Origin of the sequence: Spongiactinospora rosea, from assembly GCF_003315795.1 — a bacterium.
GTDB classification, from domain to species: Bacteria; Actinomycetota; Actinomycetes; order Streptosporangiales; family Streptosporangiaceae; genus Spongiactinospora; species Spongiactinospora rosea.
In genome coordinates this window covers 57672-250659 of the sequence record NZ_QMEY01000012.1, presented here as the reverse complement: position 1 = coordinate 250659, position 192988 = coordinate 57672, and the positions used below count along the sequence as shown (strand labels likewise).

Genomic DNA, 192988 nt, shown 5'->3' with positions numbered 1-192988 from the left:
CGGCCGAGTCCATGAACAGTCTCTACAAGAAGGAGCTCATCGACTTCTACGGCGGCTGGAAAGGCGTCATGGACGTGACTATCGCCACGATGGAATGGGTTGCCTGGTACAATTCTGAACGGCTACATTCTTACTGTGGGAACGTCCCTCCGGTCGAGTATGAGGAGACGTTCCACCGATCGACCGCCGGCACTGACCTGGCGGCCGAGAACCAAGCGATCTAGCCTCCAACTTCGCCGGGGCGGTCCAGGGTTGTGGCTTGGTTCCGTCCATGTGCTGGGCCTCGGGGGCCATTCCGTAGGCTTGGCCGTTGCTCGGGCCTTGTCGTCCGTCTGGGCCTTCGGCCGTCCCTTCCGCAAGGGCCGGTGATAGCTGGGGCCTGCGGTCTGGTTCTACCCTTGGGCTGAGCTCCACGAGTCCATTCCGGACGCTTAACCGTTGCTCGGGCCTTGGTTTCTCTCTAGGCCCTTGGCTGTCCCTTTTCCAGGGGTGGGCGATAGTTCGACCCCTGCTTGATCACTGAACCTTTTTCAACCGGTCGCTCGGACCAGGTCAGGGGTGCCTCCGTCGAGCCCGGACCGGGCCTGGCGCCCTGGCAGGACGCCTGGTCATGCGGATACGGCATCGCGCCTACCGCCTCTGACCAGCGAACCTGAGGTTGAAAAGGTTCACTGCCCCCGGGCTGGCTCTCGGGGCCATTGCGGAGGGTCGGCGCCTTGGTTTCCGTCTGGGCCCCTGATGGCGTCGTCCCCCGGGGCAGCAATCGCCTGGCCTGGGGCCTGGTTCTGCCCAGAGACTGGGTCCGGCGCTTGGCCGTCGCTCAGGCCTTGCTTCCGCCTGCGCCTTCGGTTGCTCCTTGCCTTGGCCCAGAGGTCTACCCCGAGGGCCCAGACTGTCGCCTGAGCCCTCAGAGCCATCCTTGGAGCCCGGGGGCCACGGGCTGAGCCTGCGGGGCCGTCCCAGGGCCTGGCCTCTGCGGGCCCGCAGGGAGGGCAGATCCTTTGCCAGGTCTCGCCCGGGACCGTGGTTCGCGGGCGAGACCTTGGCTTTGACCTCGGTTTCGGACCTCTCCGCAGGAACATGCCCGCCCTGCTTCTCAGCTTTGCCCTAGGGCCCTGGCGTAGCGGCCCGGGGCCCGTGGCCGTCCGTGGATCCGGCCTGCCTTCGGGCGGCCCGCAGCATTGTCTTGGGGGCGGTCAGGAGAGGCCGCGGCGGGCGAGGAGGGGGGCGATGTCGGGGACGCGGCCGCGGAAGGTTTGGAAGGCGCTCATCGGGTCGATGCTGCCGCCCTTGCTGAGGAGTTCGCGGCGGAACCGGTCGCCGTTGGCCCGGCGCAGGCCGCCGTTCTCCTTGAACCATTCCACCGTGTCCGCGTCGAGGACCTCACTCCAGATGTAGGAGTAATAGCCCGCGCTGTAGCCGCTGGACCAGATGTGGGCGAAGTAGGTGCTGCGGTAGCGCGGCGGGATCAAGGGGTGGTCGAGGCCCGCCTGGGACAGAGCGTGGTTCTCGAAGGACTCCCAGTCGGTCACCTCGGCCGCGCCGCCCTCGGTGTGCCAGGCCCAGTCGAGAAGGGCGGCGGCCAGGTACTCGACCGTGGCGTAGCCCTGGTTGAACCGCTCGGCTTCCAGCATCCGGTCGACCATCTCCTGCGGCATCGGCTCGCCGGTCTCATGGTGCCTGGCGTAGTTGGCCAAGATCTCGGGCCATACCGCCCACATCTCGTTGACCTGCGACGGGTACTCCACGAAGTCGCGAGGCACCGCCGTACCGGAGACACGGGGGAACCGCACGTCGGAGAACAGCGCGTGCAGCGCGTGGCCGAACTCGTGGAACATGGTGTTGACCTCGCTGAAGGTCAACAGCGTGGGCTCCCCGGGCGGTGGCTTGACGATGTTGAGGTTGTTGACCACGACCGGCGCTTCGCCGAGCAGATCGGACTGCTTGACCAGACTGTTCATCCAGGCGCCGCCACGCTTGGACTCGCGGGCGTAGTAGTCGCCGAGGAACAGGCCGAGCGGTGTGCCGTCCTCCTCGAAGACCTCGAACACCCGGACGTCCGGGTGGTAGCCGCGGAGGTCGGGCCGGTCGGTGAAGGTCAGGCCGTAGAGCTTGCCGGCCGCGTAGAACACGCCGTCGCGCAGGACGCGGTCGAGCTCGAAGTAGGGCCGCATCCGGGCCGTGTCGAGGTTGAATCGGGCGTTGCGCACCTTTTCTGCGTAGAACGCCCAGTCCCACGGCTCAAGGTCGAAGCCCGCCTCGGCGCGCAGGGCCTCGGCCTCGGCGTTGGCGTTGGCGACGGCGGCAGGGACCAGCTTGGCCAGCATGTCGGTGACCGCCTGGGGCTCCGGCGCGGTCTGGTCCGCCACGACGTAGTCGGCGTGATGCGCGTAGCCGAGCAGGCGGGCGCGCTCGGCCCGCAGGCGCGCCATCCGTGTGACGATGCCGGCGTTGGCCGTGCCGCCTCTGCCGGTCGCCGCCTTGTGCAGGCGCTCCCGCAGGTCTCGGTCGGTCAGCCCGCTCAAGGCGGGCTGACCCGTCGGCAGGATCAGCGAGATCGCGTACTTGCCGTCGAGCCCGCGCGCCTTGGCCGTCTCGGCTGCCCCTTCGACCGAGATCCCGTCCAGCCGGGCGGGGTCGTCCACCACGACGGCGGCGGCGCTGGTGTCGGCCAGCAGGTTCTGCTCGAACTCGGTCGACAGCCTGGACAGCTCGTCGTTGAGCTCCATCAGCCGCTGCTTGTCCTGATCGTCCAGTTCGGCGCCCGCGCGGACGAAATCGGTGTGGTAACGATCAAGCAGCCATGCCTCGTCGTCCGCCAGGGTCTCCCGGACGGCGTGCAGCTCCTTGATCCTCTTGAACAGTGCCGGATCGAGCTTGATGGTGTCGCCGTGCTTGGCGAGCCGGGGAGTGATCTCCTTCTGGATCTCCCGGGTGCCCGGGGTGCTGTCGGAGGACACCTGGTTGAAGAAGACCGTGGACACCCGATCCAGGATCCGGCCAGAACGTTCCAGCGCAGCGATCGTGTTGTCGAAGGTCGGCGGCTCGGGGCTGCCCGAGATCGCGGCGACCTCGGCAAGCTGCTCGGCCATCCCGCGCTCGAACGCCGGCAGGTAGTGCTCCTCGGCGATCTCCTCGAAGGGCGGCAGGTGGTACGGCAGGTCGCTGGGTGCGAAGAACGGGTTCGCGGTCAAAGTCGGATCTCCTCACGCGTGTCCTGGGATCTATCCTTCCTTACCCGGCATGCCGGTGGCACCCGCCGGGTATTCGTTTTGGTCTCGGCGGCAAAGCTGGGCTATCCTTGCCGAGGTCGCCGCGAGAGATTCCAGCGAGGATCACCGCGCGGTGGGGTATGGTGTAATTGGCAGCACGACTGATTCTGGTTCAGTTAGTCTAGGTTCGAGTCCTGGTACCCCAGCAAGTGTTCATTTGAGGCGGATGTCCTTCGGGCAGCCGCCTTTTTCGTTGCCCATGGCGGCCCTTCAGGCGAGGTCGTCGAGGATGTCGACGATCTGCTTCCATGCGGCCCGGCTGGGGGCGTGAGCGGTGCGGACCGTCCGCACGTCGAAGCGGTTACGTGGCGTGAGCGAGTCGGCCTCCTTGATCATCCGGTTTTGCAGGGCCGACGGGATGACCCGGTCTTCGGTGTGCCGGATGTAGGTGCGGGGCACGCGGCCCCACGTCTCCTTGCGCCCGCGAGCGTCGGCCGACCCGATGTGCAGGCTGTCGTCGGGCAGCGAACCGTTGAGCATGGCCATGAACTCGGCCTCCGAGGAGTCGGCCATCAGCGCGGCCTTGAGCGGGCCCAGGAACTTGGGATCGGCGAGCCGCCAGTTGATCCGGATCGCGCCGATCACCCTCGGATCGGCCGCCACACCGCCCAGGATGGCGCCGATCTGGCTCGGCTTTCCCTCCGGCGTGGCCAGATAGGCCTCCGGGCTGGGCAGCTTGGTGCAACAGAAGGCCGAATCGTAGACGAGCCGGTCGATCAGATCCGGCACCTCGTTGGCCGCCTTGGTGATCGTCGCTCCGCCCATGCTGCCGCCCACCAGGATGACGGGACCGTGTTTCGCCGCCCGCCGTACGGTCGCGACGGTGGCCGCCGCGTAGTCGTCGAGAGTGATCTTGGCCATTACCGATGGTGCGGTGGCCAGCGCCTCCGTATCCTGTGGCACCTGGTAGGCCGACCGGAACTGCTCATCCGTCGCCAAGTGGCCGGGCAGCTCCACGGCGACCGTGCGGTGCCCGCGCAGGACCAGCTCGGCGTCCGCCGACAGCCCGCCATTGGCCCCCGTGACGAACACATAGGTGGTCACGCGTCGGCCTGCTCGGCCGGCGGCGACGCCTCCGGCCCCAGTCACCCCGGCGACGACGGCGGCGGACTTCAGTGCGGTGCGGCGTGAGAAATCGTTCATGAGGCAAGCCTGGCAAGCGAGCCCCGGGTTGCGAATCGCCTGGTCGGCTCATCGATCGTGGGAGGTCCTATCCACCGATCGGTTGATGCGGCGAATCCACCGATCGATGCGCTTCATGGGCGATCCGAAGCCGGGGGCGCCGGCCGCATTCTTTTTGGCATGACGGTGATTGATGTGCGCAACCTGCGCAAGGAGTACGGCCGGCATGTGGCGGTGGACGACGTGTCCTTCTCCGTGGAGGCCGGGGAGATCTTCGGGATCCTCGGCCCGAACGGCGCGGGCAAGACCACCACCGTCGAATGCGTGGAGGGGCTGCGGCGGGCCGACGCCGGCACGCTCAAAGTGCTGGGGCTCGATCCGCGCGCTGACGGCAAGCGGCTGCGGCGGCGGATCGGCATCCAGCTCCAGGAGAGCCAGATCCCTGAGCGGCTGAAGGTGTGGGAGGCGCTCGACCTCCACAGTTCCTTCTATGACACCCCGGCCGACTGGCGGCGGCTGCTCGACGACTGGGGGCTGGCCGCCAAGCGCGACACGCCCTTCGCAAAGCTCTCGGGGGGCCAGAAACAGCGCCTGTTCATCATGCTCGCCCTCGTCGGCTCTCCAGAGCTGGTGGTGCTCGACGAGCTCACGACCGGCCTCGACCCGCAGGCGAGGCGCGACACCTGGGAGCTGATCGAGCGGGTCAGGGCCGGGGGCGTCACCGTGCTGCTCGTCACCCACTTCATGGAGGAGGCGGAGCGGCTCTGTGACCGGGTCATGGTCATCGACGCGGGGCGGGTCGTCGCGGTGGACAGCCCCTCAGGGCTGATCTCGCGTGCCGTCCCCGAGCAGCGGGTGCGGTTCCGCCCCTCGGCCCCGCTGGACGAGCGGCTGCTGACCGGCCTGCCCGAGGTCACCAGGGTCAGCATGACGGGCACCCGGGTGGAGGTGTCCGGCAACGGCGACCTACTGCATGCGGTGACGTCCGTGCTGGCCCGTCACCAGATCGTGGCCGGTGACCTCCGCGTCGATCAGCCCAGTCTCGACGACGCCTTCGTGGCCCTGACCGGCAGCCGGCCGCCCGGCTCCAGCGGCTCCCCGGGCGCTTCCGAAAGCCGTTCCGCTCACCGGCGTGGCTGAGATCCGAACAACGAGCGAGATGACAAGGAGAGCGGGATGACCGCGCTGACGAAGTACGAGCTGAAGCTGTTCCTACGTGATCCGGCCGCCACCTTGATCGTGCTGGTGCTGCCGGTGGGGATCGTCGCCCTGTTCGGTGTGATCATGGCGCCGGGCGGCGGGAAAGACGCCATCGAGACCTTCTTTCCCTCGGCGGCCATCGCCCTCGGCCTGGCCCAGCTCGGGATGAACCTCCTGCCCAGCACGATGGCCGGATACCGGGAGAAGGGCATCCTGCGCCGGATGTCCGGCACGCCCGTCCACCCGGCCCTGCTCCTGGGCGCCCAACTCGTCGTGGGCGCGCTGCTCGCGCTGGTCTCCATGGCACTGGTGGTTGCCGTCGGCGTCGCGGCCTTCGGGTTCGGGCCGCCCGGCAGCATTCCCGCGTTCCTGCTCACCTTCGTCCTGGGAGTCATGTCACTGTTCGCGGTGGGGCTCCTGGTGGCGGCGATCGCGCCCAGCGGGCGCGTGGCGACCGGCATCGGCGTCGCGGTCTTCTTCGTGAGCATCGTGTTCGGGGGCATCTTCGTGCCGGTGGAGAGCCTGCCCGCCTTCATCGCCGACGTGGGCGACTTCACCCCGCTGGGGGCCTTCATGCAGGCGCTCCGGGCGAGCTGGGCGGGGGCCTGGCCCGAGCCGCTGCACCTGGGGGTGATGGCCGTGGTCGCACTCGGATTCTCACTGCTGTCGGCCAAGATGTTCAGATGGGAGTGACTCGGTGGGGGTGATGGAGATGACCTGGCTCGGGCCCGACGAGGGGGCCTCTGTGCGAAGCAGGGAGGTGTGGGCCTACCTGGCGCTGGCGTACGCCCTCCTGGCGGTCGCTCTTCTCGCCGCGCTCGCGCTCGGACAGGTCATTTCGCAGACGTGGGTGTTCTCCGGCTTGGCGGCGGTGTGGTTGCCATGGATGCACTGGCTCTATCCGCGGCGCCGTACCCACCAGGCGGCGACCATCGTCCACTATGCGGGCATCCTCGCCATCGGCGGCGCCCTCGTGGCGACGAGCGTGGCCTTCACGCTCTTCCTCTCCATCGGCTACCCGCTGGCCGGCGTGCTGTTCCCGAAGCGGGCGATCATGGTCGGGGTCGCCGCCACGGCGATCACCACTGTGGTCGCTCAGAGCGATCCGAGCGGACGGGGGTTCGGGCAGATCGATCTGATCACCGCGCTGCTCGGGCTGTCGGTGCCACTGCTGTTCGTGGGATGGCAGGTCGGTCTGGAGAGCGAGCGGCGCAGAAAGGCCAACGAACGTCTGCAGGCCGCGCTCGCCGAGAACGCCGGGCTGCACGCCCAACTCGTCGCTCAGGCCAGAGAAGCCGGTGTGCTGGACGAACGACAGCGGTTGGCCAGGGAGATCCACGACACGATCGCCCAGGATCTCGTGGCACTGATCGGCCAGGTCCGAGCGGCCGACGGGGCACGCGACGAGCCGGAGCAGTGGCGGCGGCACGCGGACCAGATCGCCGTACTGGCCGGCCGTGCCCTCACCGAGGCGAGGCGATCGGTCCGCGCGCTGCAGCCGGAGCCACTGGATGGAGCTCATCTCCCCGACGCCTTGGCCGACCTCGCGGGCCAATGGGCCGAGGGCACGGGGATCACCCCCGATGTCGAGGTGACGGGCGCGCCCCGACGGCTCGTCGCCGGGGTCGAGGTGACGATCTTCCGGGTGGCCCAGGAGGCGCTGTCCAACATCGCCAAGCACGCGAAGGCCGAGCGGGTCGGTGTGACGCTCGACTACCTCGACGACACCGTCCTGCTCGACGTCCGTGACGACGGCACGGGCTTCGACGCGAGTGCCGCCGCCTGCTCGGCGGGCTTCGGCCTCGACACCATGCGCCAGCGCGCCCGCGGCGTGGGCGGCTCGCTCACCATCGAGAGCACCCCCGGCCACGGCACCGCCATCGCCCTCGCCCTCCCCGCGATCCCGGCCGACCCCGCGGACCCGGAGACCTTGCTGAAGGAACGGTGATCGATTTGTATGGCCGCGCTGCTGGCTCGTTGGGTATGAGGCGTGATCCGATGGGCGGCGATGTCGCCGGTTGCGATTGTCCGGTAATGGGCTGTGGTCCGGAGGTCTCGCGGACTCATGGCGGTGGATGGGGTGGCTTGGCCGAAGTCGTGTTCAGAGGGGGCGGCGCTTCTGCTCGAAGCGTGCCTTCACCGGGCACTCGGCGGGCGCCTTGGCAGGGCTCGCTTTTCGGCGCCGATGGGGTAGTGGGCATTTCGCGTATGAACACGAGTCGAAGCGGAGTAAGACGGCACCCGAGTTCCGGGTGATGCGGGTGGACTGGGTGAACGACGTGCGCTTGGCCTCACTCCGGTAGGGGGCCTCGCCGGGTCGGCGTTGGAGGGCGGTTCGGTGGAGGAGTTGCGGTGAGCGGTGATCCGGGAGATTCGGAGCCGGTGATCCGGGTGCTCATTGTGGATGATCACCCGGTGGTTCGTGATGGGCTGCGGGCGGCGTTCGCGGCGGTGGGAGACATCGAGGTCGTCGGCGAGGCCGGCGACGGGGCCGAGGGCGTGAGGCTGGCAAGGGAGCTGGCCGTCGAAGTGGTGCTGATGGACCTTCGGATGCCCGGGATGGACGGCGTGCGGGCCATCCAACGGCTTCGTGAGCTGGCGCCGGAGATCCGGGTCCTCGTGCTGACCACCTTCGACACCGATGCCGACGTCCTTCCGGCGATCGAGGCCGGGGCCACCGGCTACCTGCTCAAGGACGCGCCCACCGAAGAGCTGCTGCGCGCCGTACGGGCCTCGCACCGGGGGGAGACGGTGCTCGCGCCGACGGTGGCCGGGCTGCTGGTCGGCCGCGTCAGAAAACCGGTCAAGAGCACGCTCAGCCCACGCGAGATGCAGGTGCTGCGCCTGGTCGCGGGCGGGGCGACCAACAGGGAGGCGGCGGCCAGGCTGTTCATCAGCGAGGCGAGCATCAAGACGCATCTCCTGCACGTGTACGCCAAGCTCGACGTCCGGGATCGCGCTTCTGCTGTGGCCGAGGCATACAGAAGGGGCCTGTTGGACTAAATTGACCTCGGTGTACAACCCTTCGCAAGAGTTCAGAGTCAATGGCTCCTTCGGGAGGTTCGTACTGCCGTTCGCCGCCCCCTTGGTGATGTTCTTCCTGGTCATGCTGTTGCTCGGGGCGATCTTCACCGCCACGACGGTGGGTGGCGTCCTGGTCGGCCTGGCAGGGACGGGCGCCTTGGTCGGGGTGCTGGCGAGGAAGTACGCCAAGATGGCCGACCGTACGCTCATCCGGTTCTCGCCGTTCGGTGTGGAACTGGAGGACGGTTCGGGGTTCCGGGCGCGTCTGGCCTGGGGTGACATCACACGGGTCGGCGAGGTGCAGACCAGGATGGCGAGTCCACGGACGATCGGCCGCCCCGGCGGGATGCGGGTCCGCGCGGGCACGATGCGTTCGCTGGGCCTCATCGGCTGGGGAGAGCGAGTGGTTCCGCAGCGGATTCCCGGGTGGATGCGACAGCGACTGGCCGCGGTTCCGGTGGACCGGCGCACCGGCCGGCCGGAGGTGTCGATCCCGCTCGGCGCGATCGACCCGGCGTGGCAGAACGGCGACATGGGGAGCTGGGTGGCACGCTACCGGCCCGACCTCATGCAGGCCGCCGCCTGAAGAGGCGGCTCGGCACGCCGAAGGCGGGCGGTGCGCCGGTCGGCGGCATATCGCGTCTCTTCAGGCCCGGATACTGGTGGATCTCCTGGGCGGAGTGCGGCGGCGAACGTCAATCGGGGCGGTCAGCAGCCTGCGGTCCCTCTGAGCGCGGATGCCGGTGATTCTGCGAGGGCGGGGCGGGGGCGTCGGTCGCGTGCCGCTGTGGGCCTGGTGCGGGGCTAGTAGTTGCCAATCGGTGGCGGGGCTGGGCAGTGGTGTGGGCCCTCTTGGGGATGGGTGCCGGTGATTTCCGGTGCAGTCCATGCGAGCCGGCGAGAGCCGTGTCATGTGTGGATGCTGATCATTTGGGCTTGATCCGGTTGGACGGGTATTTGAGATCCAGGGCTCGCCCCTAGGAAGCCGCATGTGCTGGGGGGAACGGTCGATCGGGGAGGTGGCTCGGACTTCGACCTGATCGGGATCTCGGTGCGGCAATGGGTGCGCGGGGTCGAGATCGATGCGGGTGTGCCGCGTGGGCTGGCGGTGGGCTGGCGGTGGGCTGGCGGTGGGCGGTGGGCGGTGGGCGGTGGTGGTGTTGGCTTGCTCCGGCTTGACGGACACCTCAGATCAGGGGAGTTCGCCCCCAGGAGGATGTCCATGATGGAGAACATGGCGAAGAAGAAACCGCGTGTGCGGCGGTCGTTCACACCGGAGTTCAGGGCGGAGATCGTCGAGTTGTGCCGGCGGGGGGCCGGTCGATCAGCGAGGTCGCCAAGGATTTCGATCTGACCGAGACCTCGGTGCGGCAATGGGTGCGCCAGGCCGAGGTCGACGCGGGTGAGCGGGACGGGCTGGTCGGCGGTGTTGCGCCGGGAGAGCCGGTGGCTGCGGGATGACGTCGACATTCTCACTCGGGCGACGACAGGCCCGGTGAGCGTGGATCCGTTCATCGAGGCGGAGAAGCAGGGCGGTCACAGCGTCAAGCGGGTGTGTGAGCTACTGGAAGTCTCCCCGTGCTGCCTACTATGCGCATCGTGATGCCGCCCGGGGGTCACGTGCGGTCCGTGGCGCCGAGGTGTACGCGCGTTCGCGGGGCAGTCACGGCGTGCGTCGGGTGTAGGTCACCTTGTGCATGGGGGATCGAACTGACCGGCGCGGTGCCGGCCGCTGGACCGGTGCCCTCATCGTCCTGGCCATGGCAGCACCTACGCCGCGCTTGCTCAGGGACGCATCAATACCGAGGCCATGCGGGATCTGCCGGCCGCCCAGCACACCACGACCGCACCCGTCTCCGCTATCGACGTCAACTGTCGGCCGCGCTGCGACGCGGAATGCTCACCCGGCCGCGGCTACAACTACCACCCCACCCGTCACTCGGCAGGAAAACCGATCATCGCCAGGTGGGCGTTCTCCTGGCTGGCTGGAGAGAGCACGAACTCCTGGACCCGACCGTTGGGCGTGCAACGTGTACCACCGGGGACCAGCGTCGATGCCGTCGCAGCCGAGCAGATCCACGCCGTGCTCACCCGCCTGCCGCGTTGCCGCACTCCGATGCCTTTGTTCGTCTTCGATGGCGGGTACGACGCGGTCCGTCTGGCGCTCACCGTCGCCTACCTCGTCACGCCCTTCGGCACGATCGGCCCGATTTACTCAAGGCGTCAAGTCGGCACCCGTGCTGACGTCCCAACTTTGGATAGGAAGTATGGGTGGAGATCACCGAATGCAGCCTTGCCACGCCTTACGAAGGGATCATGATCACGCCCAGGGGCGGCGGAGACGTCGGTGTCCTTGTTCTGGCCGGCTCCAGCGGGCGCATCGAGATCGAGAGGTCGCGCCTGTTGGCCCGGCAGGGGGCCGTCGCGTTGTCGATCCGCTGGTTCGGCGGCCCAGGGCAACCGGCGGGAATCTGTGAGATCCCGCTGGAGACCTTCACCACCGCTGTGGATTTGCTTCTGGATGCAGGGGTACGGCGCGTCGGCGTTGTCGGGGTCTCCAAAGGCGCCGAAGCCGCGCTGCTCATCGCCGGGCTCGACCCCCGTATCGATGCGGTGGTCGCGTTGTCGCCCACCTCGCTCGTCTGGGCGAACATCGGACCGGGCGTCGATGGACGCGTTCACCCGTACCGGTCCTCGTGGACTTGGCGGGGCGAGCCCGTGCCGTTCGTCCCCTATGACGACACCTGGGCTCCGGCAGAGCCGGTAGGTTCCCCCGTGGCCTATCGCACGCTCTACGAACGCAGCCGTACGAAATTCGCCCGAGCAGCGGAAGCGGCGATGATTCCCGTCCAGCGAGCGACCGCCGATCTCCTGCTCGTAGCGGGCGCGGATGACCGGATGTGGCCCTCGTCCTCCTTTGCCGAAGAACTGGCCGCCCGCCGCTCGGCGGTGGGTCGTCCGGCTCGTATAGTCAGCAGCTCGGATGCGGGTCACCGCCCTCGTCTGCCCGGGGAACCGCCTGCTCCGGCTTCGGCACGCCATCTGTATGGGGGATCACCGAGCGCGGACGCCGCCTTGGGGGCGGCGGCATGGCCCCATATCCTCCAGGTTCTTCAGATCACGCCGTGATTTCCCATGCGCTGAGGGTACGCGGCGAACTCGCGATAGACCTTGCGTTCCTGCAAGCAGTGGTACGGGCATCCGGTTGAAGGTGTTGCGTAGCGCGCTGGAGTGCCGGTCACCGTCGGTACGTCGGTGGTCGTAGTGCGCCCGGGGCCCGGCGCGCGCAGGGAGGCGAAGGCCCAGACGTAGTCGGCAGCGGCCAAGCGCTGGTTCTTCCCTTTGCGGTGGTGAACGACCGGACTGCTGCCGGAGGCGCGGGTGATCGGCGCCGAGCCTGGCGTGCTTGACGGTGGAGCCGCCGTCGGTCGGCAGGGTCACATTCCAGACGAAGCTGCTGGACCCGGTGCCGCCCGGGGCGGTGGCGCCGCCGGTGATCGTCCAACTGCCGGTGGCGGTGACCTGACCGACGTCGGAGTCATCGCCGAGCACCACATCCAGATTCAGCGGCGGTGGGTCCATTCCGGCACACGCCGGCTGGTGCCGCCCGCGGAGGTGACGTGCGCTTGGTCTGCAGCCCGAGAGTGTTGTAGTCGTAGGCGGTCTTGATGCCCCCACGGGTCGTGGGGGTCTTGGACCAGCCGTTGTCCCAGTACGACGTCCTTCGCGAGACCGCGTCGTACCCGTACTGGATGAAGTCGGTCGCACCCTCGGCCTCGGGCGTTTCCACTCCACGCGGTGTGACCACCCTTGTCCGGATCCGGATGTCGGCCTCGTCGTAGGCGACCGTATTGCCTTCCCGGACGGCGGCCGCTGCGCCGATTTTCTCCACGGTGGTGCGGTAGGCTGCTGGTGGCAGCTAGCCAAATTTGGCTAGTGGAGATCGGGAGGGTTCGATGAAGCCGGTACGGCTGCTGGTCCTGGGTGCGCTGCGCAGGCGCGGGCGCGCCCATGGCTACCAGGTCCGCGCGGATTTGGAGTCGTGGGGCGCGCACGAGTGGTCGACCGCGACCTCGGGCTCGGTCTATCACGCGCTCAAGAGCATGGCCGGTCAGGGCCTGCTGGTGACGCACGAGACGGTCGCCTCCGAGGCCGGGGGGCCGCCGCGGATCGAGTACGAGCTGACCGAGCAGGGCGAGCGGGAGTACCTCGCCCTGCTGGGCCAGGCGCTGGCCGACCGCGAGCCGAGCCTGGACGTACTGGGCGCCGCTATCGGCCTCATCGAGGACCTTTCCCGGGAGCGGGCCCTGGAGTTGCTGCGCCAGCGGGCCCGCGCCATGCGCGAGTGGCGCGCGAGCATCACCGCGTACCTGCCCGAGGGCACGGATCTGGCGACCTGGGGCCCGGTCGGCGAGGTGCTGTCCCTGTGGCTGAGCACCGCCGACGCCGGCGCCCAGTGGACCGACCGGATGATCCGCCGCCTGGAAGAGGGTGCGTTCACCATGGCCGACGAATAGGAGTCCCCCAGATGGCCAACGAGATCGCCATACCGCTGCTTCCCTGCCGCTCCATCGACGAGATGGCCGACTTCTACACGATGCTCGGTTTCCACCGGATCTACTACCAGGTCCGGCCGAACCCGTACGTGCTGCTCAAGCGCGAGGATCTCCAACTGGGCTTCTTCGGCATGCCGGAGGCGTTCAAGCCTGAAGACTCCTACGGGACCTGCGTGATCGTCGTGCCGGACACCGGAGAGCTGTTCGAGGCGTTCGCCGCGGGCATGCGCGCGGCGCATGGCAAGCTCCTGGTCTCCGGCATCCCCCGGATGACCCGGCCGCGCAGGCGGAAGAACGACGGCAACCGCTCCGGCTTCGCCGTCATCGACCCCGGCGGCAACTGGATCCGCTTCATGACCGCCCGCCCCCTGCCGGAGGAGGAGGCCACGAGCAGGCTCACCACCTCGCTGAACCGGGCGGTCGTGATGGGCGACTCCCACGGCAAGCACGAGCGGGCGGCCGAGGTCCTGGACGGTGCCCTGGAGCGGGACAAGGACACCGCGTCGGCGGCCGAGCTGCTGGAGGCGCTGGTCTACCGGGCCGAGCTCGCCATCCGCGCCAAGGACCACGCCGCCGCCGGGCACGCCCTGGCCCGAGCGCGCGCCCTCACTCTGACCGAGGCGGAACGCGAGCGGCTCGCCCAGCCCCTGGCGGCCATCGACGATCTGGAGGCCGCACTTTAAAGCCTGTTCGACTGCCTGGGGACGCCAGTGCGTGGCGGTGGGCCCAGGCGTTGATCGCGGCGGCCAGTTCTTCCGGGCGGTCCTCCGGGGAGTGGTGGCCGGCAAGGCCGTGCCGGGAGACCTCCAGGCCCGCGATGTTCTCCTCGCACCAGGTCACGGCCTTCTGGTCGGGTCATCGCGCCTGGGCCCGGCTCGAACGCGGTGAGCAGTTTGGGGACCTCGGGGCTGGTGGCCGGCCAGGCGTCGTAGTGCTCGACGCGGGCCACGACGTCGGCGGGCTCGGCGTCCAGTGGCATCATGCGCGCCCAGGCCGGCATCGGACGGCGGCTCTGCGGGGTCGGGAATGGCCGGCGGTAGACGTCCAGGTCGGCGGGGACGAGCGGCGTGGCGAGGGTGTCCGGAAGTTTCTCGATGAACAGCGACTTCTCCAGGATCATCGCCTCGCCCACCCCGGGAGTGCGCAGGAGGGTGAACAACTCCCGCCCGGCCGCCGGGAACCCGTCACCGGCCGGCGGCTTCAGGCAGGCGGGCGGCGCGGTCGAAGGCGAGTGCGTCGCCCCAGTCCTGGCCGATCAGCACGGCCTCGGCAAGCCCGAGGGCATCGAACCAGGCGTCCGGGTAGCGGACGTGATCGTCGAAGGAGCAGGCGATGTCCGGTTTACCGCACCGGCCCATTCGATGAGGTCGGGGGCGAGCAGGCGCCTGCCGGGCGCGGCCGCCTCCGGCAGGACGTTTCGCCACAGATGGGAGGAAGTGGGGTTGCCATGGAGGAAGACGAACGACAGCCCGCCGGGTCACCGCAATCGCGGTGGTAGAGGGAACCCTTTTTCACCCTCAGGTTCGCTGGTCAGAGGCGGTAGGCGAGATGCCGTATCCGCATGACCAGGCGTCCTGCCAGGGCGCCAGGCCCGGTCCGAGCCCGGCGGAGGCACCCCCGACCTGGTCCGAGCGACCGGTTGAAAAGGTTCAGGGTGCTGTCGAGGATCGGGAGGGTGGGCATCGCGGTGTCACTTCGCTTTCCGTACGGGGGATTCAGAGGTTGAGCCTCAGCGCGCGGTCGATGGTGATCTCGATGACGACCAGGTCAGGCGGGGCGGGCGGGATCTCGTGGTAGCGGTCGGCGTAGCGGCGGACCGCCTCGGCCAAGCGCGCGGCGTCGTCGGTCACGGCGGCCCCGCCTTCGAGGGTGACCCAGCGGAAGCCGTCCGTCTGGCAGAGCGCGACACGGGCCGCCAGGCCGCCCGCTGACACGTTCCGGACCTTGCGGGCCCCCGCCCGGGTGTTCACCCGGGCCAGGCCGGTGGCCGCGTCGAAGGTGAAGCGGACGGGGGTGACGTGCGGGGTGCCGTCGGGGCGGAGGGTGGTGAGGGTGGCCGTGCGGGGGGCGTTGAGGAACGCCCGTACACCGGCCGGCAGTCCGGCGGTCGCCCGGCTCACTTCTTCTTCACGCCCTCGTTCCAGAGCAACCTGGCCATGTTCGGCCGCACGGCCGTGGTGATGACGCCCATGGCCGTGCGGACGTACCGCCGTTCCTCCAGCTCGCGCAGCATGCTCGCGGCCAGGTCGGTACGGGCGGTGAAGAGGCCGTCGGCGCTGGTCTCGGCGGTGTGGAAGTCCGTGACGACGGGGTGCTCGAAGAGGCCCGAGGGCCGGACGAGGGTCCAGTCGAGGTCTGTCCGACGGACCGTCGCCTCCATACGGCGCATGTCCGCGTGGACGGTGCGGCCGAGCCGCCTGTTCACCAGCGGGTCCAGCACGTGGTTGAAGAAGTGCGCGCCGCTGGGGCGCCAGTCCGGGTCGGCGACGCTGGAGCTGACGGCGAGCAGCCGTCCGACGCCCTGGCGGGCCATGGCCTTGGTGATGGCCGTGGCGCTCACCGAGTACGTGGTGACGGTCTCCTTGCCGAACGGCACGCCCAGCACGGACAGTACGGCCTCCGTCCCGCCGATCGCGGCGGCGACGGCCGCGGGGTCGGTGGCGTCGCCGACGACGACGGCAAGGCCGGGCCGCTCGGCGACGGAGCCGGCGCGGCGGGTCACGGCGACGACCTCGTGGCCCGCCGCGAGGGCCTGGTCGGTGAGGAGGCGGCCGGTCGGCCCGCTCGCGCCGAAGACTGCGATTCGCATCGTTTCGGGTCGTCCCTTCGTGGGGTTCTGGAACGCCCTTGACCATGCCGTGCGCGAAACGCCAGGCTCAATGTCGATGAATAACGCCGCCCGTACCCCTGCCCGCGGCCGAGGCCGCCCTCGCGGCAACCCGCCGACCCGCGAGTCGATCATCTCGGCGGCCCGTGCGCTGTTCCTGGAACGCGGCTACCGGCGCACCACCCTGCGCGCGGTGGCCGCGGCCGCCGGGGTCGATCCGGCGCTGATCGCGTACCACTTCGGCTCGAAGAAGGGCCTGTTCGCGGACGTGATGCAGGTCCAGTGTGCCAACGCGCTGGCGGTGGAGGAGGTTCTCGGCGGCGACCCGGCCACCCTTCCCGGCCGCTTGATCGACGCGTTGACGGGTCTGTGGGAGGACGCCGGCTTCCGTCGGCTCGCCGACCAAGGCGAGGTGGTCTCCGCAGTGCTCCGCGAATACCTGGAACACGAGCTGCTGGGCCGGCTTGTTGAATTTCTCGGCGGCCGGGATGCGACCGCCCGTGCCACGGCCGTGGTGACGATCCTCGGCGGCCTCATCTACACCCGCTACCTCAACCCCCTCCCCACCCCCGCCGGCCTCACCCCTGCCGAGGCCCGCCACATCCTCACTCCGGCGCTGCGCGCGGCACTGGCCCCGAGGCCGCCCACCGTGGCGGCCGCCGGTTACATGCTCCGCCCGTGAATCGCGTCAGCAGACGCCGAGGCAGTCCATCTCACCGAGTTCCTTGCCGTCGAAGGCGAATGCGAGCCTGCCGCGGACCACGCCCTTAGCGGCGTCGACGGAGGTCACGTCGCCTTTCACGGACGCCTTTCTGCCGTCCTCCGTCTGACCCGAGCAATCGACCCGGTGGTCACCCCCGGACGACGGCTCCGCCACACAGTCGAGTACGTCTTTGAGTTCGACGCCGGCGGCCTCCTGGATGGCGTCCTGCCCCAGGACGCTCAACAGGCCCTCTATCGTGCCTTGCCGCACGCTGTCCTGCATGGCCTCCTGGAAAGTGGAACAGCCGGTGAGGGCCAGTAAGACGCCCAGACTGGCGAGAACCATTCGCATGCTCATGGTTCCTGATCATGGTGGATCGGTTCCTCGAAGCGGTAACGGCGGCGGTGGGAGGGGGCGGCCGGCCGATGCGCGGGATGTGCTCCTTGCGGCGCTTGATGCGCTGGGTGGGACCGCGGCCGTTCGCGGTCGCTCTGAGCGCATGCGCTCGGCGATGCCGGTGGGGTTCGTCGTCGGAACGCGGCGGGGGATGAACAAGTGGCTGAGGGCGATTCTTTCCTCGGATATCTCGGTGGGCCGGTATTGGTTTGTGGGGAGTCCTTTGTTTTCGGATCAGCGGGTGACCATGGTGGCGGTCCAGTTGACGTAGGCGGCCGGGAGGGCGGCGAGGGAGTCGGCGATGTCGCCGCGGGGGAGGTCGGGGATCACGGTCTCGGCGGCCAGCCGGCGGCATCGTTCGATCGTCTGGTCGATCACGCCGCTGTGGCGGAGTGTCCGTAGCGCGTGGTCGGCCTCGGCTTCGGTGAGACGGCGGCCGAGTAGGGCGCGTACGTCACCGAGGCTCGGGTCCTGCAGGGCCCACAGCAGCGGGAGGCTGTAGACGCCGTGCCTGAGGTCGTTGCCCGCGGGCTTGCCCAGGATGGCGGGGTCGCCGGCGAGGTCGAGCAGGTCGTCGAGGATCTGGAAGATCACGCCGAACCGCTCGCCGTACATCGCCAGCCGTACGCGCTGTTCGGGGGACGCGTGTGTGCACTGGGCGGCGACCAGGCAGCTCGTGCGGAACAGCGAGGCGGTCTTGCCGGTGATGGACCGCATGGCGTCCTCGATGGACCGTGCGGGGTCGAACAGGCTCACGGTCTCCTGGTACTGGCCCTCGGCCAGTTCGACGACGGTGGCGGCGAGGGTCTCCGCGACCGGGCGGGACACTGCGGTGAGCGCGGCGAGCCCGGCTCTGGCGAGCATGAAGTCGCCGATCACGAGTGCGCGGGGGTCGCCCAGTTCGGCGTTGAGGGTGCGGGTTCCGCGGCGTTCGGCTGCTTGGTCCATGAGGTCGTCGTGGACCAGGGAACCGGCGTGGATCATTTCGACGCAGGCCGCTCCGGTCACCAGACGCCTGGTCATGGAACCGCCGAGGGCGAGCCCGGTCGCCAGGGTGAGGGCCGGTCGTAGTCGTTTGCCGCCCGCGGAGGTGATCCTGGCGGCGGCCTTGTTGATCGCGGGGATTCTGGAGGAGTTGCTGAGCCGCCGGATGGTCGCTTCGACCCGGCGCAGGCCATCGCTGATGGCGGGGTGAGCGATGAGGGTTCCGGCGGGCGCGTCGGCTGGGGTACCGCTGGATGGCTGCTGGTTCGACGTTGGCGGTGCGGTGACCTGGAGGGGGGTGGGAGGGGAGTTCCGTGTGCCGGTGTGCGTCCGTGTGGGCGTTGTGGGGCTCGTGGCCGGAGCGGTCGCTGGGGTGGGTGTGCGGGCTTGTGACCTGGCGAGGTGGGTGGCGGGGCCGGTGCGTGTGTCCGGCCGTGTAGCGGAGGTGGTCGTGGACGGGCGGGCGGCTGTCCCGGCCCATGGTGGGCGGGGTGGGCCGGGCCGCGGTGGCGTGGTGGTGTACGCCGAGGTGGGGGCGGTGGGACGTGGTGGGACGGTCCGTTGGGGCGCGCCGGCCTTGGGGGCGGCGGTTTGCGGGCCGGCGTACGGGGGTGTGGGGTGAGCAGGGTCTGTCGGTCCGGTCCGCTGTGGGCTTGGGTGGGAGGTGGTGGGAGTGATCGGCCGGGGGCCTGGTCCGCGGGCGGTTGTGGTGGTCCACGGTGGCGTTGGTGCGGCGCCGGCGGGGTCGGTGGGGGCGGACGTACTTCCTGTGGTGTCCGCTGCCGGGGGTTGGGGTTTGGCCTGTCGGGCGGTGGCCGGGGTGACATTCGCTGTCATGCCTCCCACGGTGCATGGCAGGTGCTGAGCGTTGGCTGAGACCCGCTGAGCCCGTTCTCAGCTCTGCGTCAAGGGCTCGCCGACCGCCCGGGCGGTAAGCGTTTTGCCCACCACTTTGGGTGCGGTAGAGTTACAGCCGTCGCCGGGGAGATCCGGCGGAGGAAGGGCCCTGAAAAGCCCTTCCGGTCTGTAAGGTCCCGTCGTCTAGTGGCCTAGGACGCCGCCCTCTCAAGGCGGTAACGCCGGTTCGAATCCGGTCGGGACTACACGTTAGGCAACAACCCCTTGGGAGTACCCAAGGGGTTTTTTCGTGTTCCGCCCCACTGTCACTTGACTGGAGAGCAGTGCTATCCAACTATTGGAGAGTGACGCTATCCAATAACATCACCTTGCTTGCCGACGGACGAGAAGAGCTGATCGACGATCTCGTGATGCCGTCGGGGAGGCCGGTTCTCGGCTGGGAGCGCAAGCCGCACGGCTGGTGCCGTGGTGACGCCTGCATTCCGGCCTTCCGGGCCGCCGCCGCGGAGTCGCCGCCCGCCGCCGGTACGGCCGGGCCCAGGATCGACCTCGTCGCGTTCGCGCACCTGCTCGGCCGTCAGGCCGTCGTGGACCTGGAGGAAGGCGTGGTGGCCGTCGGCGAGCCGGCCGGGCTGTCCGTGGACGAGGCCCCTGACTTCACGCTCGGCGACGGCTTCACGCTGTCCGGCCTTCGGGGCACGAAGGTCGCGCTGGTCTTCTGGGCGTCCTGGTGCGGGTGCCGGTACGACCTGGCGGCCTGGGACGACCTGCACCGCGAGCTTCGGGAGTACGGCTTCGGCGTGGTCAGCGTGTCGCTGGACCGCCGCGCCGAGGACGCCGAGCCCTGGACGAAGGACCTCGCCCACACCACGCTCGTGGACACGGAGGGCCGCGTGGCGGAGCTGTACAACGTGATCAATGTCCCGACCGTGGTGTGGATCGACGAGGACGGCCGGATCGCCCGTCCGCAGGACACCATGACCGCCACGGACACGTTCCGGTCGATGAACGGCCTGTCCTCGGAGGCCGCCACGGCGGCGCTGCGCCGGTGGGTGCGTACGGGGGAGAGCGGCCTGAGCGGGCAGGCCGTACGCGAGCACCTGCGCACGCCCACCGACGACGAACGGCTGGCCCGGCTGCACGGCCGGATCGCGGCCTGGCTGTTTCACCGGGGCCGTACGGCGGCGGCCGGCCGGCACCTGGCGAAGGCCGCCGAACTCGCGCCCCACGACCTGTCGATCCGGCGCGGGCTCATGCCGCTCGCGGGGGTGGATCCGTTCGGGGACGAGTACTTCCGGCTGAGGGAGGAGTTGGAGCGGGCGGGCACCTCGATCTACCGGCCGCTGCCCGACTGGCATGGCGCGGACTGAGGGGCCATGTGTCGACTCAGGCCCCCAAAGGGTTTGCCCGGTCGAACCGTGCTTTGGGGGGTTGCGCGCGATCGCGCTGAGGCGTCGCCGGGGCCCGAAGGCTGGGGGGTGGAGGATTCGGGTCCTGGCGGGGGTCAGTTGGCGGAGGAGCGGGCCTTGAAGAGGGCGCGTTTGGCGGCTTTGCCGACCTGGCGGTCGGGGTGGGCCTGGCCGATGGCTTCGAGCAGCTCTTCTAGGTGCGGGTGGCGGACCTTCCAGATCACGTCGAGCAGGTTGGACAGGTCGGCGGCCGGGCCGATGTCGTGCAGGCTGCTGACGAACTCCTGGCGGCCGAGGCCCGCCGAGATCGTCCACATGTCGAGGATCAGCCAGTGGGTGTCGGCCTGGGTGGGCTCGGGCGCGTCGTCCACGCCGAGCTGGGTGAGGTGCGTGGCGGCGTACGGTCGCAGCGAGGAGATCTTCAGGGCCTCCTGCCAGGCGGCGACCGCGTCGTCGCCGAGCGACCCCACCATGCTCGCCGCCTGTACGCGGACCAGCGCGTCGGCGTCGTCTTCCGCGGCGGCCAGCAGCAGCTCCCTGGCCGCCTGGCCGGGCTCGCGCAGCGCCATCCACGCCGCGAACTCGGCGTCGGCCTCCTCCTCGGGCAGCTCGGCGCTGAACGACAGCAGGTCCAGGGCGGTCATGGCGTCGATCGAGGGGCGGGCGTCCACCTCGATGTCGGCGTCGTCGACCAGGTGGATCACGCCCTCGAAGCCGAGCGGCGTGAGCCGGATCTCGTCGCCCTTTACGGTGATCAGGCCGTAGCCGCGCAGCCACTCGACCACGGTGGCCAGCGCGTCGCCGTACTGTTCGGTGGCCGCGGCCCAGGCGTCGGCGCCCAGGTCGTCGAGGTCGGCCACCGCCTCCTCCAGCTCGGCGCGCAGCTCGCCCAGGTCACGGGAGCCCTGGGCGACCAGCAGTCGCACGAGCGCGGCCCTGGTGAGCCCGGAGAGCGTGAGCGTCAGCTCCTCGTCGTCCAGCTCGGGATCGCCGTAGTCGACCGACTGCAGGCCCAGGAGCCAGACGTCGAGCACGTCTTCGTCGTCGTCGAATGGCCAGGCGGCGGTGTCGTCGTCCACCCCCACCGTGTCGTCGCCCTGCGGCAGCAGGAACTCCAGGTCGACCGCGAGGTTCCAGATGTTCCACAGGGCGGGGACGCGCTGGGCCAGCGAGATCTCGCCGTCGGCGGCGGGCGGCGGCTCCGGCAGGCCGACGGCCCGCAGCGCCTCCATGATCTCCGCGTCGCCGAGCAGGCTCTCGTCGCCGATCTTGCGTGACGGCCCGACCCAGATCGCGAGGTCGCGGGTCGTCGTGAGCAGCGGCACCTGGCGCGCCGCGGCGGCCAGCTCGACGTCGGGGCGCAGCCGGATGGTGGGCAGCGCGCCGATCGCGTCGGCGAACGGCTCGAAGTCGCCCAGGCTCTCGGCCTCGTCGTCGTCTTCGCCGTCGTAGTCGACGTCGTCCATCGCCTCCAGGAAGTCGTCCTCCAGCTCGTCCAGCTCGTCGAGGAGCGTGTCGAGCTTGTCGGAGCCGTCGGCCAGCTTGCCCGTCTCGGACAGGAACGTGAGGTACGCCCGGACGGCGGGGATCATCCCCTCGGCCGCCTCCTGCGGGTCCTCGATGACCTGAGGCATGCGGTCGAGCAGCACGGTGCGAAGGTCGGTGCGCCTCCACCTGCCGATATGGGGGGACGCCGCCAGCCGGTGCCAGAGCACCGCGGGCCCCACCAGATCGGGATCGCTGTCGGGCGCATGCTCAGGCGCCCACAGGATGAACTCTTGGAGCAGGGGACGCAGCTCAGCGGCGGCTGCCTCGATGCGATCTGTCACTCGCCCAGGCTAGTCGGCCGGAAGGGCGCTCGCCTCCCCATATCCGTTGGTCGATGCCGGGAATTGCGTATTGCTTGTGACACGCGGGAGCAGAGGGCGTCCGTGGGCTCAGTTGGCCCGGCGCATGGCCTCGGTGATCCGTTCGGCGGCGGCGACGACGGGGGCGGCGTGCAGGCGGCCGGGAGTACGGGTCAGGCGTTCGATCGGGCCGGACACCGACACCGCGGCGATCACCTTGCCGCCGGCGCCGCGCACCGCGGCCGACACGCTGGCGACGCCCTGTTCGCGTTCGCCGACGCTGTGCGCCCAGCCGCGCCTGCGCACGCTCGCCAAGGTCGCGGCGGTGAACTTCGCGCCGCGCAGCCCGCGGTGCAGGCGGTCCGGCTCCTCCCAGGCAAGCAGTATCTGGGCGGCCGACCCGGCGGTCATCGGCAGCGCGGTGCCGACCGGTACCGTGTCACGCAGCCCGCTGGCCCGCTCGGCCGCCGCGACGCAGACCCGCTCATCGCCTTGACGCCGGTACAGTTGGGCGCTCTCCCCGGTGAGGTCGCGCAATTGCGTGAGCACGGGGGAGGCCACGGCCAGCAGCCGATCCTCGCCGGCGGCGGTGGACAACTCGGAAAGCCGCGGGCCGAGCACGAAACGTCCCTGCGTGTCGCGGGCGACGATGCGGTGGTGCTCCAGGGCGACGGCGAGCCGGTGGGCGGTGGGCCGGGCGAGCCCGGTGGCCTGCACGAGCTGTGCCAGCGAAGCCGGCCCCGCTTCCAGGGCATTGAGCACGAGAACCGCCTTGTCCAGTACGCCGACTCCGCTAGAGTTGTCCATAAGCCGATACTGCAGTCTCGCGATATGAGAAAGCAAGTCAGAAAAGTGGGAGGCGAGCCAATGGGCCGCACACTGGCCGAGAAGGTCTGGGAGCAGCACGTAGTGCGTCGTGCCGAGGGAGAGCCGGACCTGCTCTACATCGACCTGCACCTCATCCACGAGGTGACCAGCCCGCAGGCGTTCGACGGCCTGCGCATGGCCGGCCGCAAGGTGCGCAGGCCGGAGCTGACCATCGCCACCGAGGACCACAACGTGCCGACCGTCCTCGGGCCGATCAGCGACCCCGTCTCCCGCACCCAGGTCGAGACGCTGCGCAAGAACTGCGCGGAGTTCGGCGTCAGGCTGCACCCGATGGGCGACGCCGGTCAGGGCGTGGTCCACATCATCGGGCCGCAGTTCGGGCTGACCCAGCCGGGCATGACGATCGTGTGCGGCGACTCGCACACCTCCACGCACGGCGCGTTCGGCGGCATCGCCTTCGGCATCGGCACCTCCGAGGTCGAGCACGTGCTGGCCACCCAGACGCTGCCGTCGTACCGGCCCAAGACCATGGCCATCGAGGTCAGTGGCGAGCTGCCGGTCGGCGTGACCGCCAAGGACCTGATCCTGGCCATCATCGCCAAGATCGGTACCGGCGGCGGCCAGGGTCACATCGTGGAATACCGCGGCGAGGCCATCCGCAAGCTCTCCATGGAGGGGCGGATGACGATCTGCAACATGTCCATCGAGGCGGGCGCGCGGGCCGGCATGATCGCGCCGGACGAGACCACCTTCGCCTACCTCAAGGGCCGCGCGCACGCTCCCTCGGGGGCCGCGTGGGACGCCGCGGTCGAGTACTGGCGCTCGCTGCGCACCGACGACGACGCCGTCTTCGACAAGGTCGTGGAGATCGACGCGAGCACGCTCACGCCGTTCGTGACCTGGGGCACCAACCCGGGGCAGGGCGCGCCGCTGGACGCGGCGGTGCCGTCGCCGGAGTCGTTCGACGACCCGATCGCCCGGTCCGCGGCCGAGCGCGCGCTCGAGTACATGGACCTCAAGGCGGGCACCCCGCTGCGGGAGATCGCGGTGGACACCGTCTTCGTCGGCTCCTGCACCAACGGCCGGATCGAGGACCTGCGGGCGGCGGCCGACATCCTGCGCGGGCGTCAGGTGGTCACCCGTACGCTGATCGTTCCCGGCTCCATGCAGGTCAAGAAGGCCGCCGAGGAGGAGGGCCTGCACGAGGTGTTCAAGGCCGCGGGCGCGGAGTGGCGCGAGGCGGGGTGTTCCATGTGCCTGGGGATGAACCCGGACACGCTGTCCCCGGGCGAGCGCAGCGCCTCCACCTCCAACCGCAACTTCGAGGGCAGGCAGGGCAAGGGCGGACGCACGCACCTGGTGTCGCCCGCCGTGGCCGCCGCGACGGCCGTGACCGGCCGCCTGACCGCCCCCGCCGACCTCTGACGACCCCGGCCCAGCACCCTAAGGAACCGACCGACCATGGACGCATTCACCACCCACACCGGCCGCGCGGTGCCGCTGCGCCGCAGCAACGTCGACACCGACCAGATCATCCCGGCCGTCTGGCTGAAGCAGGTCAGCCGCACCGGCTTTGAGCAGGGCCTGTTCTCCGCCTGGCGCGAGGATCCCGCCTTCGTGCTCAACGACCCGGCCTACCAGGGTGCCTCGATCCTGGTGTCCGGCCCCGACTTCGGCACCGGCTCCTCGCGCGAGCACGCCGTGTGGGCGCTTCAGCAGTACGGCTTCCGCGCGGTGATCTCCGCCAGGTTCGGCGACATCTTCCGCTCCAACTCCACCAAGATGGGCCTGCTGCCGGTGGTCCTGCCGGGCGACACCGTCGAGGCCATCCAGGCCGCGGTGGAGGCCGACCCGTCCCTCGAATTCACCGTTGACCTGGGCGAACGCGAGGTCCGGTGGGGCGGCGAGAAGGCCGCCTTCGAGATCGACGACTACACCCGCTGGCGGCTCCTCGAGGGCCTGGACGACATCGGCCTGACCCTGCGCGCGGCCGACGCCATCACGGAGTACGAGAATGGTCGGCAGCGATGGCTGCCGACGACCGCCTGAGAGCTCCTGGCTCTCGGTCTGGGCGAGCAGAGCGAGAGCCGCGAAGCAGGGGGTGTGTGAGGTGCCCGGTGCACCTGTGCAGGAAGAGCGGTTGGCTCAAGTGTTGCGGGAGGCGCATCGGCGGGTGCGGGCGCTTTCTGGGGCGGTGGAGGGGCGGGAGCGGTTGGCGCGGCGTCTGGTGGCGATCTGTGACGCCGCCAAGCGGGACCTCGGCAGCGCCGCCGCCCGCCTTTCGGTGTTCCTCGATGATCTTGCCGCGCTCGAATCCGGCAGGGACCCGGACACCCTGCCGGAGCAGGGCTCCGACACGCCGAGTAGGCGAAACATGCCGCTCGGTGATTGAGTCCTGGGCCACCTTCCCCTAATTTCAAGCGGGAAGGGGTTTGGTGAACCGTTGCCTGGTGTGCTGGAACCCCGTGCCGTTACAGGGGGAGCAACCTAATGAACAAGCGGGAACTCGTCGACGCCATCGCGGATCGGGTCGGCGACAAGAAGACCGCCAACGAGGCGGTGAATGCCGTCCTGGACGCTATTCAGAAAGCGGTCGCGGGCGGGGACAAGGTCTCGATCACCGGATTCGGCGCCTTCGAGATGGTGCACAAGCCGGCTCGTACCGCGCGCAACCCTTCGACCGGTGCGCCGATCAAGGTGGCCGAGAGCTGGGCGCCGCGATTCCGTCCGGGGGCGGACTTCAAGGAGCAGGTCAACGCCGGGGGCAAGAAGTCGGCGAAACGGAAGTAAGCGCTTCACCTGTCCGGGCGCTCGGGGCGATCCACGCCTCGGGCGCTCGCGCCTTTCCGGCCCCGGTCAGGCTCAGTCGGGCAGCGGGAAGGTGGACAGCGTGATGACGGCGATCTCGCCGTCGGCCACCTTGATGTTGACCCGCTGCCCGGAGCGCAGCAGCCGCAGCGGCCCCGCGTCGAAGGCCCTGGTGCCGAAGGTCAGCACGCTGCCGTCGTCGAGGAAGACCGTCCCGGAGCGGGTCTGCTGGTCGAATGTACGTACCGTCGCCTGCACGCCCCTCAGCCTAGGCCGTTCCACCGGAGTCGCCCAGGATGAGCCTGGCCACCTCCGCGGTACGCGGGCCGACGCCCAGGGCGACCGCCTCGGCGAGGTCGGCGGGGGTGTCGACGTCCCGGCGTACCGAGGGGATGTCGTCCCGGTCGAGCTCTTTCGCGCCGCGCCCGAGGTGCCTGGCGCGTGACTCGCCGCCGAAGCCGGGGGTGAACGGCACGCCGGGCTTGGTGCCGTAGAAGGTGGTGCCGATCCCTGCCGCGTCGGGGACGAAGGCCATGTCGAAGTCGGCCGCGGCGGCGAGCGCCAGGTCGAGTTCGGTGGGGCGCAGGGCGGGCAGGTCGGCCTGGAGCGCGCCGACCGCGTCGCCGGGCGCCAGGCGTACGGCTTCGGCGGCCCCGAAGCGCAGCGCGGCGTTGAGGCCCGACTGCGGATCGTCCACCACGTGGCCGCCCACCTCGGCCAGCGCTTCCGCGGCCTGCGGATCACCGGTGACCACGACGACCCGCGCCACGCGCGGGCAGCGTAGTGCGGCCGAAACCGTGTCACAGGCGATCGCGACGGCGAGCGCCGTCCGGTGGGGTCCGGCCGCCCTGGTCAGCCGGGTTTTGGCGGCCACCAGCGTCTTCACCGGCACCACGAGGGACCAGGCGGAACTTTGCGATGCGCGCATACCCTTAAGCATCGCGCCTCGACACCGGACGCGGGCAACCGGGAGACTCACGGCGCACACCACCGCCGTGGACAGGTCGAACTGGAGGGACCGATGAGCCGCAGGGACCGGCCTTCGCGCTTTTGGGAATCCGTGGCCGTGGTGTTGCTGAAGCCCCCCATGCTGCTGCTGACCAAGCGCGACTGGCGCGGCGGCGAGAACGTGCCGCGGACCGGCGGGGTGATCATCGCGGCCAACCACCTGTCCTGGACCGACCCGATGCTGCTCGGCCACTTCCTGTACGAGAGCGGCCGCTGGCCGGTGTACCTGGCCAAGTCCGGGCTGTTCCGGGTCCCGGTGCTCGGCAAGATCATCGCCTGGCTGCGCACGATCCCCGTCTACCGGGGCAGTTCGGAGGCCGCGCGCTCGCTGAGCGCCGCCGAGCGGGGGATCGAGGGCGGCGCGAGCGTGATCTTCTACCCGGAGGGCACCTGCACCCGCGACCCCGGCCTGTGGCCGATGAGCGGCAAGACCGGGGTGGCCAGGCTCGCGCTGGCCACGGGCGCGCCGGTGATCCCGGTCGCGCACTGGGGGGCGCAGGAGCTGTTGCCGTACGGCAGCAAGCGGCCCCGGTTCTTCCCGCGCAAGACGTTCCACTTGAAGGTGGGCCCGCCGGTGGACCTGTCCCGGTACGCCGGGCGGGCCCCGGACGGCGACGCGCTGCGCGAGGCGACCGCCGACATCATCGCGGCGATCACGGCGCAGCTCGCCGACATCCGGGGGGAGGAGCCGCCGCCCGTCCCCTTCGACCGGAACACCCCCGAGGGCGCCCAGGGCAAGCGCTCCGACGACTGATCACGGCGTACGGTGATGAAATGAGCAAAGCTGCCGTATTCGGGACCGGTTCGTGGGGCACCACGTTCGCGATGATCCTGTGCGCCGCCGGTACCCGGACGACCCTCTGGGGCCGGCGGGCCGAGATCGTCGAGGCGATCGACCGGGAGCACCGCAATCCCGACTACCTGCCGGGCGTGCCGCTCCCGCACGAGCTGCGCGCCACCACCGATCCGGCGGCGGCTCTGGACGGCGCGGACTTCGTGGTGCTCGCCGTTCCCTCCCAGTCGCTGCGCGCGAACCTCGCCGAGTGGGCCCCGCTGATCCCGCCGGGCGCGGTGCTGGTGAGCCTGATGAAGGGCATCGAGCTGGGCACGGCCAAGCGGATGAGCGAGGTGATCAGGGAGGTCGCGGGCGTGCCGCAGGAGCGGGTGGCGGTCGTGTCCGGGCCCAACCTGGCCATGGAGATCGCCCGGCGGCAGCCCGCCGCGACCGTGGTGGCCTGCACGGACGAGGCGGTGGCTCAGAGGTTGCAGCAGGCGTGTCACGCGCCGCCGTGGTTCCGGCCCTACACCAACACCGACGTGGTCGGGGTGGAGGTGGGCGGGGCGGTCAAGAACGTCATCGCGCTCGCCGTGGGCGTGGCCACCGGCATGGGCATGGGCGACAACGTGCGGGCGATGATGATGACCAGGGGATTGGCGGAGATTTCCCGGCTTGGTGCGGCTTTGGGGGCAGATCAGCATACTTTTGCGGGTTTGGCGGGAATGGGGGACCTTGCGGCGACCTGTGCGTCACCATTGTCCAGGAACCGCACTTTCGGCGAGAATCTGGGCCGCGGGATGACCCTGGCCGAGGTGACCGCGGCCACCAAGCAGACCGCCGAAGGTGTGAAGTCCTGTGAGTCCGTCCTTGAGCTGGCGAGGAAGCACGACGTGGAGATGCCGATCACCGAGGTGGTCGTCGGTGTCGTGCACGACGGCCTGGACCCCGGCGAGGCCGCGACGCTGCTGATGTCGCGCTCGCCCAAGCCCGAACGGTACGGAGTGTGAGTTCTTAGTGTGAGTGCCTCACGACGCGCGCGCCGCAGACTCGGCGAGAACACCCGCTCGATCCACCTGCCCCGGCCGGAGAGCCCCGGTCAGTCCACCTTCGGCCTGCCGGTGTGGCGGGCCGCGTCGTGGAACTTCCAGAGTTCCGCGGAGTACGCCGACGTGCTCGGCGGTGAGGGCCCCGGCCATGCGCCCGGCCGCATCGACAACCCCACCACGTCCTCGTTCGCCGCCGCGGTGGCCTCGCTGGAGGGCGCCGCCGCGCCGGAGGACGTGGCCGGTCAGGCGTTCGCGTCCGGCATGGCGGCCGTCCAGGCCGTGTTCCTGACGTTCCTGCGCGCGGGCTCGCACGTACTGGCCCCCACCCCCGTCTACGGCGGTACGTTCTCCCTGCTCACCAACGTGCTGAGCCGGTTCGGCGTGACCACCGACTTCGTGGACTACGCCGACCTCGCCCGCGTCCAGTCCTCCGTGCGCGCCGGCACGAAGATCATTTACGCCGAGACCATGACCGACCCCACCATGGCCGTGGCCGACCTGCGCGGCCTCTACCGGATCGCGCGCGCCGCGGGCGCTCTCCTGGTCGTGGACTCCACGCTGGCCACCCCCGTCGTGTGCCGCCCGCTCGAACACGGCGCGGATCTCGTCCTGCACTCCGCCACCAGGTACCTCGGCGGGCACGACGACTCCACCGGCGGCGTGGTCGTCGGCCGGCCCGACCTGATCCAGCGGCTTCGCGAGGTCCGCATCGACACCGGCTGCTCGCTGTCCCCCGACGACGCCTTCCTGCTGCGGCGCGGCATGGAGACCCTGCCGCTGCGGGTGCGCCGGATGTGCTCCACCGCCATGGTGTTCGCCGCCGCGGTCGCCAAGCACCCCGCCGTACGCCGGGTGGACTACCCCGGCCTGTCCGACCACCCGGGCAACCTGCTGGCCAGGCACCTGTTCGACTCCGGCCCCGAGGGCACCCGGTACGGCGCCTGCGTCACGGTCACCCCCACCGGCGGCTACCAGGCGGGGGCCGCGCTCGCCGACGGCCTGCGGCTGGCCGGGATCGGCTCGGCGGTCGGCGGCACGCACACCAAGGCCGCCCACGTCGCCGCCACCGCCCGCCTGACCGGCAAGGACGCCGGGATCGACGCGGGCGCCGTGCGCTTCTCCGTCGGCCTGGAGGACGCCGAAGACCTGATCGCCGACGTGACCAGGGCACTCGATTCCCTTCGCACGATGAAAACCCCGTAGATACCGGTAGATGTGGCTCGTGTCGGCCCGTGGGGAAATCCAGCTGAGAGGGTAGATTCGGGCATCATGAACGAGCAGCGTGAGCGCCGGCCGCGCGTCGCCGTGGTCTTCGGCGGGCGCAACTCCGAGCATGCGGTGTCACTCCTCGGGGCGGGCAGCGTGCTCTCGGTGATCGATCGCGACAAGTACGACGTCGTGCCGGTCGGCATCGCCCAGGACGGGCGGTGGGTGCTCGCGTCGGGCGAGCAGCGCTACGCGATCGAGGCCACCGTCGATGAGTCCGGCCCCGCGCTCGCGCTGCCCACCGGGGAAGCGTCGCTGGTCGCGCTCTCGCCCGGCCGCATCCCCGAGGAGCTGGGCACGGTCGACGTGGTGTTCCCGGTGCTGCACGGGCCGTTCGGCGAGGACGGCACGATTCAGGGCCTGCTGGAGATGGCGGGCGTCCGTTACGTCGGGTCCGGGGTGCTGGCCAGTAGCGTCGGCATGGACAAGGAGTACATGAAGGCCGTGCTGGCCGCCGCGGGGCTGCCGATCGGCAAGTACGCCGTGGTCCGCGACCGCGACTGGCGGCTGGACCGCGAGCGGGTGCTGAAGGAGGTCCAGGGCCTCGGCTGGCCGGTCTTCGTCAAGCCCGCGCGCGCCGGGTCCAGCCAGGGCATCTCCAGGGCCACCGCGACGGGAGAGCTGGCCGAGGCGATCGAGCTGGCCAGGGCGCACGACCCGAAGGTGCTCGTGGAGGCCGCCGTCGAGGGCCGCGAGATCGAGTGCGCGGTCCTGGAGTCGCTGGACGACGCGCCGCCGGTGGCGAGCGTGCCCGGTGAGGTGCTGATCCGCGACGATCACGAGTTCTACGACTTCACCGCGAAGTACACCGAGGGCCACATCGACCTGGACGTGCCCGCGCGGGTGCCGCCGGAGGTGACCGAGCGGCTGAAGTCCATGGCGGTGCGCGCCTTCGAGGCGCTGAGCTGCGAGGGGCTGGCGCGGGTCGACTTCTTCCACACGCCCGACGGCGGCATCGTGCTGAACGAGATCAACACGATGCCGGGGTTCACCGCGACGTCGGTCGCGCCGCAGCTCTGGGCGGCCGGCGGCCTGCCGTACCCGGCCCTGGTGGACCGGCTCATCCAGCTCGCCCTGCGGCGGTCCGTCGGCCTGCGTTGAGCCCCGGCCGGTGGGAAGGCGCGGCTCAGCCGGGCAGCGCCCGCTTGATCGGGCCGGCCAGCCGGCCGAGCACGATCCCCGGGGTGTGCGCGCGCGACATGGTGAGCTCGACGTATCCGCTGCCGGTCACGGCGGTGTAGAGGGTCGGGAGCTTCGGGTCGGGGAACCACCCGACGCCGTTGATCTCGGAAAGCCGGTCGGTGGGCGCCATCAGGGCCGGGCGCGGCACGCCGCAGCGCAGCGCGATCTCACCCGCGCCCCACACGGTCACGTACGGCGACGGCGGCTCGGACTCCGCCCGCTCGGCGCCGTCCAGCGACGGCGGCAGCAGGCCCTGTAGTTGCCGGCAGGCGGTGGCGGTCGCCCCCTGCGGGGCGGGCGGCTCGACGTGCACGGCTCCGCCGCACCCCGCCAGCGCCGCCACGGCCGCCACGACCACCGCCGGAATCAGTGTCGCTCTCTTCAAACCCGGCTCTCGCTAGATGTGGACGATCGGACACGTAAGCGTACGCGTGATGCCCTCGACCGCCTGAATCTGGGCCACCACCAGCTTGCCCAGCTCGTCCACGTTGTTCGCCTCGGCCCGGACGATCACGTCGTAGGGGCCGGTTACGTCTTCGGCCAGGGTGACTCCGGTGATCGAGGAGATTTCGCCGGCCACCTCGGCGGCCTTTCCGACCTCGGTCTGGATAAGGATGTACGCCTGCACCATCACGTCCTCCCGGGCGGGCAGAGCTGGTCGGACCAGCGTCAATCACCTGTATCAGCTTGGATCTGAATAGATCGGCTTGGATCAGCTTGGATCAGTTTGGATCAGCGCCGAAGGGCCACCGTACCCTGAGTTGCGTTAGGAGGTGCGTCATCACAGTCGGAGATTTCGGCGAATTCAGTCTTGTGACTCGCATCGCCCGGCGGCTGCCGCAGGGCGACGGTGTTCTTCTGGGTCCGGGTGACGATGCCGCGCTGGTCAGCGCGCCGGACGGACGGGTCGTGCTGTCGACGGATCTGTTACTTGAGGGTAGGCACTTCCGTCGCGATTGGTCCAGCGGACAGGACATCGGCCGCAAGGCGGCGGCCCAGAACCTCGCCGACATCGCCGCCATGGGCGCGCGACCCACCGCCCTGCTGGTCGGCCTGGGGCTTCCGCCGGGCACCGCCGTCGCGTGGGTGGACGAACTGTTCGACGGCCTGTGCGAGGAATGCGCCCTGGTCGGGGCCAGTGTGGTGGGCGGAGACATCTCCCGTTCCGAGGCGGTGCTGCTGGGAGTGACCGCGCTGGGCGACCTCGGGGGCCGCGCGCCGGTGACCCGTGCGGGCGCCCGGCCCTCCGACGTCGTGGCCGTGGCGGGGCGGCTCGGGCACGCCGCCGCCGGGCTCGCCCTGCTCTCCGCGGGCGCGCGTGGCTCCGGGCCGCTGGTGGACGCCCACCGCAGGCCGCGCCCGCCGTACGCGATGGGGCCGAGGGCCGCCGAGCTGGGGGCGACCGCGATGCTCGACGTCAGTGACGGCCTGCTCCAGGACCTCGGGCATGTGGCGGACGCCGGCGGCGTACGTATCGAGCTGGACTCCGCCGCCTTCGCCGTCCCGGAGGAGTTGCGGCAGGCCGCGGCGGAGCTGGACGCCGATCCGCTGGCCTGGATGCTCACGGGCGGTGACGATCATGCGCTGGCCGCGACTTTTCCCGCCGGGACAGGGCTTTCCGGGCAATGGCAGGTCATCGGTACGGTGACCGAAGGGCAGGGTGTGCTGGTGGACGGGCGTGAGTTCGGCAAGGGCGGATGGGATCACTTCGCTGAGTGACCATGGGTTGTGACTATTGTGAACTTTGTGACAAATAAGTGGTAAAGATGTTATGAAGATGGGCGGCCATGGTTCCCGACAGGAAGGGCTGTGATGGGCCGCCACGGCACAGAAGGATCCGAGCCGCAGCGCAGGCGGGGTAGGCGCAGGTCACATGAGGACGACCTGACCCCGCCGGTCGAGGCGACCGGTCCCCACGAGCCCGTGTCTCCTCGCAGGCTCCCCGAGGACGACGACGTCGCCGAATGGACCGCCGAGTGGCGGCTCCCCGACGACGGCAACGCGTTGGGCGAACCTCCCGGCCGTCACGAGTGGCCGGAGATCGCCGAGGCGCGGACCGGGCAGTGGGCCCCCGGCCCACAACAGGAGGAGGCGCCCCACGGGGCCCCTGGACCCGCACCGGCGACGGCCGAATGGCCGGATGTGGCCGGTGTCGAGCACACCGCCGCCTACGACGTGCGGCACGAGGAGTACGGCGAGCCGCCCGCGTCCGAGCCGTTCCCAGCGGACGACCCCGAGGCGGCGTCCCCCCACGACTCCCACGACTCCTATGAGCGCCGCCCGCCGCCGCCCGACCGGCTCGTGTACTCCCCGCACCGTTCAGCGGGCGCGGGAGGCGACACGAGCGGTGACACGACGGTGAGCGGCCAGACCGAGCGGACCGGCTTCCTCGGCTCCGGGTGGCAGGGCGACGACGACGATTCCTCTCCCGGGCCCTACAAGGGCGTCTGGGGCGGCGAGAAGCCGGCGGCCGAGCCCAGGAAGCGGGGCCGGGTCGCGGTGCTCTCCGTGGCCGCCGTGGTGGCCCTGCTCGGCGGGTCGGTGGCGGGCGTGCAGATCATGACCCGCTCGGCCGAGGCGCCGACCGCGACCAAGCTCGTCACCGCGCCCAGTACGAGCGCCACGCCGAGCACGTTCAGCGAGCCCGCCGAGACCCCCGAGGAGGAGGCGGAGCCCACCGCCGAGGAGACCGGCGAACCGGCGAAGAAGCCCAAGACGAGCGCTCCTCCCCAGTCCACGCAGACCGCCGCGCCGCGCCGTACGCAGCGGCCCCGCGCCACCGAGGAACCGCGGCCGAAGAAGACCCGCACCCCGGACAACCTGGACAACCAGGAGACGCCGCCGCGGGACACCAAGCCGACCGGCTCCCCCCGGCAGACCGAGGAGCCGCGGGTCAGGGACGACGAGAATCGGCCCGCGCCGCCGTCCGCCCAGCCCACGACCGGCCCGACCGGCCCGCCCGACGGCGGTGGCCTCGACTCCCGCAACGACAACATCGTCGAGATCGACGTGAACCTCTTCGGCAGGCTCGCCGGCTACTCCGCCGAACTGTCGATCGCCAACGCCTCCGCCACGGACCTGACCGGGGTCACTCTGGACCTCGCGGTCAGCGGCCGGGTCACCAAGGTGGAGGGCGCCGACTGGGACTACAGCGACGGCACTCTCACGCTGCGCCTGCCCAGGGCGATCCCGGCGGGCGGCCGGGTGAGCGTCGAGTACCGCGCGCTCGGCCGGTCCAAGGCCCCCAGCTCCTGCGAGGTCACCGGGATCACCTGCCTGCTCAGGTGACCACGCGCGACACCGGTACCCGGGAGCGACGGCCCGGGTACCACCAGTTGCGCTCGCCGAGCAGCTCCATCGCCGCCGGTACCAGGACCAGGCGGACGATCGTGGCGTCGATGAGGACGGCCGCGGCGAGCCCGGTGCCCATCGTGCTCAGCGCCCGGTCGTCGAAGGCCGCGAACGCCGCGAAGACGCAGAACATGATCGCCGCGGCCGCCGTGATCACGCGTGCGCTCGCGGCCAGCCCCCCGGCGACCGCGCTCGCATTGTCACCGGTGCGCAGATACTCCTCCCGAATCCGCGACAGCAGGAACACCTCGTAATCCATGGACAGCCCGAAGGTGACCACGAACAGCATCATCGGCACCCACGCGTCGATCGGGCCCGAGACGCCCCGGCCCAGCACGTCCCACTGGAAGATCGCGACGACCACCCCATAGGACGCCGCGACCGACAGCAGGTTGACCACGATGGCCTTCACCGGCACCACCACGCTGCGAAAGAGCGGAAGGAGCAGCGCGAACGACGCGAGCAGCACCGCGCCCACCGTCCACGGCAGCCGGTCCAGGGAGTACTCGGCGAAATCGATGCCCCCCGCGGTCCAGCCGCTCACCAGCACGGGCTCGGGCAGTTCCGCGCGCAGCCGGTGGACCAGCTCCGCCGTGCGCTCGTCCTGCTGGGCGGTCGCGGGGATCACCATCGCGGTCCGGTCGTCCAGCGGCACGGCCTGCGCGACCCCCGCGAACTCGCCCGCCTGCCGCACGGCCGGGCCGAGCGGCCGGGGCGACACCAGCAGGATCGGGGCCTCCGCGCCCGGGCCGAAGCCCCGGATGAGCAGGTCGTGCGCGCGCCGGGTCGTGTCGGTGACCGGCCGGTCGCTCGCGTCCGACCAGCCGGACCGCAGGTCCAGCGCCGGCATGGCCAGTACCGCCAGCACGATGACCGCGCCCAGCAGCGCGGGAAGCGGGCGACGCTGGATGAGCCTGCTCCACCGGTAAGACGGCCGCCGGTCCTCCCGGGCGGCGGACCTGCGGGGCAGCCCGAAACGGTCGATCCGCGTCCCGATCCCGCTCAGCATCGCGGGCAGCAGGGTCAGCGCGGCCAGCATCACCATGAGCACCCCGGAACCGGCCGCCGCCGCCAGCCCCCCGCCCAGGGAGGGGCCGAGGAAGAGGATGCCCGCGCCGGTGAGGATCACCGTCGATCCGGCGAACAGCACGGACCGCCCGGCGGTCATCATGGCGGTCACCACCGCCTCCGGCACCGGAATGCCCTCCGCCAGGGACGTCCGGAACCGGGTGACGACGAGCAACGCGTAGTCGATCCCCACGCCCAGCCCCAGCATGATCGTGAGGAACACCGCGAAGCTCGGCATGCTCACCACGTTCTGCACCAGGGTCAGCAGGCTCACCCCGCACGCCACTCCGACCACGCCGACCAGCAGCGGCAACGCCATCGCGATGATCGACCGGAACGCGAGCAGCAGGATCACCGCGGCGGCCAGCAGGCCGATTCCCTCGGTCATCCCGCCGGGCGTGAAGTCGGCGAAGTCGTCGCCGGACAGTTCGACGGTCAGCCCGGCGTCGCCGTGATGGCCGTCGCGCAGGGCCTTGAGCGGACCGACCGCCGCGCCGTCGTACTCGAAGGGGACCTGGGACACCTCGCCGCCGGGCGCGATCCGTTCGCGTCCCGCGTCCACGGCGACGCCGGGGACCTGGTCCACGCGGGCCACCAGGGCACTGACGGCCTGCCGTACCTCGGCGGAACGCACCCCGGACGGCGCGGACAGGACGAGCGCGCCCTCCTGCTCGGTGGCGCGCTCGCCGAGCAGTTCCGCCGCCCGGCCGGCCTCGGAGCCGGGCAGTGTGAATTCGTCGTTCGTGGGCCCTGGGGCCACGACGGCCCCGGCGATCAGCGCGGCGGCCAGGAGCAGCCATGCCAGCACGACCACAAGGCGGTGCCGCACGCAGAACCACGCGAGCCTGTTCATGTGTTTCATGAGCCACGACGCTAGGAACGCCGCCCCATCCGCCGCGTCCGCCCGGCGCGGGTGTCCGGCTACCCCATCCGCGGTATCAGACCCACCCGGGCCGTACCAGGCCGGTCTCGTACCCGATGACGACGAGTTGGGCGCGGTCGTGCAGGGCGAGCTTGGCCATGACCCGGTTGACGTGCGTCTTCACGGTCGCCGGGCTCATGCGCAGCCGCGCGGCGATCTGGTCGTTCGTCAGGCCCTCGGCGACGCGGGCCAGGACCTCGCGTTCGCGGCCGGTCAGCGGGGCGAGCCGGTCGGTACTGGGCGGCGCGCCCGGCCGGGCGGCGAACTCCGCGATGAGCCGCCGCGTGACACCGGGGGACAGCAGCGCGTCGCCCCGGGCCGCGACTCGTACGGCGTGCCGCAACTCGGCCGGTTCCGCGTCCTTGACCAGGAAGCCGCTCGCCCCCGCCCGGAGCGCCTCATAGATGTACTCGTCCAGGTCGAACGTGGTGACCACCACCACCCGGGTCGCCGACCCCACCAGCCTGCGGGTGGCCTCAAGGCCGTCCAGTCCGGGCATGCGGATGTCCATCAGGGCCACGTCGGGATGCAGCTCGGCGGCCATCCGCACGGCCTCCCTGCCGTCGGTGGCCTCGCCGATCACGGTCAGGTCGTCCTCGGAGTCCAGCAGCGCCCGCAGACCGGCCCGCACCAGCGGCTGGTCGTCGGCGAGCAGGATGGTGATCATGCGGCGGGCAGCGCGGCCGGGGCGAGCGGCAGCCGGGCGACTACCTGAAAGCCGCCGTCCGGGCCATCGCCGGCGCTGAGCCGTCCGCCGACGGCCGCGACCCGTTCGGTCATCCCGGCCAGGCCGTGCCCCCCGGACCGCCCGTCGCGTCTGCCCTGGCCGTCGTCGTCGATGCGGACTACCAGGCCGTCGGCCTGGAAGTCCAGGCTCACCCGGGCGCGGCTCGCGGCGGCGTGCCGGATCGTGTTCGTCAGCGCCTCCTGCACGACCCGGTAGACCGTGAGGTCAACGGCGGGCGGCAGCGGACGCCGCGCGCCGGTGACCTCCAGCTCCACCGGGATGCCCGCGTTGGCGGTGAGGTCGCCCAGCCGGGCGGTCCCCGGCAGGGGGCGGCGGCTCTCCGGGGATCGCGGGGTGCGCAGGACGCCCAGGATGTCCTTCATCTCGGTCAGCGCCTCGCGGCTCGCCGCGCGGATGACGGTGAGGGCGTCACGGGCCTCGTCCGGGCCGCCGGCGCGGTCCACGGCCTCGGCGGCCACGGCCGCGTGCAGCGCGATCAGCGAGATCGTGTGCGAGGTGACGTCGTGCAGCTCCCTGGCGACCTTCAGCCGCTCCTCCTGCGCCCTGCGCAGCGCGGCCTCCTCGCGGGTGCGCTCGGCCTCGGCCGCCCGTCGTTCGACCTCGGCGGTGTAGGCGCGGCGGGCCCTGGAGACCTCGGCGAGCTGGGTGACGACCAGCACGATCAGTCCCCAGATCACCACGCCGACCAGATGGTCCAGTGCGGGCCGCAGGAGGGTGGCCGTCGCCGGGACCGCGACCAGGCAGCCGGCGCCGATCCACCCCGCCGCCCGGCGGCCCGCGGCGATCAGGCCGAACGTGGCGATCAGCGCGGGGGCGGGCGAGAAGGCGTAGGCGTAGCCGAGCACGAAGTAGACGGCGGCGGCCCCGCCGCTGACCGCCATGGCGACCTCGGGGCGCTCGCGCCGCCAGAGCAGGCCGAGCACGCACCCGGCCAGCAGGGCCCAGCCGAGCGGATCGAGCGGCCGGGCGTTCGGCTGGTTGCCGTACGCGAGCGCGGATGTGCAGACCACGACCCCACCGACCGCGATGACCAGCGCGAACCTGTTCATTCCGGCACACTAACCCCGGCGGGCCCGGCCTGGAATACGGCCATCGCGGTATTCGGGTACCGCAGACGCATTATCCGAAGACCCCCGGACACGACGAACCCGGCGTACGCCGATGCGGACGCCGGGCCGATGAGCCTCGCGAAGGTGCGGCTAGCGGGTGACCTTGCCGGCCTTGATGCACGAGGTGCAGACGTTGAGGCGCTTCGGCGTGCTCCCGATCTTGGCGCGCACGGTCTGAATGTTGGGGTTCCAGCGGCGGCGGGTACGGCGGTGCGAGTGCGAGATGTTGTTGCCGAACCTCGGCCCCTTGCCGCATACGTCGCAGACGGAAGCCACGGTATCGCTCCTTAGATCAGTCGATAGGCCCGTGCCTTGACCGGGGCGCGAGCGCGGGCATGCCGGAGAACCGGCCAGCCGAACAAGGGTATCCGATGTCGATGACCGCCCGCCAACGCGAAGCGCGCCCCAGGGAACGGCCGAACAGGGATGCTCTCCCCGCAACCGTAGCGTATCGGCGGCGAAGGGCACGCCACATGCGGGAAGCGCCCGACCTCGCGGAGTGAATCTGTCGCCCTCGCACGGTAGAACTGGTTGACGTGACGCGTTTCGACGAGCCGCTGGGGCGGGCCCTCGATCCTAAGACGGCCAAGCTGCTTGAGGGCGCGCTCGGCCTGTCCACGGTCGGTGACCTGCTGCGCCACTATCCGCGCCGCTACGCCGAGCGCGGCGAGCTGACCGAGATCGACTCGCTGGCGGTGGACGAGCACGTCACCGTCGTGGGCGAGGTGTCGCGCACGATGCGCAAGCCGATGCGCAACAAGTCCGGCACCTGGCTTGAGGTCGAGGTGGTCGACGCCCGGCAGAGCCGCATCTACCTGGCCTTCTTCGGCAAGGCGTCCCACGCGGTGGAGACGCGGTTGCAGCCCGGCAGGCGGGGCATGTTCGCCGGGAAGGTCGGCAGGTTCGGCAGCGCCACCCGGCCGCGCTGGCAGCTCGCCCACCCCGACTTCGAGCTGTTCGACGAGAGCGAGGGCGACGCGAGCGCGGCGGAGTTCGCCACCGCGCCGGTGCCGATCTACCCGGCGGGCAAGGACATCACCTCGTGGGTCATCCGCAGGGCGGTCGGCGTCGTGCTGGACACCCTCGGCCCGCTGCCCGACCCGCTGCCGGCCGCGCTGCGGGCCAGGGAGTCGCTGCCGGGGCTGGCCGACGCGCTGACCGCCATCCACCGTCCGCGCGACCTCGCCGACGTCAACCGCGCGCGGGGGCGGCTCAAGTTCGACGAGGCGTTCGTGCTCCAGGCGGTGCTGGTACGGCGGCGCATGGCCGCGGCGGCCTGGCCCGCCAAGGCCCGCCCGCGCAGCGACGACGGGCTGCTGGCCGCCTTCGACGAGCGCCTGCCGTTCGCGCTGACCGACGGCCAGAGCGAGGTCGGCGAGGAGATCGCGGCCGACCTCGCGAGCGCCCACCCGATGCACCGGCTGTTGCAGGGCGAGGTGGGCGCGGGCAAGACCGTGGTGGCGCTGCGCGCGATGCTCCAGGTGGTCGACGCGGGCGGCCAGGCGGTGCTGCTCGCGCCGACCGAGGTCCTCGCCCAGCAGCACCACCGGTCGATCCGCGCGATGCTCGGCGACCTCGCCTCGGGCGGCCTGCTCGGCGGCACCACGGTCGCGCTGCTCACCGGGTCGATGGGCGCGGCGGCCCGCCGTACGGCGCTGCTCGACGCCGCCTCCGGCGCGGCGGGCATCGTGGTGGGCACGCACGCGGTGCTGCAAGACCGGGTGCAGTTCGCCGATCTCGGCCTGGTCGTGGTCGACGAGCAGCACCGCTTCGGCGTCGAGCAGCGCGACGCGCTGCGCGAGAAGGCGGGCGACACCCGCCCGCACGTGCTGGTGATGACCGCGACGCCGATCCCGCGCACGGTGGCCATGACGGTGTTCGGCGACCTGGAGGTCTCCACGCTCAGCCAGCTACCGGCCGGGCGCGCGCCGATCGGCAGCCACGTGGTCCCGGCCGCGGAGAAGCCCCACTACCTGGAGCGCACCTGGGAGCGCATCCGCGAGGAGGTCGGGCTGGGCAGGCAGGTCTACATCGTCTGCCCCCGGATCGGCGAGCAGGAGGGCGACGAGGGCGACCTGGCGCCCGACAAGAACGGCCAGGCCGAGGAGCGGCGTCCGCCGCTCGCGGTCACCGAGGTGGCCCCCATGCTGGCCGGCGGCCCGCTCGCCGGGCTGCGGGTGGAGGTGCTGCACGGCCGCCTCGACCCCGAGGAGAAGGACGCGGTGATGCGGTCCTTCACCGACGGCGAGATCGACGTCCTGGTGGCCACGACGGTGATCGAGGTGGGCGTCGACGTCCCCAACGCCTCGGTCATGGTGATCATGGACGCCGACCGCTTCGGGGTCTCCCAGCTCCACCAGTTGCGCGGCCGGGTCGGCCGGGGCGGGCTGCCCGGCCTGTGCCTGCTGGTCACCGACTCACCGGCGGCCACCCCCGCGCGGGCCAGGCTCGACGCGGTGGCGGCCACGCTCGACGGCTTCAAGCTGTCCCAGGTCGACCTGGAGCAGCGGCGGGAGGGCGATGTGCTGGGCGTGGCCCAGTCGGGCCGCAAGTCCTCGCTGCGGCTGTTGCAACTGCTGCGCGACGAGCAGGTCATCGCCACGGCCCGTGACGAGGCCACGGAGCTGCTGACCGCCGATCCGGAGCTGGCCGGCCATCCCACGCTGCGCGCCGAGATCGACAGGCTGGTGGCCGACGAGCGCGCGGAGTTCCTGGAGAAGACCTGATCCGCGAAAGGCCGTGAAAGGCCGCGAGGACGCGGAGATGGGAGTGACCCAGGGCCCAGCCACGGGGACGGCCTCCCCCCGAATGCCGTCCCCGGCTGGGCCCACCCTCGGGTCAGGTGCCGAGGGCACCGGCGTGCGGAAGGGCTCACGATCACGCCGGTCGGCCTCCCCCTGGGTCACCTGAAGGCCGCAGCACTCATCATGCGGGCAGCCCGGTCCGATGGGAACGACCCTTGTTGATTCCTCGCCGCTCCTTGCGCTGTTCATTGCGCTGGCCTGGCCGGGTTTACGGCCGGTTCATCACGGTCGGGGCCTGGCGTGCAGCAACCCGCCGCCGGGGGCCTCGCTAGATTGGGGCCATGATGCGGGTCATCGCGGGGAGCGCCGGGGGCAGGCGGCTGACGGCGCCCGCCGGCAGGGGCACCCGGCCGACGAGCGACCGGGCCAGGGAGGGCATCTTCTCCTCGGTGGGGTCGATGCTGGGGCCGCTGACCGGCGCGCGGGTCCTCGACCTTTACGCGGGCTCCGGCGCGGTGGGCCTGGAGGCCCTGTCGCGAGGGGCCGCGCACGCCCTGCTGGTGGAGTCCGACGCGAAGGCGGCCAGGGTGATCAAGGCCAACATCGCCGCGCTCGGGCTGCCGGGAGCGGAGCTGGCGCTGGACAAGGCCGAGCGGCTCGCGGCGCGCGAGTGCGAGGGCGAGCCGTACGACTTCGTGTTCGCCGACCCGCCGTACGCGCTGGGCGGGGCGGAGCTGACCCTGGTGCTGGAACGCCTGGCGGACAACGGCTGGCTGGCCCCCGGGGCACTGGTCGCCGTGGAGCGCGAGACCCGCGGAGAAGACCTGCGCTGGCCCCCCGGCATCGCCAATGAGAGGGCCAGGCGATACGGGGAAGCGACGGTTTGGTACGGTCGCGCCGCCGGGAACCCGTAGATCTGGGGGGTGTGCCTTGCGCCGCGTCGTCTGTCCAGGATCCTTCGATCCTGTCACCAATGGTCACCTGGACATCATCGGACGGGCGTCTCGACTGTACGACGAGGTCGTGGTCGCCGTCCTGATCAACTTGGAGAAGAAGAGCCTGTTCACGGTGGAGGAGCGCATCGAGATGCTCCAGGCCGTGACCAAGGAGTACGGCAACGTCCGGGTGGACAAGTTCCACGGGCTGCTGGTCGACTACTGCAAGCAGCACGAGATCGCCGCGATCGTCAAGGGCCTGCGGGCGATCAGCGACTTCGACTACGAGCTGCAGATGGCCCAGCTCAACTACCGGATGTCCGGGGTCGAGACGCTGTTCATGTCCACCAACCCGGAGTTCTCCTTCCTGTCCTCCTCAAGGATCAAGGAGATCACCCGGTACGGTGGCGACGTCTCCGGTCTGGTCCCCGACCTGGTGCACCGGCTCCTGGTCGAGCGGCTCAGGGGCTGACCGGCGGCTGGTATTCTTTGTAATCGGCCTTGCACGACGGCGGTCATTCGCCATGCCTGATGAGAGCAGGATGTCTACCCGCAACCTCGACCCGCGAGCCCCTTGGGTGATCTCGACCCATGACCTGGGCCGGCGGCCGGGGTCGATGCGGAAGACGACCCGCACTCTTCCGGCACCGGCGGATCTGTCCGTCGACTTGATCGGTGTCCCCAAAGACGCCGATGTCGAGCTGGACATCCGGCTCGAAGCGGTTATGGAAGGCGTGCTCGTCACGGGCACGGCGAGCGTTCCCCTCAGCGGGGAGTGCGCACGGTGTCTGGACCCTCTGTCCTCGGAGATCGAGGTCGGGTTCCAGGAGCTGTTCTTCTACACCGCCGAAGACGCCGGCGAGGAGGACTCGCTCCTCGACGGCGACCTGCTCGACCTTGAGCCGACGTTCCGTGATGCGGTGGTCCTCGCGCTCCCGCTCAGCCCGGTCTGCCGAGAAGGCTGTCCGGGTCTGTGCACAGAGTGCGGGGTCAAGCTGGCCGAGGCCGGCTCTGGCCATCGGCACGAGCAAGTCGACGCCCGCTGGGCGGCGTTGCGGGACCTGGTGAAAGACGACAAGCAAGACACGCAAGACCGGTAAGACATGCAACTCAACGACGATCAGGAGGGCTGACGTGGCCGTCCCCAAGCGGAAGATGTCGCGGAGCAACACCCGCTCCCGCCGCGCCCAGTGGAAGGCCGCCGCGGTGGCGCTTGTCGACTGCCCGCAGTGCAGGCAGCGTAAGCGTCCCCACGTGGCGTGCCCGTCCTGCGGCACCTACAACCGCCGTCAGGTCATCGAGCCGTCGGCCTGATCGCCATGTGCTGACGTGTGTCGCCGACCGGTAGCCAAGTGGCCGCTGGTCGGCTTCGCCGTCGGCGCGAGCGGTGGCTGACTCGCCCGCGGCCGTGGTGGACGCCGGGGTCTGCCGGAGCCCTCCCGGCGCCCACCACGTTCTCGGGCATCCGCTTCCCTCACGCCACCGCGACCCGGAGTGACGAACGTCACGCCGGGTGTCATCGGTTCCGCGAGGAGGAGACGTGGGCACAGGCCCCAAGCCGGTGGCCGTCGAGGTCGCCAGAGACGAACTTGAGCGGATTCTGGCCGTCCGCCTGGACACCGGGGTGCTGGAGCGCGCGCTGACGCACCGCTCCTACGCCTACGAGAACGGCGGGCTGCCCACCAACGAGCGCCTGGAGTTCCTCGGCGACTCGGTGCTCGGGCTGGTCGTGACCGACACGCTCTACCGCAACCACCCCGATCTGCCCGAAGGGCAGCTCGCCAAGCTGCGCGCCGCCGTGGTCAACATGCGCGCGCTCGCCGACGTGGCCAGGGAGCTGAAGCTCGGCCGCTTCCTGCGGCTGGGCCGGGGCGAGGAGGGCACCGGCGGCCGGGACAAGTCCTCGATCCTGGCCGACACGCTGGAGGCGCTGATCGGCACGGTCTACGTGGACAAGGGGCTGGACGAGGCGTTCCGGGTGGTCCACCTGCTGTTCGACCCGCTGATCGCCCGCTCGGCCTCGCTCGGCGCCGGGCTGGACTGGAAGACCTCGCTGCAGGAGCTGACCGCCGCCGAAGCGCTCGGCGTCCCCGAGTACCAGGTGGAGGAGAGCGGTCCCGACCACGCCAAGTCCTTCACCGCCGTGGTCAGGGTGGGCGGCGTCGAGTACGGCTTCGGCGCGGGCCGCAGCAAGAAGGAGGCCGAGCAGCAGGCGGCCGAGGCGGCCTGGAACCGCATCCGGGCCCTGCGCGACCCGGAGCAGGCGGCGAGCTGATCGCGCGGGTCTCAGGGACAGGGGAGGGGCGCGAGCATGCCTGAACTACCCGAGGTGGAGGTCGTACGGCGGGGCCTGGACCAGTGGGTGTCCGGCCGTACGATCGCCAAGGCGGAGGTCCTGCACCCGCGGGCGATCCGCCGCCACCTGCCGGGCGCGGCGGAGTTCGCGGCCCGCCTGGAGGGCCGCGAGGTGCGTGCCGCGGAGCGGCGCGGAAAGTACCTCTGGCTGCCGCTCGGCGACGGGCGCGACGCGCTCATGGCGCACCTGGGGATGAGCGGCCAGCTCCTGGTCACCGACTCGGCCTCGCCGGTGGAAAAGCACCTGCGGGTGCGCCTGTCGTTCACCGACGGTGGTCCTGAGCTGCGGTTCGTCGATCAGCGCACGTTCGGGCACCTGCTGGTCACCGAGATGGTCGACCTGGCCCGCCCGGTCCCCGCGCCGATCGTGCACATCGCCCCCGACCCGCTGGAGGAGTCCTTCGACGACGAGGACTTCACCCGGCGGCTGCGCGCCAGGCACACCGAGGTCAAGCGCGCGCTGCTGGACCAGTCGCTGATCAGCGGCGTCGGCAACATCTACGCCGACGAGGCGCTGTGGCGGGCCGGCCTGCACTGGGCGCGCCCGACAGAGCGGCTGACCCGTCCGAAAATCGGCGAACTGCTACGCGGCGTGCGCGAGGTCATGGCCGACGCCCTCGACCAGGGCGGCACGTCCTTCGACAGCCTGTACGTCAACGTCAACGGGGAGAGCGGATACTTCGACAGGTCGCTCGCGGTTTACGGCAGACGTGACCTGCCCTGCGGCCGATGCGGGACACCGGTGGTCAGGGAGCCCTTTATGAATCGGTCTTCTTATAGTTGCCCTCGCTGTCAAGTACGGCCCCGGGGGCGGTCATGAGTGACGCAGCGCGACTGACCGCCTGGGTCAGGGGGCAGGTGCAGGGGGTCGGCTTCCGCTGGTGGACCCGCGCGCGGGCCCTGGAACTCGGGCTCAGCGGCCATGCGCGCAACATGCCGGACGGCCGCGTCGAAGTGGTCGCCGAGGGTGATCGGGAAGCCTGTGTCAAGCTGCTCGCGGCGCTGCGGGGTTGCGACACGCCGGGCCGGGTCGATGGAGTGGTTGAGCGGTGGAGCGAGGTTCGAGGTGGTTTGACGGGCTTTGAGGAGAGATAGCGACTTCCGCTATACCCCCCAAATGCGGTACATTTATACCTTGGGAGTGCCCACTGGGGCATGAGGCAGAGCGTTCAACTTGACCGCTCATCGCACCGGTGCGACTCTTGATAAGAACCACGCGCACCCCTCCCGCGGCATGAAGTGCGCGAACCAGTCTGGTCACTCAGCGTGGAGGACCCTTTACCATGGCGAAGGCTCTACTCGGCCACGTCGGTGGTCCTGATCCTCGAATGGTCTCGGAAGTGCGCCGTCTCCAGCAGCGCATCCGCGACCTGGAGGCAGAGCTCATCCGGCTCCAGGCACAGAACGACGCCCTCTCGGCGCAGTCCCGAGAGGAGACGTTCTCGCGCCTGCAGGATCGCGAACCGGCCCTCACCTGAGAGGGCCGGGTCATCACGAGAATCCGCACAGGGACGCCTCGGGGAGGCGTCCCTCGTCATTTCCGGCCCCTGAGGCAGGAGGGCGGTAGGCTTTCCCGCTAGCCGTCGCCTGTCAAGGGAGGGATGACCGGATCCGTGTATCTGAAGACCCTCACCCTGCGCGGTTTCAAATCCTTCGCCTCTGCCACCGCCCTGCGGTTCGAGCCCGGCATCACCTGCGTGGTGGGCCCCAACGGCTCCGGCAAGTCCAATGTGGTCGACGCGCTGGCCTGGGTGATGGGCGAGCACAGCGCCAAGTCGCTGCGCGGTGGCAAGATGGAAGACGTCATCTTCGCCGGCACCTCCTCGCGCGCCCCCCTCGGCCGCGCCGAGGTCACGCTGACCATCGACAACACCGACGGCGCGCTGCCGATCGACTACACCGAGGTCACCATCAGCCGGCTGATGTTCAGGTCCGGCCAGAGCGAGTACGCCATCAACGGCGACACCTGCCGCCTCCTCGACATCCAGGAGCTGCTGTCCGACTCCGGCATCGGCCGCGAGATGCACGTCATCGTCGGGCAGGGGCAGCTCGACGCCGTGCTGCACGCCGGTCCTGAGGACCGCCGGGCCTTCATCGAAGAGGCCGCGGGCGTGCTCAAGCACCGCAAGCGCAAGGAGAAGGCGCTGCGCAAGCTGGACGCGATGCAGGCCAACCTGACCCGCGTCCAGGACCTCGCCACCGAGCTGCGCCGCCAGCTCAAGCCGCTCGGCCGCCAGGCGGAGATCGCCAGGAAGGCCGCGGTCATCCAGGCCGACCTGCGCGACGCCCGGTTGCGGCTGCTCGCCGACGACGTGCTGACGCTCCGCGAGATCCTGCGCAGGGAGGCGGCCGACGAGGCCGCGGTACAGACCAGGCGCGCCCAGGTGGAGACCGAGCTGGCCCAGGGCCAGCTCCAGGAGAGCGAGCTGGAGGCCGCGGAGCAGTCCGCGCAGCCGCGGCTGCGGGCCGCCCAGGAGACCTTCTTCGCGCTGTCCTCGCTGAAGGACCGGCTGCGCGGCCTTTCCGGACTGGCCGCCGAGCGGCACAGGAACGCCGCCGACGCCGCCGCGATCGACCGCAGGGGCCGCGACCCGGAGGACTACGAGCGGGAGGCCGCCGAGGTCCGCGCCCAGGAGCTGGAGCTGGGCGAGGAGCTGGAGACCGCCCAGGCGGCCCTTGAGGCCGCGGTGTCGCGCCGCCAGGCGGCGGAGGGCGCGCTGGCCACCGAGGAGCGCAGGCTGGCCATGGCGGCCCGCGCGGCGGCCGACCGGCGTGAGGCGCTGGCCAGGCTGCGCGGGCAGGTCGGCGCGGTGCGCAGCAGGGTCGCGGCGGCGCACGACGAGATCGGACGGCTGACCCAAGGGCTCGCCGAGGCCGAGGAACGCGCCGCGCTCGCCCAGGCCGGCCACGACACGGAGCAGAGCGCCCGGCCCGCCGCCGACCCCCGGCTCGCCGAGGAGATCGAGATCGCCGTCGCCGGGGTGGAGGCCGCCAGGGAGGCGGTCGAGGCCGCCCAGGAGGGCGTGACGGCGGCCAGGCGCGGGCTGGAGGGTCCGCGCGGGGCACTGGCCGAGGCCCGGTCGGCGGTCGCCGCCGCGCGTGGCACCGACCAGGAGGCGCAGCGCGCCATCGCCGCGCTCCAGGCCCGCCGCGACGCCCTTGAGCTGGGTATTTCCCAGGCGGCCGACGGCGCGGGCGCGTTGCTGTCCGCCGGTCTGCCCGGCGTGCTCGGCCCGCTGGCCGCGGTCATGACCGTACGGCAGGGCGCGGAGGCCGCCATCGCCGCGGCGCTCGGCCCGGCCGCCGACGCGGTGGCCCTGGCCTCCCTGACGGAGGCGATCGACGCCCTCGCGTACCTGCGATCCGGTGACGAAGGCCGGTCCACGCTGGTCATCGCGGCCCCGGCGGCCGACGGGCGACGTCCCGGGGTGGCGGGGGAGTGGGCGCTGGACCTGGTCAGCGCGCCTGACACGCTGCACGGGGCGCTGTCGGGCCTGCTCGGCGACGTGGTCGTGGTAGCGGACCTCCCGGCCGCTCAGGCGCTCGTACAGGCCCATCCAGGGCTGCGCGCGGTGACCCGTGACGGTGACCTGGTCGGCGCGCACCTGGCGGCGGGCGGATCGGCGCAGGGCAACTCGGCGCTCCAGGTGCGCGCGGTGCTGGACGAGGCGGTCGCCGACCTCGCGCGGGCGGTCGCGACCGCCGAGACCACCGCGGACGACCTCGCGGCGGCGGTCGCCGCCGAGCGGGAGGCGCAGGGCGCGGTCGAGGCCGCCGAGGGCCGTGTGGCCGAGGCCCAGGCGGGCGTGACCGGCGCGCAGGGCGGGCTGAGCGCCGCCCAGGCGGCGCTGGACGCGGTACGCGCCAGGCAGCGCGAGTCCGACCGGCTGGCCGCCGCGGCGGCCAGCAAGCTGGCCCAGCTCGCCGCCGCGGCCGAGGCCGCGCGGGCGGAGTGCGCCCGCCTGGCGGGCGGCGTACGCGCCGCCGAGGAGGCCCGCGACCGCGAGGCGGCGGGCCTGGCCGAGCTTGCGGAACGGCTGGCCGAGGCCGAGGCGGGGGAGGAGCTTGAGGCCGAGCCCACCACCGAGATCCGCGACGAGCTGGCCGCGACCTGCGAGGTCGCCAGGCAGGCCGAGATGGAGACCCGCCTGACCGTGCGCACGGCCGAGGAACGCGTCTCCGGGATCGCGGGCCGCGCCGACGCACTGCTGAACGCCGCCGAACGCGAGCGCGCCGAACGCGCCTCCGCCGCCGCCGAACGCGCCCGCCGCAGACGTCAGGCAGCGGTGGCGCAATCCGTGGTGGAGGGCGCGGAACGGGCGCTGGCGGCGCTGGAGTCGTCCATCGCGCTGGCGGCGGCCGAGCGCGACGAGGCCGAGCTGGCCAGGGGCCAGATCGACGCCGAGCTGAAGGCGGTCCGCGTCCGCGTCAGGGAACTGGGCGGCGAACTGGACAAACTGGTCAACCGCGCGCACGGTAGCGAGGTCGCCCGCACCGAGCAGCGGCTGCGGCTGGAGCGGATGCAGGAACGCTCGATGGAGGAGTTCGGCGTGGAGCCGGACTCGCTGGTCGCGGAGTACGGCCCTGACGTACCGGTGCCCGCCGACCCCGAACCGGTCCCGTACGTGCGCGAGGAGCAAGAGAAGCGGGCCAAGGTCGCCGAACGCCAGATGGCCCAGCTCGGGAAGGTCAACCCGCTGGCCCTGGAGGAGTTCGCCGCCTTGGAGGAGCGCCACGCGTTCCTGACCTCGCAGCTCGAAGACCTCAAGAAGACCAGGCGCGACCTCATGCTCGTGGTCAAAGAAGTGGACGAACGGGTCGAACAGGTCTTCGCCGCCGCCTATGAGGACGTCGCCCGGGAGTTCGAGACGATCTTCTCCAGGGTCTTCCCGGGGGGTGAGGGGCGGCTGCTGCTCACCGACCCCGGCGACATGCTCACCACGGGCGTCGAGGTCGAGGCCCGGCCCCCGGGCAAGAAGGTCAAGCGCCTGTCCCTGCTCTCGGGCGGCGAACGCTCCCTCACGGCCGTGGCCTTCCTGATCTCCATCTTCAAGGCGAGGCCGTCGCCGTTCTACGTGATGGACGAGGTCGAGGCGGCCCTGGACGACACGAACACACAGCGCCTGCTGACGCTGTTCGAAGAATTGCGACAAAGTTCACAACTCATCGTCATCACCCACCAAAAGCGGACGATGGAGATCGCCGACGCCCTCTACGGCGTCTCCATGCGCGGCGACGGAGTGACCCAGGTCGTCAGCCAACGCCTACGCGAACGTGTTTGATCGCCCTCGCCCCACGAGGGCAAGGTATTGCGCGAGCGAAGCGAGCGCATAAACACAGCGAGCGCCATGTGCACTTCCAAGTGACGCACCTGCCGCCACCACGCACGGCCCGGGCGCGGTCGTGTCCGCAGCGACGAGCGATGGAGTGAGGGACGAACGACTGAGCGAGGAGCGGAGGGCGCGACCTTGAGGGCGCCCGGGCCCCGCGCGAGCGGAGCGAGCGCCATCAACACAACAAACATGGAAAACTGGCGGCGTGGACGGTTACCTCGGCATCATCGTGATCGTGGTCGTCGTCGCCCTATTGGCGGCCGGCGGTCTCTTCCTGCTGTTCCGGCCCGGGGGCAAGGGTGTTCCCCCGGCCCCTCCCAAGCCTCCGGTGGAGGAGAAGCGGGAGGAGGCGGCCAGGCCGCCCGCCCGGGAGGAGGGGGAAGGGGCCACCACCACGGTGCCGCCGCCCGCGCCGCCCGTCGTGGTGCCGCCGCCGGTCAAGCCCGAGGTGGAGGTGCCGCCGCCGTCCGCCGGGCGGATGGTGCGGCTGCGCGCCCGCCTCGCCCGCTCCCAGAACGCGCTCGGCAAGGGCCTGCTGGAGCTGCTGTCCCGGGACCGGCTCGACGACGACGCGTGGGACGAGATCGAGGACACCCTGATCACCGCCGACGTCGGCGTGAGCCCGTCGCGGGCGATGGTCGAGGAGCTGCGCACCAAGGTCAAGGTGCTCGGCACCCGTACCCACGAGGAGGCCAGGGGCCTGCTGCGGGAGCAGTTGCTGGCCCAGGTCGGCCCCGACATGGACCGCACTCTGCACACCGCGCCGCACGGTGAGCGCCCCGCCGTCGTCCTCGTGGTCGGCGTGAACGGCACCGGCAAGACCACCACCACCGGCAAGCTGGCCCGCGCGCTGATCGGCGACGGCAAGAAGGTCGTGCTCGGCGCGGCCGACACCTTCCGCGCCGCCGCCGCCGACCAGTTGCAGACCTGGGGCGAGCGGGTCGGCGCGGAAGTGGTGCGCGGCCCCGAGGGCGGCGACCCCGCGTCCGTCGCCTTCGACGCGACCGACAAGGGCATCACCGACAAGGCCGACGTCGTGATCGTCGACACCGCCGGCCGCCTGCACACCAAGACCGGCCTGATGGACGAGCTGGGCAAGGTCAAGCGGGTCATCGAGAAGAAGGCCACGGTCGATGAGGTCCTGCTGGTGCTGGACGCCACCACCGGCCAGAACGGCATGCGCCAGGCCCAGGTGTTCGCCGAGGCCGTGGCGGTCACCGGCATCGCGCTGACCAAGCTGGACGGCACCGCCAAGGGCGGCATCGTCATCTCCGTGCAGCGTGAGCTGGGCGTGCCGGTCAAGCTGGTCGGTCTCGGCGAGGGGGCCGACGACCTGGCGCCGTTCGACCCCGAGGTCTTCGTGGACGCCCTACTGGGCGACTGACGGCGCGCCGTGCCTGGTGCCGATCGGCACCACCAGCGGCGTACCGGCCACCGGGTCGGCGATGACCTTGGCGTCCAGCTCGAAGACCCGCAGCAGCATCTGTTCGGTGAGCACGTCGTGCGGCACGCCCGCGGCGACGATCCGGCCGTCGCGCATCGCGACCAGCCGGTCGGCGTAGCGGGCGGCCAGGTTGAGGTCGTGCAGCACCATGACGATGGTCCGCCGGGCGTCGCTGTGCAGGCGGCGGACCAGTTCGAGCACCTCGACCTGGTGGGCGAGGTCGAGGAACGTGGTCGGCTCGTCCAGGAGCAGCAGGTCGGTGCCCTGGGCCAGGGCCATGGAGATCCAGGCGCGCTGCCGCTGGCCGCCGGACAGCTCGTCCAGCGGGCGTTCGGCGAGGTCCAGCAGGCCGGTCATGGACAGCGCCTCCTGGATGGCGGCCTCGTCGTCGGACGACCACTGGCGGTACCAGCTCTGGTGCGGATGGCGTCCCCTGGCCACGAGGTCGGCGACGGTCAGCCCCTCGGGCGCGGTCGGGGCCTGCGGGAGCACCCCCAGGACCTTGGCGACCTCCTTGCTGGGGATCTTGTCGATCCGCTTGCCGTCCAGCAGTACCTCGCCGCCGGTCGGCCGCAGCAGCCGGCCGAGGGCGCGCAGCAGGGTGGACTTGCCGCAGCCGTTCGGTCCGATGATCGCGGTGATGGTGCCGGGCTCGACGCCGAGGTCGAGCCCGTCCACGACGATCCGCTCGCCGTACCCGAGGCGCACGCCCACGGCCTGAAGTCTCATGTGCGGGCCTCCCGGCGTGCGCGGATGAGCAGGTAGACGAGGTACGGCGCGCCGAGGACCGCGGTGACGACGCCGACGGGGAGCTCGATGGGCGCGAAGATGGTCCTGGCCACGAGGTCGGCGCCCGTGGTCAGCACACCGCCCACGACGGCGGAGACCACCAGCGGCGGATGGGCCACTCCGGCGAGGCGCAGCGCGATCTGCGGGGCCGGGAGCGCGACGAACGAGATCGGTCCCGCGGAGGCCGTGGCGACGGCGGCGAGCAGCACCGCGACGAGGATCATCAGGCTTCTGGCCAGGTTGGTCCGTACGCCGAGACCGGTGACGGTGTCGTCGCCGAACCGCAGCGCGGCCAGTGACCGCCCGCCGAACAGCGCGGCGGGCAGCAGTACGGCCAGCGCCAGCCCCACCGGCGCGACGTGCTCCCAGCCGCGTCCGTGCAGCGAGCCGCTGATCCAGGTCATGGCCCGGGTGCTGTCGTTGACGTCGCCGATGGTCAACAGCCAGTACTTCACGTTGGTGAACACGGCCGACACGCCGATGCCGACCAGTACCAGCCGGTAGCCGTCCAGTCCGCCGCGCCAGGCCAGCAGGTAGACGGCGAGCCCGCCGAGCAGGCCGCCGGCCAGGGCCACGACGGGGACGCCCACGCCGGCCAGCGCGCCGCTCACCCCGCCGTACATCGAGCCGGTGGACACCATGACGGCGACCACGGTGACGCTCGCGCCGGTGGTGACGCCCAGGATGTCGGGGCTGGCCAGCGGGTTGCGGGCGATGGCCTGGGTGATCGCGCCCGCCATGCCGAGGGCCATGCCGACCAGTGCGCCGGTCAGGGCGCGGGGCAGCCGCAGCTCCATGATCACGAGGTTGGCGGGGCCGTCCCCGGTCATCCCGCCGACGACTTCGGCGAGGCTCATCTCCAGGTCGCCCATGCGCATGTTCAGGGCCATGAGCAGGGCCAGGGCGGCGAGTCCGATGACGGTGACGAGTACGGCCCGTGGGCGCAGCCGCCAGGAGGCGCCGCCCAGCCGTACGGCCCGCACCAGCGTGGTCACAGCCGCACCGGCTTCCTGCGCCGGACCAGCGCGACGAAGAACGGTGCGCCGGCGAGCGCCAGCACCACGCCGACCTCCAGCTCGCCCGGCCAGGCCAGCACGCGCCCGAGCACGTCGCCCGCCAGCATCAGGGCCGCGCCGATCAGCCCGGCGTAGGGCAGCAGCCAGCGGTGGTCGGGGCCGGACAGCGGCCTGGCCAGGTGCGGGACCATGAGCCCGATGAACGCGACCGCCCCGCAGGCGGCCACCGCCGCCCCGGTCAGCAGCGTGATGGCGACGATGCCGACGGCGCGGGTGCGGGTGACGTTCTGGCCGAGGCCGCGGGCGACGTCCTCGCCGAGGGACAGCGCGTTCAGGCCGGGCGCGTTGGCCAGGGCGAGGATCAGCCCGGCCGCGACGAACGGCAGCACCTGCCAGACGATCGGGGAGCCCCGCCCGGCGATGGACCCGGCCTGCCAGAACCGGAAGGTGTCCATGGCCCGCTCGTCCAGCAGCACGATCGCCGAGGTGAGCGCGTAGAGGAAGGCGCTGACGGCGGCCCCGGCCAGGGCCAGCGTGACCGGCGTGGGGCCGCCGCGCCCGCCGGCCATGCCGAGCGCGAACACCCCGACGCTGGCGATGAGCGCCCCGGCCAGCCCGAACCAGATGTAGACGTACAGGCTGGACACGCCGAACACCATGATGGCCGCCACCATGGCGAACGCCGCGCCCTGGGTGACGCCGAGCAGGCCCGGGTCGGCGAGCGGGTTGCGGGTGTGGCCCTGCATCAGCGCGCCCGCGACGCCCAGCGCGATCCCGGCGATGACGCCGAGCGCGGTCCGTGGCACCCGCAGGGTGCGGATGACGATGTCGTTCTCCGTGCCGGTGGGGGCGGTGAGCGCCTGCCAGGTGTCGCCCAGTGGCACGGACTTGGCCCCGATGGTGACGCTGAGCAGCACGGCGGCGGCCAGCGCGGCGAGCAGCGCGCCGAGGACGAGCGTGCGGCGCCGCTGGATGGCGTGGAGCGGGGCGGACGGGCGCGCGCGGTACGGCGGCGCGGTGGTGCTCACCCGTGCTCCTCTCCGTACTGTGACCCCATGGAGTATGCCAGGTAAGGGAAAGCTAATCTCAATGAGGTTAGCCTTACCTTGGTTTTAAGTTCTACGGAGGAAACAGCCGATGAGAGTGTCGCGCGCCCTGCTCGCGTGCCTGGCCGGAGCGGTGCTCAGCGCCGGCCTGTCGGCATGCGGATCGAGCACCCCGCAGGCGGCGCAGCCGGCGTCCACCACCACGGAGTCCCCGGCGTCCCCGGTGTCCCCGGCGGCCTCCTACCCGCGCACGGTCAAGCACGCGATGGGCGAGACGACCATTCCGGCCCAGCCGAAACGAGTGGTGGCGCTGGACCAGAGCTTCGTCGATGCCGTGCTGAGCCTGGAGACCGAGGTCGTCGGGTTCACGACCTACCGGGCCATCGACGAGAAGCTGCCCGACTACCTCGGCGGCGCGCTGCAGAAGTACGGCACGGCGGCCAAGGCGGTGGGCACCCTGGAGGCCCCGAGCCTGGAGCAGGTCATCGCGCTCAAGCCGGACCTGATCGTCTCGGCCAAGGTCCGCCACGAGGCGCTGTACGACAAGCTGTCCAAGATCGCGCCCACGGTGTTCAGCGAGACCACCGGGGCCATCTGGAAGGACAACCTGCGCCTGATGGGCCAGGCCCTCGGCAAGGAGGACCTGGCCGACACCAAGATCAAGCAGTACGAGGACCGGGCCGCCGCGATCGGCAAGGCGATCGGTGAGAAGAACGACGGGAAGCTCCCGACGGTCTCCGTCGTGCGGTTCGCCGGGGAGCCGACCGTGCGCCTGTACGTGGAGAAGTCCTACTCCGGCGTGGTGCTGAAGGACGTTGGCTTCCCGCGTCCCGCCGACCAGCCCACCAGCGACGAGATCGCGGTGAACATCAGCCAGGAGAACATCGCCCAGCTCGACGCCGACCACATCTTCGTGGCGGTCTACCCCGACCCGGCCGTCGACGAGATCAAGCAGAAGTTCGAGGGTAACCCGCTGTGGGGCCGGCTCAAGGGGGAGAAGCACGAGGTCCCGGACCTGACCTGGATGAGCGCGGTGGGCCTGCTCGGCGCCGACGCCATGCTGGACGACCTGGCCACCACCTTCAAGGTGGACCCGGCCACTACCGGCTGAAGAACTCCCGCAGATCGGCGAGATGGGGGCCGATGTCGATGCCGCGCTCGGCGAGCCAGGCGTCGTTGTCGTAAGAGGCGCGGTACCGCTCGCCTCCGTCACAGATCAGCGTCACCACGCTGCCCCGCTCGCCGGTCTGCCGCATCTCGGTGAGGATCCGCACGGCCGCCGCCACGTTGGTGCCGGTGGAGCCGCCGACGTTCAGGCCGGTCACCTCGCGTACCCAGCGCATCGCCGCGATGGACAGCGCGTCCGGCACCTGGATCATGCGGTCGATCACCGAGGGCTGGAACGACGGCTCCACCCGCGGGCGGCCGATGCCCTCGATGCGCGAGCCCGGCGCGGTCGCCGCGTAGTCACCGCCGGTCCAGGCCGGGTAGAAGGCCGAGCCCTCGGGATCCACCACGGCGAGGCGGGTGGCGTGGCGGCGGTAGCGGATGTAGCGGCCGATGGTGGCGGACGTGCCGCCGGTACCCGCGCCGACCACGATCCAGTCGGGCTCGGGATAGCGCTCAAGTTCCATCTGCTGGAAGATGGACTCGGCGATGTTGTTGTTGCCCCGCCAGTCGGTGGCCCGCTCGGCGTAGGTGAACTGGTCCATGAAGTGCCCGCCGGACTCGGCGGCCAGCCGGTGCGACTCCTCGTAGATCGCCGACGGATCCTCGACCAGATGGCATTTGCCGCCATAGAACTCGATCAGGGCGATCTTCTCCGGCGACGTCGACTCCGGCATGACCGCGACGAAGGACAGGCCGAGCAGGCGCGCGAAGTACGCCTCGCTGACGGCGGTCGAGCCGCTGGACGCCTCCACGATGGTCGTTTCCGGACCGATCCAGCCGTTGGCCAGGCCGTACAGGAAAAGCGAGCGGGCAAGCCGGTGTTTGAGTGAACCCGTTGGGTGCACCGACTCGTCTTTCAGGTAGAGGTTTACGTCCCAGCGCGCGGGCAGCGGAAAGACGTGGAGGTGGGTATCACAACTTCTGTGAGCGTCGGCTTCGACCTGGCGGATGGCCTCGGCCACCCAGCGGCGGACCGCGGGGTCGTGACGATCGGCTTGGTGCATGACGACCACGGTAGCCATAGAGCATTCGGTGTGATGCCTGCCACACTTTGCACCGAATCGAGCGGACAGTGTTATCCTAATGAGACTTGCCCGGCCCTTGGTGTGAGTACGTCCGCCGCATGCCCGGGTAACGCTAGACCCCCTGAGCAGGAAAGACTCTTAACGAAACCATTACGGCCTGCCTGGGACCATGACGTAGCCGCCAAAGAAGCGGATGGGCGCGTCATGCCCACCGCCGTGTGGTTACGGGGGGAAGAGTACGAGGGGGATACGACATGATCTCTATGACCGAAGAGCAGCGCCAGGCGTGGTTCGAACGCGACGTCGTGCCCGTCACCGCGCAACTGTACGCATCCGCGATGCGCCTGACCCGCAACTCGGCCGACGCCGAGGACCTCGTGCAGGAGACCGTGGCCAAGGCCTACACCTCGTACCACCAGTTCCGCGAGGGCACCAACCTCAAGGCGTGGCTGCACCGCATCCTGACCAACAACTTCATCAACGACTACCGCAAGAAGCAGCGCTCGCCCAAGCTGTCGGCGACGGAGGACATCGAGGACTGGCAGCTCGCCGCGGCCGAGTCCCACATGTCGACGGGGCTCCGTTCCGCCGAGTCCGAGGCGCTCGACGCGCTGCCCGACAACGTCGTGATGAACGCCCTGCGGTCGCTCCCCGACGAGTTCCGGGAGGCCGTCTACCTGGCCGATGTCGAGGGATTCGCCTACAAGGAGATCGCCGAGCGGATGGGCACGCCCATCGGCACGGTGATGTCCCGCCTGCACCGCGGCCGGCGGCAGCTCCGCGGCATGCTGGAGGGCTACGCCCGCGAGGTCGGCGCGCTGCGCGTCCCGGTGGCCGTGTAGCCCGCCGCCTCACTCCTGCGGCCGGTGCGTCCGCTGGTAGTGCCGCCGGGCCTTCATGCGGTTGCCGCACGCGGCCATGGAGCACCAGCGCGCCCGGTTCGTCTTGCTGCGGTCGAGCAGGAACAACCGACACTCGTCGTTCGCGCACGGCCGTAGCCGCCCGGGGCGCGTCCGCCGCAGCGCGTCCCAGGTCAGCATGACCCTGACGCTCAGCGCCCGCTCGGGCGGTACCTCCAGGGACCACTCAAGGCCCTGTTCTGAAGTGCCCGGGCGGTAACCCACACCGCCGAGAAAGGGCTCCAGCGCGCCCACCGGCAGGTCCCCGCGGACCACCCCTTGCAGCGTGTCCCTGACCTGTCGGACGGCGTCGCGTTCCGCCGCCGACCCGTCACCTCCGCGTTGCCGCAGCCAGGCGCGCGCCTCGGCCGGATCGGCCAGGAGGTCCTGGTGGACCCCGTCGATGATCGGAGTGCTGTTGAGCACGTCCAGAAGCACGTCTTCGTCCGCCGGTGTCGTCGTCTCGAGCATTACCTAACCCCTATAGAGCACTTGACAGGTTAGAGTCGATGATGCTTGAGTCTAACCACTCAACCGATTCTAAGGGGTTAGCCATGGCGACCGTCCACCATCGTTACGCGACCGTGCAGGGCCGGCGGCTGTTCTACCGCGAGGCCGGACCGGCGGACGCGCCCGCGCTCGTCCTGCTGCACGGCTTCCCGACCAGCTCGTTCATGTTCCGCGAGCTCATCCCGGCCCTCGCCGACCGCTACCACGTCATCGCTCCCGACCACCTCGGGTTCGGGCTGTCCGACGCGCCGCCCGCCGAGGAGTTCGGCTACACCTTCGACGCCCTCGCCGACCTGACCGCGGGCCTGCTGGACCAGCTCGGGGTCTCCCGCTACGCCATCTACGTGCAGGACTACGGGGCCCCGGTCGGCTGGCGGCTCGCCCTGAACGACCCCGGCGCGATCACCGCGATCATCACCCAGAGCGGCAACGGCTACGAGGCCGGTTTCGTTCAGGACTTCTGGGGGTTCGTCTGGGACTTCCACCGCGAGCAGACCCCCGAGGCCGAGAAGGCCGTCCTCGCGGGGCTCACCCTGGACGCGATCAAGTGGCAGTACCTGCACGGCGTGCCCGATGAGACCCTGGTCAGCCCGGACACCTGGCACCATGACCACGCCCTGGTCTCCCGCCCCGGCAACGACCGCGTGCAACTGGCCCTGCTGCTGGACTACGCCACGAACCTGCCGCTCTACCCCCGCCTGCACGAATACCTCCGCGAGCACCGGCCGCCCGTGCTCGCCGTCTGGGGCCGGAACGACGAGATCTTCGGCCCGGAAGGCGCCCGCGCCTTCGCCGATGACGTCCCCGACGCCCGGATCCACCTCCTGGACGGCGGCCACTTCCTGCTGGAAAGCCACCTCGCCGACGTGGCCCGGCTGATCAGAGACTTCCTCTGACCCGGTCAGGGCAGGATCATGTGCAGACGGACCCGGAGGATCCCCGCGGTGTGGCGGGTCTCCACGAGGTCGCAGAGCTGGCGGCTGATCCACAGGCCGTAGCCGCGGGGCGACTCCGGGCGGGGCGGCAGGAATCCGGGGAGCGGCAGGTCCAGGCGTCCTCCGGGGTCGGCGATCTCGCAGATGAGCTCGCTGCCCGCGGTCCAGATGGCCACCGAGCCCGAACCGCCGCCGTGTTCCACGGTGTTGGCGGTGATCTCCGACACGCTGAGCACCAGTGAGCCGACGGTGTCCCGGTCCAGGCCCGCGCCCTCGCCCGCCGCCGCGACGACCTGCCGTACCCGGCTCAGGTCGCGCGGCGTGAAGGCGACGACGACGCGGGAGGGCGGGGGCTCGGGGAAGGGCAGCTCGTCGCCGCTGAGCAGGAAGTGCTGCGGCGGGACGTAGCCGCGGCTGAGGTCCAGGCCCTGGCCGTTCAGGGTCCAGGGGTGGGCGCGCATGGCGTCCTCCAGCACCTGCGGGGGCGTCGCCCGCTCGTCGTACAGGCACAGCGCCACGATCGGCGCGTCCGCGAAGGCCAGGTTGATGGCCGCCTCGTACCTGATCCACTCCCGGATGTCGCGTTCCTTGCGCCCGAGCCAGACCGGCTCGCCGACCAGCAGCGTCTGCCGTTTGGCCCACGGCTCGGCGTACTCGTGGTAGGCGGTCAGCGTGCGCGCCGGGTGGGTGTACCAGGTCGTCTTGAGCCGCCGGTCCACCCGGGCCGCGTCCTCGCCCAGCATCTCGGCGAGCAGGTCCAGCATCGGCTGACCGGTCACCACGAGGATGTCGTGGCCTTCCCGCAGCGCCTCGCCGACCAGCGGCAGGACGAGGCGCAGGTAGCTCTCATCGGAGCCGTACGGCGCAGCGATGTGCGCGAACGACCCCGATCCGAAAAGTGCCCGCTCGGGCTGCACGGTGATGAACGTAACAAGTGCCCGCCGATGCTGACAATGTTCGGCGGCCCGGGCTACCCGGTGGCGATCAGCGCGACCGCGGCGAGCGCCATGACCACCCCGCCCACCTGGAGCCCGCGCAGGCGCTCCCGCAGCACGAACCTGGCCAGCAGGATCGTGGTCGCCGGATACAGCGACACCAGGACGGCCACCAGGCTGAGCAGCCCGCGCTGGGCGGCCAGCAGGTAGAGCACGTTGGCGCTCATGTCGAGCACCCCGGCGAACGCGATGATGGGCAGCGCCCGCGGCCCCGGCCGCAGCGTGCGCCGGGTGACCAGGGCGAGCGCCACGACCAGCGTGATCGACACCGTTCTGGCCCCGGCCAGCGGCCACAGCCCGGCGTCGTGCGGGGCCTGGGCGACCAGGACGAAGAAGCCGCCGAACCCCGCGCCCGCGGCGAGCGCGGACAGCAGCGGCGCCGTCGCGGTGGCGGTTGCCGCGCCCTTCGGCCCACGGCTCACCAGCAGTACGGCGGCCAGCGCGAGCACCACCCCGGCCAGCGCGGTGAACGTGGGACGCTCCCCGGACACCAGCCCGAACAGCACCGGCACGGCGGCCGAGGTGGTCGCCGTGGTGGGCGCGACGACCGACATGGTGCCGGAGGCCAGGGCCCGGTAGAACAGCAGCAGCCCGGCCGTGCCCGACATGCCCGCGGCCACGCCCCACAGCAGCGCGTCCACGGAGGGCGAACCGGGCAGCGCGGGCAGCACCGCCGCCACGAGGGCCAGCCCCGAGAACTGCGACAGGACGACGACGGCCAGCAGGCGGGAACGCCTGGTCGCCAGCCCGCCGAAAAAGTCGGCGGTGCCGTACACCAGCGCGCACGCGGTGGCGAGGACGACTGCGGTCAAGGGGGGCTCCGGTTCACTGAGCTGGCCTACTAGTGCAACAAAGTACACCAGAGCAGTGCAATCAACTGCAAATCAGGTTCACTAGAATGCACTGCATGTCCAACGACAACGGGGCGCTCGCCGCGGCCATCGCGAACAACGTGCGGGCACAGCGCGCGCACCGCCGGATGACCCTGGACGAGCTGGCCGCCAGGTCCGGCGTGAGCCGGGGCATGCTGGTCCAGGTCGAGCAGGCCCGGACCAACCCCAGCGTGACCACGCTGGCCCGCATCGGCGACGCGCTCGGCGTCACCGTGGCCCGGCTCGTGGAGGTCGCCGACACCCCGGTGGTCCGGGTGGTCGGCAGCTCGGGGGTGGTCACGTTCCAGCACGGCGAGGGGTCGGCGCGGCTGCTGGTCGGTACCGACGCCCCGGCGATCCTGGAACTGTGGGACTGGCGGCTCGCCCCGGGGGAGCACCACGACGGCGACGCGCACCCTGCGGGCACCCGCGAGATGATCACCGTGATCGAGGGCGAGCTGACCCTGACCGTGCTCGGCCAGGACTACCACGTCGGCACGGACGAAGCCGCCCTGTTCAGCGCCGACCGCCCGCACCGCTACGCCAACCGCGGCGCCACCACCTGCCGTTTCATGATGGTCGTCACCGAGCCCGCCGAGCTTCCCGACCGTCGCTAGTGGGGCGTCTCACGCGTTCGATTACGATCGGGTAGCAACCGGGCCGGTAAGGCGAACTCGGGCCTCGATGGTGGGTACATCACTCTCTGTGCAAGACGCGGGAGTTGGCCGCTGGTGACTGAGGCCCAAGCGGCGATAGGAAAGCTCCGGGCCGAGCTGATCGGTCTGGGAGTCACCGACGCGTACGAGGTCTGCGATGACTCCACGCTCTCGGTGTGGATCGGACTCGTGGTGAGCTTCCGCGACGGAAGCTACCGCTGGCGGGAGGGGCCGGTCCGGCACCACCACTCCGGCAGCGATCCGGTCGGATGTGCCGTCCGGGTGGCGCGTCGTTACGCCGAACTGCAGGCCGATGTCCCACCATGGTGGGAGGACCTGGCCAGAATTCTGCGGGGGGAGTCGGCCCAGGACTATCCATGACACCCCGCCGGGCTTTCGGCCGCCCCCCACCGCCGGCCCACACCAACCAGCAAGGGCGGCCCCGGTGTTGTGGAGCAAAAAGATCATTGCGGCATTGGTGGTGGTGTCGATCGCCGGGTGTGGGGGTGGTGGGCAGAAGGCGGAGAAGGAAGAGCGGGCCGTGGGGCGGGTGGAAGAGGTGATTCCGCCGCATGAGCTGGCCGAGCGGCTGGCCGCCGTGCAGCCCGAGTGGCCCACCGCGTTCGGTGCGTTCCGGCCGCGGGCGCTCGACTGCGCCGCGCTCAAGTGCGTGGCGCTGACCTTCGACGACGGCCCTTACCGCTACACCGCCAAGCTGCTGGACATGCTCGCCGAGCATCAGGCCAAGGCCACCTTCTTCGTGGTCGGCCGGATGGTGGCCGCCAGTGGCGCGGCCGGGTTGCGGCGGATGGTGGCCGAGGGCCATGAGGTGGGCAATCACACCTGGGACCACGCGATGCTCACCGACCTGCGCAGACCCTTGATCGAGGCCGAGCTGCGCCGGACCCAGCAGATCGTGCGCAGCGCCACGGGCACCCGGATGCGGATCATGCGCCCGCCGTACGGCGCGACGAACCGCCTGGTGGCGCGGGTGGCCGAGGGCCACGGGCTCGCGCAGATCCTTTGGGACGTCGACACGGTCGACTGGCGGGACCGCCGCCCCGCCCTGATCACGCGCCGCGCCGTCGCCGCCCCGCCCGGGACGATCGTGCTGCTGCACGACATCCACCGCACCACGGTCGAGGCGGCCCCGCGCATCCTGTCCGAACTCGCCCGCGCCGGTTACACCTTCGTCACCGTCTCCGAACTCCTCGGCGACCACATGCCCGGCCCCGGCCGCCTCTACCCCGACCGCAGCGAACGCGAGCTGAGGAACGCGGCCGACCGCCCCGCGGCCGGCCGCCCCTAGGTCAGCCCCCGCGCTTGGCGCGGGCGGCCAGCCGCCCGCGGGTCGGCGCGTCGAGGATCACCTTGCGGATGCGCACGGTCTCCGGCGTGACCTCCACGCACTCGTCGTCGCGGATGAACTCCAGCGCCTGCTCCAGCGTGAGCACCCGGGGCGGGATCACCTTCTCGGTCTCCTCCGAGGTGGAGGCCCGCATGTTGGTGAGCTTCTTCTCCTTGGTGATGTTGACGTCCATGTCGTCGGCCCGGGAGTTCTCCCCGATGATCATGCCTTCGTAGACGTCGGTGCCGGGCCCGGCGAACAGCGAGCCGCGCTCCTGGAGGTTGAGCATCGCGAACGCGGTCACCGACCCGGCCCGGTCGGCCACCAGCGAGCCGGAACTACGGGTGCGCAGCTCGCCGAACCACGGCTCGTAGTCGTCGAAGACGTGGTGGACCAGGCCGGTGCCCCGGGTCTCGGTCAGGAACTCGGTACGGAAGCCGATCAGCCCCCGGGCGGGCACCAGGAACTCCATCCTGATCCACCCGGTGCCGTGGTTGGTCATCTGCTCCATCCGGCCCTTGCGGACCGCCAGCAGCTGGGTGACCGCCCCCAGGTACTCCTCCGGGCAGTCGACCGTCAGCCGCTCGACCGGCTCGTGCACCTTGCCGTCGATCACCCGGGTGACCACCTGCGGCTTGCCGACCGTCAGCTCGTAGCCCTCGCGGCGCATCTGCTCGACCAGGATGGCCAGCGCCAGCTCGCCACGCCCCTGGACCTCCCAGGTGTCGGGCCGCTCGGTGGGGATCACCCGCAGCGAGACGTTGCCGACCAGCTCGCGCTCCAGCCGGTCCTTCACCATGCGGGCGGTGACCTTGGCCCCCTTGACCCGGCCGACCAGCGGCGAGGTGTTGGTGCCGATGGTCATCGAGATGGCCGGCTCATCGACCGTGATCAGCGGCAGCGGACGCGGATCGTCGGGGTCGGCCAGCGTCTCGCCGATCATGATCTCGGGGATGCCGGCGATGGCGATGATGTCGCCGGGACCGGCCTCCTCGGCGGGCTTGCGCTCCAGCGCCTCGGTCATCAGCAGCTCGCTGATCTTGACCTTCTCCAGCGAGCCGTCGGTCCGGCACCAGGTGACCTGCTGGCCCTTCTTGATCGTGCCCTGGTGGACCCGGCACAGCGCGATCCGGCCCAGGTAGCTGGAGGCGTCGAGGTTGGTGACGTGGGCCTGGAGCGGGGCGGCGGGGTCGTAGACCGGCGCGGGGATGGTCTCCATGATCGTGGAGAACAGCGGCTCCAGGTCGGGCGAGTCGGGCATGCCGCCGTCGTCCGGGCGTGCCATGCCCGCCCGGCCCGCCTTGGCCGAGGCGTAGACGATCGGGAAGTCGATCTGCTCCTCGGTCGCGTCGAGGTCGAGGAACAGCTCGTACGTCTCGTCCACGACCTCGGCGATCCGGGCGTCGGGACGGTCGACCTTGTTGACGCACAGGATGACCGGCAGTTTGGCGGCCAGCGCCTTGCGCAGCACGAACCTGGTCTGCGGCAGCGGCCCCTCGGACGCGTCGACCAGCAGCACCACGCCGTCGACCATGGAAAGGCCGCGCTCGACCTCGCCGCCGAAGTCGGCGTGGCCGGGCGTGTCGATGATGTTAATGGTCACGTCACCGTGTCGTACCGCGGTGTTCTTGGCGAGAATGGTGATGCCCTTCTCGCGTTCGAGGTCGCCGGAGTCCATGACCCGGTCTTCGACGTCCTGGTTGGCCCGGAACGCTCCGGACTGCCAGAGCATGGCGTCCACCAGCGTGGTCTTGCCGTGGTCGACATGCGCGATGATCGCTATGTTCCGCAGGTCGTCGCGGCTCTGCATAGGCATGATGGAGTCTCGCTCTGTGATCGGGAATCGGCCGCGGACCCTTGCGGCAGCACTATTTTAGTTGATCCTGACGCCCTCTTCGGTGTGTCCTCCGACACCCGGTCCACCTGCGCCGACGCGGGCCTTCCTACACTCGACCCCATGCCGCTCGCCCCGCACTTCCACGCGATGCTCCGCACCAAGGACGGCGTGCGGATCGACGCCGCGCACACACCGCCCCGCGACACCGCCGAACGGCGGGCCGACCTGGGCGTCGTACTGGCGCACGGCTTCACCGGAGGCTGGCGGAACGGCACCGCGCGGCGCATCGCGCACGTGTTCAGCGGCTTCGGCGGGGTGGTGTGCTTCGACTTCCGCGGGCACGGCAGGTCCGGCGGCACGTCCACGGTGGGCGACCTGGAGGTGCTCGATCTCGACTCCGCCGTCCGGCACGCCAGGAGCATCGGCTACCGGCGGATCGCCGTGGTCGGGTTCTCGATGGGCGCGGCGGTCGCCGTACGCCACGCGGGCCTGCACGGCGGTGTGGACGCCGTGGTCGCGGTGAGCGGCCCCGCCCGCTGGTACTACCGGGGCACCCGGCCGATGCGGCAGGTCCACTGGGCGATCGAGCGGCCGTTCGGCCGGCTCATCGCCCGCGTCGCCAAGCGGACCAGGATCGCCCGCGGCCCGTGGGACCCGATCCCGCTGTCCCCGCACGAGGCCGCCCCGCTGATCAGCCCCACGCCGCTGCTGGTCGTCCACGGCGACCGGGACGCGTTCTTCCCGATCGAGCACGCCCACCAGCTCTACGGGGCCGCCCGCGAGCCGAAGGAGCTGTGGATCGAGCCCGGCTACGGCCATGCGGAGACCGCGGCCACCCCAGGGCTCATCCGGCGCATCGGCGGATGGATCCGGACGACTCTTACCGAGGCTTGAACAACCCGGACGGTTCACCCCACTTCCCTGCGGCAATCCTCACAGGGTTCACCGGGGGAGTGCCGATGCGGAGCATCTACGTTGCGGGGGTCGGTCCAAAGGCCGGGCGCGACCTCGTCGAGCTCGGGCTGATGGAACTGCTGTCGCACCGTGTGGAGCGGATCGCCGTGTGCCGGCCGATCGCCTGCGCGGGCGACGGCGACGATCATGGCGTGGAACTGCTCCGCAGCCGCTACCTGGTCGCCGGCTACGCCCGTGGGATGACGCGGGAGGAGGCCACGGAGATCCCGGAGGAGAAGCTGGTCGCCCGGCTCGCCGACGGCGTGCGCACGGCCGGTGAGGGCTGTGCCGCCCTGCTGGTGCTGGGCTGCGGGGAGCGGGCCGTACCGGGCCGTCCCGACCTGGACGCCGAGCTGGCGGCCGAACTGGACGCGCCGGTGGTCGCGGTCGTGGCGGCGGGCGGCATGCGCGCTGAGAAGGTCGCCGCGGCGCTGCGGGACGCGCACGCGTCCTTCGCCAGGCACGGCTGCCAGGTGCTCGCGATGATCGCCAACCGGGTCACCTACGCCGGGTCCATCCCGGCCGACCTGCCGGTGCCCTGGTACGTGATCCCCGAGCACCCGCGCCTGGCCGCCCCCACCGTGGGCCAGGCCGCCGAGGCCACCCGCGCCACGCTGGTGCAGGGCAACGCCGAGGGCCTGCTGCGCGACGTCCTCGGCTACGTGTTCGGCGGCGCGAGCCTGCCGATCTTCCTGAACGACCTGCGCGAGGGCGCGCTGGTGGTCTCCCCGGGCGACCGGGCCGACGTACTGCTCGGCGCGCTGGCCGCCGGGGCGGCCGGGACCGCGCGGCCCGCCGGGGTGGTCCTCACGCTCGGTGAGAAGCCGCCGCCCAACGTGCGCGGCCTGACCGCGCGGCTGGCCCCCGAGATCCCGGTGCTGTCCGCGCCCCCCGACAGCTTCACCGCCGCCGCGATGCTGTCCGGCCTGCGCGGCCGGATCACCCCGGACAACCCGCGCAAGGTCGAGACCGCGCTCGGGCATTTCACCGCGCACGTGGACACCTCCGCCCTCGCCGCCCGGATGGACCTCGTCCCCGACGGCGGGGTCACCCCGCAGATGTTCACCCACCGGCTCACCGTGCGGGCCGCCGCCGTGCGCAGGCACATCGTGCTGCCGGAGGGGTCCGACGAGCGCGTACTGGCCGCCGCCGACACGATCGTGCGGCGCGGCATCGCCGAGGTGACCCTGCTGGGCCAGAAGGAGGAGGTCCGGCGGCGGGCCCGGGTGCTGGGCCTGGACCTGCACGCCGTACGCGTCATCGACCCGGTCACCTCGCCGCTGCGGGAGACCTTCGCCGAGACGTACGGCATGCTGCGCGACCACAAGTCCGTGAGCCACCGCAGGGCCAGGGACGTGCTGACCGACCCCGTCTTCTTCGGCGCGATGATGACGCAGGCGGGCATGGTCCACGGCATGGTCACCGGCGCCACCCACCCCACGGCGGGCACGCTGACCGCCGCCTTCCAGATCATCAGGACCGCGCCGGGCACGCGCGCGGTCTCCTCGGTCTGCTTCGCCTGCCTGCCGCACCAGGTGCTGGTGTACGGCGACTGCGCGGTGCACGACGAGCCCGACGACGCCCGGCTGGCGGAGATCGCCATCGCCTCGGCGGTCACCGCGGAGCGCTTCGGCATCGAGGCGCGGGTCGCGATGCTGTCCTACTCGGCCGGGCCGTACGGGGCGGGGGCCGACGCCGACAAGGTGCGCAGGGCCACCGAGATGGTCCGGACCCGCGCCCCCGGGCTGCCCGTGGAGGGCCCGATCCACTTCGACGCGGCGGTGGACGAGCGGGTCGCGGCGGTGAAGTCGCCGGGGTCGGCGGTGGCCGGGCGGGCCACCGTGCTGGTCTTCCCGGACCTGGACAGCGCGGAGAGCGCCTGCACCGCGGTACGGCGGTCGGCGGGCGGCCTGGTCATCGGGCCCATCCTGCAGGGACTCCGCCAGCCGGTGAACGACCTGCCGCGCAACGCCACGGTGGAGGAGATCATCCACACGGTGGCCATCACCGTGATCCAGGCTCAGGGCGGTATCCGTAGAAATACCGATCAATAACACCGAACCTTTTCGGCGTTATGGACGTCTACCTTCAGCGTAGGGAACGACTCCTCCGGGCGTGCCCCGAACGGTGACCGCGCCGCCTCCGCGGCCCGCCGGGGTGATCCGTGAGGAGCCGGAGGTCCGGGCCCAGCGTCGCGGGGGCGCGCTGGGCAGGGCTCGCCGGTGTGCCGTACGGCGGCGCGCGGATCTGTCACAGGTACTGTCACAGGTTCCGCGCGCCGCGTTCGTACCTCTCTGTCACTGATTCCGCACCGAATTTGCCTCTCCCTAATTCGGACAAACAGCGCTAAACTTCCCCAAACCTCTCCAAAGGGTGCGCTGGTTCCCCCGTTCTTGTGGCAGGCCCAATGATCACCTTCTATAGTTTCGGTGCGTCTGCGCGGAAGTCGTTCCGAGGGGAGGATGGCGTGAGATCAGGCCGCCGTCCTTTCGCATTCGCGGCCGTCCTCTCCGCCATGATCCTCACCACCACACTTCCCGGCGCGGGCGCCGCCGTCGCCCCCAAACCGAAACCCCAGGCCGAGCTGAAAAAGCTCACCCAGCAGGCCGCGTCGCTGAACAAGCGCTACCGCGGCCAGATACAAGACCTTGAGGAGGTCCGGGTCCGGGCCAAGAAGGCCAACGACCGGGCGGGCGGCCTCAAGCGCGAGCTGGCCAGGGCCGAGCGCGAGGTCACCGAGATCGCCCAGACCACCTACATGGGCGGCTCGCTCGACGCGGTCCAGCTCATCGGGGCCGCCGACGTCTCCTCGGTGCTCGGCCCCGCCGCGATGGTCTCCCATCTGTCCAGCGAGCGGGCGCGCAAGCTACAGCGGGTCCAGGAGCTGATCGCCGACTCCAAGAAGGCCAGGCAGCAGGCCGACCAGAAGATCGAGGACCTGAAGAAGGAGATCGAGGCGCTGAAGCGCAAGCGCCGGTCGATCGAGCGGCTGCTGGCCAAATACGGCTTCCAGACCCCGTCGGGCGGCGACGGGCTCACCCCCCGCATGGTGTCGATCCGCAACGCCATTCTCGCGGAGTTCCCCATGCCCTACGGTTACGGCTGCCTGCGCCCCGGCGACCCCGGCGAACACGGCAGCGGCCGGGCCTGTGACTTCATGATGAGCCGGGGCACCATGCCCGGGCAGGTGGACAGCGAACGCGGCGACGCCCTCGCCCAGTGGTGCATTCAGAACGGCCCGCGACTGGGCATCATGTACATCATCTGGAAGCAGCGCTACTACGATGTGCGCACGGGCGCCGGTTGGCGTCCCATGTCCGATCGCGGCGGCATCACCGCCAATCACTGGGACCACGTGCACGTTTCCGTCTTCTAGTCGCGTCCTGGCCGCGGAGCCTCTCCGACTATTGTTGGTCACTTTCCGCCACGGAACTCCGCGCAACAGACATGATTGGTCCATGACGAACGTCTCCGGAGAAACATTGCGTCGCCGCCCGGCCCAACGGCGCAGTGTCGAACGCGTGGAACGAATGCTGGACGAATGCGCCCGCCTGCTCGACGAGCACGGCTACGACGCACTCACCACCAAGGAGGTCGCCCGGCGCGCGGGCGTCCCGATCGGCACTTTCTACCAGTTCTTTCCCGACAAACAAGGGCTGGTCAGAGCCCTCGCCCTGCGAAATCTAGAGGCCTTCCTCGAACGGATCGCCGCCGAACTCGCCATCGCCGACCTCGCCCACTGGACCGACGTGGCCGATCTGGCCATCGACGAATTCGTCGAGATGAAAAGGAGCACGCCAGGCTTCTCCGTCGTCGACTTCGGCGAGGTGCTCACCGCCCCGGGCGGCCCGGTGCTGCGCGGCAGCGAGCGCATGCTCGACGCCGCGCTGGAGAACAACGCCGTGGTGGCCGACCGGCTGCGCGGCCTCACCATCGAACGCCTGGGCGCCCCGCCCGGACCCAACCTCGACCGCGCGTTACTGGTCGCGGTCGAGGCCGCGGACGTGGTGCTGAAACTCGCCTTCCGGGTCCATCCAGCCGGAGACCCTGAACTGATCGCCGAGTGCAAGCACCTGGTCCGGTGCTACCTGTCCGACCATCTGCCATGACCACCGCATCCTGAACGGCCGGCCGATCCGTGCCCTGACCTCGCCGTCGAGCCACAGCTCCGGCGTGCCGGGGACGACCCCCACGATCGGTGGCCCGGTACTCCACGCATCGCCCGCGCGGGCCGCGCCGGAAGGCGGCCGCCTTCTCCTCCGGCGCGCGCCCACAGCCGCGGGGTCGCCCGGCCCTCAGACCTCCTCGACGCTGCTCGGCTCCCGCCGGGACAGGTCGATGCCCAGCTCCTCGGCCGCGCGGAAGACGTCTTCGTCGGTGTCGCGCATCTCGATGGACATGCCGTCGGCGGACAGCACCTCGACGTTGAGGCACAGCGACTGCATTTCCTTGATCAGCACCTTGAAGGATTCCGGGATGCCCGGCTCGGGGATGTTCTCCCCCTTGACGATCGCCTCGTAGACCTTCACCCGGCCGCTCACATCGTCGGACTTGATGGTCAGCAGCTCCTGCAGGGCGTAGGCCGCGCCGTACGCCTCCAGCGCCCACACCTCCATCTCACCGAACCGCTGCCCGCCGAACTGCGCCTTACCGCCCAGCGGCTGCTGAGTGATCATCGAGTACGGGCCGGTGGACCGCGCGTGGATCTTGTCGTCCACCAGGTGCAGCAGCTTCAGAATGTAGATGTAACCGACCGAGATCGGGTGCGGGAACGGCTCCCCGGAACGCCCGTCGAACAGCCGCGCCTTGCCGGTCCGCTCCACCATCCGGTCCCCGTCGCGATTGGGGGCGGTACTGCCGAGCAGCCCGATGATCTCCTCTTCGCGGGCGCCGTCGAAGACCGGGGTGGCGAGCTTGGCACGCGGCCCGACCTGGCCGAAGCCCTTGTCGCGCAGCCGCTCGGCCCACGCCTCCTCCACACCGGAGAGGTCCCAGCCGCGGGCGGCGACCCACCCCAGGTGAGTCTCCAGGACCTGCCCGACGTTCATCCGGCCGGGCACCCCGAGCGGGTTGAGAATGATGTCCACCGGCGTGCCGTCCTCAAGGAACGGCATGTCCTCCACCGGCAGGATCTTGGAGATCACGCCCTTGTTGCCGTGCCGGCCGGCCAGCTTGTCACCGTCGGTGATCTTGCGCTTCTGCGCCACGTGCACCCGGACCAGCTCGTTGACCCCCGGCGGGAGGTCGTCACCGTCGTCACGGGAGAACACCCGCACCCCGATCACCGTGCCGTGCTTGCCGTGCGGCACCTTCAGCGAGGTGTCACGGACCTCCCGGGCCTTCTCCCCGAAGATCGCGCGCAGCAGCCGCTCCTCCGGCGTCAGCTCGGTCTCGCCCTTCGGCGTCACCTTGCCGACCAGGATGTCGCCCGGCACGACCTCGGCCCCGATCCGGATGATCCCGCGCTCGTCCAGATCGGAAAGCGCCTCCTCGGAGACGTTGGGGATGTCGCGGGTGATCTCCTCGGCGCCCAGCTTGGTGTCCCGGGCGTCGACCTCGTGCTCCTCGATGTGGACCGAGGACAGCACGTCGTCCTGGACCAGCCGCTGGGACAGGATGATCGCGTCCTCGTAGTTGTGGCCCTCCCAGGGCATGAACGCCACCAGCAGGTTCTTGCCCAGCGCCATCTCACCCTGGTCGGTGGACGGCCCGTCGGCGATCACCTGACCGGCCCCGACCCGCGCGCCCTCGTCCACCACCGGCTTCTGGTTGAACGAGGTGCCCTGGTTGGAGCGCTGGAACTTCGCCACCCGGTACGTCGTGCGGGTGGCGTCGTCGTTCATCACGGTCACGTAGTCGGCGGAGACCTCCTCGACCACCCCGGCCTTCTCGGCGAGGATCACGTCCCCCGTGTCGGTCGCCGCGCGGTACTCCATGCCGGTGCCGACCAGCGGGGCCTCGCTGCGCAGCAGCGGCACCGACTGGCGCTGCATGTTCGCGCCCATCAACGCCCGGTTGGCGTCGTCGTGCTCCAGGAAGGGGATCATCGCGGTCGCCACCGACACCATCTGCCGGGGCGACACGTCGAGGTAGTCCACCTCGGCCGAGCGGACGTGCTCGAACTCCCCGCCCTTGCGCCGGACCAGCACCCGGTTCTCGGCGAAGCCGCCGTCCGGCGTCAGCGCGGTGTTCGCCTGGGCGATGACGTAGCGGTCCTCCTCGTCGGCCCCCAGGTAGTCGATCCGCTCGGTGACCTTGCCGTCCTCGACCTTGCGGTACGGGGTCTCCATGAACCCGAAGGGGTTGAGCCGGCCGAAGCACGCGAGGTAGCCGATCAGCCCGATGTTGGGGCCTTCCGGCGTCTCGATCGGGCACATCCGGCCGTAGTGGGACGGATGTACGTCACGGACCTCCATGCCCGCCCGCTCCCGGGACAGCCCGCCGGGGCCCAGCGCGTTCAGCCGCCGCTTGTGCGTCAGCCCGGCGAGGGGGTTGATCTGGTCCATGAACTGCGAGAGCTGCGAGGTGCCGAAGAACTCCTTCATCGACGCCACGACCGGGCGGATGTTGATCAGGGTCTGCGGCGTGATCGCCTCGACGTCCTGGGTGGTCATCCGCTCACGGACCACCCGCTCCATCCGGGCCAGGCCCAGCCGGACCTGGTTCTGGATCAGCTCGCCGACGTTGCGCACCCGGCGGTTGCCGAAGTGGTCGATGTCGTCGACCTCCACGACCAGTTCGCCCATCGACGTCTCCCCGGCGTGCAGCCGGACCAGGTAGTCGATCATCGAGACGATGTCGTCCTCGGTGAGCGTGCCCTGGGTGATCTCGGAGTCGACGCCCAGCTTCTTGTTGATCTTGTAGCGGCCGACCTTCGCCAGGTCGTACCGCTTGGGGTTGAAGTAGAGGTTTTCGAGGAGCGTCTGCGCCGACTCCTTGGTCGGCGGCTCGCCCGGCCGCAGCTTGCGGTAGATGTCGAGCAGCGCGTCGTCCTGGCCGGCCGTGTGGTCCTTCTCCAGGGTCGCCCGCATCGACTCGAATTGACCGAACCGCTCAATGATCCGATCATTCGTCCAGCCCAGCGCCTTCAGCAGCACCGTCACCGGCTGCTTGCGCTTCCGATCGACCCGGACCCCCACGTTGTCGCGCTTGTCGATCTCGAACTCCAGCCACGCGCCGCGCGACGGGATCACCTTGCATCCGTACAGATCCTTGTCGGACGTCTTGTCGATCGTCCGCTCGAAATAGACGCCCGGCGAGCGGAGCAACTGCGAGACCACGACCCGCTCGGTGCCGTTGACGATGAACGTGCCTTTCGCCGTCATGAGCGGGAAGTCGCCCATGAACACCGTCTGGCTCTTGATCTCACCCGTGTTGTTGTTGATGAACTCCGCCGTGACGAACATCGGCGCGGAGAAGGTCATGTCCTTGTCCTTGCATTCGTCGACCGAATGCTTCGGCGGCTCGAACCGGTGATCGCGGAACGACAGGGACATGGTTCCGGAGAAGTCCTCGATGGGACTGATCTCGTCAAAGATCTCTTCGAGAGCGGACTGGGCCGGAACGTCCTTGCGTCCGGCCTGGCGGGCCGCCTCGACCCGGGCCTTCCATCTCTCGTTCCCGAGCAGCCAGTCGAACGACTCGATCTGGAGAGCGAGGAGGTCGGGGACTTCGAGAGGTTCGTGGATGCGTGAAAAGGAGACGCGACGGGGACCGATGGGCGCGGAGGAGGCGTTGCGCGAGGCTGCCAACAGATGTCCTTCCGGAGGGCTCGGATGGAATCGAACTGCGCGCACGCCAAACGCCCCGGAAATCCGGGGCGTCGAGAAGCGGCGCGAGGGGGCAGCATAGCGCAAAGTGCAAACGAAAGTCCACACTTACTATTAGTGTCAACCTCGGTGCCGCCATCAGCATCTCACGGCGGGGTGCCCGCGTCAACTTTCCCGCCGATCCTTCGTCGCCGCGAGGTGGAGTTTGACCTGGAGTGCGCTCCAGGTGGAATGCTGCGACGGTGGAAACCTACACACCGGCTCAGGTGGTCGAGCGGACCGGGTTCAGCCTCGACACCTTGCGTTACTACGAGCGGATCGGGCTGCTGGAGCCGATCATGCGCAACGCCGCGGGGCAGCGGCGGTTCGTCGATCGGGATCTGAACTGGCTGAGCATGGTCCGGTGCCTGCGGGACACCGGGATGCCGATCGCGGAGATGCTGAGGTTCGCGGAGCTGACCCGGGCGGGCGATCACACGATCGCCGACCGGGTGGCCCTGCTGGCCCGGCACGACCGGCGGGTGGAGGACCGGCTCGGCCATCTGCGGGCGCAGCAGCAGGCGATCAAGAGCAAGATCTCCTGGTACCAGGACATCCTGAAGGTCACCGAGACGGTGGAGGCCGCCCCCGCCCCCGTCACCGTCTGAGACCCGGACACCTTTGGAGCGGTGGTTGCCCGCAGCGGGGGCGGGCTTTCCCGCTCGCTTGTTAGACCGGACGAAAGGGATGACACACGGGCTGGGGAGCCGGGATGGCCGGGGCGTGGGCGAGGCGGATGAACGTTCCGCTGCGGCGTGTCGCGGTGGGCTGCGCGGTGCTGATGTTCGTCTCACTCGGGCAGGTCAGCCAGGTGCAGACGTTCGGTGCGGACGCCCTGCGCCTCGACCACCGCAACCTGCGCGCCCAGCTCGACCGGTTCGGCCACCCCCGGGGGGACCTGCTGACCAGGAGCGGCGGCATCCTGGCGGCGAGCGTGCGGCAGCGCGGGCGGTTCGGGTTCCGGCGGGTCTATCCGGGCGGGGCGTCCTACGCGGCGGTGACCGGCTACCTCTCGCTGCACGGGGCCACCGGCATGGAGGCCGCGCGGAACGCGGTGCTGTCCGGCGCCGATCCGCGGGTGCGGGTCCGGGCCCTCATCGGCGGTTTCGGCCCGGGGGCCGCGGCCTCGGTACGGCTGACCATCGACGAACGCGCGCAGCGGGCCGCGCACCAGGCGCTCCGCGCATCCGGGCGGCGGGGCGCGGTGGTGGTGCTCGAACCGGCCACCGGGGCCATCCTGGCGCTGGTCTCGCAGCCCTCCTACGACCCCGAGCGGCTGGCCACCCACGATCCGGCCGCGCTCCGCCGTACCGAGACCGACCTGGCCCGCGCCCCCGGCGATCCCCTGGTGAACCGGGCGCTGAACAGGTCCTATCCGCTCGGCCCCGCGCTCGGGATCATCACCCGGGCGGCCCGGCTGGGCGGCGGGCCGGTGCGCAGACAGGCCGAAGGGCTCGGCTTCAACGCCCCCGGCCTGTACGTCCCGCTGCGCGTGGCGCCGAGCGTGTTCCCGGGAAAGGGGGCCAGGGCCACGCCGCTGGAGATCGCCATGCTGTCGGCGGCCGTGGCGAACGGCGGTGTGCTGATGCGCCCGCACCTGGTCCACGAGATCCGCACGCGTGACGGCACGGTGCTCGAACGCACCATGCCGAGCCCGTACAGCCGGGCGATGTCCGCCAAGGTGGCGGGCCGGATCGCCCGGATGATGACCAGGGACGGCGCCGACGTCGGCACCGCCGCCGGGGCGGCCATCCCGGGCGAGGCGACGGTGGCCACCGGCTTCGCCCCCGCCGGGCGGCCGGAGGTCGCGGTCGGGGTGACCGTCGAGCCGTCCGGCCCCACCGATGGCACGGCGGGGTCGTACTCGGCCCGCGCGGTGGCCACCGCCGTCCTGAAGTCGATGACCGCCGGGTGAGGTCAGCGCGGCGCGGGTCCGGAGGGTGTAGATGCCGACGCGAAGCGGCCCTTCGACACCCCAGAGCTTGCGCGGGCTGCAACAGACGGGCATCGCAGTCCTGGCGGACAAGGGCTGCCAGGGGGCCGGTGGTGTGGTTTGACGCCGTATCGGGGCAAGGGCGAGCCGGAGTCGCAGGCCGGCACGCCCGCCTACGAGGTCCGGGAGAGCGGGCCCACGCCCGGCTCGACTCCGCCGACGTGGCCACGAACACCTATATGATCATCGTTTCCTTCGGGTTCCGCCCCTGGCCCGACGTCTCCATCTCCGCCACGTGTTACGAGTCCTCGACCGCCAACGACCCGTCCGCCAGCGGCGGACGGGTCGAGGGCCTGGCGGCAGTGGTGACCGGGACGTACTTCTGGGAACCCATGGAGCAGTTGGTCCACCAGCCCATGTCGAGGGTGCCTTCGGCCCCTGGATGCCCTGAATACCCCTCGGGCCCGTTCACCTTGCGAACCTTGGGCACCGGTGGCTCCGGTGTCACCCTTGCTTGGCTGCGGGTCTTCGACACCATGGGATTCTGTTCGCCCTGCTGCCCTTGCGAATCTCGCAGCGAGGCGAGCGACTGCGTCTGCGTTCCTACGAACCCAACGGTCACCGCCGGGTCGTAGGCGCTCGCGCCGTCCTGACCGTCGTCTCCGGCATCGAGCCGGGGCGGGCGAGCGCCCCGCCCACGGCGATCAGCACCGAGGCGATCCAACCTCTCGGCCGGAACGCTCAGCCGGCCATCCCTTGATCAAGAAGATCGAGGTCAGCAGAAGTTGTAGGAGCTGATTCTGTCGTTGACCGAGTCGCCAACATAGTTCAGCCACGCACCCTTACTGCCGCCGGCCCCGACTTCGAGCAGAAGCTTTCCACCGTAATTGGCGTGCTGGTAGAAGCAGACATTCCTGCCGGATCGGTTCCAGATGGAACTGGTCAGGTCGTTCATCTTGCCGACGTGCCGCGCGACGCCGGGGAAGGTGAGAAAGCGGCCCCTGCCGTAGGTGTCGCCATAAAGGCAAACACGCCCGGATGTGCAGTTGTCCCAGTCCTGGACGCCCGCCTGGGCCGGTGCGGCGCTGATCAGCGCGGTCATCGCGCACGCCGCTGCGATCACGCCGGCGGTGAGAGTCTTTCGCATGTTCATGGTGCCTCCTCGGCATTCACCCGTGCCGCATATCTGCGTGGTCACGGGTGCGGAGATATTTTTTTTCGTCCCCCTCGGCCTTTACCGCGGGGGGCGAAGCGGTGGTGTATTCGGTAACACAGTCTTTGATTCACGGCCGTCGCCATTGGTTCGCGGTAATTGATGTGATCCACGCCACATTCGCGGAGCGATGCGGTGAAGTCGGACACAGCCGGAGATCGGTGGTGTGTGTGACTCATTCGATAAGAAATCCCCCAAACGCCACCTTTGCCGGTGATACACCGCAAGTGGCCACAACATTCGCCAAGGCTCAATCTGGTGCCGGAACCCGGGCGCGGCCGGTCGGCTGATACAGCGCGTGCCGTACCGGCCGACCTCCTCGGCGACAGGGGGGCGAGCATCCCCGCAGGGCCCGACCGGGCACATCGACGGATCGACCCGCTCCTCTGCCGCGGGCGCACCCGCCGATGGGTCGGGGGCGTCCGTTGTGGGGCGGACGGGAGCGAAGGGGGTGATCGGGACCGAACGGCGCGCGCAGGCGGAGCTGGAGACGACACGCGGCCGGGTGGAGCGGGTGCGAGCCGACGCGAAAGGACAAAGTGGGAGGTGACGAGCGGGGTTGGCGGGGGAGGGCGGCATGAACTCGGGTGGGTGACGAATGACACGCCACCGGTGGCGAAAAGGTGGCCGGCGAGCGGGCCCGTCACGGAGACGTGGTGGTGGCTGAATACGCCTGGCTGATCAGCAAAGACGATCCGGGTGCCGTCGCCCGCCTGGAGGCGGAGAACGCCTATACCGAGCAGGTCACCGGGCATCTCGACCGGCCCAGGGAGACCATCTTCCAGGAGATCGAGAACCGCACGCAGGAGACCGATCTGCCGGTCCTCACGCGTAAGCGCGGTTGGTGGTACTACTCCCGCACCGTCGAGGGCAGGCAGTACGGCATCAAGTGCCGGGTGGGGCCCTCGGCGAACAGCGCCTCAAGGACGCCGGTCGTGGCGAGCGGCCCGAACGCGGTGAAGACCCCGCCGAGCAGGCTCAGCGCGACGGTGGCGGTCGTGCCGCGGGGGCCGGCCCGCCAGGCCATCCGCACGGCGTGGCGGACCAGCGAGGGCAGCCGCCTGGCCACGGTGAGGAAGCCCACCCCGTCCATCTTGTCGTTGAGGGCGAACCACTTGGGCAGGGCCGGCTCGCCCAGCCCTTCGATCGGCTCTTCGCCGTCACCTTCACCCGCACCGTCTCGGGGTGCCGTCGCGCGGGGGGAGCGGGCCATGCTGGCAGTGAACCTTTTCAAGCTAAGATTCCCTGGTCAGAGGCGGTAAGCGAGATGCCGTATCCGCGTGACCAGGCGTCCTGCCAGGACACCAGCCCCGGTCCGATCCCGGCGGAGGCACCCCTGACCTGGTCCAGGCGACCGGTTGAAAAGGTTCAGTGTGACCCGGCCCACTAACATTCAGCGATGGCACATCCTGTACCGGCGCCGGGGTGGTCAGTTCTCTTCGGCCGCCTTCCACTGGACGTCCAGCTCGTCGCGCTCGCCGAAGCGCACCAGGTGGCTGCCGACCACGTCCTCCACCTTGGCGAGGTCGTCGGCGGTCGGGGCGGCGGCGCTGAGCACCAGGCTGCCCGGCCGCGCGGCCAGTTCGCACTGGCCGTAGGCGAAGGTCAGCAGTCCCTGCGTCTCGGTGTAGTCGGCTTGTACCTTGCGGCCCAGGTGCGCGCAGAGCTGCTTGAGATAGCGTTCAGGGCGGTCGGTGGCCACCGTCGCGATCGACTCCATGGGCGCTTCCCCCTTAGGTAACCCTAACTTCGATACATCCAGACATTACCGGCTCAGGGGTACAGGACCGCGAACACCCCGCGCGCGCGGGTGCCGTCCGGCAGATCCCAGGCGCCGGCGACATGGCCCAGCGCCCCCGCGGGCGGGACGGGCTCGCCGTCCACGGCGGGTCGCAGCACCCGCAGCACCCGCAACGTCGCCCCGTGTGTCGGGGCGGAGAGCACCGTGGCCTCCGGCTCGTCGGTGGCGGTGGTGAAGCCCTCGGGGGCGGGGCCCGCGCAGGAGCGGACGACGTCCGGGTCGAGGGCGTCGCTGATGTTCTGGTCCTGGGCCTGCACCCGGCCGCCGACCAGGGCGGGCAGCTCGGCGAGCAGCACCGGGTCGTGGCAGCCGTCATAGATCCAGCGCCGCCCCAGCACCCCGTGTTCCATGGTGCCGACCAGCGCGTGCTCGGCCCCGTCCAGCGGGGCGCCGCGATAGGTCAGCGGCACCAGGTAGGTGGCAGGTGCGGCGCCGGAGGTGTCGTTGACCACGATGAACTCGACGCCGACCGCGCCCTGCGGGTCGTCCAGGCGGAAGCCGCCCGCCTTGCCGAGGGCCGGTCCGCCCGCGCCGCCGGAGTACCACGGCCGCGTGGGCAGCCAGGAGGTGAGCAGTTCCAGTTTGGTGGGCTTGATGGTGGTGTTGTGGTGAATGACGGCCATACCGTGCGATCTTCTCCCATGCTCGGTTCCATCGGCTACATCGGCGCGGTGAGCCTCGCGCCCATCGCGCCGGTCGCGCGCAGGTCGGCCTCGATCCGCCCGGCGGTGGCCAGCAGCGGCGGCAGCAGGTCCCGCCGGGCCGCCTCGACGCTGGTACGGCTGGCGTGCGTGGACAGGTTGACCGCCGCGACCACCGTCCCCGCACGGTTCCTGATCGGCGCGGCGATCGACCGCAGTCCCTCCTCCAGCTCCTGGTCCACCAGCGCCCAGCCCTGTTCGCGCACCCTGGCCAGCTCGGCGGCCAGCGCGCCGGGGGAGGTGATGGTCCGGGAGGTCGGCCCGCGCAGTTCCATGCCCGCCAGGCGTTCGGTCAGGCCGGGCAGCCAGGCCAGCAGCACCCGGCCCATCGAGGTGCAGTGCGCCGGGAAGCGGGTGCCGATGTTGATCGCCACCCGCATGATCCGGCTGGTGGCGACCCGGGCGACGTAGACGACCTCATCGGCGTCCAGCACCGCTACCGAGGCCGACTCGCGGACCTCGGCGACCAGCCGTTCCAGGTGCGGCTGGGCGACCTCGGGCAGGGTGAGGCCGGACAGGTAGGCGTAGCCGAGTTCCAGTACCCGCGGCGACAGGGCGAACAGCCGCCCGTCGGAGCGCACGTATCCGAGGTCGATCAGCGTGAGCAGGAACCGCCTGGCCGCCGCGCGGGTCAGCCCGCTGGCCCTGGCGACCTCGCTCAGCGTGAGTTCGGGGGTGTCGGCGCCGAAGGCGCGGATCACCGCGAGCCCGCGGGCCAGCGACTGGACGTACTCCGGCGCCCGATCGGCAACGGGGTCGGCGGCCGGGTCAGGCGGGTCCGTCATCGGGTCGTCCCGCCTCCTCGGCGAGCACGTCCTGGGCGATGGCGAACGCGCGGTTGGCCGTGGGCAGGCCCGCGTAGACGCCGGTCTGGAGCAGGACCTCCTTGATCTCCTCCGGGGTCACCCCGTTGCGCAGCGCCGCGCGCACGTGCATGGCCAGCTCGTGCTCGTGGCCGAGCCCGGTGAGCAGGGCGAGCGTGATGCAACTGCGGGTACGCAGGTCCAGCCCGGGGCGGGTCCAGATGTCGCCCCAGGCGTAGCGGGTGATGAAGTCCTGGAAGTCGGCGGTGAACGGGGTGGTCCGGGCCGCCGCCCGGTCCACGTGCTCGTCCCCGAGCACGGCACGCCGCCTCGCCTCGCCCTCCGCACGCCGGTCCAACGGATCAGTCCTTTCCGAAGTGGTCGATCAGCAGCCGCAGCACCTCGTCCGGTCGTTCGACGGCCGCCAGGTGCGCGCCGCCCGGAAGCAGCTCAAGCCGGGCCCCGGGCACCAGCCCGGCGATCGTCTCGGCGTGCTCGGGCGGCGTCGAGCGGTCCTCGGCCCCGGCCACGACGAGCGTCGGCGCGGTGATCTGCGGCAGGTCGCCGGTCAGGTCCATGTCCCTGATCGCGGCATAGAGGGCGGCGAACCCTTCCGCCGGGTTGCTGAGGTACATGGCCCGGTAGGTCCGTGCCAGCTCAGGTTCGCGTTCGGGGAAGCCGGGGGTGAACCACCGGCTGAACGTCGCCTCGATCACGGCGGGCGCTCCTTCGGCCAGCACGGTGGTGATCCGCTGGGACCACATCTCCGGCGGTCCCATCTTGGCGGAGGTGCACACCAGGGCCAGGCTCGCGATCCGCTCGGGGGCGTGCGCGCCCAGCCACATCCCGGTCATCCCGCCCAGCGACACCCCGGCGAAGCGGGCCCGCCCGACGCCCAGGTGGTCCAGCAGGGCGAGTACGTCGCCGCCCAGGTCACCGATCCGGTACGGCCCCGCGGGCACCGGCGAGCGGCCCTGCCCGCGATGGTCGTACCGGATCACCCAGTGGTCCTCGGCCAGCCGGGGGACCAGCGCGTCCCACATGGCGGTGGTGGTGCCGAGCGAGTTGGACAGCACGAGGGCCGGGGCCGCGGGGTCGCCCGCGGTCTCGTGGAAGGGGATGATCATCGGTTCTCCCGGGTGTCGCGGCGGGCCAGCGCACGGTCCACGAACGCCCCCGCCGAGCCGAGATAGCCGGCCGGATCGAGGGCGGCGCCGATCTCGGCGGGTGTGAGCCGTACGTCTGCGTCGGCGGCCAGGACCTCGCCCAGCGGCCTGCCCTCGGCGACGGCCCGCGCGCAGGCGGCGTCCACCAGGGCGCGGGCCCGCGGTCCGCCGCCGAGCCTGGCGACGACGCTCTCGGCCATCGGCAGGCCGCCGGTGGCCGCGAGGTTGGCGCGCATCCGCGCCTCGTCCACGCTCAGCCCCTCAAGGATCTCCCGCGCCCAGGACGCGGCCGAGCCGGTCAGCCGCAGCAGGTCGCTCAGCGTCTCCTGCTCGGCCTGCCAGGCCCCGGCGGCGCGTTCGTGCTCTTGTGCCATCCCGGCGAGCACCGCGCCGACCAGCCCGGGGACGCGCTGCGCGCAGGCCAGCACGGAGATCGCGCCGACCGGGTTGCGCTTGTGCGGCATCGCGCTGGACCCGCCCCGGCCCGGCGCGGACGGCTCGGCGGCCTCGCCGACCTCGGTCTGGGCCAGCAGCTTCACATCGGTGGCGATCTTGGCGAGGACTCCGGCGGCGATGCCCAGCGCGCAGGCCAGCCCGGCCACCGGGGTGCGATCGGTGTGCCAGGGGACGAGTGGTTCGTCCAGGCCGAGTTCGGTGGCGAACGCCGCGACGACCTCATGGCCCCGGTCGCCCAGCGCCGACAGGGTGCCCGCGGCCCCGCCGTACTGGACCGGACGGCGCAGCGCGCGCAGCCGGTCGCGGGCGGCGGTCAGCGCGGTCAGCCAGCCCGCGGCCTTGAGCCCGAACGTGGTGGGCACGGCCTGCTGGAGCAGCGTACGGCCGGGCAGCACGGTGTCGCGGTGGCGTACGGCCAGCGCGGCGCAGGCGTCGGCGGCGGCGTCGAGGTCGGCCGTCAGCGGGACCAGCGCCCGCCCGGCGACCAGCATCGCCGCGGTGTCCAGGATGTCCTGGCTGGTCGCCCCCAGGTGCACCTGCCCCCGGTGTTCGGCGGGGACCAGCTCGCGCAGCGCCTTGACCAGCGGGACCACCGGGTTGCCGGAGAGCCCCGCCGCCTCGCCCAGCGCGTGCGCGTCGAACCGCTCGGGACGGCAGGCCGCCGCGATGGCCGCCGCCGCGTCGCCCGGCACCAGGCCGAGCGCCGCGTGCGCGGCGGCCAGCCCGGCCTCGGCGTCGAGCATCGCGGCCAGCCAGGCCGCGCCGGTGACCTCGCTCGCCGCGGCGCCCCTCGCGAGCGTCCCGGCGAACACGCTCTCCACGGTCAGCAGCCTTCCAGCACGACCGCGAGGCCCTGGCCGACGCCGATGCAGATGGCGGCCATGCCGTACCCGCCGCCGCGGCGGTGCAGCTCCCAGGCCAGCGAGCCGAGGATGCGCGCGCCCGAGCAGCCGAGCGGGTGGCCGATCGCGATGGCGCCGCCGTGCGGGTTGACGATCGCGGGGTCGAGGTCGGGCCATTCGGCCAGGCAGGCCAGCGACTGCGCGGCGAACGCCTCGTTCAGCTCCACGACCGCCAGGTCGGACCAGGTCAGTCCGGCCCGCTTGAGCGCGGTACGGGCCGCCTCGACCGGGCCGATGCCGAACACCTGCGGCTCGACCCCGGCGACGGCCCTGGACACGATCCGGGCCAGCGGGGTCCTGCCCGACGCGGCCGCGCCCGCCTCGTCGCCGAGCAGCAGCGCGGCGGCCCCGTCGTTGAGCGGCGAGGCGTTGCCCGCGGTCACGGTGCCGTCGCGGCGGAAGACCGGCTTGAGCCTGCCCAGCGACTCGGGCGTCGCATCGGGGCGGATGCCCTCGTCGCGGTCCAGGTCCGCGATCGGGACGATCTCGTCGGCGTAGACGCCGCGGTCCCAGGCCGCCGCGGCGTTGTGGTGGCTGCGCAGCGCGAAGGCGTCCTGGGTCTCGCGGGACAGCTTGTAGCGGTCGGCCAGGATCTCCGCGCCCTCGCCGAGCGCGACCGTCCACTGCTCCGGCATCTCGGGGTTGACCATCCGCCAGCCGAGCGCGGTGTCGTGCAGGGTCTGGGGGCCGCGGGCGTAGGCGCGTTCCGGCTTGGGCATCACCCACGGGGCCCGGCTCATCGACTCCGACCCGCCCGCGACGGCCAGTGAGGCATCGCCGACCGCGATCGCGCGGGAGGCCGCGATGGCGGCCTCCAGGCCCGACCCGCACAGCCGGTTGACGGTGGTGCCGGGCACGGTGGCGGGCAGCCCGGACAGCAGCACGGCCATCCGCGCGACGTTGCGGTTGTCCTCCCCGGCGGCGTTGGCCGCGCCGAAGAACACGTCGTCGATCCCGGCCGGGTCGAGGTCCGGAGCCCGCTCCGTGACGGACCGCACGACGTGCGCCGCCAGGTCGTCGGGCCGCACGCCGGCGAGCGCGCCGGAGTGCCTGCCGATGGGCGTGCGTACTGCGTCGAGCACGTAGACGTCTGCGGTCACCGTCGCTCCCGAGGGTCGAGCTGTTCGCGTTGTGAATGATTGTACGGATACCGAACTTCGCAGGCCACGACAGGGTCACTCGCGAGACCACTGGGGCCGTAGTAACGTTGCAAAGGCATCTAGTAAGGTGAGCCTTCCCTAAGACGGCTGTTCCCTCGGGGGGATCATGACGACTACCCTTGCCGACCCGCTGGCCGGCCTGCGTGAGCTGCTGGAGCGGCTCGCCGCCGAGCGCGGCGGCTTCCAGGGCCTCCTCCCGGGCCTGACCGCCGATCCCGGCGAGGGCGGCTGGACCCCGGTGGCCGAGCTCACGCGCCCGCCGTACGACCTGCTGGCCGGGCTCATCGACCAGATCTCGGTGGTCCGCGAAGCGCCCCGGCACGTTCGCGCCGCGCTGATGTGGAAGACCTACGCCTACTGGCACTCGATGCCGGTCGCGCTCGGCTGGGCGCTCAACCGGCGGGTGCCGCTGATGCCGTTCGCCGAGACCGTCTACCGGGCCTCCGACACGGGGATCACCATCGCCGCGACCTCGGTCACCACCGCCGTGCTCCCCGGCGACCCGCTGGCGGGCGCGCCGGGCACCGTCGTGGTCCACGACCTGGGCGCCGCCATCAGGGAGACGCTGCTGACCTCCCAGCTTCCGCTGATCAAGGCGATCGGCGGGCTGACCAAGATCGGTGCGCGCAACCTGTGGGGGTCCACCGCCGAGTCGCTGGTCTACCCGCTGCGGACGTTCGCGGACGCGCTGCCCCCGGGCGGCGGCCCGGCCGATCTGCTGGCCGCGGTGGGCGACCCGGTCGGCGGCCTGATCGACTTCACCGCCGACGGCTACCGGCGGCGCACCTGCTGCCTGTGGGTCACGCTGCCGGACACCGAGCCGTGCGCCACCTGCTGTGTGTCCGCGAGTAGCGCGAAGAACACCTGATCTTCATCCGGGAACCGTACGTTCCCGGGCATGACGACCCTCAAGGCCCTCGCGGCCGGTGCCCTCGCCGTGCTGCTCGGCGGTACCGTCGCCGGTGTGCTGCTACAACCCGAGACCGCCGCGGCGGACCGGCGGCGCCCCGACGCCGCCATCGTCATCGGCCATCGCGGCGCGAGCGCGCTGCGCCCCGAACACACCCTGCTCTCCTACGAGACCGCCATCGCCCTCGGCGCCGACTACATCGAGCCCGACCTGGTCTCCACCAAGGACGGCGTGCTGGTGGCCCGGCACGAGAACGAGATCTCCGGCACCACGGACGTGGGCCGGCACCCGGAGTTCACCGGCCGCCGGACCACCAAGACCATCGACGGCGCGCAGGTCACCGGCTGGTTCACCGAGGACTTCACGCTGGCCGAGCTGCGCACCCTGCGCGCCAAGGAGCGGCTGCCCGACCTGCGTCCCGGCAACACCGCCTACGACGGCCTGGCCCTGGTGCCGACGTTCGAGGAGGTGATCCGGCTCGCGAAGCGGCACGGCGTCGGCGTGTACCCCGAGACCAAGCACCCGACGTACTTCGACTCCATCGGGCTGTCGCTGGAGGAGCCGCTGCTCGCCACGCTCGCCGCGCACGGCTGGCGGGGGAGCAGGGACCCGGTCTTCATCCAGTCGTTCGAGACCGCCAACCTGCGCGAACTGAGCGGGAAGACCCGGCTGCCGCTGATCCAGCTCATCTCGGCCTCCGGCGCGCCGTACGACAGGGTGGCGGCGGGCGACCCGCTGACCTATGACCAGATGGTCACGCCCGCCGGGCTGCGCGACATCGCGAAGTACGCGGACGGGGTCGGAGTGGACACCCGCCGGATCGTCCCGGCCGGGCCGGACGGCAGGCTGCTGCCGCCGACCACGCTGATCCGCGACGCGCACCGGGCCCGGCTCGCCGTGCACACCTGGACGGTCCGCAACGAGAACTCCCAGCTCCCGCTGGACCATCGCACCGGCGACCCGGCGAGCCCGGTCTACGCCCGCGCCCACGGCGACGTCACCGGCTGGCTCGGCAGACTGTACGAACTGGGCGTGGACGGCGTCTTCGCCGACGACCCCGGCACCGCCCGCGCGGTGCTCGCGGCCAGGTCCCGTTAGGCCACCCGGACACCCTCCACGGCGGTGTCCAACGGGCGCAGTTCGTCGGCATAGCTGACCGAGACGCGGCGCATCACGCCGGTGTCGCTGATCGAGTACTGGCCCATGCGCCACAGCGGCGGGGAGTAGGCGTGGATCGACACGCTGCCGTGGACCGCGCCGGTCAGACGGTGGATGTGGTCGGGGCCGAACGAGAACGAGTCCCCGGCCACCACCTCCGTCTCCAGATGCTCCCCGCCGATCCTCGGGTTGCACTCCTTCAACTTGCCGGTCACCACACGGACCGCCCCCGAGGAGGTGTCGTGGTCGTGCCAGCCCGTGTCGTCCTCTGGCCGCCAGCACAGCAACCACACGTCCACATAGGAGTCGCGGTGCAGGGAGGCGTAGTGCCTGCCCTCCCCGTCGTCGGGAAAGTCGACGTGCTCGGCCCATTCCGCCTGGTCGGAGGCGAGCCGGTCGACCAGCTCGCGCAGCTCCCGGCGGTCGAGGTTGCGCTCGGGTATGTCGGCGAATATCTGGCTCACGTTGGTTTCCTCTCGTATCTCAGACACAGGTGGCTATCGCGGGAAGGCCGAGTAGCCGCCGTGGATTGACGGTGCGGATGGCGTGGTCGGCGGCGGCCCCCAGGCCCGTCGCCGGGGCCGTGGCGTAGGGCCGGTCGGACCCGTTCACCACGACGTCCACGCCCAGCTCGCGTACCACCGCGTCGATGGCGCGCGGGCCGTAGGAGGAGGTCTCCACGTAGGTCAGGGGGTCGATCCTGCCGCGCCCGCCGCCGCCCCTGGCGATCAGCCGCTCGGTGTGCAGCGGGGCCAGCCCGGCCAGCAGCGCGAAACAGACCCGCAGGCGCGGGTGGCGCGGCCGGCCGTACGCCATGAACGCGTACCAGGCCGCGTGCATCTGCTGCACGTAGCCCACCACGGCGGGCCACCAGGACGGGCCCGCGCCGTGCGGGACGGCGGGTCCGGGGTGGACGAAGAGCGGCAGGTCGGCGGCCGTCAGCGCGTCGAGCAGCGCGGCCACCCGCTCGAAGCCCGCCGCGTCGAGCAGGGCGGTCGCCGGGAGCTGGAGCCCGGCCATGCCCTGCCCGAGGTTCTCCTTCAGGCGCTCGGGGTCGGGGTCGTCCAGGCAGGCCGCCGCCCAGGCGCGGAAGGGGCGGGGGAGGGCCAGGGCGTCCTCGTGGTAGGCGTCGATGATCGGCAGGGCCTCGGCGGCGGGCAGGTGCTCCACGCCGAGCGGGCTGGACAGTGAGACCAGCGCGAGGTCGTCCGGGTCCTCCAGGGAGGCCCGGTGCGCGATGTCGTGGTGGCGCGGATCGACCTCGTACGGGGCCTCGCCGGACAGGTGCAGCGTCCAGCCGGAAAGGCGTGGCGCGGCGTGCCGGCGGCGCAGCGCGTCGATGAAGCCCGGTGTCCACAGGTGCTGGTGCACGTCCATCTCTCAACCCCCAATTCCCTACTGATAATATAGGCAATAGGTGTTCGTCGAGTTGAAGGTGGGGTGTGAATCGGTTCAGTGATGCGGTTCAGTGAACCGCTCTGAACCGCGAGGTGTCAACTCGCTCCCCCGGCCGCCGCGTCGGGGCGTAAGCGCGCCCTCCGGCCGGGTTCGACATAAGCTTGCGAGGTGACGCAGCCGCGTAAGAGAGCCACCATCCGCGAAGTGGCGAAGGCCACCGGCCTCTCCCCGGCCGCGGTCTCCTACGCGCTGCGCGGCTTGCAGGTCTCCGACGAGACGATCGTGCGCGTCCGCCGGGCCGCCGCCGAGCTGGGCTATGAGGCCGATCCCATCGCCCGCGCCCTGGCCAGCGGCCGGACCGGCATGATCGGCCTGCTCTGCGGCTCGCTCGCCGACCTGTGGCAGCAGGCCCTGGCGGTCGGCATCGGCCGGGCGCTGAAGGACAACGACCGCTACGCGCTCATCCTGGACGCCTCCGGCGACCCGACCCGCGAGCGCACCCTCGCCCAGCAGCTACGCGACCAGCGGGTGGACGGGCTGATCGTGCAGCCGGTCGATCCGGCCGCGGAGTTCTGGGCCGAGCTGTGCGACACCGTCCCGGTCGTCGCGATCGGCGACGCCCTGGGCGAGGCCCGTACGGCGGGCGAGGTCGTCTTCGACAACCGCCGCGGCACCACCATGGCCCTGGAACACCTGCGCGACAACGGGCACCGCCGGATCGCCGTGCTCACCCCCACCATGGCCAGCACCCCCGACCGCCCGGCCGACGTCCACGTCACGGCCGAGGCCGTCCGGCTCGGCCTGGACATCGAGCTGGTCACCGCCCCCCAGTCGCTGGCCGGGGCCACCGCGGCGGCGCACGGCGTGCTCGGCGGGGACGACCCGCCGGGAGCGGTGTTCTGCTTCGCCGACTCGATCGCGTACGGCGTCTACGCGGCGGCGGACGAACGCGGGCTGCGCATTCCTGGCGATCTATCGGTGATGGGATACGACGACCATCCCATGTCGGGCCTGCTCACACCGGGGCTCACCACCGTCAACTGGGACATCGATGGCATCGTCCGCGCCGCCGTACGCCTGGTGATCGCCGCGGCCGACGGCGGCACCCGCCGCCGCCGTATCGTCCAGGCCCCCGAGCTTCGCGAACGCGGATCGGTCGGCCAGGCCGGCTGATCCGGCGGCACGGCCCGGGTCCCGGCTGCGCGCCTTTCCCCGGGCCGGCGCTCGCGGTCAGTCGGGGATGATGAGGTCCAGGATCCAGCTCACGATGCCGACGATCAGCGCGCCGAGCAGGGCGCTGACGAACCCTTCGACATGGAAGGCCAGCCCGACCTGCTGGGCGATCCAGCTGGTCAGCAGCATCAGCCCGGCGTTCACCACGAGGGCGAACAACCCCAGCGTGAGGATGTAGAACGCGCAGCCGAGCGTGTGGATGATCGGCTTGAGCACCGCGTTGACCAGACCGAAGATCAACGCGACGCCCAGCAGGGTCAGCGCCGTCTTCGTGGTGGTGTCACCACCGGCGGTGATGCCCGGCACGAGCTGGGTGGCCACCCATAGCGCGGCGGCCACCACGAGAATCTTGATGATTATTTTCACGCTGAGGCATCCTCCCAGGATGATCGGCGGACGGGTAGGGCCAGGGGAAAACCCTGCCCAGACCGACTCTATGCGTCCGGCCCGGAGCGGGAGGGGCGTCGCAGGGGTTAGCCGCCGGACATCACGGGTACGGCAGCGTGATCACGACCACGGCGGGGAAGAGCACCGAGAGGGGGTGGGCGTTCGATGGGAGCGGACGGTCTGGAGTCGCTTTCCGCCAGGGAGCTGCACGATCGGGCGGTGCGCTACGCCGTGCGGCACGGCGACTTCGGCTTCCTGTGGGATCTGCTGAAGGCGATCCCGGCCGCCGAGGCGGCCAGCGGGCACGGCGACGAGACCGCGAACGACCTCAGCAAGATCTCGGCGTTGCTGAGCGACGCCATGGCCTCGGGCGAGGGCCGCCTGGGCGAGGCCCTACGCCCGATCTACCTGGACTACCTGGGCAAACACCCCGACGCCTGAAGAGGGTGGGGGTTTCAGACGGCCAGGCGGGTGCCGGCGGCGGCGCCGTACTCGGCGAGGCCGGGGGTGCCGGTCGTACGTCCGTCCCGTTCGACGAGCAGCACGTCGTACGGGCCGGCCATGCCCAGCCGTTCGGCGAACCGGCGGGCCGGGGCGGGCGGCATCGCCCGCAGCGCCGCCGCGTAGCCGCAGGCCGCGCCCAGGTCAGGGCCCACCACCGTCACCGAACGCCGCCCCGGCTCCTGCGCCGTCGCCACCGCCAGGTCATGCGCGAACAGCACCTTGCACACCTGCTCGTCACGCGGGTCACGGATGCCGATCCGCCAGCGCGCCCCCGGCCGCGCGGACCCCCGCACGCGTACGGCGGTGCCCACGTTGACGCAGTGATCGACCGCACCGGCCACGCTCAGCGCCCGCGAGATCCGCTCAACCATCCATCCCCGCACATAGACCGTCGGGTCGAGCGCGCCCCCCGCGCCCTCGTCGAAGTATCCGCCGGTGGCGGCCCTCAGCTCGGCACAGCGCTCGAGCACCTCGGTCACCTCGGGGGCGCAGTCATCGACCGCGAGCCGCCCGGCGGCCAACCGGCCGATCGCGCTGTCCTGGCGGGTGGCGTCAAAGGTCGCGTCCCCCCAGCGCAGCCAGCCGAACGCGTCGTCGAGCACCGGCGACAACTCCCGGGACGGCAGCATCGTACGGACGTCCACGCTGACCGGAAGGCCCATCACCCGCTCGACGCGGACGGTGCCGGAAAACGCCATCGTGTCCACTCCTCCCCCTAGCGGTCGTCGTGGTCAGCATGGCAGGCGGGGCGTAATGCCGTGCTAAGCGTTTTGGCTACTGTTGACTCATGGCGATCGTGAACGTGGAACGGACCGGCGACGGCGGGTTCGTGGCCCGCAACGACCGGGGGGCCGAGGTCAGGATGGGCGGGTCGGGCGACGCCGGGGTGTTCAGCCCCGTCGAGCTGCTGCTCGCCGCCGTCGGCGGATGCAACATCGTCACCGTGGAGCCGCTCACCGCGCAGCGCGGCCACCGGCTGGTCCGCCTGGCCATGACCGTGGAGGCGGAGAAGGTCGCGCCGACCCGGCTGGGCTCGGTGACCATCACCTACGACGTCGAGCTGCCCGAGGGCGACCCGGAGGCCGACGAGGTGTTCCGTTCCGTGGCCAAGCGCGTCGAGGCCAACCACTGCACGGTGAGCCGCGCCCTCCGCGAGAACGTCGAGGTGAATCTGGTGCTGCCTGGGTAGTTCCCGCTAGGTGCTCGACTGGGGGGAGCGGCACGGCCGGGCGATCGATGTGGTGGTCGCCTGCGGGCTGTTCGCGCTGTCGGCCGTCCGGTGGGACGCGCCGGCGGCCGGTCTCCCGTACCACGCCGCGCTCGCCGCCCTCGCGACCCTCCCGCTGGCGGTGCGACGCCGTCATCCGTGGCCGGTGCTGCTCGTCGTACTGGCCGCGTCCGTCGTCATGCAACTGCTCTTCCCGCTGCCGCTCGCCGTCTGGCTGGCCGGGCTGGTCGCGGTGTACACCGTGGTCAGCCGGGTATCGTCGGGCCAAGGGGTCGCCGCGGGCGTGGCCGCGCTGGCCGTACCGGCCGCGGGGCTGGTCCGGCACGGCCCGCGCGAGTGGCTGGTCGTGCAACTGCTCGCCGTCCTCAGCGCCTGGGGGCTCGGCTGGGTCCTGCCGGGGCTGCGGCGGCTCAACCGCGAACTGATCGAGCACGAGTGGCTGGTCAGGGAGGCCGCCGAGCAGCGGGCCCTGATGGCGGTGGTGCGCGAGCGCACCCGGCTCGCGGGCGAGATACACGACGTGGTGGGGCACGCGATGAGCATTGTGGTACTCCGGGCGGGGGTGGCCCGCGAGGTCTTCGACCGCGATCCGGAGGAGGCCAGGACGGCGCTGGGCGCGATCGAGGAGGCCGCCCGGGTCGCGGTCACCGACCTGCGGCGGCTGCTCGACGTACTGAGCGGTCCCGAGCACCGCGAGGAGTACGGCCCGCAGCCCGGCCTCGCCGACATCCCGCGCCTGGTCGAACGCATGCGCATGGCCGGGCTGGACGCCGAGCTGTCGATGACCGGCGCACCGCCGGTGGACGACCGCACGGTGGAACTCGCCGCCTACCGCATCTGCGAGGAGGCGCTGGTCAACACGCTCAAGCACGCGGGGCGCACGGGCGTGCGGGTGGTGGTGGACGCGGGCGCCGACAAGGTGCGGATCCGGGTCACCGACGACGGCCCGCGCGGGCACGCCCGCCCCGACCGCGGCCTGCGCGGCGGTCGCGGCCTGCGCTTCCTCGGCGAACGGGCGGCCTTCGTGGGCGGAACGCTGACGGCGGAGCCCCGCCCGGACGGCGGCTTCGAGGTACGGGCGGCCCTGCCGTACGGGAGGGCGGGCGGATGACCGGCACCCGCGTCCTCGTCGTGGACGACCAGGAACTCATCAGGGGCGGCCTGGTCGCGCTGCTGCGCGCCCAGGACGACATGGAGGTCGTCGGCGAGGCCGCCGACGGGGCGGAGGCCATCGCGGCTGCCGAACGCCTGCATCCGGACGTGGCGCTGATGGACATCCGCATGCCGGTGATGGACGGCATCGAGGCCACCCGCCGGATGCCCGCCGAGGTCAGGGTGCTCATCCTGACCACCTTCAACGTCGACGAGCACGTCTTCGCCGCCCTGCGCGCGGGCGCGGCCGGCTTCCTGCTCAAGGACAGCCCGCCCGCCGACCTGATCGCCGCCATCCGCACCGTCGCGGGCGGCGACGCCCTGCTCGACCCGGCCGTCACCCAGCGCCTCATCGACGCCTACGTCAGCCGCCCGGTCGGCCAGACGGTCGCCGTCCACGGCCTGGACGACCTCACCGAACGCGAGAAGGAAGTGCTCAAACTCGTCGCCCAGGGCCTGTCCAACCGGGAGATCTCCACCCGCCTGCACGTCTCGGACGGCACCGTCAAGACCCACCTCAACCGGGTGATGAGCAAGCTCGACCTGACCTCCCGCGCCCAGGCCGTCGTGGTGGCCTACGAATGCGGCTTGGTCATACCTGGTCAACCCTGGGTGTAGCCCGAAAATCAACCCCTGGATGACGAGCCCATTGCCCCTTGGTCTGTACTGTTGAACCAGGTCAAGGGGGTTGGAGACACAGTCTGAGACTTTCTTCCAAGGATGCGATGGGGGAACGCATCCATACGGTGGCCGGCCCGATTTCCGGGGGGAGGAATCGGGAGACCACCGCAGATCGGGGCCGGGTAGTTTTGGGGGAAGCTACCTGGCCCCGAACCATTCCCCGAGCCGGGCCCGCCGCGCCGCCGCCCATGATCACGATGTGCGAGCCGCGCGCCCATGCTGCTACAGTTACACCCGTCGCAAGCGCCGCTAGCTCAGTTGGTTAGAGCAGCTGACTCTTAATCAGCGGGTCCGGGGTTCGAGTCCCTGGCGGCGCACCCAACCGACCGACCTGGGCGTTCTCGCTACCCGCGAGGACGCCCTCAGTCGTTTCCGAGCCCGAGTGCGCTCGCCCGCGGGCCGAGCCCGGAGGAACCGCATGGAAGACAGCGGCGCGTACTACTCGTGGGCCGAAGAGGCTTTCGCCGTGAACATCCTTCTGGATGGCGATATGGATCCGGAGGGCATGGAGGTCGGCGATGCGATCGTCACTTTGCCTGGTGGTGAGCGCTACAGCGCGCTGATGATGACAAGGGAGGCGATTCATCGCCTGATGGATCGCCATGCCGAGTCCGGAGAATCCCTTCATGGCGCCTACTGGGTCACGCCCGACCTGATCATCATCAGGGCCAAAGGAGTGGGCGCCATGGTCGAGGTCATCAGGGACATCGTCGTATCCGGGCCCATCGCCTCGCTGCTCCCGCGAATAGATGGGGATGGGACCCTCTCTCTTCCGTCCATGTGAACCGCCCTTGAAGGTCGGGGCGGCGGTCGCCTGGACGACCTCTGAGGCCTGTTCTCCGGCGGTGTGCGGAAAGGGCCGCGGTGAGGGCGAGGGCGGCGTAGGCGCAGGTCACGGCAAGTCCGGCCCAGGGTGGGAGGGGGTAGTACCCCATCAGCGGGGACGGGTCGGTGTCCACGTGGGCGAAGGTGGGGACGCTCTGGGTGATGGCGAACCCGGCGGCCGGGGTGATCGCCAGCAGCCATGGGGCCAGGCCCGCGGTGGCCAGGGCGTAGGGCACGACGATCACGGCGGCGGCGAGCACGATGGCCACGACCGCCCGTCTGACGAGTGCGGCCAGGGCCAGGGTGAGGACGGCGGTGGCCGCGGTCAGGGCCGCGTAGCCGACGATCACGCGGAGTTCGGTGGCCAGGGTGATCGGCTGGATCGGGTTCTGGTTGGCGCGCAGCAGGGCCAGGCCGAGCGGGACCGCCAGGCCCGCGGTCGCCAGGCCCGCCGCGAACGCGGCCGTGCCCACCACCACCGCCCTGGCCACCGGACCCGGCCCCGGATCCTGCCGGTGTCCCGCCCCGCCGAACACCGCCGCCGCCACGAGCACCAAGAGCAGCCCCACCGCCCCGCCGATCAGCGTGAAGTCCGCGCGCAGGCCGCCGTCCAGCGTGGCGGGCCCGATGTCGCCGCCCCCGGTCACCAGCAGCCTGCCGCCGGACTCCACCGCCCCGCCCGGGTGATGCGGGGTCCTGCCGTCCTCCTCCAGGGAGACGCCCACGTCGTCGCGCCGCCACGAACCGCTCGCCCCCTGCAGGCCGATCTGGTCGAAGGCCGCGGTGGCCTGGGCGAAGCGGGAGGCCATCCCCTGTACGTTGCCGGGCGAGGTGGCGAACAGCCCGATCTCCACCGTTTCCGGCAGCCCGGCCAGCCTGACTGTGCCGACCTCGGCCCACTTCTTGCCGTCGGGCGACTCGTAGCCGGTGATGGTGTCGCCCGCCCTGGTCAGCCGCAGCCACTTGGGGCCGCGTACCGGGCCGCCGGGCACGTCGTGGATGTAGTTGTGCTGCATCCGGACGCCGTGGCCGCCGGTGATCATGACGGCGGCGTACGGCGTGCCCTGCGTGAGGCTCTGCCGGACCAGGAGCCCGGCCTTACCCCAGGGCAGCACTCCATTGGTGACGTTGCGCACCCCGGGGACGGCGTCCGGCAGCCGGATCTGCCCGGTCATGTCCGATACGCGGGCGGTGATGCCGCCGTTGCCGGTGAGCGGCTGGTGGACGAAGTAGTACTTGTCGTTCACCGCCGTACCTTCCGGGCCCAGCAGCGGCGCGGGGCAGGGGCCCTCGCCCTCCCCGGTCACGCAGGTACTTCGGGCGCCGCCCGCGATCAGCAGTCCGAGCGCCACGGTGACCAGTACGGACGCCGTCATGGTGAGCACCACGCCGGTCGCGCCCCGGAACCTGGCCCACTCCATGTGCAGCGACTTGAGCATCGACATGCCGACGGTTGTACGCGCCGCCCGGTCCCAGCAGCGTCGCACCGGCCGCGACCGGGCTGAGACCGGCCGTCTGGCATCGTTGCGGGCATGGCACCTCGACCCGGCGGCCCCGTCCGCACGATGACCGGCGGTGCGCGGTGAGGGTCCTCGTCGTGGAGGACTTCGAGGTCCTCGCCCGCTCGATCGGCACCGGGCTGCGCCGCGAGGGCATGGCCGTCGATGTCGTCCTGGACGGTACCGACGCCCTCGACCGCCTGGCCGCCACCCGCTACGACGTGGTGATTCTCGACCGCGACCTGCCCGGCGTCCACGGGGACGACATCTGCCGGCGGCTCGCCCACGACCGCTGCCCGAGCCGCATCCTGATGCTCACCGCCTCCGGCACGATCGAGGACCGCGTGGACGGGCTCGGCCTCGGCGCGGACGACTACCTGCCCAAGCCGTTCGCGTTCGCCGAACTGGTCGCCCGCGTCCGCGCCCTGGCCCGTCGCGCCACCCCGCCGCTGCCGCCCTCCCTGACCTGCGGGGACATCACCCTCGACCCGGCCCGCCGGACCGCCTTTCGGGCCGGTCGCCGCCTGGAGCTGAGCCCCAGGGAGTTCGCCCTGCTCGAATGCCTGCTCGCGGTGCCCGGCCGGGTCATCTCCGCCGAAGAACTGCTCGAACGCGTCTGGGACGAGGCCGCCGACCCCTTCAGCAGCGCCGTCAAGCACACTGTGCACCGGTTGCGCGCCAAGCTGGGCGACCCGCCCGTGATCGAGACCATCCGCGAGGGCGGCTACCGCCTCGGACCGTCATGACCCCCCGGCGATCCCTCCAGACGCGGCTCGCGCTCGCCTACGCGGCGGGCATCTACGCCGCCGGGGTGCTGGTGGTGGTGCTGGTCGACGTCCCGCTGGTGAGCGTCCACGCAGCCATCCCCGCGGGTGGCCCTTCGTCGAGCACGGCCGCCGGGCCCGGGATCGGCCTGCCTCAACTGCTCATCGGCTCGGCGGTCGCGCTGGCCGTACTGATCCCCATCGCGCTGGCGCTGGGCTGGTACGTCGCCGGGCGGTTCTTGCACCCGCTGCGCGCCATCACCGCCACCGCCCAGATCATCTCCGCCGGGGACCTGCACCGGCGGCTGGACCTCGGCGCGCCCACGGACGAGCTGACCGAACTCGGCCACACCCTGGACGACCTGTTCGCCCGCCTGGAGGCGTCCTTCGACGCCCAGCGGCACTTCGTCGCCAACGCCTCCCACGAGCTGCGCACCCCGCTCGCCGGGCTGCGCACCCTCCTTGAGGTCGCGCTCGCCGACCCCGACGCCGACGCCGCAGCCCTGCGCTCGGCCTGTCAGGAGGCCCTTGCCCTGGGCGAACACCAGGAGCGACTGGTCGAGGCGCTGCTCACGCTGGCCACCAGCGAACGCGGGGTGACCCGCTGGGACACCCTCGACCTCGCCCAGGTCGCCGCGCACGTACTGGCCGCACGCCGTGGCCAGGCCGCCGAGCAGGGCATCGACCTCGCCGAGGCCCTGGGGCCCGCGGTGGCCGCCGGAGACCCGAGGCTGATCGAGAGCCTGATCGCCAACCTGGTCGACAACGCCGTCCGGCACAACCATCCGGGCGGGCAGGTGGAGATCACCACTCGGACCTCCGGCGCGCAGGCGGTCCTCACGGTCGCCAACACCGGGCCGGTCGTCCCCGCCGGCCAGGTCCGGCGCCTCTTCCACCCCTTCCAGAAGCTGGCGCCGGACCGCAAGGGGTACGGTCTCGGCCTCGCCATCGTCAACGCCGTCGCCCAGGCCCACCACGCCGGCCTCACCGCCGCCGCCCGCCCCGGGGGCGGCCTGTCCATCACCGTTCAGTTCGGGGCGGCGCGTCGTTCGTAGCGGGCGCGGGCCAGGTCGTACGCCGTGCGCAGCAGCTCACGGGCGGCCGCCTCGGTACGCGGGCCCGGGTTGAGCACCGCCAGCCAGCCCATCGTGCCGTAGAGGGGATGCGCGATCAGGGTGTCGGTGGCGCTCGGGTCCTGGCCGGTGGCCGGTTCGCGTGGCGTGTGACCGGTCCACCGGACGAACTCCTCCTTCCCGGCCGCGATGTTCACCCGGAACACGCCCTCCCGCTCCAGTCGTGATGTCTCGTCGCCGGGGTAGTTCTTGGTCACGACCGTCGCGAACGGCTGGGTGTTGGTGGGGGTGACGCCGTCGGGCGCGTAGTAGAAGTACGTGTCGCCCCAGCTGACCTCCGGGGAACCGTCGCCGGGCCGCGGCCTGAGGGTCAGGACACCGTCCAGGGCGTCCACGAAACCGATGATCTCTTCCATGGTCATGTGCTCTAGCGTTGCATTGAGGTGCTTGTGGAGACTTCGCAGCGGAAATGAAGGGGTTTCGGGGTGTCAGGTCTCAAATCGGGGGTCATGCGGACCGTCGATGTCGCGCGGCGGGCAGGATACTCCGTCCAGCAGATCCGCAACCTCGAACGCGACGGCGTGCTGCCGCCCGCGACGCGCACGGCCACCGGCCACCGCAGGTACGCGGAGGTGCATCTGCGGTCCGCGCTGGCCTACCGCGCCCTGGCGGCGGGCGTGGGCCCGGTCGAGGCCAGGAAGATCGTCCAGGCCGTCCACCGGTCCTCGATCTCCGAGGTGCTGGCCCTGCTCGACGCGGCGCACGCCCGGCTCGACACCGAGCGCGCCGAACTCCGGCAGGCGAAGGAGGCCGCGCGGGCGATCTCCGGTGAGCCGATCGCGGACGTACGCGCGTCGGACGCGATGAGCGTCTCCGAACTCGCCGCCGCGCTCGGCGTGCGTCCCTCGACACTGCGGCACTGGGACGCCGAAGACCTCGTCGTCCCCGACCGCGACCCCGTGCGGGGGACACGCCGGTACACCCCCGCCCAGGTGCGCGACGCGCGGATCGTGCACCAGTTGCGCAGGGCGGGCCACCGCATCGCACCGCTGCGGGCCCTCATGCCGGAACTGCGTGCCGGCCGCAGGTCCGCGGACATCGCCGCCGCGCTGGACGCCAGAGACGCCGGCATCACCGCCCGCTCCAAGTCCCTGCTCGACGGGGCCGCCGCCCTGAGCGCCCTGCTCGCGCCGCCGACCGGATAGCCTCGTTCGGCAAGTAGTCTGGACGCTGATCATCTATAGGAAGGCGGCACGCATGGGTGTCACGATCGAACGTCTGTCCCCTGGAGACGGAGAGCACTTCCCCCAGCGCGGCGACGACGTGACGATTCACTACGTCGGGACCCTCGAAGACGGCACGAAGTTCGACTCCTCCCGCGATCGTGGGGCTCCGTTCGAGACGAAGATCGGCGTCGGCAGAGTGATCAAGGGATGGGACGAAGGCGTGCCCCAGCTCTCGGTCGGGGAGAAGGCGATCCTGGTCTGCACGTCCGACTACGCGTACGGGGCGCAGGGTTATCCGCCCGTCATTCCGCCCAACGCCACGCTGCGCTTCGAGGTGGAGCTCATCAAGATCAACTAGGGGGCGTGCCGGTCGTCCCGGTACGGAGGAGGCGTCATGGCCATGCCGTTGCCCGTGTCGTTCGATGACGTTCGCGAGGCCGCCGCGCGCCTCGCCGGAGTCGTCCACCGCACCCCCGTGCTCACCTCGCGCACCCTGAACGCCCTGACCGGCGCAGAGGTGTTCATCAAGTGTGAGAATCTTCAGCGGGCCGGCGCCTTCAAGCTCCGTGGCGCCTACAACGCCGTCTCCCGGCTCACCCCGGAGCGACTGGCCAAGGGCGTCGCGGCGTACAGTTCGGGCAACCACGCGCAGGCCACCGCCCTGGCCGCCCGCGAGCTCGGCACCAGCGCGGTCATCCTGATGCCCGCCGACGCGCCGGGTTCCAAGGTGGCGGCCACCGCCGGGTACGGCGCGGAGGTCGTCACCTACGACCGCTACGCCGAGGACCGCACCGCACTCGGCCGCGCGCTGGCCGAGGACCGCGGCCTGACGCTGATCCCGCCCTACGACCATCCGCACGTCATCGCAGGTCAGGGCACCGCCGCCGCCGAACTCCTGGACGAGACCGGCGAACTCGACGCCCTCGTGGTCCCGGTCGGCGGCGGCGGCCTGATGGCCGGCAGCGCCATCGCCGCCAAGGCGCTCCACCCCGCGATCCAGGTCATCGGCGTCGAGCCGGAGAGCGGCGACGACACCAAGCGTTCGCTGGAGAGCGGCCGGCGGGTCACCATCCCGGTCCCGCGTACGATCGCCGACGGCCAGGCCCTGGCCACTCCCGGCGAGATCACCTTCGCGATCAACCAGCGCCTGGCCGACGCCGTCGTCCTGGTCGGCGACGCGGAGATCGTCGCGGCCATGCGGTTCGCCTTCGAACGCCTGAAGATCGTCCTTGAGCCCAGCGGGGCCACCGTCCTGGCCGCCCTGATGGCCGGTCGCGTCCCGGGCGCGCCGCGCCGGATCGGCCTGATCGCCTCCGGCGGCAACATCGACACCGGCCGGTTCGCCGAACTCATCGGCGCACACCCGGGTCAGCGGTAGGCGCGCAGGAACGCGTCCACCCCACTGGCGACGATCGCGGGGATCTCCGCGCCCGCCGGGTCGCTCCGGAGCGCGTCCAGGGCGAGCAGGACGGTCAGGGCGGTGAAGTGCCGCACCGCCCAGTGGGGGTCGCCGGTCCGGATCTCGCCGTCCGCGGCGAACTTGGCGAACCGCTCCTCCAGGATGCCTTCGGGCTGCTCGCGCGCGAGGGCGGGCACCGGCGGGGCGGGCCACGTCTGGGAGGTCAGCCGCCGGAAGGTGACATAGTCGGAGGACGGGAACGTGTCCGTCGCCACGCGCATCGCGAAGGCCGTCAGCGCCTCGCGCAGGTCGCGTCCCGCTGTCAGCTCCTCATCGATCGCCGTGCGCACGGTCGCCAGCACGGCCTCGTGGACCCGCGCGAGCACGCCCTGGAAGAGCGTCTGCTTGTCGCCGAAGTGGTCGTAGACCGTGCGTTTGGACACCTTCGCCCGCGCGGCGATGGCATCGACGCTGGTGAGCTCGTATCCCTCGCTGACGAACAGCGCCGTGGCCGCCGTCAGGATGTCGGCGCGCTTGCGCTCGGACCGCTGCCGCCTGCCGGGCGTCTGGGGGCTCGTCCTCACCATCGCAATGTTCCCACTCTTCTCTCAGAGAGCTCTAAACTACACTGTGTAGTGTGCTTTTCGGAAGGGAGCACACACATGCCGATCACACCACCGCCGAGAGCCCGCGCGGCCGGCATCCGGGCGCAGGGTCTCACCAAGCGATACGGGACCGCCACCGCGGTGGACGACCTGTCCTTCACCGCCGCACCGGGCGTCATCACCGGATTCCTCGGTCCCAACGGCGCGGGCAAGAGCACGACCATGCGGATGCTGCTCGGGCTGACCCGGCCCACCAAGGGAAGCATCACGATCGGCGGCAAGCACATCTCCGAGCTGGCCGACCCCTCGCGCGCGGTCGGCGCGCTGCTGGACGCCCGCGCGGTACACCCGCACCGCACCGCCTTCGACCACCTGCTCGCCATCGCCCAGACCGCGGGCCTCGGCCGCGAGCGGGTCGGGCAGGTGCTGGACCTCGTGGGGCTGAGCGGTTCGGCCACCCGGCGGGCGGGGGAGTTCTCGCTGGGCATGAACCAGCGGCTCGGCATCGCGACGGCCCTGCTCGGCGACCCGGGCGTACTCGTGCTCGACGAGCCGCTGAACGGCCTGGACCCCGAGGGCATCCGCTGGATGCGCACGCTGATGCGCGACCTGGCCGGGCAGGGCCGCACGATCCTGTTCTCCAGCCACCTGATGTCGGAGATGGAGCTGACCGCGGACGATCTGGTCGTGGTCGGCCGGGGCAGGCTCATCGCCGAATCCTCTCTTGAGGACTTCGTGCGGGTGCACACCTCGCACGCCGTCACCGTCAGGTCCATGGAGCTGAACGAACTGGCGCGCGCGCTCGGCCGGCACGGCATCGCGTTCGAGCCCGCGCCCGGTCCGAGCTTGCTGGTCACCGGTACCGACCCGGGCACCATCGGCAAGATCGCCGCGGCGCAGGGGATCGCGCTGGAGGAACTGGCCAGAGTACGCGAGTCCCTGGAGGACGTCTTCCTGCGGCTCACCCACGATGTCACCGAACACGAAGGCCACGCGGCATGAACCTCCTGCGCTCGGAATGGACCAAGCTGCGCAGTGTCCGCAGCACCTGGATCGCGGCCGTCAGTGTGGTGCTCTCCAGCGCCGTGCTCGGCGTGGTCGGGGCCTCCGACCTGCTCGGCTCCCCGCCCGGCGAGCCGCCGGCGGGCTGGGACCCGACCGCGACCAGCCTGAAGGGGTTCCTGCTCGCACAGCTCATCATCGGGATGCTGGGCGCGCTCAGCGTCACGCCGGAGTACGACACGGGCATGATCGGGACCAGCCTCGCCGCGGTCCCCGCGCGCTCCCGCCTGCTGGGCGCGAAGATGGCCGTGGTGGCGGCGGTCGCCCTCGTCACCGGCCTGGTCACCACCCTGGTCAGCTTCACCGTGGTGCAGCTCATGCTCGCCGGGACCGGCCTGCCGGTGGCGGGCCTCGGCGATCCCGGCGTGGCGGGTGCGCTCGCCGGGGGTGTGCTCTACCTGACGCTCATCGCGCTCGCCGGGGTGGCGGTCGGTGTACTGACCCGATCGACCACCGGCAGCCTGGGCGTACTCGTCGGCGCGCTCCTGCTGATGCCCGCCTTCGCCCCGGCCATCGGCGAGTGGTTCACCAGAATCTGGCCGTTCACGGCCGGTCAGGCCGCGTACACGGTGGTCCCGGTCGAAGGGGCCGTCACCCCCGGCGTCGGGCTCACCGTCCTGATCGCGGCCGTGGCGTGCGTCGCCGTCGCGGGTCATGCGGCGCTCCGGGCTCGCGACGTCTGAGGGCCGCCGGTCAGCCCAGCTCCGGTACCACCTCGGCGGACAGCCGCTCCATCTGCTCAAGGTCGTCGAAGAGCGGGTTCAGCACGATCATCTGTGCGCCCGCCTCGGCGACCGCGCGCAGCCCGGCCACGCAGTCGCCGGGGGTGCCCGCCACCGCGACCGGGGCCAGTCCGGGCCGCCCGGCGTAGCCGTAGTGCTCGTCAAGGGCGTGGGCGATCCGGGTGCGGGCGCGCTCGGCGTCGTCGTCCACGGCGATGTAGACCCGCTTGGCGATCGGAAAGTCGGCGGGGTCGCGCCGCTGTTCGGCGAGCGCCTCCCGGATGATCCGGACATGCTCCGTGAACTGCGCGGTCGTCACCGACCCGGCGCCGATGAAGGCGTCGCCGAGCCGTACGGCACGCCGCAGGGCGTTCGGGTGCCCGCCGCCGAACCAGATCGGCGGGTGCGGACGCTGGTACGGCTTGGGCTCCATCGCCGCGCCGTGCAGCCGCCAGAACCGCCCCTCGAAATCGATGACGGGCAGCGTCCACAGGTCCTTCATCAGCCGCAGCCCCTCGGCGAACCGGGCCACGAAGGTCTCCGGGTCCACGCCGAAGGCCGAGAGCATCCGGCTGCGCCCGCCGATGGCGATGCCGACGTCCAGCCGCCCCTGGCTGAGCTGGTCGAGGGTGGCGATGGCCTTGGCCAGGTGCGCCGGGCTGTGCACGGAACTGATCAGCGTGGCGCAGCCCAGGCGGATCCGGGTCGTGCACGCCGCCGCGAAGCTCAGCGTCTCCAGCGGGCCGAGGTGCGGGTGCGACCCGATCACCTGCTCCGTCGTCCACGCGCCCTCGAAACCGAGTTCTTCGGCGCGCGCGAGGTAGGCGCGCAGCGCTGCCGGGTCGAACGGGCCGGGACCGACGGTCTGTGGGATCGAGATGGCAAGCCGCATGCGCGAACCCTACAAGAACCGGCCCGGCCGCCCTCGCCTCGGCCCGGCGGCCGCCGGGCCGTTGGGGGTGGCCGGAACGCTCGCCTAGCTCGCGCGCCGCTGTCAAATCGAGCTCTTTTTCTGTTTCGTTCCGCCCCCGGTGGGGGGCTCGCATAGGGCACGATTTCTGTCAGGGAAATCCGCCGTGTCCCCCTTGGGGGATCTGAGGCGGGTGGGATTTCCCGTGTGGGCGTCCATCTGCGGTTTCGTCACCAGCGACGGGATGGGAGCGGGATGAGCGGCACGGCGAGGCCAGGGTCGGGGACCGGCGGCGAAGGGCCTGATTCGCCGGACGCGCGGCGAGAACTCGTGAAGTTGCTCCGGCAACTCGGGCGCGTAACCCAGAAAAGGACCCAGCGCGAGCAGGCCGAAATACTCGGCATTTCCGACAGTGCGTGGTCGCGCTATCTCAGAGGGCATATCCCGCCGGACCAGACCTTGCGTTCGATGCTCGATCGTGCGCGGATCCCGGTGCGGCACCACCTCGCCTTCCTCGCCGTCCGCCAGAAGGCGGAGGCCACCGCCCGCCGGTCCGAGGCCACGGGCCGGGAGCCCGCGCCCGAAGCCCGGCCGCCCGAGGGTGGGGGAGGTGCCGCACGGCCGGGGCGCGTGCCGCGCCCGAGGGGTCTGTGGTGGCTGCTGCTCGCCATCATGGCGGTGCCGCTGGCCGACCGGGTCCAGGATTCTCGGCCCGGCGGCCCGCCGAGGCCGTGCGACCGGTTCGAGGTGACCGCGCAGGCGCTGTCCGTGCGCGACCCGCAGGGGGCGCAGACCGGCGAGTACTTCCGCAGGGGCGAGATCCTCACCGTGCGGCTGCGCGAGAACACCTCCGGCGCCACGTACTGGTACGTCACGAGCGATCACGGCCTTGCGGGCTGGGTGCTGCCGTCGCCGGAGTGGTGGCGGCCCATCTGCGGCACGCCCTGAGCCGTCCGACGGTTCTCAATTCTTCGAAGCGCGGCGAACCGGCCGGTGCTCCTTGATTGCATGGTCATCCGATCTATCGAGGAGTGTGAGCGTGAAGTTCGCGTACCTGGGGGCGACGTTGCTGGCGGCCGTGACGGCCACCGCCGCGACGACGGCTCCGGCCCAAGCCGCGGTGACCGAGAACTGGGGCCAGTACTCGCGGATGATGGAACGCAGCGCCGGTCAGCACTGGGCCGATGGCCAGGCGGCGGGGCAGTGGACGTGGAAGCCCCTGTCGGCCGATACGTCGGAGGTGAGCTGGGGCGACCCGAAGAAGTGGCCGCCGAAGAGCGCGGAGAAGTTCATCCACTCCGGTGACTGGGTCATGCTGGACGGCTGGCGGGACAACGGCACGTACTACACGGTCCGCGTCACCAAGGAGCAGATCGGCGACGCCGGCTGCGGAAATCTCCGTACCATCGCCACCTCCGGTCGGCAGCACTACGTGAAGTGGGACATCCCCGGTCAGGCGTACTGCCTGAAGGCGTGGGGGAAGATCACCGAGCAGTCGTCCGGCAAGGTGGTCGACTTCGGCCACACCCAGATCTGGCACCCGCCCGCGCCCTGCTCCAACCGCTACCTGCAGAACCAGACCTGCATCAAGCAGTGGGAGTCGTGGTGGGACAACCAGGGCGAGCCCGGCGGGCCCATCACCAAGAAGCTGGAGCGCGACCAGCACATCGCCCGGGGCAAGGGGATGGCCTTCGTGATCCAGCAGTTCTTCCCCAAGCCGTGGAAGTCGGAGGCGCGCTCGTACTGGAACTGGTGACGAACCGGTGATGAACCGGTGACGACCGGCGTCTGAACGGCGGCCCGCCGCGAACAATGAAATTACTTCAGATTACGCGGCTCATGAGTAATTCGGATGTTCTGGGCGGCATTTGCGCCTTTTATTGGACGTGGTGTGGTTCGTGGTGACACCATTGGCCTCGTCCCCGCCCCCAGGCGACCGAATGGATCCAGGCCATGTCCGACGGCGAGAACGCGCCCGCTCTCCGCGAATTCATCGCCGAGCTGAATCGGGCGCGGTGCGCGGCGGGCCCGCCCACGTACGCGGAGCTGGAGCGGAGGTCCAAGCGCTGCGCGGCCCCCTTCTCCGGGCCCAGGCCGGCGGTGCAGCCGCTGCGGGTGTCCACGACCCACGACATCCTGACCGGGCGGCGCAGGGGGCTGCCGCGCTGGCAGTGGGTGGCGTCGTTCGTCACCGTCCTGCACGTGCTCGCGGCCGATGCCGGGGTGGACCCATCGGCCATCGGCACCCTCGGGGAGTGGAAGGCCCGGCACGAGGCGGCCGGCGCCGCGCTGGACACGGCCAGGCGGGCCGCCCGGGTGCCGGTGCACGCGACCGGCGGGGCCCGGCATGAAGTGGAGGACGAGCGCCGGGAGACCGGCGCGCTGGCCATGGCCAGGCGGTCCGTGGCCACGGGCTGGTGGCGGGCCAGGCATCGGGACGTCGTCGGTGCATGGGAGGAGCCGTGTCTCAGCCTGGAGTCGGCGGCCAACCTCATCCGCGTCTACGGCGGGCACCGCGTCCCGGCGCTGCTCCAGACCAGGGAGTACGCCATGGCCGCGCTCCGGCTGGATCGGCCCGCGCTGCCCGCGCGGTCGCTCGCGCGCCGGGCCGACCTGATGATGCGCCGCCGGGCCGTACTGAGCAGACCCAACTCCGCCAGACTCTGGGCGATCGTCGACGAGGCCGCGCTGCGCGCGCCCATCGACCGCGCCATCATGCGGGCCCAGGTGATCTCGCTCATCCGGAGTTCGGAGCGGCCCGGCATCACCGTTCAGGTGCTGCCGCGGAAAGCGACCGGCGGCGCGGCGGCGGGCGACCCGGTCGTTCTGCTGCGCTTTCCGGAAAGTGAGTTCTCCGATGTCGTTTATCTCGAACACCTGACCGGCGGGCTATACCTCGACAATGCCGCCGACATCAATCATTTCAGTCAGGTGCTGAACCGGTCGGCCATCGAGGCGCTGCGGCCACCGGAAAGCCGGGCGTTCTTGCGGAAGTTCCTCATCTGACGGCCGAGGGGATTACGGTGAGCGACGATGAGCAGGTCTTCCAGTGGCGTGAGGCCGAGAAGGACCTGATGTCGGGTATCGACACGTCGGTGCCGCACTCCGCCCGTATCTGGAACTACTGGATGGGTGGAAAGGACAATTTCCCGGTCGATCGGGAGGCCGGCGACGTGTTCGCCGGGCTCTATCCGGGGATCGTCGACATGGCCCGGGTGTCGCGCTACTACATCGCCCGCGTGGTGAGACATCTGGCCGCAGAGCTGGGCGTACGCCAGTTCCTGGACATCGGCACCGGCCTGCCCAGCCACGACAACACCCACGAGGTCGCCCAGCGCGTCGATCCGCGCACCCGCATCGTCTACGTGGACAACGACCCCATGGTGCTCGCGCACGCGCACGCGCTGCTCACCGCCGGGCCCCGGGGCAGCACCGACTACATCGAGGCCGACCTCAACGACCCCGACACGATCGTGCGCGTCGCGAGGACCAAACTCGACTTCGACCGGCCCGTCGCGATCATGCTGATGGGCGTGCTCGGGCACCTCCCGATCACTGGCCCCGGCGACGACGCCGCCCGCTCGATCGTGGACCGCCTGACGGCGGCCCTGCCGCCGGGCGGCTTTCTCGCCATTTACGACGGCACCGACACCGACCCCGGATACGTCGAGGCGATCCGCCGGTACAACGAGACGGGATCGCTCCCTTACCACCTGCGCACGCCTGAGCAGATCGCCCGTTTCCTGGACGGCCTGGAACCGATCGATCCCGGTGTGGTGCAACTCCAGGAATGGCGGCCCGACCCCAGTCCTTTCGGCCCGTCGGTGCCGGTCGACGCATGGGGCGGGGTGGCCCGGCGGCGATAACGCGCGCCCGCCCCACCGCACCGCCCGCAATGCCGATTCATTGATCATTTCACCGGGCCGCCCCGGCGTCGCCTTTATACAGGGCCGAGAGTCTGCGCGTTCATAAAGGGCTGCGATACTCGCGAGAACGGGAATTCCGGCGAGAATCGAGGTCGATCATGAATGCACGCGGTATCGCCCGGGGCGAGTACCTGCACCGGAAAAACGCCGAGGACACCGACCGCCCGACGGTGTTCACCCTGCTGGATCGGCAGTGGGAGCTGCTGCCGAATGTATTCTCACCGGCCTGCACACCGGCTACCGGGCTCTTCACCACATGGCTGGAATATCCAGCCGGCGGAACCTTCCTGGAAATGGGGTGCGGCGCGGGGGTAACGGCGGTTACCGCCGCGCTGTCCGGGTGCCGGGCGGTCACCGCCGTGGACATCAACGCGTTCGCCGTGGAGAACGCCCGCCGTAACGCGTTACGGCACGGCGTCGCCGACCGGGTCCGCGTCCTGCGCGGCGATCTCTTCGACGGGCTCGGCCGGGGCGAGACCTTCGACGCGATCTACTGGAACTCCAACTTCGTGGACGCCCCACCCGGCTTCATCGACGACACCGGCCTGCACCTCGCGTTCTTCGACCCCGGCTACCGCGCGCACGAGCGGTACCTGCGCGAAGGACCGGCCCGCCTGAACCCCGGCGGGCGGCTGCTGCTCGGCTTCTCCGACGTCGGGAACACCGCGCTGCTGACCAGGCTGGCCAAGGAGTGCGACCTGGAGATGGTCCTCGTGCACGCCGAACGACGTTCATTGGACCAGGACGTCGAGTTACAGATCATCGAGTTCCGCAGGGCGTCGAGATCGGCGGCCGAATAGCCGCGAAATCCGGCGGGGAAGGATTCCGGCGGTCTTTCCCCGCCCCCTCCTGTAACGGCCCCGCGACCACCCGCCGCACTCACCCGCCCGTTCGGCGACACGGAAGGTCGGGTGACCGCTGCCAAGCGACCGTTGACCGATGTGCGCGTCCGTGACCGCTATCCGGGTGCCCATAACGCAATTTATGGTCAGCGTGTCCGTGATCAGGACCTCTGCGTACCACGTTTTCGCGGACGGAGATCACGGGCCACGGGGGAGCACCACGCAAGGGAGGCCGTGTGAAATCCTACAGAATCCGTTGGTTCGGCGTGGCGGTGACCGCCGCGGCGACCGTGACCGCCCTGACGCTCACCACCGCCCCGTCACTAGCCGAACCCGCCCCGCCCACCGACCCCCTGACCTCCACCGAGACCCCCGCGGAGGCCCCCGCCGACGCGCAGGCCGCGCCCGGGTGCGCGCCCGGCACCACGATACGCACCGACAAGGGCGAGGTCTGCGGCACCACCGCGGACGGCGTCAACTCCTGGCTGGGCATCCGCTACGCGGCCGCGCCGTCCGGCGACCTGCGCTGGGCCCCGCCGGAACCCCACGCGCGGTGGAACGGCGTGCTCCAGGCCACCGAGCAGGGCCCGAACTGCCCGCAGTCCGACGGACTGGGCGCGGGCTCCACCAATGAGGACTGCCTGAGCGTGAACGTCCGGGCACCGGCCAGGGCCGATGCGCGGAAGCTGCCGGTGATGGTCCAGATCCACGGCGGCGGTTTCCGGTTCGGCCGCCCGGCGGACGGCAGCCACCTGGTACGCACCGGCAACGTGGTCGCGGTGGAGGTGCGGTACCGGCTCGGCATCTTCGGCTACCTCGCGCACGAGGACCTCGGCAAGAACTCCGGCAACTACGCCATCCAGGACCAGCAGGCCGCGCTGCGCTGGATCCAGCGCAACATCGCGGCCTTCGGCGGCGACCCGGGCAATGTGACGATCTTCGGCGCCTCGGCCGGTGGGTCCAGCGTCTGCGCCAACGCCGTGTCGCCCACCGCGCGCGGGCTGTTCCACAAGGGCATCGCGCAGAGCGGCGAGTACAACTCCCTCTTCGGCAACAACACCTCCTGGCAGGCACAGGACTGTAAGTCCGAACTGCCCACCGCCAAGGAGGCGCACCGGACCGGGCAGCGGTTCGCCGCCGCGCTCGGCTGCACCGACCCCCGCAAGGCCGCCGAGTGCCTGCGCGCCGTCCCGGCCGCCAAGCTGCTCGACCAGTCCGGCGACGGCCTCGGCCCGGACAAGGGCACCATCGCCCCGATCGTGGACGGCAAGACCCTGACCATGTCGCCCGCCAAGGCGTTCGCCATCGGCCGGGTCAACGACGTCACGCTGATGCACGGCGTGGACCGCGACGAGGTGCAGCTCGCCTCCGCCAACACCCCCGAGGACTACGAGCGGCTGGTCAAGGAGCAGTACGGCAAGTGGGCTCCGCAGGTGTTCGCCCTCTACCCGATGAAGCGCTTCCCCACGCCTTCCCACTTCATCGCCTACCGGACGATCGTGGCCGACTCCAACTCCGTCTGCCCCTCGCTGCTGAACCACCAGCGGATGTCGCGGCACCTGAAGGTGTTCGCCTACCAGACCGACAACTCTGACGCCCCGCCCGCCAGCTTCCTGGACAAGACCAAGCCGAACGGCGCCTTCCACGTCGTGCTCAACCAGTTCCTGTCCCCGCCGGCCGGCGCCCAGCTCACCGCCAACCAGCAGGCGTTCGCCGCGCAGATCGTCGCCCAGTGGACCGGGTTCGCGCACACCGGCAACCCGACCGTGGACGGCACCCCGCTGTGGAAGCCCTTCAGCCGCCACGACCCTGCCGTGATGTCGCTCGCTCCCGCCGGTGACAGCCAGCTCACCAGGGAGATCGGCGAGCAGCACAACTGCGGCTTCTGGAACCGCTTCGCCGCCTACGGCAACTGACCCTCCGAACGCCCACCGCCCGGCCGGAATCCACCGGCCGGGCGGTCGCCGTCATGTCGGGAGGGTCAGGAGGACGCCCGCTTGACCAGGACGTCCTGGGTCGGGAAGAGCGGGAACGCGGGCGTGGTGGTCTTGGCCTGCGGTGCGGAGGTGCCGCACAGCCCCTGCAGCAGGTGGCGGTTCAAGGCCTCGTCCGCCGGATGCGGGATCGGCAGGCCGTCCTCGCCGATCTTCTGATACTTGCTGAGGTTCAGCCCGAGGGACACCTGACGCCTGCCGTCCTCGCTGGTCAGCGATATGGTCAGCATGCCGAAGACCGAACCGTCGTGACCCCAGAACCGGCCGCACGGCGCATCGACCGAGAAGAGTCCGAGGCCGTAGCCGAACGCTGGGAGCCCGCCGGCCTGCACCGGGACGGTCTGGCGCATCTCGGCGAGCCGCGCCGCGCCGATCAGCCGCCCGGTGGCCAGCGCCCGGTAGAAGCGGTTGAGGTCGTCCATCGTGGAGACGACGGCCCCGGCCATGCCGCCCCAGGACATGTCGTAGACGCTGTAGTCGCGCGGCGGGTCGATCAGGCCGAACAGCGACTCGTACGCCTTGGAGTGCGGGCCCTTGATGTACGGCGAGCGTGGGAAGTACGTGTGCTTCAGGCCCGCGGGGCGGATCACGTGGCGGGTGATGTACTTCTCGGCGGGCTGACCGGTCACCTTGGCCAGCAGCATCCCGGCGAGGATGTAGTTGATGTTGGCGTATCTGCCGGGCAGGTCCCCCGGCGCGCCGGTCACGGGCCGCGACAGCCCGAAACCGACCAGTTCCTGTGGGGTGATGGTGCGGAACCGGTTGTCGTCGAGGCTCTTGGGCGAACCTTCGAGCAGGGAGGGGAAGGCCCCGGCGACGTAGTCGCCGAGGTGGCTGGTGTGGTTCAGCAGCATCCGGACGGTGGTCTTGCCGGCCCGGTCGGCGGGCAGGACGCCGGGGAGGTAGCGGGCCACGGGCGCGTCGAGATCGACCGTGCCGCGTTCGGCCTGCTGGAGCAGGGCCACCGCGACGAACGACTTGGTGATGCTGCCGGCCCGGTGTTCCATCCGGGGGTGGACGGGCCTGCGGGTCTCGACGTCGGCGACCCCGGCGGCGCCCGCCCAGGTCTCCCGCCCATCGCGGACCTCGGAGTAGATGCCGTACATGCCGGCCTCATGAACGGCGCTGACCGACCGCTGGAGCGCCTTGCGGTCCAGCTCGGGACCGGTACTCGCGGCGGCCGGTACGGCGTGCAGCGACATCGCCGCGACGCCGAGTGCCACGATCAACTGTGTGGTGCGTGACAGCCTCTTCATGGTCACCAAGCATGTTGGATCGGATCCCGGCCGGGACAGTCCACAAAGTCATCACTCGCACATGATTGCCGTCATGTCCGGTGGTCGCGGTGTTCCCGCGCCAGGCGGGCCGCGTAGGCGGTGAGGCGCAGGGCGGCGGCGTCGAGGTCGGCGGCGGCCACCGCGCACGCGGCCAGATGGGCGGCCACCGACTCGCCCAGCCACCGCGGCGCCAGGCCGCTCGCGGCGAGCCGCTCCTGCACCGCCCGCAACCGCTCGGCGCACTCCCCGAGCGCCCGGACATCACCCCGCAGCACCTCCGCATGCGCGAGAACCCGCTCATGCGCGGCGCCACCCGGCGCCGATGTTTCGAGTGGTCGCATGGGACTCCGTTCAGTACGGCAGGGGGACGGCGGGGTCGTGGAGGGTGCGGCGGGTGGGGGAGGACAGGCACAGGAGGGGGCGGGCGCCGTCCAGGCCGAGGTCGCGCAGCAGGCGGGCGAGCGGATGGGCCGACGGGCCCGCGGTGAGCCGCAGCCCCGGCGCGGGGTGCAGCCGTGCCCGGCCGTGGGCGCGTACGCAGCGGCGCAGGACGCGCTCGCCGTCACGGACGTAACTCACCAGGTCGCGGTCCGGGACCGGCAGGTGCGGGCCGAGCGTCCCGCGCAGGGTCGCCACCCGCTCACCCGGGCCGCCGACCGCGACGTGCGCGGCCCCCCGCCCGAGCCGGAAGTCCACCGGGACGTCGTACGGCTCGCCGCCCCACAGCCCCGCCGCCGCGGCCCGCCCGGCCACCCCCGGCTCGGCGTCGATGACGTGCGCCGCCGAGAGGTCGCCGGAACGCCGCAGCGCGGCCCCCGGCCGTAGCAGGTCGGGCCACCCCCCGAGGAAGCCGCCGTGCCCTGGCCCCGCCACCACGATTCCCACCTGGAACTCCCGGAAGTCGCCGAGCCCGCTGCGCCGGTGGACCGCCGCGTGTACCGCGACCAGCGCCCGCCCCGCGGCCAGGACCAGCGGGCCCGCCCCTGACTCCCCGGCCAGGCGCGCGGCGATGGCGGCGTCGGCGGCGAACCAGGCCGTCACCGCGCCGCCGTCCCGGGACCGGACCGGCGCCTCGACCGGTTCGACCGGTTCGACCGGCTCGCCCGGCAGGCCGAGCGGGCCCAGTGGGCCCACTGGACTCAGCGGGTAGGTAGGCACGCTGAGGAACGGGAACTCCCCGGCCCCGGTGGCCTCGTCCAGCAGCAGGTAGGTCTGCGCCCGGACGACCGGCCCCCGGTAGGGCGCGAGCCGCGCGTCGATGTGGTCGCGGGCCTCGGGCAGGTCGTTGGTGAGGTTGCCGAGATAGTGCTCGATGCTGTGGCACACCGGGAACAGGTGGGTGGGATCGGTGTAGTCCACCACGTACCAGTCGGGGTGCAGGTCGGCGCACGCCCCCGCGCCCTGCCCGTCCAGCGTCGGAATGATGTCGTGCTGGTTGGTGACGCTCGCCACCCAGGTGCGCGGGTCGGCGGGCGTCTTGAAGTCGATCGGCGACCCCACCGCCACCACGTGCGTGACCGTGTGCCGGGCGCAGAACGCCGGGTCGTGGGCGAGGTTGAGCACGGCCGCGCCGCCCGCGCTGTGCCCGATCAGGGCGACCTCCGCGCCCTCGGGGATGCCGTAGTCGCCGATCGCGCCCGCCAGCGCCCGGGTGTACGGGCTGCTGTTCAGTACCGAACTGCTGAACGCGCCGAGGATGTCCTGCGGCGAGTCGTCGTCCACCGAGCGCGCGCGGATCCCGGGGGCGTGGACGACGTGCCGGACCACGCCGTCCGGGCCCTCGACACTCTGGATCAGCGCCCGCCCGGTGTTGCTCAGCACGCCGATGTTGCCGAGGAAGTCGAGCAGGGACCCGCGGGTGCCCAGCAGCGCCGCCTCCCCGGCGGACGGCTCGGCCCGGCGCGCGGCCCCCGCCCCCCGGTCCAGCGCGGCGACGACCCGGTTGCTCAGCCCGAGCAGCGGATCGGCGGTGGCGTAGCCCTTGCCGGTCGCGATCAGCCAGGCGGTGGCGTCGTTGAGCGGGTTCTCGTCCAGCAGCGCGCGCAGCGCCAGCACCTCGCCGAGTATCGGGGCCAGGGCGCTCAGCGCGCGTACCACGCCGCGATCCCTGACCAGCGCCCGCATCGCGCGCACGGCCTCGATGTCGCGGTCCGCGGCGGCGGCCTCGATCAGCCGGGTCAGGATGGGATCGGCGCTCAGCTCGGGGTGGTCGAGGGCGACGGCGGCGATCCGCAGCCGCAGCGAGGAGGCCAGCACCCGCACGGCCAGGCTCTCCGCCCCGGCCAGCGTGCCCAGCCGGGCCGCCAGCGTGGCCAGCCGGCCGCCCGCGGGGGAGTAGCCCAGCCCGCGGGGGTCGATGACGGCCCGGGTCAGCGCCTGTTCGGCCCGGACGCCCGCCGCCGGGGCCCGCGCGAGCAGCGCGGGCGAGGCGCCGTCGGCCAGCGCCTCGGTGGCGTGTACCGCGGCCTCCTGGATCGTGACCGCGACCTCCACCAGCTCGCGCGCCGCCGCGCGGAGCAGCGCGCCCTCCTCCGCGGTCACGGGGCGGCCTGCCTGGTCATGCTGATGAAACGGGGCTGCGGGTCTTCGGGGGCGTTACGGGCGAGCACGTCGGCGAGCGTGCGCGTGGTGGCGATGACCCGCAGGCCGTACGGGGAGAAGGTGGCGGCGTTGAACACGCGCGGGGCCAGCAGCGGGTTGGTCAGTACCTCGGAGAACGCGTCCACCGCGATGATCTTGGTCAGCAGCGGCGGCAGGATGGCGTCCGGCGAGCCCGGCTCCTCGGCGAACAGGCCGACGTAAAGGTCGAGGTCGTCGACCCCACGATAGAGGTCGCGTAACGCGTCGCTGACCTTGCGGTCGGCGTTGACGTGCTCGAAGCGGCGGACCCTCGGGAAGCGGCAGTGCCGCCGGTAGCGGTTGTAGGGGGCCAGGCCGACCGCCCGCGACTCCGCCATGCTCGCCACATCGACGTCGCGCAGCGCCGGGTCGGTGTTGAACAGGCCGATCCGGCCCGCGCGCTGCCGGGACGCCTCCTCCAAGACCCTGCCCAGCCCCGGACCCGGCAGCAGCGCGCTGCCGAACAGCGTGTGCGCGAGCGGCAGGTCGGCGCCGCCGACCACCAGGTGGGAGGGGATCAGGCTGTGCCAGCGGTACACGAGGTTGAACTCCACCGACGCCCAGTTCTCCCGGAACCAGGGCGCGTGCGCCAGCGACGTGGACAGCTTCGGGTCGAGCGTGAACCGGAAGTGGTAGGGGGTGATGTGGTTGACGTACTCCTCGACCACCAGCCTGGCCAGCATCGCGATCAGGACGTTGCGGGCGGTCTGGAACAGGCGCTCGTCGTCCCAGCCGGGATTGCGGGCGGCGAGCCCGGCGGCCACCCTGTTGTGCTCGCGCAGGAACAGCACGGTCAGCATGGTGAAGCCGATCTGGGTGTTGCCGCGGTCGCTGCCCAGCGCGAACAGCGTGTCGCGCCGCTCGGCGGGGAGCCGGTCGAAGTGGACCACCGAGAGCGCGGCGAACTCCGGCTTGATCACGCCGTTCTCGCACAGGTAGGGCGGGAACTCCCCGCCATTGACGACCTGGCTCTTCAGCCGCCCGCCCTCGTAGGCGCGTAACGCGGCGGTCGCCCGCGCGTTGAGCCCGTAGAGCTGGTTGAGGTCGATGTGGTGGTTGGAGGTGTTCTTGCGGGGGTCGCGGGGCTCGGTGGACTCGCCGCGCAGGAACCCGTCGGTGAACCACTGCGCGAAGTACGCGAACAGCACCGTGGAACGCGGGCAGGGCACCATCGTGTCACCCCGCGCGAACAGGTCGGCGGCCTGCTCGGGCGTGGGCCGCGCGCTCTCGTCGGCGACCACCGGGGGCAGGTGCCTGCCTTGGTAGGTGCGGTCGGTCAGCGACGCCCACGAGGTGTAGTCGGACATCGTGCTCAGCGGCTCCGGGCGCGGCGGCATCTCACGGACCGCCCGGTCGATCAGCACGGCGTTGACCCGGCGGCGCAGCGGCCGGACGGACTGGACCAGGTCCCAGAACGGCCGGCCACCGGTCAGCGCCCGGTACTTCAGCCGGTTGCCCAGGCCGTCCACGGCGATGCGGCGGGCGGTGCTCACGCGTCCTCGCCGGGGGCGAGCGCGATCGTGAAACGGTCGGGGAAGATCGCGTGCGCGCGGACGATCTCCCCCTCGGGCGGCGGCAGCGGGCCCACCCCCGGCCTGCGCAGCAGGCGGCGCAGCGTCTCGCAGATGATCGCCCTGGCGGGATGCGCGCCCAGGCAGGCATGGTGCCCGTGCCCGAAGAACAGGTGGTGGTGCCCGGGACGGCCGGGCCGGAACTCGTCGGGGTCGGGGACCACCTCGGCGTCGAACATGGCGGACGCGGGCGCGGCCATCACGAACGTGCCCGCCTTGATCAACGTGCGGCGGGGCGTGCCGGCCGCGAGTACGTGATCCCGCTCGCACACGCGCGGCAGCAGCTTGAAGAACGGGTTGAAGCGCAGCGCCTCCCACACCAGGTCGTCGAAGCGCGTGGTGTCGGGGTCGGCCGCCGCCCGCACGGCCTCGGCCAGCACCTCCGGCCGCAACAGGAGCTGTCCCAGGGCCTCGGCCATCGCGCCGGGCGCGCTCTCGGCGAACCCGAGGGGCAGCCCGGCCATGTTGACCGCGACCCGCTCGTCGGAGGTGGCGACCGCCTCGGGCAGCGTGGTGGCCAGGAGCCGGTCGAAGACGTCGTCGCGGCCCTCCGCCCCGCCTGCATCGGCCCTGCGGGCGGCGATCCGCTCCCGCAGGTAGGCCATCAGCTCCGCGCCCGCGCCCACCCCGGCGGCCCGGACCTCGGGGTCGCCCTGGTAGTTGGCGAAGCCGTCGGCGATGATCGCGCGGGTCCAGCGGGACAGGGTGGCGGCGTCGGGGCCCGGCAGCCCGAAGTACTCGTCGCACACGCCGAGCGCGACCGGGCGGAACAGGCCGTGCACCGCCTCGATCCGGCCGTGCGGCCAGGAGCGGTCCAGCGCCTCGTCGGCGAGGCGGCCCGCCAGCGCGCGCACCCGCGCCACGTCGCCGTGCGGCAGCATGACCCGCATCAGGCCCTTGTCGTGCCGGTTCATCGCGGTGGCGTCTCTGCTGAGCATGAACGGCCCGCCCAGCGCGGCCTCCAGGCGCGGGCCGAACGCCCGGACGGTGAAGACGGTCTCGTGCGACAGCACCTCGATGACGTCGGCATAGCGGGTGATCACCGTGAAGGCCGGGGTGGCGAACACCGGCCGCCGTGCCCGCAACTCGGCGAACAGGGCGCGCCAGTCGGTCCGCATCCATCCCTGGACCAGGCCGATCGCGGCCACCGGGTCACGGGCGAGCGCTTCGTCGTAGCGGTCCAGGTAGCCGTGGGTGGCAACCTGCTCGACAGCGCTCATGCCGCCTCACCTTCCGCCCGGGCCTCGCCCGGACCCGTAGCGGAGATCACCTTGCCGTGTGGGTACACAATGTAGACACGCGTCCCACCTGCAACGCATGACTACGAAACGCAGTCTTATAACTCCATGCGGTGATTGACTTCTAACTCTCCGGCCACTGCCTGATCGGCGGTCACGGGCGTTCAATTGAATGCGGTCTGTTCTCTGTCGATCACCTGATGTCAGGAGCGAGCGTGCCCCCCTCGTCCGCGCCCAGGCCGGCCACGGCGGAGACGGTGCAGGTCACCACCGGCCGCCGCACCGCTTACCTGATCGTGCTCGTCGTGCTCCCGCTGCTGCTGCTCGCCGCGGCGATACCGGCCGCCTGGGGGTGGGGCGTCGGCCCGCGCGACCTGGCCCTCGCCGTGGTGATGTACCTCGTGAGCATCTTCGGCATCGCCATCGGCTACCACCGGCTGTTCACCCACCGCGCGTTCAAGTGCGGCCGCCCGCTGCGCGTCGCGCTCATGCTGGCCGGGGGCATGGCCGTGGAGGGCCCGGTCACGCTGTGGGCGGCCGAGCACCGCCGCCACCACAAGTACGCCGACCGCGAGGGCGACCCGCACTCCCCATGGCGCTACGGCGACACCGGCGCGGCCCTGCTGCGCGGCATGCTGCACGCCCACGTCGGCTGGTTCTACACCGCCCGCCGCCGTTCCAGCAGGCGGCACTGGGTGCCCGACCTGCTCGCCGACCCCGACGTGCGGCGCTTCGACGCGGCCTATCCGGTGGTCGTGGCGGCCTCGTTCGCGCTGCCCGCGCTGGCCGGGGGGCTGTGGTCGATGTCGTGGGCGGGCGCGTGGTCGGCGCTGTTCTGGGCGGGGCTGGTCCGGTACGCGGTGGTCCACCACGTCACCTGGTCGGTCAACTCCGTCGCGCACACCTTCGGCGACCGGCCGTTCCGGGTCCGCGACCGATCGTCCAACGTCCGCTGGGTGGCCTTCCTGACCCTCGGTGAGGGCTGGCACAACTGGCACCACGCCGATCCCACCTGCGCCCGGCACGGCGTGCTGCCCGGCCAGTTCGATCCGAGCGCCCGGCTGATCCACTGGTTCGAGCGGGCGGGGTGGGCGCACGGCGCCCGCTGGCCCGACCCGGCCCGCCTGGCGGGTCTCCGCGCCACCGCCCGCCCCCCGCAGACGCCCCCATAAGTCGGGTGCGCCGCGAAAGTTGCGGCCGGATTCGGGTATGCGCCATAGTCTGCGAATCGATCATCCCTGGGAAAGGTGTGAGACCGTGGCGGACATCGACGAATACGCGCCCACGTTCCGGCTCGTCGACACCGACGGCGACGGACGCATCTCGGCCACTGAGCTGGCGTCTCTGATGCGCGCCCTCGGAGCGCCCATCACCGGCGAGCGCGCCGCCGAGGCCGTCCGGATGGTCGACGCCGACGGCGACGGCCTGATCTCGCTGCCGGAGTTCGCCGCCTTCATGAGCGACCACCGGCTGAGCTGACTCTGGCCATCGGCGGGTTTGGCGGGGGCCTGCCGGGTTAGGCGGGCGGGCATGCGGAATGCGACTTTGGCCCGGCATGTCGTGGCGGGAGCCGCCGCGGGCGCGGCCGGCACGACGGTACTCAACACCGTGACCTACCTGGACATGGCGCTGCGCGGGCGGCCCGCGAGCGGGCTGCCGGAGCAGGCGGCGGGCGTGCTGGCGGATCGGGTGCACGCCGACCTCGGCGAGGGCGGCACGGCCGACAACCGCAGGCAGGGCCTCGGGCCCATGCTCGGCATCGCCGCCGGGGTGGGGGTCGGCGCGGCGTACGGCCTGTACCGGTACGCGACCGCGCGGCGGCGTACCCGCCCGCTCGACGTCGGCGCGGTGGCCGTGCTGGCCTCCGTGGCGGGCAACGCCCCGCTCACCGCGCTGCGCCTCACCGATCCGCGCACCTGGGGCGCCACCGGCTGGCTCAGCGACGCCGTACCCCACCTGGCCTACGCCCTCGCCACCATCGCCACCTTCGATCTCACGCGCACCCGCCCCCGCCGCCGGTAAGGCCCCTGGTCTCTCGCCGCCACGGCGGATCTTGGCGTGTTGTCGCGCCTGATGCTCACTTTCCCGGCATCATGCGGCCACTCCACTATTAACTTGCCGTCATGCGCCGTGGTCAGTTTCGGGGTGTCGGTCGATCCCCAGGCTTGAGGAGACCCGTGTTCCGGCTGTTCCGGCGACTCGTCCTTGTCAGCACGACCACCCTCGCCACTCTCACCGCCGTCACCGTCCCCGCCACCGCCGCCACCTCCGTCGTCACCGTCGCCCACCGCGGCGCGTCCGCGTACGCCCCCGAGAACACCATCGCCGCCTTCGCGCTGGCCCAGGAACAGCGCGCCGACATGTTCGAACTCGACGTCCGCGAGACCAAGGACCACGCGCTGGTCCTGGTGCACGACGCGACGCTCGCCCGCACCACCGACGCCGAGAGGGTCTTCCCCGGCCGGAGCCCGTGGGCGGTCCAGGACTTCACGCTGGCCGAGATCCGCAGGCTGGACGCCGGATCGTGGTTCTCCGGCGACTACGCCAAGGAGCGGGTGCCGACCCTGGGCGAGGCGCTGAGTGCGATGGACGGCAGCGGCCTCGGCCTGCTGCTGGAGATCAAGGAACCCGGGCGCTACCCGGGCATCGAATCCCGTGTGGCCCGTGAGTTACGCCGCCACGGCGCCTGGCCGAACTCGGGCAGGGTGATCGTCCAGTCCTTCGACTGGGACTCCATGCGGAGGTTCCACGGGCTGCTGCCCGGCGTCCCCGTCGCGCTGCTCGGCACCCCGGCGACCGGGCGGCTGGGCGCGCTCGCGCGGTACGCCGACCTGGTGAACGTCCCCTACGGCGACCTCACCCGCGACTACGTCAGGCGCGCCCACGCCCGTTCGCTGAAGGTCTTCGCCTGGACCGTGGACGACCCGGCCGCGATCCGCCGGATGATCTCCTACAAGGTGGACGGCATCGTCACCAACAAGCCCGACCTCCTGTAGGAGCCGTAGGAGCCGGAGAAGCCCGGGGAGGGCGGCTCCGCCCCACCCTCCCCGGACGATCAGCAGGTGATCAGCGAGCGATCACCCCGCGTCGGCCGCGGCGATCATGGCGGCGGCGACCAGGTCGAGATCGTCGTCGCCGATGACGTAGGGCGGCATCGTGTAGATCAGGTCCCGGAACGGGCGCAGCCACACCCCGTGCCGGGCCGCCGCCCTGGTCGCGGCGGCCATGTCCACCTCGTGGCCGAGCTGCACGACCCCGATCCCGCCGAGCACCCGCACGTCACGGACGTTGTCGAGCTTGGCGGCCGGGGCCAGGCCCGCCCGCAGCCGCGTCTCGATCCGGCGCAGCCCCGCCCGCCAGTCCTGGCCGAGCAGCAGCCCGAGCGAGGCGTTGGCGACGGCGGCCGACAGCGGGTTGCCCATGAACGTCGGCCCGTGCGCGAGCACCGGGAACTCCCCGCGCCCGATCACCTCGGCCACCTCCGGGGTGCAAAGGGCCGCCGCCATGGTGAGGTAGCCCCCGGTCAGGGCCTTGCCGACGCACATCACGTCGGGCGAGACCCCCGCGTGGTCCGCGGCGAACAGCTCGCCGGTCCGGCCGAAGCCGGTGGCGATCTCGTCGAAGACCAGCAGCACGCCGTGCTCGTCGCAGAGCCGGCGCAGCACGCGCAGGTAGCCGGGGGAGTGGAAGCGCATGCCCCCGGCGTTCTGGACGACCGGCTCGACGATGACGGCGGCCAGCTCGTGCGCGTGCCGTTCGATCAGGTCGGCCAGGTGGGCGACGTACCCGGGGTCGGGCTCGGCCTCGAACCCGGCGGGCGGGACGTCGGCGAAGACCTGCCGGGGCAGCACGCCGGTCCACAGACTGTGCATCCCGCCGTCGGGGTCGCAGACCGACATGGGGTGGAAGGTGTCGCCGTGGTAGCCGCCGCGCCAGGTCATCAGCCGGTGCCTGCCGGGCCGGCCGAGCGAGCGCTGGTACTGCAGGCACATCTTGGCCGCCACTTCGACCGAGACCGAGCCGGAGTCGGTCAGGAAGACGTGCCGCAGCGGCTCGGGGGTGATGTCCACCAGGGTTTCGGCCAGCCGCACGGCGGGCTCGTGGGTGAGCCCGCCGAACATCACGTGGCTCATCCGCCCGAGCTGGTCGCGTACCGCGGCGTCGAGCACCGGGTGCCGGTATCCGTGGATGGCGCTCCACCAGGAGGACATGGCGTCCACCAGTTCGGTGTGCCCCTCGACCGGTTCGGCGGGCCGCAGCCGGACGCCCTCGGCCGAGTCGATGAGCAGCGGCGTGTGCCTGCCGGGCATCGGGGCGTAGGGGTGCCAGACGTGCGTCCGGTCGAGTTCGAGCAGGTCGCGGGTGCGGTCACGCATTGGGCGGCAGGTCCGTTCCGGCGCCGCGCCGCCGTACCGCCACCAGGTCGGCCCGGCTCGTGGGTTCGGCCGTGCTGCCCGTGCTGCCCCTGGTGTGCGGGGCGCCGGGGATGGCCGTGGCGTCCGTGCGGTGCTCGGGCAGCGTGGTCGCACCGGCCTCCTCCACCTCGAAGCCCGCGTCGGCGATCATCTCCAGGTCGGTCTTGCCCGCCTGGCCCTCGCTGGTCAGGTAGTCGCCCAGGAAGATCGAGTTGACGATGTGCAGCGCGAGCGGCTGGAGGGAGCGCAGGTGGATCTCCCGGCCGCCCGACAGCCGTACCTCGACGTCGGGGCAGACGAACCGGGCCAGCGCCAGGATGCGCAGGCAGTGCTGCGGGGTCAGGTGCCACTGCCCGCTGAGCGGCGTGCCCTCGAACGGGATCAGGAAGTTGACCGGCACCGAGTCGACGTCCAGCTCGCGCAGCGCGAAGATCACGTCCACCAGGTCGGCGTCGCTCTCGCCCATCCCGGCGATCAGGCCCGAGCAGGCGGAAAGGCCCGCGTGCTTGGCCTTGCGCACGGTGTCCACCCGGTCGTCGAAGCCGTGGGTGGTGCAGATGTCGGCGTAGGTCTGCTCGGAGGTGTTGAGGTTGTGGTTGTAGGCGTGCGCCCCGGCCTCGCGCAGCCGCTCGGCCTGCCGTTCGGACAGGAAGCCCAGGCAGGCGCAGATCTCGACGTCCTCGTTCTTGTCCTTGATCGCGGCGATGGTGGCGGCGACCCGTTCCACGTCACGGTCGGTCGGCCCGCGCCCGCTGGCCACCAGGCACACCCGCTTGGCCCCACCGGCCACCCCGGCGTGCGCGGCGTCGGCGGCCTCGTCCGGCTTCAGCCAGGTGTAGGTGAGCACGTCGGCCTTGGAGCCGAGCCGCTGCGAGCAGTAGGAGCAGTCCTCGGGGCACAGGCCCGACTTGAGGTTGACCAGATAGTTGAGCTTGACCCGGCGGCCGAACCAGCGCCGCCGGACCTTTCCGGCCGCGGCCACCACGTCGAGCAGTTCGTCGTCGGTGGTGGCGAGGAGGGCCAGCGCCTCCTCCCGGGTCGGCGGTTCGCAGCGAAGTCCCTTGTCCACGAGCGTGTTCAACAGGTCCATGGGTTCGATCATCGGTCGGCGCCCGGCCTCCGGCCAATGCCGGATCCGCACAAGCCGCGCAGATCAAACTTTGTGCGGTCCGTACGGCGGCGGGGGCGCCGCCCGCCCCGCGGAGTCCTTGAGTTGACAACGGCACGGTAAATCGGTCCGCCACAAATTGTCATTACTGTCAGTCGAACGTGAGGCACCCTCATGGTGACAGACGGTGATTTAGCGGTTGAGTTCCGGTATAGGTTGCCTTGTGGATCTTTGAAAGGTTTACCGGGAAATGTAACGGACCAGTAACGGTCTGGGGGCGCGTACAACTTATGCCCCATAGCTCCCATCCATCTGGCTACGGTCTTCTCTTGTGTCTCTTGACCGTGGCCATGGACTGTCTTTGACATTCCATGACCTGACGTTCGACCGGTGCGTGGCGCAAGGAGACCTGACCCACGTCCGCCGTAGACGATGTGAGAAGGAGCAAGATTGAACACCCGAGCCAAGCGCCTGGCCCTCCCCCTCGGAGGCGCACTGCTCGCCACGACCGTGGTCGGCGCGTCGCTCGCCACCACGGCAGAGGCGAAGCCCGGCCGCAAGTCCGTGACGCTGTCCTCCGCCAAGGCCGCGCAGTCGGTGGCGAAGTTCTGGACGTCCTCCCGCCTCAAGGCGGCCCAGCACTACACGGAGGACTCCGACGCCTCCGGTAAGTTCAAGACCTCCCGCAAGGCCGGCGCCGACGGCTCGCCCGGGATGATCGCCCCCGACGCGGGCAACCGCTCCGCGGGCCGCTCCAAGAACGTCAACCTCCCCACCACCGTGGGACGGGTCTTCTTCGCGGTCGGCGGGCAGCTCTACTACTGCTCGGCCTCGGCCATCGAGTCGAAGTACGCCAACCTGGTCGCCACCGCCGGCCACTGCGTGTACGACACCGACAGCAACCAGGCCGTGGACAAGTTCGTCTTCGTCCCCGGCTACCACGAGGGCAAGGCCAACTGGGGCATCTACGTGGGCGCGAAGTTCCACACCCACTACGACTTCGCCAACTTCGAGGACTACGACCGCGACTACGCGTTCGTCAACGTCTACAACGGCGTGAAGCCGGGTCGTCGCGGCTGGGAGGACGTCGGCCGGCTCAGCGACCAGGTGGGCGGCCAGGGCTTCGCCTGGAACCAGCCGGTGGGCAAGAACGTCTACCTGTTCGGCTACCCGACCGCGTCGCACCCCGACGGCGACCGCCCGTACAGCGGCGAGACGATGAAGTACTGCTACGGCAAGACCTACCCGGGTCCGGCCGTGCCGAAGTACAAGGTCGACGAGGGCGTCGCGGTGAAGTGCGCCTTCACGCCCGGCTCCTCCGGCGGCCCGTTCATCCAGCAGTACAGCAGCAGCAAGCGGGTCGGCTACATCAACGGTGTGGTGAGCCTCGCGCTCGACACCGACGCCAACAACCGCTACGACCGCATCTCCAGCCCCTACTTCGACGGCGAGACCGCCGCGATCTATCGCTACGCCTCCAACCTGTGGACGGGCAAGCTGCCCTGGGTCAGGTAAAGGGATTGCGCGCTTTGGCGCGCTGAAGGGGCCCGGCCATCGGCCGGGCCCCTTCGTCATGCGCGCTGTCAAGCTCGCCTGGGGGCTCACGATATCCTGCTTGCCAAGATATAGTGACCCTCATGGATCGCAGAGCGATGACCGAACCGGCGTTCCTGGTTCTGACCGCGCTGGTCGGCGAGCCCCGGCACGGCTACGGCATCGTGCGCGAGGTCGAGGAGCTTTCCGACGGCCGGGTGCAGCTGAAGATCGGCACGCTGTACGGCGTGCTCGACCGGCTGACGGCCGAGGGGCTGGTCGAGTTCGAGCGCGAAGAAGTACAGCAGGGCCGGCTGCGCCGCTACTACCGGATCACCGAGCCCGGCGCCGCCGCCCTCGCCGCCGAGGCGGCCCGGCTGGCCGGGCACGCCGAGGCCGCCCGCGCCCGGCTGCGGGGCCACCAGGCGTGGGGGACGGCATGAGCCTGCTCGAAGACCGCTACCGGCTGACGCTCCGCCTGCTGCTGCCGCACGCCTACCGCGCCGAGCGCGAGGAGGAGATGGTGGCCGCCTTCCTCGAAGGCTCCGCCGGTCAGTCCGACGAGGACAACGCCCGGCCGCGCTGGTCGGAGATCGCCAGCGTGGCCACGCTCGGCGTCCGGGTCCGCCTGGGCGGGCCGGGGGCGCCGCCCCGCTATCTGCTCTGGGGGCGGGTGGTCAGGCAGGTGGCGGTGCTCGGGCTGTTCTACCACGCGATGATGGGCGTCGAGGGCGTCGCCGAGTTCTTCCAGTACGGCCCTGGCCCACGGTCCAACGCCATGGTCTTGGCGGGCGGTCTGTTGTGGTTCGCCGCCTATGCCGTGCTGCTGGTCCGAGGCTGGGCCGGTCCCGCCAAGGTGCTCGCGGGGGTCGCGCTGGCCCTGCTCCTGGCCCTCACGTGGCACGACCCGATCACCTTGGCCTTCTTCCTCCCGCTCCACGCGCTGCCGGTGCTGGCCCTCGTCGCCGGGTTCCACCGCGACACTCCCAGCCCAAGGCCGCGATGGGCGCCGGCCGCACTGCCCATCGTGCCCGGCCTGCTGATCTGGGCGCTGACGGGGAGCAGCGCGGTGTGGTTCCCCAGGCAGTTCAACCTGCCGCAGTGGGGGCTTCTCTGGCCGTGGCTCGACCCGGTGGGCCTGGCCTGCCTTGGGCTGCTCGGGGCCATGGCCGTCCATTTCGTGCGCGGGGCGGGCCGGTCTCCCTTCCAGCCGCTGGCGCTGGCCATTCTGGCCGTGCCCCTGCTGATCGCCCGGATCCCTGTCCTGCTGACCCAGGGCAGCGATGCGATCACCCAGACCATGACCGCCACACAGATCGGCCAGTGCGTGGCGCTCACGCTGGGCGCGGCCGCGCTCACCGCGCTGGGCGCGCGGGCGGTCCCGGCGTCGCCGTGACCATCTCGCCCGTCGTACCGAACCACGCCGCCAGCGCCTCCGGCAGCCCGTCCGGCGTGTCGCCCGCCCAGGCCACGTAGCCGTCCGGCCGGATCAGCACGGCACGCGCCGGCGGCCGTGCGCATCCGGCCGTGACGAGGTCCACCCGGTCCCGCCATGGACCGGCGGCCTGCCGCAGCTCCGCGTCGCCCGCCAGGTCGAGCAGCACCGGGCGGGCGGCCCGCATCAGCTCGGCGACCCCGCGTTCCCCCTCGGCGGGCAGGGTCAGCCGCAGGTCGGGCACCACCCGCCCGGCCAGCGGGTGCGGGTCCGCGCCGGTCATCGCGTAACGCGCGTCCGCCCCGCTCATCAGCTCGGCCACGTGCCGCAGCGGATGCTCGTACGTCAGCAGCTCGGCCAGCAGCCTGGGTATCGCGGCGTCGGCCACCTCCTCCAGGCGCTCCAGCTCGGCCTGCGCGCGGGTCTGGAGCAAGGTCCGCTCGGCGGCGTGCCCGCGCTCGGTGGCGTAGGAGGCGAGCAGTCCCTCCGGCGCGCCGCCGCGCAGGGTGGCGGCCAGCTTCCAGCCAAGGTTCAGCGCGTCGGTCATGCCCGCGTTGAGCGCCGCGCCGCCCGCCGGGAACAGGTGCGCGGCGTCCCCGGCCAGCAGCACCCGCCCGGCCACGAACGGCTCGGCCATCCGCGCCTGGGTGGTCGTGCGGGACAGCCAGATCGGCTCGCCCAGCGGCACCGGGCCGCCGAGCACCCGGGTCATGGCGGCCTGGACGTCGGCGAACGTCACCGGCGCGTCGTCGTCGTACGCGCCGGGAGGCGGGTCGTTCTCCCGGACGGCGGCCATGTGGACGCCGGGATGCAGCGAGGTGACGATGACCCGCCCGCGCGGGGTGCGGTTCCAGCCGGACTGGAGCCTGCCGTGGCCGGGCACCTCGATGTCGGGGGCCTCGTAGAGGTCGCCGGTGGCCTCGGTGGCCCGGAAGTGGCCGAGCAGTACCACGCCCGGATCGGTGGTGCCGGGGAAGCCGATCCCGCCCAGCCTGCGCACCGGGCTGTTCGCGCCGTCGCAGCCGACGGCGTAGCGGGCGCGCAGCCGGTACGTCCCGTCGGGGCCGTCCACGGTCAGGGTGACGGCCTCGCCGTCCTGGGACAGGGCGGTCATCCGGTGGCCGCGCCTGATCTCGGTGTCCAGCGCGGCGGCGCGGTCGGCGAGCACCCGTTCCAGGCGGGGCTGCTGGATCAGCACCACGTCCAGCGGGAGGTCATCGCCGAGCCGGGACAGCTCCAGCGGGATGTGGGCGAAGGGGTACGTCGGCACCGGCCCGGCGTACGGGCTGCCCTCGCGCACCGGCGCGAGCAGTCCGCGGTGGTCGAGCAGGCGGACGATCTGGCCGCCCAGCCCGTTGGCCTTGGGGGCGTCCGACGGCTCGGGCCGCCGTTCCAGCACGATCGGACGTACGCCGGCCAGCCGGAGTTCGCAGGCCAGCAGCAGCCCGGTCGGCCCGGCGCCGACGATCACGACATCGGTGTCCATGGTTCGCCTCCAGATCGGTGAGGGGCTGTCAGGCTAGGTTGACAAATCGGGCCTTGTCAACCTAGCCTGACAGCGTGGACATCGAGCGGATCTCCGAGAGCATCAGGTCCGGCGACCCGGCGGTCTCGCTGCGCGCGGTGACCGCGCTGCACCGGCTGGCCGAGCGAGTCGAGGCGCTTTCCGTCGCGGCGGCCAGGGAGCAGGGCTGGACCTGGGAGCAGATCGGCGACGCGCTCGGCGTGTCCCGCCAGTCCGTGCACGCGAAGTACGGAAAGTGAGGTGCCCGGCATGCTGGGACGATCCAACAGCCCGTTCGCCGTGGTGGTCGACGCCGCGCGGGAGGAGGCCAGGCGGCGCGGCGACCGCCGGTTGAGCACCGAGCACCTGCTGCTCGGGCTGCTGCACGAACCAGGCGCGGCGCGGGCGTTCGGCGTGGACCTGGCGACGGCCCGCGCGGGGCTCGACGACCTCGATCGGGCGGCGCTGCGAGCCCTGGGCATCGAGGTGGGCGACCTCGGCGAGCTGCTGGACCACCCGCCCGCGCCGCCCAGGCACCCCCGGCTGCGGCCGGCCTCGATCACCTCGGCCGCGCTCGACGCGCTGCGCCAGGCGGTGAAGGCGACGACCGTGCGGACCCGGCGGACCGCGCCCGGCCACCTGCTGCTGGCGCTGCTGTCCTGCGAGCCGCCCGACCCGGCCGCCGCGCTGATCGGCCGGCTGGGCGTCGACCGCGCGGCGGTACGCGAGCGGTTGGCCTGAAGGAAATTTTCCACTAACCACTCAGTTAAGTTATTTATCACCACGAGTCATGAAAAGCCGCTACTGTGCTCGCCGTCGGCCCCCCGATGGAGGAGCATTCATGACTTTCGCCCTGCCCCGATTAGTCGCCGCGGTGTTCGTGGCGCTCGCCGTGTTCCCGCCGGCCGCCTCCGCTTCCGCCTCCGCTTCCGCCTCCGCTTCCGCCGATCCGCTCCCGGGCGCGTTCGCCGAGGCGGCGGCCGCCCATGACGTGCCGCGCGACCTGCTGGCCGCGGTCGCGTACGCCGAGACGCACTTCGACGGCCACGGCGGCAAGCCCAGCGCGAGCGGCGGTTACGGCGTCATGCACCTGGTCGGCAGCCCGGCCGCGCACACCCTCGAACGCGCCGCCGAACTCACCGGCGAGCCCGTGGCCGCGCTGCGCGCGGACACCGCCGTCAACATCCGCGGCGGCGCGGCCGTGCTCCGCTCGTACGCCGACCAGGCGGGCCTGAACGCCGCCGCCCGCAAGGACGCCGGTCGCTGGTACACGGCGGTCGCGAAGTACGGCAACGCCAAGGCCCCCGAAGTCGCCCGCCTGTACGCCGACACGGTCTACGAACTGCTCGGCACCGGCTTCTCGGCGCGGGGCGTCACGGTCGCCGCCCAGGAGATCATCGCTGACCGCGGGCCGTACGCCGACGTCCGCGACCTCAACGCCCGCGACGCCGGCAGCGGCTTCGCCGCCGCCGACTACCCGCCCGCCGCCTGGGTGCCCGCCGACTCCGGCAACTACACCGCCGCGAACCGCGAGTCGAGCCACGCCATCGACCGCGTGATCATCCATGTGACGCAGGGCTCCTACGCCGGGACGATCTCCTGGTTCCAGAACCCGAGCGCCAACGTCTCCGCGCACTATGTGATCAGGTCGTCCGACGGCAAGGTCACCCAGATGGTCCGCGACAAGGACATCGCCTGGCACGCGGGCAACTGGGACCACAACACCCGGTCCATCGGCATCGAGCACGAGGGGTTCGTCAACGACGCGTCCTGGTTCACCGACGCGATGTACCGCTCCTCGGCGGCGCTGACCCGCCACCTGTGCGACAAGTACGGCATCCCCAAGACCCGCGCCGCCATCGTCGGCCACAACGAGGTCCCCGGCGCCACGCACACCGACCCCGGGCCGAACTGGAACTGGACCACCTACATGCGGTACGTCACCGGGGGCGACACCCCCGAGTGGCGGACCACCGTGGACAACGCCACGGCGGGCGGCTTCACCGCGAGCGCCGAGTGGAAGACCTCGGCGTACTCCGGTCAGAAGCACGGGGCCGACTACCGGTACGCCGAACCGGTGGCCGCCAGCGACCCGGCCTGGTTCCGCGCCACGATCCCGAGCGCGGGCGACTACCTGGTGGAGGCCTGGTACCCGGCCGACCCCGGTTACAACGGATCGGCCCCCTACATCGTGGCCACCTCGAACGGGAACAAGACCGTCTACGTGGACCAACGCGCAGGCGGCGGCACCTGGCACCCCCTCGGCACCTTCCCCCTTGCCGCCGGTGCCCAGGACGTCGTGGCGGCGAGCCGCTGGACCTCCGGCACCGGCCTCATCATCGCCGACGCCATCCGCATCACCCGCCCCTGACGGGGCACAACCCCCAGTACGGCCGGCGCCCCCTGGCAGGGCGCCGGCCGTACCCTTTATCCGCCGTGTGCGCAACATGACATGCCGTTTCCATCGGGAATCTCGACGCGCCGGCGAATACGGTTCACAATCAGCGTGATACGCGGGGTGACCGGGTCTGGGGGAGTTACTGCATGGCCATTTTACGCAGGTCGAGCGGGGGACTGGAAAAGCGGCTGATCGCGGACGCGATAGCGAGAAGGTACCCGCAGCTCGACAGAGAGCAGACCGAACGGTTCGCGGACGAGGTCGTCAGGCAGATCGCGCACGCGATTCGCACCGGCAAGAACCTCGCTTTCATTCAGGTCGTCGATGGTGAGGTCCAGGTGGACGTCATCTCCCTGGTGGAAAGCGTCGTCGGCAAAGCCATCACCCGGTAGCGCGGGAGGATGGATGGAGATCAAGAATCCTCCCACCCAGGAAGTGCTGTTCTCGCTCGGCGGCGACGCCCACGTCATCAGGGAGAGCATCCTGCTCAGCCCGAACGGGGCGGCGCACCGGACGAACGGCCTCAGTCGCGACGAGTGGGCCATGCTGCGACTCCAGCGCGAGGCCGAGGCCGAGCGGCTCGTCCAGTTCCGCGACCGTCAACTGCTCAATTCGCACATCGCGATGTACATCGGCCTCGCGACCGTGCTGTCAGGCGTCGTCCTCGTGGCGACGAAGGCGCCTGACACCGGGACGACGGTGGGAGTGAGCATTCTGAGCGCAATTGCTTCCGGAGTGATTTTATACTTGAAGGCGACCTTCATGAAGTCGCATGATCGAATGTACGACCATATCCAGAAAATGCGAGAGCTGGACAATCAGCGCGCGAACCAGGACGCCTTCTGGGCCACCACGCAGCTCACGATCGATCGTGGCCATTCCGGGCACGAATCCGTGATCAAGGCGCTGTTGGAGAACCGGCGAGCCGATCCGGAGCCTTGATCGGTAGTCTGGTGGCAGGCGACGTCATCGGGGGTGGCGGATCATGGCGATGATCGATGAGATCCTTCCGGCTTGGCGGCACGGGGAGCGGCACCGGATGGTGATCGACGCTCCGCAGGCGGCGGTGATGCGCGCGGTCGAAGAGGTGACGTGGGGCGAGGCGCCGCTGTTCCGGGGGCTCATGACGCTCGCGTCCCTCGGCCGGGCGCGCCCGCCCGCCGACGCCTCCATCCTCGCCCGCCTCACCGCCCGGGGCTTCGCCGCCGGCGGCGGCTTCGCGGTGGTGGGCCGCAAACCGGACGAGGTGGTCGTCGGCGTACTGGCCCCCTACTCGCTGCGCGGCATCACGCCGCTGACCGGCGAGCCGCTTGAGGAGTACGCCCGCTTCGACCGGCCCGGCTACCGGGCGGCGATGAACTTCCACTTCGCCGACGGCATCCTGACCACCGAGACCCGCGTCCAGCCCACCGACCCCCGCTCCAGCCGCATCTTCCGCCTCTACTGGCTGATCGTCCGCCCCTTCAGCGGCCTCACCCGCCGCGCCATGCTCCGCGGCATCCAAAAACGCGCCCTCGCGAGCTGAACCCCGGCCGACCCCGGAGGGTCGGGAATGGCCGGTGGGGATGCGTTCATGATGTCATGATCACAGCTTCGCCTGTCGGGCTTTCCCGCCATGCCGACATCACCCATCCACGGCCTCACTCGACCCCTTCTCAAACCAGACCACCCGCCCATTGCCGCGCGGGCGGTGGCCCCAGGTGTCCGCGCGCATACCGACGAGCGCCAGGCCCCAGCCCCCCGGCGACAGTGCCTCTTCCTCCGTCACCTTGCCCATGGCCTGCGGGATGGACCGAGAGCCCTCGTCGGTCACCTCGACCCGCACCCATTTCTCGTTCGCCGCGATGGCCAGCCCCACCCTGCCGCCCGGTTCTCCGGACCAGGTGTGCCGGACGGCGTTGCTGAACAGCTCTGACACCATAAGGAGGAGATCGTCGAGAATGTCGGAGTTGAGGTGGGGATTGGCCTGCCATAGACGCCTGATCAATTCTCGCACCACGCTGGCGTTCTCCATCACGCCGGGCAAAGTGACTATCCTCCTTATCATCTCATTTGGGGCGTATCCCGCTGTGTCGAATGGCTGTCCTATTATCGTCATGGCCTGTCCGGTCTTTTGGCGAGTGAGGTCGGTGGGCCTACTTTGGCGCAGCTCAGCGGCTTGGATCTCTGGACTTCTGTGGACTTTGGCGAGCAGTTCTCCAGAAACACGTATCGGCCGGTATGACTCTGTGTTATTTCTAGGGCGCTATCTGTCACGGGCAGGAGGGTGAAGTGACGGAAAATCCCCCTAATAGCCCTGATACGCCGGAAAAGCGGTTCGGTCGTGAACTTCGCAGGGTCCGTAAGGAGGCAGGGCTGTCTCAGACGCGGGTGGGCCGGGCGTGTGGATGTTCGGCAAGCCTGGTCTCCAGTGTCGAGCGGGCCACCCGAGTACCACAACCGGATTTCGCGCGGGGCCTTGATCGGCTGTTCGGGCTGAATCAGTTCTTCACCCGACTGGCGAAAGGCATCGGCGAGCCCCCACCGAGTGGGCCTGAGTGGTTCACAAGGTGGGCCGAGGAGATCGAGCCCGACAACTCGTGCCACATGACACTCAGTGCTGCGATGGCCTCATGTCAGGCTTTGTCGCGTGGCCGAGGCCCCCGGCGCCCCATGGCGGTTTCAGTCGAATCTGCCGTCGGTGGCGAAGTGACGTCGAATCCAGAGGCCCTAGCGCTCGTCTTGGCGCGCTATGAAAGAATACGGGCAGAGGCGTATCGTTCAGGGCATTCCGTGAAGCTCATCCAGGAAGCATGGGAGCAATGGACAAGCCAAGACTGAGCATCGCCGACCTCGCCGATATCGTCTGGCGGAAGAGCAGCCACAGCGGCTCGGGGGGTGGTGACTGCCTTGAGGTGGCCGACGGGGTTCCCGGGGTTGTCGGGGTCAGGGACAGCAAGGATTCCACTGGGCCGGCCCTTTGCTTCTCCCCTGACGAATGGCGGGTGTTCCTCAAGCGGGTGAAGGCCGGTGACTTCGATTGACCGGTACCGCGAGGCCGATGGCCGAGTGGAGGCGGAGTTCCTACAGTGGTGGGAGTGGTGGGAACTGCGTTGAGGTGGCGAGCAGCTTAGGTGGCTATATCGCCGTGCGTGACAGCAGGGTACCCGCCGGGGCCGTACTGTACTTTCCCCCACGCGAGTGGCGAGTGTTCCTCAACCGGGTGAAGGCTGGTGACTTCGATTGACTGGTACCGCGAGGCCCACGGCCGTGTGGAGGCGGAGTTCCTTCAGTGGTGACAGCGGCGGCAACTGTGTGGAGGTGGCGAGCATCCGCAATGGCCTTGTTGCCGTGCGTGACAGTAAGGCTCCCGCTGACGCCGTACTCTTCTTCCCTTCCCGGGAGTGGCGGGTGTTCCTCGGTCGGGTGAAGGCCGGGGAATTCGGTTAGTCCGTAACGCCGTGACAGGGGTGTCAAGCAGCCAGGCTTGACACCCCTGTCGCATGTCTGGGGAGATATCCAAGATCAAGCCATCGGTGGATTGACGGATGTCGGAGATGTGAAAATTGTCAAGAATGTCATCCCGCTGTGCATCGCACCTGTCAAGTGAGAGGCTTGGAGGGTCCGTAATGATCGCCGACTGGGGAGTGACCGACTTGGAGACCGCGGAGTATCTGGATGCGGCGCTTGACCGTGGGCGGCGGCACGCCGGGCCCATGGTGCCGCGCATGATCTTAGGCGCGCGTCTGCGGGCGCTGCGAGAGACTCGGGGGATCTCCCGGGAAGAGGCCGGGGATGCGATCCGTTCGTCCCATTCAAAGATCAGCCGGCTGGAACTGGCCCGGATCGGGTGCAAGATCCGGGATGTGGCCGACCTGCTCACCCTGTACGGCGTGACCGACGAGCCCGAGCGGGCCACCCTGCTCGAACTGGCCCAGCACGCCAACACCCCCGGCTGGTGGAGCGCGTACTCCGACGTGACGCCGCACTGGCTGCACGCCTACCTCGGGCTGGAGCAGGCGGCCAGCCTGATCCGCACGTACGAGGTGCAGTTCGTGCCCGGTCTGCTCCAGACCGCCGACTACGCCCGGGCCGTCATCGCCCTCGGCGACATCTTCGTCTCCCAGGCCCGCATCGACCGCGGCGTCGAGTTGCGGATGGGGCGTCAGCAGATCCTGCACGCCGCGCATCCGCCGCGGCTGTGGGCGGTGCTGGACGAGGCCGTGCTGCGCCGGCCGATCGGTGGCTCCACCGTGATGCGCGCCCAGGTGCGGCACCTGATGGAGGCGGCCGAGCTGCCGCACGTCACCATCCAGATCCTGCCGTTCAGCGCGGGCGGGCACGCGGCGTCCGGCGGGCCGGTGACCATCCTGCGGCTGCCCGAGCGCGACCTGCCCGACGTCGTGTACCTCGAACAACTGGCGAGCGCCACCTACCCTGACCGCCCGGCGGACGTCTCGCACTACACGCACGTGATGAACCGCCTGGCCACGGAGGCCGCCCCGGCCGTCGAGACGCCTGACTTCCTGCGCCGCATCCTGAAGGACACCTAACCTCATAACGCCGCACTTCACCCGATAGCGTGCACTGGTGAGTGAACCAGTGGAATTGGTGATTTTCGACTGCGATGGCGTGCTCGTGGACAGCGAGCACATCGCCACCCGGGTCCACACGGCGATCCTGAACGAGCTCGGCTGGTCGCTCACCGAGGCCGAGGTCGTCGAGCTGTTCATGGGCCGGACCAGTAAGTCGATCAACGAGCTGACCGAGGAACGGCTGGGCGGCGAGCTGACCGCGGAGGTCGAGAAGCGCTTCCTGCGGCTCTACTGGGAGGCGGTGGAGGCCGAGCTGACCCCGGTCCCCGGCATCGCCGAGGCGCTGGACGCGATCACCCTGCCCACCTGCGTCGCCTCCAGCGGCAGCCACGCGAAGATGTGCAGGACCCTCGGGCAGACCGGCCTGTACGCGCGCTTCGAGGGCCGGATCTTCAGCGGTACCGAGGTCCCGCACGGCAAGCCCGCGCCCGATCTGTTCCTGTACGCGGCGCGCAGCTCGGGCGTCGAGCCCGCGCGCTGCGTGGTGGTCGAGGACAGCCGCTTCGGCGTCGAGGCGGCCCGCGCCGCGGGCATGCGCTCCTTCGGGTACGCAGGCGGGCTCACCCCCGCGGCCCGGCTGGAAGGCCAGGACACCATCGTGTTCACCGACATGCGCGAACTGCCCGCCCTGATCGCCACACTTTGAGATGAATCAGGGCGTGAGAACCGTCTTGCCGATGGTCGTCCGCTCGTCGTGGGCGCGATGCGCGGCGGCGGCCTCGGCCAGCGGGTACACCGCCCCGATCACCGGCCGCAGCCGCCCCGCCGCCGCGTGCTCGAAGACCTGGCCGACCAGCCCGGCGACCTCCTCCGGTGGCAGCAGCACCGAGGCGAAACCGCGGACCGTGAGCCCCCGCTGGAGGACGTCCGCCACGTCGAACGCGGGGGGCGTGCCGCCGGCCGTACCGTACAGGACCATCCGGCCGGTGCCGGTCGCGAGCAGGCCGAACGCCGTCCGCGCGATCTCGCCGCCCACCGTCTCGAAGACCACCTGCACGTCGCCGCCCGCCGCCTCGCGCACCGCGTCGCCCCACCCCGGCAGCCCGTAGTCCACCGCCGCGTCGGCGCCGTTGTCCTCGGCCGCGGCCAGCTTCCGCGAGCCCCGCGCCGCGGCGATCACCCGGGCCCCGGCGTGCTTGGCGAGCTGGGTGAGCAGCCCGCCCGCCACGCCCGCGGCGGCCTCCACCAGTACCGTCTCACCCGGCCGCACCTCGCCCGCGGCGAACGCGCCGACGGCGGCGACGCCCGAGGAGAGCAGCGCGAGCCCGGCGTGCGGGTCCAGGCCGTCGGGCAGCGGGTGCAGCGACCCCGCCGGGATCGCGGCCAGCTCGGCGTAACCGCCGCCGCCCGGGGTGAGGGCCAGCACCCGCCTGCCGGTCCACGCCGGGTCGGTGTCCGGGCCGGTGGCCACCACCGTACCGACGACCTCGAACCCCGGCGTGAACGGCAGCGGCAGCGCGATTCCGGGCATCAGGCCCGCCCGGATCTGGGTCTCGACGTGGCTGATCCCGGCGCCCTCCACCCGGACCAGCACCTCGCCCGGCCCGGCCACCGGATCGGGGACCTCCTCCAGCCGGAGCACCTCGGCCGGGCCGTACTCATGAAAACGAATGGCACGCATTTCGTCCGCCTTCCGACGTATCGACTCGTCGGAGACGGTATCCAGCAGGTACTTGTTACTTCAACGATACTTACTTACCATCAGGCGGGTGAAGGAACCGCTCGACCCGGAGATGTTCGACCCGGCCTGCCCGTCCAGCGCGATGCCGATCAGGATCGGCGACAAGTGGGCCGCCATGGTGATCGTCTGCCTGGAGCACGGCCCGCGCCGGTTCTCCGAGCTGCGGGTGCCGATCCGGGGCGTGACCCCCAAGGTGCTCACCCAGACACTGCGCACCCTGGAGCGCGACGGCATGGTCACCCGCACGGTCTATCCGGAGATCCCGCCCCGGGTGGAGTACGAGCTGACCGACCTGGGGCGCACCATGTTCGGGCCGATCGGGGCGTGCCGGGCGTGGGCCGACGCGCACCTGGAGGACCTGCTCCGCGCTCGCGCGGCGTACGACGAGGCCGCGGCCTCGAACGCCTCAGCGGGTGGAGCCTAGCTTCCTGGAGATTCGCAGCGCGGCCTCGGCCACCTGCGGCCCGAGCGTGCGCACCCGCGCCGCGGTGATCCGCGAGGTCAGCCCGGAGACCGAGATGGCCGAGGTCACCGTGTTGGCCTGGTTGAAGATCGGCGCGCCGACGCAGCGCACCTCCGGCTCGTTCTCCCGGTCGTCCACCGAGTAGCCGCGCTGCCTGATCCGGCCCAGTTCGGCGCGCAGGCTCGCGCCGTCGGTGATCGTGTACTTGGTCACCGGCGGCATCCCGGCCGCCACGACCTCCTCCACCACGTGGTCGGGCTGCCAGGCCAGGATCGCCTTGCCGACCGCGGTGCAGTACACGGGCGCGCGGCTGCCGATCCGCGAGGCCATTCGCACGTTGGTGGTGTTCTCCACCTTGTCGATGTAGACCACGTCCGGCGGGTCGTAGATCACCAGGTGGACGGTCTCGCTGACCTCCAGCATCAGCCGGTGGGACTCCTCCGCGGCGACCGTGCGCAGGTCCAGCTTGGCCAGGTACGCCTGGCCGAGGTGCAGCGCGGCCGGGCCCAGCCGGTAGGCCCCGCTCCTGCGGTCGCGTACCAGCAGCCCGGCCTCCAGCAGCGGCGTGGTCAGCCTGAGCACCGTGCTCTTGGGCAGCCCGACCGCCTCGGCGAGCCGGGTCAGGGATAACTCGGGCCCCGCGTGGTCGCGGACGTGCTCAAGTACGGCGAGCGCCCGCCGCAGGGAGGCCGACCGGTTGCGTTCGGCGGCAGTTTCGTTCGTCACCGGATCAGAAGGTAGGAGCGGTTCCCGGCAAAGTCACGTATGCACAACATAGTTGTGCAATGCAGAACAAACCGGTCGTGCTCTTCCGGTGCTGTGGACGCGCTCCTAGTGTCTGCCGCCATCGGGAGGTTTTAGTGAAGATTCTTAACTTTGCCGTGGCCGGTGCGGCGCTGGTGGTGCTGGCGGCCTGCGCGCCGTCCACCGCCCCGACCGCGACCGGTGGTGATGAGAAGTCGGGCACCCTGCGCGTGTGGCTCTTCGACGAGCCCAACCGGGCGCCCAAGGAGAAGGTCCTCAAGGAGGCCATCGCAGAGTTCACCGCCGCAAACGCCGGGACCTCGGTCGAGATCACCTACATCCCGACCACCCCGGCCAGGCACGAGAGGTTCAAGGGCGCGTTCAACGACCCGGCGAGCGCCCCCGACGTCGCCGAGTACGGCAACACCGACCTCGCCGAGTACGCCGCGGCGGGCGGTTTCGCCGACCTCGGCCCCGATCTCGCGAACTGGTCCGAGCGCGGGGACATCTCCGCCGACCTGTTCCAGTCCGCGACCGTGGACGGCAAGCTGTACGGCGTTCCGTGGTTCATCGGCATCCGCTCGCTCTACTACCGCACCGACGTCTTCAAGGAACTGAAGCTGGACCCGCCGAAGTCCATCGCGGACCTCACCAAGGCGGCGCGCACGATCCGTGAGAAGAAGCCCGATCTGTACGGCATCGCGGTCGGCGGCGAGTACACCTTCGGGGCGCTGCCGTTCGTCTGGGACGCGGGCGGCGACATCGAGAAGCTGAACTCCCCCGAGTCCCGCAAGGGCGTCAAGGCCTACACCGACCTGCTCAGCGACGACGTCTGCCCGCCGCAGGCGTGCGCCAGCCTGACCGGCGGCAAGACCGTCGAGCTGTTCGCCAGCGGCAAGGCGGCGATGGGCATCCTCGGCAACTTCAACCGCTCGGCGGTGGACGCCGGAGCCGCCGCGGGCAAGTACGAGGTCATGCCGCTGCCCGGCGCCGAGCCCGGCTCGGTCGCGCCGGCCTTCGCGGGCGGCAACAACCTGGGCGTGATGAAGAGCAGCAAGCACCGGTCGCTCGCGGTGAAGTTCCTGCAGTTGCTGTCCGGCAAGACCTACCAGGTCAAGATGTACGAGGCGATGGGCAATCTGCCCACGCTCAGCACCGCACGCGAGGAACTGGCCGCCAAGGACTCCTTCCTCAAGCCGTTCCTGGACGCCGTGGCGGCGGGCACCAAGTTCGTGCCGATCGACCCGGCCTGGGTGAAGATCGACAACCAGAAGGTCATCCCCACGATGCTCCAGAAGATCGCGACCAAGCAGTCGAGCGTCGAAGAGGCGACCGAAGAGGCGGCGACGGCGGTGAACGCCGCGTTCGGACGGTCATGACCCAGATCCCCGCAGCGCCGCTCGCCGGGCGTGTACGGCACGCCCGGCCCCGGGCGACCCGGCGGGGCCGCGGGCGGCCCCTGCTCTACCTGCTGCCCGCGGCCGCGGTGCTCGTGCCGCTGTTCGGCTATCCGATCTACATGCTGGGCCTGCTGTCGGTCTTCGACTACCGGCAGGCCCAGGTCAGCGGGGGCGAGCCGACGAAGTTCATCGGTCTCGGCAACTACGCCACGCTGTTCGGCGACGAACGCTTCTGGTCCATCCTCCTCCAGACGCTCATCTTCGCGGTGGCGCTGGTCGTCGTCACGCTCGCCGTCGGCGCGACCCTCGCCGTGGTGCTGACCAGGGCGGGACGGTGGCCGCGGCTGCTGCTGTCGCTGGCCGCGATGGCCGCCTGGGCGGCCCCGGCGATGACCGGGTCCACCGTGTGGATGTTCCTGTTCGACGCCGACCTGGGCCTGGTCAACCAGGTGCTCGGGCTGGACGGCTTCAACTGGTTCTATGACAAGTGGGTCGCCTTCGGGGTGATCGGCGCGACCGTGGTGTGGCACTCGTTCCCGCTGGTCATGGTCACGCTGTACGCGGGCATCCAGGCCATCCCGCACTCGGTGCGCGAGGCCGCCTGGCTGGACGGCGCGTCGGAGTGGCAGTCGTTCTGGCGGATCATCCTGCCGATGCTGCGCCCGCTGGTCACCATCGTGGTCATCCAGTCGATCATCTGGGACTTCAAGATCTTCACCCAGATCTACGTGATGACCAACGGCGGCGGCATCGCGCTGCAGAACTCGGTGCTCAACGTCTACGCCTACCAGACCGCGTTCGGGTCCTCGGAGTACGGCCTCGGCTCGGCGATCGGCGTGGTCATGACGCTGATCCTGCTGGTCATCACCATGTTCTACATCCGCGCGCTGTACCGGACGGGGGAGCGGCTGTGAAGCGGGCCCGGCTGGCCGCCAACACGGTGGCGATCGTGGCCGCCGTGGTCACCTTCTTCCCGATCTACTGGATGGCGCTCTCCGCGCTGAAGCCCGCGGGGGAGATCCAGTCGCTCCAGGTACGGCCCTGGACCCTGGCTCCCACCCTGGAGCACTTCCAGCGCGTGCTCGGCGGCGAGAACTTCGCCCGCTACCTGCTCAACAGCCTCGCCGTGGCGCTCACCGTGGTGGCGCTGTCGGCGCTGGTGGCGTTCCTGGCGGCGGTGGCGGTCACCCGGTTCACGTTCAGGTTCAGGACCACCGTGCTGATCATGTTCCTGGTGGCCCAGATGGTGCCGGTGGAGGCGCTGACCATCCCGCTGTTCTTCCTGGTGCGCGACATCGGCACGGCGGTGCCCGGGGTCGGGCTGAACACGCTGGGCTCGCTGGTGCTGGTCCACCTGGCGTTCTCGCTGCCGTTCGCGATCTGGATGATGCGCGGCTTCGTGGCGGCCGTGCCGGAGGCCCTGGAGGAGGCCGCCATGATCGACGGCGCGAGCCGCCCGGTCGTACTGTGGCGCATCCTCTTCCCGCTGGTCGCCCCCGGCCTGATCGCCACCAGCGTGTTCTCCTTCATCACGGCCTGGAACGACTTCATCTTCGCCAGGACCTTCATCATCTCCGCCAAGGACAACCAGACCCTCCCGGCCGCCCTCCTGGTCTTCTTCAAACCGGACGAGAACGACTGGGGCGGCATCATGGCGGCCTCGACTCTGATGACGATCCCGGTACTGATCTTCTTCGTGGCGGTGCAGCGCAAGCTGGTCGCCGGACTCGGCGGCGCGGTCAAGGACTGACGCCGCCCAGAGGGAAAGCGTCCTCATGGGCGTGCCTGGGGGTGGCATGCTCATGAGGACCCCATCCCCGCCTGCCTTCACTCCTCGCCGAGCTGCCGCGCGATCCGCGCCCGCTCCGACTCCAGCGCCTCGATCAGCGCGTTGTGCTCCTCCCGCTGGCTCAACGCGGCCGCGTCGTCCGCGGCGTCCTTCGGGCCGTCCACGCCGCTCCCCAGGTCATCGCGCATCCGCGCGAGGTCGTCATCGATCTCCCGCAACCTGGCCCGCGGATCTTCGGTGGACATCGGACCCTTCCCCTCTCTAGGTCTGCCCCAACAGACCCCCCCTACCCACCCGCGCCCCGCCTAGCCCACGTCGCCTATAGGCTGAGATGCAGCCGTAGCGCCTCGTCGAGCAACTTCAGCTCGCGCGCTGGTCATCGCTGACCGCGATGGCAGGATGGGCCTGAACCCGGCACCGGATCGAACTCGGTTCAGTGGACGCCAACAGACGTCAATGTGGCACATCGGCCAGCCCGTCTCCGCTTGCCGAATCCCACAGCGGGCCGTCGCCGCCTTCGTCCCATTCCGCGAAGGCGCTCGTGTACGCGTCCTCCAGAGAGTCCATGCGGAAACCATCTCACCTCAGGCGCATGGCTACCGTCAGATCCAGGCGGGGAGGGTGGGGAGGCCGGTGGGGGCGGGGCGGCGGCCGAGGGTCCAGGCGAGGAGGTCGGCGGCCGGGCCGGTGGCGGTGTGGGCGGGGCCGGTGCCGGCGATCTGCCAGGTGCGGGGGCGGTCGTCCGGGGCGAGGGTGACGGACGGGCAGTCGTCGTGGCGGGCCAGGTCGCGGCTGACGTCGTCGAGGAGGGCGTCGACGAAGCCGGCGGGGAAGGCGTCGAAGCCGACCCCCGTGTCCAGGTCCACGCTGTGGATCCACACCTCGCGAGCGCGCAGCCAGGGGATGTCCCCGGCGGCGAACATGATGCCGGTCCGGTGCCGGATCTGGGTGGACCGGGCCGATTCCGGCAGGGTGGCGAACTCCTCCGCGAACCGCTTGCCGGACGCGACCAGCTCCTCGAACAGCTCCTTCGGGGTCTGAGTGGCGCGGCGTTCGATGTCGGCGGCGCGGGACTCGTCGCTGGTGTACATCGGGGCCTCGACGCCGGTGCGGACCCCGGTCAGCAGGCGGCCGAGGGCGTCGGCGGACCCCGCCAGGTGCCCGACCACGTGGGCGCGGGTCCAGCCGGGCAGCAGCGAGGGCGCAGTGAGATCGGCGGTGGCGGCCTGCTCCTCGAAGAGCCGCTGCCCTTCCTCCACCCAGCGGAGTGCCTGTCCGGTTTCGACCATCGTGGGTCTCCTGTCGTCGGTGCGGTGCCGGTATGACGGTACCTGGCGCTCTGTCGGTATCACCTGGCGACCATGACGCATCTCGCCATGTGAGACGAATCATATCGCCCAATAATTCTTCCACCGCGCCGCGGGCCGCCATTCTCCGGCCCCTGGAAAGGGCCGGGAATTCGCGCCCGAATGGCCATGATGACAAATGCGTGAGCAGTGTGCGACCCACCGTGACGGAGGCGGACCGCCAGCTCGGAGAGGTGGGCCCCGACCGGCGGCGCAGCGGGCCGGTCCGATATTTCGTAATTTACTGGAGGTTCTGGCCGTCCAGATATAACGGATATACCCCTCAAGTGACCGCCAAAAGGGCAGGTCCGAGCCATCATGATCGGCCGATCGGGTTGTCAGCTTCCGATTGACGGCCAGTGGGTCGATGTGGTCGGCTCTATCACTCCTGATTTATTCGGTCGATGCTCTGCCGACCCTCGGGGGGAATTCCACAGATGCCGCGTCTCCATCGACACGTCCTGGCGCGTGTCCTTGCCGTCGCGCTGGCCGCCGGCGCCGTGGCGGCCCCGTCCGCGCCCGTCCGCGCCGACGCCGCCGACGCCCTGGAGACCCCTCGGCAGGCCCCCCGGACGAGCGCCGCCAAACCGGAGATCGCCGCCGTCCCCGCCGTCCAGGCCCCGCCCAAGACGGCGGTGAACGTGCCCCGCGGCCCCTCCCTGGCCGCCCGCCCCGTACCGGCCCGCCAGGTCGGCCCGCAGCTGCCCCCGGTGACCATCCCCGCCGGACCGGCCCTCGCCGACCGCGTCGCCGCCGACGCGGCGAAGCGGCTCAAGGCGGGCGGGCTCCGCGGCGGCGTACCCGACGCGGGAAAGCTGCTGCCCGCCACCGGCGACGCGCCCGGACTGCCCGTCCGCATCCCCGCCGCGAAGGAGATCAGTGGCCTGACCTCGGGCCTGAAGGACCTCACCGGGATCGATCTCGACGCCGTGCGCAAGAAGGCCGCGGGCGCCTACGCGGCGTTCACCTTCCGGCTGTGCGCCGAATCCGCCGACCGGGGCGTGTCCTGCTCCGGCCCCCGGCCGGTGTTCAAGCCCACCTCCGCCGACGTGACCGGCGACGGCACCCCGGACGTCACCGTGCGGGTCGTCCCGATGTTCGGCAAGGGCGGCAGGTCCGCCGGCGCGGGCGTCTCGGTGACCCGGGCCTCCGGCGGCGAGGGCGAGGACGGCCCGCTCAAGGCCCAGGTGTGGGCGGAGTACGAGCTGCCCGGCGAGTCGGGCACCCGGGTCTCGGCGGGCTTCGACGGCCTGCACCGGGGCGACTCGCTGCCCGCCGAGATGTGGGGCGTCTTCAGCGCCGCCAAGGCGGGGAACGGCGTGTTCGACGTACGCGCCGAGGTCAAGCGCCCGGCCACCGGCGAGTCCACCGCGACCGTCGCGGGCGTCACCGCCATGCGCGGCGGCAAGCCGGCCGGTACGACCGTGGCCAGCCTGATCCAGAAGCCCGCCCCCGCCGAGATGACCGCCCGCGCCCGGCTCGACCTGCCCAGGCGGGAGAGCGAGATCACGCTCACCTCGCAGGGCGGCGGCCGGCTGGACGCGCTGGTGGTGACCGACAGGGGCGGTGGTGAGCAGGTCACCCAGATGAGCGTGACCAAGCCGCCGCGCAGGCTCACCGCCGAACTCGGCCGTACCGGCAAGAACGGCACCGCCGAGATCAAACTCACCGCCTCCGGTCGCGTCCCCTCCGCGGAGCTGCACAACTACGTCTTCCAGGGCGCGAAGCCCGTCAAGATCGCGGGCGTCTCGATGACCGGTCTGCCCGCCGACTTCCGCGCCCGCTACGACCCCGGCGGCGGCAAATCACAAGGACTCACCCTTGCGACCGGCTCGGGCCGCGCCGAGTCCGCCGACGTCGTCTACTACGACCAGGCCGCTGCCAGGACCGTGTTCACCGCCAGGCTCACCGGGCTGCCCACGAACCTGCGCCTGGTCAGCGACGCCGCCAAGCGGACCGTCAGCCAGCAGGCCAGTTCCCGGCTGGGCGGCTTCGAGGCGGTGCTCCAGCGCAACGGCGGCGCGATCGCCGCCCCGGACGGCGGCCACCTCACCATGATCAAGAAGGGCGACCGGCTCGGCGTGTCCGGCCGGATGAACGGCCTGTCGGCGTTCGAGGTCACCTACGGGGCCCGGCCGACCGCCACGCTGCGCCTTGCCACGCCCGGCCGCGGGTTCGTGGCCGCCGCCGACATCGACGGCGCGCACCTGACCCGGATGGAGCTGTCCAACACCCCCGCCAAGGTCAGCGTCCGGATCGACCCCGAGGGCAGGAAGGCCGAGTACAGCGCCAGCGGCGTGATCTCCCGGCTGCGCGCCGCCTACGCAGGCACCGAGCACGGCCCGACCATCGACGGCACCGTGCACGGCGTACGGTCCAAGGTCGAGACGTCCTGGCAGCTCGGCGAGCGGACGACGGCCAAGCTGTCCACCGGAGACAAGCTGGGCGAGGTCGAGCTGTACGTTAACCGCGCCCCGGTCACCAAGGTCGCCCCCGCCGAGGGGGAGGACCTGGCCCTGACCGTCAAGGGCGTACGGCGGTCGGTGACCGTGACCGCCGACGTCCCCGCCCGCCGCCTGGACTGGACCGCCGACGAGCCGGTGGCCGAGGTGTCCGCGCTGGCCCGCGTCCGCGCCCAAGGCCGGTACTTCCGCGCCGCGGCCGAGGTCAAGGACGTGCCCGCCCGCTTCGAGGCCACCTGGAGCCAGGGCGCCTACCGGTTCCGCGGCGTCAGCGGCCCGATCGGCACGGCGGCCATCGCGGTCACCAACCACGACGGCGCCACCGCTCCCACCGGGCCGCACCTGGCCGCCCACTACCGCCAGTCCGACCAGAACCTCGACGCGAGCGTCCGGCTCGACGGGCTGACCGCCGCCGAACTCACCGGCGCGGGCTCCGACCTACGGGCCGACCTCGACGGCAAGCGGCAGACCGTCGCCCTGGACGCCGACGTGTCGCTCGCCGGAGACCTGCGGTTCGGCGCGCTCGGCACGGTCGGCCCCATCCCCGGCCGCCTCTCCGTCGCCGCGGGCAAGGGCGGCACGGTCACCTACGACAGTGGCGGCACCAACCTCGACCTGGCCGCGACCATCTGGCTGGGCAAGGCCGCCGCCGTGGCGGGCGCCGAGTCCGGCGTGCCCGGGTTCGAGTCCGGGGTGTCGCTGGTGGACGCGGGCTGCAAGCCGGGCGCACCCGGCTGCGCCGTGGACGCCGGTCCCTTCTGCACCCCCGACCGGGGCTGCTTCGGCGTGCTCGGCAACGTCCGGCTGACCGGCCTGCCCAGCAAGATCACGGTGGATCCGGCGAAGCGGACGTTCTCCTTCGCCGGGTTCCGGCCCAAGGACCGCAAGATCGGCGTCTACCTGGCCGGTTCGGTGATGACGCCGCTGCCGTTCAAGGCGCGTGCCGTACTGGACGGCCTGCCCCGGTCGATCACCAGCATGGCGATCGGCCCGTTCGAGGTGAGCGACGGCAAGGACGCCGACGGCCGCCCCGCGAACGTGGTGCGGGCCGGATGGGCGATCGAGCCCGCCGCCACGATCACCTCGCTGCGCGCCGACGCCGAGGTGGACACCGGGCCCGTAAGGGGTGTTCTGCGCGGCCAGGTGGAGCTGGACCCGGTCCCCGCCCGCGCGTCCGTGACCGGCGTCTACGGCAAGAAGACCCGCATCGACGTGCGCAACTCCGCCCCGATCAAGAAGCTGCTCGCCCGGGTGACCGCCGCCCCGCCCGGCGGGCGGCCCGGCACCGGGGTGGTCCGGTTCGGTGACGTGCCCGCCGCGTTCGGCCTCGCCTCCGACGTACCGGACACCGGCCTGCAACTGCCGACGTTCACCTACCGGGCGCAACACGGCGAGAACACCCTCGACGGGCTGTTCGCCGTGCAGGGCTCGCTGGTCGAGCAGGTGTGGAAGCCGGCCGGCGGGCGGCTGCTGGACGCCTCGGTGGAGGTGACCGACCTGGCCGCGCAGACGACCGTCACGCTCAACGAGGACTACTCCACCGACCTGGTGTCCGCGCCGGTGCCCACCAAACGGCTCCAGGTCCACGCGGGCCTGTCCATCGAGCCGGTACGCCGCCAGAAGGTCAGCGCCGAACAGGAGATCCCGTACACCGGCGGCCTGTTCGACCTCAAGCTGGCCGGGCACTTCGGCCTCGGCCGCAGTACGATCGGCGACCTGTCGCTGCGCATCGACGGCATCTCGCGGATGCGGATCCGGCCGGGCAAGATCCCGTTCGGGATGACGGCGCACCGGGCGCTCGGCTACCTGTCGCCCGCCTTCGAGGGCGACTACCGCCGCCTGGACATCGCCGCCCGCGGCGTGGACCTGCGGCCCGACGTGGACGTCGCCGTCGTCATGGACCGCAGTGTCGGCCCCGACGCCTTCACCGACAAGCTGCGCATCGGCCCCGCCGACTCGCTGTCCTTCCGCCGCTACGACACCCGGCTGCGCCCGATGAGCGCCAAGCAGCGGTTCATGATGGGCCCGGCCAAGCTGGCGTGCGTGTCGATCAGCACCCAGCCGGGGCTCGTCAGCGCCGAGCGCAGGAACGGCATCACCCTGCGCGGCGCGGACGGCCCGCAGATGGTGTCCTTCCTCGATCCCGGCGGGCAGGTGCAGGGGTACGCCATCGACCTGCTCGCGCAGTTCATGTCGCCGTACCAGGGGGCGGGGTGGAAGATCACCGACGTGGAGCCCGGTGGCTGCGGCGGGTGAAGGGCCCGCTCAGCCGAAGACGATCTGCGCGTAGTCGCCCACCGGGCGGTAGCCGATGGCCTGGTAGATCGAGTTGGACGTCGGGTTGGCCAGGTCGGTGAACAGCAGCACGCGGTCCACGCCGGTCGCCAGCACGGCCATGGAGGCCGCGTACGTGACCGCCGCGCCGTATCCGTGGCGGCGGGCGTGCGGCGGGGTGTAGACGACAGCGATCCGCGCGGTGGACTCGACCGGCGGGGTGTGCCCGGCCGCCGCGACCGGACGGCCGTCGTCCTCCCAGACGAACAGCTCGCCGCGCTCGATGCCGAGGCGTACGCCCGGGACGGGGTCATCGTCCGGATGGCCCGGCTGCGACTCGTCGAGGAACGCCTTGTACCAGCCCGCCAGCAGGTCGAGATCGCCGGGCACGGCGGCGCGGGCCCTGCCGGAGGCGCGCGGCTCACGCGGCTCGGTCAGGTGATAGAGCCGCTGGTCCATCCGGCCGGACTCGGGCCGGCCGTAGGCCCGCGCGAACGCCGCCGCCACCGGCGCCGGGCCGGTCACCCCCGGCAGGTCGTGCGCGCGCAGCGCGGCGGCAAGGGGCGCGAGCGACTCGGCGGGCGCGTCGGTGATGACCAGCGGATAGAGCGGGGTCTGCACGACGACGCCGCGCACCGCCGGGCCGTCGGCCAGCCAGCCGAGCAGCCCCCCGCCCACCGCCTGCCCGAGCCGCAGCCGGAGCAGCAGCGTCAGCGGAACGGTGTTGCGGACCGGGTCGTCGCGCAGCCTGCGCTCGGCCTCCGCGGGGAAGGCCGCGACGTCGGAACAGAAGGCCCATTCCACCGGACCAGCGTACTGGGGCAGCGCGCGACGGCGGTACGGCACTACCATCTCGACTGCGCCGGGATGGTCTGGTGATCGGTAACGGAACGGTTGGGATGGACGAGCGCGAGCGGGGAGGGCTGCCGGCAGGGCTTGGGGAGCTGTTCGCCGACGGCGGCGTGGGCCGGTCCCTCGCGGTCGATCTCCCACCCGGGGATTTCCTGTGGCCCGACCCCGGCGATGCTCTCCGATCCATCGACCGGCCTGCCTTCTGGATGAGCGACGAGCCGGCTTCGGCGGGGCTGTGGTCCGCGCTGCGGGCCGAGCACGGGCGCTCCGGCCTGTGGCCGGTGCTGCTGGATGAGTCGGTGCAGCCGTGGTCGGCCGGGCATCTGGTGCCCGACGTGCCCGGGGAGATCGACAACTACAAGCCCGCGCAGTTCATGGCCGAAGTCTGGGAGGACTGGTGCGCGCAGGCCGACCCCGACCAGGTGGCCGAGGAGCTTGCCCCGTTCGGCGTGGAGTGCCCGGGTCTCGCCCCGCCAGGCCGTCCGATGGCCCCGCCCGAGCAGGTCGCCGACTGGTACGCGGGCGTGCTCGCCGAACGCGGGATGCCGCTCGGCCTGGCCGCGGTGCACCGGGGCGCCGACGCCATGGCCGTGATGGGCTGGCAGGGCGCGCTGCACCACAACGAGTGGACCCCGCCGCTGGCCGCCGTGGTGCGGAGCTGGGAGGAGCGGTTCGGCGCGCGGGTGGTCGCCATGGGCTTCAACACCCTGGAGCTGAGCGTGGCCGCCCCGCCCGCCACCCACGAGCACGCCCTGCACGTCGCCGCCGAGCATTGGGCGTTCTGCCCGGACAGCATCATCCAGGGGCCCGGCGACCTACACGGGTACGCCGAGCAGATCGCCGGGGTGAACGCCTGGTCGTTCTGGTGGGACTGATCAGGTGAGCCGGCGTCCGCCGCCGAGCACCCGGCCGACCATCCGCGCGTACATCCGCCCGGGACAGGCCACCGACGGCGGGGTCAGGAAGCCGGGCAGCGCCGGGAGGTCCACCGCATAGGGTTCGAGCAGCCCGTAGACGGACACGGCGTCCTCCGGCCGGTCTTCCGGCCGCTTGGCCAGCAGGCCGGTGACGAGCGCGGCCAGGCCCGGCGGCACGCCGTCCAGCCGGGGCGGCGGCTGGTTGACGTGCGCGTCGAGCACGGCGTACTCGGTCGGCCCGGCGAACACCGGCCGCCCGGTCAGGGTCTCGTGCAGCACGCAGCCGAGCGCGTACAGGTCGCTGCGCGGGCTCGCCACCCCGCGCTGGATCTGCTCCGGCGCCATGTACGCGGGCGTGCCGAGGATCTGCCCGATCCGGGTGAACGGCGCGGCCCCCGCCTCGCGCAGCACCGCGAGCCCGAAGTCGAGGACCTTCACGTCGCCGTCCGGGCACAGCATCAGGTTGTTGGGCTTGAGGTCGCGGTGGCAGATCGACAGCGCGTGCGCCGCCGCCAGCACCGCGCACGCCTGCGCGGCGATGCCCGCCGCCCACTGGACCGGCAGCGGGCCGTGCTCGCTGACCACGTCGGCCACCGTGACGCCGTCGATGAACTGCATGACCTGGAACAGCCGCTGGTCGTGCGCGCCGAAGTCGTACAGCACCGGCGCGCCCGGGTGCTCCAGCCGGGCCAGGATGCGCGCCTCGCGGATGAACCGCTGCTCCAGCTCGGCGTCGTGCTCGATGGGCACGCGCAGGAACTTCACCGCCACCTTGCGGTCGAGGTGTTCGTCGTGACCGCCGTAGACCGCGCCCATGCCGCCCTGCCCGAGGGGGAGGTCATCGAGCACGTAGCGGTCGGCGATGACCATCGCACCCCTCCTGCGGCCTTCCAGGGGACCTCGCAAAGCCGGAACTACGCCCTCTGGTCGCACGGCAGCAGATGACCGTCGACCAGTCCCTCGAAGCCTAGCCGGATCAGCGTCTCGCCCAGTGCGGCCGTCTCGCGCAGCCCGTCCGCGAGGGCGATGAGCCCCCGGAACGCGCCGCCGTACGCCCGCTGCTCGGGCAGCGGCAGCCGGGGGACGCGGACCCGGCGGGCGTCGGTACGGCTGGATGCCGGGTGAACGCGTGAGGAGGCCGCGGCCGAGGTGCCCGCGAAGCGCAGGAACCCGGCCACGAAGTCGGCGTCGAGCGTGTCGGGATCGACCCGGTACGCGGTGAGCTGCGGGCCCAGCACCGCGCCCGCGCCCGTCCCGGCCGCGACCACCCGCACCACGCCGGTCGGCGCGGCCACGATGTCGCCCGCGGCGAGCGTCACCAGCGCGGGACCCGGCCGGGTACGGCCGGACGGCGGCCCGCCCGCGGCGATGTCCTCGCCGGTCAGCACCGGGGCGCCGGACTCCGCCATGGGGATCTTGAAGGGCGCCTGGAGGACCGTCACCGCGCCCTCCTTGACCAGCTCGGCGACGGTCGTCATCAGCGGCTCGCGGTCGCGTCCCGCCGTACGCAGCTCCGGCGGCCCGCCGCGCAGCCCTTCGAGCGCCGCGTGGAAGCCGTCGCGGGCGGCGGCGAACCCGCGGCCCAGCTCGGCCGCGTCGCGGCGCGGCCGGTGCCTGGCCGGGCTCACGTCCACCTCGTCGTCCAGCAGGTCGATGATCCGCACGGTACGCCCGGCGGCGCCCGCGGCATGTGGCGCGCCCGCCAGGTGTGCGGGCCAGGCCGCCGCGACGGCGGCGAAATCGTCGCTCGCGTCCATCAGCAGCAGCTCCGACGGCGGGCGCTCGCCCGGCGCGGGACGGCGCAGCAGCCACACATCGGGCCCGGCGGCCGACAGCGTGACCACGCCGCGCAGCGCCCCGGCGCGCAGCAGGTTGCCGCGGATGCGGCGGCCGGAACGGCGGCTCGCCGCGGCCGGGGGCATCAGGATGGCGACCGTGCCGCCCGGGCGTACCCTGGCCAGGCAGTGCTGCACCCAGGCCAGCTCCGACTCGCCGCGCGGCGGCAGGCCGTACTCCCAGCGCGGGTCGCCGGTCAGCTCGTCGAAGCCCCACGCCCGCTCGTTGAACGGCGGATGACATACCACCGCGTCGGCACTCGTCGTCGCGAACGCGTCACGCGTGAGCGCATCTCCTGCAATGATCTCTGCGTGGATTCCGCGCAGCAGCAGGCGGACGGCCGCGATCACCGCGGCCGTCTCGTCCAGCTCCTGCCCGAGCACCCGCACGTCCTGGCCACGGTCGGTGAGGAGCAGGGTGCCGATGCCGCACGCCGGATCGAGCACCACGCGCGGCTCCGGCCCGATCAGCGTGGCCAGCAGGGCGGCGATGTCGGCGCGGGTCACGTCCAGGGCGCGCGAGTGGGCCTCCACATAGCGCTCGCAGATCAGCTCGAACGCCCCGGCCGCGCCGCGCTCGGCGGCCAGCCCGGCCAGCAGCCGGACCAGGTCGGGGCCCAGGTCGTCGCCTTCGTGCCGCACCCGCGGCAGGTCGCCGGTGGCCTTCTCCAGCGCCGCGGCCAGGCCGGGAAGGGCCGGGTCGCGGGCCAGGCGGCGCCAGCCGTCCGGGTCGCGGTGCAGGTAGAGCAGCACGGCCCCGGCCCTGGCGACCAGCTCGGGCAGGCGCAGGTCATCGCCCGCGCCGCGCAGCGACTGCCACACCCGGTCGCCCAGCGAGACCTCGAACGCCTTGCCGTTCTCGCGCAGCCAGTGCTCGACCTCGCGCAGCGAGAAGAGCGGGCTGGCCGCCGTGCCGCCCACCGGGCGCGGAAAGTCGTCGTAGCGGCGGCGCCAGTTGCTCACCGCGGCCCGCCCCACACCGGCGAGCCGGGCGATGTCGCCCGCGTTAAGGGTGGCGTCGCTGCTCATGGCCGCCAGACTAGTTCAACCTGTCCCATCGGTCTACGACCTACTTGCTTGTGAAGTGACTCAACCAATGATTAACTACTGACATGGCACACATCCTGCGCTACGCCGTCGCCTCCGACGTAGGCCGCCGCCGCGAGCAGAACGAGGACTCGGCCTACGCCAGTCCCCGGCTGCTCGCCGTCGCCGACGGGATGGGCGGCTACGCCCACGGCGAGGTGGCCAGTACCGTCGCCATCGCCGCCGTCGCCGCGCTGGACGAGAGCCTGCGCGCCGCCACGGCCGGAGTCGACCTCCACGGCGCCATGCGGTCGCTGGTCAAAGACGTCAACCACACCATCTACGAGATGACCGAGAACGACCCGGGCCTGCGCGGCATGGGCACCACGCTGACCGCCATGCTCTGGGAGGGCAGCAGCTTCGCCCTCGCGCACATCGGCGACTCGCGGGCCTACCTGCTGCGCGATGGCGCGCTGTACCAGATCACCCACGACCACACGCTGGTGCAGACCCTCGTGGACGACGGCCGGATCACCCCCGAGCAGGCGTCGGTCCACCCGCGCCGCTCGATGCTGCTGCGGGTGCTTGAGGGCACCGGCGACGGCGACCCCGACGTACGCGTCCGTGAGGGCGAGCCGGGCGACCGCTACCTGCTCTGCTCCGACGGGCTGACCAGCGTCCTCGGGCCCGAGGCCCTGCACGAGGTGCTGACCGGCCTGGACGACCTGGGCGACGTGGTGACCCGGCTGATCCAGCTGGCCAACGAGGGCGGCGGTCCCGACAACATCTCCTGCGTGGCCGCCGACTTCCTGGAGGTCGCCGACATCGCCGAGGACGAGGAGGTGCCCGTCCCGGGCGTGACGGTGGGAGCCGCCGCCGAGCACCCGGCCTGAGCCTCGGCTAGTCCTTGACGCCGAGCGCGTCGAGCACGCCGGCCACGACCTCCTCCGGCTTGCGCGCCGCGACGTCGAAGGTCAGGTCGGCGACCTGTGCCAGCACCGGCCCGCGGCGGGCGCGCTGCTTGGCCAGCATCGCGCGCAGGTCGGCCTCGAAGTGCGGGCGGTGCGCGCCGCTCGCCATCCGCTCGGCCAGCACCTCGTCGGGGGCGTCCAGCCACACCACCAGGGCGGGTTCGAGCGCGCCGGGGGCCTCGGGGCGGTCCAGCGTGCTCGCCGCGGCGGCGATCACGGACGGCGGGTCGTCGGCGAGCGATTCGCGCAGGTGCTCCCACTCCCGCTCGTGGAGTACGGCGGGGCCGAGCCGTTCGGCCATCTCGGCCGCCGTGGCGCCGTAGCGGCGCCGCATGTCGGGGTCGCTGTCGCGCATCCGGCGATGCAGTCGTTCGGCCAGCAGCTTGGACACGGTCGTCTTACCTGAGCCCATGAGCCCGACCACGACGATGGGGGTCGCGTCGGAAGGGGGCGGCGTCAAACTCGGTCACCTCCGGGTCGGCTGGGGTGGTCGCGTGCGCCGAGGCACATGAGAGCCATTCTCCTGCCCGCTTCGATGACCTTCTATCCGGGGCTTGTTTCGGAGCGGACCGGCCGGGCAGTCGTGGCACAGAATCGATCGATGTGGAGGTGAGGGTTCGATGCCCGCACGCGAAGAACTCCCGTCCACCCTGCGGCGCTCGCCGAAGGAGGCGCAGGAGACCTGGATCAAGGCGCACGATTCGGCGGTGCAGGAGTACGGCGAGGGCGCCCGCTCCCACCGGACCGCCTTCAGCGCCCTCAAGCACTCCTATGAGAAGGTCGGCGACCACTGGGAGCGCAAGGCCGGCGGCCGGAGGGGCCCCTCGGACAAGCAGGCCAGGAAGAGCACCCCGGCCCCCGGCAGGACGGCCGAGGGCGTGGACACGAGCGCGCCCAAGGAGCACCTGTACGCGACCGCCCAGCGGCTGGACATCACCGGACGCAGCAGGATGAGCAAGAAGGAACTTGTGGACGCCATCAAGAAGGCCAACAGAAGGGCCACCAGCAAGGCCAGAAGCCGCTGACCCCCTGAGCCCGAGCGCCTGTGGTGAGCGCTGTCACCGCAGGCGCTTGACGGCGTCCCGGATCGCGGTGCGGTCGATGCCCGCGTCGCGCAACTGCTCGCGCGGGGTGGCCGAACCGGGCATCTGGCGCACCGCCAGCTTGATGACTCGCGGCCCGAGGTCCGCCACGGCCGACAGCACCGCCTCGCCCAGCCCGCCCTCCGGCCAGTGGTCCTCCACGGTGATCAGGTTGCCCGTGGTGGTGGCCGCCGCCCGCAGCGCCTCGATGTCCAGCGGCTTGACGGAGTAGAGGTCGATCACCCCGACCCGGATGCCCTCCTCGGCCAGTTCGCCGGCCGCCGCCAGCGCCTCGTGCACGGTCACCCCGGCGGCGACGATCGTCGCCAGGTCGTCGGGGGAGGCGCGCAGCACCCGGCACCGGCCGATCGGGAAGTCCTCGTCCGCGTCGTAGATCACCGGGGTCGCGCCGCGCGTGGTGCGCAGGTAGCTCACTCCCGGCCGGTCGGCCATCGCGGTCACCAGCTTGGCGGTCTGGTTCGCGTCGCACGGGTAGAGGACCGTGCTCCCGTACACCGCGCGCATCATCGACAGGTCCTCAAGGCCCATCTGCGAAGGGCCGTCCTGGCCGATCTCCACCCCGGAGTGCGAGCCGACCAGCCGTACGTCGGCCCGGCTCACCGCCGCCATGCGGATGAAGTCGGCCGCCCGGGTCAGGAACGCCGCGAACGTCGCCGCGAACGGCACCCACCCCCGGACCTGCATGCCCACCGCCGCCGCCACCATCTGCTGCTCGGCGATGAAGAACTCGAAGAACCGGTCCGGATGGGCGTCAGCGAACGCCTGGGCCTTGGTGGAGTCGGCGACCTCGCCGTCCAGCGCGACCACGTCGCCGCGCGCCGAGCCCAGCGCGGCCAGCGCCTCCCCGAACGCCGAGCGGGTGGCCACGTCGTCGCCCAGCTCGAACACCGGCAGCTTCAGCGGTGAGTGCGGCACCCCGTCGGGCTCCTTGACCGGCTCGGGCGGGTTCACCTGCACGCGGATCGTCTCCCGCAGCCCGCCCAGTTCCTCGATGGCCTGCTCGGCGTCGGCCAGCGGCTTGCCGTGCGCGCCCTCGCGGTCCTCGACCGCCGAGACGCCCTCGCCCTTGCGCGTCCTGGCCAGGATCGCGGTGGGCCGCCTGCGGACGTTGCGGGCGTCGGACAGCGCGTAGTCGATCTGCCCGGGGTCGTGCCCGTCGATCTCCACGGTGTGCCAGCCGAAGGCGCACATCCTGCGGGCGTACGCGCCGGTGTCCCAGCCGTGCCGGGTCGGCCCGCGCTGGCCCAGGCGGTTCACGTCCACGATGGCGGTCAGGTTGGCCAGGCCCTCGTACCCCGCCTGCTCGGCTGCCTCCCAGATGGACCCTTCGGCCAGCTCACTGTCCCCGCACAACACCCACACGTGGTACGGGACGCGATCCAGCCGCCGTCCGGCCATCGCGACGCCCACACCGACCGGCAGTCCCTGCCCGAGCGAGCCGGTGGCCACGTCCACCCACGGCAGCCGCGGGGTGGGATGGCCCTCCAGCCGGCTGCCGTGCTTGCGAAAGCTCAGCAGCTCCTCGTCGGAGATCGCGCCCGCCGCCTTGTAGAGCGCGTAGAGCAGCGGCGAGGCGTGTCCCTTGGAGAAGATCAGGTGGTCGTTCCCGGGGGCGTGCGGATCGTCGAAGTCGTAGCGCAGGTGGCAGGCGAGCAGCACGGCCATCAGGTCCGCCGCCGACATCGACGAGGTCGGGTGACCGGACCCGGCGGCGGACGAGGCCCGCACCGCGTCCACGCGGAGCTGCGCCGCCAGGTCGGCCAGGTAGCGGAGGTCACGCTCGGGCATCGGGACTCCCTTCTCGGCATTGCCCCCCGACTACCCGGCCAGTCCGGCGAAAACCTCCGGCGGATCAGGTGAGGCGGCGGCGGAGCGCGGCGATGGCCGCGCCGGTGCCCACGCCGAGCAGTGCGGCGGTCAGCGCCGGGTGCCGGGACGGCCAGCGCCCGCTGATCAGGGTGTCCGCGCGGTACTCCGCGCGCTCCGGGTGGCAGGCCGCGAAGACCAGGGCGTCGGCCTGCTGTCCGTGGCCGCGCGGTTTGAGGGGCCCGGCCTCCGGGGCGGGGAGCCGGACCATGGTGATCTTGAGCTGGTCGCCCGTCTCGCGCAGTTCGGACCTGATCGACTCGGTCATGCCCCTGATGGCGTGCTCGGCGGCGCAGTACGCGGACCGTCCGGGGACGGCTCGGTACGCGAGGGCCGAGACGGCCTGCACGATCGTGCCGCGCCCGCGCGGGCGCATGAGGTCCAGCGCCACCCGCGTGCCCCACGCGCCGCTCAGAAAGGCCGCCTCCGCGCTCCGCCGGAACTCCTCCGGCGGCATGTCCGTGAAGCGCGCGCCGGGCGCCGCGTCGGTCACGTTGATCCACACGTCGATCGGCCCAAGGTCCGTCTCGATCCGTTCGGCGGCGGTCCTGACCTGCTCATAATCCGCCGCGTCGGCCTCGTAGACGATCCCGCTGCCGCCCGCCGCGCCCACCTCCACGGCGGCGGTGGACACCCCGGGCCCGCCGCGGGCGATCAGCGCGACGAGTGCGCCCTCCCGCCCGAGCCGCCCGGCGGTCGCCCGGCCGACGCCGCCACCCGCGCCGGTGACCACCACCACCTGACCGGCGAGCCGGCCGTCCTGCTCACCCCCGCGTTGGAATGGTTCCTCCATATCGATGCCGCCGTAGCCGGTATGGCTGTCATTCGAGCCCGTCACTGCCTTCCTCCCCTTCGGCCTCACGCGCCCGCTGACGGCGCATGGCCAGCACGATGTCGATGATGGTGATCAACGCCACGACGGCCATCGCCGCCGTCAGCCACGGAACGCTCGCCACGATGCCCAGCGCGCCGACGGCGATCGCGAAGAACAGGAAGAAAGAGCCGAGCCGGATGTGCACGACATCGAGCGGTGTCGCCGGTACGGCGGGCTTCTCACGACGTGTCATGTTCCCCTCCTTTGTTCTGCAGGGGCCGAAACCCCGTACCCCATGCGGTTTTGGTCATACCTGGCGAGCCGGTCGAGCGCGGCGGACAGCACTTCGTCCACGCCGGTGTCCGGGCCGCGCACGGTGAGGCACGGCGTGCCGTACGCCGCCGCCAGCCGGGACAGGCCCGGATGCCCGGACACCACCAGCCGCGCCCCCGCGACCAGCGCGCACAGCCGCCGCGGCGACGTACGCCCGGCCAGCACCGCCCCCGGCGGCAGGAAGCCCTGCGCCGCGACGCGCATGGCGAGCGCCCGCTCCGACCGGTCGCCGGTCAGCACCACCGGCCACCCCACGCCCGACAGCACATCGGCCACCAGCGCGAACCGATGCTCGGGCCACTGCGCCCCGGCGTGCCCCGGGTGGACGACCACGGCGCCCTTGGCCGGGTTCGGGCACAGCGGAACGGGCAGCGCGGTGTTCGCCGGGTCGGCGGCCAGGCCGTACCACCCCAGCAGGCGGCACCAGCGCCGCACCTCGTCCTCGCCGCCGTCCCAGTGAGGGCCGTCGCGGCGCGGCCGGGCGGCTCCGCCCGGCTCGTACGCCCACAGGTCGGCCGGGCGCAGGGCGAGCAGCCGGCGGCGGCTCGCCGGGTCGGCGTCGCGCAGGTTGACCGTGAGGTCCGGCGGCTCGCCGTAGGAGGCGTACCACGGGATGGGACGGCCGGGCACGATCGGCACCAGCCGATCGACCGCGCCGGTCAGCTCGGCCGCCTCGCGCAGCCGGGCGGGGGCCGCGAGCAGTACCTGCTGCCCGGACCCGCGCAACGCCCGCAGGGCGGGCACGGCGGACAGCAGCCCGCCGAGCCCGGGACCGGCCAGCACCAGGGCACGCGGCCCCGGAAGGCCGCCGGGACCGGGCGCATGGGGGTGTTCACCGACGAGGCGCATGGCCACTCCTTCGCACGCCTGCCGGAGATCTCGGGGAAATCCGGTTCAGGCATGACGAAATCGACGAGTGTGCCTGCGTCCTAGACACGGGGCACTCACGGCCCTGGCGAGGATGTTCCCGCTTCCGGCCCGCCGAACCCCCCGGGGCCGGTTTCGTCGCCCGGTCGCAGGGCAAGCGGACCTTGGCAACGGCTTGAAACGCCGGGGCCCGGAATGTCAGGCCTAGGAGAGGGGCCACGATGGCAGGTGAGGCGCCGCAGTACGTCGCCGCCAGAGTCCAGCGCGCGCTCGCCGAGGACGAGCGCACCCACGAACTCGGCATCCGCGTGGACGTGCGGGGAGACCAGATCTTCCTGCGCGGGCAGGTCGGCGACGAATACCGCCGCGAGGCGATCGCGGGAGTGGCCGGAGAGGCCGCCCCCGAACTTGAGGTCCACAACGAGATCAGCGTGGTCGAGGTACGCGACCCCGGTGAGGAGGAGAACCTGTGAAGGTGCGCATCGCCGCGGTCGGCGACATCCACATGAGCGAAGACCTGCGCGGGCGGTTCCGTCCCCGGCTCGCCGGCATCGAGGAGCGGGCCGACGTACTGCTCCTGGCCGGCGACCTGACCAGGCACGGCACCGAGGAGGAGGGGCGGGTGGTGGCCGATGAGTTCCGCGACCTGCCGATCCCGGTGGTGGCGGTACTGGGCAACCACGACTACCACTCCGACGCCGAGGAGATCATTTCCGTGTTGCTGCGGGACGCCGGGGTGATCGTCCTGGACGACCAGGCGGCCGTCATCGAGTGTCATGGTGAGACCTTGGGGATCGTGGGCGGCAAGGGGTTCGGCGGAGGGTTCGCCGGCAAGTGCGCGAGCGAGTTCGGTGAGCCGGAGACCAAGGCGTTCGTCCGTCACACCAAGGACATCGCCGAACGCTGGCGGGTCGCGCTGAAGGAGACTCCCGCCGACCACCGAGTGGTGCTCACGCACTACTCGCCGGTCAAGGACACCCTGGAGGGCGAGCCGAAGGAGATCTATCCGTTCCTCGGCAGCTACCTGCTGGCCGAGGCGGTGGACGCGGAGGGCGCCGACCTCATCGTGCACGGCCACGCCCACCTGGGGAGCGAGAAGGGCCTGACGCCCGGGGGCATCAGGGTGCGCAACGTGGCGCTGCCGGTGCTCGGCCGTGCCTACGGCGTCTACAGCCTCAAGGAGGACCTCAAGGAGTAGACGCCGCAGGCAGGGCCGGCCCGGTGTTCATACATTGAAGATGCTGACACCACCCGGACCGACGAGGAACCCGAGGACGATGAGGACGACACCCCATAGGATGTCGCGACGGGCCAGGATCACGTAGATCCCGGAGATGATGAGCACTACCGCGATGATCCAAAGCAAAGTGGCCATGGGCCGCTACTGCCCGGCCGCTCACCGGCTTAACGTCATCCTTGACGTCATCGCGGGCGCTCCCCGTTTCGCTGCCGGTAAAGGGACAGCAGCGGCTGCACGAACCAGAGCCACCCGCTGGCGAGCATCACCGCGGCCCCGAACAGCGCCGCCTGCCAGGAGTTGATGACCACTTCGGTCACCAGCGCCACGGCGCTCGTCATCGCCACGGCCAGCAGCACCGCCCCGGCCACGCCCAGCGCGTTCGCCTCGCGCAGCATCCGCTCCTTCAGACCGGTGCGGAACAGCAGGCGGTGCTGGGCGGCCGGGGCGATGAAGCAGATGGAGGCGAAGGCCGCGGCCATCAGCGAGATGAAGAACAACCATCGCCCGACGAGGTCCACCTTGGGGAACCCGGCGGCGAACGGGACGGTCAGCAGGAACGCGAACAGCACCTGCACACCCGTGACGGCCACTCTTAACCCCTGGAGCAGTTCGGCCAGCTCCCGGTTCACTCGTTCCTTGTGACTCTCGTCGTCCGAATTTTGGCGTACGCCCGGCTCATTCATGGGCGAGCGGCTACCCGGCGCCGAGCAGGTCATGTCTAGCCTGTGACCGATGGGGTAGTCCGATGCGCATGGGCAGCCACAGCCATGCGGTCACCGATGCCATCCTGGAAACCCTCAAGCGAGCCGGCATCGGGCTCAAAACCGCCGACGTCCGCTTCGCCCTCGCGGGCGGCTGCGCCGCGTACGCCCGCGGTGCCGCTCCCTCCCTCCACGACGTCGACTTCGTCGTGCCACAGGAGGACATCCCGCTGGCCTCCGAAACGCTCACCAGCCTGGGCTTCCGCATGGCGCAGCCGCCGGAGGACTGGCTGATCAAGGCGTTCGACGAGGAGGACCACCTGGTCGACCTCATCTTCCGGGTGGCCGACCGCCCGGTCACGGCCGACCTGATCAAACGCGCCGAGCCACTGAAGGCCAACGCCGTCATCCTCCCCGTCCTGGAGGCCACCGACCTGGTCATCTCCTGGCTCCTGCCCCTGTCGGAGCACAGCTGCGACTACGGCTCCCTGCTCCCCCAGGTCCGCGCCCTGCGCGAACAGGTCGACTGGAACCGCGTCGCCTCCGTCGCCGCCCCCTCCCCGTACGCCTCCACCTTCCTCACCCTCCTCCACCGCCTCGAAGTCCTCCCCGAACCCCCCACCCCCACCACCGAGCCCATCTGGCCCTGACCCCGCCCCCCTTGATGTCGTACGAACCCCCGCAACCGTCCTGTATCCTTTCTTGGACGCGCCGCTAGCTCAGTTGGTCAGAGCAGCTGACTCTTAATCAGCGGGTCCGGGGTTCGAGTCCCTGGCGGCGCACCCGATCACTTGGCGATCGACCTGGGCGTTCTCGCTTCCCGCGAGGGCGCCCGCAGTCGTTTCTGGGCCTGGGTGCGCTCGGATGGTGCTCGCGTGTCATGATCGTGTAAGTTCCATGATCCTCAAAAGTCAGCTTGTCCGCCGAACGGATCCATGCGCAGTGCTCTCGGCTGGTGCAGCGGCAAATCAGGGCGTCGTTGAGGCGGCGCCCTGACCTCTACTGTGTCAAGGTAGTTCGGACTGTCCGCTGGCCTGCGGCTTTTCCAGCTTCGCAGGCCAGTGGCGTTTGATGGGGTCGGTTGCCGGCGGTTGAGAGCATTTGGGATCGATCGGGTGCTCCTGTCGATCTTCTATGCGGCCGAGAGCATTGGGAGCAAGCGACCACAGCGCGTGCTCAGAGCCTCTAGCACCTGTAACCCGATCTGCGCGACCCGACTGAGCGGCAGCGCTCTCTCGGTCGTCAGCAGGTCCTGCAGGGAGCGCCCGCGCACCAGTTCCATGATGACCCAAGAACGTCCGTCATCATCGCCGCTCGATCGGCGGACGGGTGGATCAGCACGTCGCCCAGTAGCCCCTCGGTGGCTTCATGGCCGGTGCCGTGGGGGCCAGCGGGTAGATCAGCGCGGCCGCCAGGAGTTCGTTCGTGTCGGCCATGACCAGCAACCCGTCCGGGACGAACCGTTCATCCGCTGGGACGACCAGTGTGACGGCCCAGGGGCGGCCGGCCGTGCACGTGCAGGGCCAGCCGGTAAAGCCGGTATGCCACCGCGGAGAGCCCTTCACCCCCAAACGGCGAAAGACCCGCCAGGAGGCGTGGTAACAAAAGCAGCCGCGATCGCAGCAGGAGCGGGCGGCCCGCCAGCTCCCGGTCACCGTCAGCGGCGACCGGCCGATCACCGCGTACCCGCCGTCCCCGTGCGGGCGATCACGTGGATGACCGCCTGACCGAACACCCCGTCACCAATTTCGGGACACCTGCCTGAGGCGCCGCACCCGCGCCCTCTCCAGGGCGGGCGCCGTCGAGTAGGTGCGCTAGGCGACGGCCACCGCCCGGCTGCTCCGACTACGCCGAGATGTCGGGGTGGTGGAGTACTTCTTGGATGAGGAGCGGAGCACGGTACCGACTGGCGCATCCTCATCTGGAACGCCCCGCGACCCGCTACGACCAGCGCAGCACTGTGCCGCCTCCCGATGATCCGCTCCGCGCGGTATGCCCTTACAGTCCTGCCATTTCGAACCTGACGAATGATCAGAAGACCGGCGAACTCGCTCGCGCAACCGCTGCATCCCTCCTTAAGGCCGCCGAGAGCGTCATCGCCACGGGCCTGAAGCCGCCGTGGCTAAGGCGCGGGTGTTCGGCCCGGTGTACAGCTGGTGGCGTCTTACCTTGCCGCACGGCCGAGGCCGCACTGATGCTCACGGAGCGAGGCTTCACGATCGAGGTCGCCCCCCTGGTCCGCAATGTCTTCAACCACGCATACGCCATCAACTGGCTCGTCGACAATGGCGATGCCGCTGTGGACGCGCTCGTCGCCCGTGGCGACGACGAGCGCGAGAAGCTCTGCAAGAAGCTGGAGGAAACTGGCTGGACCGGCGCCGCCGAGATGCGGGCCACCCTGGAACTGGCTGCCACACAGCGGTCGACCCTGCCTGCCCGAACCGCATCAGAGCAGGAACTCCATGAAAAGTTCAAGTATGAGCTGAAGAACTTCTACGACATGCTCGAGCGGTACGATGTCGCAGACGTTTACCCGGTGTACTCGCACCTCTCCTCGCTGTCACACACCACCATGGCCACCGCCAGTGCGTACGTCGAGCACATGGATGACGGCACCCTTCAGGCCCGACAGAATGCCGCAAAGCTCGGCGATGCGGACGTCATCCAACTGGCTGTGGCGCTCCTCCAAGCCGCCAGCGTGGTAAGTCCCCTCATCGATGATGATCCCCTCCGCCCCAGCATCGACCAGGCCCTCACGGACCTCGGCCTGGAAAACACCCAGCTCCTGCCTACCCGCGTCAAGTGACGCCTGCTGTTGTCCCGTGGATGATTGCCCGGCCTCTGCAAGCGGCCGCGCGGGTGGCCGCGCGCGGGGGGAGCACCGGACTGCTCCGAGGGAGCGGTATCAGCGGGTGGTGCCAGCGGACACCGAGGAGGTTTCGGGCCAGAAGTGACACACGCTTGATCATGCTGAACGCCCCGTGCCCTGCTGCGGTGCGTCAGCGTCTCGGACCAACTCGGGGGACCAGTCGGCCCGTATCGGCTAACTGGTCGCCCTCGCGGCGGATCAGCAGAAACCGGCCCTCGGCGTAGTCGAACCACGCATGCCCGTCCGTCGTCCACTGGAGCTGGAGTTCGGCCGAAGTGGCGATCAGGTCAGCTCCGGCGCGTTCGAGCTGTAGCCGAACCGCAGGCTGGGCACGTCGTTGAACGGGAACGCCACCTCGACCTGGGTGCGGCAGCAGGCCGCGCCGCGCGCCGTTGGGGTAATAGGCGATGAGCCAGAGGTCGAACGACATTCGGTCCGCCTCCTCAGGAGGAAGCAATTCCGCGACCACGTCAATGGGATGTTTCCCTGCGTGACCTGGGTGAAAGTGGTGGAGGGCCCAGAATATGAGCGACAGGTTTGGATGCCCCCCGGCAATCGCTCTCGAAGTAGCGAATTGATTCAGCCCTGGAACGCGTTAGACTGCCACTCAGTTCAGCAGGCAGACATGACGCGGAAGGGTCCGCCGCTCTCGCGAGGCGGCCGAGCCGGACCGCGGCCACCTCCCAGGACCCCCGGTCCGGGGAAGGGACATCATCATGTCGCTGCTGGGCTCCGGAGACAACGACGATGACGCTGATCGGCTGCTGCTCGTGCAGCTCCTGATCCTCGTCATCGAATGGCTCCGGGACAGCGGCGGGCTCGGCTAGCAACAGCCAGCCGAGCCCCCGATGAAGAGGGCCCCGTTCATGGTTACCAGGCCGGAGCGGGGTCCTCCATCCTTCTGACCAGCGAGAACAGGCGGGCATGCCTGTCTCGTCCTGTCCGGCGATGCTACAAGCATAGTAGCAGCGCAGTTAGCGATCGCACTTAGCCGCCCAGTTTAATTAAGTCCTAACAGTGCGGCATTAATTAACTAGCGATGGATTCGCGGCAAAACATAGGCGACTCATCGCCCGTTTTATAACAGATAATCCCATACTGGGGTTACAGGGCGTTTAGTCACGACCTGATTGTCCTGGAACGTCCCTAATTATTCAGAGAAACGAGTGCCGTCCTCGGATCTCCGATCGGGATGCCCCCGTGCTCCCCGCAGCTGTACACGACACCAGCACGGCGCGGGAGAACGGATCGCCCACGGCCACGGCCAGCGTCAGGTGCAGCCACCGCGACGCCGACCCGGGGCCGAACACGGAGACGACGCTGGCCTTGTCCGTCCCTGTGGCCAGGTCCCACGTGTCCGTGGCCACCACCGCAGCGCGCATCGCCGCGGCGTCGATCAGGAGCCGCTGCCCCGCACTGATCGAGTTCTGGCCCGGTGAGATCAGCGCAACCGCGCCCTGCGTGTCCACGTAGCTCATCGGCGACGCCTGTGCCACTCTCGGTGTCGGCCCCTTGAGCACTGCAAAGATCCGCCAACGTGGCACACGTGGAAGAAAAGATCATCTCGCGCTGGTCTGCGAGAAGCGGTCACGAATCCAAGATAAGAGCAGGAATGAGCCTCGGGGGAGGACGCGCAAGGCGACGACGACTGAGCGCTGCAACGCATCCAAGATCCTTCTGCTGACATCCACTGGTGCGATGCCCGGCTTGCTGTGGTTCGTTAGGATCGGAGGCCTAGCGACCATCACAGGGAGCCGGGCCTCCATGCGTCAGTCGACTAGATAGTGGGCTTCGATGTAGGCGACGGTGGAGTCATATGGCTCTCCCACCGGCTTTAGTGCGTACTTGCGGAAGACTGCGGCGGTGGCGCGACGGACGCCGCGGTTGCGGGCGTCGGCGTTGTCCCATGACCGGGCGAGGGTGCGGGTGACCACCTGGTCGATTTCCTCGGCCAGATTTCTTTCCGTGATGGTGAGGCCGGGAGGTGCGTGGTCGTGGATGATCCGCGTCAGGACTCCCACGTGGTCGTTGTCTAGTACGACGGCTTCGTCGGGGTGTTTTCCGGCGTTCACGATGGCGCGAGCGATCCGGAGTGCCTCGGACAGGAACTCCAGGGCGTCCTCTGCGTTCTGAATGATCCGGTCCCGCAGCAGCTTGATCCGCTCTGCGAGGGCGGTGTACTTCGCGGACCCCGGTTCGACGCCCTTTTCGAGGGCGGCCTTGATGTGGTCCAGGATCTCCGCTGCGGACGGCGGCCTCTTGTCCTCGCCGTCCTTGCCGGGCTTGGGCCGGACAAGGGCCATCAGTTCCTTGAGGATGGCGATGCCCTGCGCGTCCAGGACAAGGGCTTCCTCTCGGGTGGCGACCACGGAGAAGGAGTGGACGTGGGCGTTGATGATCTCCAGGACCATCGGTCCCAGCTCACTTAGCCGCTCTTTCCGCTCCTCGTCGGAGGACTTCTTGAACAGGGTCGTGTACACGGACCCGAACAGCCCGAAACCGTCCCGGTACTTGGCCACCCGCCTGTCGGTGCTGATGAGCGGGTACAGGCGGGCCAGGAGCCGGTAGTCCTTGCTGAACACCTCAGCGGCGCCAGGGTTGGCATCCAGGAAGGCGTTGATGGCCCGTACTGACTCGTATCCGTGAACCGTGAGGTCCAGTCCGTCCACGTCCACAAGAAGATCTTCGATGCGGGCGAAGGTGGTACGGAACTCGGCGACGAGCTCGGACAGGTCGGTGACGAACCCGCCGCCCTTACCGGCGCCCGGCGAGGTGGGATCGACGACGGCCCGCTGCACCTCTTCGGCCAGCCCGATGTAGTCCACGATCACGCCGGAGGTCTTCACGAACCCGGTCGGGGACACCCAGGTACGGTTCGGGCGGGTGATCGTCTGGAAGAGGCTGTGGGCCTTCAGCGGCTTGTCCAGGTAGAGGACGCCCTCATTGGGGGCGTCGAACCCGGTCATCAGCTTCGCGGTCACCACCAGAAAGCACAGCGGGTCGTCCGGGGTGAGGAACCGCCGCTTCTGCTCCTCCTCCTCGGCCTCCGAAAGCCGGAACGGGCGCATGGCAGGATCTTCGCCCTTGGCGTCCGAGACGGAGATGTTCACCTCGGCGGTGATCCGGCCATGCTTACCGACCTCGGCGAGCACCTGTGACGCCTCGAAACCGGCCAGCAGCTCGTTGATCTTGTCTGTGTAGGCCACGGCCAGCTCACGGTTGTAGGCGACGACCTGGGCCTTCAGACCGTTGCGGTAGGCGCCGGCCAGGTAGTGGTCCACGATGTCCTGGCAGACCGCGTGGATGCGGTCGGGGTTGGCGAACACCGAGGTGAGACGCCCGAACTTGCGGGATAAGAGCTCACGGTCGGGGTCGTCGAGGTCGAAGTCATCGGCGAACTGGTCGAATTCAGCCTGCAACGCCTGGTCGTCTAAATCGAAGGCGACCGGGTGCGGGTCCAGCAGGACCGGAACAGTGGCCCCGTCCAGAAGAGACCGGGACACCGAGTACCGGTGCAGCACCCTGCCCGGGTCGCTCTCTTCACCGAAGAGGGCGAAGGTGTCGGTGGAGAGGTTCCTGACGGGAGTGCCGGTCAGGCCGAAGAACTTCGCGCGCGGCAACGCTGCGCGCATCTGCCCGGCCAGGGACGTCGACCGGGCGGACTGGGTGCGGTGCGCCTCGTCGACCAGCACGATGATGTTGTCCCGGGCCGACAGGTTCTTGCCGGCATCGGCGAACTTGTGGACGGTCGTGGAGATGACGCCGCGCACGTCGCCGGCCAGCAGGGAACGTAACTCCTGGCTGGTGGCGGGCTGGTGGAAGTAGGCGCTCCCCATGGCGGAGGTGAACACCCCGGAGGTCTGGCGGACGAGTTGGGTCCGGTCCGAGAGCAGGATGATCGTGGGGGACTCGGTGCGGGTGTCGGCCAACATCAGTGAGGCGGCGAACACCATCAGCAGCGTCTTCCCACTCCCTTGGTGGTGCCAGATCAGGCCTTTTCGGCCGCCGGCCAGGACTCGCTGGTGGATGAGGTGGGCGGCCTCCATCTGTGGGTAGCGGGGCAGGTATTTCGTGTCCACCCCGCCTCCTGAGGTGTCGAACAAGGCGAAGTTCGCCAGCATGTCCAAGACGGTGGCCGGGTTGAGCAGCAGTTCGACGGAGCGCTGCACGTCGGCCTGCCCAGCCAGGTTCTCGGCGTCGGCGGTGGACCGGAACGGCTGCCACAGGTTCGTGGGGGCACCGGCGGCACCGAAGCGCAGCTTCAGCCCGTCGGAGGCGACGGCGAAGACGTTGGGGGTGAAGAACCACGGGTACTCGGTGGCGTACACGTCGTTGATCTCGCGGGCGGCGTCTGCCCATCCAGAATTCGTGGTCGGCGACTTCACCTCGACCACGACCAGGGGCAGGCCGTTGACCCAGTACACGAGGTCGAACCGGCGGGAGGTCTTGCCGGGGACGGTGATGGTTACCTCGTCCGACACGATCAGCGTGTTGGCAGTCGGGTGCTCGAAGTCGATGACCTTCAGGGCGTGCCACGCGCCGTCGGCATCCCGGAACTCCTTGTACCCGCGCAGCAGGCGCAGCACCTGCTCGTTGGCCCGCACCAGCCCGCCCTCGACGGCGTTGACCGTGGCGGCGATCTCCTCGACCACCGCGTCCACGTCGAACCCGTCTATCACTCCGGGGTTGAACTGGACGATGGCGTCCCGCAACAGGCTGGCCATCACCGTCTGTGTTGTCTCACGCGGTAGCGCCCTGCCCGCGGTGAAGGTCCAGCCCATGGGGAGGGACCACTGGATCATCAGGTTCTGGAACTCGCGCTCCCGAATGCCCTTCGCCACGGCTCAGACCTCCAGTTTGGCCGACTCAATCTCGATCGTGCGGTCCAGCAGCCCCGCCATCAGTCCCGCTCGAACGTCACGGAGACGGGCGGCCTCCGCGCGGGTCGCCTTCACTACAGACTCCATCGCGTCGAGTTCGATCACCATCTCGCGTTGGCGGTCGAGCGACGGCAGGCGCACAGTCATGCCCTTCGCCCGCTTGGCGCTGATGTGCTTGATATTGGTGCCCCCCGCGACGTCGAGGAAGGCCCTGGATTCGTAGGCCCACATGCTCCAGTGGAAGACGAACTCAGGAATGCAGACCCCTTCCAGCGCCCGGAGGCGGAGCAGGGTCATTTGTGTACAGACAGGCCCCGGCAGCTCGTCTCGCCACATGGCAGGCATCCCGACGGCATTCGCGCTTGCGCTGCCCTCGGACACCACGACGTCGCCGTAGCGGAGGCCAAACTTCTCGCGCTCCACTGGGTCGTAGTTCATCTCCAGCACGTCGGACAGGTCGAGCGTCCCGTAGCCGACGTTCGCGGAACGGAGGTAGGGCGTCATGTACGGGCCGGTCGCCCTGTCAGGTGTCCGGCGCACGCCGGTGGAGAAGTCGAAGACGTGCTCGGCTCTCACGGCTTCGACCGAGTCGTCGGTGAAGAGGTCAGCCCGTCGGCGACGCAGAACCTCTGCCAACCCTCCCGCCTCGGCGTGGAGTGCAGTGATCTGGTCGTCGACCGCGCTAATCACCTCGACGATTCGCTCTTGCACCGGCAAAGGAGGGATGGAAGTTGGGGCCTCCTTGAAGACCGGCGTAGTCGTACGGCGGCGGCGGGCGATGGAGCCAACCGCACGACTGCCGAAGTAGGGGGTGAGCACACCGCCTTCGAGGACCAGCCCCCAGAACCTCGCATTCTGCCCTTTGCGGACACGGAAAACTGGGTAAACCGGAGAGGTAATGCCAGCCGTGTCGCCAAGCCACTGCCCGATAGCTCCGGTCCAGAGGAGGTATGGGTTCCAGGCAATGTCGAGGGGCTGGAGCACCTTGTACTTGCTCGTGTCTTCGGTAGCGATCCTCTTGTTGAACACCTGGCTCTGGGGGACTATGCCCCGCCCCTCGGTGACGCTGAGAACCAGGTCAACTTCCCTATCCTGGTTGCGGACATCGACGTGTTCGAGGACGTCATCAAGGGTGCCTGGCTCCCACTCGGTGAGCTTAGTCATCAAAGCCCTTGATCCCCGCGGCGGAGAGCACCTGCAGCATGCGAGCCTCGGTCTTCTGACGTTCAACGCGGGCGAGGTTGTAAGCGTCGATGAGGGTGGCCAGATCCTCCTGTTCAGCCGCGGCCTGCTTGATGTACCGCCCGATGTTGAGGTCGTATCCGTTCGTAGCGATCTCCGTGGTGGGGACGTATCGCGCCGCGAGTCCGCCTTTTCCGTCGGGGTCCACCGGGTTGTCGTCGGCGTCCACCTTGGAGTGGTAGGCGGTCACGATGTCGGCGATGTCGGCGTCGGTGAGGATATTGCGGTTTTTGGCCTTGGCGAACCGCTTGGAGGCGTCGATGAACAGCACGCCGTCCTGCCGCTCCGGGTCCTTGGTGCCGGGTGCGCGGAACACCAGGATCGCTGTGGGGATGGTGGTGTTGTAGAAGAGGTTGGCAGGCAGGCCGATGACTGCTTCGAGCAGGTCATCGTCCAAGACGCGCTGGCGGATGGCTGCCTCTTGGCCGCCTCGGAAGAGGACGCCGTGGGGCAGGACGACGCCGGCGCGTCCCTTCTTCGGGCTCATGCTGGCGATCATGTGCTGCACGAACGCCCAGTCCGCCGTCGAGGGCGGGGCGACCCCGCCGAGGGCACGCGGGTCGTTGGTCCAGGGCTTCCACTTCAGGCTGTAGGGCGGGTTGGCGACGATCACGTCGAACTGCGCGACGGACCCGTCCGGCTTCTTGAAGCGCGGGTCCTTCAGGGTGTCGCCGACCTCGACCTTGAACTGGGTGAGGTTGTGCATGAAGAGGTTCATGCGGGCCACGCCCGCTGTGTCCGGTACGGCCTCCTGCCCGTACAGCTTGAGTGTGTAGCCCCGCCCGCCGCGGGCCTTCAGGAGGTTCGCGGAGGCGATGAGCATGCCGCCCGATCCGCAGGTCGGGTCGTACACCGACTCGTGGCCCTTGGGGTCCAGGACCTCGACGATCAGCTCGACGACTTCGCGGGAGGTGAAGAACTGGCCGGCTCGGGTGCCGGACCCGTCGGAGAACCGCTTCAGCAGGTACTCGTACGCCCCACCGAGGACGTCGTGGGACATGTTGCCCTCGTGCATCTTCGGGGTGCGGTCCATCGTCTGCATGACCGCCGCCAGCACCTCCCCCGACAGCACCTCTTCGGAGGTCCAGGTCATGGACCCGAACAGGCGGGAGAACTTGTCAGGGTTGGCCGTCTCGATGGCTTGCAGGGAAGCGCGGATGCGCTGGCCGAGGCCCGGCTGGGTGATGGTGGCGAGGATGGACGTCCAGGAGGCGCGACGCTGGTGGACGGTGCCAGGGTGGATGAACGGGATCTCGAACGACTGGTAGTCGCGGTACTCGATCTCGTGGGCCTCCTCGGGAGATAGGCCGTCCAAGCCCGCGTTCTCGGCCAGGAACAGCTCGTGCTGGTGCTCCCAGGTATCCGATAGGTATTTCCAGAACATCAGCGGGAAGATGACGGAGGCGTATTGCGCTTCGGGCATCGCAACGCGCAACTCGTCGGCTGCATCCCACAACCGGTTCTCAATCTCCTGCTGGGTCACTTCCATCAGTCGGGGGGTCCTCGCTCGTCAAGATGGCTGCTCGAAGGCCGTGGAATTTCTACTGGTCACCCGAACCGGGTGCGACACCGGGCGTGGCCTGGGGAAGGACACACAAGGCGGCGTACTGCTGCATGGGTGACCCGCCAACGATATCCCTCGCCAGGATCACGGGCTTCGACAAATGGCCCGAACGAATGACGTGACAGGCGGCAGATGCCCCGCAAGCGGTCCTTCGTCGGCGCTTCAACAGGCTGCCCTCCTGTTGCAGGTCGGCGTCTCCGTTCCGATCTCTCAACGGCTGCATCATGACAGAATCCACCGACAGAACGAGTGCACACCCACCGAGCCACGAGAGCAGCAGTGGAGCGCGTCTGAGAAGCATGAGGGGCCCGGCCTGAGGCCGGCTACCTCATTGTCGAGGAGCGACACGCACGTTGAGGTTATCTCGTGGCCGGCCGTCGAGGCGGATAACACTTCGGACACCGTTTCCCGGTCGCGCCGCGACGTGTCCGCTGCTCAGGGGTCGCCTCCCATGAGCCATCACATCCCGGCTTCGCGCACTGCCACTTGCAGTCCATGCGGGAGTTGATACGCAGGTCGAACGCCGTTAACTCTGGTCGCCCGATCACCTCGGCCAGATCGGCCGCAAGCTGCGGGAACAGGTCTTGCAGCGACCGGCCAGGCTTCGGCCGGACCCGCGCTGCGGCGGTGCGCTTGCGCCCGCACTCAGAACAACCACTGCCTTGGTTCGTCCGTCGCCCAGGCGGAGCCGGCCACTCGTGTCGGCAGTCAGCGTTCGGGCATCGCCAGATGCAAGGCTTATTCGAATTGGGCAGAAGATCCCACGCGGTCCACCCGGGGTGGTCGACGACCTCGACGAGTTGGGCGGCCAACTCGGGGTTGACCTCCGCCAGCGATTCGCCTGGGCCGGGCCGACTGTTGTCCGCCCCGGTCTTACGATGACCGCATTCCTTGCACCCTCGTCCCGCGAGGGTTCTAGAGGAAAGCGCGACCTCCCATTCATGACCGCAGTCCGGCTTCGAGCAACGCCAGGAGCAGACGTCATTGCATCCCGGCGGCATCCGATCAAGGCCCTTGCCAGGGTTGTCGCAGTTGGCAACAAACTCATCGGCAAGATGAGGTGCCGCGTCCAGAGCGGAGACGGTGGGCCCAGCTACGACAGCCTGCCACACCTGTGACGCCTTCTCCAGGGCAGCATTGACTTGAGCGGCGTCAAGATCTTTCCATGGCATGCCGCGCTGACGCAGTACGTCACCGACGACGGCGGCCCACTCTCTGGGATCAAGTCCCCGTCCAGCCTCGTAGTGCGTCAGGCCGGAAATTTGCAACGGGGGCAATCCGCGCTCGCGGATCCGCACCAGATCGAGTCCAGCAGCCATGGCCGCTGCCGTCTTCGCGGTGTCGCGCGCGACGCTGGCCGCACTGTCATGGCCCCATGCAGGGTCATAGTCGATGAGCAGGCCCAGTTCCGGCAAGAAGAGATCGAAGCGGTCCTCTCTTCGTCCTTCCAGGCGCAGCCGATGGTCCAATTCGATGGCAAGCCCGGACGCGGCCTCAACAAGTGCCGCCACCTTGCATTCGAAGAAGGAACGCCCCTGACCGCTGCAGTCCGGACAGCCGCGTCCGTTCGTCCGGTTGGCGACTGTTGCCGACCGCAGATGCCCTTGCGCGCACTCCCACTCGACAAGATCATGAGCCTGTGGCAGCAAAGTATCCGGCCCTCGCTCCGGACGGCTCAGATTCCTGCGGAACTGCTTTGCCAGAGCAGGATTGACCTCGGCGAGCGACTCACCCGGCTCGGCCCGCCTGTTCCGCTTCCGCCAGCATTCCGGACAGCCTGTCGGATTGCGCCGGGTCCGGAACTGCAAGACTGTCTGCCACACGTGGTCACAGCCTTCGTTCGAACATCGCCACCAGCAACGGTCTTTGGCCGTCCGTGACATCTCCTCCAGCCGGAGCCCCGGATTCGTGATGTTCGACACGAACTCATTCTGCAGGCGAGCCCATTGCCCCTGCCGCTCGGTATCCCCACCCTGATCTGACACGAGCGGCAGCATGGCAGACACTACTGACAGAACAAGACCTGCCGCCCGGCAGACCGTCCAAGCGCAGCGCGGAAACCACGCGAGCGAGCGATGCCGATCGCTTCGCTCCGTGGATCGGCGGATCTGCCAATTCGCTGACGTCGATCGAGAGCCGGGCTGCGGTGTCCGGCCAGCCAGGTGATGCAGCGGGCAGCACACCGCCGCCATCATCCGCCACAGCGTGGCGGGCACACCCCGTCTTGGCCCGGAACTCCTATAGCTCCGGCGAGCCGCCACTCAATTGATCAGTGGGTACGGCGGCGGGGCGCCAGCACCTCGGTGACCTTGGCGATGGCCTCGGCACCGGGTTTGACATAGCGCATGGCGGTGCGGGGGTTCTTGTGCCGGGTCTTGCCCATGATGAGCTGCAGCGGGATCTCGGCTTCGCCGAGGTGGGTGGCCGCGCTGTGGCGCAGCTGGTGCAGATCGAGCCCGGCGTACTTCTCCAGCAGGACACGGGCGCGGTCGTAGCCGAGGCGGGCGCGGCCGGTGTGGGGGCAGATGTCGCCGGGACCGGGCCGACGGGCCGGGACCGGACGCCGCTCGGACAGGAACAGCGGGCCGTGCGTACGGGCGCTGCCGTCCGGGAGCCGGAGCAGGCGGGGCAGCAGGTGGGCGCTGCCGCGGTCCCAAGACACCCACTCGACGGCGCCGCCCTTGGACCGCAGAGGCGCGCGGCGGTGCTCCAAGTCGAGGTCCTCGACCTCCTGGAATGCGCCCGCCACCTGAACCTGTCCCTCAACACCGTCAAGCGCTACGCCCGCACCTGCGAGCCCAAGGCATTGCGCCGCGCTCCGCGCTACCGGCCCACTCTCGTCGATCCTTACCGCGATCACCTGCAAGAGCGCCGGTCAGATCCAGGCTCATGATCGCCATGTAGACGCGCGGCGCAGCGGCGCCCGTTCAAGGAGCCCCAGGCCAGGCAGTCGACGCAACTGGCCGGGCAGATCGGGTGAGGGGCCCATCTCAATGGGGCGGCGGGGACCGGCCGTCCAGCTGCTTGGGCGTCACCAAGGGGCCACCACTGGACGCCGCCGCGGCGGGCTGCTCGTGCTCGCCGATCCGGTGGACCTTCTCCGGCTGTGGAATGAGGAGTTCCTCCACTCCGCAACCTAGTCGGCGCGGACGACGTCCAGGTCGTCGAGCTTGATGCTGGCCGGCTCGCCGGATCAAAGCTCTGACATATTCCCGGCGCTGATGATCAGGCCGTGCTCGGCGAGTATCCGCTGGGGCTCGCTGGCCTTCCAGATGCCGCGGTTGGCCGTGGCCAGCCGCAGGTCCACCTCATCGCCTGACCATCACGCCTGACAGCACACCGACCCCGGCCGACGCTCCCGGCGCCCTGCTCCCGCACAACCTGGAAGTCGAGATCGCCGTCCTTGGCGCGGCCATGCTCACCCCTGACGCCGCCGAGGAGGTCCTCGAGGCCGTCAAGGCCCGCGGACTTCTACCGGCCCGCCCACAGCTCACCTTCGAGAGCATCCAGGCCCTCGCCGCTGGCGGCGCCGCTCCTGACGTCGTCGCCGTGAAGGGGCACCTGGAGCGGCGCGGCGTGCTGGCCAATGTCGGCGGTGCGGCTACGCTGACCGACCTGCTCGGCCAGGTGCCCACCGCCGTGAACGTCCGCCACTGGATCGGCCCTGCTGCGGGAGGCGCCGGGACGTGGCACGGCCTGGAGGCGGAGGCGCGGATCGGCCAGATCTACGCTCAGCGGGCCCTGGACCTGGAGGGCCGGCACGAGTCGGTGAATCGGGTGCTGGATGAGGTGACCGGTGTGGCCGAGGCCGCGACGGAGCGGCCGATGTCGGCGCTGGTGCAGCCGTACGTGGATCGGCTGGGGTCGCGTGAGCCGTTGCCGGGGGTGACGACGGGCTGGGCCGACTCGGACGAGTTGCTGATCCGGTTGCAGCCGGGGCAGCTCGTCACGGTTGGTGCGCGGCCGGCGGTCGGTAAGTCGGTGGTGTTGATCAATCTGGCGTTGCACGTGGCGTTGGAGCTGGAGCAGCCGGCGTTGCTGGTGTCGCTGCACCGACCTGCTGCTACGCCGGATGATGCGCAGCAGCCGGTTTCCCTCATCGTCATCGATCTCGCGTACACGAACCCGTTCAGCCACGAGCAGAGTCTGGAGCGATCACGCTGACTGAGGGGGGACCTTGATCGGCGTTTCACGTCAAACAGGGCAAACCCGAGCTGCTACAGCACTAGGACTTCTTGCGCAGCACCTCGCTGAGGAAGAGCTGAACCAGGCGCCGACGACAGCGCGCTGCTCCGGGCGTTCGCGCAGCTGGTCCGGGATCCGCTCAGTCAGAGCCCGGAGCTCATGCGGACGTTGCGAGCTGTAAGACGCCATCCTAAATTTCTCCGGCAACCTGAAAACTGTCTGTAGATGAGCGTACCTTGGTCACGTAGCCCAGCCGAAGGCACACCGAGAGCGACGTTGGGTGTCCGAGGGCAGGTTGGACTAGTTCGGACTATCCGCCTGAGAAGGCGGCTCACCACCAAGGTCTCACAGCCATGGATGAACTGCTTATCACGAACCGTCGTGCCCCGCCGCATGGCCATCGAGCAGTGTCCCACTCGATGTTCGTCGTGACGGAGGTGTCGCGGTGACACTGCCAGGGCCGAAGGACAACGACGTCCAGTTGGCCGCATTGGATGCGGCTGGCTGGGCTGAGGGGCTGTCGTTCCGGGAGGAAGACGGTGACTACGTCACCGTAATGCTGTTGGCGGCAGGGCTCGCAAGGATTAGGGATGATCGACGTCGTATGGATGCAGGCGAGTACCTGACGCGCACGTCAGCGGAGCAGGGATTGCTGCCCGTGCCGTGGCGGTCGGGGATGACCCGGTTGTGGTGGCGGTTCCTTACCGCGGGGAAGACTCCGCCGCAAAACGATCTGAAGCTTTTCGAGCTGTGCCGGAGGCCGTTCAGCGAGTGGCCGATCAGGCTACGCTTGTCGGTGGCCGACATTGAGCAGAGCTTGCTGGACGGCGACGAGTTGACGCCGATGGCGGAGCAGGCAACGCGACTGTCGGTCCGGGATGTCGAGGCTGAGCTTGTTGAGAACCGGGTGTTCCGGGAGCTCATGCTCGTCGCGGAATTGAACGCGAAAGACGAGGCCGAAGTCCAAGCGCATTACTGTGAACTACGTCGGCTCCTCATCGACAACCCCATCCTGACCGAAGTCAAGGTACGTCGGCTCACTGGCCGGCTTCCTAAGTGTGGGCGTAACGGGCAGCCGATTGTGCAGCGTTTCATCCAGGCGGCATACCTGCATCGGGCATCTCAGGGGCAGGTGAAAATCGATGTCTGCGACATATGCGGTAACCCGACGCAGCAAGGCATCGACGGCTGCGGCACTACGGGCTGCAGTGGACGCGGAGTTGCTCTTGTCATTGACACAGTAGGTGGCTACTACGTTCAGCATCGTGCGACCAGGAGATTCTTCCACGATCCCGGACTGGTCGAGGCTAGAATCCTGGATCGTCTCGCCGAGATGTCGGCGGAAAGAACGATCAGCGTCGAGGCGTGGCCGGGCCTGGACGCCTACGACATCCGGGTGTCGTTCCTGTCCGGACGCGACGTGATCGAGGTGTGGGGCGCAGACGCCAAGGATCAGGTGAGTCCGGGTCTTTTGGGGCTCGGATTCACATGGCGACCCGACCCACCATGCGACAGGCGCTTCCTGGTATTGCCGAAACACCGCGCTGACCAGCCTGGCTATTTCGCCGATCTGCGGGCCGAGTTGCAGGGGAGAGTGTCGGGTGTCTCGGTCGTTAGCGAGGACACTTTTATTGCCGGCGTCGTTGCTAGAGCTGAGGAGGTGGCGCAGCAATGAGGGATCATTCCTCGTGGTGCGAGGAGCTGGTGAACGAACTGAAGGACAGCGATGTCCTCCCGGAAGGGCGTCTGTCGGCACGTGATCTGGTTGCGCTCGAACTTGGCCTGCATTTCTTGCATCGTCACTTCGAAGGCGAACCGATCGGTGCACTGTGGCCGATCCTGTCCGGCTACGTGCTCGTGGAGCCTGAGCTCCAACCAGTGGTGCGCAGGCTCAGGCACCGGATGGGCGACATGGGGCGGCGAGGGTACTGGCGACTGTCTCTCGATCACTACCGGCGGCTGCCTGTTGAGGTCTGCGGTTTCACCCGTACAGATGACCCGACCCGGAAGATCAACGATCAGACCGGTTTCGTTCCACATCGCTCGTCGGTGTGTCCCCAGCGGTTCGATTACTACGAGGCGGCGCTGACCGATCCAGTGGTCCACACCCTGGAGCCCGTGCGGCCGCAGGCTGAGCCGGGCAAGCTCTACACCGTCTTGAGGCGGGACAAGGTCGAGGAACGCGTTCGCATCCCGAAGGACATCAAGGTACTGCCGCCTCCTCCCGCCCTGACGCTACGGCAGCATCGGGAGCGCGACGCTTGGCGAATCAGTTTCGAGGGGGATCTGGCACCAGTTGCCGTGCGCTTCGATAGCGTCCTTGCGGGCAAGCCTGAGATCACGAACCGGAACTGGGTCGACCGCCTCGACAAGATCGTCTTCTGTGCTGTCGACAACGAGACAGGCAAACTCATCGAGATGCCCGAGACCTTCGACATCGACGGGGTCGAGCACATCGTCGGACTGATGAACAGCGGCAAGTCCACGCTAGCCGACCTGATGACCGGGGACCGAGTCGAGAAGGGGTACCACGTCACCCTGGTAGTCGGGTCGGTCACCGATGTCTATGCCAAAGTGTCGTTTCTGCGCAGCGTCGGGATCGACGCCGTGCCGCTGGTCGGTAAGAACAGCCGCACTGAACACGCCGCACGGTACTGGCGGTCGACGCTGGCAACCTCGCCCAGTGTCTTCCCCACTGACGATGATCCCGCGGCTGACTTCGTCAACACGATCTGCCTGCTCGACCCAGTGCGCGAGACAAACCATCCCGAGTGGGCACCACTCTCGCCGGAGAACTTTCCCTGCCGGAACGCCCTGCGCTCCACCGATGGCGAGAACAAGATTCACGATTGCCCGCTGCTAGCCGTCTGTCCCCATCAGGAGACCGAGAGGCGCATCGCTCACGCGCAGGTGTGGGTGACGACCGCGCCCGGTCTTGTCGCCAGCCGGGCCGAGCCGTCTGAGGCGAAGATGCGGTGGCTCGAAGCCTGTCAGCATCACAGCGACCTGATCATCATCGACGAGGCGGACAACGTACAGCAGGACCTCGACGACCGGTTCGTGCAGTACGAAACCCTCGTCGCCCCCGGTGAGGGCTGGACCGACCGGACCACGATCAGCAAGGTGAACGGCTTCGACCGGATCGGCCGGCTCCAGCTCCGGGACCGCAACGTGATCCGGTTCAACGACTACGACCGGATCCACCAGCGCGCCATCGACAAGCTGTACGAACTCGTCCTAAACGACCAAGGCCTGTACGAGGTGATAGGAAAGGCGCCGTTCACCGGATTCTCGCTGCTGCTGCAGGTCGCTCGAATGATGCACGGGCTGCCGCTGAAGCGCATGGACGACAACGCCGCGCTCGAGGACGCTGCCGACGACTTCTTCCGCGAACACCTGGAGATCTTCACCGAAGGCATCCTGACCGCAGTCCCCGAGCAGTTCGCTCAGATGGTCGCGGCGCTGCAAGCCGATATCCCCGACGAAGAGGCCATCGACGAGGCGATCAACGACTGGCTAGTGGAACACGCTCCGCCGGGGCAACAAGATCATGTTCGGGCTAATGTTGCCATGCTTACGATGCTCTTCCAAGCAGGATTTTGGGCGAGCCGCGTCACCACGTCGTTCTTCGAAATGTCCACGCTCTATCCGGCGGTGGCCGAATCTCTGCCCCTGGACGATGAGGACACTTTCTGGCGGCAGCAACCTCCCCGCGACTACCAGCCGCTGATCCCTGAAGCACCCATGGGCAACCTACTTGCGCTGCAGTGGCTGCCCAACCGGCGGGGAAACACCGGCGCGTTGAGAATCCTGTGGATTCGCGGCGTCGGTCGATGGCTCCTGCACCACATGCATGACCTCTTGGAACCCGAAGGTATCCAGGGACCGCACGTTATTCTCACCTCGGCCACCAGCTGGGCGCCGGGCTCGTCGTTCTACCACATCCCGATTCCCCCATCGGCGGTCCTACGGGAGCCCTTGGAGGACAGGCGCGCGTTGGCACAAAGCAAGCTGTGGTTCCGAAAGAGCCTGCGCCCGGACGGTAAGAAGCCCATCGCGGTGTCCGGGCGGCAGGGAACGGAACGCAACGACGCCCTCCGGCAGCTCGTCAGCGGGATCTGCCTGCCCCGGCCTGGAGCGGTGGTCAGCCTGCTGGAGCAAGTACGGGCTGACCTTGACGATGACCGCAAGCAGGTCTTGTTCGTCGTGCTCAGCGGAGCTGAAGCGAAGTTGGTGGCCGAGCACATCAACCTGAGAACCCCCTACCGCGCCCGCAACGTGACCCCAGACGCCAACGATCCCGGCCAGTACGGCCTCCACCGCCGAATGATCACCAAATTTCCAGAGTCCGGAGACGACATTCTCGTCGCCGCGGAGATGGCGATCCAACGCGGCTACAACATCCTCAACGCCAATCGCACCGCCGCCCTCGGAGCGGTGTTCTACTTGGCGCGTATTCACCCGCCGCCCACCGACCCCAAGTTTCCGCTCTCCCTCATCAATCAGCGCGCCATGGCCTACCTCATGGACCCCGCCGGCGGCTCGTCCACGACGCCCCTATCCTCGATCGCGGAAGCGGCCAAGAAGCTGGGCAACAAGGCGCGCGCAGACTGGTACAACCTGATGAGCCGCCCGGTGTTCTTCCGCCGCCTGGACGACCGGACCGAGCGGCCCGCCTTTGTCGCCAACGCTCTCGTCCCGATGGGCCAAACCATCGGACGCAGCATCCGCGGCCACCAGCCCACGCACATAATTCTTACCGACGCGGCCTTCGCTCCTCGACATGCCGATCCGGACGAGCGGGCACCAGACACGCCCCGCACCAGCCTGATCGTGGCGGCCGACCAACATCTGTCCCGGCTGCTCAAAGAGCCCGCAAACAGCGCGTCCGTGGAAGATATCCGCGACCATGCCATCGCCGAGGCCGTCTGGGGCCTGCTTGATGACCTGTTCCGCAACCGAGACATGGGGCACTGATGCCGCGTTACGACCATCTCCGACTCATCGCCTATGAGATCACCTCCGGAGCGTCGCTGCCGGTAACGTGTCTGACAGCAAGGTTCCCGAGGCTGTGGCTGCGTCGAATCAGGAGCCAGGCCCCCTATGGGGATGACCGCAAACTGCCCACCTGGTCTCTCGTCGAACTCCTGAACACCCTGGACCCCAACATCATCCACGTTGCCAGCAACGTCGACGACGAGTACTGGCTCATTAGCCACGCTCGCGTCGACCGGCAGGTCATCCGCACCGCCGTCGCCGTCTGGGCCTCGACACGCGTCACGTCCGCGCGGCCGGACCTAGACTGGTTCGACCTGCTCGATGACGAAGAACTCGACTGGCGGTCGGCCGAACTGGACCTTCTCGCAAGCCGGACCCACCCGAATGGCACCGCCAAACCGGACCCGGCCGTCTTTCGGATGCTGCCTGGCTACCTCGCTGGCCTCGTCGCAGCCGCCGGGATGCAGATCCGTGGAGAACACCGCTCGTTCATCCTCGGCCCAGTGGACAACTCCGGTCACCGTTCCGCCATCTGGTGGCCGCCCGAGCGCCTCGACGACCCCAAGCTCGGAGCAGGCCTGTGGGCACCAAAGATCGACTTTCATGTGGAGACCGTGCCGACTCACGGCCGAGCCCGTGTCCATGCCGAGCTCAGCACTGTCCGCTTCCCCCTGCAACCCGTTCGATACGTGCCCGCGAGAGGAGGCCGGTCGCCAAGCATGACGCTCTGGCTCCTCGCAGGCAGCGGTTACCTGCGGGCGGCCGAGCAGCCCACCCTCGTGAGCGCCAGCATCGGGCGACGCCGCTTCGATGATGGCTATCGGTGGGCCTGGAACCCTGGACTAGCGCAGGCCCTGGCTCACCTCACCCATCACACCTTCCCTGACCCGCATGACGTCATCATCGCTCCAGCGGCCTACATCAATCAGCCGGTGTCCGCCTACGCCCTCTACTCCACCGGCACCAAGCTCAGCGCTCCGAATGATGAAGATGCCGACGACAAGACATCGAAGTCCGTGCTGCACGCGGCCAAGACCGGGTTTCTGCCGATCGACCACTATGACCTTCACGTCAGCATGGGGAAGATCTTGGAGCCACTGGGAATCGTGGCGGTGCCCGACCTTCAAGAAGCCAAGACCGCCATGCCTCGCCTCTTCCGTCCCGACGCGGACACCCAGGCGTCCTACACGCTCGAGTTGTGGACTGAGTCGCCGGTCACCAGGCAGGCCATCCTTGCCGCGATCACGCAGGGTCTCGGCTACAACGAAACAACTCCAACTACCCGGACCGCAGATGACGGTGAGGTCATCGAGACCCGCGCCTTCAACGGCCCGTGCAACCTAACGGTGGAACTTCGCCACCAGCGCGACATGGCCGCAGGCATCCCCCGGCCAGCTAAAGGCGAGAGACAGGGAACCCAGGCGGCCCGCCGGATCAAACACATCGAACAAGTGATTGGCAGAAGTGTCGATCGTCGTGCTGCCATCGTCGAAATCCGAACCCCTGCCTACTTCGAGGCGATCAACAAGGATGATCCTTATAGTGTCCTGAAGCAGGCGTTTCCGCCGTTGAACCGGCGCCTGCAGTGCATACATCCCATCAACCACTATGTGCCGAAACCCGATGCCAAGGTGGTCAAGAAGACTCTCCCCGGGACGCAGTTCACGCTGGGCGACATTCACCGCGCCACCGCAGCGGTTCAGGACGCTCTGCGCTCCCTGGGGCGCGTGGGTGTTCTTCCTGGCCCGCCTGGAATCACGGGTGACTTCGAACTGATCGGCATCTGGCTCGAGACCCACAACGGCGCCGACATTCCCATCGTCGTCCGCATCACCAGCGACGGCACTGCGACCGCCCAACTCGCCACTGGTGACGGTACCGAGGAATTGCCCTACGCTGATCTGCCTTTCGCTTTGACCGCCGGCCAGGGAAGGCTGCCCCGGCCGAAGGACGGCAACTTCCGGATCCGGATCGCCGAGTTCCTCATCGCGGCACTCGGCATCGACCAGGCCACCCATGACCGTGCCGTGTTCATCCGGACCAGTACCTTCCGTACCCGTGGCTGGGATTGGCTCCAAGACCAGCACCTCACCCCAAACAGCCTCGTGCTACCCGGCCGCAACCCCGCAGAAGACACCGTCGAGTACCTCTTGCCCGCGAAATGCCCCGGCCTTCGCGTCATTCGCATCCGCGAGCGTGACAGCCAGGAAGAGGTCCCCCGAGGGCTCGGTGTCAAGGAAGAAGCGTACGGCCGGACAAGCGGTGTATACCCGTGCAACGACCACGTCTTCTACGCGGTGAACCCCAGATCGGACCAGATGCAGACCCCTCTGACGGTCACCAAACTCGATCCCGACCAGGCCAGGAACGCCCTCAAACAGGGCAGTAACCCCAACCCCATCGAGATTGTCACCGCCTTCCTCCAGCCCGGAGATGACCGCCGGGACTGGGCAACGTACACCCAAGCACTTCGCCGCGCCGCCCTTCACACCGACATCGCCTCAACGCTTCCTCTGCCGCTCCATCTGCCATCCCTGGCTGATGAGTACCTGATCTAGGGGCGTGTCGACGTTCACGATGGACTTGATCCGACGCGGGCTAAATGAGCTTTTCGAGATAGGCCACGGGGAGCGGCCGAGCGAGCAGCTCGAGGACAGGTACGAAGGCCAGGTATGGTCCGCTTCCTGCGCCGCCTTGCCAACCGGGCAGACGCCGGGCGTGCACATCGGTTCGCAGTGAAACTTTAACGCGGTAGCCGCAGATCACCCACGCCGAACACGATGTCCACATCGACAACGGCGATTCCTGATCTGGTCGTTTCCTGTCCGGCTCGCTTGGCAACACCATTGGTCAGCAAGGACCAATAGGGACGGTAAGGGGAGGCGAGTGGTGCGGGTCGAGGAACAATTCCCGCATCGCCATGAGAACGTTCGCCTGACTTCGGATTAGACAGGTCCCTCGAGGGCGGCAAGCGTGAACGCCGCACCGACGATCATGGTTTTGGCCCGGTTGCCGTTGCAGGCTTTTCCGGCATGTCGGGGGGCTCGGCGGATACGTGTACGAGACTGAAGGACCCGTGCCAAGGAGGCAGGCTGAAGGTATCTGATCTTGGTGAGGTGGCGGGGGTGTGCACCGCGGCGCACACCCCCTGGTCGTGGGTCGTTATCTGGTGATCCGGAGGGGGGTGTTGCAGTCGTTCCAGCGGACGGTGTCGAAGAGTTTGGTTCCGCCGCAGAGGGTGACGGTCGTGATCTTGCTGATCCAGGTGCGGTCGGTGGTGCAGTCGCCTTGTGGTGCCTGTACGGTCCAGGTGCCGGTGTAGGTGGTGACGAAGTCGGCCTTGATGTAGAGGTCGTCGAATTGCTGGTCGCAGACGGTGATCTGGTTGCGGGCGGTGTTGACCGAGACCCTGCCGGCGTCGGCGTAGTAGTCCTGCCAGCCGTCGCTGGCCGCCTGGGCGGGTGTGGGGGAGGTGGCCAGTGCCAGTGCGGTGGTGGCGAGGGCGGTGGCGGCCAGGCGTAGCGCGGTGGTGAGGTGTGGTCGGGCGGGTCGCGTCGAGGAGGGCATGAGGGTGCTCCCTTACGGTTCGTTCGTGGGGGAGCGGTCGCCGGGTGGCGACGCGCAGCCTTGACGGTGCCGTCGGGGTATTGCACGAACTGTGACCGCCCAGCTCAGCGCCGTCTGGTGCGCCTTGGCGGCGGGCTGTGGCGAGCCGCCCGCAGTTCTCCTCGGCGTGCGTTGTAACAGTTCGTGTGGCGCGGACGGGAGCGCGTTTCGGTGACACGGCTGGCGGCAGCGTACGGGTGACGTGCGCTGCGCGAGATGCGCCCCTTTGGCGGGGTCAGCGGTCGTTGGTACGAGGGCGGACTGCGCCGCGGTAACGGAGCGTGTAGTAGCCGGATCGGGAGAAGTTGACGGTGTGCACGACCGATCCGGTGCGCGGGGCGTGGACCATGGTGCCGTTGCTGATGTAGAGGCCGACGTGGGTGGGCTCGCCGGAGCCGCCGCCGAAGAACACCAGGTCGCCGGGGCGGAGCCGGTCGCTGGTGTGGATGCGAGGGCCGGCGCGCCATTGCGGGACGGTGGTGGATCCGATACGCGCTCCGGCTTGGGCCCAGGCGTACTCAGTGAGGCCGGAGCAGTCGAACCCTACGGTTTTGCGTCCGTCGTGGCCGCCGGGGGAACAGCAGATGCCGCGGGAGGGGCCGCCGGGTCCGCCGCCGCCCCAGGAGTAGGGGGTACCGAGCCAGCGCAGCGCGGCCTGGACCGCTTTGCGTCCGGCGGCGGTGCCACCCTCGGGCACCTCGGGCGGGCTGGTCTTCGGGGCGGGTGAACGACGTGGGTCTGATCGTTCGCGCCGGTCGGGCATCTCGGGTGGCGGGAGTGTCGCGCCGCCGGCGGCGCCGATCACGGTGATGAGGCCGAAAAAGATGACGGTGATGCCGATCGCGGTTTTGCCGATCATCGCGGCATCACCCGTCCTGTGGCCTGTCCCGGTCCGGCTGCGGAGGCGTCGCCTGGGTGGGTGGAGTTGTGGGCGGGTGGTGTGGTCGCGGCCGAGCGGGAGATGGGCAGGTCGATCAGGGCGGTTCGGTGTTCGGCGTCGCCGCTGGTGTTGTCGAGTGTCTGCCAGATGGCCCGGGCGGGGCCGTGAGCGGTCAGTAGGGCGGTGTTGGTGGTGGCGATGGGGATGGGCATGCTGCGCCCGTGGTGGCCGAGGTGGTCGTGCAGGTGGTGTTCGCGGCGGATGCTGGGCAGGGCGAACAGTACGGCGGTGTGGTAGATGCCGGTGGCGTCGGCCAGCTCCAGGTAGTCGTGGACTTTGCCGGTCAGGCGGGCGAGGGGTTCGCTGCCGGTGTCGTACTCGAGGAAGAAATCGACGATCCGCCCGCTTTGGCGCCAGCGGCCGTAGCCGTCCGGTTGGACGGTGTGGCCCCAGCTTTGGGCGCAGCGTTTCTCGTTCCACCACTGCTCCAGCACGCTCTGACCGTCGGCTGGGGAGGCGGTGGTGTTTCGGGAGTGTGCGATCAGTGCGGTGAAGAAGCCGTTGCAGCCGACCAGGTGGGTGAGTTTCGCGGAGTGGGCCAGGGCGGTCACGTGTTCGGCGCGGTGGCCGATGTCGGTGTCGTGGCGCTGGGACAAGACGGCGGCTCCGGCGGGGCCGAGGAGGTAGTGGTGGGGGGCGGAGCCGAGGGGGCGGGCGGGGCGGAACCGGTCGACGGCGGTGTGCTGGTACAGGGTGAGGAGGCGGTGGGCGGCGGCGCGGCGGCTGGGGAAGGCGAGTTGGGTGATCTGCGGCAGGGTGAGGACCCGGTGTTCGTGCAGGAGGTTCAGGAGCCACAGGTCGCGTTCGGTCAGCCGGGTGGTCAGCTGGGCGAGTAGGTCGTGGTCGAGTTGGCGGCGGGGGGCGGGGTCGATTCGGCCGGGTCCGGCGTGTTCGCGTGGGGGTGGCATCAGCCCTCCTGTTCACGGTCGCGTGCGGGAGCGGGCGGCGGGGATGCAGGGGCCAGCGGCGGGGTGGGTGCGGGGGGTGTGGCCGGGGCGCGGCGGGGGTCTGCTGCTGGGGGCCGGGCGTGCGGCGGGTGCCGGCCGTCGGATGTGGGGGAGTCGGTGGTGACGGCGTGTGCGGCGTTGCGGCGGGCGGCGCGGCGCATCTGCTCTTCGCGGCCGGGGATCGGGTCGGGGAGGGGGCGGGTGGTGAAGGTGAAGGCGGAGGTGTCGGCGCCGTCGATGAGGAGTCTGGCGGCGGCCTGGTAGGCGCCCAGGTGGGCGAGGTCGTGGTCGGTGAGGTTGGGCAGGGTCTGGCGGGCCAGGGTGCGGGCGTCTTCGGGGGACACGTTGAAGATGATCTTGTTGCGGGCGTTGGCGGAGATCGCTTCGCGCATGTCGCGGGAGAGCTGGGCCAGGTTCTGGTGCGCCAGGACGAGGGAGAGCCGGTAGGCGCGGGCTTCGGCGAGCATGTCGGCCATGCCGTGGGAGAGGTTGAGGAAGCCGTGTGCTTCGTCCACGACCAGGGTGGCGTCGTGGCGGGCGGGTTCGCTGAGGCGGGCGCGCAGGGCGGCGGCCTCCCAGACTTTGGCCAGCACCATGGAGCCCAGGAGGCGGGAGGTGTCTTCGCCGATGAGTCCTTTAGGGACGCGGACCAGGCAGATGCCGCCGGTGGTCAGGAGGTGGGGCATGTCGAGTCCGGCGTTGGGGGTGCCGACGATGGAGCGGACGTAAGGGCGCAGGAGGAAGGCGCGGAGTTTGTTCATCAGCGGGCCCACCGCTTGGGAGCGTGAGGGTGCGGACAGCTGGCCGTACCAGTCCCAGAACCCGGCCAGTACTTCGTCCCGGACCCTGGCCAGGGCGGCGCGGCGGTAGGTCTCCTCGCCGAGGAGGCGGGGGATGTCGGCGAGGGTTGCGTGGGGCTGGTGGCGCAGTGTGAGGCAGGCGGAGCGGAGGATGTCGTCGGTGCGGGGGCCCCAGAATTCGGCGAAGATGCGGCGGAAGATGCTGACCAGGTTGTCGGTGGCCAGGTCGGGGTCGGCTCCGGCGAGTACGTTCAGTGCGGGTGGGGTCCCTGAGTCGTCGGGGTCGAGCAGGACGAGGTGGTGGGCGGCGCCTTCGGGCAGGCGGCGGAGCAGGTCGATGACGAGGTCGCCTTTGGGGTCGATGACCACGACGGCGCGGCCGGCGGCGGCGTCGTTGAGGATCTGGTGGGCCAGGAGGGTGGATTTTCCGACGCCGGTGGCGCCGATGATCTGCAGGTGGTGGCGGGCCGAGGTAACCGGGACGCCGACCGGGCGGGCGGGTCCGGCGTCGGTGGTGCCGAGGGGTTTGACGTAGCGGCCGGGGCGGGGCACGTTCGGCGGTGGAGGGACCGAGCGGGCTCCGGCTCGCGCCATGCCGGGAACGGCCGCATCCAGGGGAAGGTGGGCCAGGGCGGCCAGTTCGCCCACCGACAGCAGTTCGCCGCGGTCGAGCCGTCGTGTGGCCAGGGTGCGGGCGGGGTGGGGGAGGCGGCGGCGTCGCAGGTGGTTGGTTGCGGCGTAGACGGCGAAGGCGGAGGCGATGGCGTGGGCGGTGCCTTTGGCCCAGGACCTTGCCGCTGTCTCGGCCGCCTCTGCCGACATCTGGGGAGCGTGCGCGCCGCCGGTGCTGGTCGGTTCATGGCGTTCGACCTGTTGCGTCTGTGCGGGCTGGGATTTGCGGGGCCGGTCTTTTGGAGCGGCCGAGGGAAGAGCCGCTGTGGGGCCGGTGTTGGCGCGAGGGCCGGTGGTCCAGGTGGTGGCGACTGCGTAGCGGATCTGGACCTCGAAGCGGGGCTGGGCGGCCTTGGTCAAGATTCCGCGGATCTCGGCGTTGTGTTCGGGGTGGGCGGTGGCGGGGGTGGCGGGGCCGGGCCGGGGCGTGGGACCGGGGGTGAGGAGATCGAACAGTCTGCCCAGGCCGGTGGAGCGGGCGTGGCCGCGCAGGGCGGCGGCGGCGCGGTGGGCGCGGCCGAGGCGGCGGCCGGTGGCCGGGCGGGCAAGGACTTGGACGATGGCGTGCTGGCCGGGCGCCAGACCGCTGGCCGCACCCAGCAGGGGGCGCAGGGGGTCGGTGGGGAACTCCCAGCGCAGCGGGAAGTGATCCGGCCGGGCCAGTACCAGACGCCCACCTTCTGCGCAGGCGTCGAGAGGGATCGGCGGGGAGACCTCGGTGTGCGGGGTGACGGTGGTCCGGGCGGCCGGCCAGGCGGCCTCGATGGCCTTTTCCACCAGGTGCTGAGGGATGGCGCCGGGGACCCAAAGGGCGATGTGCAGCCGGTCGGCGTGCCAAAGGTACTCGAAGGCCACGTGCGGCTGCCCGGACAGCAGGCGGCGCCAGGCGGGGCGGAGCAGGCCGATCAGGTTGCTCCACAGGGTGATGGCCGAGGAGGGATCGACCTCGGGTGGAGGCGAAATGAGGACGTGCCGGGCGCCGGCACGGTTGTGGCGGTGGCGCGCTGCCAGCATCAGATGCCGGGCCAACGTGGCGGGCACAGCGACGGCGGCGATCAGACCCACGGCCAGCAGGGCGTAGCGCAGGGGCCGGTCGGCAAGGCCGGACAGCATATCGTCCAGCAGCCGGGCCGGGTCATCACGGAGACGGGCGAGCAGATCATCGATCACTGCGTTCTCCCAGATGATTGGGGGCAGGGCAGAGGGTTGAGCACCGTGGCAGGCGTGAGGGCGCGGGCCGGGGCAGGGACGGCCGGCGCCTCCACAAGGACGCGGATCGACCAGACCGGCGAGCCGCCGCAGGCGAGAGCTCCACTCGGTCACGGCCGCGCCGGAACCCGACAATTGCCGCTGGGCGGAAGGTACTTGCGGTTCGGTGAACCGCGGGGTTCACCGGGTGCTCACGGCTCCTCGATGCCGGAGCCGGCCTCATCGGCCTGCAAGGACGCCAGGTACTCGGGGGAGGTGGTGCACAGGTCGTGTTCGGCTTTGCTGGCCACCACCTCGAACGACACCCGCGAGGAGCCGGCCACCAGCAAGCCCGTGCCGCGGGGCGCGGCCAGGAGCTTGCCACGTTCGCCGTCGGACAGGGCGAAGGCGTCGGTGATGGCGTCAATGGCCTGCGGAGCTTGGCGGAGCAGGATCTGGGTGGCGGCGTTGGCGACCACCGCCTGCCCCAGGTCGGAGCCGAGGACGTCGGCGGCGTCCTGGGTGATCACGGTCAATCCCGTCCAGTGCTTGCGGGCGCTTTTCGCCATCCGGTACAGAAACCGGGCGCCTTCGGCCTGCTGCATGAGCAGCCAGCCTTCGTCGACCACGACCAGGCGGGGCCGGCGTCGCGCCGGGTCGGCGACGTGCCGCCAGATCACATCAAGGGTGAGCAGCACCCCCACGGGTTTGATCTCCTCGGGTAGGTCGCGCAGCGAGAACACCAGGAGATGACCGGTGGGGCGGATGGTGGTGGGGCCGTCGAACAGCGCCTTGTGCGACCCGGTCACGTACGGGGCGAGGCGTGCCGCCAGCCCCGCCGCCGCCGCCGGGTCCTTCTCATCGGCCTGTAAGGCGGCGTCCAGGTCGCGCATCAGCGGCGCCTGACGAGCCCAGGTACGCGTATCGGCGGTGATCCCCGCGTGGTTGTAGGCGGTGATGACGGCACGGTCCAGCGCGGCCCGTTCCGCCGGCGCCAGGGGGGTGGCGAGCATGACAGCGATCAGGGTGTGGATGAACATCGCCTGGCGCGCCAGCCCATCCTCGCCCGTGTCGCCACCGCGGTTGCGAGGGTCCTCTGGCGAGGTCGTCGCCTGCCGTGTGGCCGCGACATCGGGCAGGTCGAAGGGGTTGAGCCGGATACCGGGCGCGCCGAGGGGCAGATGAGTGCCGCCGACCGCGTGGGCTAGGCGGGCGTATTCGTTTTCCGGGTCGATCACCGTGACCTGGACCCCGGTGTAGAGGGATCGGAGGATGTCGAGTTTGGCTAGGAAGCTCTTGCCGCCGCCGGAGCGGCCCAGGATGACGCTGTTGTAGTTGTCCTGGGCGAAGCGGTCCCACATCACCAGCGAGGCTGAGTCGGTGTTGATCCCATACAGCACGGGATGGTCGCCGACCTCGGCGGTTAGGTCCGGGCTGGTGAACGGGAACGCCGCGGCCAGGGCCTGCGTGTCGAAGGTACGCCGCACGCCCAGCAGGTCGACGCCGGTGGGCAGGGTGGACATCCAGCCGTGCAGGGCGCGGAAGGTGGCCGGTTTGGCGTCCAGCAGCAGGGAAGCGGCCAGGGCCCGTACCCGCCCGACCTCCATGTGCAGGGCGTCGTCGGTAGGGGCGTGCACGGTCAGGTACAGGCCGAGGCGGAACAGGTTGCCCTGGCCGCGGGCCAGGCGGGAGGCCAGGTCGTAGGCGTCCTCGGTGGCGGCCTCGGCGGCGAAGTCGGCGAGCCGGCCGTGTTCGGCGTCCACCCGGGCCGATGATTCCAGGCGGGCGAGGCGGCGGCGTAGCCGGTCGGCGGCGACCTGTGGCGGGATCGGCTCCACATGCAAGGCGACGTCCAGGCGTCCGGGGTAGGTGAGCAGCGGTTCCAGCCAGCCGAGTCCGACTTCGCGGGGGTAGCCGGTGATCAGGAAGCTCGCCGCCCAGGCGCCGTCCAGGCTGACCTGCCGGGCTCGCACGCCGATGGCGGGGACGGGGATGGCCGTGGCGCGGCGGTGGCCGGTCGGGCGGCGGCCCGGCAGGAGGAGGTCCAGGAGGCGGCGGGTCGAGGGGTGGTGGTCAGCGGTGCTCATCGGAGGCTCTCCTCCTCGTGATCGTCGCGCCGGGCAGGGCGAGGGCGGACAGGCCGGGTGGGAAGGCGGGGTCGATGGCCGCCTGCAAGGCGGCCATCGCCTGGTCGCCGGTGAGCAGCCGCGCGTGGACGGAGGCGGCGGCCAGGGCGCGGCAGGCGTCTTCGGCGCGGCGCAGGACCCGGCGGCCGGCGCCGTCGATGTCATGCCGCCCGGCCGCCCGGGGCGGGTGCGGTTCGCGCAGCACCAGCAGGACGCGACGGCGGAGCAGGTCTCGGGAGGCGTCCAGGCGGGCGAGGAACGCGGCATGCTGCAGAGCGGCGTGTTCCAGGGCGACGTGCGGCAGCGCGGGGGCGTCGGCGCGTAGCCGTTGGATCGCCGGGGCCAGGTTGACGGCCTCGGCGGTGAGGACGATTTGCACCGGGCCGGTGAGGGAGTTCAGCCAGCGGGCGAAGGCGTCCACCAGCGCCTGCTGCTCTGCGGGGGTGCGCAGGGCGAAACTGATCGTGGAGCAGGACACGATCGCTGCGACGCCGTGCCCGCCCAGGTCGATGCCGCCGTCGGCGCTGATGTGTTCGACCGGTAGCCAAGCCGGGGCCGGCGGCCTGCGCCGGCCTGCCGAGGCTAAGGCGGATGAAGTGCTGGGCCGTCGCCGGAGCCCGTGGTCAGGCCGTTCGTCCCAGCCGTGCTCGTGGCCGCCGGACCCGCCGCGCAGTGAGCCGCCGGGCCATTCGCGGGGATCGCCGTATCGATCAGTGTCGGGGATATCGCCGGGCTCGGCGAGGTCACGGGCGTGTGGCGCCCACGGCGGCAGCCCGGGTAGCCCGTGGGGGGCGAACACCAGACGGCCGGGATCGCGGGCCTGCCGCCATGCCGCGACCAGGAAGCGGTCCAGAGTGAGTCCGTCGCGTTGCCCGAACGCCAGCGCCCCCGCCGTGGCCAGCACCGGCACGGCGATCCCGGCGAGCACCGTCAACGGCAGGCGTGGCCCGGCAAGGGTGTGGACGGCCCAGATGATCGCCGCTGCGATGGTGAGGATCACGCATTGCCGCCCGGTCAGGTTGGCGATCAGCCGGTCCTCGATGTCGATGTTGGCAGGGATGGTCACACGCTCGTTCACGACCCTTCACCCCCACCAGGCCCAGGACGTGGCCGTTCGCCGCTTTTCGGGGTCTTTCGGGCACGGTGGGCGAGGGTGCGGATGAGGGGGGAGGTGACGATCCGGCGGAGCACCATGACCCGGACGACCAGGCCGACCAGGCCGCGGCCACCGCCGTGCATGACCCGGCGCATGATCCAGGTGGGGATGCGGAGCAGCACGTACAGCATGCAGATCACGATCAGCAGGTCCCAGCCTTGGTTGTCGGTGGTGAGCACGCCGCCGTTGTCGGGGGTGAGCAGCACCCGCAGCGTGATCACGAACACCAGCGCCTGGGTCACCTGCACCGCCAGCACCCCGGCCAGCGCCCGCCACCATAGGAACGCAAGTCCTTCGGTTTGAGGTAAGGCGTGGCAGGCCAGCAGGATCGGCGCGGCGCTCACCAGCACGATGGTCAGCGTCATCCGCATTACGTAGACGATCGAAAGGGCCACGGCGAACACCAGTGCCGCCAGTACCAGCAGCACGATCAGCACCCCGCCCGCGTCGAGGTTCTGATCGAGGCGCTGGGCCAGGGTGTCGGCCGCTGCCTGCGGGGTGAGGCCGTGCCCGAGCAGCGCGGCGGCCAAGGCATTGGCCAGCCCGATCGCGAGCCCGGCGACCTGGCTGGAGACGTTGGCGGCGATGAACGCCACGACCAGCCGGGGCGCGATGTCCTTGATGGTGTAGGAGCTCTCCAGGGTTTCGGCGGACATGAGGATCACCCCGCCCGCGATCACCAGCAGCACATAGATGGTGTTGACCACGATCTGGGCCGTGCTCCAGATCTGCTGTACCCGGGGTTGCCGGTCGACGCGGGGGGTTTCCAGGAGGGTCTGGCCGAGTTGCTCCAGCACCGGGCGAATCGCGGATTTGGCCAGTTCTTCTAGCCAGGTCCCGATCCCTTGGGAGATCTTGCAGCCGATATCGAGGTTGCCGCAGCCCTCTGGCTCTGCCGGTGGCGATGGCGACCCGGACGGGGACGGTGTCGGGCTGGCTGTCGGGGTGGGGGACGGTACTGGTGTCGGCGCGGATCCGGCGACCGCGGGGGCCGCAACAAGCCATCCACAGACGGTGAGTCCGGCCAGCACGGTCATGGCCACGATCACGCCTGCCGCAAGGGGCATGCGCGGCAGGAGCGTCCGCGGCCGGCGGGCGGGTGGGATGAAGCGGTGTGCGGCGCGGAAGAAGGGTCGAAGCGGGAAGTGAGGGCGCATGGTGTCAGACCCCCACGATTCCGCTCAGAATCTTGACCAGCAGTGGCGCGAGTGCGGCGATCGCGTAGCCGAAGGCGCCCATCCGCAGCGTGCTTTTCGCCTTGGCCACCTCGCCTGGGTCGCCGCCGGACAGCAGGTAGCGGATCCCGCCGATGGTGAGCATCAAGGTGGCGAAGGTGACCAGCAGGCCGACCAGCCAGTTCCGCAGGTTGTCCACCACATGGGTCAGTGACGGCGGGCTCGCGAGCGGAGAAGGCTGTGGCGTGGCCAGTGACGCCGGTGCCGTGGTGAACCAGATGAGGATGACGAACACGGCGACCAAGGCCATGACGGCGGCGACGGCGGCGGCGATGCTGCACGTGTGAAGGATCCGCCGCCTGCTCATCGGTCCGGTCCTTCCGTTTCCTGCCGGATCCGGTCGTACCGGGCGCTGGGCGCGTGGTTCTGCGGAGCGTCGCCGGCCTTGGCGGAGCCGTCCGGCGCAGTGGGGGTGGGCGTGCGGGTGGGATCGGGGCCATCACCTCCCTTCGGCTGGGTCGGGGGTCGGCTGGTGTTGTCGGGGGACACCAGTGGCCGCTCCCACCCGCACGCGGCTTGATCGGCCTCCCGGTGGGTTCCGGGCGGCTTGGGTGATGGCTGCTGTGGCGCAGGCGAGGATTCGGCGGGCGGGGCGGGTGGTAGCAGGCTCACCGCCTCGTCGTCGAGTGCGCGGAGCAGCCGCAGCTCTCCGCGGCGGCGCAGTGTGGACGCCCACCGGGCCGGGATGCCGAGCTGGGCCGCGGCCTGGGCCAGGGACAGGTGCTCGATCCGGGTGCGGCCGATCAGCTCGGCCTGGACGGCGGTGAGCACGCCTTGGGCGACCGCGCCGTACAGCACCAGGTCGGGGTGCCCGCGAGCCGCACCCGGCTCCTCCTGCTCTAGGCCGCCGCTGCGTGGCTCGGCCGAGGTGATCTGATCCGGCTCACGGGCGGGGAGGGGCCGGGATTCGGTGGCCCGGCGGGCGGCCAGCCCGGCGCGGAAAGCAGCCCAGCACAACCGGGCGGCGATGTTCGGTTTCGCTGGATCGCAGTAGTGGACCGCGAGGACGAACCCGGCCAGCACCTCGGCGTCCAGATCGGTGGTATCGCCGGCAAAGCCCGCAGCGATTCGTCCGGCGATGCGGCGCAGGCCGGGTTCCGCGATCCCGGCGGCGCCGACCATCCAGGTCGCCTGTCGGTCGCGGGCGCGTGCCAGCAGCTCGCGCCATACCGCGTCCCGTGCTTCGCGGCCGGTGGCCGGGTGCAACGTGATCGCTTTCAGCTCGCCCAGCTCGATCGCGCGTTGGGGCAGGCCGTGCCCGAGCCGGGCGCCGTCGATGGCCGGAGGCTTGGGGCCGGCGATCAGCAGGGTGAAGGCGCGGTTCAGCTCGTCAAGCGGTGAGGGCTCACGGCGCGGGTTCTGCTCAGGGCGGGGGTCGGTTGGGGTGGGCATGCGGTGCTCCCTTCCGTGCGGCGCGACGTTCACGGCCGCGTCGAAAGCACATCAACGCACATGCCTTGGACACGTGGCGGGCAATTCCTGGGCGAGATCATTGGAATGGGGGCGTCCAATGTTCTTGCCCCGAAGGTGCTCAATGGTCGTCTATACGGCGTGAATATCGGGCCTCTTGTGGAGCAGCCTCGAAAAGAGGGCCCGGTCTCGTAGCACACCGGGTGGGCGCAGGTTGGGCACGACCGGGAAAGGATCGGCTCCGGCGTCCTTGAACAGGGGAATCCCGGGGTGGGACCGGCCGGTGGACCCTTGCCGCGAGCGGCGGGCGGGATCTGGGCACATGCTGGGCGCCCCCGGGAACAATGCCCTTCCGCTGATCTCGCCCAGGAAGTGTCTAACGAATTCCCGGCCAATATCGGGATCTTGGTTCCGGAATTCGGTCGAAAAGCGGTATTGGTGAGCGTCGGTCGGGACACAGGTGGCTCGCGCAGGGCCATCCATCATGAACCAGCGAAACCATCGTTCGTCGCCTGATCCGTCCGGTGATCGGCAGGAGTTGCCGTTGTCGGTATGGATGGGCGCCCAGCAGCCCGCCCAGTTCCAGCGGCGAGGCCGGTACCTGGCCGCCTCCACCGCGCATCCGGCCAAGATGCTCCCGGCGATCGCCGCCCGGGCGATCGCCACCTTCACCGCTCCGGGAGATGTGGTGTTCGACCCGATGTGCGGGATCGGCACCACCTTGATCGAGGCCGTGCATCAGGGCCGGGATGGGCTGGGGGTGGAGTACGAGCCGCGGTGGGCGGTGATCGCCCAGGCCAACCTCGAGATGGCATACGCCGCCGGCGCGACCGGGCGAGGGCGGGTGGTACGCGGGGACGCGCGCCGCCTGCCCGACCTGCTGGCGCAGGAGGAGGACGCGGTGGGGCGGGTCGGGCTGCTGCTCACCTCGCCGCCCTACGGCGACTCGGTGCACGGGCAGGTGCGCTCCAGCCGGGACACCGGCCACGCGGGCGTGGTCAAGTCCGATCACCGGTACGGACAGGATCGGGCCAACCTCGCCCACCGCCCGCTGCCGCAGCTGCTCGCCGCGTTCACCGAGATCCTCGCCGCCAGCGTGCCGCTGCTGCGCCCGGGCGGAGTGGTGGCGATCACCGCACGGTCCTTCCGCCGCGACGGCCGGCTGATCGACTTCTCCGATCAGGTCTGGCATGCCGCCCAGCAGGCCGGGCTGGAGCCGGTACAGCGGCTGGTGGCACTGCTGTGCGGGACACGCGATGGCGGGCTGGTGACGCGGGCGTCGTTCTTCCACATGCTGGAGACCCGCCGGGCCCGCGCGGCCGGAACGCCGCTGCATGTGCTGGCGCACGAGGACGTCCTCATTCTCAAACTCCCGGGCGGCAGAGGATGACCGGCCCGCCGGCACGCGGACGCTCCCGGTCACCGGTGGCCTCGATGAGCATCGCCGAGGTCTGCCAATTGCCCGTGGTGGTGGACCTGCCCACCGCCGGGCGCGCGCTGGGGCTGGGCCGTACCATCAGCTACCAGCTCGCCCGTCGCGGCGAATTCCCCTGCCGGGTGCTGCGGGCCGGTACCGCCTATCGCGTCTGCACCGCAGATCTGCTGGCCCTGCTGGGACTCCCGCTGCCCTCTTCCCCGCCCGCGGAGGGCGAACGCGACACTCCGCCACCTGGACCTGTTGAGCGCCCACCCGGATGACCAGCCGGCCGTTGGCGGAAATCGGCGGGTTTCGACTGGCCCTCTGTCCCGCAGTCGAGCGTTCATGGCCCCGGCCCCGGATCGCCACCAGGGCTGGCTTGCGGGTCCTGCACCCGGTGGCCACCCCCGCGAGGGGCGGGATGACCACCGGGGTGCGCCGGCCCTGCCGTGCGATCCGTGGCCGCCGTGCAACGCCACTGAAGGAGGCCGGGCCGCGGTCAGCCCCGCGGATGGGCGTACCTGCACAGGCACCCGCGCTCCGGCCCTTCTCCCGGCGCCGCGCACGAGCGCACCCCCCGTACGCGCACTCAACTGATCACAGCAAGGGAGATGACGACATGGCCGATGGCCACACCTACAAACGCTGCACCTGCCGCAACGCGGCAGGCAAGCGCCTGGGCACCAACTGTCCCAAGATCAAGCGTGCCACCGGCGCCTGGAGCGCCGTGCATGGCCGCTGGTACTACCAGCTCGAGCTCCCGCCCATGTCCGACGGCACC

Annotated in this window: 192 protein-coding genes, 4 tRNA genes and 1 pseudogene (1 of these 197 running past the window's edge); 111 read left to right on the top strand and 86 right to left on the bottom strand. The window is 70.5% G+C overall.

Annotated features, from left to right (window positions below):
* The coding region (locus DP939_RS26165; protein ID WP_147267783.1) for an integrase core domain-containing protein at positions 1–224 on the top strand (224 nt) is incomplete at its 5' end.
* A gap of 972 nt (positions 225–1196) precedes the next feature.
* Here DP939_RS26165 and DP939_RS26160 read toward each other — a convergent pair.
* The gene (locus tag DP939_RS26160; RefSeq protein WP_113983411.1) at positions 1197–3194 is read right to left on the bottom strand and encodes a M3 family metallopeptidase; all 1998 of its coding nucleotides are present in this window, start codon (positions 3192–3194) and stop codon (positions 1197–1199) included.
* A 152-nt stretch (positions 3195–3346) separates the two neighbouring features.
* Here DP939_RS26160 and DP939_RS26155 point away from each other — a divergent pair.
* Positions 3347–3418 (top strand) — tRNA-Gln (locus DP939_RS26155).
* Between the two features lie 64 nt (positions 3419–3482).
* Here the strand turns inward: DP939_RS26155 and DP939_RS26150 are convergent.
* Positions 3483–4415 carry an alpha/beta hydrolase gene (locus DP939_RS26150; RefSeq protein WP_113983410.1) on the bottom strand — a complete coding sequence of 311 codons (933 nt, stop codon included), beginning with the start codon at positions 4413–4415 and terminating at the stop codon, positions 3483–3485.
* 159 nt (positions 4416–4574) lie between these two features.
* On the opposite strand from DP939_RS26150, the gene DP939_RS26145 reads away from it, so the two are divergent.
* The 8 genes from DP939_RS26145 (at position 4575) to DP939_RS26120 (ending at position 11747) form a co-directional block, all read left to right on the top strand.
* Positions 4575–5534, top strand: a complete 960-nt coding sequence (locus DP939_RS26145; RefSeq protein ID WP_113983409.1) for an ABC transporter ATP-binding protein — start codon at positions 4575–4577, stop codon at positions 5532–5534.
* Between the two features lie 36 nt (positions 5535–5570).
* Positions 5571–6287, top strand: coding sequence for an ABC transporter permease (locus DP939_RS26140; RefSeq protein WP_113983408.1), 717 nt, complete (start codon positions 5571–5573; stop codon positions 6285–6287).
* A gap of 19 nt (positions 6288–6306) precedes the next feature.
* A complete protein-coding gene (locus DP939_RS26135) occupies positions 6307–7542 on the top strand; it encodes a sensor histidine kinase (protein WP_199565418.1) in 1236 nt (411 codons plus the stop codon).
* 434 nt (positions 7543–7976) lie between these two features.
* Positions 7977–8597, top strand: coding sequence for a response regulator (locus DP939_RS26130; protein ID WP_113983406.1), 621 nt, complete (start codon positions 7977–7979; stop codon positions 8595–8597).
* Between the two features lie 10 nt (positions 8598–8607).
* Positions 8608–9204, top strand: coding sequence for a hypothetical protein (locus tag DP939_RS26125; protein WP_147268140.1), 597 nt, complete (start codon positions 8608–8610; stop codon positions 9202–9204).
* Positions 9205–9920: 716 nt separating this feature from the next.
* Entirely contained in the window at positions 9921–10079 is a 159-nt protein-coding gene (locus DP939_RS45550; RefSeq protein ID WP_147268139.1) for a transposase, read from the top strand.
* Between the two features lie 271 nt (positions 10080–10350).
* A complete protein-coding gene (locus DP939_RS46320) occupies positions 10351–10938 on the top strand; it encodes a transposase (protein WP_404828609.1) in 588 nt (195 codons plus the stop codon).
* Positions 10890–11747, top strand: a complete 858-nt coding sequence (locus tag DP939_RS26120) for an acyl-CoA thioester hydrolase/BAAT C-terminal domain-containing protein (protein WP_113983404.1) — start codon at positions 10890–10892, stop codon at positions 11745–11747. The genes DP939_RS46320 and DP939_RS26120 overlap by 49 nt, the downstream gene beginning before the upstream one ends.
* A gap of 409 nt (positions 11748–12156) precedes the next feature.
* On the opposite strand, the gene DP939_RS45545 is transcribed toward DP939_RS26120, so the two are convergent.
* Complete coding sequence (locus tag DP939_RS45545; RefSeq protein ID WP_147268138.1) at positions 12157–12510, bottom strand: hypothetical protein; 354 nt, start codon at positions 12508–12510, stop codon at positions 12157–12159.
* A 64-nt stretch (positions 12511–12574) separates the two neighbouring features.
* On the opposite strand from DP939_RS45545, the gene DP939_RS26110 reads away from it, so the two are divergent.
* Entirely contained in the window at positions 12575–13135 is a 561-nt protein-coding gene (locus DP939_RS26110) for a PadR family transcriptional regulator (protein WP_113983403.1), read from the top strand.
* Positions 13136–13146: 11 nt separating this feature from the next.
* Positions 13147–13857 (top strand): VOC family protein, encoded by a 711-nt coding sequence (locus tag DP939_RS26105; RefSeq protein ID WP_113983402.1) that lies wholly within the window; start codon positions 13147–13149, stop codon positions 13855–13857.
* Here the strand turns inward: DP939_RS26105 and DP939_RS47120 are convergent.
* The 4 genes from DP939_RS47120 to DP939_RS26090 all read right to left on the bottom strand — a co-directional run bounded on the left by DP939_RS47120 (position 13854) and on the right by DP939_RS26090 (position 15983).
* Positions 13854–14333: a hypothetical protein gene (locus tag DP939_RS47120; RefSeq protein WP_199565417.1), complete on the bottom strand. Its 480-nt coding sequence runs from the start codon at positions 14331–14333 to the stop codon at positions 13854–13856. The two genes, DP939_RS26105 and DP939_RS47120, sit on opposite strands and share 4 nt — an antisense overlap.
* 25 nt (positions 14334–14358) lie before the next feature.
* Positions 14359–14532, bottom strand: coding sequence for a hypothetical protein (locus tag DP939_RS47115; RefSeq protein ID WP_199565416.1), 174 nt, complete (start codon positions 14530–14532; stop codon positions 14359–14361).
* A 357-nt stretch (positions 14533–14889) separates the two neighbouring features.
* Entirely contained in the window at positions 14890–15294 is a 405-nt protein-coding gene (locus DP939_RS26095) for a pyridoxamine 5'-phosphate oxidase family protein (protein WP_113983401.1), read from the bottom strand.
* A complete protein-coding gene (locus tag DP939_RS26090; protein ID WP_113983400.1) occupies positions 15291–15983 on the bottom strand; it encodes an NAD(P)-dependent oxidoreductase in 693 nt (230 codons plus the stop codon). Before DP939_RS26090 ends, DP939_RS26095 begins: the two co-directional genes overlap by 4 nt.
* 76 nt (positions 15984–16059) lie before the next feature.
* Between DP939_RS26090 and DP939_RS26085 the strand changes: the two genes are divergently transcribed.
* Positions 16060–16683 (top strand): TetR/AcrR family transcriptional regulator, encoded by a 624-nt coding sequence (locus DP939_RS26085; RefSeq protein WP_113983432.1) that lies wholly within the window; start codon positions 16060–16062, stop codon positions 16681–16683.
* A 6-nt stretch (positions 16684–16689) separates the two neighbouring features.
* On the opposite strand, the gene DP939_RS26080 is transcribed toward DP939_RS26085, so the two are convergent.
* Together DP939_RS26080 and DP939_RS47110 are read right to left on the bottom strand one after the other, a co-directional pair.
* A complete protein-coding gene (locus tag DP939_RS26080) occupies positions 16690–17061 on the bottom strand; it encodes a hypothetical protein (protein WP_113983399.1) in 372 nt (123 codons plus the stop codon).
* Between the two features lie 273 nt (positions 17062–17334).
* Entirely contained in the window at positions 17335–18921 is a 1587-nt protein-coding gene (locus tag DP939_RS47110; protein ID WP_199565415.1) for a polyprenyl synthetase family protein, read from the bottom strand.
* Between the two features lie 193 nt (positions 18922–19114).
* Here DP939_RS47110 and DP939_RS26070 point away from each other — a divergent pair.
* A tRNA-Glu gene (locus DP939_RS26070) sits at positions 19115–19187 on the top strand.
* 165 nt (positions 19188–19352) lie between these two features.
* Positions 19353–20312, top strand: coding sequence for a TlpA disulfide reductase family protein (locus tag DP939_RS26065; protein ID WP_113983430.1), 960 nt, complete (start codon positions 19353–19355; stop codon positions 20310–20312).
* Positions 20313–20446: 134 nt separating this feature from the next.
* Here DP939_RS26065 and DP939_RS26060 read toward each other — a convergent pair whose 3' ends face one another.
* Together DP939_RS26060 and DP939_RS26055 are read right to left on the bottom strand one after the other, a co-directional pair.
* Positions 20447–22180, bottom strand: a complete 1734-nt coding sequence (locus tag DP939_RS26060; protein ID WP_113983398.1) for a hypothetical protein — start codon at positions 22178–22180, stop codon at positions 20447–20449.
* Between the two features lie 108 nt (positions 22181–22288).
* On the bottom strand, positions 22289–23005 hold the full coding sequence (locus DP939_RS26055) for an IclR family transcriptional regulator (RefSeq protein WP_113983397.1): 717 nt from the start codon (positions 23003–23005) through the stop codon (positions 22289–22291).
* Between the two features lie 60 nt (positions 23006–23065).
* Here DP939_RS26055 and leuC point away from each other — a divergent pair, with 60 nt between their 5' ends.
* From leuC to DP939_RS26035, 4 genes are all read left to right on the top strand, one after another.
* Positions 23066–24451 (top strand): 3-isopropylmalate dehydratase large subunit, encoded by a 1386-nt coding sequence (gene leuC / locus DP939_RS26050; RefSeq protein WP_113983396.1) that lies wholly within the window; start codon positions 23066–23068, stop codon positions 24449–24451.
* 36 nt (positions 24452–24487) lie between these two features.
* Positions 24488–25075 carry a 3-isopropylmalate dehydratase small subunit gene (gene leuD, locus DP939_RS26045; protein ID WP_113983395.1) on the top strand — a complete coding sequence of 196 codons (588 nt, stop codon included), beginning with the start codon at positions 24488–24490 and terminating at the stop codon, positions 25073–25075.
* 76 nt (positions 25076–25151) lie between these two features.
* Positions 25152–25418: an SCO5555 family protein gene (locus DP939_RS26040; protein WP_199565414.1), complete on the top strand. Its 267-nt coding sequence runs from the start codon at positions 25152–25154 to the stop codon at positions 25416–25418.
* Positions 25419–25516: 98 nt separating this feature from the next.
* Complete coding sequence (locus DP939_RS26035) at positions 25517–25816, top strand: HU family DNA-binding protein (protein ID WP_111166006.1); 300 nt, start codon at positions 25517–25519, stop codon at positions 25814–25816.
* 72 nt (positions 25817–25888) lie between these two features.
* On the opposite strand, the gene DP939_RS26030 is transcribed toward DP939_RS26035, so the two are convergent.
* Positions 25889–26092 carry a hypothetical protein gene (locus tag DP939_RS26030; RefSeq protein ID WP_113983394.1) on the bottom strand — a complete coding sequence of 68 codons (204 nt, stop codon included), beginning with the start codon at positions 26090–26092 and terminating at the stop codon, positions 25889–25891.
* A gap of 10 nt (positions 26093–26102) precedes the next feature.
* Entirely contained in the window at positions 26103–26762 is a 660-nt protein-coding gene (gene cofC / locus DP939_RS26025) for a 2-phospho-L-lactate guanylyltransferase (RefSeq protein WP_225878499.1), read from the bottom strand.
* 93 nt (positions 26763–26855) lie between these two features.
* Here cofC and DP939_RS26020 point away from each other — a divergent pair, with 93 nt between their 5' ends.
* The 4 genes from DP939_RS26020 (at position 26856) to DP939_RS26005 (ending at position 31033) form a co-directional block, all read left to right on the top strand.
* Positions 26856–27596, top strand: a complete 741-nt coding sequence (locus tag DP939_RS26020; RefSeq protein ID WP_113983392.1) for a lysophospholipid acyltransferase family protein — start codon at positions 26856–26858, stop codon at positions 27594–27596.
* 20 nt (positions 27597–27616) lie between these two features.
* Positions 27617–28627 (top strand): NAD(P)H-dependent glycerol-3-phosphate dehydrogenase, encoded by a 1011-nt coding sequence (locus DP939_RS26015; protein WP_113983391.1) that lies wholly within the window; start codon positions 27617–27619, stop codon positions 28625–28627.
* Positions 28628–28636: 9 nt separating this feature from the next.
* Positions 28637–29869 carry a trans-sulfuration enzyme family protein gene (locus tag DP939_RS26010; RefSeq protein ID WP_113983390.1) on the top strand — a complete coding sequence of 411 codons (1233 nt, stop codon included), beginning with the start codon at positions 28637–28639 and terminating at the stop codon, positions 29867–29869.
* Between the two features lie 66 nt (positions 29870–29935).
* Entirely contained in the window at positions 29936–31033 is a 1098-nt protein-coding gene (locus DP939_RS26005) for a D-alanine--D-alanine ligase family protein (RefSeq protein ID WP_113983389.1), read from the top strand.
* Positions 31034–31058: 25 nt separating this feature from the next.
* On the opposite strand, the gene DP939_RS26000 is transcribed toward DP939_RS26005, so the two are convergent.
* Together DP939_RS26000 and DP939_RS25995 are read right to left on the bottom strand one after the other, a co-directional pair.
* Positions 31059–31499, bottom strand: coding sequence for a DUF3515 domain-containing protein (locus tag DP939_RS26000; RefSeq protein ID WP_225878498.1), 441 nt, complete (start codon positions 31497–31499; stop codon positions 31059–31061).
* Positions 31500–31511: 12 nt separating this feature from the next.
* Positions 31512–31745 (bottom strand): Lrp/AsnC family transcriptional regulator, encoded by a 234-nt coding sequence (locus tag DP939_RS25995; RefSeq protein WP_113983388.1) that lies wholly within the window; start codon positions 31743–31745, stop codon positions 31512–31514.
* A gap of 125 nt (positions 31746–31870) precedes the next feature.
* On the opposite strand from DP939_RS25995, the gene DP939_RS25990 reads away from it, so the two are divergent.
* On the top strand, positions 31871–32833 hold the full coding sequence (locus DP939_RS25990) for a thiamine-phosphate kinase (protein WP_199565420.1): 963 nt from the start codon (positions 31871–31873) through the stop codon (positions 32831–32833).
* 204 nt (positions 32834–33037) lie between these two features.
* Positions 33038–34402 (top strand): hypothetical protein, encoded by a 1365-nt coding sequence (locus DP939_RS25985; RefSeq protein WP_147268137.1) that lies wholly within the window; start codon positions 33038–33040, stop codon positions 34400–34402.
* On the opposite strand, the gene DP939_RS25980 is transcribed toward DP939_RS25985, so the two are convergent.
* From DP939_RS25980 to rpmB, 4 genes are all read right to left on the bottom strand, one after another.
* On the bottom strand, positions 34395–36386 hold the full coding sequence (locus DP939_RS25980) for an MMPL family transporter (RefSeq protein WP_113983386.1): 1992 nt from the start codon (positions 36384–36386) through the stop codon (positions 34395–34397). The two genes, DP939_RS25985 and DP939_RS25980, sit on opposite strands and share 8 nt — an antisense overlap.
* Before the next feature lie 85 nt (positions 36387–36471).
* The gene (locus DP939_RS25975; RefSeq protein WP_113983385.1) at positions 36472–37122 is read right to left on the bottom strand and encodes a response regulator; all 651 of its coding nucleotides are present in this window, start codon (positions 37120–37122) and stop codon (positions 36472–36474) included.
* Positions 37119–38252, bottom strand: a complete 1134-nt coding sequence (locus DP939_RS25970; protein ID WP_113983384.1) for a sensor histidine kinase — start codon at positions 38250–38252, stop codon at positions 37119–37121. The genes DP939_RS25975 and DP939_RS25970 overlap by 4 nt, the downstream gene beginning before the upstream one ends.
* Positions 38253–38402: 150 nt before the next feature.
* Positions 38403–38588 carry a 50S ribosomal protein L28 gene (gene rpmB / locus DP939_RS25965; protein ID WP_111166017.1) on the bottom strand — a complete coding sequence of 62 codons (186 nt, stop codon included), beginning with the start codon at positions 38586–38588 and terminating at the stop codon, positions 38403–38405.
* Positions 38589–38848: 260 nt separating this feature from the next.
* Between rpmB and recG the strand changes: the two genes are divergently transcribed.
* From recG to ftsY, 11 genes are all read left to right on the top strand, one after another.
* Positions 38849–41038, top strand: a complete 2190-nt coding sequence (gene recG, locus DP939_RS25960; RefSeq protein ID WP_113983383.1) for an ATP-dependent DNA helicase RecG — start codon at positions 38849–38851, stop codon at positions 41036–41038.
* 359 nt (positions 41039–41397) lie between these two features.
* Complete coding sequence (rsmD, locus tag DP939_RS25955) at positions 41398–41970, top strand: 16S rRNA (guanine(966)-N(2))-methyltransferase RsmD (RefSeq protein WP_113983382.1); 573 nt, start codon at positions 41398–41400, stop codon at positions 41968–41970.
* A 16-nt stretch (positions 41971–41986) separates the two neighbouring features.
* Positions 41987–42463 carry a pantetheine-phosphate adenylyltransferase gene (gene coaD, locus DP939_RS25950; RefSeq protein WP_113983381.1) on the top strand — a complete coding sequence of 159 codons (477 nt, stop codon included), beginning with the start codon at positions 41987–41989 and terminating at the stop codon, positions 42461–42463.
* Positions 42464–42533: 70 nt separating this feature from the next.
* Positions 42534–43091 carry a YceD family protein gene (locus tag DP939_RS25945; protein WP_199565413.1) on the top strand — a complete coding sequence of 186 codons (558 nt, stop codon included), beginning with the start codon at positions 42534–42536 and terminating at the stop codon, positions 43089–43091.
* Positions 43092–43125: 34 nt separating this feature from the next.
* Positions 43126–43305, top strand: a complete 180-nt coding sequence (gene rpmF, locus DP939_RS25940) for a 50S ribosomal protein L32 (protein ID WP_113983379.1) — start codon at positions 43126–43128, stop codon at positions 43303–43305.
* A 283-nt stretch (positions 43306–43588) separates the two neighbouring features.
* A complete protein-coding gene (gene rnc / locus DP939_RS25935; RefSeq protein ID WP_225878505.1) occupies positions 43589–44266 on the top strand; it encodes a ribonuclease III in 678 nt (225 codons plus the stop codon).
* Between the two features lie 36 nt (positions 44267–44302).
* Positions 44303–45166 (top strand): bifunctional DNA-formamidopyrimidine glycosylase/DNA-(apurinic or apyrimidinic site) lyase, encoded by an 864-nt coding sequence (gene mutM / locus DP939_RS25930; protein ID WP_113983378.1) that lies wholly within the window; start codon positions 44303–44305, stop codon positions 45164–45166.
* Positions 45163–45441 carry an acylphosphatase gene (locus tag DP939_RS25925; protein ID WP_113983377.1) on the top strand — a complete coding sequence of 93 codons (279 nt, stop codon included), beginning with the start codon at positions 45163–45165 and terminating at the stop codon, positions 45439–45441. The genes mutM and DP939_RS25925 overlap by 4 nt, the downstream gene beginning before the upstream one ends.
* A gap of 188 nt (positions 45442–45629) precedes the next feature.
* Positions 45630–45824: a hypothetical protein gene (locus DP939_RS25920; RefSeq protein ID WP_111166026.1), complete on the top strand. Its 195-nt coding sequence runs from the start codon at positions 45630–45632 to the stop codon at positions 45822–45824.
* A gap of 135 nt (positions 45825–45959) precedes the next feature.
* A complete protein-coding gene (smc, locus tag DP939_RS25915; RefSeq protein WP_113983425.1) occupies positions 45960–49628 on the top strand; it encodes a chromosome segregation protein SMC in 3669 nt (1222 codons plus the stop codon).
* A gap of 256 nt (positions 49629–49884) precedes the next feature.
* Entirely contained in the window at positions 49885–51063 is a 1179-nt protein-coding gene (gene ftsY, locus DP939_RS25910) for a signal recognition particle-docking protein FtsY (protein WP_113983376.1), read from the top strand.
* Here ftsY and DP939_RS25905 read toward each other — a convergent pair.
* From DP939_RS25905 to DP939_RS25895, 3 genes are read right to left on the bottom strand one after another with little or no spacing between them, the layout of a single operon-like run.
* Entirely contained in the window at positions 51049–51852 is an 804-nt protein-coding gene (locus DP939_RS25905; protein WP_113983375.1) for an ABC transporter ATP-binding protein, read from the bottom strand. The two genes, ftsY and DP939_RS25905, sit on opposite strands and share 15 nt — an antisense overlap.
* The gene (locus DP939_RS25900) at positions 51849–52907 is read right to left on the bottom strand and encodes a FecCD family ABC transporter permease (RefSeq protein WP_225878497.1); all 1059 of its coding nucleotides are present in this window, start codon (positions 52905–52907) and stop codon (positions 51849–51851) included. The genes DP939_RS25905 and DP939_RS25900 overlap by 4 nt, the downstream gene beginning before the upstream one ends.
* Entirely contained in the window at positions 52904–53956 is a 1053-nt protein-coding gene (locus tag DP939_RS25895) for a FecCD family ABC transporter permease (RefSeq protein WP_113983374.1), read from the bottom strand. The genes DP939_RS25900 and DP939_RS25895 overlap by 4 nt, the downstream gene beginning before the upstream one ends.
* Positions 53957–54065: 109 nt before the next feature.
* Between DP939_RS25895 and DP939_RS25890 the strand changes: the two genes are divergently transcribed.
* Positions 54066–55085, top strand: a complete 1020-nt coding sequence (locus DP939_RS25890) for an ABC transporter substrate-binding protein (protein WP_113983373.1) — start codon at positions 54066–54068, stop codon at positions 55083–55085.
* Here DP939_RS25890 and DP939_RS25885 read toward each other — a convergent pair.
* Positions 55075–56148 (bottom strand): PLP-dependent cysteine synthase family protein, encoded by a 1074-nt coding sequence (locus DP939_RS25885; protein ID WP_113983423.1) that lies wholly within the window; start codon positions 56146–56148, stop codon positions 55075–55077. The genes DP939_RS25890 and DP939_RS25885 overlap by 11 nt on opposite strands.
* Positions 56149–56423: 275 nt before the next feature.
* On the opposite strand from DP939_RS25885, the gene DP939_RS25880 reads away from it, so the two are divergent.
* Entirely contained in the window at positions 56424–57011 is a 588-nt protein-coding gene (locus DP939_RS25880) for a sigma-70 family RNA polymerase sigma factor (RefSeq protein ID WP_111166031.1), read from the top strand.
* A 9-nt stretch (positions 57012–57020) separates the two neighbouring features.
* Here the strand turns inward: DP939_RS25880 and DP939_RS25875 are convergent, their stop codons facing one another.
* Positions 57021–57539: a CGNR zinc finger domain-containing protein gene (locus tag DP939_RS25875; RefSeq protein WP_113983372.1), complete on the bottom strand. Its 519-nt coding sequence runs from the start codon at positions 57537–57539 to the stop codon at positions 57021–57023.
* Between the two features lie 83 nt (positions 57540–57622).
* Here DP939_RS25875 and DP939_RS25870 point away from each other — a divergent pair, with 83 nt between their 5' ends.
* Positions 57623–58474 carry an alpha/beta fold hydrolase gene (locus tag DP939_RS25870; protein WP_113983371.1) on the top strand — a complete coding sequence of 284 codons (852 nt, stop codon included), beginning with the start codon at positions 57623–57625 and terminating at the stop codon, positions 58472–58474.
* A 5-nt stretch (positions 58475–58479) separates the two neighbouring features.
* Here DP939_RS25870 and DP939_RS45540 read toward each other — a convergent pair whose 3' ends face one another.
* Entirely contained in the window at positions 58480–59430 is a 951-nt protein-coding gene (locus tag DP939_RS45540; RefSeq protein ID WP_158578693.1) for a sensor histidine kinase, read from the bottom strand.
* Between the two features lie 53 nt (positions 59431–59483).
* The gene (locus tag DP939_RS25855) at positions 59484–60320 is read right to left on the bottom strand and encodes a DMT family transporter (RefSeq protein ID WP_113983369.1); all 837 of its coding nucleotides are present in this window, start codon (positions 60318–60320) and stop codon (positions 59484–59486) included.
* 95 nt (positions 60321–60415) lie between these two features.
* On the opposite strand from DP939_RS25855, the gene DP939_RS25850 reads away from it, so the two are divergent.
* The 3 genes from DP939_RS25850 to DP939_RS25840 all read left to right on the top strand — a co-directional run bounded on the left by DP939_RS25850 (position 60416) and on the right by DP939_RS25840 (position 62345).
* Positions 60416–60997, top strand: a complete 582-nt coding sequence (locus DP939_RS25850; RefSeq protein ID WP_113983368.1) for a helix-turn-helix domain-containing protein — start codon at positions 60416–60418, stop codon at positions 60995–60997.
* 114 nt (positions 60998–61111) lie between these two features.
* Positions 61112–61417 (top strand): hypothetical protein, encoded by a 306-nt coding sequence (locus tag DP939_RS25845; RefSeq protein ID WP_113983367.1) that lies wholly within the window; start codon positions 61112–61114, stop codon positions 61415–61417.
* Positions 61418–61481: 64 nt separating this feature from the next.
* The gene (locus tag DP939_RS25840; RefSeq protein WP_225878496.1) at positions 61482–62345 is read left to right on the top strand and encodes a polysaccharide deacetylase family protein; all 864 of its coding nucleotides are present in this window, start codon (positions 61482–61484) and stop codon (positions 62343–62345) included.
* A gap of 1 nt (position 62346) precedes the next feature.
* Here DP939_RS25840 and typA read toward each other — a convergent pair whose 3' ends face one another.
* Positions 62347–64200 (bottom strand): translational GTPase TypA, encoded by a 1854-nt coding sequence (gene typA / locus DP939_RS25835; RefSeq protein ID WP_113983365.1) that lies wholly within the window; start codon positions 64198–64200, stop codon positions 62347–62349.
* A 141-nt stretch (positions 64201–64341) separates the two neighbouring features.
* On the opposite strand from typA, the gene DP939_RS25830 reads away from it, so the two are divergent.
* From DP939_RS25830 to DP939_RS25815, 4 genes are all read left to right on the top strand, one after another.
* Positions 64342–65115, top strand: a complete 774-nt coding sequence (locus tag DP939_RS25830; protein ID WP_113983364.1) for an alpha/beta hydrolase — start codon at positions 64342–64344, stop codon at positions 65113–65115.
* A gap of 65 nt (positions 65116–65180) precedes the next feature.
* Positions 65181–67229 (top strand): phosphate acetyltransferase, encoded by a 2049-nt coding sequence (gene pta, locus DP939_RS25825; protein ID WP_113983363.1) that lies wholly within the window; start codon positions 65181–65183, stop codon positions 67227–67229.
* A gap of 461 nt (positions 67230–67690) precedes the next feature.
* Positions 67691–68551 carry a coiled-coil domain-containing protein gene (locus DP939_RS25820; RefSeq protein ID WP_113983362.1) on the top strand — a complete coding sequence of 287 codons (861 nt, stop codon included), beginning with the start codon at positions 67691–67693 and terminating at the stop codon, positions 68549–68551.
* Between the two features lie 82 nt (positions 68552–68633).
* Positions 68634–69284 (top strand): TetR/AcrR family transcriptional regulator, encoded by a 651-nt coding sequence (locus DP939_RS25815; RefSeq protein WP_113983361.1) that lies wholly within the window; start codon positions 68634–68636, stop codon positions 69282–69284.
* Between the two features lie 186 nt (positions 69285–69470).
* Here DP939_RS25815 and rpoB read toward each other — a convergent pair whose 3' ends face one another.
* The gene (rpoB, locus tag DP939_RS25810) at positions 69471–72926 is read right to left on the bottom strand and encodes a DNA-directed RNA polymerase subunit beta (protein ID WP_113983360.1); all 3456 of its coding nucleotides are present in this window, start codon (positions 72924–72926) and stop codon (positions 69471–69473) included.
* A 260-nt stretch (positions 72927–73186) separates the two neighbouring features.
* On the opposite strand from rpoB, the gene DP939_RS25805 reads away from it, so the two are divergent.
* Both DP939_RS25805 and DP939_RS25800 read left to right on the top strand, forming a co-directional pair.
* Positions 73187–73591, top strand: a complete 405-nt coding sequence (locus DP939_RS25805) for a MerR family transcriptional regulator (protein WP_113983359.1) — start codon at positions 73187–73189, stop codon at positions 73589–73591.
* Between the two features lie 128 nt (positions 73592–73719).
* Positions 73720–74898, top strand: coding sequence for a penicillin-binding transpeptidase domain-containing protein (locus tag DP939_RS25800; RefSeq protein WP_158578692.1), 1179 nt, complete (start codon positions 73720–73722; stop codon positions 74896–74898).
* 316 nt (positions 74899–75214) lie between these two features.
* Here the strand turns inward: DP939_RS25800 and DP939_RS46315 are convergent, their stop codons facing one another.
* Both DP939_RS46315 and DP939_RS25790 read right to left on the bottom strand, forming a co-directional pair.
* Positions 75215–75388: a hypothetical protein gene (locus DP939_RS46315; protein WP_158578691.1), complete on the bottom strand. Its 174-nt coding sequence runs from the start codon at positions 75386–75388 to the stop codon at positions 75215–75217.
* 303 nt (positions 75389–75691) lie between these two features.
* Positions 75692–76069: a peptidase inhibitor family I36 protein gene (locus DP939_RS25790; protein WP_113983356.1), complete on the bottom strand. Its 378-nt coding sequence runs from the start codon at positions 76067–76069 to the stop codon at positions 75692–75694.
* 683 nt (positions 76070–76752) lie between these two features.
* On the opposite strand from DP939_RS25790, the pseudogene DP939_RS48045 reads away from it, so the two are divergent.
* Positions 76753–76977 (top strand): annotated as a pseudogene (locus DP939_RS48045) (oligopeptidase B); the annotation flags it as partial.
* Between the two features lie 2 nt (positions 76978–76979).
* On the opposite strand, the gene DP939_RS48040 reads toward DP939_RS48045, so the two are convergent.
* The 8 genes from DP939_RS48040 to DP939_RS25750 form a co-directional block, all read right to left on the bottom strand.
* Positions 76980–77342 (bottom strand): hypothetical protein, encoded by a 363-nt coding sequence (locus DP939_RS48040; protein ID WP_225878506.1) that lies wholly within the window; start codon positions 77340–77342, stop codon positions 76980–76982.
* A gap of 216 nt (positions 77343–77558) precedes the next feature.
* Positions 77559–77849 (bottom strand): DUF2218 domain-containing protein, encoded by a 291-nt coding sequence (locus DP939_RS25780; protein WP_113983354.1) that lies wholly within the window; start codon positions 77847–77849, stop codon positions 77559–77561.
* Between the two features lie 53 nt (positions 77850–77902).
* Entirely contained in the window at positions 77903–78553 is a 651-nt protein-coding gene (locus DP939_RS25775) for a maltokinase N-terminal cap-like domain-containing protein (RefSeq protein WP_113983353.1), read from the bottom strand.
* A 35-nt stretch (positions 78554–78588) separates the two neighbouring features.
* The gene (locus DP939_RS25770; protein ID WP_113983352.1) at positions 78589–79416 is read right to left on the bottom strand and encodes an IclR family transcriptional regulator domain-containing protein; all 828 of its coding nucleotides are present in this window, start codon (positions 79414–79416) and stop codon (positions 78589–78591) included.
* Entirely contained in the window at positions 79400–79792 is a 393-nt protein-coding gene (pcaC, locus tag DP939_RS25765) for a 4-carboxymuconolactone decarboxylase (RefSeq protein ID WP_113983351.1), read from the bottom strand. The genes DP939_RS25770 and pcaC overlap by 17 nt, the downstream gene beginning before the upstream one ends.
* Before the next feature lie 4 nt (positions 79793–79796).
* Positions 79797–80561 carry a 3-oxoadipate enol-lactonase gene (gene pcaD / locus DP939_RS25760; RefSeq protein ID WP_113983350.1) on the bottom strand — a complete coding sequence of 255 codons (765 nt, stop codon included), beginning with the start codon at positions 80559–80561 and terminating at the stop codon, positions 79797–79799.
* Entirely contained in the window at positions 80558–81877 is a 1320-nt protein-coding gene (pcaB, locus tag DP939_RS25755; RefSeq protein ID WP_113983349.1) for a 3-carboxy-cis,cis-muconate cycloisomerase, read from the bottom strand. The genes pcaD and pcaB overlap by 4 nt, the downstream gene beginning before the upstream one ends.
* Before the next feature lie 2 nt (positions 81878–81879).
* Positions 81880–83058, bottom strand: coding sequence for a thiolase family protein (locus DP939_RS25750; RefSeq protein ID WP_113983348.1), 1179 nt, complete (start codon positions 83056–83058; stop codon positions 81880–81882).
* 166 nt (positions 83059–83224) lie between these two features.
* Between DP939_RS25750 and DP939_RS25745 the strand changes: the two genes are divergently transcribed.
* Positions 83225–83986 carry a hypothetical protein gene (locus DP939_RS25745; protein WP_113983347.1) on the top strand — a complete coding sequence of 254 codons (762 nt, stop codon included), beginning with the start codon at positions 83225–83227 and terminating at the stop codon, positions 83984–83986.
* A gap of 30 nt (positions 83987–84016) precedes the next feature.
* Entirely contained in the window at positions 84017–85126 is a 1110-nt protein-coding gene (locus tag DP939_RS25740; RefSeq protein ID WP_113983346.1) for a glycerophosphodiester phosphodiesterase, read from the top strand.
* Here the strand turns inward: DP939_RS25740 and DP939_RS25735 are convergent.
* Together DP939_RS25735 and DP939_RS25730 are read right to left on the bottom strand one after the other, a co-directional pair.
* Positions 85123–85650 (bottom strand): cysteine dioxygenase, encoded by a 528-nt coding sequence (locus DP939_RS25735; RefSeq protein ID WP_225878495.1) that lies wholly within the window; start codon positions 85648–85650, stop codon positions 85123–85125. The genes DP939_RS25740 and DP939_RS25735 overlap by 4 nt on opposite strands.
* A gap of 19 nt (positions 85651–85669) precedes the next feature.
* Positions 85670–86563 (bottom strand): amidohydrolase family protein, encoded by an 894-nt coding sequence (locus DP939_RS25730; protein WP_113983345.1) that lies wholly within the window; start codon positions 86561–86563, stop codon positions 85670–85672.
* A gap of 225 nt (positions 86564–86788) precedes the next feature.
* On the opposite strand from DP939_RS25730, the gene DP939_RS25725 reads away from it, so the two are divergent.
* The gene (locus DP939_RS25725) at positions 86789–87757 is read left to right on the top strand and encodes a LacI family DNA-binding transcriptional regulator (protein ID WP_263972347.1); all 969 of its coding nucleotides are present in this window, start codon (positions 86789–86791) and stop codon (positions 87755–87757) included.
* A gap of 57 nt (positions 87758–87814) precedes the next feature.
* On the opposite strand, the gene DP939_RS25720 is transcribed toward DP939_RS25725, so the two are convergent.
* Positions 87815–88183: a phage holin family protein gene (locus DP939_RS25720; protein ID WP_113983343.1), complete on the bottom strand. Its 369-nt coding sequence runs from the start codon at positions 88181–88183 to the stop codon at positions 87815–87817.
* Positions 88184–88369: 186 nt separating this feature from the next.
* On the opposite strand from DP939_RS25720, the gene DP939_RS25715 reads away from it, so the two are divergent.
* The gene (locus DP939_RS25715; RefSeq protein ID WP_113983342.1) at positions 88370–88645 is read left to right on the top strand and encodes a hypothetical protein; all 276 of its coding nucleotides are present in this window, start codon (positions 88370–88372) and stop codon (positions 88643–88645) included.
* A gap of 14 nt (positions 88646–88659) precedes the next feature.
* Here DP939_RS25715 and DP939_RS25710 read toward each other — a convergent pair whose 3' ends face one another.
* Positions 88660–89406 (bottom strand): FAD:protein FMN transferase, encoded by a 747-nt coding sequence (locus DP939_RS25710; protein ID WP_147268135.1) that lies wholly within the window; start codon positions 89404–89406, stop codon positions 88660–88662.
* 89 nt (positions 89407–89495) lie between these two features.
* Between DP939_RS25710 and DP939_RS25705 the strand changes: the two genes are divergently transcribed.
* The 5 genes from DP939_RS25705 to DP939_RS45535 all read left to right on the top strand — a co-directional run bounded on the left by DP939_RS25705 (position 89496) and on the right by DP939_RS45535 (position 92553).
* Positions 89496–89897, top strand: a complete 402-nt coding sequence (locus tag DP939_RS25705; protein ID WP_113983340.1) for an OsmC family protein — start codon at positions 89496–89498, stop codon at positions 89895–89897.
* Between the two features lie 10 nt (positions 89898–89907).
* Positions 89908–91047, top strand: a complete 1140-nt coding sequence (locus DP939_RS25700; RefSeq protein ID WP_113983339.1) for a sensor histidine kinase — start codon at positions 89908–89910, stop codon at positions 91045–91047.
* Positions 91044–91706 carry a response regulator gene (locus tag DP939_RS25695; protein ID WP_113983338.1) on the top strand — a complete coding sequence of 221 codons (663 nt, stop codon included), beginning with the start codon at positions 91044–91046 and terminating at the stop codon, positions 91704–91706. Before DP939_RS25700 ends, DP939_RS25695 begins: the two co-directional genes overlap by 4 nt.
* A gap of 306 nt (positions 91707–92012) precedes the next feature.
* A tRNA-Lys gene (locus DP939_RS25690) sits at positions 92013–92086 on the top strand.
* A 101-nt stretch (positions 92087–92187) separates the two neighbouring features.
* A complete protein-coding gene (locus DP939_RS45535) occupies positions 92188–92553 on the top strand; it encodes a hypothetical protein (RefSeq protein WP_147268134.1) in 366 nt (121 codons plus the stop codon).
* Here DP939_RS45535 and DP939_RS25685 read toward each other — a convergent pair.
* Positions 92468–94039, bottom strand: coding sequence for a DUF1349 domain-containing protein (locus DP939_RS25685; protein WP_199565410.1), 1572 nt, complete (start codon positions 94037–94039; stop codon positions 92468–92470). The two genes, DP939_RS45535 and DP939_RS25685, sit on opposite strands and share 86 nt — an antisense overlap.
* Before the next feature lie 137 nt (positions 94040–94176).
* On the opposite strand from DP939_RS25685, the gene DP939_RS25680 reads away from it, so the two are divergent.
* The gene (locus DP939_RS25680; protein ID WP_113983337.1) at positions 94177–94839 is read left to right on the top strand and encodes a response regulator transcription factor; all 663 of its coding nucleotides are present in this window, start codon (positions 94177–94179) and stop codon (positions 94837–94839) included.
* Positions 94836–95912, top strand: coding sequence for a sensor histidine kinase (locus DP939_RS25675; protein ID WP_113983336.1), 1077 nt, complete (start codon positions 94836–94838; stop codon positions 95910–95912). The genes DP939_RS25680 and DP939_RS25675 overlap by 4 nt, the downstream gene beginning before the upstream one ends.
* On the opposite strand, the gene DP939_RS25670 is transcribed toward DP939_RS25675, so the two are convergent.
* Entirely contained in the window at positions 95885–96352 is a 468-nt protein-coding gene (locus tag DP939_RS25670) for a DUF6194 family protein (protein ID WP_113983335.1), read from the bottom strand. The genes DP939_RS25675 and DP939_RS25670 overlap by 28 nt on opposite strands.
* A gap of 87 nt (positions 96353–96439) precedes the next feature.
* Between DP939_RS25670 and DP939_RS25665 the strand changes: the two genes are divergently transcribed.
* Genes DP939_RS25665 through DP939_RS25655 form a run of 3 tightly spaced genes read left to right on the top strand, consistent with a single transcriptional unit; the run spans position 96440 to position 98534 of the window.
* Positions 96440–97135: a MerR family transcriptional regulator gene (locus DP939_RS25665; RefSeq protein ID WP_113983334.1), complete on the top strand. Its 696-nt coding sequence runs from the start codon at positions 96440–96442 to the stop codon at positions 97133–97135.
* Positions 97136–97187: 52 nt separating this feature from the next.
* On the top strand, positions 97188–97514 hold the full coding sequence (locus tag DP939_RS25660) for an FKBP-type peptidyl-prolyl cis-trans isomerase (protein ID WP_113983333.1): 327 nt from the start codon (positions 97188–97190) through the stop codon (positions 97512–97514).
* A gap of 36 nt (positions 97515–97550) precedes the next feature.
* Positions 97551–98534 carry a threo-3-hydroxy-L-aspartate ammonia-lyase gene (locus tag DP939_RS25655; protein WP_113983332.1) on the top strand — a complete coding sequence of 328 codons (984 nt, stop codon included), beginning with the start codon at positions 97551–97553 and terminating at the stop codon, positions 98532–98534.
* Here the strand turns inward: DP939_RS25655 and DP939_RS25650 are convergent.
* Positions 98525–99142: a TetR/AcrR family transcriptional regulator gene (locus DP939_RS25650; RefSeq protein WP_199565409.1), complete on the bottom strand. Its 618-nt coding sequence runs from the start codon at positions 99140–99142 to the stop codon at positions 98525–98527. The genes DP939_RS25655 and DP939_RS25650 overlap by 10 nt on opposite strands.
* Before the next feature lie 75 nt (positions 99143–99217).
* Here DP939_RS25650 and DP939_RS25645 point away from each other — a divergent pair, with 75 nt between their 5' ends.
* Positions 99218–100162 (top strand): ATP-binding cassette domain-containing protein, encoded by a 945-nt coding sequence (locus DP939_RS25645; RefSeq protein ID WP_113983330.1) that lies wholly within the window; start codon positions 99218–99220, stop codon positions 100160–100162.
* Entirely contained in the window at positions 100159–100905 is a 747-nt protein-coding gene (locus DP939_RS25640) for an ABC transporter permease (RefSeq protein ID WP_113983329.1), read from the top strand. Before DP939_RS25645 ends, DP939_RS25640 begins: the two co-directional genes overlap by 4 nt.
* Positions 100906–100915: 10 nt before the next feature.
* On the opposite strand, the gene DP939_RS25635 is transcribed toward DP939_RS25640, so the two are convergent.
* Entirely contained in the window at positions 100916–101836 is a 921-nt protein-coding gene (locus DP939_RS25635; RefSeq protein WP_113983328.1) for an LLM class flavin-dependent oxidoreductase, read from the bottom strand.
* A 486-nt stretch (positions 101837–102322) separates the two neighbouring features.
* Here DP939_RS25635 and DP939_RS25630 point away from each other — a divergent pair, with 486 nt between their 5' ends.
* From DP939_RS25630 to DP939_RS25605, 6 genes are all read left to right on the top strand, one after another.
* A complete protein-coding gene (locus DP939_RS25630; protein WP_113983327.1) occupies positions 102323–102802 on the top strand; it encodes an SH3 domain-containing protein in 480 nt (159 codons plus the stop codon).
* 91 nt (positions 102803–102893) lie between these two features.
* The gene (locus DP939_RS25625) at positions 102894–103610 is read left to right on the top strand and encodes a hypothetical protein (protein ID WP_199565408.1); all 717 of its coding nucleotides are present in this window, start codon (positions 102894–102896) and stop codon (positions 103608–103610) included.
* Positions 103611–103807: 197 nt separating this feature from the next.
* The gene (locus DP939_RS25620; protein WP_113983326.1) at positions 103808–104860 is read left to right on the top strand and encodes a DUF5753 domain-containing protein; all 1053 of its coding nucleotides are present in this window, start codon (positions 103808–103810) and stop codon (positions 104858–104860) included.
* A 68-nt stretch (positions 104861–104928) separates the two neighbouring features.
* Positions 104929–105720: an SAM-dependent methyltransferase gene (locus DP939_RS25615; RefSeq protein WP_113983420.1), complete on the top strand. Its 792-nt coding sequence runs from the start codon at positions 104929–104931 to the stop codon at positions 105718–105720.
* Positions 105721–105878: 158 nt separating this feature from the next.
* Complete coding sequence (locus DP939_RS25610; RefSeq protein WP_113983325.1) at positions 105879–106580, top strand: methyltransferase; 702 nt, start codon at positions 105879–105881, stop codon at positions 106578–106580.
* A 278-nt stretch (positions 106581–106858) separates the two neighbouring features.
* Positions 106859–108538, top strand: a complete 1680-nt coding sequence (locus DP939_RS25605; RefSeq protein ID WP_225878494.1) for a carboxylesterase/lipase family protein — start codon at positions 106859–106861, stop codon at positions 108536–108538.
* Between the two features lie 65 nt (positions 108539–108603).
* Here DP939_RS25605 and DP939_RS25600 read toward each other — a convergent pair whose 3' ends face one another.
* The 5 genes from DP939_RS25600 to DP939_RS25580 all read right to left on the bottom strand — a co-directional run bounded on the left by DP939_RS25600 (position 108604) and on the right by DP939_RS25580 (position 115303).
* Positions 108604–109872 carry a serine hydrolase domain-containing protein gene (locus DP939_RS25600; protein ID WP_113983418.1) on the bottom strand — a complete coding sequence of 423 codons (1269 nt, stop codon included), beginning with the start codon at positions 109870–109872 and terminating at the stop codon, positions 108604–108606.
* A gap of 71 nt (positions 109873–109943) precedes the next feature.
* Positions 109944–110234: a hypothetical protein gene (locus tag DP939_RS25595; RefSeq protein ID WP_113983324.1), complete on the bottom strand. Its 291-nt coding sequence runs from the start codon at positions 110232–110234 to the stop codon at positions 109944–109946.
* A gap of 10 nt (positions 110235–110244) precedes the next feature.
* Positions 110245–112434 (bottom strand): hypothetical protein, encoded by a 2190-nt coding sequence (locus tag DP939_RS25590; RefSeq protein WP_113983323.1) that lies wholly within the window; start codon positions 112432–112434, stop codon positions 110245–110247.
* On the bottom strand, positions 112431–114005 hold the full coding sequence (locus tag DP939_RS25585) for a peroxidase family protein (protein ID WP_113983322.1): 1575 nt from the start codon (positions 114003–114005) through the stop codon (positions 112431–112433). Before DP939_RS25585 ends, DP939_RS25590 begins: the two co-directional genes overlap by 4 nt.
* The gene (locus DP939_RS25580) at positions 114002–115303 is read right to left on the bottom strand and encodes a cytochrome P450 (RefSeq protein WP_113983321.1); all 1302 of its coding nucleotides are present in this window, start codon (positions 115301–115303) and stop codon (positions 114002–114004) included. The genes DP939_RS25585 and DP939_RS25580 overlap by 4 nt, the downstream gene beginning before the upstream one ends.
* Before the next feature lie 233 nt (positions 115304–115536).
* On the opposite strand from DP939_RS25580, the gene DP939_RS25575 reads away from it, so the two are divergent.
* From DP939_RS25575 to DP939_RS25560, 4 genes are all read left to right on the top strand, one after another.
* The gene (locus tag DP939_RS25575; protein ID WP_225878493.1) at positions 115537–116493 is read left to right on the top strand and encodes an acyl-CoA desaturase; all 957 of its coding nucleotides are present in this window, start codon (positions 115537–115539) and stop codon (positions 116491–116493) included.
* Positions 116494–116578: 85 nt separating this feature from the next.
* A complete protein-coding gene (locus DP939_RS25570; RefSeq protein ID WP_113983319.1) occupies positions 116579–116800 on the top strand; it encodes an EF-hand domain-containing protein in 222 nt (73 codons plus the stop codon).
* 51 nt (positions 116801–116851) lie between these two features.
* Complete coding sequence (locus DP939_RS25565) at positions 116852–117343, top strand: hypothetical protein (RefSeq protein ID WP_113983318.1); 492 nt, start codon at positions 116852–116854, stop codon at positions 117341–117343.
* A gap of 155 nt (positions 117344–117498) precedes the next feature.
* Positions 117499–118317, top strand: coding sequence for a glycerophosphodiester phosphodiesterase (locus DP939_RS25560; protein WP_225878492.1), 819 nt, complete (start codon positions 117499–117501; stop codon positions 118315–118317).
* A gap of 81 nt (positions 118318–118398) precedes the next feature.
* On the opposite strand, the gene DP939_RS25555 is transcribed toward DP939_RS25560, so the two are convergent.
* Positions 118399–119697 (bottom strand): adenosylmethionine--8-amino-7-oxononanoate transaminase, encoded by a 1299-nt coding sequence (locus DP939_RS25555; protein ID WP_113983316.1) that lies wholly within the window; start codon positions 119695–119697, stop codon positions 118399–118401.
* Positions 119690–120826: a biotin synthase BioB gene (gene bioB / locus DP939_RS25550; protein ID WP_113983315.1), complete on the bottom strand. Its 1137-nt coding sequence runs from the start codon at positions 120824–120826 to the stop codon at positions 119690–119692. Before bioB ends, DP939_RS25555 begins: the two co-directional genes overlap by 8 nt.
* Before the next feature lie 468 nt (positions 120827–121294).
* On the opposite strand from bioB, the gene DP939_RS25545 reads away from it, so the two are divergent.
* The 3 genes from DP939_RS25545 (at position 121295) to DP939_RS25535 (ending at position 123773) form a co-directional block, all read left to right on the top strand.
* A complete protein-coding gene (locus DP939_RS25545) occupies positions 121295–122359 on the top strand; it encodes a trypsin-like serine peptidase (RefSeq protein WP_113983314.1) in 1065 nt (354 codons plus the stop codon).
* A 122-nt stretch (positions 122360–122481) separates the two neighbouring features.
* Entirely contained in the window at positions 122482–122820 is a 339-nt protein-coding gene (locus DP939_RS25540; RefSeq protein ID WP_225878491.1) for a PadR family transcriptional regulator, read from the top strand.
* Positions 122817–123773 (top strand): hypothetical protein, encoded by a 957-nt coding sequence (locus tag DP939_RS25535; protein WP_147268133.1) that lies wholly within the window; start codon positions 122817–122819, stop codon positions 123771–123773. The genes DP939_RS25540 and DP939_RS25535 overlap by 4 nt, the downstream gene beginning before the upstream one ends.
* Here DP939_RS25535 and DP939_RS25530 read toward each other — a convergent pair.
* Positions 123733–125298 carry an FAD-dependent monooxygenase gene (locus DP939_RS25530; RefSeq protein ID WP_113983311.1) on the bottom strand — a complete coding sequence of 522 codons (1566 nt, stop codon included), beginning with the start codon at positions 125296–125298 and terminating at the stop codon, positions 123733–123735. The genes DP939_RS25535 and DP939_RS25530 overlap by 41 nt on opposite strands.
* A gap of 74 nt (positions 125299–125372) precedes the next feature.
* Here DP939_RS25530 and DP939_RS25525 point away from each other — a divergent pair, with 74 nt between their 5' ends.
* From DP939_RS25525 to DP939_RS46310, 6 genes are all read left to right on the top strand, one after another.
* A complete protein-coding gene (locus DP939_RS25525; protein WP_111168782.1) occupies positions 125373–125576 on the top strand; it encodes a helix-turn-helix domain-containing protein in 204 nt (67 codons plus the stop codon).
* Between the two features lie 10 nt (positions 125577–125586).
* Complete coding sequence (locus tag DP939_RS25520; RefSeq protein WP_113983417.1) at positions 125587–126057, top strand: Clp protease N-terminal domain-containing protein; 471 nt, start codon at positions 125587–125589, stop codon at positions 126055–126057.
* A 100-nt stretch (positions 126058–126157) separates the two neighbouring features.
* On the top strand, positions 126158–127687 hold the full coding sequence (locus DP939_RS25515) for a golvesin C-terminal-like domain-containing protein (protein WP_113983310.1): 1530 nt from the start codon (positions 126158–126160) through the stop codon (positions 127685–127687).
* 173 nt (positions 127688–127860) lie between these two features.
* Positions 127861–128106 (top strand): hypothetical protein, encoded by a 246-nt coding sequence (locus tag DP939_RS25510; protein WP_113983309.1) that lies wholly within the window; start codon positions 127861–127863, stop codon positions 128104–128106.
* Between the two features lie 13 nt (positions 128107–128119).
* Positions 128120–128656: a hypothetical protein gene (locus tag DP939_RS25505; protein ID WP_113983308.1), complete on the top strand. Its 537-nt coding sequence runs from the start codon at positions 128120–128122 to the stop codon at positions 128654–128656.
* Positions 128657–128699: 43 nt separating this feature from the next.
* Complete coding sequence (locus tag DP939_RS46310; RefSeq protein WP_158578690.1) at positions 128700–129239, top strand: hypothetical protein; 540 nt, start codon at positions 128700–128702, stop codon at positions 129237–129239.
* Between the two features lie 99 nt (positions 129240–129338).
* On the opposite strand, the gene DP939_RS25490 is transcribed toward DP939_RS46310, so the two are convergent.
* The gene (locus DP939_RS25490; RefSeq protein WP_225878503.1) at positions 129339–129731 is read right to left on the bottom strand and encodes an ATP-binding protein; all 393 of its coding nucleotides are present in this window, start codon (positions 129729–129731) and stop codon (positions 129339–129341) included.
* A gap of 254 nt (positions 129732–129985) precedes the next feature.
* Here DP939_RS25490 and DP939_RS49355 point away from each other — a divergent pair, with 254 nt between their 5' ends.
* The 6 genes from DP939_RS49355 (at position 129986) to DP939_RS25460 (ending at position 132934) form a co-directional block, all read left to right on the top strand.
* On the top strand, positions 129986–130534 hold the full coding sequence (locus DP939_RS49355; RefSeq protein ID WP_158578689.1) for a helix-turn-helix domain-containing protein: 549 nt from the start codon (positions 129986–129988) through the stop codon (positions 130532–130534).
* Complete coding sequence (locus tag DP939_RS25480) at positions 130507–130737, top strand: DUF397 domain-containing protein (RefSeq protein ID WP_225878490.1); 231 nt, start codon at positions 130507–130509, stop codon at positions 130735–130737. The genes DP939_RS49355 and DP939_RS25480 overlap by 28 nt, the downstream gene beginning before the upstream one ends.
* Before the next feature lie 17 nt (positions 130738–130754).
* A complete protein-coding gene (locus DP939_RS25475; RefSeq protein WP_113983302.1) occupies positions 130755–130940 on the top strand; it encodes a DUF397 domain-containing protein in 186 nt (61 codons plus the stop codon).
* A 23-nt stretch (positions 130941–130963) separates the two neighbouring features.
* Entirely contained in the window at positions 130964–131143 is a 180-nt protein-coding gene (locus DP939_RS25470; RefSeq protein ID WP_318656313.1) for a DUF397 domain-containing protein, read from the top strand.
* A 278-nt stretch (positions 131144–131421) separates the two neighbouring features.
* Complete coding sequence (locus DP939_RS25465) at positions 131422–132246, top strand: helix-turn-helix domain-containing protein (protein WP_318656312.1); 825 nt, start codon at positions 131422–131424, stop codon at positions 132244–132246.
* A gap of 37 nt (positions 132247–132283) precedes the next feature.
* Entirely contained in the window at positions 132284–132934 is a 651-nt protein-coding gene (locus tag DP939_RS25460; RefSeq protein WP_113983300.1) for an HAD family hydrolase, read from the top strand.
* Positions 132935–132940: 6 nt separating this feature from the next.
* Here DP939_RS25460 and DP939_RS25455 read toward each other — a convergent pair whose 3' ends face one another.
* Positions 132941–133909: a zinc-binding dehydrogenase gene (locus DP939_RS25455; RefSeq protein WP_113983299.1), complete on the bottom strand. Its 969-nt coding sequence runs from the start codon at positions 133907–133909 to the stop codon at positions 132941–132943.
* 88 nt (positions 133910–133997) lie between these two features.
* Here DP939_RS25455 and DP939_RS25450 point away from each other — a divergent pair, with 88 nt between their 5' ends.
* On the top strand, positions 133998–134393 hold the full coding sequence (locus tag DP939_RS25450; protein WP_113983298.1) for a winged helix-turn-helix transcriptional regulator: 396 nt from the start codon (positions 133998–134000) through the stop codon (positions 134391–134393).
* Here the strand turns inward: DP939_RS25450 and DP939_RS25445 are convergent.
* Positions 134376–135158: an IclR family transcriptional regulator gene (locus DP939_RS25445; protein ID WP_113983297.1), complete on the bottom strand. Its 783-nt coding sequence runs from the start codon at positions 135156–135158 to the stop codon at positions 134376–134378. The genes DP939_RS25450 and DP939_RS25445 overlap by 18 nt on opposite strands.
* Positions 135159–135292: 134 nt before the next feature.
* Here DP939_RS25445 and DP939_RS25440 point away from each other — a divergent pair, with 134 nt between their 5' ends.
* From DP939_RS25440 to DP939_RS25430, 3 genes are read left to right on the top strand one after another with little or no spacing between them, the layout of a single operon-like run.
* A complete protein-coding gene (locus DP939_RS25440) occupies positions 135293–136555 on the top strand; it encodes an extracellular solute-binding protein (RefSeq protein ID WP_113983296.1) in 1263 nt (420 codons plus the stop codon).
* On the top strand, positions 136552–137490 hold the full coding sequence (locus DP939_RS25435; protein ID WP_113983295.1) for a carbohydrate ABC transporter permease: 939 nt from the start codon (positions 136552–136554) through the stop codon (positions 137488–137490). Before DP939_RS25440 ends, DP939_RS25435 begins: the two co-directional genes overlap by 4 nt.
* Positions 137487–138326 (top strand): carbohydrate ABC transporter permease, encoded by an 840-nt coding sequence (locus DP939_RS25430; RefSeq protein ID WP_113983294.1) that lies wholly within the window; start codon positions 137487–137489, stop codon positions 138324–138326. Before DP939_RS25435 ends, DP939_RS25430 begins: the two co-directional genes overlap by 4 nt.
* A 77-nt stretch (positions 138327–138403) precedes the next feature.
* Here the strand turns inward: DP939_RS25430 and DP939_RS25425 are convergent, their stop codons facing one another.
* Both DP939_RS25425 and DP939_RS25420 read right to left on the bottom strand, forming a co-directional pair.
* Positions 138404–138610 carry a hypothetical protein gene (locus DP939_RS25425; protein ID WP_113983293.1) on the bottom strand — a complete coding sequence of 69 codons (207 nt, stop codon included), beginning with the start codon at positions 138608–138610 and terminating at the stop codon, positions 138404–138406.
* Between the two features lie 357 nt (positions 138611–138967).
* A complete protein-coding gene (locus DP939_RS25420) occupies positions 138968–139654 on the bottom strand; it encodes a maleylpyruvate isomerase family mycothiol-dependent enzyme (protein ID WP_158578688.1) in 687 nt (228 codons plus the stop codon).
* Between the two features lie 494 nt (positions 139655–140148).
* Here DP939_RS25420 and DP939_RS25415 point away from each other — a divergent pair, with 494 nt between their 5' ends.
* Positions 140149–144429, top strand: coding sequence for a hypothetical protein (locus DP939_RS25415; protein ID WP_113983291.1), 4281 nt, complete (start codon positions 140149–140151; stop codon positions 144427–144429).
* A 9-nt stretch (positions 144430–144438) separates the two neighbouring features.
* Here DP939_RS25415 and DP939_RS25410 read toward each other — a convergent pair whose 3' ends face one another.
* Positions 144439–145251, bottom strand: a complete 813-nt coding sequence (locus tag DP939_RS25410) for a GNAT family N-acetyltransferase (RefSeq protein WP_147268132.1) — start codon at positions 145249–145251, stop codon at positions 144439–144441.
* A gap of 95 nt (positions 145252–145346) precedes the next feature.
* On the opposite strand from DP939_RS25410, the gene DP939_RS25405 reads away from it, so the two are divergent.
* Positions 145347–146174 (top strand): DUF4253 domain-containing protein, encoded by an 828-nt coding sequence (locus tag DP939_RS25405; RefSeq protein WP_113983289.1) that lies wholly within the window; start codon positions 145347–145349, stop codon positions 146172–146174.
* On the opposite strand, the gene DP939_RS25400 is transcribed toward DP939_RS25405, so the two are convergent.
* Together DP939_RS25400 and DP939_RS25395 are read right to left on the bottom strand one after the other, a co-directional pair.
* A complete protein-coding gene (locus DP939_RS25400; protein ID WP_113983288.1) occupies positions 146175–147086 on the bottom strand; it encodes a serine/threonine-protein kinase in 912 nt (303 codons plus the stop codon).
* A gap of 44 nt (positions 147087–147130) precedes the next feature.
* Positions 147131–149080: an N-6 DNA methylase gene (locus DP939_RS25395; RefSeq protein WP_113983287.1), complete on the bottom strand. Its 1950-nt coding sequence runs from the start codon at positions 149078–149080 to the stop codon at positions 147131–147133.
* Between the two features lie 83 nt (positions 149081–149163).
* Between DP939_RS25395 and DP939_RS25390 the strand changes: the two genes are divergently transcribed.
* A complete protein-coding gene (locus DP939_RS25390; RefSeq protein WP_113983286.1) occupies positions 149164–149970 on the top strand; it encodes a PP2C family protein-serine/threonine phosphatase in 807 nt (268 codons plus the stop codon).
* Between the two features lie 7 nt (positions 149971–149977).
* Here the strand turns inward: DP939_RS25390 and DP939_RS25385 are convergent, their stop codons facing one another.
* On the bottom strand, positions 149978–150508 hold the full coding sequence (locus DP939_RS25385; protein WP_225878489.1) for a shikimate kinase: 531 nt from the start codon (positions 150506–150508) through the stop codon (positions 149978–149980).
* 160 nt (positions 150509–150668) lie between these two features.
* Here DP939_RS25385 and DP939_RS25380 point away from each other — a divergent pair, with 160 nt between their 5' ends.
* Positions 150669–151073: a ChaB family protein gene (locus tag DP939_RS25380; protein ID WP_113983285.1), complete on the top strand. Its 405-nt coding sequence runs from the start codon at positions 150669–150671 to the stop codon at positions 151071–151073.
* Between the two features lie 33 nt (positions 151074–151106).
* On the opposite strand, the gene DP939_RS25375 is transcribed toward DP939_RS25380, so the two are convergent.
* The 4 genes from DP939_RS25375 to DP939_RS25360 all read right to left on the bottom strand — a co-directional run bounded on the left by DP939_RS25375 (position 151107) and on the right by DP939_RS25360 (position 155013).
* Complete coding sequence (locus DP939_RS25375) at positions 151107–152939, bottom strand: transketolase (RefSeq protein ID WP_113983284.1); 1833 nt, start codon at positions 152937–152939, stop codon at positions 151107–151109.
* Positions 152940–153003: 64 nt separating this feature from the next.
* Entirely contained in the window at positions 153004–153810 is an 807-nt protein-coding gene (locus DP939_RS25370) for an SDR family NAD(P)-dependent oxidoreductase (protein WP_113983283.1), read from the bottom strand.
* A 28-nt stretch (positions 153811–153838) separates the two neighbouring features.
* A complete protein-coding gene (locus DP939_RS25365) occupies positions 153839–154084 on the bottom strand; it encodes a hypothetical protein (protein ID WP_113983282.1) in 246 nt (81 codons plus the stop codon).
* Positions 154081–155013 carry a glycosyltransferase family 9 protein gene (locus tag DP939_RS25360; protein WP_113983281.1) on the bottom strand — a complete coding sequence of 311 codons (933 nt, stop codon included), beginning with the start codon at positions 155011–155013 and terminating at the stop codon, positions 154081–154083. Before DP939_RS25360 ends, DP939_RS25365 begins: the two co-directional genes overlap by 4 nt.
* 239 nt (positions 155014–155252) lie before the next feature.
* On the opposite strand from DP939_RS25360, the gene DP939_RS25355 reads away from it, so the two are divergent.
* Both DP939_RS25355 and DP939_RS25350 read left to right on the top strand, forming a co-directional pair.
* A complete protein-coding gene (locus tag DP939_RS25355; protein WP_113983280.1) occupies positions 155253–155504 on the top strand; it encodes a BON domain-containing protein in 252 nt (83 codons plus the stop codon).
* Entirely contained in the window at positions 155501–156229 is a 729-nt protein-coding gene (locus DP939_RS25350; RefSeq protein WP_225878488.1) for a metallophosphoesterase family protein, read from the top strand. The genes DP939_RS25355 and DP939_RS25350 overlap by 4 nt, the downstream gene beginning before the upstream one ends.
* Positions 156230–156256: 27 nt before the next feature.
* Here the strand turns inward: DP939_RS25350 and DP939_RS48035 are convergent, their stop codons facing one another.
* On the bottom strand, positions 156257–156406 hold the full coding sequence (locus tag DP939_RS48035; RefSeq protein WP_225878487.1) for a GPGG-motif small membrane protein: 150 nt from the start codon (positions 156404–156406) through the stop codon (positions 156257–156259).
* Between the two features lie 47 nt (positions 156407–156453).
* The gene (locus DP939_RS25345) at positions 156454–156954 is read right to left on the bottom strand and encodes a DUF6328 family protein (RefSeq protein ID WP_113983279.1); all 501 of its coding nucleotides are present in this window, start codon (positions 156952–156954) and stop codon (positions 156454–156456) included.
* 62 nt (positions 156955–157016) lie between these two features.
* Here DP939_RS25345 and DP939_RS25340 point away from each other — a divergent pair, with 62 nt between their 5' ends.
* The 3 genes from DP939_RS25340 (at position 157017) to DP939_RS25330 (ending at position 159778) form a co-directional block, all read left to right on the top strand.
* Complete coding sequence (locus tag DP939_RS25340; RefSeq protein WP_225878486.1) at positions 157017–157622, top strand: nucleotidyltransferase family protein; 606 nt, start codon at positions 157017–157019, stop codon at positions 157620–157622.
* 58 nt (positions 157623–157680) lie between these two features.
* Positions 157681–157754 (top strand) — tRNA-Lys (locus tag DP939_RS25335).
* A gap of 1073 nt (positions 157755–158827) precedes the next feature.
* Positions 158828–159778, top strand: a complete 951-nt coding sequence (locus DP939_RS25330; RefSeq protein WP_318656311.1) for a DUF5677 domain-containing protein — start codon at positions 158828–158830, stop codon at positions 159776–159778.
* A 193-nt stretch (positions 159779–159971) separates the two neighbouring features.
* Here DP939_RS25330 and DP939_RS45530 read toward each other — a convergent pair whose 3' ends face one another.
* From DP939_RS45530 to DP939_RS25300, 7 genes are all read right to left on the bottom strand, one after another.
* The gene (locus tag DP939_RS45530) at positions 159972–160271 is read right to left on the bottom strand and encodes a hypothetical protein (protein WP_147268131.1); all 300 of its coding nucleotides are present in this window, start codon (positions 160269–160271) and stop codon (positions 159972–159974) included.
* A gap of 724 nt (positions 160272–160995) precedes the next feature.
* Positions 160996–161319 (bottom strand): hypothetical protein, encoded by a 324-nt coding sequence (locus DP939_RS25325; RefSeq protein ID WP_113983277.1) that lies wholly within the window; start codon positions 161317–161319, stop codon positions 160996–160998.
* Positions 161320–161610: 291 nt separating this feature from the next.
* Complete coding sequence (locus DP939_RS25320) at positions 161611–164682, bottom strand: type I restriction endonuclease subunit R (protein ID WP_113983276.1); 3072 nt, start codon at positions 164680–164682, stop codon at positions 161611–161613.
* 3 nt (positions 164683–164685) lie between these two features.
* On the bottom strand, positions 164686–165885 hold the full coding sequence (locus tag DP939_RS25315) for a restriction endonuclease subunit S domain-containing protein (RefSeq protein WP_199565405.1): 1200 nt from the start codon (positions 165883–165885) through the stop codon (positions 164686–164688).
* Complete coding sequence (locus DP939_RS25310; RefSeq protein WP_113983275.1) at positions 165878–167452, bottom strand: type I restriction-modification system subunit M; 1575 nt, start codon at positions 167450–167452, stop codon at positions 165878–165880. Before DP939_RS25310 ends, DP939_RS25315 begins: the two co-directional genes overlap by 8 nt.
* A gap of 434 nt (positions 167453–167886) precedes the next feature.
* Positions 167887–169524, bottom strand: a complete 1638-nt coding sequence (locus DP939_RS25305; RefSeq protein ID WP_158578687.1) for a zinc-ribbon domain-containing protein — start codon at positions 169522–169524, stop codon at positions 167887–167889.
* A 272-nt stretch (positions 169525–169796) separates the two neighbouring features.
* Positions 169797–170276, bottom strand: a complete 480-nt coding sequence (locus tag DP939_RS25300; RefSeq protein WP_113983273.1) for a tyrosine-type recombinase/integrase — start codon at positions 170274–170276, stop codon at positions 169797–169799.
* Between DP939_RS25300 and DP939_RS45525 the strand changes: the two genes are divergently transcribed.
* Entirely contained in the window at positions 170232–170420 is a 189-nt protein-coding gene (locus DP939_RS45525) for a hypothetical protein (protein ID WP_147268130.1), read from the top strand. The two genes, DP939_RS25300 and DP939_RS45525, sit on opposite strands and share 45 nt — an antisense overlap.
* A gap of 97 nt (positions 170421–170517) precedes the next feature.
* Here DP939_RS45525 and DP939_RS47105 read toward each other — a convergent pair whose 3' ends face one another.
* Entirely contained in the window at positions 170518–170655 is a 138-nt protein-coding gene (locus DP939_RS47105) for a hypothetical protein (RefSeq protein ID WP_199565404.1), read from the bottom strand.
* Positions 170656–170842: 187 nt separating this feature from the next.
* Here DP939_RS47105 and DP939_RS25290 point away from each other — a divergent pair, with 187 nt between their 5' ends.
* From DP939_RS25290 to DP939_RS25275, 4 genes are all read left to right on the top strand, one after another.
* Complete coding sequence (locus DP939_RS25290) at positions 170843–171691, top strand: DnaB-like helicase N-terminal domain-containing protein (RefSeq protein WP_318656314.1); 849 nt, start codon at positions 170843–170845, stop codon at positions 171689–171691.
* 466 nt (positions 171692–172157) lie between these two features.
* On the top strand, positions 172158–173387 hold the full coding sequence (locus DP939_RS25285; RefSeq protein ID WP_113983271.1) for a restriction endonuclease-related protein: 1230 nt from the start codon (positions 172158–172160) through the stop codon (positions 173385–173387).
* Positions 173388–173416: 29 nt separating this feature from the next.
* Positions 173417–176689: a pPIWI_RE_Z domain-containing protein gene (locus DP939_RS25280; protein ID WP_147268129.1), complete on the top strand. Its 3273-nt coding sequence runs from the start codon at positions 173417–173419 to the stop codon at positions 176687–176689.
* Entirely contained in the window at positions 176689–179268 is a 2580-nt protein-coding gene (locus tag DP939_RS25275; protein WP_113983269.1) for a pPIWI_RE module domain-containing protein, read from the top strand. Before DP939_RS25280 ends, DP939_RS25275 begins: the two co-directional genes overlap by 1 nt.
* Positions 179269–179872: 604 nt before the next feature.
* On the opposite strand, the gene DP939_RS25270 is transcribed toward DP939_RS25275, so the two are convergent.
* The 9 genes from DP939_RS25270 to DP939_RS25230 all read right to left on the bottom strand — a co-directional run bounded on the left by DP939_RS25270 (position 179873) and on the right by DP939_RS25230 (position 190772).
* Positions 179873–180277, bottom strand: a complete 405-nt coding sequence (locus DP939_RS25270; protein WP_113983268.1) for a hypothetical protein — start codon at positions 180275–180277, stop codon at positions 179873–179875.
* A gap of 274 nt (positions 180278–180551) precedes the next feature.
* Complete coding sequence (locus DP939_RS25265) at positions 180552–181175, bottom strand: C40 family peptidase (RefSeq protein WP_113983267.1); 624 nt, start codon at positions 181173–181175, stop codon at positions 180552–180554.
* Positions 181172–182164 (bottom strand): replication-relaxation family protein, encoded by a 993-nt coding sequence (locus tag DP939_RS25260; protein ID WP_113983266.1) that lies wholly within the window; start codon positions 182162–182164, stop codon positions 181172–181174. Before DP939_RS25260 ends, DP939_RS25265 begins: the two co-directional genes overlap by 4 nt.
* The gene (locus DP939_RS48820) at positions 182164–184845 is read right to left on the bottom strand and encodes a type IV secretory system conjugative DNA transfer family protein (RefSeq protein WP_113983265.1); all 2682 of its coding nucleotides are present in this window, start codon (positions 184843–184845) and stop codon (positions 182164–182166) included. The genes DP939_RS25260 and DP939_RS48820 overlap by 1 nt, the downstream gene beginning before the upstream one ends.
* 230 nt (positions 184846–185075) lie before the next feature.
* The gene (locus tag DP939_RS25250) at positions 185076–186950 is read right to left on the bottom strand and encodes a VirB4 family type IV secretion system protein (RefSeq protein ID WP_113983264.1); all 1875 of its coding nucleotides are present in this window, start codon (positions 186948–186950) and stop codon (positions 185076–185078) included.
* Positions 186937–188067, bottom strand: coding sequence for a PrgI family protein (locus DP939_RS25245; protein WP_113983263.1), 1131 nt, complete (start codon positions 188065–188067; stop codon positions 186937–186939). Before DP939_RS25245 ends, DP939_RS25250 begins: the two co-directional genes overlap by 14 nt.
* Positions 188064–188942, bottom strand: a complete 879-nt coding sequence (locus DP939_RS25240) for a hypothetical protein (RefSeq protein WP_113983262.1) — start codon at positions 188940–188942, stop codon at positions 188064–188066. The genes DP939_RS25245 and DP939_RS25240 overlap by 4 nt, the downstream gene beginning before the upstream one ends.
* 364 nt (positions 188943–189306) lie before the next feature.
* Complete coding sequence (locus DP939_RS25235; RefSeq protein ID WP_113983261.1) at positions 189307–189687, bottom strand: pilin; 381 nt, start codon at positions 189685–189687, stop codon at positions 189307–189309.
* The gene (locus tag DP939_RS25230; protein ID WP_113983260.1) at positions 189684–190772 is read right to left on the bottom strand and encodes a hypothetical protein; all 1089 of its coding nucleotides are present in this window, start codon (positions 190770–190772) and stop codon (positions 189684–189686) included. The genes DP939_RS25235 and DP939_RS25230 overlap by 4 nt, the downstream gene beginning before the upstream one ends.
* A 502-nt stretch (positions 190773–191274) precedes the next feature.
* On the opposite strand from DP939_RS25230, the gene DP939_RS25225 reads away from it, so the two are divergent.
* The 3 genes from DP939_RS25225 to DP939_RS25215 form a co-directional block, all read left to right on the top strand.
* Entirely contained in the window at positions 191275–192180 is a 906-nt protein-coding gene (locus DP939_RS25225; protein WP_113983259.1) for a TRM11 family SAM-dependent methyltransferase, read from the top strand.
* Between the two features lie 44 nt (positions 192181–192224).
* Entirely contained in the window at positions 192225–192488 is a 264-nt protein-coding gene (locus tag DP939_RS25220) for a DNA-binding protein (RefSeq protein WP_225878483.1), read from the top strand.
* A gap of 338 nt (positions 192489–192826) precedes the next feature.
* Positions 192827–192988 carry the 5' portion of a tyrosine-type recombinase/integrase gene (locus DP939_RS25215; protein ID WP_113983258.1) on the top strand. Its footprint extends 1365 nt past the window's final position, so 162 of the gene's 1527 nt are visible here — the first part of the coding sequence; its start codon is at positions 192827–192829; the stop codon falls past the right edge of the window.

Coding starts and splice junctions, on each gene's coding strand:
- DP939_RS26150 (WP_113983410.1), bottom strand. CDS start 4,415: ATGAACGATTTCTCACGCCGCACCGCACTGAAGTCCGCCGCCGTCGTC.
- DP939_RS26145 (WP_113983409.1), top strand. CDS start 4,575: ATGACGGTGATTGATGTGCGCAACCTGCGCAAGGAGTACGGCCGGCAT.
- DP939_RS26140 (WP_113983408.1), top strand. CDS start 5,571: ATGACCGCGCTGACGAAGTACGAGCTGAAGCTGTTCCTACGTGATCCG.
- DP939_RS26135 (WP_199565418.1), top strand. CDS start 6,307: ATGACCTGGCTCGGGCCCGACGAGGGGGCCTCTGTGCGAAGCAGGGAG.
- DP939_RS26110 (WP_113983403.1), top strand. CDS start 12,575: ATGAAGCCGGTACGGCTGCTGGTCCTGGGTGCGCTGCGCAGGCGCGGG.
- DP939_RS26105 (WP_113983402.1), top strand. CDS start 13,147: ATGGCCAACGAGATCGCCATACCGCTGCTTCCCTGCCGCTCCATCGAC.
- DP939_RS47115 (WP_199565416.1), bottom strand. CDS start 14,532: ATGGGCCGGTGCGGTAAACCGGACATCGCCTGCTCCTTCGACGATCAC.
- DP939_RS26090 (WP_113983400.1), bottom strand. CDS start 15,983: ATGCGAATCGCAGTCTTCGGCGCGAGCGGGCCGACCGGCCGCCTCCTC.
- DP939_RS26085 (WP_113983432.1), top strand. CDS start 16,060: ATGAATAACGCCGCCCGTACCCCTGCCCGCGGCCGAGGCCGCCCTCGC.
- DP939_RS26080 (WP_113983399.1), bottom strand. CDS start 17,061: ATGAGCATGCGAATGGTTCTCGCCAGTCTGGGCGTCTTACTGGCCCTC.
- DP939_RS47110 (WP_199565415.1), bottom strand. CDS start 18,921: ATGACAGCGAATGTCACCCCGGCCACCGCCCGACAGGCCAAACCCCAA.
- DP939_RS26065 (WP_113983430.1), top strand. CDS start 19,353: ATGCCGTCGGGGAGGCCGGTTCTCGGCTGGGAGCGCAAGCCGCACGGC.
- DP939_RS26055 (WP_113983397.1), bottom strand. CDS start 23,005: ATGGACAACTCTAGCGGAGTCGGCGTACTGGACAAGGCGGTTCTCGTG.
- leuC (WP_113983396.1), top strand. CDS start 23,066: ATGGGCCGCACACTGGCCGAGAAGGTCTGGGAGCAGCACGTAGTGCGT.
- leuD (WP_113983395.1), top strand. CDS start 24,488: ATGGACGCATTCACCACCCACACCGGCCGCGCGGTGCCGCTGCGCCGC.
- DP939_RS26035 (WP_111166006.1), top strand. CDS start 25,517: ATGAACAAGCGGGAACTCGTCGACGCCATCGCGGATCGGGTCGGCGAC.
- cofC (WP_225878499.1), bottom strand. CDS start 26,762: ATGCGCGCATCGCAAAGTTCCGCCTGGTCCCTCGTGGTGCCGGTGAAG.
- DP939_RS26020 (WP_113983392.1), top strand. CDS start 26,856: ATGAGCCGCAGGGACCGGCCTTCGCGCTTTTGGGAATCCGTGGCCGTG.
- DP939_RS26015 (WP_113983391.1), top strand. CDS start 27,617: ATGAGCAAAGCTGCCGTATTCGGGACCGGTTCGTGGGGCACCACGTTC.
- DP939_RS26005 (WP_113983389.1), top strand. CDS start 29,936: ATGAACGAGCAGCGTGAGCGCCGGCCGCGCGTCGCCGTGGTCTTCGGC.
- DP939_RS25995 (WP_113983388.1), bottom strand. CDS start 31,745: ATGGTGCAGGCGTACATCCTTATCCAGACCGAGGTCGGAAAGGCCGCC.
- DP939_RS25980 (WP_113983386.1), bottom strand. CDS start 36,386: ATGAACAGGCTCGCGTGGTTCTGCGTGCGGCACCGCCTTGTGGTCGTG.
- DP939_RS25975 (WP_113983385.1), bottom strand. CDS start 37,122: ATGATCACCATCCTGCTCGCCGACGACCAGCCGCTGGTGCGGGCCGGT.
- DP939_RS25970 (WP_113983384.1), bottom strand. CDS start 38,252: ATGAACAGGTTCGCGCTGGTCATCGCGGTCGGTGGGGTCGTGGTCTGC.
- rsmD (WP_113983382.1), top strand. CDS start 41,398: ATGATGCGGGTCATCGCGGGGAGCGCCGGGGGCAGGCGGCTGACGGCG.
- DP939_RS25945 (WP_199565413.1), top strand. CDS start 42,534: ATGTCTACCCGCAACCTCGACCCGCGAGCCCCTTGGGTGATCTCGACC.
- mutM (WP_113983378.1), top strand. CDS start 44,303: ATGCCTGAACTACCCGAGGTGGAGGTCGTACGGCGGGGCCTGGACCAG.
- DP939_RS25925 (WP_113983377.1), top strand. CDS start 45,163: ATGAGTGACGCAGCGCGACTGACCGCCTGGGTCAGGGGGCAGGTGCAG.
- DP939_RS25920 (WP_111166026.1), top strand. CDS start 45,630: ATGGCGAAGGCTCTACTCGGCCACGTCGGTGGTCCTGATCCTCGAATG.
- DP939_RS25905 (WP_113983375.1), bottom strand. CDS start 51,852: ATGAGACTTCAGGCCGTGGGCGTGCGCCTCGGGTACGGCGAGCGGATC.
- DP939_RS25890 (WP_113983373.1), top strand. CDS start 54,066: ATGAGAGTGTCGCGCGCCCTGCTCGCGTGCCTGGCCGGAGCGGTGCTC.
- DP939_RS25885 (WP_113983423.1), bottom strand. CDS start 56,148: ATGCACCAAGCCGATCGTCACGACCCCGCGGTCCGCCGCTGGGTGGCC.
- DP939_RS25880 (WP_111166031.1), top strand. CDS start 56,424: ATGATCTCTATGACCGAAGAGCAGCGCCAGGCGTGGTTCGAACGCGAC.
- DP939_RS25875 (WP_113983372.1), bottom strand. CDS start 57,539: ATGCTCGAGACGACGACACCGGCGGACGAAGACGTGCTTCTGGACGTG.
- DP939_RS25870 (WP_113983371.1), top strand. CDS start 57,623: ATGGCGACCGTCCACCATCGTTACGCGACCGTGCAGGGCCGGCGGCTG.
- DP939_RS25850 (WP_113983368.1), top strand. CDS start 60,416: ATGTCCAACGACAACGGGGCGCTCGCCGCGGCCATCGCGAACAACGTG.
- typA (WP_113983365.1), bottom strand. CDS start 64,200: ATGCCTATGCAGAGCCGCGACGACCTGCGGAACATAGCGATCATCGCG.
- DP939_RS25830 (WP_113983364.1), top strand. CDS start 64,342: ATGCCGCTCGCCCCGCACTTCCACGCGATGCTCCGCACCAAGGACGGC.
- pta (WP_113983363.1), top strand. CDS start 65,181: ATGCGGAGCATCTACGTTGCGGGGGTCGGTCCAAAGGCCGGGCGCGAC.
- DP939_RS25820 (WP_113983362.1), top strand. CDS start 67,691: ATGATCCTCACCACCACACTTCCCGGCGCGGGCGCCGCCGTCGCCCCC.
- DP939_RS25815 (WP_113983361.1), top strand. CDS start 68,634: ATGACGAACGTCTCCGGAGAAACATTGCGTCGCCGCCCGGCCCAACGG.
- DP939_RS25800 (WP_158578692.1), top strand. CDS start 73,720: ATGAACGTTCCGCTGCGGCGTGTCGCGGTGGGCTGCGCGGTGCTGATG.
- DP939_RS25790 (WP_113983356.1), bottom strand. CDS start 76,069: ATGAACATGCGAAAGACTCTCACCGCCGGCGTGATCGCAGCGGCGTGC.
- DP939_RS48040 (WP_225878506.1), bottom strand. CDS start 77,342: ATGGCCCGCTCCCCCCGCGCGACGGCACCCCGAGACGGTGCGGGTGAA.
- DP939_RS25780 (WP_113983354.1), bottom strand. CDS start 77,849: ATGGAGTCGATCGCGACGGTGGCCACCGACCGCCCTGAACGCTATCTC.
- DP939_RS25775 (WP_113983353.1), bottom strand. CDS start 78,553: ATGGCCGTCATTCACCACAACACCACCATCAAGCCCACCAAACTGGAA.
- DP939_RS25770 (WP_113983352.1), bottom strand. CDS start 79,416: ATGACGGACCCGCCTGACCCGGCCGCCGACCCCGTTGCCGATCGGGCG.
- pcaD (WP_113983350.1), bottom strand. CDS start 80,561: ATGATCATCCCCTTCCACGAGACCGCGGGCGACCCCGCGGCCCCGGCC.
- DP939_RS25745 (WP_113983347.1), top strand. CDS start 83,225: ATGACGACTACCCTTGCCGACCCGCTGGCCGGCCTGCGTGAGCTGCTG.
- DP939_RS25740 (WP_113983346.1), top strand. CDS start 84,017: ATGACGACCCTCAAGGCCCTCGCGGCCGGTGCCCTCGCCGTGCTGCTC.
- DP939_RS25730 (WP_113983345.1), bottom strand. CDS start 86,563: ATGGACGTGCACCAGCACCTGTGGACACCGGGCTTCATCGACGCGCTG.
- DP939_RS25715 (WP_113983342.1), top strand. CDS start 88,370: ATGGGAGCGGACGGTCTGGAGTCGCTTTCCGCCAGGGAGCTGCACGAT.
- DP939_RS25710 (WP_147268135.1), bottom strand. CDS start 89,406: ATGGCGTTTTCCGGCACCGTCCGCGTCGAGCGGGTGATGGGCCTTCCG.
- DP939_RS25705 (WP_113983340.1), top strand. CDS start 89,496: ATGGCGATCGTGAACGTGGAACGGACCGGCGACGGCGGGTTCGTGGCC.
- DP939_RS25695 (WP_113983338.1), top strand. CDS start 91,044: ATGACCGGCACCCGCGTCCTCGTCGTGGACGACCAGGAACTCATCAGG.
- DP939_RS45535 (WP_147268134.1), top strand. CDS start 92,188: ATGGAAGACAGCGGCGCGTACTACTCGTGGGCCGAAGAGGCTTTCGCC.
- DP939_RS25685 (WP_199565410.1), bottom strand. CDS start 94,039: ATGTCGATGCTCAAGTCGCTGCACATGGAGTGGGCCAGGTTCCGGGGC.
- DP939_RS25675 (WP_113983336.1), top strand. CDS start 94,836: ATGACCCCCCGGCGATCCCTCCAGACGCGGCTCGCGCTCGCCTACGCG.
- DP939_RS25670 (WP_113983335.1), bottom strand. CDS start 96,352: ATGACCATGGAAGAGATCATCGGTTTCGTGGACGCCCTGGACGGTGTC.
- DP939_RS25665 (WP_113983334.1), top strand. CDS start 96,440: ATGCGGACCGTCGATGTCGCGCGGCGGGCAGGATACTCCGTCCAGCAG.
- DP939_RS25660 (WP_113983333.1), top strand. CDS start 97,188: ATGGGTGTCACGATCGAACGTCTGTCCCCTGGAGACGGAGAGCACTTC.
- DP939_RS25655 (WP_113983332.1), top strand. CDS start 97,551: ATGGCCATGCCGTTGCCCGTGTCGTTCGATGACGTTCGCGAGGCCGCC.
- DP939_RS25650 (WP_199565409.1), bottom strand. CDS start 99,142: ATGGTGAGGACGAGCCCCCAGACGCCCGGCAGGCGGCAGCGGTCCGAG.
- DP939_RS25645 (WP_113983330.1), top strand. CDS start 99,218: ATGCCGATCACACCACCGCCGAGAGCCCGCGCGGCCGGCATCCGGGCG.
- DP939_RS25640 (WP_113983329.1), top strand. CDS start 100,159: ATGAACCTCCTGCGCTCGGAATGGACCAAGCTGCGCAGTGTCCGCAGC.
- DP939_RS25635 (WP_113983328.1), bottom strand. CDS start 101,836: ATGCGGCTTGCCATCTCGATCCCACAGACCGTCGGTCCCGGCCCGTTC.
- DP939_RS25630 (WP_113983327.1), top strand. CDS start 102,323: ATGCTCGATCGTGCGCGGATCCCGGTGCGGCACCACCTCGCCTTCCTC.
- DP939_RS25620 (WP_113983326.1), top strand. CDS start 103,808: ATGTCCGACGGCGAGAACGCGCCCGCTCTCCGCGAATTCATCGCCGAG.
- DP939_RS25615 (WP_113983420.1), top strand. CDS start 104,929: ATGTCGGGTATCGACACGTCGGTGCCGCACTCCGCCCGTATCTGGAAC.
- DP939_RS25610 (WP_113983325.1), top strand. CDS start 105,879: ATGAATGCACGCGGTATCGCCCGGGGCGAGTACCTGCACCGGAAAAAC.
- DP939_RS25600 (WP_113983418.1), bottom strand. CDS start 109,872: ATGAAGAGGCTGTCACGCACCACACAGTTGATCGTGGCACTCGGCGTC.
- DP939_RS25595 (WP_113983324.1), bottom strand. CDS start 110,234: ATGCGACCACTCGAAACATCGGCGCCGGGTGGCGCCGCGCATGAGCGG.
- DP939_RS25580 (WP_113983321.1), bottom strand. CDS start 115,303: ATGAGCGCTGTCGAGCAGGTTGCCACCCACGGCTACCTGGACCGCTAC.
- DP939_RS25565 (WP_113983318.1), top strand. CDS start 116,852: ATGCGGAATGCGACTTTGGCCCGGCATGTCGTGGCGGGAGCCGCCGCG.
- DP939_RS25555 (WP_113983316.1), bottom strand. CDS start 119,697: ATGCGTGACCGCACCCGCGACCTGCTCGAACTCGACCGGACGCACGTC.
- bioB (WP_113983315.1), bottom strand. CDS start 120,826: ATGGACCTGTTGAACACGCTCGTGGACAAGGGACTTCGCTGCGAACCG.
- DP939_RS25540 (WP_225878491.1), top strand. CDS start 122,482: ATGGATCGCAGAGCGATGACCGAACCGGCGTTCCTGGTTCTGACCGCG.
- DP939_RS25535 (WP_147268133.1), top strand. CDS start 122,817: ATGAGCCTGCTCGAAGACCGCTACCGGCTGACGCTCCGCCTGCTGCTG.
- DP939_RS25530 (WP_113983311.1), bottom strand. CDS start 125,298: ATGGACACCGATGTCGTGATCGTCGGCGCCGGGCCGACCGGGCTGCTG.
- DP939_RS25520 (WP_113983417.1), top strand. CDS start 125,587: ATGCTGGGACGATCCAACAGCCCGTTCGCCGTGGTGGTCGACGCCGCG.
- DP939_RS25515 (WP_113983310.1), top strand. CDS start 126,158: ATGACTTTCGCCCTGCCCCGATTAGTCGCCGCGGTGTTCGTGGCGCTC.
- DP939_RS25510 (WP_113983309.1), top strand. CDS start 127,861: ATGGCCATTTTACGCAGGTCGAGCGGGGGACTGGAAAAGCGGCTGATC.
- DP939_RS25505 (WP_113983308.1), top strand. CDS start 128,120: ATGGAGATCAAGAATCCTCCCACCCAGGAAGTGCTGTTCTCGCTCGGC.
- DP939_RS46310 (WP_158578690.1), top strand. CDS start 128,700: ATGGCGATGATCGATGAGATCCTTCCGGCTTGGCGGCACGGGGAGCGG.
- DP939_RS25480 (WP_225878490.1), top strand. CDS start 130,507: ATGGGAGCAATGGACAAGCCAAGACTGAGCATCGCCGACCTCGCCGAT.
- DP939_RS25475 (WP_113983302.1), top strand. CDS start 130,755: ATGGCCGAGTGGAGGCGGAGTTCCTACAGTGGTGGGAGTGGTGGGAAC.
- DP939_RS25465 (WP_318656312.1), top strand. CDS start 131,422: ATGATCTTAGGCGCGCGTCTGCGGGCGCTGCGAGAGACTCGGGGGATC.
- DP939_RS25455 (WP_113983299.1), bottom strand. CDS start 133,909: ATGCGTGCCATTCGTTTTCATGAGTACGGCCCGGCCGAGGTGCTCCGG.
- DP939_RS25435 (WP_113983295.1), top strand. CDS start 136,552: ATGACCCAGATCCCCGCAGCGCCGCTCGCCGGGCGTGTACGGCACGCC.
- DP939_RS25425 (WP_113983293.1), bottom strand. CDS start 138,610: ATGTCCACCGAAGATCCGCGGGCCAGGTTGCGGGAGATCGATGACGAC.
- DP939_RS25420 (WP_158578688.1), bottom strand. CDS start 139,654: ATGGTCGAAACCGGACAGGCACTCCGCTGGGTGGAGGAAGGGCAGCGG.
- DP939_RS25415 (WP_113983291.1), top strand. CDS start 140,149: ATGCCGCGTCTCCATCGACACGTCCTGGCGCGTGTCCTTGCCGTCGCG.
- DP939_RS25405 (WP_113983289.1), top strand. CDS start 145,347: ATGGACGAGCGCGAGCGGGGAGGGCTGCCGGCAGGGCTTGGGGAGCTG.
- DP939_RS25400 (WP_113983288.1), bottom strand. CDS start 147,086: ATGGTCATCGCCGACCGCTACGTGCTCGATGACCTCCCCCTCGGGCAG.
- DP939_RS25395 (WP_113983287.1), bottom strand. CDS start 149,080: ATGAGCAGCGACGCCACCCTTAACGCGGGCGACATCGCCCGGCTCGCC.
- DP939_RS25390 (WP_113983286.1), top strand. CDS start 149,164: ATGGCACACATCCTGCGCTACGCCGTCGCCTCCGACGTAGGCCGCCGC.
- DP939_RS25380 (WP_113983285.1), top strand. CDS start 150,669: ATGCCCGCACGCGAAGAACTCCCGTCCACCCTGCGGCGCTCGCCGAAG.
- DP939_RS25375 (WP_113983284.1), bottom strand. CDS start 152,939: ATGCCCGAGCGTGACCTCCGCTACCTGGCCGACCTGGCGGCGCAGCTC.
- DP939_RS25370 (WP_113983283.1), bottom strand. CDS start 153,810: ATGGAGGAACCATTCCAACGCGGGGGTGAGCAGGACGGCCGGCTCGCC.
- DP939_RS25365 (WP_113983282.1), bottom strand. CDS start 154,084: ATGACACGTCGTGAGAAGCCCGCCGTACCGGCGACACCGCTCGATGTC.
- DP939_RS25360 (WP_113983281.1), bottom strand. CDS start 155,013: ATGCGCCTCGTCGGTGAACACCCCCATGCGCCCGGTCCCGGCGGCCTT.
- DP939_RS25355 (WP_113983280.1), top strand. CDS start 155,253: ATGGCAGGTGAGGCGCCGCAGTACGTCGCCGCCAGAGTCCAGCGCGCG.
- DP939_RS48035 (WP_225878487.1), bottom strand. CDS start 156,406: ATGGCCACTTTGCTTTGGATCATCGCGGTAGTGCTCATCATCTCCGGG.
- DP939_RS25345 (WP_113983279.1), bottom strand. CDS start 156,954: ATGAATGAGCCGGGCGTACGCCAAAATTCGGACGACGAGAGTCACAAG.
- DP939_RS25340 (WP_225878486.1), top strand. CDS start 157,017: ATGCGCATGGGCAGCCACAGCCATGCGGTCACCGATGCCATCCTGGAA.
- DP939_RS25330 (WP_318656311.1), top strand. CDS start 158,828: ATGTCGGGGTGGTGGAGTACTTCTTGGATGAGGAGCGGAGCACGGTAC.
- DP939_RS45530 (WP_147268131.1), bottom strand. CDS start 160,271: ATGTCGTTCGACCTCTGGCTCATCGCCTATTACCCCAACGGCGCGCGG.
- DP939_RS25325 (WP_113983277.1), bottom strand. CDS start 161,319: ATGAGCTACGTGGACACGCAGGGCGCGGTTGCGCTGATCTCACCGGGC.
- DP939_RS25315 (WP_199565405.1), bottom strand. CDS start 165,885: ATGACTAAGCTCACCGAGTGGGAGCCAGGCACCCTTGATGACGTCCTC.
- DP939_RS25310 (WP_113983275.1), bottom strand. CDS start 167,452: ATGGAAGTGACCCAGCAGGAGATTGAGAACCGGTTGTGGGATGCAGCC.
- DP939_RS25305 (WP_158578687.1), bottom strand. CDS start 169,524: ATGCTGCCGCTCGTGTCAGATCAGGGTGGGGATACCGAGCGGCAGGGG.
- DP939_RS25275 (WP_113983269.1), top strand. CDS start 176,689: ATGCCGCGTTACGACCATCTCCGACTCATCGCCTATGAGATCACCTCC.
- DP939_RS25270 (WP_113983268.1), bottom strand. CDS start 180,277: ATGCCCTCCTCGACGCGACCCGCCCGACCACACCTCACCACCGCGCTA.
- DP939_RS25265 (WP_113983267.1), bottom strand. CDS start 181,175: ATGATCGGCAAAACCGCGATCGGCATCACCGTCATCTTTTTCGGCCTC.
- DP939_RS25260 (WP_113983266.1), bottom strand. CDS start 182,164: ATGCCACCCCCACGCGAACACGCCGGACCCGGCCGAATCGACCCCGCC.
- DP939_RS25250 (WP_113983264.1), bottom strand. CDS start 186,950: ATGAGCACCGCTGACCACCACCCCTCGACCCGCCGCCTCCTGGACCTC.
- DP939_RS25235 (WP_113983261.1), bottom strand. CDS start 189,687: ATGAGCAGGCGGCGGATCCTTCACACGTGCAGCATCGCCGCCGCCGTC.
- DP939_RS25230 (WP_113983260.1), bottom strand. CDS start 190,772: ATGCCCACCCCAACCGACCCCCGCCCTGAGCAGAACCCGCGCCGTGAG.
- DP939_RS25225 (WP_113983259.1), top strand. CDS start 191,275: ATGAACCAGCGAAACCATCGTTCGTCGCCTGATCCGTCCGGTGATCGG.
- DP939_RS25220 (WP_225878483.1), top strand. CDS start 192,225: ATGAGCATCGCCGAGGTCTGCCAATTGCCCGTGGTGGTGGACCTGCCC.